217 protein-coding genes, 3 tRNA genes, 1 other RNA gene and 3 pseudogenes (1 of these 224 cut by a window edge) are annotated in these 225325 nt (G+C 63.5%); 104 read left to right on the top strand and 120 right to left on the bottom strand.

The window, feature by feature from the left end; genetic code table 11:
• The 3 genes from LMTR3_RS05360 to LMTR3_RS05350 form a co-directional block, all read left to right on the top strand.
• Positions 1-1449, top strand: partial view of a long-chain fatty acid--CoA ligase gene (locus LMTR3_RS05360; protein ID WP_065744028.1) — the 3' portion only. The gene continues 234 nt to the left of window position 1, outside the view; only the last 1449 of its 1683 coding nucleotides appear in the window; its start codon lies off the left edge, out of view; the stop codon is at positions 1447-1449.
• A 21-nt stretch (positions 1450-1470) separates the two neighbouring features.
• Positions 1471-2022 (top strand): DUF924 family protein, encoded by a 552-nt coding sequence (locus tag LMTR3_RS05355; protein ID WP_065744027.1) that lies wholly within the window; start codon positions 1471-1473, stop codon positions 2020-2022.
• A gap of 185 nt (positions 2023-2207) precedes the next feature.
• Complete coding sequence (locus LMTR3_RS05350; protein WP_065744026.1) at positions 2208-2693, top strand: peroxiredoxin; 486 nt, start codon at positions 2208-2210, stop codon at positions 2691-2693.
• Between the two features lie 169 nt (positions 2694-2862).
• On the opposite strand, the gene rnhA is transcribed toward LMTR3_RS05350, so the two are convergent.
• From rnhA to ispH, 3 genes are read right to left on the bottom strand one after another with little or no spacing between them, the layout of a single operon-like run.
• The gene (gene rnhA, locus LMTR3_RS05345) at positions 2863-3327 is read right to left on the bottom strand and encodes a ribonuclease HI (protein ID WP_065744025.1); all 465 of its coding nucleotides are present in this window, start codon (positions 3325-3327) and stop codon (positions 2863-2865) included.
• Positions 3324-4304, bottom strand: coding sequence for a homoserine kinase (locus LMTR3_RS05340; RefSeq protein WP_065744024.1), 981 nt, complete (start codon positions 4302-4304; stop codon positions 3324-3326). Before LMTR3_RS05340 ends, rnhA begins: the two co-directional genes overlap by 4 nt.
• A 5-nt stretch (positions 4305-4309) precedes the next feature.
• Entirely contained in the window at positions 4310-5278 is a 969-nt protein-coding gene (gene ispH / locus LMTR3_RS05335) for a 4-hydroxy-3-methylbut-2-enyl diphosphate reductase (protein WP_028348105.1), read from the bottom strand.
• 219 nt (positions 5279-5497) lie between these two features.
• On the opposite strand from ispH, the gene LMTR3_RS05330 reads away from it, so the two are divergent.
• Complete coding sequence (locus tag LMTR3_RS05330) at positions 5498-6196, top strand: DUF1013 domain-containing protein (protein WP_065744023.1); 699 nt, start codon at positions 5498-5500, stop codon at positions 6194-6196.
• A gap of 64 nt (positions 6197-6260) precedes the next feature.
• On the opposite strand, the gene LMTR3_RS05325 is transcribed toward LMTR3_RS05330, so the two are convergent.
• From LMTR3_RS05325 to LMTR3_RS05305, 5 genes are all read right to left on the bottom strand, one after another.
• Positions 6261-6521: a SemiSWEET transporter gene (locus LMTR3_RS05325; RefSeq protein ID WP_028348103.1), complete on the bottom strand. Its 261-nt coding sequence runs from the start codon at positions 6519-6521 to the stop codon at positions 6261-6263.
• Between the two features lie 144 nt (positions 6522-6665).
• A complete protein-coding gene (locus tag LMTR3_RS05320) occupies positions 6666-6872 on the bottom strand; it encodes a DUF6494 family protein (protein WP_065744022.1) in 207 nt (68 codons plus the stop codon).
• Positions 6873-6885: 13 nt separating this feature from the next.
• Positions 6886-7146, bottom strand: a complete 261-nt coding sequence (locus LMTR3_RS05315) for a hypothetical protein (RefSeq protein ID WP_065744021.1) — start codon at positions 7144-7146, stop codon at positions 6886-6888.
• A gap of 270 nt (positions 7147-7416) precedes the next feature.
• On the bottom strand, positions 7417-9327 hold the full coding sequence (locus tag LMTR3_RS05310; RefSeq protein WP_065744020.1) for a propionyl-CoA synthetase: 1911 nt from the start codon (positions 9325-9327) through the stop codon (positions 7417-7419).
• A 288-nt stretch (positions 9328-9615) separates the two neighbouring features.
• Positions 9616-10380, bottom strand: coding sequence for a tetratricopeptide repeat protein (locus tag LMTR3_RS05305; RefSeq protein ID WP_065744019.1), 765 nt, complete (start codon positions 10378-10380; stop codon positions 9616-9618).
• 210 nt (positions 10381-10590) lie between these two features.
• On the opposite strand from LMTR3_RS05305, the gene LMTR3_RS05300 reads away from it, so the two are divergent.
• A complete protein-coding gene (locus LMTR3_RS05300) occupies positions 10591-11361 on the top strand; it encodes a hypothetical protein (protein ID WP_065744018.1) in 771 nt (256 codons plus the stop codon).
• A 125-nt stretch (positions 11362-11486) separates the two neighbouring features.
• Positions 11487-13025 carry a cation:proton antiporter gene (locus LMTR3_RS05295; RefSeq protein ID WP_065744017.1) on the top strand — a complete coding sequence of 513 codons (1539 nt, stop codon included), beginning with the start codon at positions 11487-11489 and terminating at the stop codon, positions 13023-13025.
• Positions 13026-13074: 49 nt separating this feature from the next.
• Here LMTR3_RS05295 and LMTR3_RS05290 read toward each other — a convergent pair whose 3' ends face one another.
• Entirely contained in the window at positions 13075-13878 is an 804-nt protein-coding gene (locus LMTR3_RS05290; RefSeq protein WP_065744057.1) for an SDR family NAD(P)-dependent oxidoreductase, read from the bottom strand.
• 243 nt (positions 13879-14121) lie between these two features.
• Between LMTR3_RS05290 and LMTR3_RS05285 the strand changes: the two genes are divergently transcribed.
• The 3 genes from LMTR3_RS05285 (at position 14122) to LMTR3_RS05275 (ending at position 18780) form a co-directional block, all read left to right on the top strand.
• A complete protein-coding gene (locus tag LMTR3_RS05285; RefSeq protein ID WP_065744016.1) occupies positions 14122-16149 on the top strand; it encodes a TRAP transporter permease in 2028 nt (675 codons plus the stop codon).
• Positions 16150-16174: 25 nt separating this feature from the next.
• Positions 16175-17134: a TAXI family TRAP transporter solute-binding subunit gene (locus tag LMTR3_RS05280; RefSeq protein ID WP_065744015.1), complete on the top strand. Its 960-nt coding sequence runs from the start codon at positions 16175-16177 to the stop codon at positions 17132-17134.
• A 428-nt stretch (positions 17135-17562) separates the two neighbouring features.
• Positions 17563-18780: an EAL domain-containing response regulator gene (locus LMTR3_RS05275; protein ID WP_065744014.1), complete on the top strand. Its 1218-nt coding sequence runs from the start codon at positions 17563-17565 to the stop codon at positions 18778-18780.
• A 7-nt stretch (positions 18781-18787) separates the two neighbouring features.
• On the opposite strand, the gene LMTR3_RS05270 is transcribed toward LMTR3_RS05275, so the two are convergent.
• Positions 18788-19267 (bottom strand): hypothetical protein, encoded by a 480-nt coding sequence (locus LMTR3_RS05270; RefSeq protein WP_065744056.1) that lies wholly within the window; start codon positions 19265-19267, stop codon positions 18788-18790.
• 197 nt (positions 19268-19464) lie between these two features.
• Here LMTR3_RS05270 and LMTR3_RS05265 point away from each other — a divergent pair, with 197 nt between their 5' ends.
• Entirely contained in the window at positions 19465-19770 is a 306-nt protein-coding gene (locus LMTR3_RS05265; protein ID WP_065744055.1) for a hypothetical protein, read from the top strand.
• Between the two features lie 148 nt (positions 19771-19918).
• Here LMTR3_RS05265 and LMTR3_RS05260 read toward each other — a convergent pair whose 3' ends face one another.
• The 3 genes from LMTR3_RS05260 to LMTR3_RS05250 form a co-directional block, all read right to left on the bottom strand.
• A complete protein-coding gene (locus tag LMTR3_RS05260) occupies positions 19919-21112 on the bottom strand; it encodes a hypothetical protein (RefSeq protein ID WP_065744013.1) in 1194 nt (397 codons plus the stop codon).
• Between the two features lie 88 nt (positions 21113-21200).
• Positions 21201-22181: a Bug family tripartite tricarboxylate transporter substrate binding protein gene (locus tag LMTR3_RS05255; RefSeq protein WP_065744012.1), complete on the bottom strand. Its 981-nt coding sequence runs from the start codon at positions 22179-22181 to the stop codon at positions 21201-21203.
• A 139-nt stretch (positions 22182-22320) separates the two neighbouring features.
• Positions 22321-22950 carry an NUDIX hydrolase gene (locus LMTR3_RS05250; protein WP_065744011.1) on the bottom strand — a complete coding sequence of 210 codons (630 nt, stop codon included), beginning with the start codon at positions 22948-22950 and terminating at the stop codon, positions 22321-22323.
• 80 nt (positions 22951-23030) lie between these two features.
• Here LMTR3_RS05250 and LMTR3_RS05245 point away from each other — a divergent pair, with 80 nt between their 5' ends.
• The 3 genes from LMTR3_RS05245 (at position 23031) to LMTR3_RS05235 (ending at position 24978) form a co-directional block, all read left to right on the top strand.
• A complete protein-coding gene (locus tag LMTR3_RS05245) occupies positions 23031-23456 on the top strand; it encodes a PaaI family thioesterase (protein WP_065744010.1) in 426 nt (141 codons plus the stop codon).
• 133 nt (positions 23457-23589) lie between these two features.
• Complete coding sequence (locus LMTR3_RS05240) at positions 23590-24612, top strand: aldo/keto reductase (protein WP_065744009.1); 1023 nt, start codon at positions 23590-23592, stop codon at positions 24610-24612.
• Between the two features lie 120 nt (positions 24613-24732).
• Entirely contained in the window at positions 24733-24978 is a 246-nt protein-coding gene (locus tag LMTR3_RS05235) for a PilZ domain-containing protein (protein WP_065744008.1), read from the top strand.
• A gap of 105 nt (positions 24979-25083) precedes the next feature.
• Here the strand turns inward: LMTR3_RS05235 and LMTR3_RS05230 are convergent, their stop codons facing one another.
• Entirely contained in the window at positions 25084-25374 is a 291-nt protein-coding gene (locus LMTR3_RS05230; RefSeq protein WP_028348084.1) for a hypothetical protein, read from the bottom strand.
• Between the two features lie 383 nt (positions 25375-25757).
• Complete coding sequence (locus LMTR3_RS05225; RefSeq protein WP_028348083.1) at positions 25758-25946, bottom strand: hypothetical protein; 189 nt, start codon at positions 25944-25946, stop codon at positions 25758-25760.
• A gap of 135 nt (positions 25947-26081) precedes the next feature.
• On the opposite strand from LMTR3_RS05225, the gene LMTR3_RS05220 reads away from it, so the two are divergent.
• Complete coding sequence (locus LMTR3_RS05220; protein ID WP_065744007.1) at positions 26082-26576, top strand: YciE/YciF ferroxidase family protein; 495 nt, start codon at positions 26082-26084, stop codon at positions 26574-26576.
• A 190-nt stretch (positions 26577-26766) separates the two neighbouring features.
• Positions 26767-27057, top strand: coding sequence for a hypothetical protein (locus tag LMTR3_RS05215; protein ID WP_065744006.1), 291 nt, complete (start codon positions 26767-26769; stop codon positions 27055-27057).
• 153 nt (positions 27058-27210) lie between these two features.
• On the opposite strand, the gene LMTR3_RS05210 is transcribed toward LMTR3_RS05215, so the two are convergent.
• The 3 genes from LMTR3_RS05210 to LMTR3_RS05200 form a co-directional block, all read right to left on the bottom strand.
• Complete coding sequence (locus LMTR3_RS05210; RefSeq protein ID WP_065744005.1) at positions 27211-28449, bottom strand: CHRD domain-containing protein; 1239 nt, start codon at positions 28447-28449, stop codon at positions 27211-27213.
• A gap of 462 nt (positions 28450-28911) precedes the next feature.
• Positions 28912-29334: a DUF1810 domain-containing protein gene (locus tag LMTR3_RS05205; RefSeq protein WP_065744004.1), complete on the bottom strand. Its 423-nt coding sequence runs from the start codon at positions 29332-29334 to the stop codon at positions 28912-28914.
• Positions 29331-29783: an NUDIX hydrolase gene (locus tag LMTR3_RS05200; RefSeq protein WP_065744003.1), complete on the bottom strand. Its 453-nt coding sequence runs from the start codon at positions 29781-29783 to the stop codon at positions 29331-29333. The genes LMTR3_RS05205 and LMTR3_RS05200 overlap by 4 nt, the downstream gene beginning before the upstream one ends.
• A 595-nt stretch (positions 29784-30378) precedes the next feature.
• Here LMTR3_RS05200 and LMTR3_RS05195 point away from each other — a divergent pair.
• The gene (locus LMTR3_RS05195) at positions 30379-31356 is read left to right on the top strand and encodes a tripartite tricarboxylate transporter substrate binding protein (protein ID WP_065744002.1); all 978 of its coding nucleotides are present in this window, start codon (positions 30379-30381) and stop codon (positions 31354-31356) included.
• A gap of 199 nt (positions 31357-31555) precedes the next feature.
• Here the strand turns inward: LMTR3_RS05195 and LMTR3_RS05190 are convergent, their stop codons facing one another.
• Positions 31556-31840 carry a hypothetical protein gene (locus LMTR3_RS05190; RefSeq protein WP_065744001.1) on the bottom strand — a complete coding sequence of 95 codons (285 nt, stop codon included), beginning with the start codon at positions 31838-31840 and terminating at the stop codon, positions 31556-31558.
• A gap of 166 nt (positions 31841-32006) precedes the next feature.
• Here LMTR3_RS05190 and LMTR3_RS05185 point away from each other — a divergent pair, with 166 nt between their 5' ends.
• A complete protein-coding gene (locus tag LMTR3_RS05185; RefSeq protein WP_065744000.1) occupies positions 32007-32357 on the top strand; it encodes a nuclear transport factor 2 family protein in 351 nt (116 codons plus the stop codon).
• Between the two features lie 19 nt (positions 32358-32376).
• On the opposite strand, the gene LMTR3_RS05180 is transcribed toward LMTR3_RS05185, so the two are convergent.
• The 12 genes from LMTR3_RS05180 to LMTR3_RS05125 all read right to left on the bottom strand — a co-directional run bounded on the left by LMTR3_RS05180 (position 32377) and on the right by LMTR3_RS05125 (position 41841).
• A tRNA-Phe gene (locus tag LMTR3_RS05180) sits at positions 32377-32452 on the bottom strand.
• 138 nt (positions 32453-32590) lie between these two features.
• Positions 32591-32803 (bottom strand): DNA gyrase inhibitor YacG, encoded by a 213-nt coding sequence (yacG, locus tag LMTR3_RS05175; RefSeq protein ID WP_065743999.1) that lies wholly within the window; start codon positions 32801-32803, stop codon positions 32591-32593.
• Positions 32793-33416 (bottom strand): Maf-like protein, encoded by a 624-nt coding sequence (locus LMTR3_RS05170; RefSeq protein WP_057845441.1) that lies wholly within the window; start codon positions 33414-33416, stop codon positions 32793-32795. Before LMTR3_RS05170 ends, yacG begins: the two co-directional genes overlap by 11 nt.
• 271 nt (positions 33417-33687) lie before the next feature.
• Positions 33688-34155 carry an arsenate-mycothiol transferase ArsC gene (locus LMTR3_RS05165; protein WP_065743998.1) on the bottom strand — a complete coding sequence of 156 codons (468 nt, stop codon included), beginning with the start codon at positions 34153-34155 and terminating at the stop codon, positions 33688-33690.
• Between the two features lie 48 nt (positions 34156-34203).
• A complete protein-coding gene (locus tag LMTR3_RS05160) occupies positions 34204-34707 on the bottom strand; it encodes a UPF0262 family protein (protein WP_065743997.1) in 504 nt (167 codons plus the stop codon).
• A complete protein-coding gene (gene hisD, locus LMTR3_RS05155; protein WP_065743996.1) occupies positions 34704-35999 on the bottom strand; it encodes a histidinol dehydrogenase in 1296 nt (431 codons plus the stop codon). The genes LMTR3_RS05160 and hisD overlap by 4 nt, the downstream gene beginning before the upstream one ends.
• Positions 36000-36188: 189 nt before the next feature.
• Positions 36189-36641 (bottom strand): DUF2948 family protein, encoded by a 453-nt coding sequence (locus LMTR3_RS05150; protein WP_065743995.1) that lies wholly within the window; start codon positions 36639-36641, stop codon positions 36189-36191.
• Between the two features lie 80 nt (positions 36642-36721).
• Positions 36722-38011: a UDP-N-acetylglucosamine 1-carboxyvinyltransferase gene (gene murA / locus LMTR3_RS05145; protein WP_065743994.1), complete on the bottom strand. Its 1290-nt coding sequence runs from the start codon at positions 38009-38011 to the stop codon at positions 36722-36724.
• A 200-nt stretch (positions 38012-38211) separates the two neighbouring features.
• A complete protein-coding gene (locus LMTR3_RS05140) occupies positions 38212-39036 on the bottom strand; it encodes an alpha/beta fold hydrolase (RefSeq protein WP_065743993.1) in 825 nt (274 codons plus the stop codon).
• A 116-nt stretch (positions 39037-39152) separates the two neighbouring features.
• Positions 39153-39659 carry a hypothetical protein gene (locus LMTR3_RS05135; RefSeq protein ID WP_065743992.1) on the bottom strand — a complete coding sequence of 169 codons (507 nt, stop codon included), beginning with the start codon at positions 39657-39659 and terminating at the stop codon, positions 39153-39155.
• A 180-nt stretch (positions 39660-39839) separates the two neighbouring features.
• On the bottom strand, positions 39840-41546 hold the full coding sequence (locus LMTR3_RS05130; protein ID WP_065744054.1) for an FAD-dependent oxidoreductase: 1707 nt from the start codon (positions 41544-41546) through the stop codon (positions 39840-39842).
• A gap of 76 nt (positions 41547-41622) precedes the next feature.
• Complete coding sequence (locus tag LMTR3_RS05125; protein WP_349643789.1) at positions 41623-41841, bottom strand: hypothetical protein; 219 nt, start codon at positions 41839-41841, stop codon at positions 41623-41625.
• A 319-nt stretch (positions 41842-42160) separates the two neighbouring features.
• Between LMTR3_RS05125 and LMTR3_RS05120 the strand changes: the two genes are divergently transcribed.
• A tRNA-Thr gene (locus LMTR3_RS05120) sits at positions 42161-42235 on the top strand.
• Between the two features lie 126 nt (positions 42236-42361).
• Here LMTR3_RS05120 and LMTR3_RS05115 read toward each other — a convergent pair.
• A complete protein-coding gene (locus LMTR3_RS05115; RefSeq protein ID WP_065743991.1) occupies positions 42362-43126 on the bottom strand; it encodes a Crp/Fnr family transcriptional regulator in 765 nt (254 codons plus the stop codon).
• Positions 43127-43462: 336 nt separating this feature from the next.
• Positions 43463-44506 (bottom strand): HD-GYP domain-containing protein, encoded by a 1044-nt coding sequence (locus LMTR3_RS05110; RefSeq protein ID WP_065744052.1) that lies wholly within the window; start codon positions 44504-44506, stop codon positions 43463-43465.
• Between the two features lie 302 nt (positions 44507-44808).
• Here LMTR3_RS05110 and LMTR3_RS05105 point away from each other — a divergent pair, with 302 nt between their 5' ends.
• Entirely contained in the window at positions 44809-45780 is a 972-nt protein-coding gene (locus LMTR3_RS05105; protein WP_065743990.1) for a glycoside hydrolase family 16 protein, read from the top strand.
• A gap of 12 nt (positions 45781-45792) precedes the next feature.
• Complete coding sequence (locus tag LMTR3_RS05100; RefSeq protein ID WP_065744051.1) at positions 45793-47256, top strand: GH1 family beta-glucosidase; 1464 nt, start codon at positions 45793-45795, stop codon at positions 47254-47256.
• Between the two features lie 16 nt (positions 47257-47272).
• Here LMTR3_RS05100 and LMTR3_RS37320 read toward each other — a convergent pair whose 3' ends face one another.
• Positions 47273-47506, bottom strand: a complete 234-nt coding sequence (locus LMTR3_RS37320; protein WP_141686474.1) for a hypothetical protein — start codon at positions 47504-47506, stop codon at positions 47273-47275.
• Positions 47507-47607: 101 nt separating this feature from the next.
• Here LMTR3_RS37320 and LMTR3_RS05095 point away from each other — a divergent pair, with 101 nt between their 5' ends.
• The 6 genes from LMTR3_RS05095 (at position 47608) to LMTR3_RS05070 (ending at position 57505) form a co-directional block, all read left to right on the top strand.
• On the top strand, positions 47608-47928 hold the full coding sequence (locus LMTR3_RS05095; RefSeq protein WP_065743989.1) for a helix-turn-helix domain-containing protein: 321 nt from the start codon (positions 47608-47610) through the stop codon (positions 47926-47928).
• A 221-nt stretch (positions 47929-48149) separates the two neighbouring features.
• Complete coding sequence (locus LMTR3_RS05090) at positions 48150-48875, top strand: outer membrane protein (protein ID WP_065744050.1); 726 nt, start codon at positions 48150-48152, stop codon at positions 48873-48875.
• 228 nt (positions 48876-49103) lie between these two features.
• Positions 49104-51230: a methyl-accepting chemotaxis protein gene (locus LMTR3_RS05085; protein WP_065743988.1), complete on the top strand. Its 2127-nt coding sequence runs from the start codon at positions 49104-49106 to the stop codon at positions 51228-51230.
• A gap of 160 nt (positions 51231-51390) precedes the next feature.
• Entirely contained in the window at positions 51391-52452 is a 1062-nt protein-coding gene (locus LMTR3_RS05080) for an MBL fold metallo-hydrolase (RefSeq protein ID WP_065743987.1), read from the top strand.
• A gap of 202 nt (positions 52453-52654) precedes the next feature.
• On the top strand, positions 52655-53884 hold the full coding sequence (gene hemA, locus LMTR3_RS05075; protein WP_065743986.1) for a 5-aminolevulinate synthase: 1230 nt from the start codon (positions 52655-52657) through the stop codon (positions 53882-53884).
• 111 nt (positions 53885-53995) lie between these two features.
• Entirely contained in the window at positions 53996-57505 is a 3510-nt protein-coding gene (locus LMTR3_RS05070; protein WP_065743985.1) for a hybrid sensor histidine kinase/response regulator, read from the top strand.
• A gap of 60 nt (positions 57506-57565) precedes the next feature.
• Here LMTR3_RS05070 and LMTR3_RS05065 read toward each other — a convergent pair whose 3' ends face one another.
• From LMTR3_RS05065 to LMTR3_RS05050, 4 genes are all read right to left on the bottom strand, one after another.
• Complete coding sequence (locus LMTR3_RS05065; protein ID WP_065743984.1) at positions 57566-58102, bottom strand: REP-associated tyrosine transposase; 537 nt, start codon at positions 58100-58102, stop codon at positions 57566-57568.
• Between the two features lie 54 nt (positions 58103-58156).
• Positions 58157-58828 (bottom strand): response regulator, encoded by a 672-nt coding sequence (locus LMTR3_RS05060; protein ID WP_065743983.1) that lies wholly within the window; start codon positions 58826-58828, stop codon positions 58157-58159.
• A gap of 252 nt (positions 58829-59080) precedes the next feature.
• A complete protein-coding gene (locus tag LMTR3_RS05055; RefSeq protein ID WP_065743982.1) occupies positions 59081-61213 on the bottom strand; it encodes a DUF294 nucleotidyltransferase-like domain-containing protein in 2133 nt (710 codons plus the stop codon).
• A gap of 72 nt (positions 61214-61285) precedes the next feature.
• Positions 61286-61894: a hypothetical protein gene (locus LMTR3_RS05050; RefSeq protein WP_065743981.1), complete on the bottom strand. Its 609-nt coding sequence runs from the start codon at positions 61892-61894 to the stop codon at positions 61286-61288.
• A 279-nt stretch (positions 61895-62173) separates the two neighbouring features.
• On the opposite strand from LMTR3_RS05050, the gene LMTR3_RS05045 reads away from it, so the two are divergent.
• The 5 genes from LMTR3_RS05045 to LMTR3_RS05025 all read left to right on the top strand — a co-directional run bounded on the left by LMTR3_RS05045 (position 62174) and on the right by LMTR3_RS05025 (position 65710).
• A complete protein-coding gene (locus tag LMTR3_RS05045; RefSeq protein ID WP_065743980.1) occupies positions 62174-62452 on the top strand; it encodes a DUF4212 domain-containing protein in 279 nt (92 codons plus the stop codon).
• A 14-nt stretch (positions 62453-62466) separates the two neighbouring features.
• Positions 62467-64446, top strand: coding sequence for a sodium:solute symporter family protein (locus LMTR3_RS05040; RefSeq protein ID WP_065743979.1), 1980 nt, complete (start codon positions 62467-62469; stop codon positions 64444-64446).
• Between the two features lie 173 nt (positions 64447-64619).
• Entirely contained in the window at positions 64620-64940 is a 321-nt protein-coding gene (locus tag LMTR3_RS05035) for a hypothetical protein (protein WP_065744049.1), read from the top strand.
• Positions 64937-65260 carry a hypothetical protein gene (locus tag LMTR3_RS05030; protein WP_065743978.1) on the top strand — a complete coding sequence of 108 codons (324 nt, stop codon included), beginning with the start codon at positions 64937-64939 and terminating at the stop codon, positions 65258-65260. Before LMTR3_RS05035 ends, LMTR3_RS05030 begins: the two co-directional genes overlap by 4 nt.
• Before the next feature lie 81 nt (positions 65261-65341).
• The gene (locus tag LMTR3_RS05025; protein ID WP_065743977.1) at positions 65342-65710 is read left to right on the top strand and encodes a hypothetical protein; all 369 of its coding nucleotides are present in this window, start codon (positions 65342-65344) and stop codon (positions 65708-65710) included.
• 41 nt (positions 65711-65751) lie between these two features.
• On the opposite strand, the gene LMTR3_RS05020 is transcribed toward LMTR3_RS05025, so the two are convergent.
• The 3 genes from LMTR3_RS05020 to LMTR3_RS05010 all read right to left on the bottom strand — a co-directional run bounded on the left by LMTR3_RS05020 (position 65752) and on the right by LMTR3_RS05010 (position 67605).
• Positions 65752-66225 (bottom strand): secondary thiamine-phosphate synthase enzyme YjbQ, encoded by a 474-nt coding sequence (locus tag LMTR3_RS05020; RefSeq protein WP_065743976.1) that lies wholly within the window; start codon positions 66223-66225, stop codon positions 65752-65754.
• A 152-nt stretch (positions 66226-66377) separates the two neighbouring features.
• Positions 66378-66917, bottom strand: coding sequence for a hypothetical protein (locus LMTR3_RS05015; RefSeq protein ID WP_065743975.1), 540 nt, complete (start codon positions 66915-66917; stop codon positions 66378-66380).
• Between the two features lie 64 nt (positions 66918-66981).
• Entirely contained in the window at positions 66982-67605 is a 624-nt protein-coding gene (locus LMTR3_RS05010) for a 2-hydroxychromene-2-carboxylate isomerase (RefSeq protein ID WP_065743974.1), read from the bottom strand.
• Between the two features lie 275 nt (positions 67606-67880).
• On the opposite strand from LMTR3_RS05010, the gene LMTR3_RS05005 reads away from it, so the two are divergent.
• The 5 genes from LMTR3_RS05005 (at position 67881) to LMTR3_RS04985 (ending at position 70476) form a co-directional block, all read left to right on the top strand.
• A complete protein-coding gene (locus tag LMTR3_RS05005; RefSeq protein ID WP_028348040.1) occupies positions 67881-68252 on the top strand; it encodes an AtpZ/AtpI family protein in 372 nt (123 codons plus the stop codon).
• Between the two features lie 69 nt (positions 68253-68321).
• Positions 68322-69077, top strand: coding sequence for a F0F1 ATP synthase subunit A (locus LMTR3_RS05000; RefSeq protein ID WP_065743973.1), 756 nt, complete (start codon positions 68322-68324; stop codon positions 69075-69077).
• Between the two features lie 57 nt (positions 69078-69134).
• Positions 69135-69365: a F0F1 ATP synthase subunit C gene (locus LMTR3_RS04995; RefSeq protein WP_028348038.1), complete on the top strand. Its 231-nt coding sequence runs from the start codon at positions 69135-69137 to the stop codon at positions 69363-69365.
• 57 nt (positions 69366-69422) lie between these two features.
• Positions 69423-69986 carry a F0F1 ATP synthase subunit B family protein gene (locus tag LMTR3_RS04990; protein ID WP_065743972.1) on the top strand — a complete coding sequence of 188 codons (564 nt, stop codon included), beginning with the start codon at positions 69423-69425 and terminating at the stop codon, positions 69984-69986.
• Positions 69987-69990: 4 nt separating this feature from the next.
• Positions 69991-70476, top strand: coding sequence for a F0F1 ATP synthase subunit B family protein (locus LMTR3_RS04985; protein ID WP_065743971.1), 486 nt, complete (start codon positions 69991-69993; stop codon positions 70474-70476).
• Between the two features lie 52 nt (positions 70477-70528).
• Here the strand turns inward: LMTR3_RS04985 and LMTR3_RS04980 are convergent, their stop codons facing one another.
• The 8 genes from LMTR3_RS04980 to paoA all read right to left on the bottom strand — a co-directional run bounded on the left by LMTR3_RS04980 (position 70529) and on the right by paoA (position 80354).
• The gene (locus tag LMTR3_RS04980) at positions 70529-71167 is read right to left on the bottom strand and encodes a hypothetical protein (RefSeq protein ID WP_065743970.1); all 639 of its coding nucleotides are present in this window, start codon (positions 71165-71167) and stop codon (positions 70529-70531) included.
• 100 nt (positions 71168-71267) lie between these two features.
• The gene (locus tag LMTR3_RS04975; protein WP_057845472.1) at positions 71268-71855 is read right to left on the bottom strand and encodes a GNAT family N-acetyltransferase; all 588 of its coding nucleotides are present in this window, start codon (positions 71853-71855) and stop codon (positions 71268-71270) included.
• 22 nt (positions 71856-71877) lie between these two features.
• Positions 71878-73167: a M16 family metallopeptidase gene (locus tag LMTR3_RS04970; RefSeq protein WP_065743969.1), complete on the bottom strand. Its 1290-nt coding sequence runs from the start codon at positions 73165-73167 to the stop codon at positions 71878-71880.
• Positions 73164-74582 (bottom strand): threonine synthase, encoded by a 1419-nt coding sequence (gene thrC, locus LMTR3_RS04965; RefSeq protein ID WP_065743968.1) that lies wholly within the window; start codon positions 74580-74582, stop codon positions 73164-73166. The genes LMTR3_RS04970 and thrC overlap by 4 nt, the downstream gene beginning before the upstream one ends.
• Positions 74583-74951: 369 nt before the next feature.
• Positions 74952-76220, bottom strand: coding sequence for a lipoprotein-releasing ABC transporter permease subunit (locus LMTR3_RS04960; protein WP_065743967.1), 1269 nt, complete (start codon positions 76218-76220; stop codon positions 74952-74954).
• 315 nt (positions 76221-76535) lie between these two features.
• Positions 76536-78740, bottom strand: a complete 2205-nt coding sequence (gene paoC, locus LMTR3_RS04955) for an aldehyde oxidoreductase molybdenum-binding subunit PaoC (protein ID WP_065743966.1) — start codon at positions 78738-78740, stop codon at positions 76536-76538.
• Between the two features lie 16 nt (positions 78741-78756).
• Positions 78757-79707, bottom strand: a complete 951-nt coding sequence (locus tag LMTR3_RS04950; protein ID WP_065743965.1) for an FAD binding domain-containing protein — start codon at positions 79705-79707, stop codon at positions 78757-78759.
• The gene (paoA, locus tag LMTR3_RS04945; RefSeq protein ID WP_065743964.1) at positions 79704-80354 is read right to left on the bottom strand and encodes an aldehyde dehydrogenase iron-sulfur subunit PaoA; all 651 of its coding nucleotides are present in this window, start codon (positions 80352-80354) and stop codon (positions 79704-79706) included. Before paoA ends, LMTR3_RS04950 begins: the two co-directional genes overlap by 4 nt.
• A 495-nt stretch (positions 80355-80849) precedes the next feature.
• On the opposite strand from paoA, the gene LMTR3_RS38335 reads away from it, so the two are divergent.
• On the top strand, positions 80850-81056 hold the full coding sequence (locus LMTR3_RS38335) for a hypothetical protein (protein WP_065743963.1): 207 nt from the start codon (positions 80850-80852) through the stop codon (positions 81054-81056).
• Here the strand turns inward: LMTR3_RS38335 and LMTR3_RS04935 are convergent.
• A complete protein-coding gene (locus LMTR3_RS04935; RefSeq protein WP_065743962.1) occupies positions 81053-81265 on the bottom strand; it encodes a hypothetical protein in 213 nt (70 codons plus the stop codon). The two genes, LMTR3_RS38335 and LMTR3_RS04935, sit on opposite strands and share 4 nt — an antisense overlap.
• A 158-nt stretch (positions 81266-81423) precedes the next feature.
• Positions 81424-82068: a response regulator transcription factor gene (locus LMTR3_RS04930; protein ID WP_065744048.1), complete on the bottom strand. Its 645-nt coding sequence runs from the start codon at positions 82066-82068 to the stop codon at positions 81424-81426.
• Positions 82069-82181: 113 nt separating this feature from the next.
• On the opposite strand from LMTR3_RS04930, the gene LMTR3_RS04925 reads away from it, so the two are divergent.
• Entirely contained in the window at positions 82182-83504 is a 1323-nt protein-coding gene (locus LMTR3_RS04925; protein WP_349643788.1) for a histidine kinase, read from the top strand.
• Positions 83505-83507: 3 nt separating this feature from the next.
• Here LMTR3_RS04925 and LMTR3_RS04920 read toward each other — a convergent pair whose 3' ends face one another.
• The 9 genes from LMTR3_RS04920 to coxB form a co-directional block, all read right to left on the bottom strand.
• Positions 83508-83855: a nuclear transport factor 2 family protein gene (locus LMTR3_RS04920; protein ID WP_245319762.1), complete on the bottom strand. Its 348-nt coding sequence runs from the start codon at positions 83853-83855 to the stop codon at positions 83508-83510.
• A 204-nt stretch (positions 83856-84059) separates the two neighbouring features.
• On the bottom strand, positions 84060-84827 hold the full coding sequence (locus tag LMTR3_RS04915; protein WP_065743960.1) for an SURF1 family protein: 768 nt from the start codon (positions 84825-84827) through the stop codon (positions 84060-84062).
• On the bottom strand, positions 84824-85210 hold the full coding sequence (locus LMTR3_RS04910; protein ID WP_065743959.1) for a DUF983 domain-containing protein: 387 nt from the start codon (positions 85208-85210) through the stop codon (positions 84824-84826). Before LMTR3_RS04910 ends, LMTR3_RS04915 begins: the two co-directional genes overlap by 4 nt.
• Before the next feature lie 250 nt (positions 85211-85460).
• Positions 85461-86351, bottom strand: a complete 891-nt coding sequence (locus LMTR3_RS04905; RefSeq protein ID WP_065743958.1) for a cytochrome c oxidase subunit 3 — start codon at positions 86349-86351, stop codon at positions 85461-85463.
• A 92-nt stretch (positions 86352-86443) separates the two neighbouring features.
• Entirely contained in the window at positions 86444-87088 is a 645-nt protein-coding gene (locus tag LMTR3_RS04900; RefSeq protein WP_065743957.1) for a cytochrome c oxidase assembly protein, read from the bottom strand.
• A gap of 5 nt (positions 87089-87093) precedes the next feature.
• Positions 87094-87258 (bottom strand): cytochrome c oxidase system small membrane protein, encoded by a 165-nt coding sequence (locus LMTR3_RS04895; RefSeq protein WP_065726586.1) that lies wholly within the window; start codon positions 87256-87258, stop codon positions 87094-87096.
• A gap of 18 nt (positions 87259-87276) precedes the next feature.
• Positions 87277-88215: a heme o synthase gene (locus tag LMTR3_RS04890; protein WP_065743956.1), complete on the bottom strand. Its 939-nt coding sequence runs from the start codon at positions 88213-88215 to the stop codon at positions 87277-87279.
• A gap of 59 nt (positions 88216-88274) precedes the next feature.
• On the bottom strand, positions 88275-89894 hold the full coding sequence (gene ctaD / locus LMTR3_RS04885) for a cytochrome c oxidase subunit I (protein ID WP_065743955.1): 1620 nt from the start codon (positions 89892-89894) through the stop codon (positions 88275-88277).
• 84 nt (positions 89895-89978) lie between these two features.
• A complete protein-coding gene (coxB, locus tag LMTR3_RS04880) occupies positions 89979-90812 on the bottom strand; it encodes a cytochrome c oxidase subunit II (protein ID WP_065743954.1) in 834 nt (277 codons plus the stop codon).
• A gap of 513 nt (positions 90813-91325) precedes the next feature.
• On the opposite strand from coxB, the gene LMTR3_RS04875 reads away from it, so the two are divergent.
• Positions 91326-91877 (top strand): invasion associated locus B family protein, encoded by a 552-nt coding sequence (locus LMTR3_RS04875; RefSeq protein ID WP_065743953.1) that lies wholly within the window; start codon positions 91326-91328, stop codon positions 91875-91877.
• 38 nt (positions 91878-91915) lie between these two features.
• Here the strand turns inward: LMTR3_RS04875 and LMTR3_RS04870 are convergent, their stop codons facing one another.
• From LMTR3_RS04870 to LMTR3_RS04860, 3 genes are read right to left on the bottom strand one after another with little or no spacing between them, the layout of a single operon-like run.
• The gene (locus LMTR3_RS04870) at positions 91916-92521 is read right to left on the bottom strand and encodes a TlpA family protein disulfide reductase (protein WP_065743952.1); all 606 of its coding nucleotides are present in this window, start codon (positions 92519-92521) and stop codon (positions 91916-91918) included.
• A 16-nt stretch (positions 92522-92537) separates the two neighbouring features.
• Positions 92538-93041, bottom strand: a complete 504-nt coding sequence (locus LMTR3_RS04865) for a DsrE family protein (RefSeq protein ID WP_065743951.1) — start codon at positions 93039-93041, stop codon at positions 92538-92540.
• Positions 93042-93051: 10 nt separating this feature from the next.
• Positions 93052-93444, bottom strand: a complete 393-nt coding sequence (locus tag LMTR3_RS04860) for a DoxX family protein (RefSeq protein ID WP_065743950.1) — start codon at positions 93442-93444, stop codon at positions 93052-93054.
• A gap of 125 nt (positions 93445-93569) precedes the next feature.
• On the opposite strand from LMTR3_RS04860, the gene LMTR3_RS04855 reads away from it, so the two are divergent.
• The 5 genes from LMTR3_RS04855 (at position 93570) to LMTR3_RS04835 (ending at position 97508) form a co-directional block, all read left to right on the top strand.
• Positions 93570-93965 (top strand): winged helix-turn-helix transcriptional regulator, encoded by a 396-nt coding sequence (locus tag LMTR3_RS04855; protein WP_065743949.1) that lies wholly within the window; start codon positions 93570-93572, stop codon positions 93963-93965.
• A 192-nt stretch (positions 93966-94157) separates the two neighbouring features.
• Entirely contained in the window at positions 94158-95582 is a 1425-nt protein-coding gene (gene tldD, locus LMTR3_RS04850; protein WP_065743948.1) for a metalloprotease TldD, read from the top strand.
• Positions 95582-96370, top strand: a complete 789-nt coding sequence (lepB, locus tag LMTR3_RS04845; protein WP_502686602.1) for a signal peptidase I — start codon at positions 95582-95584, stop codon at positions 96368-96370. The genes tldD and lepB overlap by 1 nt, the downstream gene beginning before the upstream one ends.
• 108 nt (positions 96371-96478) lie before the next feature.
• Complete coding sequence (locus LMTR3_RS04840; RefSeq protein WP_065743947.1) at positions 96479-96820, top strand: MmcQ/YjbR family DNA-binding protein; 342 nt, start codon at positions 96479-96481, stop codon at positions 96818-96820.
• Between the two features lie 115 nt (positions 96821-96935).
• Positions 96936-97508 (top strand): nucleotidyltransferase family protein, encoded by a 573-nt coding sequence (locus LMTR3_RS04835; RefSeq protein ID WP_065743946.1) that lies wholly within the window; start codon positions 96936-96938, stop codon positions 97506-97508.
• Positions 97509-97653: 145 nt separating this feature from the next.
• On the opposite strand, the gene LMTR3_RS04830 is transcribed toward LMTR3_RS04835, so the two are convergent.
• From LMTR3_RS04830 to LMTR3_RS04820, 3 genes are all read right to left on the bottom strand, one after another.
• Positions 97654-98181, bottom strand: a complete 528-nt coding sequence (locus tag LMTR3_RS04830) for a PAN domain-containing protein (RefSeq protein WP_141686479.1) — start codon at positions 98179-98181, stop codon at positions 97654-97656.
• 229 nt (positions 98182-98410) lie between these two features.
• Positions 98411-99781 (bottom strand): glutamate--cysteine ligase, encoded by a 1371-nt coding sequence (locus tag LMTR3_RS04825; protein ID WP_065743944.1) that lies wholly within the window; start codon positions 99779-99781, stop codon positions 98411-98413.
• 96 nt (positions 99782-99877) lie between these two features.
• Positions 99878-100366: a MarR family winged helix-turn-helix transcriptional regulator gene (locus LMTR3_RS04820; RefSeq protein WP_065743943.1), complete on the bottom strand. Its 489-nt coding sequence runs from the start codon at positions 100364-100366 to the stop codon at positions 99878-99880.
• Between the two features lie 122 nt (positions 100367-100488).
• On the opposite strand from LMTR3_RS04820, the gene gstA reads away from it, so the two are divergent.
• On the top strand, positions 100489-101103 hold the full coding sequence (gstA, locus tag LMTR3_RS04815; RefSeq protein ID WP_065743942.1) for a glutathione transferase GstA: 615 nt from the start codon (positions 100489-100491) through the stop codon (positions 101101-101103).
• A 174-nt stretch (positions 101104-101277) separates the two neighbouring features.
• Here the strand turns inward: gstA and LMTR3_RS04810 are convergent, their stop codons facing one another.
• The 4 genes from LMTR3_RS04810 to LMTR3_RS04795 all read right to left on the bottom strand — a co-directional run bounded on the left by LMTR3_RS04810 (position 101278) and on the right by LMTR3_RS04795 (position 107273).
• Positions 101278-103491, bottom strand: coding sequence for an FAD-dependent oxidoreductase (locus LMTR3_RS04810; protein ID WP_065743941.1), 2214 nt, complete (start codon positions 103489-103491; stop codon positions 101278-101280).
• Positions 103492-103636: 145 nt separating this feature from the next.
• Positions 103637-104845, bottom strand: coding sequence for an acetyl-CoA C-acetyltransferase (locus tag LMTR3_RS04805; protein ID WP_065743940.1), 1209 nt, complete (start codon positions 104843-104845; stop codon positions 103637-103639).
• A gap of 63 nt (positions 104846-104908) precedes the next feature.
• On the bottom strand, positions 104909-106699 hold the full coding sequence (locus tag LMTR3_RS04800; protein ID WP_065743939.1) for an acyl-CoA dehydrogenase C-terminal domain-containing protein: 1791 nt from the start codon (positions 106697-106699) through the stop codon (positions 104909-104911).
• A 187-nt stretch (positions 106700-106886) separates the two neighbouring features.
• On the bottom strand, positions 106887-107273 hold the full coding sequence (locus tag LMTR3_RS04795; RefSeq protein WP_065733254.1) for a nuclear transport factor 2 family protein: 387 nt from the start codon (positions 107271-107273) through the stop codon (positions 106887-106889).
• A 127-nt stretch (positions 107274-107400) separates the two neighbouring features.
• Here LMTR3_RS04795 and LMTR3_RS04790 point away from each other — a divergent pair, with 127 nt between their 5' ends.
• The 5 genes from LMTR3_RS04790 to LMTR3_RS04770 all read left to right on the top strand — a co-directional run bounded on the left by LMTR3_RS04790 (position 107401) and on the right by LMTR3_RS04770 (position 114443).
• Positions 107401-107997: a PadR family transcriptional regulator gene (locus tag LMTR3_RS04790; protein ID WP_065744045.1), complete on the top strand. Its 597-nt coding sequence runs from the start codon at positions 107401-107403 to the stop codon at positions 107995-107997.
• Positions 107998-108187: 190 nt separating this feature from the next.
• Positions 108188-111553, top strand: coding sequence for a tetratricopeptide repeat protein (locus tag LMTR3_RS04785; protein WP_065743938.1), 3366 nt, complete (start codon positions 108188-108190; stop codon positions 111551-111553).
• A 244-nt stretch (positions 111554-111797) separates the two neighbouring features.
• Positions 111798-112457 carry a COG3904 family protein gene (locus LMTR3_RS04780; RefSeq protein WP_245319760.1) on the top strand — a complete coding sequence of 220 codons (660 nt, stop codon included), beginning with the start codon at positions 111798-111800 and terminating at the stop codon, positions 112455-112457.
• Between the two features lie 280 nt (positions 112458-112737).
• Entirely contained in the window at positions 112738-113664 is a 927-nt protein-coding gene (locus LMTR3_RS04775; RefSeq protein ID WP_065743936.1) for a sulfite exporter TauE/SafE family protein, read from the top strand.
• Positions 113661-114443: a TIGR02186 family protein gene (locus LMTR3_RS04770; protein WP_065743935.1), complete on the top strand. Its 783-nt coding sequence runs from the start codon at positions 113661-113663 to the stop codon at positions 114441-114443. The genes LMTR3_RS04775 and LMTR3_RS04770 overlap by 4 nt, the downstream gene beginning before the upstream one ends.
• Positions 114444-114546: 103 nt before the next feature.
• On the opposite strand, the gene LMTR3_RS04765 is transcribed toward LMTR3_RS04770, so the two are convergent.
• Entirely contained in the window at positions 114547-115890 is a 1344-nt protein-coding gene (locus LMTR3_RS04765; protein WP_065743934.1) for an NRAMP family divalent metal transporter, read from the bottom strand.
• 231 nt (positions 115891-116121) lie between these two features.
• Here LMTR3_RS04765 and LMTR3_RS04760 point away from each other — a divergent pair, with 231 nt between their 5' ends.
• The 3 genes from LMTR3_RS04760 to LMTR3_RS04750 all read left to right on the top strand — a co-directional run bounded on the left by LMTR3_RS04760 (position 116122) and on the right by LMTR3_RS04750 (position 118181).
• Positions 116122-116550, top strand: a complete 429-nt coding sequence (locus tag LMTR3_RS04760) for an alpha/beta fold hydrolase (RefSeq protein ID WP_065743933.1) — start codon at positions 116122-116124, stop codon at positions 116548-116550.
• 14 nt (positions 116551-116564) lie between these two features.
• A complete protein-coding gene (locus LMTR3_RS04755; protein WP_065743932.1) occupies positions 116565-117401 on the top strand; it encodes a MerR family transcriptional regulator in 837 nt (278 codons plus the stop codon).
• 102 nt (positions 117402-117503) lie between these two features.
• Positions 117504-118181 carry a glutathione S-transferase family protein gene (locus LMTR3_RS04750; protein WP_065743931.1) on the top strand — a complete coding sequence of 226 codons (678 nt, stop codon included), beginning with the start codon at positions 117504-117506 and terminating at the stop codon, positions 118179-118181.
• A gap of 155 nt (positions 118182-118336) precedes the next feature.
• Here LMTR3_RS04750 and LMTR3_RS04745 read toward each other — a convergent pair whose 3' ends face one another.
• Together LMTR3_RS04745 and LMTR3_RS04740 are read right to left on the bottom strand one after the other, a co-directional pair.
• On the bottom strand, positions 118337-119104 hold the full coding sequence (locus LMTR3_RS04745) for an MBL fold metallo-hydrolase (RefSeq protein WP_065743930.1): 768 nt from the start codon (positions 119102-119104) through the stop codon (positions 118337-118339).
• A 14-nt stretch (positions 119105-119118) separates the two neighbouring features.
• Positions 119119-120039, bottom strand: coding sequence for a DMT family transporter (locus LMTR3_RS04740; RefSeq protein WP_065743929.1), 921 nt, complete (start codon positions 120037-120039; stop codon positions 119119-119121).
• Positions 120040-120136: 97 nt separating this feature from the next.
• On the opposite strand from LMTR3_RS04740, the gene LMTR3_RS04735 reads away from it, so the two are divergent.
• A complete protein-coding gene (locus LMTR3_RS04735; protein ID WP_065743928.1) occupies positions 120137-121000 on the top strand; it encodes a LysR family transcriptional regulator in 864 nt (287 codons plus the stop codon).
• Positions 121001-121126: 126 nt separating this feature from the next.
• Here the strand turns inward: LMTR3_RS04735 and pdeM are convergent, their stop codons facing one another.
• From pdeM to LMTR3_RS04715, 4 genes are all read right to left on the bottom strand, one after another.
• Entirely contained in the window at positions 121127-121798 is a 672-nt protein-coding gene (gene pdeM / locus LMTR3_RS04730; protein WP_065743927.1) for a ligase-associated DNA damage response endonuclease PdeM, read from the bottom strand.
• Positions 121799-121849: 51 nt separating this feature from the next.
• Positions 121850-124459 carry a ligase-associated DNA damage response DEXH box helicase gene (locus LMTR3_RS04725; protein ID WP_245319758.1) on the bottom strand — a complete coding sequence of 870 codons (2610 nt, stop codon included), beginning with the start codon at positions 124457-124459 and terminating at the stop codon, positions 121850-121852.
• A gap of 215 nt (positions 124460-124674) precedes the next feature.
• Positions 124675-125904, bottom strand: a complete 1230-nt coding sequence (locus LMTR3_RS04720; protein WP_065743926.1) for an ABC transporter substrate-binding protein — start codon at positions 125902-125904, stop codon at positions 124675-124677.
• Positions 125905-126179: 275 nt separating this feature from the next.
• Positions 126180-127106, bottom strand: a complete 927-nt coding sequence (locus tag LMTR3_RS04715) for a class I SAM-dependent DNA methyltransferase (protein WP_065743925.1) — start codon at positions 127104-127106, stop codon at positions 126180-126182.
• Between the two features lie 137 nt (positions 127107-127243).
• Between LMTR3_RS04715 and LMTR3_RS04710 the strand changes: the two genes are divergently transcribed.
• The 5 genes from LMTR3_RS04710 to LMTR3_RS04690 all read left to right on the top strand — a co-directional run bounded on the left by LMTR3_RS04710 (position 127244) and on the right by LMTR3_RS04690 (position 132632).
• Positions 127244-128281, top strand: coding sequence for a ligase-associated DNA damage response exonuclease (locus LMTR3_RS04710; protein ID WP_065743924.1), 1038 nt, complete (start codon positions 127244-127246; stop codon positions 128279-128281).
• Positions 128278-130149, top strand: coding sequence for a cisplatin damage response ATP-dependent DNA ligase (locus tag LMTR3_RS04705; RefSeq protein ID WP_065743923.1), 1872 nt, complete (start codon positions 128278-128280; stop codon positions 130147-130149). Before LMTR3_RS04710 ends, LMTR3_RS04705 begins: the two co-directional genes overlap by 4 nt.
• A 96-nt stretch (positions 130150-130245) precedes the next feature.
• Positions 130246-130548, top strand: a complete 303-nt coding sequence (locus LMTR3_RS04700; RefSeq protein ID WP_057846243.1) for a DUF6460 domain-containing protein — start codon at positions 130246-130248, stop codon at positions 130546-130548.
• A 24-nt stretch (positions 130549-130572) separates the two neighbouring features.
• Entirely contained in the window at positions 130573-131307 is a 735-nt protein-coding gene (locus LMTR3_RS04695; RefSeq protein ID WP_065743922.1) for an MBL fold metallo-hydrolase, read from the top strand.
• A gap of 2 nt (positions 131308-131309) precedes the next feature.
• Positions 131310-132632 (top strand): MATE family efflux transporter, encoded by a 1323-nt coding sequence (locus LMTR3_RS04690; protein WP_065743921.1) that lies wholly within the window; start codon positions 131310-131312, stop codon positions 132630-132632.
• Between the two features lie 62 nt (positions 132633-132694).
• On the opposite strand, the gene LMTR3_RS04685 is transcribed toward LMTR3_RS04690, so the two are convergent.
• Positions 132695-133792: a quinone-dependent dihydroorotate dehydrogenase gene (locus LMTR3_RS04685; protein WP_065743920.1), complete on the bottom strand. Its 1098-nt coding sequence runs from the start codon at positions 133790-133792 to the stop codon at positions 132695-132697.
• Complete coding sequence (locus LMTR3_RS04680; RefSeq protein ID WP_065743919.1) at positions 133789-134133, bottom strand: DUF952 domain-containing protein; 345 nt, start codon at positions 134131-134133, stop codon at positions 133789-133791. Before LMTR3_RS04680 ends, LMTR3_RS04685 begins: the two co-directional genes overlap by 4 nt.
• A 185-nt stretch (positions 134134-134318) precedes the next feature.
• Between LMTR3_RS04680 and LMTR3_RS04675 the strand changes: the two genes are divergently transcribed.
• Complete coding sequence (locus tag LMTR3_RS04675) at positions 134319-134969, top strand: S24 family peptidase (protein ID WP_210184675.1); 651 nt, start codon at positions 134319-134321, stop codon at positions 134967-134969.
• Between the two features lie 205 nt (positions 134970-135174).
• Here LMTR3_RS04675 and LMTR3_RS04670 read toward each other — a convergent pair whose 3' ends face one another.
• The 6 genes from LMTR3_RS04670 to LMTR3_RS04645 all read right to left on the bottom strand — a co-directional run bounded on the left by LMTR3_RS04670 (position 135175) and on the right by LMTR3_RS04645 (position 140463).
• The gene (locus LMTR3_RS04670) at positions 135175-135957 is read right to left on the bottom strand and encodes a class II aldolase/adducin family protein (protein ID WP_065743918.1); all 783 of its coding nucleotides are present in this window, start codon (positions 135955-135957) and stop codon (positions 135175-135177) included.
• Positions 135958-136152: 195 nt separating this feature from the next.
• On the bottom strand, positions 136153-137799 hold the full coding sequence (locus LMTR3_RS04665; RefSeq protein WP_065743917.1) for a lysine--tRNA ligase: 1647 nt from the start codon (positions 137797-137799) through the stop codon (positions 136153-136155).
• A gap of 150 nt (positions 137800-137949) precedes the next feature.
• On the bottom strand, positions 137950-138867 hold the full coding sequence (locus LMTR3_RS04660) for a transporter substrate-binding domain-containing protein (protein WP_065744042.1): 918 nt from the start codon (positions 138865-138867) through the stop codon (positions 137950-137952).
• 90 nt (positions 138868-138957) lie between these two features.
• The gene (locus tag LMTR3_RS04655) at positions 138958-139548 is read right to left on the bottom strand and encodes an SCO family protein (RefSeq protein ID WP_065743916.1); all 591 of its coding nucleotides are present in this window, start codon (positions 139546-139548) and stop codon (positions 138958-138960) included.
• Positions 139549-139571: 23 nt separating this feature from the next.
• Complete coding sequence (locus LMTR3_RS04650; RefSeq protein WP_245319756.1) at positions 139572-139736, bottom strand: hypothetical protein; 165 nt, start codon at positions 139734-139736, stop codon at positions 139572-139574.
• A gap of 256 nt (positions 139737-139992) precedes the next feature.
• A complete protein-coding gene (locus LMTR3_RS04645) occupies positions 139993-140463 on the bottom strand; it encodes a hypothetical protein (RefSeq protein WP_065743915.1) in 471 nt (156 codons plus the stop codon).
• A 285-nt stretch (positions 140464-140748) separates the two neighbouring features.
• Between LMTR3_RS04645 and LMTR3_RS04640 the strand changes: the two genes are divergently transcribed.
• Positions 140749-142407 (top strand): FAD-binding dehydrogenase, encoded by a 1659-nt coding sequence (locus LMTR3_RS04640; protein WP_065743914.1) that lies wholly within the window; start codon positions 140749-140751, stop codon positions 142405-142407.
• Positions 142408-142528: 121 nt separating this feature from the next.
• A complete protein-coding gene (locus LMTR3_RS04635) occupies positions 142529-142879 on the top strand; it encodes a RidA family protein (protein ID WP_065743913.1) in 351 nt (116 codons plus the stop codon).
• Positions 142880-142949: 70 nt separating this feature from the next.
• Here the strand turns inward: LMTR3_RS04635 and LMTR3_RS04630 are convergent, their stop codons facing one another.
• Entirely contained in the window at positions 142950-144101 is a 1152-nt protein-coding gene (locus LMTR3_RS04630) for an alpha/beta fold hydrolase (RefSeq protein ID WP_502686601.1), read from the bottom strand.
• Between the two features lie 254 nt (positions 144102-144355).
• On the opposite strand from LMTR3_RS04630, the gene LMTR3_RS04625 reads away from it, so the two are divergent.
• The 5 genes from LMTR3_RS04625 (at position 144356) to LMTR3_RS04605 (ending at position 150098) form a co-directional block, all read left to right on the top strand.
• Positions 144356-144721, top strand: coding sequence for a nuclear transport factor 2 family protein (locus LMTR3_RS04625; protein WP_065743912.1), 366 nt, complete (start codon positions 144356-144358; stop codon positions 144719-144721).
• Between the two features lie 823 nt (positions 144722-145544).
• Positions 145545-146513: a VOC family protein gene (locus LMTR3_RS04620; protein ID WP_065743911.1), complete on the top strand. Its 969-nt coding sequence runs from the start codon at positions 145545-145547 to the stop codon at positions 146511-146513.
• A 70-nt stretch (positions 146514-146583) separates the two neighbouring features.
• Positions 146584-148059, top strand: a complete 1476-nt coding sequence (locus LMTR3_RS04615) for an amidase (protein ID WP_065743910.1) — start codon at positions 146584-146586, stop codon at positions 148057-148059.
• A 93-nt stretch (positions 148060-148152) separates the two neighbouring features.
• Entirely contained in the window at positions 148153-148605 is a 453-nt protein-coding gene (locus LMTR3_RS04610; RefSeq protein WP_245319754.1) for a hypothetical protein, read from the top strand.
• Positions 148606-148691: 86 nt separating this feature from the next.
• Complete coding sequence (locus LMTR3_RS04605; RefSeq protein ID WP_065743909.1) at positions 148692-150098, top strand: DUF7986 domain-containing protein; 1407 nt, start codon at positions 148692-148694, stop codon at positions 150096-150098.
• Between the two features lie 92 nt (positions 150099-150190).
• Here LMTR3_RS04605 and LMTR3_RS04600 read toward each other — a convergent pair whose 3' ends face one another.
• From LMTR3_RS04600 to LMTR3_RS04570, 7 genes are all read right to left on the bottom strand, one after another.
• Positions 150191-151294, bottom strand: a complete 1104-nt coding sequence (locus LMTR3_RS04600) for a serine hydrolase (protein WP_245319752.1) — start codon at positions 151292-151294, stop codon at positions 150191-150193.
• A 302-nt stretch (positions 151295-151596) separates the two neighbouring features.
• Positions 151597-153126, bottom strand: coding sequence for an ABC transporter substrate-binding protein (locus LMTR3_RS04595; RefSeq protein WP_176721821.1), 1530 nt, complete (start codon positions 153124-153126; stop codon positions 151597-151599).
• Between the two features lie 44 nt (positions 153127-153170).
• Entirely contained in the window at positions 153171-154121 is a 951-nt protein-coding gene (locus LMTR3_RS04590; RefSeq protein ID WP_065743907.1) for an ABC transporter ATP-binding protein, read from the bottom strand.
• Positions 154118-155095, bottom strand: a complete 978-nt coding sequence (locus LMTR3_RS04585; protein WP_065743906.1) for an ABC transporter ATP-binding protein — start codon at positions 155093-155095, stop codon at positions 154118-154120. Before LMTR3_RS04585 ends, LMTR3_RS04590 begins: the two co-directional genes overlap by 4 nt.
• Positions 155092-155973 (bottom strand): ABC transporter permease, encoded by an 882-nt coding sequence (locus LMTR3_RS04580; RefSeq protein ID WP_065743905.1) that lies wholly within the window; start codon positions 155971-155973, stop codon positions 155092-155094. Before LMTR3_RS04580 ends, LMTR3_RS04585 begins: the two co-directional genes overlap by 4 nt.
• Entirely contained in the window at positions 155970-156887 is a 918-nt protein-coding gene (locus LMTR3_RS04575; RefSeq protein ID WP_057846049.1) for an ABC transporter permease, read from the bottom strand. Before LMTR3_RS04575 ends, LMTR3_RS04580 begins: the two co-directional genes overlap by 4 nt.
• 270 nt (positions 156888-157157) lie before the next feature.
• Entirely contained in the window at positions 157158-158402 is a 1245-nt protein-coding gene (locus LMTR3_RS04570) for an NAD(P)/FAD-dependent oxidoreductase (protein ID WP_065743904.1), read from the bottom strand.
• A gap of 209 nt (positions 158403-158611) precedes the next feature.
• Here LMTR3_RS04570 and LMTR3_RS04565 point away from each other — a divergent pair, with 209 nt between their 5' ends.
• The 4 genes from LMTR3_RS04565 (at position 158612) to LMTR3_RS04550 (ending at position 163045) form a co-directional block, all read left to right on the top strand.
• Positions 158612-158902, top strand: coding sequence for a hypothetical protein (locus tag LMTR3_RS04565; protein ID WP_065743903.1), 291 nt, complete (start codon positions 158612-158614; stop codon positions 158900-158902).
• 144 nt (positions 158903-159046) lie between these two features.
• Positions 159047-160780, top strand: a complete 1734-nt coding sequence (locus tag LMTR3_RS04560; RefSeq protein WP_245319750.1) for a type I secretion system permease/ATPase — start codon at positions 159047-159049, stop codon at positions 160778-160780.
• The gene (locus LMTR3_RS04555) at positions 160777-162105 is read left to right on the top strand and encodes an HlyD family type I secretion periplasmic adaptor subunit (protein WP_065743901.1); all 1329 of its coding nucleotides are present in this window, start codon (positions 160777-160779) and stop codon (positions 162103-162105) included. Before LMTR3_RS04560 ends, LMTR3_RS04555 begins: the two co-directional genes overlap by 4 nt.
• A 13-nt stretch (positions 162106-162118) precedes the next feature.
• Entirely contained in the window at positions 162119-163045 is a 927-nt protein-coding gene (locus tag LMTR3_RS04550; protein WP_141686469.1) for a hypothetical protein, read from the top strand.
• Between the two features lie 12 nt (positions 163046-163057).
• Here LMTR3_RS04550 and LMTR3_RS04545 read toward each other — a convergent pair whose 3' ends face one another.
• Positions 163058-163996, bottom strand: coding sequence for a LysR family transcriptional regulator (locus tag LMTR3_RS04545; protein ID WP_065743899.1), 939 nt, complete (start codon positions 163994-163996; stop codon positions 163058-163060).
• 115 nt (positions 163997-164111) lie between these two features.
• Here LMTR3_RS04545 and LMTR3_RS04540 point away from each other — a divergent pair, with 115 nt between their 5' ends.
• The 4 genes from LMTR3_RS04540 (at position 164112) to LMTR3_RS04525 (ending at position 167717) form a co-directional block, all read left to right on the top strand.
• Positions 164112-165152: an LLM class flavin-dependent oxidoreductase gene (locus LMTR3_RS04540; RefSeq protein WP_065743898.1), complete on the top strand. Its 1041-nt coding sequence runs from the start codon at positions 164112-164114 to the stop codon at positions 165150-165152.
• Positions 165153-165209: 57 nt separating this feature from the next.
• The gene (locus LMTR3_RS04535) at positions 165210-165824 is read left to right on the top strand and encodes an NADPH-dependent FMN reductase (RefSeq protein WP_065743897.1); all 615 of its coding nucleotides are present in this window, start codon (positions 165210-165212) and stop codon (positions 165822-165824) included.
• Between the two features lie 30 nt (positions 165825-165854).
• Positions 165855-166640 (top strand): alpha/beta fold hydrolase, encoded by a 786-nt coding sequence (locus LMTR3_RS04530; RefSeq protein WP_065743896.1) that lies wholly within the window; start codon positions 165855-165857, stop codon positions 166638-166640.
• Positions 166641-166751: 111 nt separating this feature from the next.
• On the top strand, positions 166752-167717 hold the full coding sequence (locus LMTR3_RS04525; protein ID WP_210184674.1) for a Bug family tripartite tricarboxylate transporter substrate binding protein: 966 nt from the start codon (positions 166752-166754) through the stop codon (positions 167715-167717).
• A 35-nt stretch (positions 167718-167752) separates the two neighbouring features.
• Here the strand turns inward: LMTR3_RS04525 and LMTR3_RS04520 are convergent, their stop codons facing one another.
• Positions 167753-168364, bottom strand: a complete 612-nt coding sequence (locus LMTR3_RS04520) for a GyrI-like domain-containing protein (RefSeq protein WP_065743894.1) — start codon at positions 168362-168364, stop codon at positions 167753-167755.
• A 125-nt stretch (positions 168365-168489) separates the two neighbouring features.
• On the opposite strand from LMTR3_RS04520, the gene LMTR3_RS04515 reads away from it, so the two are divergent.
• From LMTR3_RS04515 to LMTR3_RS04505, 3 genes are all read left to right on the top strand, one after another.
• Complete coding sequence (locus LMTR3_RS04515; protein WP_065743893.1) at positions 168490-168921, top strand: DUF6841 family protein; 432 nt, start codon at positions 168490-168492, stop codon at positions 168919-168921.
• Positions 168922-169033: 112 nt separating this feature from the next.
• The gene (locus LMTR3_RS04510) at positions 169034-169504 is read left to right on the top strand and encodes a methyltransferase family protein (RefSeq protein WP_065744038.1); all 471 of its coding nucleotides are present in this window, start codon (positions 169034-169036) and stop codon (positions 169502-169504) included.
• 144 nt (positions 169505-169648) lie between these two features.
• Positions 169649-169933: a GYD domain-containing protein gene (locus LMTR3_RS04505; protein WP_065744037.1), complete on the top strand. Its 285-nt coding sequence runs from the start codon at positions 169649-169651 to the stop codon at positions 169931-169933.
• 25 nt (positions 169934-169958) lie between these two features.
• Here LMTR3_RS04505 and LMTR3_RS04500 read toward each other — a convergent pair whose 3' ends face one another.
• Both LMTR3_RS04500 and LMTR3_RS04495 read right to left on the bottom strand, forming a co-directional pair.
• A complete protein-coding gene (locus tag LMTR3_RS04500; protein WP_065743892.1) occupies positions 169959-171233 on the bottom strand; it encodes a GGDEF domain-containing protein in 1275 nt (424 codons plus the stop codon).
• Positions 171234-171483: 250 nt separating this feature from the next.
• Positions 171484-172014: a dihydrofolate reductase family protein gene (locus tag LMTR3_RS04495; protein WP_065743891.1), complete on the bottom strand. Its 531-nt coding sequence runs from the start codon at positions 172012-172014 to the stop codon at positions 171484-171486.
• A 449-nt stretch (positions 172015-172463) separates the two neighbouring features.
• Between LMTR3_RS04495 and LMTR3_RS04490 the strand changes: the two genes are divergently transcribed.
• On the top strand, positions 172464-173198 hold the full coding sequence (locus LMTR3_RS04490; protein ID WP_065743890.1) for an SDR family oxidoreductase: 735 nt from the start codon (positions 172464-172466) through the stop codon (positions 173196-173198).
• Positions 173199-173329: 131 nt separating this feature from the next.
• On the opposite strand, the pseudogene LMTR3_RS39050 reads toward LMTR3_RS04490, so the two are convergent.
• A pseudogene (locus LMTR3_RS39050) lies at positions 173330-173485 on the bottom strand (type II toxin-antitoxin system prevent-host-death family antitoxin); the annotation flags it as partial.
• Between the two features lie 478 nt (positions 173486-173963).
• Here LMTR3_RS39050 and LMTR3_RS04485 point away from each other — a divergent pair.
• Positions 173964-175379: a DUF294 nucleotidyltransferase-like domain-containing protein gene (locus LMTR3_RS04485; RefSeq protein WP_065743889.1), complete on the top strand. Its 1416-nt coding sequence runs from the start codon at positions 173964-173966 to the stop codon at positions 175377-175379.
• A gap of 31 nt (positions 175380-175410) precedes the next feature.
• Here LMTR3_RS04485 and LMTR3_RS04480 read toward each other — a convergent pair whose 3' ends face one another.
• The 7 genes from LMTR3_RS04480 to LMTR3_RS04455 form a co-directional block, all read right to left on the bottom strand.
• Complete coding sequence (locus tag LMTR3_RS04480) at positions 175411-178185, bottom strand: sensor histidine kinase (protein ID WP_065743888.1); 2775 nt, start codon at positions 178183-178185, stop codon at positions 175411-175413.
• A gap of 3 nt (positions 178186-178188) precedes the next feature.
• The gene (locus LMTR3_RS04475) at positions 178189-178458 is read right to left on the bottom strand and encodes a hypothetical protein (RefSeq protein WP_176721820.1); all 270 of its coding nucleotides are present in this window, start codon (positions 178456-178458) and stop codon (positions 178189-178191) included.
• A gap of 52 nt (positions 178459-178510) precedes the next feature.
• A complete protein-coding gene (locus LMTR3_RS04470) occupies positions 178511-180658 on the bottom strand; it encodes a 3'-5' exonuclease (RefSeq protein WP_141686467.1) in 2148 nt (715 codons plus the stop codon).
• Entirely contained in the window at positions 180637-180999 is a 363-nt protein-coding gene (locus tag LMTR3_RS04465) for a response regulator transcription factor (protein ID WP_210184673.1), read from the bottom strand. Before LMTR3_RS04465 ends, LMTR3_RS04470 begins: the two co-directional genes overlap by 22 nt.
• A gap of 216 nt (positions 181000-181215) precedes the next feature.
• On the bottom strand, positions 181216-181350 hold the full coding sequence (locus LMTR3_RS39750; RefSeq protein ID WP_257784725.1) for a hypothetical protein: 135 nt from the start codon (positions 181348-181350) through the stop codon (positions 181216-181218).
• A gap of 414 nt (positions 181351-181764) precedes the next feature.
• Positions 181765-181841, bottom strand: a tRNA-Arg gene (locus tag LMTR3_RS04460).
• 315 nt (positions 181842-182156) lie between these two features.
• Entirely contained in the window at positions 182157-183635 is a 1479-nt protein-coding gene (locus LMTR3_RS04455) for an ATP-binding protein (RefSeq protein WP_065743885.1), read from the bottom strand.
• Positions 183636-184049: 414 nt separating this feature from the next.
• Here LMTR3_RS04455 and rpmH point away from each other — a divergent pair, with 414 nt between their 5' ends.
• From rpmH to dapE, 10 genes and pseudogenes are all read left to right on the top strand, one after another.
• Complete coding sequence (gene rpmH / locus LMTR3_RS04450) at positions 184050-184184, top strand: 50S ribosomal protein L34 (RefSeq protein WP_008542748.1); 135 nt, start codon at positions 184050-184052, stop codon at positions 184182-184184.
• 27 nt (positions 184185-184211) lie between these two features.
• Positions 184212-184532 (top strand): annotated as a pseudogene (rnpA, locus tag LMTR3_RS04445) (ribonuclease P protein component); the annotation flags it as partial.
• A 188-nt stretch (positions 184533-184720) separates the two neighbouring features.
• On the top strand, positions 184721-186574 hold the full coding sequence (gene yidC / locus LMTR3_RS04440; RefSeq protein WP_065743884.1) for a membrane protein insertase YidC: 1854 nt from the start codon (positions 184721-184723) through the stop codon (positions 186572-186574).
• 130 nt (positions 186575-186704) lie between these two features.
• Positions 186705-187355 (top strand): ribosome biogenesis GTP-binding protein YihA/YsxC, encoded by a 651-nt coding sequence (gene yihA / locus LMTR3_RS04435; RefSeq protein WP_065743883.1) that lies wholly within the window; start codon positions 186705-186707, stop codon positions 187353-187355.
• Positions 187355-187726 carry a DUF423 domain-containing protein gene (locus LMTR3_RS04430; protein WP_065743882.1) on the top strand — a complete coding sequence of 124 codons (372 nt, stop codon included), beginning with the start codon at positions 187355-187357 and terminating at the stop codon, positions 187724-187726. The genes yihA and LMTR3_RS04430 overlap by 1 nt, the downstream gene beginning before the upstream one ends.
• 232 nt (positions 187727-187958) lie before the next feature.
• Complete coding sequence (argB, locus tag LMTR3_RS04425; RefSeq protein WP_028347942.1) at positions 187959-188855, top strand: acetylglutamate kinase; 897 nt, start codon at positions 187959-187961, stop codon at positions 188853-188855.
• Between the two features lie 89 nt (positions 188856-188944).
• Positions 188945-189931, top strand: coding sequence for a DUF1036 domain-containing protein (locus LMTR3_RS04420; protein WP_065744036.1), 987 nt, complete (start codon positions 188945-188947; stop codon positions 189929-189931).
• Between the two features lie 178 nt (positions 189932-190109).
• Positions 190110-190802 (top strand): pyrimidine 5'-nucleotidase, encoded by a 693-nt coding sequence (locus tag LMTR3_RS04415; protein WP_065743881.1) that lies wholly within the window; start codon positions 190110-190112, stop codon positions 190800-190802.
• A gap of 181 nt (positions 190803-190983) precedes the next feature.
• Complete coding sequence (gene dapD, locus LMTR3_RS04410) at positions 190984-191829, top strand: 2,3,4,5-tetrahydropyridine-2,6-dicarboxylate N-succinyltransferase (RefSeq protein WP_065743880.1); 846 nt, start codon at positions 190984-190986, stop codon at positions 191827-191829.
• A 110-nt stretch (positions 191830-191939) separates the two neighbouring features.
• A complete protein-coding gene (gene dapE / locus LMTR3_RS04405) occupies positions 191940-193094 on the top strand; it encodes a succinyl-diaminopimelate desuccinylase (protein ID WP_065743879.1) in 1155 nt (384 codons plus the stop codon).
• A 127-nt stretch (positions 193095-193221) separates the two neighbouring features.
• Here the strand turns inward: dapE and truA are convergent, their stop codons facing one another.
• From truA to def, 3 genes are all read right to left on the bottom strand, one after another.
• Entirely contained in the window at positions 193222-193959 is a 738-nt protein-coding gene (gene truA / locus LMTR3_RS04400) for a tRNA pseudouridine(38-40) synthase TruA (RefSeq protein ID WP_065743878.1), read from the bottom strand.
• A gap of 121 nt (positions 193960-194080) precedes the next feature.
• A complete protein-coding gene (fmt, locus tag LMTR3_RS04395; RefSeq protein WP_065743877.1) occupies positions 194081-195016 on the bottom strand; it encodes a methionyl-tRNA formyltransferase in 936 nt (311 codons plus the stop codon).
• Positions 195017-195038: 22 nt separating this feature from the next.
• Positions 195039-195566 (bottom strand): peptide deformylase, encoded by a 528-nt coding sequence (def, locus tag LMTR3_RS04390; protein ID WP_065743876.1) that lies wholly within the window; start codon positions 195564-195566, stop codon positions 195039-195041.
• Positions 195567-195748: 182 nt separating this feature from the next.
• Here def and LMTR3_RS04385 point away from each other — a divergent pair, with 182 nt between their 5' ends.
• The 3 genes and pseudogenes from LMTR3_RS04385 (at position 195749) to LMTR3_RS04380 (ending at position 198763) form a co-directional block, all read left to right on the top strand.
• Positions 195749-196957 carry a DNA recombination protein RmuC gene (locus LMTR3_RS04385; protein ID WP_065743875.1) on the top strand — a complete coding sequence of 403 codons (1209 nt, stop codon included), beginning with the start codon at positions 195749-195751 and terminating at the stop codon, positions 196955-196957.
• Positions 196958-197031: 74 nt separating this feature from the next.
• Positions 197032-197330, top strand: a pseudogene (locus LMTR3_RS36070) (GIY-YIG nuclease family protein).
• Between the two features lie 71 nt (positions 197331-197401).
• Positions 197402-198763, top strand: a complete 1362-nt coding sequence (locus LMTR3_RS04380; RefSeq protein WP_065743874.1) for an AmpG family muropeptide MFS transporter — start codon at positions 197402-197404, stop codon at positions 198761-198763.
• 175 nt (positions 198764-198938) lie between these two features.
• Here LMTR3_RS04380 and LMTR3_RS04375 read toward each other — a convergent pair whose 3' ends face one another.
• The 5 genes from LMTR3_RS04375 to ffs form a co-directional block, all read right to left on the bottom strand.
• Positions 198939-199358 carry a hypothetical protein gene (locus LMTR3_RS04375; RefSeq protein WP_065743873.1) on the bottom strand — a complete coding sequence of 140 codons (420 nt, stop codon included), beginning with the start codon at positions 199356-199358 and terminating at the stop codon, positions 198939-198941.
• 24 nt (positions 199359-199382) lie between these two features.
• Positions 199383-199988, bottom strand: a complete 606-nt coding sequence (gene recR, locus LMTR3_RS04370) for a recombination mediator RecR (protein WP_057841936.1) — start codon at positions 199986-199988, stop codon at positions 199383-199385.
• A gap of 1 nt (position 199989) precedes the next feature.
• On the bottom strand, positions 199990-200310 hold the full coding sequence (locus tag LMTR3_RS04365) for a YbaB/EbfC family nucleoid-associated protein (protein WP_065743872.1): 321 nt from the start codon (positions 200308-200310) through the stop codon (positions 199990-199992).
• 24 nt (positions 200311-200334) lie between these two features.
• A complete protein-coding gene (locus tag LMTR3_RS04360) occupies positions 200335-202179 on the bottom strand; it encodes a DNA polymerase III subunit gamma/tau (RefSeq protein ID WP_065744035.1) in 1845 nt (614 codons plus the stop codon).
• Between the two features lie 108 nt (positions 202180-202287).
• An RNA gene (ffs, locus tag LMTR3_RS04355) (signal recognition particle sRNA small type) lies at positions 202288-202384 on the bottom strand.
• A 279-nt stretch (positions 202385-202663) separates the two neighbouring features.
• Between ffs and LMTR3_RS04350 the strand changes: the two genes are divergently transcribed.
• From LMTR3_RS04350 to LMTR3_RS04335, 4 genes are all read left to right on the top strand, one after another.
• Positions 202664-203089, top strand: a complete 426-nt coding sequence (locus LMTR3_RS04350) for an HIT domain-containing protein (RefSeq protein WP_065744034.1) — start codon at positions 202664-202666, stop codon at positions 203087-203089.
• A gap of 4 nt (positions 203090-203093) precedes the next feature.
• The gene (nudC, locus tag LMTR3_RS04345) at positions 203094-204026 is read left to right on the top strand and encodes an NAD(+) diphosphatase (protein ID WP_065743871.1); all 933 of its coding nucleotides are present in this window, start codon (positions 203094-203096) and stop codon (positions 204024-204026) included.
• An 81-nt stretch (positions 204027-204107) separates the two neighbouring features.
• Entirely contained in the window at positions 204108-205070 is a 963-nt protein-coding gene (locus LMTR3_RS04340; RefSeq protein ID WP_065743870.1) for a sugar kinase, read from the top strand.
• A gap of 66 nt (positions 205071-205136) precedes the next feature.
• A complete protein-coding gene (locus LMTR3_RS04335) occupies positions 205137-205637 on the top strand; it encodes an Lrp/AsnC family transcriptional regulator (RefSeq protein WP_065743869.1) in 501 nt (166 codons plus the stop codon).
• 155 nt (positions 205638-205792) lie between these two features.
• Here LMTR3_RS04335 and LMTR3_RS04330 read toward each other — a convergent pair whose 3' ends face one another.
• From LMTR3_RS04330 to LMTR3_RS04315, 4 genes are all read right to left on the bottom strand, one after another.
• A complete protein-coding gene (locus tag LMTR3_RS04330) occupies positions 205793-207292 on the bottom strand; it encodes a phosphomannomutase/phosphoglucomutase (protein WP_065743868.1) in 1500 nt (499 codons plus the stop codon).
• A gap of 117 nt (positions 207293-207409) precedes the next feature.
• Positions 207410-207913: a TIGR02281 family clan AA aspartic protease gene (locus LMTR3_RS04325; protein ID WP_065744033.1), complete on the bottom strand. Its 504-nt coding sequence runs from the start codon at positions 207911-207913 to the stop codon at positions 207410-207412.
• Between the two features lie 306 nt (positions 207914-208219).
• Positions 208220-210880: an ATP-dependent helicase HrpB gene (gene hrpB, locus LMTR3_RS04320; RefSeq protein ID WP_065743867.1), complete on the bottom strand. Its 2661-nt coding sequence runs from the start codon at positions 210878-210880 to the stop codon at positions 208220-208222.
• A 118-nt stretch (positions 210881-210998) separates the two neighbouring features.
• Positions 210999-212315, bottom strand: coding sequence for a UDP-glucose dehydrogenase family protein (locus LMTR3_RS04315; protein ID WP_065743866.1), 1317 nt, complete (start codon positions 212313-212315; stop codon positions 210999-211001).
• A 180-nt stretch (positions 212316-212495) separates the two neighbouring features.
• On the opposite strand from LMTR3_RS04315, the gene LMTR3_RS04310 reads away from it, so the two are divergent.
• The 3 genes from LMTR3_RS04310 (at position 212496) to LMTR3_RS04300 (ending at position 217750) form a co-directional block, all read left to right on the top strand.
• Positions 212496-213548 (top strand): acyltransferase family protein, encoded by a 1053-nt coding sequence (locus LMTR3_RS04310; protein ID WP_065743865.1) that lies wholly within the window; start codon positions 212496-212498, stop codon positions 213546-213548.
• 211 nt (positions 213549-213759) lie between these two features.
• Positions 213760-216819 carry a DNA polymerase I gene (gene polA, locus LMTR3_RS04305; RefSeq protein ID WP_065743864.1) on the top strand — a complete coding sequence of 1020 codons (3060 nt, stop codon included), beginning with the start codon at positions 213760-213762 and terminating at the stop codon, positions 216817-216819.
• A gap of 295 nt (positions 216820-217114) precedes the next feature.
• A complete protein-coding gene (locus tag LMTR3_RS04300) occupies positions 217115-217750 on the top strand; it encodes a LysE family translocator (RefSeq protein ID WP_065743863.1) in 636 nt (211 codons plus the stop codon).
• A 186-nt stretch (positions 217751-217936) separates the two neighbouring features.
• Here the strand turns inward: LMTR3_RS04300 and LMTR3_RS04295 are convergent, their stop codons facing one another.
• On the bottom strand, positions 217937-218563 hold the full coding sequence (locus LMTR3_RS04295) for a glutathione S-transferase family protein (RefSeq protein ID WP_065743862.1): 627 nt from the start codon (positions 218561-218563) through the stop codon (positions 217937-217939).
• A gap of 205 nt (positions 218564-218768) precedes the next feature.
• Here LMTR3_RS04295 and pyrE point away from each other — a divergent pair, with 205 nt between their 5' ends.
• Both pyrE and LMTR3_RS04285 read left to right on the top strand, forming a co-directional pair.
• On the top strand, positions 218769-219332 hold the full coding sequence (gene pyrE / locus LMTR3_RS04290) for an orotate phosphoribosyltransferase (protein WP_065743861.1): 564 nt from the start codon (positions 218769-218771) through the stop codon (positions 219330-219332).
• Between the two features lie 110 nt (positions 219333-219442).
• On the top strand, positions 219443-220255 hold the full coding sequence (locus tag LMTR3_RS04285) for a DUF2865 domain-containing protein (RefSeq protein WP_065744032.1): 813 nt from the start codon (positions 219443-219445) through the stop codon (positions 220253-220255).
• Between the two features lie 99 nt (positions 220256-220354).
• On the opposite strand, the gene LMTR3_RS04280 is transcribed toward LMTR3_RS04285, so the two are convergent.
• Both LMTR3_RS04280 and LMTR3_RS04275 read right to left on the bottom strand, forming a co-directional pair.
• On the bottom strand, positions 220355-220786 hold the full coding sequence (locus LMTR3_RS04280) for a hypothetical protein (protein ID WP_065743860.1): 432 nt from the start codon (positions 220784-220786) through the stop codon (positions 220355-220357).
• Between the two features lie 268 nt (positions 220787-221054).
• On the bottom strand, positions 221055-221285 hold the full coding sequence (locus LMTR3_RS04275; protein WP_065743859.1) for a hypothetical protein: 231 nt from the start codon (positions 221283-221285) through the stop codon (positions 221055-221057).
• 241 nt (positions 221286-221526) lie between these two features.
• On the opposite strand from LMTR3_RS04275, the gene LMTR3_RS04270 reads away from it, so the two are divergent.
• The gene (locus tag LMTR3_RS04270) at positions 221527-224055 is read left to right on the top strand and encodes a glycogen/starch/alpha-glucan phosphorylase (protein ID WP_502686603.1); all 2529 of its coding nucleotides are present in this window, start codon (positions 221527-221529) and stop codon (positions 224053-224055) included.
• A 236-nt stretch (positions 224056-224291) separates the two neighbouring features.
• Positions 224292-225110 carry an acyl-CoA thioesterase gene (locus LMTR3_RS04265; protein ID WP_065743858.1) on the top strand — a complete coding sequence of 273 codons (819 nt, stop codon included), beginning with the start codon at positions 224292-224294 and terminating at the stop codon, positions 225108-225110.
• Positions 225111-225325: the final 215 nt, after the last annotated feature.

Genomic DNA, 225325 nt, shown 5'->3' with positions numbered 1-225325 from the left:
ATGATGCCGAACGTGCTGCAGTACCCGGTCTCGACCGCCGCCGTGCTGCGCGCGGGATATGCGGTGGTGAATGTCAATCCGCTCTACACCCCGCGCGAGCTCGAGCATCAGCTCAAGGATTCCGGCGCGGAAGCGATCATCGTGCTGGAGAATTTCGCCACCACGGTGCAGCAGGTGATTGCGAGGACCTCCGTGAAGCACGTGATCGTCGGCAGCATGGGCGACCTACTCGGCTTCAAGGGCGTGATCGTCAATCTCGTCGTGCGCAAGGTGAAGAAGATGGTGCCGGCGTGGTCGCTTCCAGGCTCCGTCTCGTTCAACGATGCGCTCTCCGCCGGCCGCAGCATGAAGCTGAGCAAGCCGCAACTGACGCGCGATGACGTCGCTTTCCTGCAATATACCGGCGGCACCACCGGCGTCTCCAAGGGCGCGACGCTGCTGCACAAGAACATCCTCGCCAACGTGCTGCAGAACGACGCCTGGCTGCAGCCGGCGCTGAAGAAGTCCCCGCATGTCGACCAACTCTTCGTCGTCTGCGCGCTGCCGCTCTACCACATCTTCGCGCTGACGGCGTGCTTCCTGCTGGCGGTGCGGGCCGGCGGCGTCAACCTGTTGATTCCGAATCCGCGCGATATACCGGGCTTCATCAAGGAATTGATGAAGTACCAGGTCAACAGCTTCCCGGCGGTCAACACGCTCTACAACGCCCTGCTCAACGCGCCCGGGTTCGACAAGGTCGACTTCTCCAAGCTGAAAACCTCGTTCGGCGGCGGCATGGCGACGCAAAAGGCAGTCGCCGAGAAATGGCTCAAGGTCACCGGCTGCGCGCTGTCGGAAGGCTACGGGCTGTCCGAGACCTCGCCGACGCTGACCTGCAACCCCGCCGACGCCGATCAGTTCTCCGGCTCGATCGGCATTCCCGTGCCCTCGACCTACATCTCGATCCGCGACGACGACGGCAAGGAAGTGCCGCTCGGCGAGCCGGGCGAGATCTGCGCCAAGGGACCGCAGGTGATGACCGGCTACTGGAATCGGCCGGAAGAGACCGCGAACGTGATGACCGCGGACGGCTTCTTCCGCACCGGCGACATCGGCGTCATGGACGAACGCGGCTACACCAAGATCGTCGACCGCAAGAAGGACATGATCCTGGTCTCGGGCTTCAACGTCTATCCGAACGAGATCGAGGAAGTGATCGCGGGGCATCCAGGCGTGCTCGAATGCGCCGTGATCGGTGTGGCGGATTCGAAGTCGGGCGAGGCGGTGAAGGCCTTCATCGTCAAGAAGGACCCAAACCTTTCGGCCGAAGACGTCATCAAGTACTGCACCACGCAGCTCACCGCCTACAAGGTCCCCAAGCAGATCGAGTTCAGGACCGATTTGCCCAAGACCAATGTCGGCAAGATCCTGCGCCGCGAACTGCGCGACGAGAAGAAGGCCGCGGCGTAAGGCGCAGGCGGACCTCTCGACATGACGGAGACCAACGTCGCGCCAGCCGACATTCTGGCCTTCTGGCGCGACGCCGGCCCTGATCGCTGGTACACGCGCGACGACGCTTTCGATGCGGAGGTATGCCGGCGCTTTCTCGGCCTTTGGCAGAGAGCGGCGGCCGGCGAATTATCGTCATGGGAGACGAGCGATGACGGCGCGCTGGCGCTCGTCATCGTGCTCGACCAGTTTCCCCGCAACATGTTCCGCGGCGACATCAGGACCTATGCCAGCGACCGCCTCGCCCGTGAGGTGGCGCACCGCGCCGTCGACCGCGGCGTCGACGCGCGGATCGATCCCGGTTTGCGTGAATTCCTCTATCTGCCTTTCATGCATTCGGAGCACCTGGGCGACCAGTTGCGCTGCATCGAGCTGTCACGCGCGGCCGGCCATACCGAAAGCCTGAAATGGGCCGAGCACCACGCTGATATCATCCGGCGTTTCGGCCGCTTTCCCCACCGCAACCACCTTTTGGGCCGCGCCACAACGCCGGAGGAGCAGGCATTCCTCGATGAAGGCGGCTTTTCGCCGTGATGACGCAAGCGTGAACGGTCTCGACCGTTGCCGTTTCTCCTCCCCTGAATATTGTGCCGTTCACCTGCCCGGTCTGGAGCGTCCGCTCCAGATTGTTGTTTTGACGCGTTTTCTTCACGCGAACCGGTACCCACTTCGCTCGAAAACGCTATAAACACGAACCGCTCATTGAGGGAGAATTGACGATGACGATCCAAGTTGGCGACAAGCTGCCGGAAGCCAAGTTTCGCGTGATGACGGCGGAAGGCCCGCAGGTCAAAACCACCGACGACATTTTCAAGGGCAAGAAGGTAGCGCTGTTCGCGGTGCCCGGCGCCTACACCGGCACCTGCCACAAGATGCACCTGCCGAGCATCTTCCTCAACGCTTATGCCATCAAGGACAAGGGCGTGAACATCATCGCCATCGTCTCCGTCAACGACGCCTTTGTCATGAATGCGTGGAAGCGCGACACCGACCAGCGCGACGAAGCCGTATTCCTCGCCGACGGCAATGCCGACTTCACCAAGGCGATCGGCATGGAGCTCGATGCCTCCGGCAATGGCCTCGGCATCCGCTCCAAGCGCTATTCGATGCTGGTGGAAGACGGCGTGGTGAAGAAGCTCAACCTCGAGCCCGCGCCGGGCAAGGTCGAAGTTTCCGGCGGCGATACGCTGCTGGGGCAGCTCTGAGTGTTACCACGACATCGCGCTCTCTTCTTCCTTCTCCCCTTGTGGGAGAAGGTGGCGCGAAGCGCCGGATGAGGGGTCTGTATCCGCGGAGAGAACCCCTCACCCGTCTCAATCGCGCTTTGCGCGATCGATCCACCCTCTCCCACAAGGGGAGAGGGGAAGAGGAGCCCTACTTCACTACTCTCTCCTGCAACCTCGCCATCGCCACGCCCTCGCGCGCGAGTTGATCGGCGCGCTCGTTTTCGGCGTGGCCGGCGTGGCCCCTGATCCAGTGCCAACGCACCTCGTGCGGTTTCAGCGCGGCATCGAGGCGCTGCCAGAGATCGACGTTCTTGACCGGCTTCTTGTCTGCGGTGCGCCAGCCGTTCCGCTTCCAGCCATGGATCCAGCCGCTGATGCCCTGGCGGACATACTGGCTGTCGGTGGTGAGATCGACCACGCACGGCTTTTTCAGTGCTTCCAGCGCCGAGATCGCCGCCATCAGCTCCATGCGGTTGTTGGTGGTGTGCGGCTCGCCGCCCTTCAGTTCTTTCTCTTTATCGCCGAATCTCAGAATCGCGCCCCAGCCGCCGGGGCCGGGATTGCCCGAGCAGGCGCCGTCGGTGAAAACCGTCACGTGCGGCAATTCGCTCAAGCGACAAATCCGGGCTGGGCCAGGCCGTAGTCGCGCACGCTGGAAACGCTCTGGTGGAAGCGCAGCTTGCGGACGTATTCGAGCGGGTCCTTCGGCTTCACCAGCGCGCCCGGCGGCACGTTGAGAAAATCGACGAGCCGCGTCAGGAGGAAGCGCAGCGCCGAGCCGCGCGCGAGCAGCGGCAGCGCTTCCTGCTCGGTATCAGACAATTGCCGCTCGCGGCCATAGGCGTTGAGCAGCGCGCGCGCCTTGGTGACGTTGAACGAATGATCCGGCTCAAAACACCACGCATTCAGGCAGATCGCGACGTCGTAGGCCAGGATGTCGTTGCAGGAAAACGGGAAGTCGATCAGGCCGGACAGTTTGTCGCCGAGGAAGAAGACATTGTCGGGAAACAGATCGGCGTGGATGACGCCGAGCGGCAGATCCTTGGGCCAGCACGCCTCGAGGTGATCGAGCTCGCGCGCGATGAAGTCCTGCAAGCCGGGCGCGACGCTGTCGGCGCGCGATGCGGCGAGATCGAACAGCGGCCGCCAGCCCTCGACCGACAGCGGGTTCTTGCGGAACATCGGGAAGTCGCGGCCCGCCAGATGCATCTTTGCCAGCGCCTCGCCGACGCCGGTGCAATGCGCGGCATTAGGCCGCCGCGGCCACATGCCTTCGAGAAAGTTGATGATCGCCGCGGGACGCCCGGCCAGTTCGCTGTAGACTTCGCCCTTGCGGTTACGGGCGGGCTGCGGGCAACGCACGCCGCGCTCGGCCAGATGCGCCATCAGCGACAGGAAGTAAGGCAAATCGTCCACCGCCACGCGCTTTTCATAGAGCGTGAGGATGAAGGCACCCTTGCTGCTATGCAGCAGAAAATTGGAATTCTCGACGCCTTCAGCGATGCCCTTGTAGGAGAGCAACTCGCCGATGTCGTAGCCCTTCAGGAACTCCGCGAGGTCTTCGGCGGCGACGTCGGTGTAAACCGCCATCGCGACTACTCGGCGGCAGCTTCGGGCCGCAGCGAACGCGGCAGCGGGAAGAACTCATTCTCCTCCGCGGCCGACACCGTCTCCACATGCAATTCGAACCGCTCGGCGAAGGCGCCCATGATTTCCTCGACGATCACTTCCGGCGCGGACGCGCCCGCCGTGATGCCGAGGCTCTTGATGCCCTCGAAGCGCGACCAGTCGAGATCCGAGGCGCGCTGCGCCAGCACCGAGACCGGGCAGCCCTCACGCTCGGCGACTTCGCGCAGGCGCTGCGAGTTCGACGAGTTCGGCGCGCCGACCACGATCAGGGCATCGACAACCGGCGCCACCTTCTTCACCGCGAGCTGGCGGTTGGTGGTGGCGTAGCAGATGTCTTCCTTGTGCGGGCCGTTGATGTTCGGGAAGCGCTCCTTGAGCAGCGCGACGATCTCGGCGGTGTCGTCGATCGACAACGTCGTCTGGGTCACGAAAGCGAGGTTGTTCGGATCCTTCGGCGCGAACGTCTTGGCATCCTCAGCGGTCTCGATCAGCGTCACCGCGCCCGTCGGCAACTGCCCGAGCGTGCCGACCACCTCGGGGTGATGCGAATGCCCGATCAGCAGGATTTCACGGCCGCGCTTGAAGTGGATCGCGGCCTCGCGGTGCACCTTGGTAACGAGCGGGCAGGTTGCGTCCAGCGAGAAGAAATTGCGGGCGCGGGCGTCCGCCGGAACCGATTTGGGAACCCCGTGGGCCGAAAACACCACCGGGGCGTTGGTATTGTCCGGGATTTCGGCGAGTTCCTCGACGAAAATCGCGCCCTTGGTCTTCAGGCTGTCGACCACGTAGCGGTTATGCACGATCTCGTGCCGGACATAGACGGGGGCGCCATAGATGGCGAGCGCCCGCTCCACGGTATCGATGGCCCGCACCACCCCGGCGCAGAAGCCGCGGGGGGAACAAAGCACGATTCTGAGGTCTGGTTTGGCTGGCATGGGGCGCTATCTCGGGACCGAATCACCCCTTGCCGGCGGGCAGGGAACGGCCAATTCGGATAAGGACTTGGGACTGCTTTCGAGCTGTGTCAAGGCACTTTAGCAGACCATTGCGCCAGTGGGGCCGGAAGGCCTATATAGGCGTTGAATTCCCGTCATCACCGATGACCACAGGCTTCGCCTCCGAAAGAGGTGGGCGAGGCACAAAGGAGATTTGCCATGAGCAATGCACCGCTGATGCCCAAGGCGACGGCCGTGTGGCTGGTTGATAATACCGCTTTGACCTTCGACCAGGTGGCCGATTTCACCAAAATGCACCCTCTCGAGGTCCGCGCCATCGCCGATGGCGACGCCGCCCAGGGGATCAAGGGCATGGACCCGATTTCGACCGGTCAATTGACCCGCGACGAGATCGAAAGGGGCGAAAAGGACCCGAACTACCGCCTCAAGCTCGGCGAGAGCAAGGTGGTGCTGCCGCCAGCCGCCAAGAAGAAGGGCCCGCGCTATACGCCGGTGTCGCGCCGCCACGAGCGGCCGAGTGCGATCCTGTGGCTGGTCCGCAACCATCCTGAACTGAAGGACGCGCAGATCATGCGCCTGGTCGGCACCACCAAGACCACCATCGCCTCAGTCCGCGACCGCACCCACTGGAACGCCTCGACGCTGACCCCAATGGACCCGGTGACGCTCGGCCTGTGCTCGCAGATCGAGCTCGATTTCGAGGTGCAACGCGCGGCGAAGGAAAAGCCGGTGCCCGCGGCTTACGGCGGCGCCACCCTGCTGCCGGCCTCCGAGACCACGAAAAAGGAGCCGGAATTCGAGCCGAGCGAGAAGTCGGAGGACGACCTCAACGTCGATGCCGTGTTCGCCAAACTCAAGAACATCGGCGGCAAGAAGCAGGACGAAGACGAGGAGTAAGATTATCGGCTACGGCCGATGTCGAACGCGGCGGGGCAACCTGCCGCGTTTTTTGTTTGGGGGCTCAGCCGTATTTCAGCTTCATGAACAGGATCCCGCCGGCCAGGACGATCGTTATGGCATTGGCGATGATGAGCGGGACATCGCCGGAAAACAGGCCGTACAGCAGCCAAAGCACGAGCCCGAGCAGCATGACGAGGAACATGCCCAGTGAAATGTCCTCCGTGGAGCGGGTTCTCCAGACCTTGATGAATTGCGGGGCATAAGCGAGGGTTGTGCACGTCGCGGCGGCAAACCCCAGCAGCTTGATTGCAAGTTGTTCCATGCCCGACTTATAGCATCGATTCGAAACGTGCGCGGCGGTGGCAGGACAAGCCGTTACTGCAAAGTATCTTTTTTTTGCGCGACGGCCGTGCGCTGCCCCAACAGGGGCTTCGCGCCTGCAACTGCAGGGTCCCGAAGAAACCGCTCAGCCCAGATCGATCTCCTCGTCAATCTCATGCGACAGGCCGATGCCGCTGATCGTGAGAACCATCTTCGCCGGCAACTTTTCATGGCCCTTCAGCTTTCCCGACTCGATGGCATCGCGCACGGCCTTTTCGATCTCACGCTGCGAGGTGACGCCGACTTGCTTGAGAAATTTGCGCAGGCTGACGTTGAAGACATCTTCGTTCATACGGACCTCCTGATCACGGCCTGGTCGGATTGTTCAGCATCTGCTCGGCGAGATTGCGCTGGGCGCGGTCGGTACGCGCATTGGCGTTGCCGCGCTGGACGTCGCGGTTCTTGCGGCAGTTGACGTAATCGTTGGAACCCGGCGCAACATTGTTGGAGCGACAGAACGCGTCATCGTCGGCGCTGGTGTCGACCATGGTCGGCTGGCCGCGTTCGAGGCAACCCGCGAGCAGTGGTGCGATGAGGAGGAATGCGAGTGGCAGGTTACGTCGCATGCTCTGTCCCTTCCAGGTTTCATCATTGCCGGGCGCCCGTCCCCAACTTGATCGGGATGAGCCGGCAATCCATCGAAATAATGGCAGCCTGCTTTGACGATGATGGATGCCCGGGTCAAGCCCGGGCATCATAAGGTCCGTCATTCCGGGCGGTCCGCAGGACCGAACTATGGGGCGCCCTTGCGCCCCTGAGAATCTCGAGGTTCCCCGGTGCGCAATTGCGCACCTGAGGTTCGATGCTTTGCATCGCCCCGGAACGACGACAGTCGCTTACACCCTGCCCTTCAGCGCGTCGCCGATTTCGTCGAGCACCTTGGGGTCCTCGATGGTGGCCGGCATGGTCCAGCTTTCGCCGTCGGCGATCTTCTTGATGGTGCCGCGCAGGATTTTTCCCGAGCGCGTCTTCGGCAGGCGCCCCACCGTGATCGCCAGCTTGAAGGCCGCGACCGGTCCAAGCTTGTCGCGCACCAGCGCCACGATCTCCTTTTCGATCTCGGCCGGAGCTCGCGTCACGCCGGCCTTCAGCACCAGGAAGCCGCAAGGTACCTCGCCCTTGATCGCATCCTTGACGCCGAGCACGGCGCATTCGGCGACATCAGGGTGAGAGGCCAGAATTTCCTCCATGCCGCCGGTGGAGAGTCGATGGCCGGCGACATTGATGATGTCGTCGGTACGGCCCATCACCCAGACATAGCCGTCCTCGTCCTTGTAGCCGGCATCTGAGGTCTTGTAGTAGCCGGGGAATTCGGTGAGGTAGGCTTCCCTGAAGCGCTCATCCTGCTGCCACAGCGTCGGCAGGCAGCCGGGCGGCATCGGCAGCTTGATCACGATCGAGCCCATGGTGCCTGCCGCGACCTGCTTGGAGGCCTCGTCGACCACGTCGACCTGATAGCCCGGCATCGGCACCGTCGGCGAGCCGTGCTTGACCGGCAACATGCCAAGGCCCACCGGATTGCCGGCGATGCACCAGCCGGTCTCGGTCTGCCACCAATGATCGATGACCGGCACCTTCAACTGCGCTTCCGCCCATTCCACCGTCGGCGGATCGGCGCGCTCGCCGGCCAGGAACAGCGTGCGGAATTTCGACAGATCGTATTTGCGGATGAACGCGCCGTCCGGATCTTCCTTGCGGATGGCGCGGAAGGCGGTCGGCGCGGTGAACAGCGCGACGGCCTTGTGCTCGGAAATGACGCGCCAGAACGCGCCGGCGTCGGGCGTGCCGATCGGCTTGCCCTCATACATGATCGAGGTGGCGCCATGGATCAGCGGGCCGTAGACGATGTAGCTGTGGCCGACCACCCAGCCGATGTCGGAGCCGCACCACCAGACCTCGCCCGGCTTGACGCCGTAGAGATTGAACATCGACCATTTCAGCGCGACCAGATGCCCGCCATTGTCGCGCACGACGCCCTTCGGAACTCCCGTTGTACCTGACGTGTAGAGAATATAGAGCGGATCGGTGGCGAGCACCGGCGTGCAGGGCGCGGCCTTGCCGGCGTCGAGCGCCGCGCGGCGGAGCGCCGCCCAATCATGATCGCGGCCGGCGGTGAGTTCGCAAAGATGCTGCGGCCGCTGCAGGATGACGCAGGCCTGCGGTTTGGCACTGGAGAGCTTGATCGCCTCGTCGAGCAGCGGCTTGTATTGCACGATGCGGCCGGGCTCGATCCCGCAGCTCGCCGAGAAGATCAGCTTCGGCTTGGCGTCCTCGATCCGCGTTGCGAGTTCTTTGGCGGCAAAGCCGCCGAACACGACACTGTGCACCGCGCCGATCCGCGCGCAGGCCAGCATCGCGAACACCGCTTCCGGCACCAGCGGCATATACAGGATGACGCGGTCGCCCTTGGCGACGCCGAAGTCGGTCATCACGGCGGCGAGCGTCTGCACCTCCTTCAGCATCTCGGCATAGGTGAATTTCGAGATCGTATTGGTGAGCGGCGAATCGTGGATCAGCGCGACCTGGTCGGCGCGTCCGCCCGCGACATGGCGGTCGAGTGCGTTGTAGCAGGTGTTGACCACGGCGCCGGCGAACCATTGGCCATACGCGCCCATCGAGGGATCGAAGATCTTCTTGGCCGGCTCGATCCAGTCGATCTCGCGCGCGGCGTCAGCCCAAAATGCCTCCGGGTCCGCCAGCGAGCGGGCATGGACCTCATGATAGCGGCTGTTGTCTTGGATGTTCATGGCGCACTCCCCGCTCGTTCGCCCATGGTCGTCATGCCCGGCCTTGTGCCGGGCATCCACGTGCTTGCTTCACCTCAAAATTCGCAAGGCGTGGATGGCCGGGACAAGCCCGGCCATAACGGCTGGGCAGCATTTATTTCAGGCATTGTCACGGGAAGTTGCGCCAGATCAAGCCGGGAATGGCTTGACCGTTCGACTAAGCTCTACTGCCGGGCGATGGAAGTGAGCTTCTCACCGGCAGCCATCGCGCCGCGCTGGCGTATCCCCTCATCGGGCCCAAAAAACGGCCTAGTACCCGTCGATCCCGTTGATCTGCTGCAGGCGGTCGCGCATGGCCTTTTTCAGATCGTAGCCGGGCCGGCCGTACTCTGCGTTGCGGCGGGCGATGTATTCCTCCTGCTCCCGCCGCAGCTTGCGCGCCTGCTGTGGGGTCATCTTCTCAGCGGCCGTCCTGATATAGGAGGCTTGAACCTCGCGATCGAGATCGGCGAGTTCGGGATTGGCGCATATCTCCTTCTCCACCTTGCGGCGGGCAGTGGCACAGTTGAAGCTCGGTTTGCCGGCGACCGCCTTCAGCGCGCCCTGCCGCTCCGCCTCCTGCGCCAGCGCCCGATGGTTGGCTCTTGCGACGACGTGGTCCGGGTTCAGCTTGATTGCCGCGGCAAAATCGGCCACCGCCTTGGGCAGATCACCCTTCTTGCGCCAGAGTTCGCCACGCGCGTTGTGAACATCGGCGTGCGCCGGATCGAGCCGCAACACGCCATCATAGTCGGCGATGGCGCGGTCGATCATGTCCTTGCGCTCATAGGCGGTCGCACGTGCAATCAGTGCCTTGATGCGGTCGGCCTTTTCGGTCTTTGCGTTGTCGATCAGCGCGCTGCAGAGATGCACCGTCCTGTCGTGATCATGCGCAAGGCCGGCGGCAAGACAGGCGGCAGGATCAATGCGTATATCCTCGCCCGGCTCGGTCCCGGTCGCCGATGCATCATGCGCATACGTCAGCGACAGCAGGGAAGCCACGACCAGGCTGCGGATGTGGGGATAGCCTCGCATCAATTGATCCGGAAAGTGCTGTCGATTGTGTCGCGATCCTAGCAAGTGACCTGCGTTTTCGACAAGCAGCCTGCAGATTTCCAGTTCGCAAGAACAGATTTTGGCCGAAACGTGACCTGCGGGAAACGTAATTCGCTTCACAGACGGAAGAATACGATCCGTGAGAAAATCTGCCGTGAACCTTTTGCAGTTCTCGCGGACTCAACAGCCATGACCACATTGACCGACTTCAATCCGCCGCGCACCATCGCGCAATCCCAAACCGGCTACTTCTACTTCTACATGGCCCTGGCCTGCACGGCCGTCGCCTTTCTCGGCTTCGCGCCGACCTACTGGCTGCCACTGGCGAAGCGATCGTTCTCGGCCTCGCCCGTCGTGCACTTTCACGGCCTGCTGTTTTTCGCCTGGTCGCTTTACTTTGCATTCCAGAGCTGGCTTGCCGCATCCGGCAACGTCGCCCGGCACCGCGCCATCGGCATGATCGGCGTCTCGCTGGCGACCGCGATGACGATTTTCGGCTTCCTGGTCGCGGTCAACGCGATGAAGCGCTCCGCGGCGGCGGGATTGACCGATGAAGGAATCGCATTTTCGATCGTTCCGCTCAGCGGAATTCTGTTCTTTGCCGTCGTGTTCACGCTGGCGATTGCCGCGATCCGGCGGCCGGAAACCCATAAGCGGCTGATGCTGCTGGCCAGCATTTCGCTGCTGGATGCCGCGGTCGCCCGCTGGTTTCTCACCTTCCTCGCGCCTCCCGGCCCGCTCGGCCCGCCGCCGGTCCCCGTGACCATCCCGCCGGCCCTCGTCGCCTATCTCCTGCTGGTGGCTGCCATCGTTTTCGACTGGCGAACGCGCGGCCGGCCGCATCCGGTTTATGTCTACGGCGGCATTGCGCTGATCGCGATCAAGTTTCTGAACTGGCCGATCAGCCTCTCTCCGCTGTGGCATTCCTTCGCTGGCGGCATATTGGCGATGGCGCAGTAGCGACGAGTACAACTTGCCAGGCTGAGCTGATCGTCCGAATAAGGACAAGCTTCAGCCGGGAAAACCTGCCGGTTTTGGTGCTAGATTGATGGCGACATTGATCTCGGCCGGCAGGGAATCCCGAATTGCAAGCATTTGAATGGATCATCGGGCTGCTGCTTGGCGCGGTGCTGCTATCCGCGCTTGCGCGGCGGCTCAACGTGCCCTACCCGACATTTCTTGCGCTTGGCGGCATGTTGCTGGCATTCGTGCCTTCGGGACCGCAATGGACACTGGAGCCGGATCTGGCGCTGGCGCTGTTCGTCGCGCCGGTGTTGCTGGATGCGGCTTTCGACACGTCGCTGCGCGACCTCCGAAACAACTGGCTGCCTGTCTCCACGCTCGTCCTCGTCGCCGTCGGCCTCACCACCGCGTCGGTCGCGGTGTTGGTGCACTGGCTTCTGCCCGACATGCCCTGGGCCGCAGCGGTCGCGCTTGGCGCCATCGTCGCACCGCCCGATGCTGCTGCGGCGACGGCAATCCTGCGTCAGGTCAACCTGCCACACCGTCTGCTCAAGATTCTCGAAGGCGAGAGCCTGCTCAATGACGCCAGCGCGCTGTTGGTCTATCGCGTCGCCGTCGGCGTCGCGATGGCCCATCATTTCAGATGGAGTGAGCACGCCCCCTCGATCGCGTTCGCATTAATCGGAAGCCTGCTGGCTGGCTATCTGTGTGCCCGGCTTTGGATGCCGTTGACCCAGCGGATCACGGAAGCGCCGAGCGCGATCATCACGCAATTCGCCGGCACCTTCACGGTATGGATCGTCGCCGAGCATATCGGCTTGTCCGGGATCCTCACCATCGTCGCCTATGCGATCACGCTCGCGCGCACCTCTCCGGCGCGAATGCCGGCGCGGCTGCGCGTGCCCACCTATGCGGTGTGGGAAACCGCCGTCTTTGTCCTCAATGTGCTGGCATTCGTGCTGATCGGGTTGCAGTTGCGGCCGATTTGGGAACGGCTCGATGATGCCGTGCGGTTGAAGTATTGTCTGGTCGCCGCCGCCGTGCTCGGCATCGTAATCCTGACGCGCATCGTCTGGGTGATGTCGTACGGCGCGGTGCTGCGGCTTGTGATCGCGCGCCGTCTACTCCACCCGAAACGGCCAATGACCGCGCCGACCATTCGGGGCGGCATAGTCGTCTCCTGGTGCGGCATGCGCGGCATCGTTACGCTGGCGGCGGCCTTCGCGCTGCCCGAAGACTTTCCATATCGCGACCTGATGCTGCTGACAGCATTCACTGTGGTGCTGGGATCGCTTGTGATTCAGGGCCTGACACTACGGCCGCTGATCACGGCACTGCGGCTGCGGGATGAGAACCCGGTGGCGTCGGAAGTCGCACGCGCGCGGGCGGCAGCCTATCGGGCGGCGCTCGATGAAATCGACGGCGACCCATCCGAGGCAGCCGAGTTGCTCCGGCTTGAATACCGCGCACTGTTGCTCGGCGCCCGGGACGATGGCGGCCTCACCAGCGGCGAACTGCCGGCCGACCCGCTGCGCCGCCGCGCGATTCGCGCCGCGCGGCAATCGCTCCTCAATCTGCGGGAATCCGAGGAAATCGGCGACGATGCATTTCACCAGCTCGAAGAAGAACTGGACTGGGCGGAGTTGAGCGCGCGGGGCTGACCTTGTCGTCCCGGCGTTCGCCGGGACGACAAGGGAGTGGTTGTCGCGGCTAGCTCGACTTCACCGTTATCCCGCCGTCGACCACGAGCTCGATTCCAGTGACGTAACGGGATTCGTCGGAGGCGAGAAACAGCGCGGCATTGGCAACGTCCCAGGCGTCGCCCATGTGCCCCATCGGCACCTGCGCGTCGCGCGCCCGCCACATCGCTTCGACATCGCCGGCCGAATAGCTTGCAGCAAGGCCGGCCGAGTGCTCGACCATCGGCGTCTTCATCAGGCCCGGCAGGATGCAGTTCACGCGAACATGGTCTTTCGCGAATTGCACGGCGGTGGTGCGCGTCATCTGGTTCATCGCCGCCTTCGAGGCGCCATAGGTGACGTAGGAGATGCCGAGATGGCGAATCGATGCGATCGACGAGATGTTGATGACCGAGCCGCCGCCCTGCTTCTGCATCACGGGAATGACGTGCTTCATGGCAAAATAGGCGCTCTTGAGATTGACCGCGAAAACGTGGTCCCAGCTTGCCTCGTTCACTTCGACGACGCTGCCCATTTCGGCGATGCCGACATTGTTGTCGAGCACGTCGATGCGGCCATAGGCCTTCAGGCACGCGGCCACCATCGCCTCGACCTCGGCCTCGCGCGAAACGTCGGCGGTGAAGGCGGCAGCCTTGCCGCCCTCGCCCGTGATGATGCTGACGGTTTCTTTTGCGGCAGCCGCATTGCGATCGACGCAGAACACGCTGGCACCCTCGCGCGCGAAGGTGACGGCGGTCGCCTTGCCATTGCCCCAGCCGGGACCGATCGATCCCGCGCCCACCACCATCGCCACCTTGCCCTTGAGCCGTTCCATCGACTTCTTCTCCCTTTGGGTTGTCGTTGCATTGCAGCGCGCACGAATGCGGCGCATCCGAATTTTGGGGCGGGAAATTGGACGGACGGCGGCCCTGGGTCAACCTGTCCGAAAAGCTAAAGCAGCGACTTGGACATAGGCCGAAAAGCCCCTTGCCACCGCCACCCAAAACGGACTGAATGCGGCCCGCGAAGGAGGCCCGCCGCAATCGGGCCGGAAAGTTAACCGGTCCCCGGGGGAAGTATGGCCGTAGACAAGACAACGCCGCCCAATGACGAGGTCGTCACCGTTTCGGACGAAGCCTTGCACAAGGCGGAAGCCTACATCGAGGCGGAAGAAGGCGCGACCAACCGCCTGATGGGGTGGGCGGGAAGGATTTCGACCACGATTGCCGTGGTCATGAGCCTGTTTCACCTCTATGCGGCCTATGCCATCGTTCCGACCCAGGAGCTTCGCTACACCCACGTCGCCTTCACCTTGATCTTGAGCTTCCTGCTGTTTCCGCTGGCGACGCGGTTCCGCAACCGCGTGCGCTGGTGGGACGTCGTTCCCGGGATCGTCGCGGTAGCAACCGTCATCTACGCGCTATGGGGTGGCGAGGATTTTACCGACCGCGCCACCACGCCCGATCGCTGGGACGTGATCGTCGGCATCGTCTTCATCGTGATGCTGCTGGAAGCGACGCGCCGGACAACGGGCCCGATCATGCCGGTCGTGTCGCTGCTGTTCATTTCCTATGCGATGCTCGGTCCGTATCTGCCGGCGCCCTGGACCCATCGCGGCTACGATCTGGACCGCCTGGTCGGCCATCTCTTCATTACGCTGGAAGGCATTTTCGGCGTCGCAGTCGACGTATCGGCGACGCTGATCATCCTGTTCACGATCTACGGCGCATTCCTGCAGCATTCCGGAGCCGGCAAATTCTTCATCGATTTCTCGCTGGCCTTGATGGGCGGCAAGTCGAACAGCGCCGGCCGCACCGTCGTGCTGTCCTCGTTCCTGCTCGGCGGCCCCTCCGGATCGGGCGTCGCCACGACCGTAATGATCGGCACTGTGGCCTATCCGATGATGGCGAAGGCGGGCTTCGAGAGGAACGCCGCGGGCGGATTGCTCGCTGCCGGCGGGCTGGGCGCGATCCTGTCGCCGCCCGTACTCGGCGCCGCCGCGTTCCTGATCGCCGAGTTTCTCAAGATCAGCTATCTCGACGTCATCTGGATGGCGACCATCCCGACCTGTCTTTATTACATGTCGCTGTTATTCATGGTCGAGCTGGACGCCAAGAAATTCCACGCCAAGAACGTGACCTTCACGCCCGAGATGTCGCTCGGCCAGATGACCAGGCGGTACGGATTCCACTTCATCTCGCTGCTCGCCGTCGTCTTTTTCATGGTCATCGGCTACTCGCCGTCGCTATCGGTGTTCTACGCCATCGTCGTCACCTTTGCGCTGAGCTTCCTGCGCCGGGAGACCGCGCTGATGCCGAGCAAACTGGTGAAGGCACTGGCCGACGGCTCGATCGGCGCGCTCAATGCCGCGACCACCTGCGCCTGCGCCGGCATCGTCGTCGGCATCGTGACGCTGACCGGACTCGGCCTCAAGTTCTCGTCGATCGTCATCGCCTATGCCGGCGGCAGCCTGTTGCTGACGGCGATCTACACCGCGCTGATCGTCTGGGTTATCGGCCTCGCCGTGCCGGTGACGGCGTCCTACATCATCTGCGCGGTCATCGCCGCGCCCGCGCTGGTCAAGCTCGGCGTGCCTGATTACGCCGCGCATATGTTCATCTTCTACTATGCCGTCCTGTCGGAGGTCTCGCCGCCGACCGCCCTGTCGCCGTTCGCGGCGGCCGCCATCACCGGCGGCGATCCCTACAAGACCACGCTGCAGTCCTGGAAATATACGCTGCCGGCGTTCCTGGTGCCGTTCGTCTTCGTGCTCGATCCGCAGGGCGGCGGCCTACTGATGTCGATCCCCAAGGGCGGATCGTGGGTCGACATTCTCGAAATCACGATCAAGACAAGCTTGGGGCTGCTGGCGCTGGCTGCATTTGCCCAGAACTGGGCACTGCGACAAAATACAGCGGTCGAGCGCGGCCTGCTTCTGCTATCGGGATTGCTGCTGGTGTTCCCAAGCCTGATTGAGGCAATGGCCGAATGGATCATCGGACGCGATATCAGCTACACCTATGTGCCGGGCCTGATCATCGGTTTCGGCGTATTGCTGTGGCAGGCCAGAACGCGGTCGCCAGAGCGACCTGCGGTCACGACATAGAGAAGAAGCAATTGAGGAGACAAAAATGAGAAAGACCACAGCGATACTGGCGATGGCTCTGGGGCTCGCCTTGGCCGGCGCAGCCCATGCGCAGCAGAAAACCATGTCGATCGGCACCGGCGGCACCGGCGGCGTCTACTATCCGCTCGGCGGCGCGGTTGCCAACGTGCTCTCGAAAAACCTTCCCAACGTGCAGGCCACCGCCGAGGTCACCGGCGGCTCGGTCGACAATCTCAAGCTGATCGGCGCGGGAAAAAGCGAGCTTGCCTTCACCATGGCCGATGCCGCACTCGATGCTCTGCAAGGGCAGGACAAGTTCAAGAGCGGCAAGGTGCCGTTGCAGGCGCTGCTCGTGGTCTATCCGAACCGCATGCATGTGGTGACGGTGGAAGGCACCGGTATCCAGACCATGGCAGACCTCAAGGGCAAGCGCGTTTCGACGGGTTCACCCGGCAGCGCCACCGAGGTAATGGCATTCCGCGTCATCGAGGCAGCCGGCCTCGACAAGGACAAGGACATGAAGCGCGAGCGGCTCGGCGTCGCCGAATCCGTCAACGCGGTCAAGGACCGCAAGATCGACGCCTTCTTCTGGGTCGGCGGTATTCCGACCGCCGCAATCACCGATCTCGCGGCGACGCCGGGCATGAAAATGAAGCTGATCGACCATGGCGATCTGGCCGAGAAGATGAATGCCAAATACGGCAAGCTCTATTCTCCCGGAAAGATCAAGGCGGGCTCCTATCCCGGCTACGACAAGGATAACGCCATCACCGAAGTCTGGAATCTGATCGTTACCGGCGACAAGATGAGCAATGAAGACGCCTATACCATCGTCAAGACGCTGGTGGAAAAGAAGGCCGACATTGTTGCCGTGCACAAGGAAGCCGAAAGCTTCTCGCTCGACAACCAGGTGCAGGAGCGCTCGCCGATCCCGTTCCATCCTGGCGCGTTGAAGTACTTCAAGGAGAAGGGCATCGGCGGCTAAGGCTGCGTGCTGGAGCTAATTCGGCCTGCTTCATCAGTGACCGCGGTCTGCCGAGGACCGCGGTCATTCTTTTGGCCGATGAAAGGGTTGTGAGCGCTGCGGCATTGCTGCTCCTGCGAGGGAGCGTTCGGGCGCCGTTCGCTGAGCCACGAACATCGCGGCGCCGGCGAGCGACCACAGGCGTTAACACGCGAGGCTGATCAAATGTTGTCCAAGCCGGGCATCAGCGCGTCGAAGCCGATGAAATGACCCCGTCGAGTCGCCCGGGCGCTGGTTGGCTGCGCTGCGGCAACAGTTTCCCTAAAATTTTATTCTTGTCGGCTGCTTTAACCCTACTGAAGTAATCATGTGACCTGCCGCAAAATTCCATGATTGCGACCGCAACGCCGATGTACCACTGGCGTTGGGGTAGCTAGCGGGAGGGTGGCATGGAGCAAATCAACTTTGTCGAGTATTCGCGCGCGGCGCACTTTGGGCATCGGAAGCTGGCGCCCAGAGCGTGCGTCGTCGACAGCAAAAAGCACCTCCGATTGTTTCTTTCCGACGCTCTCGAGGATCTCGGGTTCGTCACCTGTGAATGCGGCCAGGCCGGCGATTTGGCAGGCGTACTGCAGGCGGAGCAGCCGGACCTGATCGTGCTCAGCGTGTGCGCCGACGGGATCAATGTCGGCGAAATTCTCGAGGCAATTGTCCGAAAAAATTTCGGCGGCAAGGTTCTCGTGATCGGTCAACCCGACACGATCATGGTTAAGGCCGTCAGGCAAATTGGCGAAGAATACGGCATTGCCATGCTGCCCTCCCTGCCGACGCCGTTCGGCGCGGCGAGCCTGCGCGCCAGCCTAGCGACGCTGCTGCCTGCCGAGCCGGCGCCAAGCCCGGCCGTCGACGTCGCCGAGGCGTTGAAGGCTGGCTGGCTCGAATTGTGGTATCAGCAGAAGATCAACACACGCACGCTGGTCCCCGGCGGAGCGGAGGCGCTGGTCCGGATGCGGCATCCTGCCTGGGGCGTGGTCCCACCGGCCTACTTCATTCCCGACGACAAGGATCCGCATTTTTGCCAGCTTTCCGAATTCGTGATCGGCCGCGCGATCGAGGACTGGCGCTATCTGCTGGAGAGCCAGGGCCCGGTCGACCTCTCGATCAACCTGCCGATATCGTTCTTCGACGACGCAGCGGCGGTGCGCGATCTGTGCCGCGCAATGCCTGCCCACCCCGCGTTCGGCGGACTTTTGATCGAAATCAACAGCAGCGAGGTGGTCGACCATCCTGATCTCGCAGTGGACACCGCAAGACGGTTGCGCCTGCACAATATCGCGATCGCCATCGACAATGTCGGCGCGGAATGGCCGTCGCTGCTGGAGCTTCGGAGCTTCCCGTTCGTCGAGTTGAAGGTCGACCAGCAATACGTCAAGGGCTGCGCCGACGATCGGCTGAAGCAGACGGTATGCCGAAGCATCGTCGAACTGGCCCGAGACAACGGCGCTCGCGCCGTCGCCCAGGGCATCGAGACGCGCGCCGATTATCTTGCCGCGCACGACATGGGATTCGATCTGATCCAGGGCCATCTGTTCGGCAAGCCCGTCGGGGTGCGCAAATTCGCGCGCTCGCGCCCTCAGCTTGCTGCCGGCCCCGAGAAGGCTCTCTGAGCGAGGCTCACTCGAACTTCATGTCGATGCATTTCGCGATGTCGGAGCCGAGACCGGACGAGATGATGATGCAGCCGCGCACCTTCAGATTATTGTTGTCGCTGGCCCAGATCGCATAGCCGCCGGGGCCGAAGAACGAATTGGTATTCGGCGGCTCGGTCTCGGTGGCATCGAACGAATAGTTCGCGTCGGTATCGAAGATGCGGGGCTTCTTGGTGCAGCCGCCGTCGGCCTGCACGTTGATGACTTCCTTGTTGTCCCGCGTCAGCGCCATCGAGACCTGGCAGCGGAAATACTCTGACGTCTTGGTGTTGAACACGTAAGCATAGGATTTGCAGGTCGAGGTGTTGAGCTTGCCCGCACTCAAGCCCCGGCTGCAGGCGATCCGTTGGTTGTTGGACAGCTTGAAATTGTCAGCCTCTGCCGCTTGAGCCGGCGTCATGAATGCTAGCGCAACACCAAGACCGATCTTCATGACGTGGTTCATCCTGACCATCCCTATGACGTTTTTCGCAATGCATGCTTGTCGCCGGAAAGCGAACATAGTCGCGAAGTCGGACGCGGGAAATCACAAAGTCTCAAGGGCCGTGTGATGCGTCGAAGGTGGCAATTGACGGCGTAAGGCCGTTCGTGATTTGTTCAAAACGTGGGACAGAAGCCGAAGGCTCACGGGGAGGATGGATGATGACGTGCATTTCAACGAAGACGGTTTTGACGGTGGCCATCCTGGCGGGCTTTTCGACCGGCGCATTGGCGCAAGGCGCCGCACCAACGCCTTGGGAATTGAAGTCGGACATGGGCTACGCCTACGGCAGGGACGGCAAGACGCTCGCCTACAAGCTGGGCACGAACAATGCGGGCCTGCTGCTCAAGGGGGCCAAGAAGGTGCCGAAGGGCACATTGTTCTTCATCGGCCAGAATGGACAGCTCTACATGCGGTCCGGCCCCTATCTGGAAGGCGACGGCAAGTTCATGTTCGGGTCAGAGTGAACTTTCTTCCTTCTCCCCTTGTGGGAGAAGGTGGCTTCGCGGAACGCGAAGACGGATGAGGGGTCTGTCTCCGCGGAGAGAGCCCCTCATCCGGCGCGGATTTCATCCGCGCCACCTACTCCCACAAGGGGAGAAGGGCAGAGGCAACCTAAAACGCCGTCGCCAACTCCTTCGCGCCGGGCTTGCTGGAGTTGAAATCCATCCGCTCGTCGGTGATCGCCAATAGTTTCGCCACCGTGTTATGGCGGATTGCGACCGGGTTACGCTCGTAGCCCCCGCGCTGGAAAAAATTCGAGGTCGGCACCTGCTCGCGCATCGCCTGCGGCATGGTGACCATGTCGAGGCCGGTGCCGTCGCCGGTTAGGTTCATCATTTCGAGTTCGGCCGCGGTCAGCGGCCGATTATAGCCCTTGATGCGCGCGAAATGGACCGATGTCAGCAGCTTGTGGGTCTGCAGCATCGGTCCGACGTCGACATCGAGCACCATGGCGTGCACAGCCCAGCCCTGCGGGGTATTGGCGAGCTTCTCATGCTCGGACCAGGTATCCGGCACGGTGCGCGTAAACGCCACCATCCTTTTCAGGACGGCAAGCTTGTGGTCCATCGCCTTGCGCGGCGCACCCGACAGCGTCGCGGCCCTTGCCGTCAGTTCCTTGATGATCTCGTGGCCCTGTTCGGCCAAAAGCTCGACGCTGTTGGTGGTGAGCAACTGATTGTAGCCGATCGCGGTCGAGATCGCGCGCGAGCCCGGTTTCGAGGGGTTCAGCCCCGACTGCATGTCGTAATTGCCGTTACCGCCGGTCTCGAACGAGTAGACCCGCACCGCCTGCTCGCGCGTTAGTCCCGCGGCCAACGCGTAGCGGGCATAGGCGCGCTTGAATTCGACTTCGGTTGCCGGCCGTTGCGGCGTGAACTGGAAATGCTCGGCAGCCGCTTTGAGAAAATCGGCAACCACCGGCAGCGGCTTGCGCTCGCGCGGCGGCTTTTCTTCTTCCGGTTCCGGACTGACCGGGCGCTTCGGACCGGTGTAGACCGGCGGCTGCGTCAGCACGTAATCGTTGAGCGTGATGGCCTGGCGTTCCCGGCGCTTGGCGTTGCGGCCCTTTCGCTTCTCGGAGACTGAGGCCCAATAGGCGCCCGCCTGCTCTTCGAAGGCGGCGCGGGCCTCCTGATACTCTTTCAGCTTGCGACGGTAGTCGGCCATCGCCTGCGGCGAGGCGGCTTGCGCCATGGCGTCGGCGGTTGAGGGAGGGAGCGGCTGCGTTGCCACGGCAGGCGGCGCACTCGCGAGCAGCGCGAGCGCAGCTAATCCGGAACCCATGCGAATCAATGGCAGGCGCATCGTATCGTTGTAGCAAGCGCCGCCGCGATGTCAGCCCCGAAAGGGAGCGACACTTTTTCATTCTCCCACAAGGGGAGAAGGGAGAAAGTCACTCCTGCTCGACGCCGCTGGCCTTCACTAGCTGCGACCACTTCTTCTCGTCCTTGTCGATGAACGCCGCATAGTCTTCCGGCGTGCCGGGGGTGATTTCGGTGCCGTCATTGCCCAACTGCTTCTTCACCTCGTCGGAAGCGAGCGCGTCGCGCAGGGCCTTGTTGAGCTTGTCGACGATCGGCCGCGGCGTGCCGGCAGGCGCGACGAGGCCGTAGTAGAGCGAAGCGTCGAAGCCGGCTAGCCCCGCCTCCATCAGCGTCGGCACGTCGGGCAACAGGCTCGACCGCGTGGTGCTGCTGACCGCAAGTGCGCGCAATTTGCCGGCGGAGACGTTGGCGTGCGAGGCCGGGATCGGCGCGAAGGCCATCGGGATATGGCCGCCGAGGAGATCGGTCAACGCCGGGCCGGTGCCCTTGTAGGGGATATGCACCAGCCTGATGCCGGCGGCGCGGGCGAAATATTCGCCGGTGATGTGGCTGGCGGTGCCGGCGCCGGCCGATCCGAAATTGACCTTGTCGGGATTGGCCTTCGCATAGGCAATCAATTCGGCGACACTCTTTGGCGGGAATGATGGATGCAACACGAGCGAATTCGGTGCGTTGCCGATCATGCCGATCGGCGCAAAATCCTTGCGCGGATCGTAGCCGGGATTCTTGTAGAGCGAGGGGCCTATGGCGAGCGTGCCGGTGTAGCCCAATAGCAGCGTGTAGCCATCGGGATCGCTTTTCGCGACCGCCTTGGTGCCGACCGTACCGCCGGCGCCGGGACGGTTGTCGACTACCACCTTCTCACCGAGCATCTCGCTCATTTTGTCGGCAATGGCGCGGCCGACGATCGAGGTGCTGCCGCCGGGCGCGAATGGAATGACCAGCGTGATGGCGCGGGCCGGATAGGTTTGAGCGTGCGAAACGTCTGTTGCTGCGCTCAGGCCGAGTATGGCGGCCGCGATGCAAAGCCACTTTCTCCCGATGGACATGGTGGGGCGACTCCCGGATATGTTCTTCTTCTTTGACGCAGCTATCGTCTCCGAAACCACCAACATCCGCAACCCGCGCTGCGTGAGCACGCTCTCTCACATGGTGAGATGAGCAGCCGTTTCGGTAGCGGCGCCGACCTTATTTCCAGGCGAACACCGGCTGCTCCAGTTCGGCCACACGGGTCTCGCGACCCGCCAGCACTTCGGCAAACTGATAGATCAGCGCCGCCGTTGGCGCGTGGATGTGCTGGCCGGCATGGCGGAAGCGGATCACGCGCCGCGTGCTTTCGGGAATCCTGGTGAAGCTGAAGACATCGGCTCGCTCGATGTCGTCGAGCGCGACGCGGTGCACCGAGGCGACCTCCGCCGGATTGGGGACGATATCGGCGCTCGTGCCGACCCAGACCACCACCGGCGTGATCAGATAGCCTGAGCGCGTCGGGTAATCGTCGAGCAGGCCCAGCACATCGCTTTCGCCGAGGCCGACGCCGAGTTCTTCGTGGAGCTCGCGCAACGCGGCCTGCGCCGGCATCTCGCCGTGGTCGCAGCGCCCGCCCGGCAACGCCCATTGGGCGGCATGGGCGCGCAGGCTTGCGGCGCGGCGGGTCAACAGAAATGTGGTGCCCGGGCCGCTCTCGGCTTCCGTCAGCGCGATGGCGACCGCGGCGCGCTTCAGCTCAGGCTCTGCGCGCTCCGAGGGCACCCGCGTAAATGCCGCGCAAAGCTCCGCAATATTCCGCCGTGTGGTATCGTCAAATGGCCTGGCCATCCCGCTTGACTACAACACCAGCGCATCAGATGAAATGACCCCGGACAGCAAGATAGCCCGCAGGAAACGGAAAGCACGACATGACAGTGAAGGCCGCGGACAAGCTAAAATCCGACGGCTGGAAGATCGTCGAAACCTCCGGCTTCCTGCACCTGATCGGCCCGCTGTGGCAGCGCGTCGTCGACGGCGCGCATGAATACGCGCTTGCCACCGAGGACAAGCACCACAATCGCCGCGGCCTGGTGCAAGGCGGCGTCATCATGACCTTCGCCGACCGCACCTGCGGCATGACCGCCCGCTTCGTCTCGGGCAAGCCGACGCTGGCGACCGTGCAGCTCGATACGCACTTTGTCGAAGCCGGCAAGATCGGAGAGGTTTTGGTGTCGAAGCCGCACGTGGTGCGCTCCACCCGCAGCCTTATTTTCATCACGACCGAAGTGACGGTCGACAAACGCTGTATCGCGATGGCGAGCGGCGTGTTCAAGATATTGAAGAGTGAGGGTTAGACGCCGTCATTCCGGGGCGATGCGCAGCATCGAACCCGGAATCTCGAGATTCCCCGATGCGCAATTGCGCATCTGAGGTCTGGTGCTGACGCACCATCCCGGAATGACGGCCCAGGATGGAGGACCTACCCCAATGCAATACCGCCAACTCGGCCGCAGCGGCCTGAAGATTTCACCGATCTGCCTGGGCACCATGATGTTCGGCGGCCCGACCGACGAAGCCACGTCGTCGCGCATCATTGCGAAAGCGCGCGAGGCCGGCGTCAACTTCATCGACACCGCGGATGCCTATAATGGCGGCCAGTCCGAGCAGGTGGTCGGCCGTGCCATTTCAAACAACCGCACGAACTGGATTCTGGCGACAAAGCTCGCCAACCAGATCGGCGACGATCCCAATCGCGGCGGGCTGTCGCGGCGCTGGGTGATGCAGGCCGCGGACGAAAGCCTGCAACGGCTCGGCACCGATTTCATCGACATCTATTATTTGCACAAGGAGGACCACGCGACGCCGCTGGAGGAGACGGTGCGCGCGATGGGCGATTTGATGCGCCAGGGAAAGATCCGCTATTTTGGCGTCTCCAACTACCGCGCCTGGCGCGTCGCCGAGATCTGCAACATCTGCGACAACAACGGCATCGATCGCCCGATCGTCAGCCAGCCCTATTACAACGCCATGAACCGGATGCCGGAGGTCGAGCACTTTCCGGCTTGCGGCTATTACGGCCTCGGCATCGTGCCCTATAGCCCCTTGGCGCGCGGGGTGCTGACCGGCAAGTACAGGCCGGATGCGGCGCCCGGCCAGGACACGCGTGCGGGGCGCGCCGACAAGCGCATGATGCAGACCGAATGGCGGCCGGAATCGCTGCAGCTCGCCCAGGAGATCAAGCGGCACGCCGAAGCGCGCGGCATCACCGCCGGGCAATTCGCGGTTTCATGGGTGCTGAACTCGTCATTCGTGAGCGGGGTGATCGCGGGCCCGCGGACCGAACAGCAATGGGATGACTATCTCCAAGCGCTCGACTATCGCTTCACGGCGGAGGACGAGGCGCTGGTCGACCGGCTGGTGGTGAGCGGCCATCCCTCGACGCCGGGATTCAATGACCCGGCCTACCCGATCGAGGGCCGGCGGGCGCGAACGGACGACCAAGCTCGATGAGCGGAAGCGGCGGTTCCGCGGCGACCCACGACTTGGCGTTGCATCCGGGGTAGAACGCTCGGTAACGGGATAGTAACCTCGCCCGTAGAAACTCCCCTGTTCAGAAGGGAGGTCCATGTGGTGGACGAGCACAGAATAGCACCACGACGTCGGCTCTTGAAGTCGGGCAAGATTTCGTTTGGCGGCGGCGCCGTCATCGATTGCACGGTGCGCAATCTCTCCGAAACCGGCGCTGCGCTCCAAGTGAGTTCCCCGGTCGGCATTCCCGAACGCTTCACGCTGGTGATCGAAGCCGACCACATCCATGTGCCGTGCCGCGTCGTCTGGCGAAAAGAGACGCGGATCGGGGTTCATTTCGAAACCTGACTCGTTCGAAACCTGCCTCGCGCACTCCAGCAATCGCCGCGCGCGGCACGCGACCGCGCACGACAAATCGTCTGAAACACACGCCGAGTCCCGGACTCGAAGAGTTCAGTGTCTGGATTCGAGACTGACGATCACGCCTGTCGGCTCGGGCTCGTGTGGCGACAATTTCGTCAGCGTCTCATCGCTCCAATAAGCAAGGTTTACGATCATGCCGATTGTGGTTTCCCGCTCGGAAGCCTCGGTCGGCTCCAGGACGTTGAGCCCGCCGCTGTCGAGGAAGAATGTATGATCCCCAAACATGCTGGCTAGCTGCGGAACCACCGGATGATCGTCGGGAAGCGCCTGGGCTTCGAATTGCGTCAGAGCGCGTTCCACCTGTGCCGAGTTCAATTTCATGCACGATCTCCTTACTTGGCTTCTGGTTGGTGAGCACCGCGTGACGGCCTTGACCGCGCGCGGCTCTTCTGCGGAGGGAATTGACGTCAAGCGTGTCGGATCCTGATCGCTCGTCCCCACCGGCGCCGCGCGCCGGCTCGCAGCTTCGCTTTCAATTCCGCAAGCACGCCGAATTGAAGTCGGGACAGTGGTGCCTCTTGGCGCCGCTTCAAGCCGGCAACGAAATTAAATTCGCAATGTTCCGCAGAAAGGCATTTTGAAATCGCAGGGAACCAGGCGGAGAAGTTCCGGCGATCCTGACGGCCCGCGATCGCTATCGACCGGTGCGACAGGTGCGGGGCAGTTCTTTCGAACGGCCGCCGGCATCGCGTGACTGCCGCCGGCTATTTCCCGTCGGGAATGGGATGGCGCCTTGCCAGTTCGTCGAGCGGCAGATGCGCTTCCTCGTCGCTCAGCGCAAAACGGACGATGACATCCTGACGGCCGACCTGCCCCCAAAGCCCGTCCGATGACCATTTCTGCGGCGCAGGCCCTCGCAGGCCTTCCACCCAGACAAAGTACCATTCCGTCATCGCAGCACCTCCTGGGTCTTCGATCAGGTCTCTTCGATCAGGTCTTGGAGATCAGATCTTGGACCGGAACCAGATGCGTCGTGGCCTCGTTGGAATGATATCGCCTCATAAGCATCCTGAGAGAAGGATTTCGCCATGGAGATCAAGAATTTCAAGGACATGTACATTGCCGAACTGCAGGAACTGGTGAGCGTCGAGGACCAACTTGCGGAAGCCCTGCTGCGGATGGCGGCGGCGGCATCCCACCCGGCACTCAAGGACGCGCTGGTGGACCATCACGCGGAGACGGTCACGCAGAAGGGCCGCCTTGTGGCGATCCTTCGCCAGCATGGCGCAGATCCGACGGCGCATGTCGACCAGGCCATGGAGGCGCTCATCCGCGAGACCCGGAAGATGCTCGGCATGCTGGCGGGCGACGATCTTCGCGATGCCGGCCTGATCGCATCCGCCCAGAAGCTCGAGCACTATGAAATCGCTGCCTACGGCTCGGCCGCCGCGCTGGCCGGGCAGTTGGAATTGCGCAACGACCAGGCGACGCTGCACGAGAGCCTGATGGAAGAGAAAGAGATCGATGCGCTGCTCACCGATATCGCCAAGGGCGAGGTCAATCCGGATGCGCTGGCGGCGTGATTATGGGGGCTGCCGGCGCTCGCAAATGCTCAAACCGCGCCAGCACGAGGTGCAGCGTCCGCGCATGTGACGCCGCCGCTCAGGACGTCGACACGCGCCGACAGCATTAGCTGAGCGCGCTACATTCAGGTTCGGTTGAACCTTCTCCGGCCCGGCGACGACAATCCGGATCATAGAGGATTGTCGGATAATGAATTCGCCACAGCCGGCCGCACGGTCTGCATCGAACGCCAGCCCTTTCCGCCGCATCGCCGCCGCGGTGATTCTCGGCGGGCTGGTCTTTACCGTGCTGTGGATCGTGGCGTTCGGCATGGTCACCTCAATGCTGATCGGAGCCGGTTGCTGCGTCGTAATCGTTGCAGCAAGCTCCGCATCGGATCTGGTCGAAATGCTGCTCAATGCTTTGGCCGCCGTTATCTTCGGCGTGCTGGCCGTCATCGCAGCGATCTTCGGCGCGATCTTCAGCGTGTTCGGGATTTAGGCCCGCCGATCCTTTGCTCCGTCATCTCAGGAATAAGCGCGCTGCGCTAACTCGTGAGATGACGGAGAAGCTTTGGAAGGCAGCGCGAGACGACGGACAATCGCCAAGGGGGAGCCGGAGGCGGGCCGTAGATCCCAGCCCGCCTCCGCGACCTCAAGCGGTCACGAGGAAATTAGCGGCGTTCAACTCGGTCGGAAGAAGACCCAGGAACAGCACCTGATTGCCCTCGCCGAGATCAAGGGTGGTGCCCGAAGCGGCCGCGCTCAGATTGTCCAGCGGGTCGAAGTCAGCTCCAAAGCCTTCCAACACCACGAGGTCCTGCGTTACGTCGAAGTCGGTAATGGTATCATTGCCTGGTTCAGACTCGCGAAAGAGGAACTGATCGGCTCCACCGAAACCGGCGAGGTTGTCGTCGCCGGCGCCGCCTTCGATCGTATCACCGGCATTGCCGCCGATGATGGTGTCATTGCCGCGGTCTCCGAACAGGCGGTCGGGCGCGTGATCCGCCAATTGCTGGTTGGCGACCGCCCGGATGAGGTCGTCACCGTTACCACCAAAGATCGTGTCGGCCGCAACGTCGCCGCCTCGCAGCGTGTCATTCCCGGCGTCTCCAAACACGACATCGCCCGTAGGGTCGTTCCAGGCGATGAAGTCATCGCCGGCACCGCCGAAGACTGTATCGGCTCCGGCCATGCCGCCGACGGTATCGTTGCCTTGACCACCGAAAACCAGGTCATTGCCGGCGCCTGTATTGATATCGTCGTCTCCCTGGCCGCCCCTGATAATGTCGTCGCCGTCGCCGCCTTCAAGTCTGTCGTTCCCGGCAAGGCCGCGGATGATGTCATTGCCGCCGAGCCCGGGAAGAAAATCGTCGCCCGGCGTTCCGACGACAACGTTGTCGTTGTCATCTGCGATGGCGATCAACTGACCCCGGATCTCGCCTCCTTCAAATTGGTTGGTATGGACGTTGAAATAGATCGGGATCTCCGTTCCCACCGGAGCTGAGCCCAATTCGTCGGCGAAGTCTGTGATTGGAACGCTGGCGGGGTCCGTCGTCTCCCATCGACCACTGACCATCCAGGAGCCGTCCGCATTCAGCGCGATGTTGAGATCATCCTCGTCCTGGGCCGGGTTGATCAGCCCGAAGACAACGGGCCCGTTTACTCCGCGCACCTGGTTGTGAAAATGCGTGGAGATGACATCATCGTCGGTCGACGGCGTCTGGGCGGGACCGCCCGTAATCGGGCCGTAATCGACGCCCTCGATCCGAAACGTATAGCTCGCGGCAATTTCCGTGCTGTCAAAGATGACGGTGCCGAGACCGCTTGCAGCCGAGTCGTTCGGGGGGACTTCCTGAGTGCCTTCGAGAACCACGCGGAATGCTGTGGACATGAGAGCCTCCTCTGCTTTTTGCGCAGCAGGTCGGCGGCCAGCGACGCCGGCCTGCACATGTGACAGATGTTGCACCCGGCTCGCGCCGGCATGGATCAGGCGCCGCGTCGCTCCGCTATCGCGGAATCGGCGCGTTGTCCTTCTCGCGGTATTTCGGCCGAGAACAAGGGATCGCTGGATCGCGCCAACTAAGGTCCGCCGCTTTAGGCCCTCGACCGGGCGCTATTGTGATCGTTTATTCCGATCGACACATTGTGATTGCAATGTTCGGTTGCCGACGCTGAACTTGGTTCTCGTGCCACCCAGCGTGCACATCTCGATGGAACCATTAGCAAGTAGCCCGCATGAGCCAACGGGTCGCGAGAATGCGCGCCCGATGACAGGCTCCGCGACATGCGGGGATCGGTACTACCTCAACCTGGATTATCGCTTTGCTCATCCGGGGCTACGTTTGCTTAGGCCCTAACCGCCAAGCAGCTCGAGCGTTCGACGATCGGCCACACCGCCATAGTATTTGGCGATCGCGGCAGGAAACGCGGGATCGGAAGACACCGCGGCGAACAAGGTCATCGACGAGCGAAACTTCAGATCGTCAGGGCTGCCGAGAATCTCCCGGATGGCCTTGCCTTCAACGGCGTTGACGAGAGCGGTGCATTCGAGAAGCCGAGGCCCCAGGATATCGTGCTTGAGATAGGCGATCGCCTCGTCGCGCGAGGCGATCGCATAGCGCTGCGCCATGTCGCTAAAGCCGAGACCGGCGAGCTGAGGGAAGATGAACCACATCCAGTGGCTTTGCTTGCGGCCACGGCTCAACTCGGCCACGACGCGCTGGTAAACCGGCGCTTGCGCATCCACAAAACGCTTCAGATCAAACGGATCATTCATGGCGGCGTTCCTGATTGGCCGACAAGGTCGGCAAGGCGATCGAGCAGCGGCCGCTGGCCTTCGATAATCTTCGCCCGTGCCGCCGCGAGGTCAAACCATTCCGCGCGATCGATCTCCGGGAATGTCTGCATCTTGCCGCTTCTCGGCGGCCATTCGATCTCAAACGTATTGCTCCGGATGGCGTGAACATCGAGATCGCCTTCGACGGCGAAGGCGATCACCCGCTTTCCAGCACGCTGGCGAATTTCGCCCAGCGGCTCGAGTGGCTGACCCGCAAGCACGACGCCGGTTTCTTCGGCGAATTCACGCCTCGCAACGGCGCTGGCATCCTCCTCTCCGTCCATCTCTCCCTTCGGGATCGACCATGCGCCCTCGTCCTTGCGTCGCCAGTAAGGTCCGCCCGGATGCACAAGGAGGACTTCCAGCCCCGTCCCGCTGCAACGGTACATCAGGATGCCCGCGCTGAGGGGTGATCGACGTGCCGCCTTCAATGATCCTTGCTCCAGCAACTAGCCCGCATGAGCAAAGCGATATGCGGGGATCGGTACAACCAAAACCCGGATGTCGCTTCGCTCATCCGGGCTACGCTTGCTAGAAGACGGTATGACACGTTGGACCGCAAGTCTCGTCACAGTGTTGCTGGTGGCCTCTCCTGCCGTTGCGGACGCGCAGGAGAACTGCGAAGCGATACCGCGCGGACCAGCACGCACAGATTGCTATCTCGCCATAAGTCAATTCTATCGTGCGCAATCTGATCTTGCCGCGGACAGAGCGCTCGCGCAATCAGACGCCGCGTGGTATCGGGCAATTACCGGAACAGACCCTCCGAAATACAAACCACGTCGGCGACGATAAAAGCTCAGCAAGTAGCCCGCATAAACCAACGGGTCGCGCGAATGCGCGCCCCGTTTGGCTCATGCGGCTATGCTTGCCGTTCGCTGTTCTTCGCCAAGCCGAACAGATACAAGCGATACGCATAAATCGTCGGTCGCGCTGCCAGGCGGCGGCGCGACCGCCCAACAACAAGAAAAAGGGTGGAATGTCATGCGTAGTAAGGTCGTCGCACTGGTTGCAGCAGCAGTCGGAATTGTAGCTTGTGGACCAGCTTGGGCGGGATGGCCGGACGACAAGCCGATCGAAGTTGTCATCGGCTTTGCTCCCGGTGGCGGCACCGACGTCATGGCGCGCAAGCTATTGCCGTTCGTCGAGCAGAGATTGGGCGGCAAGTCCAAATTTGTCGTGCTGAACAAGCCTGGCGCCGGTGGAGAGATCGCGTTTGCCGCGATTGCCCGCGCCGCGCCAGATGCGTACTCGATCGGCGTGGTCAACGTGCCCGGATATAATTTTATCCCGATGACGCGAAAGACCCAGTACAGCATGGATGAAATCCGCCTGGTCGCGCGCGTGGTCGACGATCCCAGCGTGATCGTGGTGCCTGCGGACAGCAAGCTTGCAAGTCTTGCCGACGTTCTGGCTGCGCTGCGCAGCAAGCCGGGTTCGGTGACATTCGGCCATAATGGCGCGGGCACGAATGGACATCTGGCGATCCGCATGCTGGCAAGCGCTGCCAAGGTCGAGCCCAACGAAATTTCCTATCGCGGAACGGCCGCGCAAAGGACCGATCTTCTGGGCGGCCATCTGCAGGTCGGAATGGTCAGCCTCAGCGAACTCCCCGAGCTGCACGGCACCAACAAGGGACAACTCCGCGCGATTGCGATCCTGTCGAAGCAGCGTTCTCCGTCCCTCCCCGACGTTCCAACAGCAGAGGAAGCAGGCATCGCACTCACGATGACCGCGGAACGCGGCTTCGCCGTGCCAAAGGCCGTTCCGGACGACGTCGTCAAAAAGCTGGAAGCTGCAATCGCGGATGGCTTGCGCGATCCGGAATACATCAAGAGCTCGCCCGGCGACGCCCCCGTTCTTGCTTTCATGCCCGGCGCAGAATGGCAAAAGCGTCTCGACGACATGAACCAGGCATTGCGGCCGTTCGCGGAAGAGATGAAGGCGCAGGAGCAGAAGTGAAACTGCTACGATGACGGTGCACTTAATCCACTGATCCCGCGCTCAATCGACGACGTCTCGACCGTATTAGTCACCGTAATTCCAGACATGAATTCCCACTCTGAGCCTTGACAGGGCTTATGGGCGATGTGGTGCTCAAGGGCGGCGTGGACGCAACGATTGAAATGCCAAGTCTAGTGTCGCTGTCGCTGTGCGGGCGCTATTCCGCCTTTTCCGAATCCGGCTGCGGATCGCCCTTGGTCAGCTTCGGCGAATCCACGTATGGCAACGTTGCCGTGCGTGTGGCCTCAAACCACGGCGCCCAGACAGCTCGCGCGGCCTCGACCCACAGCGCGAACGGATTCATCGCGCGCAGATATTGCTCGAACGCATCGAACGAGGGCACCGCCAGCATGTTGATGGAAATCTGCTCGCGATCGCCCTCTGCCGAACGACGGTGGACAATCTCGATCTCGAGGCCGGGCAGACGGGCGGTGGCGCGCATGGGCTCCGGGTCTCGTGGAGTCGATCGATCAGGCTCGGACAAGGGATTTCTCCATTTGGTGCCCTGATACACGTCGGCCCGGCTTCAGACTACGCCCGGCAGTTCACATCATCGACAAGATCCGAAGAGAAGATATGTAGCGAGAGCAAGAGTGGGAGGAATCGTTATGAGCACCACCGAGGTTGCCAAGCAGTTCACCGCCGCACTCAAAGCCGGCAAGTTCGACGAGGCGGAGCGCTTCTGGTCGGACGACGTCGTGAGCTACGAGGCCCAAGAGGGGCCCATGCGCGAGGTCCGCGGCCGCGCGGCGGTGCACGGCAAGGGCGAATGGTGGACCGCCAATCATGATGTGCATAGCTTCCAAGCCGAGGGGCCTTATGTGAACGGCGATCGCTTCGCCCTGCGCTTCAAGATCGACGTGACGCCCAAGGCGACCGGCCAGCGCACGCAGATGGACGAAATCGGCCTCTACACCGTCAAGGACGGCAAGATCGTCGAGGAGCGGTTCTTTTATTGATCGCTTCGAGAGGACGTCATGGTGCCCAGGGGCGGGATCGAACCACCGACACTGCGATTTTCAGTCGCATGCTCTACCAACTGAGCTACCTGGGCCTACTCGAAGGCCCAAAGGCCGCACCGAGCGGGCGGTTTATAGAGAGGTCGGACGCGCCTGTCCACCCGGCTTCGCCTTTGGCTTCGCTGGGCGCTGCCCGCCGTCGAACTCGTCCCCAAATATTTGGTGAGACACGGCTATTCGGCGTCTTCGGGGTCGGTGGGGCGGCCGGGGATGACATAGCGGCCGGAGAGCCAGCGGTTCAGATCGACGTCGCGGCAGCGTTTGGAACAGAATGGGAGTGTGGCTGGGTCGGCCGGCTTGCCGCAGACCGGGCAGGGCTTTGGCGGCGGCTTGGTCCCGCCGGGGTCCTTCCCGCCGGAATCCTTAGGGCCGCCGTCAACTGGCATTGAGCCAGCCGAAGCGGATCGGGAAGCCCTCCCCGCCGAGCAGCGTGACCGATTCGTAGAGCGGCAGCCCGACGACGTTGCTGTAGGAACCGACCATCTTGACCACGAAGGAGCCGGCGATGCCCTGCACGGCATAGCCGCCGGCTTTGCCGCGCCACTCACCGGAGCCGATATAGGCCTGGATGTCATCCTCGCTCAAACGCTTGAAGCGCACGCGGGTTTCGATCAGGCGCTGGCGGAACGCCTCCTTCGGCGTCACCAGGCAGATCGCGGTGTAGACGCGGTGATTGCGCCCCGAGAGCAGCCGCAGGCACTGCGCGGCCTCATCCACCAGATTGGCCTTCGGGAGAATGCGGCGGCCGACCGCGACCACGGTATCGGCGGCGAGGATGAAGGCGCCGCGCAGCTCGTCGTCGAGATGGACCGATTTCAGCGCCGCATCGGCCTTGGCCCGCGCCAGCCGATTGGCGCAGGCGCGCGGCAGCTCGCCCCGCTTCGGGGTCTCGTCGACATCGGCCGGGCGCAGCGCGTCGGGCTCGATGCCGGCCTGGTTGAGCAGGCTGAGCCGCCGCGGCGAACCGGAAGCAAGAACGAGTTTGGGACGGCCAAGCATGCTGGATGTGTCGGGGAGAAGGATTCGGGTGGATCGCGCGCGGAACCTATCGGAAGGCACTCCATTCCACAACCGGGGAACAAGTGATTGTTGAAGCTCCACTATCTCCGTCGCCCCTGCGAACGCAGGGGCCCATAACCACCAGGCGTTTGTCATGGGAATGACAGGCAGCGACTGGCACTGCCTCGAATCGCACGGCCGCGGCGCCGCGATGAGCGCAATTGCGCTCACGCTCGGGGTTCCTGCTTTCGCAGGAACGACGGTGAGAGCCTTACCCGCTCGGCGCGCCGGCCTTGGCAAACCTCCGGCGGATGCGCATCGATAGGCCGTCGCAGACGTCGCGATAGGCGGCGAGCTTTTGCTCGCGGTTGCCTTCGGCGTCGGTCGGGTCCGGCGTCGGCCAGTATTCGACATCGGCGGCATGCGTGCGCGTCAGCTCCAACGCCTTGTGGTGGGCTTCCGGCGACAGCGTGATGATGAGATCGAAATTGAGCCCTTCCCAATCCTCGAGCTCTTCGAACGTGATCGGCTTGTGGCCGGAAATATCCTGGCCGAGCTCGGCCATCACCGCGACAGCGAACGGATCGAGCTCGCCCTTCTTGACGCCGGCAGATTTCACATAGAGGCCTTGCGGAAACATCTGCTGCAGCAGGCTCGCCGCCATCGGCGAGCGCACGCTGTTCAGCCCGCATGCGAACAGCACGGCCTGCGGATTGCGCGCGCGGGGCGGCGCCTCCATGCGGTCAGGCTTCTCTCGTCCGGGACGAGACCTCGCTGCGCTTCGGCGTCATGCGTCCTGCCCCTTCCAGTGCAGCACGCAGATCAGCGTGAACAGGCGGCGGGCGGTTTCGAAATCGATGCGCACCTTGCCCTTCAGCCGCTCCTGCAGCGTGCGCGAGCCTTCGTCATGAATGCCCCGGCGGCCCATGTCGATGGCCTCGATCTTGTCGGGCGTGGCGGTGCGGATGGCCTGATAATAGCTGTCGCAGATCATGAAATAGTCCTTCACGATCCGCCGGAACGGCGTCAGCGACAGCAAATGCGCCACCACGGGCGTGCCGTCCTCCTGGCGGATGTCGAACATCAGCCGATTGCCTGTTATCGCGATGTGCAGCGTGTACGGCCCCGGCACCGTCTCTTCCGGCGCGAACAGGTTCTGCTCGATCAGATCGTAGATCGCAATCGCCCGCTCATGCTCGATATCGGGGCCGGAACGCCCGATCGATTCCTCGTCGAGCGTCACCGCGACGATGCGGTTGTGCTGGTCATCGTCTGGCGGCGGCTTGTTCATGGCAAATTGAGGCGCAATCCGACGGAGCGTGAATGGGCATCCAGACCCTCGGCCTTGCCCAAGGTCATCGCGGCAGGCCCCAGCGCGCGCAACTGGTCCGGCCCGCATTTGAGAATCGAGGTGCGCTTCATGAAGTCTAGCACGCCGAGCCCCGACGAAAACCGCGCCGAGCGCGCGGTCGGCAGCACGTGGTTGGAGCCGCCGACATAATCGCCGATCGCCTCCGGTGTGTGGGGGCCAAGGAAAATCGCGCCGGCGTTGCGGACCTTTGCCGCGAGCGCATCCGCATCCGCGGTCATGATTTCGAGATGCTCGGCCGCGATTGCGTTGGCAAGCTCGACCGCCTCGTCGAGCTCTTTCACCATGATGATGGCGCCGAAATCGTTCCACGAAGCCCGCGCGATCTCGGCGCGGGGCAGCGTCGCGAGTTGCGACTCCACCGCGCGCTCGACCTCGGTGGCCAGGTCTGCGCTGTCGGTGATCAGGATCGACTGCGCGCTGGCGTCATGCTCGGCCTGCGCCAGCAGATCGGCGGCGATCCAGCCGGCATTGGAGGTCGCGTCGGCGATGACGAGCACTTCCGAAGGACCCGCGATCATGTCGATGCCGACCTTGCCGAACACCTGCCGCTTGGCGGCGGCGACATAGGCGTTGCCGGGGCCGACGATCTTGGCCACCGGCGCAATCGTCGCCGTGCCAAAGGCCAGCGCCGCCACCGCCTGCGCGCCGCCGACGCGATAGATTTCGGAGACGCCGCCGAGATGGGCGGCCGCCAGCACCAGCGGATTGAGCTTGCCGTCCGGCGACGGCACCACCATAACCACGCGCGGCACGCCGGCGACCTTGGCCGGCACCGCGTTCATCAAGACCGAGGACGGATAGGCCGCTGTGCCGCCGGGCACGTAAAGGCCGACCGCATCGACCGCGCTCCAGCGCCAGCCGAGCTCGACGCCGAGCGCATCGGTGAAGCGCTCGTCCTTCGGCAACTGCCTCTGGTGGAACACCTCGATCCGGTCGCGGGCGAATTTCAGCGCGTCGATGGTCGCGGCATCGCAGGCCTTCACGGCGGCGTCGATCTCGGCCGCGGTCACGCGCAGGCCGGAGGCCGCAAGCTCGAGTCGGTCGAATTTCCTGGTCGCCTCGATCAGGGCGGCGTCGCCGCGCGCGGCCACGTCGTCGACGATGGCCCTCGTAGCGCGCTCGACATCGGCCGAAACTTCGCGCTTGGCGGCGAGGAATTGCTTGAATCGTGAACCGAAATCGGCGCTGCTGGTATCCAGGCGGACGGGCATGGCGGCTTTCTGAGAGACGTCGGAGGCCCCTGCTCAATGGCGCGGCGGCCAAGGGCCGTCAACCCTTGCTACCCCGGAAACCGACCCGTAGGGTGGGCTAAGCGAAGCGAGCCCACCCTAACGACCACCGGCGGCTGAGATGGTGGGCACGGCGCGAAGCGCGCCTTTGCTCACCCTAAGGCTGCGGAGTCACCCCTCCGGCCCCAGGGGCGCTATCGCGACGTCGCTGGTGCCGAGGTCGCCGGTGCCGAGGTCGGTCAGCTCGCATTCCAGGCACTCGAGGTCCAGCCGCAGCGCCTCGCCATGGCTGAACAGGAGAAGCGCGCTGCCGCCGGGGGCCTCGCCCGGGTGGAATTCGATCCCGACCAGTTCCAGCATCGCTTCGCGCCGCTGCAGATCGATGTTGCGCGATTTGCAGGCCAGCACCCGATCGAAGCGCAGCGCCGCGATCAAGCGGCGCGGTTCGGTTCCGCCTGACAGCGTCTGCTCCCAGTCGAGCCGGCTCATGCCGACCACCAGCCGCTTTTCGCCCTGCCGCCAGACGATATCGGAGGCCAAAACGCGGGCGTCCTGCACATGGGCCGATATGACCGCGAGATCGTCGGCGTCGAGCGCCATCAGTTTGAGCGGGTCCGCCGGCATAGGATCCTCGATAGCCCTTCGATCTTTTGTTTGAGCATGATCTTTTCGGAAAACCGGTTCCCACTTTTCCGGATCATGCTCTAATCACTAATGCGCTGGATCAACGCACCGCAGGCCGAAAGTTTTTCCTCCAGCCGCTCGAATCCACGGTCGAGGTGATAGATGCGATTGACCATGGTTTCGCCCTCGGCGGCAAGGCCTGCGATAACCAGCGAAACCGACGCCCGCAAGTCGGTCGCCATGACAGGCGCGCCGCGCAGTTTTGCGATGCCGTCGATGGTCGCGGTCTCGCCGTCCAGCGATATCCGCGCACCGAACCGCGCCAGCTCCTGCACATGCATGAAGCGATTCTCGAAGATGGTCTCGGTGATCTGCGAGGAACCGCCGGCGCAGGCCATCAGCGCCATCAATTGCGCCTGCAGGTCGGTCGGGAAACCCGGGAACGGCGCGGTCGACACCGTTACCGGCTTGATCCCAGCGCCATTCCTGGCAACGCGGATGCCATCATTGTTGACGGTGATGACGGCCCCGGCCTCGGTCAGCACGTCGAGTGCCGACTGTAGTAGTTCGGGGCGCGCGCCGGAAAGCTGCACATCGCCGCCGGTCATGGCGACCGCCATCGCATAGGTGCCGGCCTCGATCCGGTCAGGCAGCACAGTGTGGCGGGCGCCGTGCAGCTTCTCGACGCCCTCGACTGTGATGCGAGGCGTGCCCGCTCCGCTGATGCGCGCGCCCATCTTGTTCAGGCAGTCGGCGACATCAGTGATTTCAGGCTCGCACGCGGCATTGCTGATGACGGTCGTGCCCTTGGCGAGCGTTGCCGCCATCAGCGCGACATGGGTGCCGCTCACCGTCACCTTGGGAAAATCGATCGCAGCCCCGCGCAGGCCGCCGGGCGCCTTCGCCACCACATAGCCGCCGTCGATGGCAAGCTCGGCGCCGAGCTTCTCCAGCGCCATGATCAGGAGATCGACCGGCCGAGTGCCGATCGCGCAGCCGCCTGGCAGCGAGACTTTCGCTTCATGCATGCGCGCCAATAGCGGCGCGATCACCCAGAAGCTGGCGCGCATCCGCGACACCAGTTCGTAAGGCGCTGTCGTGTCGATGATGTTGGCGGCGGAGATGTGCAGGGTCTGGCCCTGATATTGGCCGTCGCCCGGCCGCTTGCCCACTGAGGTGATGTCGACGCCATGGTTGCCGAGGATGCGCTGCAGCTGCGCGACATCGGCAAGCCGCGGCACGTTGTCGAGGATCAGCGTTTCCTCGGTCAGCAGGGCTGCGATCATGAGCGGGAGGGCAGCGTTCTTCGCGCCCGAAATCGCGATGGTGCCGTTGAGCTTGCTGCCGCCGACAATACGAATGCGGTCCATGCCATGCCCTCTGCTGTGCACAATTTATGAGCGGGTGCGTCCACAGCAGAAGCAGCGACATTTGCGGCGATTTGATGGGGTACGCCGTCGTTCCGGGGCGCCCACGAAGTGAGCGAACCCGGAACCCATTCCTCCTCTAGCGCTTGCGCCCAATGGATTCCGGGCTCGCGCCAAGAGGCGCATCCCGGAATGACCAAGCTTCACGACCTGATAAACGCCAGCAAATCGGCGTTGATGGTGGCGGCCTCCGTGGTCGGCATGCCGTGCGGAAAGCCCTTGTAGGTCTTCAGCGTGCCGTTCTTCAGAAGCTTCGCCGATAGCGGCGCGGAGTCTTCGTAAGGAACGATCTGGTCGTCGTCGCCGTGCATCACCAGCACCGGCACATTGATCTTCTTGAGGTCCTCGGTGAAGTCGGTCTGCGAGAAGGCGACGATGCCGTCGTAATGCGCTTTCGCACCGCCCATCATGCCCTGGCGCCACCAATTCTCGATGACGGCTTCCGACGGCTTGGCGCCCGGCCGGTTGTAGCCGTAGAACGGACCGGCCGCGATGTCGCGATAGAAGTTCGTGCGGCTCGCCGCGAGCGCCGCCTGAAATCCGTCAAACACTTCCTTGGGCAGTCCGCCCGGATTGGCCGGCGTCTGCACCATCAGCGGCGGCACGGCGCTGAGGATCGCCGCCTTTGCCACCCGACTCTCGCCGTGGCGGGCGATGTAATGCACCACCTCGCCACCGCCGGTGGAATGGCCGACATGAACGGCGCCTTTGAGATCGAGATGCGCCGTCAGCGCCGCGAGGTCGTCAGCGTAATGATCCATGTCGTGGCCGTCGGCCACCTGGCTGGAGCGGCCGTGGCCGCGGCGGTCATGAGCGATGACCCGAAAGCCGTTGTTCAGGAAGAACAGCATCTGCGCATCCCAATCGTCCGCCGACAGCGGCCAGCCGTGGCTGAACACGATGGGCTGACCCTTGCCCCAATCCTTGTAGAAGATCTCGACGCCGTCTTTGGTGGTGATGGTGGGCATTATGAATTCTCCTCTGGTTACGCCATCATCCCCGAGCACGCGTCATTGCGTCGCCCGGAAGCTGACGTGGTTGATTGCGATGTGCGGACTTGCCTCGGTAGATACCAGAGGCCAGCCTATGTGGGCGTCGGCCGGTATCGCCGGAGCACGCCGATGATCACGACGACGAAGAATACCAGCACGATGCCCTGGACGATCGCGAACGGCGGCTCGGCCGGTGGCACGCTCGGCGCCAGCGCATGCAGCGCCGGCACTTTGAGGAAGGACTGGATCACCAGCACGAACACGTTGAGATAGAGCGAGACCAGCGCGGTCAGCGCGTAGATCCAGCGCCAGGCACCGTTAAGCTTCATGCCGTAAAGCGCAAAACAGGCGATCGCCAGCAGCACCAGCGAGAGAATGCCGATCATATGCGACGGCAACAGCTTCTCGGACAAAAGAGGCGGAATCGGAAATCCTGACGCGCTGGTCAAGATCGTGAACACCAGGAAGATCGCGGTCAGGCCCGGCATCCGCTTCGAGCCGAGCATCCCGAACATCACGATGAGGCCCGCCACGATGGCGATCAGGCTGATGATGACGTGCACGAGAACGAATGTTGCCAAACTCATACCTAAAATCATGACGCGCCCCCTTCGTTGGAAATCTTCTAAACGTTACGACGCGGCGCGAAGAATTTCCACACGCATCGCGTGCGGCCTTCGGCAAGGCAGGCATGTGCGCCAGTTCATCCGCATCGACAAAAGTTGTATGATGCACGAAATATTTGCGCTTCTGTCACAAATGACGGCAGCCACGCCGTATCATAGCGACGGTTTCGCGGCGTCGGCGAGATAACCATGCAGCGCGGCGACCACCTGTGCGCCCTCGCCGATCGCGCCGCCGACGCGTTTGACCGAGCCGGAGCGCACGTCGCCGACCGCGAACACACCGGGCACCGAGGTTTCCAGGGGCGGCACCGGGCGGCCGAGATTTTGTTCGGACTGCGCTCCCGTCACCACAAAGCCCGCGCGGTCGAGCGTGACGCCGCAGCCGTCCAGCCAATGGGTCGCCGGGTCGGCGCCGACGAACAAAAACAGGTTGCGGACATCGAAACTGTGCTGTTCGGGCGCCAGCCGGCTCTTCCAGCGCACGCGTTCAAGCGATCCATCGCCGCCGCCTTCGACCGCAATCACCTCGGCGTTGAAGACCAGCTCGATGTTGGACGCCGCCTCGATCCGCTCGATCAGATAGCGCGACATGCTGGCGCCCAGCCCGCCGCCGCGGATGATCATGTAGACCTTGCGCGCATGGCCGGACAGAAACACCGCGGCCTGGCCAGCGGAATTGCCGCCACCGACCAACACGACATCCTGGCCGACGCACAGCTTGGCCTCGATCGGCGAGGCCCAGTACCAGACGCCGCGGCCTTCGAACACATCGAGATTTTCGATTTCCGGCCGCCGGTAACGCGCCCCGCTCGCCACCACGATGGATTTGGCGCGCAGCGACTGCCCGCATTCGGTGGCCAGCGCGAACACGCCGTCGCGCTGCGAGCAATCCAGCGACCGGATCGAAACCGGTATCAGCATCTCGGCGCCGAATTTTTGCGCCTGATTGTAGGCACGGCCGGCGAGCGCCTGCCCCGAAATGCCGGTCGGAAAACCCAGATAGTTTTCGATGCGCGCGCTGGCGCCGGCCTGGCCGCCGAACGCCCGCGCGTCGAATACCGCCACCGACAATCCTTCGGAGGCGGCATAGACCGCCGTGGCGAGACCGGCAGGACCGCCGCCGACCACCGCCACATCATAGAGTCTCTCATGCGCCTGGTTGGTGATCATGCCGACCGCCAGCGCCAGCGACGTCTCCGACGGATTTCGCAGCACGGTACCGTCGGGGCACACCACCAGCGGCAGATCGGCCCGCGAGGCCGAATAGCGCGCGACGAGATCGGCCGCGTCCTTGTCGCTTGCGGGATCGAGCACGTGGTGCGGCTGGCCGTTGCGCGCCAGAAAATTCTGCAACCGCGCCGTGTCGCCGAGGGAGGACGGGCCGATCAGCACCGGACCACCGACGCCGCCCTGGATCAGGCTGACCCGGCGCAGGATTAGCGCGCGCATGATGCGCTCGCCGAGCTCGGCTTCCGCGACCAGAAGCGCACGCAATTGGTCCGGCGGGATCAGCAGTGTTTCGACGTCACCCTCGGCGTGGCCGTCGACCAGCGCGACGCGCCCGGAGAGTTGTCCGATCTCGGCCAGAAACTGTCCCGGGCCCTGGTCGATGACGGGCGTGATATGGCCGAGGCCGTCGCGCTGGGTGATCGCGACCGTGCCCGACAGCACCACGAACATGCCGGGACCGACCTTGCCGGTCTCAAACAGGATTTCGCCGTCCTTGTAGGTCCGAAGCTCCCCGAACCGGCGCATGCGCGCGATTTCGTGATGGGTGAGCGCCGGGAATGTCTGTTCGTAACGCGGAAACGCGGTGGAAGTCGCGCCGGTCGCCGGACCAGCCGTGATGTCTGCACTCATGATCGCCACCCAAAGAAACAACAACTGCAAAAGAATTGTCAGGCCGCCCGGCGAGCGATCGGGGATTCCCTCTACGCTACTGGCCCGGCTTTTCTCCGCTGGCGTCATCTAGGGACGCATTGGGGCTTTCGGAAGATGCGCCGGGATCGCTGCGCCCACGCGCCTGCGACTTCCGCCGCTTCAGATTTTCGCGCAGCGCCAGCTTCAGCCGGTCGCGTCGTGAATCCTTCACATCCGCGCCGGTCTTTCCTGCGCTCTTGTCTTCATCACCCTTCATCGTCAGTCCGCCGAACATGCCTTGTTCAAAACAGCGCCAAGGACGCCGCCATTCGAAGCCGCTTTCGATCAGCCATGCCGCAATCGCGCCCGGCCTGCCACGATCCCGAACCCCGCGACAAGTAGCGGAAGCCAGGATTCGGCCGCTCAAGGCAAGGTCGGGAACCGGTGCGAGGCCCGAAGTAGCCCAATTGCTCCTGGTCCTGATCGTCGGGACGATTTTTACCCCATTTTGGTGCTTTCTCAGCCTGTCCGCGCGCTTGCACCAGAACGGCCCTTGTGGCAAGAACCGGCCGCCTGTAGGGGCCTTTAGGGCCGATTCCTTGAACACCGGGCATGCTGCCGTAGCTCAGTGGTAGAGCACTCCATTGGTAATGGAGAGGTCGACAGTTCAATCCTGTCTGGCAGCACCAGCTCTTCCCTGAAAGATCAGCCACAAGGCTTCCGCGCGTCGGGTTGCGAGCGGTCATTCGCTTCCTCGAACATTGCCGATTTCTTGCTCGCCGTCGCGGCCGTCTGTAGGAGGTTATTAAAACCGATCATACACCGTGGAGTTTGTCGGCCGATGCAAAATGCGGGTGCGACCTCACGGCTTCATGCGGGACGATCCGATCGGTTGCACAACGTATGATGTCGTAGCATTCACAGGTAGCCTCCTCGAGCCGCGGCCTGTCAATTTCGACCAAGCCCCGCCGAGCGGATCTGATGGCGCCTAAGGCGCGGAGTTTGGCAATCACCTGCGTCACGGTCGTTCGTCGCACCCCGAGCAACTGCGAAAGCGTGCCCTGCGTTAATGCCAGGATGTTGTTGCCCTCGGTTCGATCGTGCAGATGAAGCAGCCACCGGGCCATGCGGGCCTCGACCGAGTGCAGTCCGTTGCAGGCTGAGACGTGCTGGAACTGCATGAGTATCGACCTCGTGTGCGCCTCGACCACCTGTCTGATGGCGCCGCTCTCCATGTAGGCTGCATGAAACCGCGACACGGAGATTTGCGAGGCGGTGCCGGCCACCCGCACGACCGCGGTCACGGAGGACAAGAAAGAGGGTCCCAGCACCGATAATGCCCCGATCGCTCCCTCGCGCCCGATTACCGCGGTTGCGATCGTTTCTCCGTTCGGAAGGCCGAGCATGAAGGAGATGGCCCCGCTATGGGGAAAGTAAACATGGTGGCGTCGATCTCCCGCTCGTATCACCACGGCGTCCTGTTCGAGCGACACCTTCTGGAGATGAGGGGCGAGCAACGCGAGGTCTGCCGGCGGCAACGCCATGAGAAGGCGATTACCGGCGCTCGCCGGACGGCCCATCACGAGAGACTTCGTCCCTCAGAAGAACACGCAGATCTCCTGGGAAGTCTTTGGCAGGAATGTCTTCTGCGCTGTGCCGCCACCAACTCCACTTTCATCGTGCATCGTGCCGGCTTTGAGCAGCCATCTTGGATACGATACTTGCTGAGTACCCTACCGCGCCACGCCGGTAAAGGTACGGCGAACCTTTGATGCGGCGTCGCAGGCGATCGGGGAACCGCTTCGACACCAGCCTTCAGGACCGCTGATCGAGTTCCGCTAAGGTCAGCCACCGGTTCATTGTGCTGGCGGCCCCGCCGATACGGGAACTGTCCGTATGGGCAATCTAACGCAACCTCATCCCGGCCCCAGTGCGACATTGCGGAACGCCCTGACCAGCGATCCTTCCAGCTTGCCCTCCATGCCGCACAGGATCTGGTAGGCGGCGGGCCGGGCCATGGGCGGCCGGTACGACCTCGACTCGATGAGCGCGGCGAAGATGTCCGAGATCGTCAGCAACCGGACCAGATCGGAAATCTGCGAGGCCTTCAGTCCATCTGGATAGCCGGAGCCGTCAAGATATTCGTGATGGTGCCTCACGCCGTCCAGAATCTCCGGGCTGATGCCGGACACGCCCTTCAACAGTTCATATCCGATCGCGGGATGGCGCTTGATGATCTCCTCCTCGTCAGGGTCCAAGCGCCCGGGCTTGTCCAGAATCGACAGCGGGATGCGCGCCTTGCCGATGTCGTGAAGGGTCGCCGCCATTCCGAGCCGCGATACGTCTGTGCCGGAAAACCCGATATCGAGCGCGAAGCCGACCGCGACGCCGGTGACGAGCAGGCAATGCTGAAACGTGCCCTCGTGATAGCGGCGCACCTCGTCAAGCCATGCCGAAAGGCCATCCTGCCCGACGCGCTGGATGATCTTCGACGTCGCACGCTTCGCATCGGCAACTTTCACCGGCCTGCCAAGGCGCACATTCGAAAACATCGAGGCGAAGGCGGCCACGCCCTCGTCCATCTCCGATGCCGGAACCGCAGCTTTGTCCTCCGCGGCCGCTTCCACCGCTTCGATCTGCGCAACCTTGGGAATTGCTTCCTTGGCGCGTGAAAGGACCGCGGTCGCGCCGAGCGCATAGGCCTGCGCTACCATCGAGCGCGAGAGATTGTGAACGACGAACAGTTTTTCGGGAATGCCGGCGAGGTCCTGCAATATGAGCCTGAGCCGATCGACGCGCGGCATCTGCCGCAGGTCGACGTCGACCATCAGCACGCCATGCGACCTGAGCCGGGTGCCGTCGCCGCCCAGCAACCAGGGCACCACGGCGTGTTGCGGCTCGAACATCGCGCGAACTGCAGGCAACTTCGTCGGTTCGTCTGTGACATAGTAGACGAGCATGTCGAGAAAAGTCCGTACGCGCCAATATTGAAGAAACCGTCTCTCAATCTTGGAGAACTGAAAACAAATTGAACGATCGATGGTTCGAAAGGCCGAGCCCTCACTCGGCGCCATCGGCATCAGGCGCTCCAACGCACCTCATTCTGGGACATCAGGGCTACCTTGCCGTTAAGTATCCACCTCGTATAACTACGTACCTCAAACGAGGTACGCACGCCGTTCGTCCGCAGACCGTCAGATCGAGGGCATCGTCCGTGAATGATCTCCTGTCGTCGCGAAGGGAACGGCGGACCGAGAGATTGATGCTGTGCGCTTTGGTCGCGATGGGCAGCCTGTTTGCCGGGCCAGCGTTGGCGCAGGCCGATCTCGCCGGGGCAACGGCCAAACTCACGCTGCAGGTTGCGACCGCCATGCTCGGCGAGCGCTGCCGCCGCGTCGAGGCGCCGAACCCCGCATCGTTCGCATCGGTAGCCCTGCACCGGACTTTCCACGACGATTTCGATACCCATCCGCTGCTGGATGAAAGATGGGCGCCCTACTACGCCGGCGGCGCTGCCTGGCCGGAAGCGCGTTACTGGGGTGGCGAGGGCTCCGACTTCAGGCGCAAGACCAGCTACAATGGCGAACAGCAGATCTATGTCGATCCGCGTTATGGCGGGCGCGAAACAACGCCGCTCGGCCTCGATCCGTTCAAGGTCAAGGACGGCGTTCTCTCGATCGTCGCCAGCCGGACCCCGCCAGCGCTGAAGACCGTGCTGTTCAACAATGAATATATCTCGGGCATCCTGACGACCCAGAGCCGGTTTGCCCAGAAGTACGGATATTTCGAAATCCGCGCCAAGATACCGGTCGGCACCGGCGTGTGGCCGGCATTCTGGATGCTCGCCGATGACGGCGGCTGGCCGCCGGAAGTCGACATCATGGAAGGCCGCGGGCAACGGCCGGGCGACATCGTGATGACGACGCATTGGCGGATACCGGAGACGCAGCGCGTGGAACGCTGCGGGTTTGACTTCATTGTGCCGGACGCCCCGACCGCGTTCCACGACTATGGCGTGCTGTGGCAGCCGGATCGCATAACCTATTTCATAGACCGACAGCCGGTCTCCGAGATCAAGGTCCCGGTCGGCTTCCACGAACCCATGTACATGATCGTGAACCTGGCTATGGGCTCGAAGACTCTCGAGGGCGTGGGATTCGTCGATGGCGAATCTCCCAATATTGTCGCATTCGAGATCGACAGCATATCCGCCTACCAAATCGACGAACGCTGACCGGAGACGATGATGTTCGGAAAATTCTCGCGCCGGCATTTTGCAAAGCTTGCGGGCTTGTCCGCGCTGGGCATTGCTGCCGCGCCAGCCGATGCCGCCGCGCAACCGGCATCCGACCGGCCCGCGCCGGCGAGCTTTCCGAAAGACTTCGTCTGGGGCACCGCGACGTCGGCCTATCAGATCGAGGGCGCCGTGAACGAAGACGGCCGCGGCCGTTCGATCTGGGATACGTTCTCGCACACATCAGGCAAGATCGAGGACGGCACCAGCGGCGACCGCGCCAACGAACACTATCATCGCTACAAGGAAGACATCGGCCTGATCAGGGAATTGGGCGCGAGGGCCTACCGGTTTTCGATCGCCTGGCCGCGCGTTTTTCCGGAAGGAACGGGCAAGCCGAACCCCAAGGGCCTCGACTTCTACGACCGGCTCGTCGACGAACTCCTCAAGAACGGCATCGAGCCGTACGGGACGCTTTATCACTGGGACCTGCCGCAGGCGCTCGAGGACAAGGTCGGCGGCTGGCGATCCAGCGAAACGTCAAAAGCGTTCAGCGATTATGCCGGCCATGTGGCAGCGCGGATCACGGATCGCGTCCGGTCGATCTTCACGATCAACGAAGCCGGAAGGTTCGTGAATTTCGGCTATGGATGGGGCATCGATGCCCCCGGGCTCAAACTGCCCGATGCGGAGGTCAACCAGGTCCGCCACCATGTGGCGCTGGCGCATGGCCTCGCCGTGCAGGCGATCCGCGCCCATGGACGCAAGGGCACCAAAGTGGGACCGGCCGAAAACATCGCGGCCTGCGTGCCGGCGTTCGACACGCCGGAAAACGTTCGCGCAGCCGAGATAGCGACGCGCGAATTGAACTCGGGCTTTCTCGGCGTCATCCTGGAAGGCAAATATACCGACGGCTTTCTGCAGTTCGCCGGCAAGAACGCGCCGAAATTCACCGATCAGGAATTGAAGATCATTTCGCAGCCGAACGATTTCGTCGGCCTCAACATCTACGCGCCGCAGTTCTACATCGCCGCTTCCGACAAAGCGCCGGGCTGGAGCGTGCTGCCGTTTCCCGCTTCCTTCCCGCACATGAATTCCGAATGGCTGCGTGTGGGGCCGGAAACGATCTACTGGGCGCCGCGGCTGGCGGCAAAGGTCTGGAACATCGAGACGATCTATATCAGCGAGAACGGCACCTCGTCGGAAGACAAGCTTCGCGCCGACGGTCAGGTCTACGACCTCGATCGCATCATGTATCTGCGCAATTACTTGCGGCAATTGCAGCGCGCGACGTCGGAGGGCGTGCCGGTCCGCGGCTACTTCCTCTGGAGCCTGATGGATAATTTCGAATGGATCTATGGCTACGAGAAGCGCTTCGGGCTCTACCACGTCGACTTCGAGACGCAGCGCCGGACGCCGAAACTGAGCGTTGCCTTCTATCGCGACGTGGTAGCGCGAAACGCGATCGGCGTCTGAACGCCGGTAGCCGGCCTCAATACCTCGCGGCCTGCCGGATTGACGCCGGGGTCTCGGTGACCAAGCGCTGCTTGCCGCCGATTGCCACAGTCGCGGCGGGTTCATGCGCCAGCTTGCGCGTTGAATCGTGACTGACGAATACGCCTGCAGCCGTGACCATCAGCACGACATAAAAGGCGAACATGCCGCCAACCCATTTCCAATAAATCTGGCGGGCCTGGGGGGTAAGGCTTTCAAGCAATCGGCGCATTGGTTACCTCCTATCAGGAAACCTAATAGGCTGCGTATAGTCCCCAGGCCTGATCTGGTGTGTGACGCACTTCACAGATGTCGATTTGTAATGGAGAACCCGTGACCGGAGCCGAACTGAAGAAACTTCGCCAGCATCTCGGTGAGGCCATCGGCCAGCCACTGTCGGTGGCCGATATGGCCAAGCTCTGCGGGTTGCCGGGCTCCGACGGAGCCGACACGATCCGTAAATGGGAGGTCACCGGTCCGACCGGGCCGGTGGCGGAGCTGTTGCGCATCCTGGCGATGGCCAGCGACCACTACCCGATCCTCGATATGTTCAACGTGTTCGACCGCCACGACGTGCCAGCGAAAGATCGCCCGGCGCGGCGGCAAGCCTTCCGCGAGCAGATGCGCAGCGACGTGCGCCGCCGCATTGGTTAAGGAAAACTTGCCTGAGACTTGCGGAGCTAGCGAAAATTAAGCCTTTCGTTACCTTTGATTAGGCCTTCATTAAGTACAAAAAACGTTTGTCCGCCAATGGGTTGGGTTACAGCCCGCTGTCACCCGGGAGTGACAGCATTTTAGATAAAAGCTGTCTATCTGCGTGGCCATGGATGACGCCGGCACGCGGTGTCGCCGAACGGTTTTCGGAGACAGCAAAAATGAAGAAGATTCTCGCCGCCCTCGTGGCCTTTGCAGCCCTCACCGCCGCCGCGCCCGCCCTCGGCGCCGACCTCGGCGCACGCTATTACAAGCAGCCCGTTTACACGCCGGCGATGGTCGCCGCTCAATGGACCGGCTTCTATATCGGCGGCCATCTCGGCGGCGCCTTCAGTGGCAGCCACGACTTCAACGGCGCGGTGCTGAGCGACTCCAGCGCCCGACTGCTCGGCGGCGTTCAGGCCGGCCTCGATTGGCAGTTTGCGCCGAACTGGGTGCTCGGCACCGAGGGCCAGTATTCCTGGCTCGGCAAGAATAACCTCAACGCCACCTTCCCCGGCGCCTACGTCTACACCAATGATCAGCGCGGCCTCGGCTCGGTCACTGCCCGCATCGGCTACACCTGGGGTGCGGGCCTCCTCTACGTCAAAGGCGGCTACGCCTATTCCGACAACCGCGAGAGGCTGACGCTCGCCGGCGCGCCGATCCCCTTCCTGCTCGACGGCAACCACAGCCACGGCTACACCGTCGGCGCCGGCCTCGAATACATGTTCGCCACGAACTGGTCGGTCAAAGGCGAATACATGTATTACGACTTCGGCAGCAGCCGCTTTGTTTCCCCTGCGGCGCTGGCGCCGTTCGGAAGCTTCCATAACGACGACCACACGCTGAAGCTCGGCGTCAATTATCGCTTCAACTTCGCAAGCCCCGTCGCGGCACGCTACTGAGCGCTTTCAACTGAGAATTGCAGAAGGCCGGCTTTCACGCCGGCCTTTTTTGTTTTTGTGCGTTTTGTTCATTCGCCTGCGTTTTCCGGAATACGGAAAAATCCAGTGGCAAACGTCTGCCGCTAAAATTATGGCGAAAAAAGCTCCGGTTTTCCAAACTTGTTAACCGGGTATCGCGATACTGCCGCCCGAAACATCCCAAGGTAGCGTGGACGGGGCAGCGGGCAGATGGCGTTACGATCCAAATTGCAAGTCAAAGGTTTCCGCTTCGGCGTCAGGGGCAGTCTGTTTGCCGCCTTCGCCGTCATCGCCGGCATGGCGATCATCATCTCTGCCGGTGCCGGACTGATGCTCGGGCGGCTTGGCGGGACCATGGTGGACTTGAGCGGACGGGATATTCCCCGCCTCGCCGCCAGCCTGCAACTCTCGGCGCAGAGCGCGAGCCTCGCCAGCCAGGGGCCGGCGCTGCTGGCTGCGCGCAGCGAGCAGGCGCTGAACGATCGCACCATGAAAATGAAGGAGACCCAGGCGGTCGCGCTGCAGAAGCTCGGCGTGATCGTCGAACTCGGCGCCGACAAGGCGGTCGTTGCCGCGCTCAACGAGAACATGAAGAACATCGATGAGGTGATCAAGAGCCTCGGCGCGGCCGCGCGCGAGCGGCTCGAACTGGCCGCCCAGCACGAAAGACTGTACGAAGCGGTTCGAAAGGCTCAACGGCGCTTCATTGCCGCCGCAGGCCCTGCGGCGATCGACGCCCAGACCGAACTCTACAGCATCTACGCCGCTCCTAACTTCTCGCAGGCCGACGCCATCAAGGCCCACAGGACGGCCGACCAGCTCGCCGACATCGCCGCGAGCGGCAATCTGATGGCGTTCGACATGATCGCCGCGTTGTCGGCCACCAGCGGCGATACGTTGGAGGCCATCGGGAAGGAATTCCGCACCGCGCAGGCGCGCGTGAGGTCGAATGTCGAGAAGCTGCCCACGACCACGGCGATGAATGTCGTCCGCAAAGCGACCCTGGACCTGCTGGCACTTGCCGACGGCAAGACCGGCGTCTTCAAGGTCCGCCAGCAGGAGCTCGACGCGGACGATTTCGGCCAGACCATTCTGGAGGAAACCCGCAAGCTCAATGTCGGCCTCGGCATCAGCGTGCAGCAATTGGTCGATGGCGTGCAGAAGGAAACCGACGCTGCGGCTTGGCAGGCGCGTCAGGAGATTTCGTTCGGGACCATGATCATGCTCGCGCTCGGCGTGGCGACGCTGGTCGGTTCGATCCTGTTCGTCTGGCTCTATGTCGGCCGCAACATCCTGCGGCGGATCAGCAACCTGCAGCACTCGATGCAATTGCTGTCCAGCGGCGACCTCGAAACTGAGGTCTATCAGACCCACCACCAGGACGAGATCGGCGTCATGGCGGATTCGCTGCAGGTGTTCCGCGAGAGCATGATCCAGAGCCGCGCGCTCTCCGCCGAGCAGGACAAGGACCGCATCGCCAAGTCGGAGCGCGCCTCCCGCATGGAAGCCCGCATCGTCGAGTTCGAAAGCACCGTTCGCACCGCGCTCGACAGCCTGCAGACCGCGGCGGGCTCGATGCAATCGACCGCGCAAAGCATGTCGGCGACCGCCGACCAGTCCAGCGCGCTGGTGACCGCAGTTGCGACCGCCGCCGAGCAGACCTCGGCCAATGTGCAGACCGTATCGTCGGGCACCGAGGAATTGTCCTCCTCGATCGAGGAGATCGGCCGCCAGGTCATCACCTCGGCGGAGATCGCCCGCAAGGCGGTCGACGACGCCGGTGCGACCGACGCCACCATGCAGGGGCTCGCGGACAACGCGGCGCGGATCAGCGTGGTCGTCGACCTGATCCAGACCATCGCCTCGCAGACCAACCTTTTGGCGCTGAACGCCACCATCGAAGCGGCACGCGCCGGCGATGCCGGCCGCGGCTTTGCCGTGGTCGCCTCCGAGGTAAAGAGCCTCGCCAACCAGACAGCGAAGGCCACCGACGAGATCCGCCAGCAGATCGTCAGCATGCAGACGGTGACGGAGACCGCGGTCTCCGCGATCCGCAACATCAGCAACACGATCAGCGAGATCAACGAGGTGACCACCGCGATCGCGGCGGCGGTCGAGGAGCAGGGTGCGGCGACGCGCGAGATCGCGCGCAACATCCAGCATGCCGCCGGCGGCACCAGCGAAGTCTCCAGCAACATCGTCGGCGTCTCCACCGCCTCGGCGCAGGCCGGAACCGCCGCCGGCCAGGTGCTGACCGCCTCCGGCGCGCTGCGCCGCGAGGCCGATGTGCTGCGCGAGGAGATCGACGCGTTCCTGTCGAATATCAGGGCCGCATAGCCAAATGTGCCGGGCGGCGGCCCGCGGCCGCGAGCCTGGCCGACAAAAAATGCGAAAACAACCCCATGCAAAGTAGCCGGCACACTGCGCACCATCCCGGAATGACAGCCAGCCCGTTTTTCGGCTAGCGCGGCGCCGCCTCTACCGCTAAGCCGGTAGCATGCATTCGAAAACCGACACGGTGCAGTCCTCGGCCGAGGCACTGCGGTACCCCTTCGAAAGCCACCCGGGCCACGATCAGGTCGTCGAGGTGGTACCCGGCGTGCTCTGGGTCCGCCTCAAGCTGCCGTTCCGGCTCAACCACGTGAACATCTACCTGCTCGCCGATGGCGATGGCTGGGCGATGGTCGATTCCGGCTTCGGCAACGAGGAATCCATCGCCGCCTGGACCACCCTGTTCGAGGGCCCGCTGCGGCATGTGAAGGTCACGCGGCTGATCGTCACCCATTCGCATCCCGATCACGTCGGTCTCGCCGGGTGGATCGTCGAGCGCTTCGACTGCCCGCTGCAGATGTCGCAGGTCGAATATTTGCAATCGGTCTATCACCAGAATCGCGGCACCGAGGAGCGGCGCAACGCGCAGCGGTTGTTCTTCCGTCGCCACGGCATGGACGAGAGCCTGACCGACAAATTGCTCGGCCGCGGGCAGGACTATTTGAAGCGGGTTTCGGTGCTGCCGCCGTCCTATCGGCGCATCTCGCATGGCAACGAGGTCGTGATCGGCACCCGCCGCTTCAAGGTGATCACCGGCGGCGGACACGCGCTCGACCAGGTGATGCTGTACTGCGCCGCCGACAAATTATTCCTGTCCGCCGACCAGGTGCTGAGCAAGATTTCGCCCAATGTCAGCGTCTGGGCGGTCGAGCCCGACCAGAACTCGCTCGGCGAATATCTGGCTTCGCTGGCGAGCCTCACCACCACGCTGCCGTACGACGTGATGGTGCTGCCCGGCCACGGCGTGCCGTTCTACGGGCTGAAGACCCGCATCAAGCAGCTCGCCGACCATCACGAGGATCGCTGCCGGCTGATCGCGGAAGCCTGCCGCGAGGTGCCGCAGACCTCGAAGGAGCTGGTGCCGGTCGTGTTCCACAAGCACGTGCTGGACGAACACCAGATGGGCTTCGCCGCCGGCGAACTGGTCGCCCACGTCAACTACATGCTGGTCGAGGGACGGCTGACCTGCGAGGCCAGCGACGGCGTGCTGCGGTTCCGCACGACCTGAAACGCAGCCACCAAAGCCACGCCGGACGGTGCAGCCATGCGGACCGCTACTCGCCTAGCGCGTTGATCCGGATCAACATTTGCTCCGGCTAAGTAGCATTCCGGAGGCGCGCCGAAATGTGGGAATTCGCATGGACATCAAAGCTGGAAAGGCTCTAAAAAGGCCCCACGCCAATACGGCCGGTTCCGTTCCAGGTCTTGTGATGGATTACAGCAAATTCTTCCACGCCGCCCTCAATCGCCTGCATGACGAGCGGCGCTACCGCGTTTTCGCCGACCTCGAGCGGATCGCGGGCCGTTTCCCACATGCGGTCTGGCACTCGCCGAAGGGCAAGCGCGATGTCGTGATCTGGTGCTCCAACGACTATCTCGGCATGGGCCAGCACCCCAAAGTGGTCGGCGCCATGGTCGAAACCGCGACCCGCGTCGGCACCGGCGCCGGCGGCACCCGCAACATCGCCGGCACCCATCATCCGCTGGTGCAGCTCGAGCAGGAACTGGCCGACCTGCATGGCAAGCAGGCCTCGCTGCTGTTCACCTCGGGCTATGTGTCGAACCAGACCGGCATTTCGACGATCGCAAAGCTCATTCCGAACTGCCTCATCCTATCCGACGCGCTGAACCACAATTCGATGATCGAGGGCGTCCGCCAGGCCGGCTGCGAGCGCCAGATCTTCCGCCATAACGACCTCGCCCATCTCGAGGAACTTTTGATCGCTGCAGGCCCCGACCGGCCCAAGCTGATCGCCTGCGAGAGCCTCTATTCGATGGACGGCGACGTCGCGCCGCTGTCGAAAATCTGCGATCTCGCCGAGAAATACGGCGCCATGACCTATGTCGACGAGGTCCATGCGGTCGGGATGTACGGCCCGCGCGGCGGCGGCATCGCCGAGCGCGACGGCGTCATGCACCGCATCGACGTGCTCGAAGGCACGCTCGCCAAGGCGTTCGGTTGCCTCGGCGGCTATATCGCCGGCAATGCCGAGATCATCGACGCGGTCCGCTCCTACGCGCCGGGCTTCATCTTCACCACCGCGCTGCCGCCGGCGATCTGCTCGGCCGCAACGGCTGCGATCCGGCATCTGAAGACCTCGAACTGGGAACGCGAGCGCCACCAGGACCGCGCCGCCCGCGTCAAGGCGATCCTCACCGCCGCAGGGCTGCCCGTGATGTCGAGCGACACCCACATCGTGCCGCTGTTCGTCGGCGATCCCGAGAAGTGCAAGCAGGCTTCCGACATCCTCCTGGAAGAGCACGGCATCTACATCCAGCCGATCAACTATCCGACGGTCGCCAAGGGCACCGAGCGGCTGCGGATCACGCCCTCGCCCTACCACGATGACGGGCTGATCGATCGGCTCGCCGAAGCGCTGCTGCAGGTCTGGGAACGCCTCGGCTTGCCCGTGAGGCAGAAATCGCTGGCGGCCGAGTAACCCTACCCCTCTGAATTCAAGCAGATTGGGCCGGTGGCGCGGTGCGCCGCCGGCTTAATGCGTTTATAGTCCGGCTTCCGGTTCCCTGGCCTGGAAGGGAGAGAAGCAGCGATGCTGCACGACTGGGGCGTAATCGCCACCGCGTTCGCCTATATCGGACTGCTGTTCGTCGTCGCGAGCTACGGCGACCGCCTGTCGCCGAGCCAGCGCGGCCGCGCCAGCATGCTGATCTATCCGCTGTCGCTCGCGATCTACTGCACGTCCTGGACCTTTTTCGGCTCGGTCGGCTTCGCCACCCGCACCAGCGTCGACTTCCTTGCGATCTATGTCGGGCCGATCCTGATGATCGGGCTTTGCACGCCGCTGCTGCGGCGCGTGATCCAGCTCGCCAAGTCGCAGAACATCACCTCGATCGCCGACTTCATCGCGGCGCGCTACGGCAAGAGCCAGGCGGTCGCCGCCACCGTGGCCGTTATCGCGATCGTGGGTTCGGTGCCCTACATCGCCCTGCAGCTCAAGGCGGTGGCATCGTCGCTGGAGACGATCCTGACCGAGGACAAGCTGTTCTCATCGATGCCGCTGATCGGCGACATCGCGCTGGTCGTTACGCTCGCGATGGCGGCATTTGCGGTGCTGTTCGGCACTCGCCAGACCGACGCCACCGAGCACCAGCACGGCCTGATGCTGGCAATCGCCACCGAGTCCATCGTCAAGCTGGTGGCCTTTATGGCCGCCGGCGCTTTCGTCACCTTCTGGATGTTCACGCCCGTCGAACTGATCGAGCGCGCGATGAAGACACCGGAGGCAGTGCGCGCCATCAGCTACGTGCCGTCGATCGGCAATTTCCTGACCATGACGCTGTTGTCGTTTTGCGCGATCATGCTGCTGCCGCGACAGTTCCACGTCAGCGTGGTCGAGAATTCCAGTCTCGAGGAGGTCAATCGCGCCCGCTGGCTGTTTCCGCTCTATCTGATCGCCATCAACCTGTTCGTGATTCCAATCGCGATCGCCGGTCTCGTCACCTTCCCGTTCGGCGCCGTCGACAGCGACATGTATGTGCTGGCGCTGCCGATCGAGGCAAATTCCGCGCTGCTCAGCATTGCCGTGTTCGTCGGCGGCCTGTCGGCCGCGACCGCGATGGTGATCGTCGAATGCGTCGCGCTCTCCATCATGGTCTCCAACGACATCGTGCTGCCGATGGTGCTGAAGGGAAGTCCCGGGGCGCGCTACGGCAGCAAGGATTTCGGCGACTTCCTGCTCAAGATTAGGCGCTTGGCGATCTTCGCCATCATGGTGATGGCGTATTTCTACTACCGCGCGCTCGGCAACACCCAATTGGCGGCGATCGGCCTGCTGTCGTTCGCGGCGCTGGCGCAACTCGCGCCGGCGTTCTTCGGCGGCCTGCTGTGGCGCCAGGGGACCGCACGCGGGGCGATGGGCGGCATGCTGGTCGGCGTCGCGGTGTGGCTCTACACGCTGTTCCTGCCGAGTTTCCTGGAGAACAGCACTGCCGGCCTTCTGTTGTTGCAGCAGGGACCGTTCGGCATCGTGGCGTTGCGTCCCCAGGCGCTGCTCGGCACCGACCTGCCACCGCTGATGCATGGCGTGTTCTGGTCGCTCGCGCTCAACATCCTGACCTACGTCCTGATGTCGATCGCGCGCCAGCCGTCCTCGATCGAACGGCTGCAGGCGGACCTGTTCGTGCCGAACACGCTGGCGCCGATCGCCCCGACGTTCCGGCGCTGGCGCACGACCGTGACCGTGCAGGACATCCAGAGCACGGTGGCGCAATATCTCGGCCCCGAGCGCGCGGCCCAGGCCTTCGAGACCTTTGCGGCCGGTCATCCCGGCAACCTCGATCCGGCGGCACCTGCCGATTTCGAGTTGCTGCAATACGCCGAGCGCCTGATCGCCTCCTCGATCGGCGCGGCCTCCTCGCGCCTCGTGATGTCGCTTCTCTTGCGCAAGCGCACCGTCTCCGCCAAGGCCGCGCTGAAGCTGCTCGACGATTCGCACGCCGCGCTGCATTTCAACCGCGAGATCCTGCAGACCGCGCTCAACCATGTGCGCCAAGGCATCGCGGTGTTCGACGCCGATCTGCAACTGATCTGCTCGAACCGCCAGTTTGGCGAAATCCTCGCGCTGCCGCCGCACCTCGTGCAGCTCGGCATTCCCTTGCAGGAAATCCTCGAATTCATGGGCGCGGTCGGTGCGTCCGGCGCCGACGATCCCGATGCGCTATTGACGCGGCGGCTGGAGGCGTACACCACCGAGGGCAGACCTTATCTGGAGCGCCTGGCCGATCGCCATATGGTGATCGAGGTCCGCTCCAACCGGATGCCGGGCGGCGGCCTCGTCATCACCTTCTCCGACGTGACCCCGAGCTTCGAGGCCGCCGAGGCGCTGGAACGCGCCAATGCGACGCTGGAAAAGCGCGTGCGCGATCGCACCGAGGAACTGACGCGCCTGAACTCCGAACTGGCGCAGGCCAAGAGCACCGCCGAGGACGCCAACATCTCGAAGACCCGGTTCCTGGCGGCCGCCAGCCACGACATCCTGCAGCCGCTGAATGCGGCGCGGCTCTACGTCACGAGCCTCGTCGAGCGGCAGAACGGCGGCGAAGATTCCCGCCTGGTCGAGAACATCGACGACTCGCTGGAGGCGATCGAGGAGATCCTCGGCGCGCTGCTGGATATTTCGCGGCTCGATGCGGGGGCAATGACGACCTCGATCTCGAGCTTCAAGATGGCCGACCTGATGCGCTCGTTGGAGATCGAGTTTGCGCCGATCGCCCGCGCCAAGGGGCTGGAGCTGACCTTCGTCCCCTGCTCGCTGCCGGTGCAATCCGACCGCTCGCTGCTGCGGCGGCTGCTGCAGAACTTCATCTCCAACGCGATCAAATACACCCCGCGCGGGCGCGTGCTGGTCGGCTGCCGCCGCCACGGACAATCCTTGCAGATCGCCGTCTACGATACCGGCGTCGGCATTCCCGTGATGAAGCGCGGCGAGATTTTCAAGGAGTTCCACCGCCTCGAGCAGGGCGCGCGGATCGCCCGCGGCCTCGGCCTTGGTCTATCGATCGTCGAGCGGCTGGCGCGTGTGCTCAACCACGGCATCGCGATCGACGCCAACGTCAGCGGCGGCTCGGTATTTTCGGTGACCGTGCCGGTCGCCAAGGCGGTCAACTACACCCACGCCGTCACCAGCGCGACGCCGCTTTCCAAGATGCCTATGAGTGGCGCCTTGATCGTCTGCATCGAGAACGATCCGGCGATCCTGGACGGCATGAAGACGCTGCTGACGGCCTGGAACGCCGAGGTGATCGCGGTAGCTGACCCGGAAGCCGCGATAGCTGCGATCGAATTGTCCGGCCACAGCGTGACCGGCCTTCTGGTCGACTATCATCTCGACCGCGGCAACGGCGTTGCCGCGATCCGCGAGATCCGCCGCCGGTTCGGCGAAAACATTCCCGCCATCCTGATCACGGCCGACCGCAGCCCCAACGTCCGCGCGGCCGCGCGCGAGGAAAACATCGCGATCCTCAACAAGCCGGTCAAGCCGGCATCGCTCCGCGCCCTGCTCGGCCAGTGGCGGGCGCAGCAGATGGTGGCGGCGGAGTAGCCGAATTGCGAGACCGTAGGATGGGTGGAGCGCAGCGATACCCATCACCTCGCGACGTATTCAACGCCGCTCGCCAAACTCCCCGTCGAGGCCGGAAGCATCGCCTGCCCAATCCTCTGGATAGACACCGTTTTTCACCATGCGATGAAACGACGAATATGGCCAATCGCTGACACGTTTCACATGGCCATGTTTGACAGGGTTGATGTGAACGTAGTCGATGTGACGCGAAAAATCGATCTCGTCGCGAATCGTGTGCTCCCAATAGCGTCGCTGCCAGATACCGCGTTCGTCTTTGGCGATACGACTGCTTGAGATCGGCTCGCCCAAAGGAAGCTTCCGGGAGAAGGATGTCTTGATAAGTCGCCACCGCGTGGAGAAATCCTCATCGCCCTCCGGCAGGGTCCAGACCGTGTGGAGATGGTCAGGCAACACAACGATCGCATCGATCGCGAACGGATGGCGCCGTTGCGTCTCGCGGAAGGCTGTCCGCAGTGCATCGATATTTTCGGTTAGCAATTGTAGCCGGCGGTCAGCTAGATTGACCGTGAAAAAGAAACTGCCTCCGGCAATGAAATTGCGGCGATAGCTGGTCATGCGCACACGCTTAGCGAGGTGATGGGTATCGCTGCGCTCCGCCCATCCTACGGTCTAAGTCGTCGGCGTGCCCTGGCGCCACTGGCCGCCGGAGATTTTCGCGGCCGCAATAACCGCCTGCGTACGGCTTTCGACGCCGAGCTTTTGCAGGATCGCCGAGACGTGCGCCTTGATGGTCGCTTCGGAGACGCCGAGCTCATAGGCGATCTGCTTGTTGAGCAGCCCCTCCGACAGCATCATCAGCACGCGCACCTGTTGCGGGGTGAGCGTCACCAGGCGGTCGCGCAGCCGTGTCATGTCGGGGTCGGTGGCCGAGGAGAGATCGGTGTCCGGCGGCACCCAGATATCTCCCTCCATCACCTTCATGATGGCATCGCGCAGCGTCTCGACGCCGAAGCGCTTGGGGATGAAGCCGGAGGCGCCGAAATCGAGCGACCGCCGGATCGTGCCCGCATCGTCGCTTGCCGATACGATCACCACCGGGATCGCCGGATATTGCGCCCGCAGGTAGATCAACCCCGAGAAGCCCGAAATCCCCGGCATCGTGAGATCGAGCAGGATCAGGTCGACGTCGGAATCGCGCTCGAGCAGCGCGGTGAGTTCGTCGAACGTGCCGGCTTCGCTGACGGCGGCCGAAGCCACGACACTGGCAACCGCCTGCCGCAGAGCGTCGCGAAAGAGCGGATGGTCATCGGCGATGACGAGGTGGGTATTGGCAGCAATCATCTGTTCCGGGCACCGACAAGAGGTCGGGAAAGCATGCAAGTCGTTGCTGATTGACAGCAATTTGATTGTCCACTGTCAGGAAGCGACTTGCAAGGCAACCTTTCCCGCGTCGCGCAAAAGCAGTTAATCGGCACCGATTTCCTTCGAATGGTGCAACGCAAAAAATATGAACAACTGGAGATTTGGGGCGGGCCGGCCGAGCCTACAGGGAACTCGGAAAAAATTGCTTCGCTTTCGAAAAGAAACTTTGCGTCAATCCTTGAACAGGAGGTCGCGGCCGAGCTCATCGATGTTGGAAACCGCAGCAAGCGCCGTACGCAGCCGATCGAGGTCGCGGCTGGACAATCGCTTCACGGCAACCGCGTTGGATGGCGGGATGCCGTGGGCGATGTCCTCAACCTGCTGCGACAGGATGAGATCGAGAAAGGTGCCCTGCGCTTCGCCAAGCGCATCGAGATCGCTCTCGCTGGCCCGAACCCTCGCCTTCACGCCGCCCAGTCGCGCCGACGTCGACCGCTCCATGACGTGATAGCGGATTGCCATCGCGCGCACCCATGCAACGAGACCAAACAGTCCGGCCGCCTTGAGGTCGATACGGCCGGCGACCGTTCGGATCCCACCGAAAAATTTCAGGCTCGCCGGAACGCTGACGTTCTCGACCAACAGTTTGATAAACGCGACCTGGCCTTCGGCCGCCGCGAAGGCCGCCTGACGCACCGAGACGGCAAAGCCGCCGTCGCCGTTAACCGCCCGCAGGTCGAAGAAGATATCGACGGACAACAGATCGGCGGGACTGGAACGTGTGATCCACTTGTCGACGCGATCCTGCCATGTTGCCACCGAGCCGCGCCAAAGCGCGTTCTTCGCCATGACGCCGCCCTTGCAATAGGGCACGCCGACCTCGTGCAGGATATCGGCGACATGCGTCCCGAGTTCGGCAAACCAGCGATCCTCCTCGCCATCAGGGTCGCCGTGCGCAAAGATCACGGCATTGTCCTGATCCATCGCCAGCAGACTTTCGCCGCGTCCGGCCGATCCGAGCACCAGCAGAGCATACTCGCACGGCGGCCCGCCCCGGCCGCTCTCCCGCATCATCCGCTCGGCGATCACCGCGGCCTGGCGGGAAAGAGCGCCCAGTTCCAGGGAAATCACTTCGGCGATATCGCGACCGGACAATCCTTCCGCCAGAAGCATTCGCGCGATGCGCGGCAACTGCGCCCAGGCCGCCGACAGCGCATGCGCGTCGCCTGCATCGTCGATCTCCTCGCCGAGCGATATGGCATCGCCCGCGCGCAGGCGCAGCAGATCGCGCGTCGACAATGCACCGGCCACGTGGCCGGCGTCGTCGACAACACCGAGATGGCGGGTCTTGAGACGATTCATCCGGGCGATCGCGCGATAGACAAGCGCATCCGCCGGGACCGCTGCCAGCGGCGTGCTCATGATCTCAGCGACTGGCCGCTGCAGTGCCTGGGCACCGAGCCGGGAGACGGCGCGCAGCACATCGCGCTCCGTCACGATACCCGCCTCAGCCGCCCTGACTTCCGGGCCCGGCGGCAGTCCGCGCACGTAAATGGCCGATATCTTCTCGTCCGCCATTTGCGCCAGCGCTTCGCCGACCGTGGCATCCGGCGGGACGAAGATCGCCGGCGTCCGCATGATGCCGCCGACGCGGTGGCGGAACGCATAGCTGTCGAAGCGCTTCAGGGTTTGCTCGGAATCGAGGCGGGCCGCTGCGTCGACTGCCTCGATCCAGCCGCTGCGCACTTGATCGTCGAGCACGGCGGTGAGCGCGCGACAGGCCCGTTCGGCTTCGGCAACGGTCCGGATGCCGTGTTCGCGCAGCTTCGGCACCAGCGCCAGGAATATCCGCACCGTCGTGATCGCATCGCCCAGCGCAGAATGCCGGTCGACCATGTCGATGCCGAGCCAGGCCGAGAGCTTCTCCAGCTCATAGCCGGCCAGATCCGGCGCGGCGATCTCCGCAAGTAACCTGGTATCGAGCGTCCGGGGCCGCGACCATGGCAACCCCGCCAGTTCGCATTCGCGCTTCAGCATCGCGAGATCGAAACCGATCATGTGCCCGACGACGACGGCCCGACCGACAAACGCGTCGAAGCGCGGCCAAACCTCCGAAAAACGCGGCGAGCCGGCCACCATGGCATCGTCGATGCCATGGATGCATGTCGTCTCGGCTGGTATTGTCTCGCCGGCCGGCCGAACCAATTGACGGAACGAACCGTCGGCAACCAGTTTTCCAGCGGTGAGCCGCACGCCGGCAAGCTCGATCACCCGCGCCTTGCGTGGATCGAGCCCGGTGGTTTCGACGTCGATGACAACGGCGTCGAGTGACAACAGCGGGACACTGCCAGCCGCCCTGTCCATCAGCCTCCTCCCCTCGCCGCCGCACCGTGGATGCCGGTCGACAAGCCTGGCGTTGGCAATGTGCCTGACGCCCTATTCAAGCAGTGCGCTGGTCACGGCAGGCGCATCGATCCGATCGACCAACTCGTCATGGATGTTGCACAGGCTGACGCGCAGGTAGTTGCGCGTGGTGGCGAAATCGCGCCCGCGCAGCTTTTCGTGGATCGGCATCATGGCAAAGTAGCTCTCGGCCAGCGGTTCGGGAATGTCCATCACCCGCTTGGGCGCGTGCCCGCCGACCAGGTCGAGCCGATGCGCCAGTTCGCGCCGCGCCTCCTGCCAGGCGGCCTCGCCGATCGAGGGCGGCACCGGATAGCGGTCGAACACCGAAAGCACGACCGCGATGATCTGGTCGAGCACCGCCCGGCGCTCTTCCCCGGCGTGCGGACGCAATACGACATCTACCGTCTCGCCGACCATCGACAGCCCGAGCGGAAAGGCCTGCCAGCGTGCGTGTTCGACCGATTTGGCGAAGCCTTCCTCGGCAAACAGCACCTTGGCGTAATGGCCTGCGCGGGCGCGCGAATATTCGTAGATGCCCTTCTGCACGATGAACGCCGACTGCGCATCGACGAAGTCCGCGAGTGCCCCACGGTCGCGAATCGGCGGACGGGGACGAAACAGTTTTTCGAACAGCTTCATTGCATTCCAGTCCCGCGGCTAGCTTGAGGTCAGCTTGTACGAAAAATCGGGTACCTGCAAAGTCCAATGATTCCAACGCAGCATCGTCATTAGCAGGCTCTACCCCCCGAAAGTATTATTAAGGCTGGCCATTCGGGATGTTAGAAGTTCCCATCCCAAACCGCCAAAGAGTCGGTTGGGACAGCGGCAAAGGGGGGACGCCGTACTACGGGATTGCAATCCCCTCGATCATTCAATCCCGGCTTTGCTGACCGGTGTCTTGAGGAGGATACGCAACCGATGGCTGATTCTGCAAACCTGAAACAGAGAGAAGAGGCGCACTGGGCGAAGACCTCTCGCCTGATGTTCACGCATCTCGGCGTCTGGTTCTTCTTCGGCTTCGTCATCCACATGTTCGTGAAGCCGCTCAACGCTATCATCATTCCCGTTCTGGGCTTCCCGCTCGGCTTCTACATGGCCGCACAGGGCTCACTCATTGTGTTCGTGGTCATGCTGTACATGTTCGCGAGACAGCAAGACAAGATTGACCGCGAATTCGGCTTCGCCGAGGAAGATTAAGGGGAGCATCGGACATGGCTACAAGAACTTCAGGCGGCAGTTCCGACTTTCTCAATAATCTCGGAAAAGTCTACGGCATCTACACCGGCGGCTTTCTCGCCTTCGTCATTTTGCTCGCCGTGCTCGAACAGGTCGGGGTCCCGAACAAGATCCTCGGCTATCTGTTCGTGTTCTTCACGCTCGCGGTCTACGCCATCATCGGCATTCTCTCGCGCACGGCGCAAGTGTCCGAATATTACGTCGCCGGCCGCAGCGTGCCTGCACTCTACAACGGCATGGCGACCGGCGCCGACTGGATGTCCGCGGCATCGTTCGTCGGTATGGCCGGCACATTGTTCCTGCTCGGCTATGACGGCCTGGCATGGGTGCTGGGATGGACCGGCGGCTTCGTGCTGGTTTCGATCCTGATCGGACCGTACCTGCGCAAGTTCGGCGCCTATACCGTTCCCGACTTCCTTGCGTTCCGTTACGGCGGCAATTTCGCCCGTGCGCTCGGCGTGATCGTGCTGGTGGCCTGCTCCTTCACCTATGTGACGGCGCAGATCTACGGCACCGGCCTGATTGCCTCGCGCTTCCTCGGCATGCAGTTCGAAATCGCCGTCTTTGCCGGACTTGTCGGCATCCTGGTCTGCTCGATGCTGGGCGGCATGCGGGCGGTGACCTGGACCCAGGTGGCCCAGTACATCGTGCTGATCATCGCCTACCTGACGCCGATCGTGATCCTGTCCACCAAAAACTACGGCTTCCCGATTCCGGAGCTCACGTACGGACAGGCAATTGCGGATATCACCGCGCGCGAGCAGCAGATGCTGGCGACCGGCCTGACGACGGCCGCAACGCTGAAGCCGCACATTGAGCCCTTCTTCAACTACACCCCACTCAACTTCTTCGCGATCATCATGTGCATGATGGTCGGCACGGCTTCGTTGCCGCACATCCTGATGCGCTACTTCACTACCCCGTCGGTGCGCGAAGCGCGCCAATCGGTCGCGTGGTCGCTGCTGTTCATCTTCCTGCTGTACTTCTCGGCGCCGGCCTACGCGGCGTTCTCGAAGCTGGAGGTCTACACCAACATCATCGGACGGGATCTGACGGCCATTCGCCCGTGGTTGTTCAACTGGGGTGAGCTTGGGCTGATCCAGATCTGCGGCAAGAACGCAGGCAGCATCGATGCGGTCGTCGCAGCGTGCAAGGCGATCGCCGGTCATCCCGGGGTCGTGAGACTGCAGGACTTCGTCATCAATACGGACGTGATCGTGCTTTCCACGCCGGAAATCGCGGGACTCCCGTACGTGATCTCGGGCCTGGTGGCGGCTGGCGGTCTCGCCGCGGCGCTGTCGACCGCTGACGGGCTGCTGCTCGCCATCGCCAACGCACTCTCCCACGACGTCTACTACAAGATGATCGACCCCAACGCGCCGACCCATCGTCGGCTGATCATCGCCCGCATCCTGCTGCTGATCGTCGCCGTGGTTGCGGCCGCGACGGCTGCGACCAAGCCCGGCGATATCCTGGCCATGGTCGGCTGGGCATTCTCGCTGGCGATGGCCGGCAATTTCCCGGCACTCGTGATGGGCGTGTGGTGGAAGCGCGCGACAGCAACCGGGGCAGTCTGCGGCATCATCGCCGGCTTCGGACTGTGCCTGTTCTATCTCGTCACGACCCGGTACTTCCCGGGCGCGGGCGTGAAGTACTTCGGCATGACGTCGCTATTGAACGCGGCAACGGGGGCGCCGCTGGTCGATATCGCCAAGGCCATGGCGCTGCCAAACGCCATGGAAAGCTTCCCGACGCTCGCGCACCCGCTGGCCAACAAGGTCGGCTGGTTCAACCTGACTAACATCGCCTGCGGCTTGTTGGGCGCTCCGCTCGGCTTTGCTGTCATCTACATCGTCAGCAAGCTCGGCAGGGAGCCGTCGGCGGAAATGCAGGCCTATGTCGACGACATCCGCAAGCCGCGAGGCAGGACGGTGCTCGAGGAGAAGACGACCTAGCAACGCTGCTACACATTTCGGCAAACGGGCCCTCACGAGGGCCCCGTTTTGTTTTGGCAAGACCGTGACTGAACCGGCTTGCGGGGAGAACCGCCGCTTGCCATTGTTGCCCATCGTCGCGATCACACTATCGCCGTCGTCGATTGCTCGCGCAGACCAGGGAGAGTCCGACTTTGGGTACTTCAAGTTCGCTGGCCGCCTACTGGTATTTCCATCTGCCGAATTTTGCGCTCGCGGCTTTGATGTACACCATGCTCGGCCGCGTCCTGCTCGGCCTGATGGTCGACGCGGATTCGCCGAATTACATCTGGCGGTTTTTCTGCCGGGTCACCGATCCCGTCGTTGCTGTGGTCTCGATAGTCACGCCGAAAATCACCGCTCCGGTGTTGCTGTGGCTGTTTGGCTTCGTCTGGTTGTTCTGGCTGCGTGTCGGGTTTCACTACACCTTGCTGCTGCTCGATCTCGCTCCCCGTGTCGGCGGAGCGACATCATGAACCGCAATTTCTACTTCATCGGCATCGCATTCTTCGGAATGATCAACGGCATATTCAACCAGCTCTGGTTGATTTTCGCGCTGCTATACGTCAAGCCGCTGGCAGGTCCGCTGCTGTTCGGGAACCTGTCGCTGACCTTGATGTTCGCTTCGCTGATGGTTTCGACCGCAACCGTCATTCTCGGCGGAGTCCCGGCGGCCATTTACGAGCGGGTCACCGGCGTCTCGGAATCGAACCACGTGTCACTCTGGATCTGGCTTGCCGGGACTGCGCTACTGACGCTGCCCGCCGTGGGCAATTTTCTCCAGGTCGGTCTCTAGCCGGCCGGCTCCGAGGTTGAGGGCGGGAGGCCTAGCCGCTACGTTGAACCGCTTGCTTGCGAACGACGGAGTAGCGCCGGCATGGAAGAGATGCGCCGTCTTGCCTATCAAACGGTGCTGCGCGCATGCGGCTTTTCGTCGCTTGCGATCTTCTGCGTCATGATCGCCCTGTCGTTCATTCCGCGGGCCGCCTTTCAGGCCGGAGGGTTTCTGACCATGGCGATGACGCTTGTCCTTGTCCTGAAGGCCCGCGAAGCCAGAACCAAGGACCATCGCCGGACCGAGATGTGGCTCTATCTGCCCAAAGAAAGCCGCCCGCCCCAAGCGATTGCGCAGAAGATGGTTTCGACGCTCATGCGGGAGACGTATTTGCTGTGCGCGCGCTGGACCGCCCTCATCTCCGTTGTGATGTGGACCGCTGCGCTGTTATTCTCGGCGATCGGACTTTAGCCGAGACAAAAGCCGCGCAGCAGTCCGGGCCCACTCGGTTTTCAATCCACGCTGCCGGCGAACTGCAGCACGATCTCGCGCCGGTGCGGCCGGGCGCGATGCTCGACCAGATAGATCGCCTGCCAGGTACCCAGCGCGAGTGCGCCCTGCAAAACCGGGATGTGCAGCGAGGTCGCTGTCAGCATGGTCTTGATGTGCGCCGGCATGTCGTCCGGCCCCTCGGTGTCATGACGCCAGCCGGCATTTTCAGGCGCTAGCCGGTTCAGCGCGGTGGCCAGATCGACCAGCACGGCCGGATCGGCATTTTCCTGGATGGTCAGCGACGCCGAGGTGTGACGGATGAACAGCGTCACCGCGCCCTCGCGCGCATGTGCGTCACGGATGAATTTTGCGACTTCAGCCGTGAGGTCGGTAAAGCCGGCACCTCGCGTCTGCACGGTCAATTGCGAGGACACGATGGTGATGGCGCTGACCGTGGATGGAGCAGTGCGGGAAAGGGATTTGGGTGTGGTCATCAAGGGCGATCTTCGTAGGGTGGGCAAAGGCGCTCTTTGCGCCGTGTCCACCAGTTCTTGCACCGATAATCATGGTGGGCACGCGGAGCCTGTCATCGGGCGCGCATTCGCGCGACCCGTTGGCTTTGCCCACCCTACAAATTCAGCGACTGTCAAATCTTGCCGCTGACGTCCCGCTGCAGCCGGTTGGCGATCTCGATCAATCGCTGCCAGGCCCGCTCTAGGAACGACATCATGCGATCCATGTCGCGGTCGCTCGGCAGCGGGATTTCGATCTTGCGCTCGCCCTCGGCAACCTTCGGCTCGCTTTTCTTCAGCGAGTCCGATTTCGGCAACGGCTCCTCGATCTTGCCCGGTACGGTCGGTTCGCGCGAGGCGAGGTCCGCCTTGAGCCGCTCATTCTCGGCCTGCAGCCGGACGATGTCGGCTTGCTGACGGCCGATTTCCGCGTCCATCGCCGCCCGCTCGTCAGGTACGGCATAGCAGGCCCAGCCCGCACCGGAATTGTTGCAGGTCGAGACTGCGCCGGTGCGAGTGTCGAGGCGAAGCACGCCATCGCCCGCCGGCGACAGCGCGTAGCGGCCGTTCTCGGTCTCCGGCATCGGGCCCGCAAGCGCCTGACCGGCGCCGGCGAGACAAACGGCCAGCACAGTAACGCCGGGCAATTTCGAGGACGATTTCGCTCTGCTCATGGGCTTGCTCCCGCCTCAGGACAGTACCGGTTTCCTCGACCGCCGGGGCGCTTTCAAGGCACCCTTATACTACTGAGCTATAGGGCGCGCGGCCGGACTTCAACGCGTCTCCGAGCAATTCGATGCGGTCCTGCCCCCAAAACACCTCGCCATCCAGCACGTAGACCGGCGAGCCGAATACGTCGGCGGCCAGCGCATCCTGGCGATTCTGCTCATACGCCGCGGTGATTTCTTCCGAGCCCGATCGCTGCACCAATCGCTTGCCGGGCAGCCCCGATTCATCGGCGAGCTTCGCAATCGTTGCGGGATCGGCGAGGTTGAGTTGCTCTTCCCAGACGCCGGCAAAGGCCCGTCGCAGATATCGGTCGGGATCGAGGCCGGCCTCCAGCGCCGCGATCACGACGCCATCGGCCAGACGCGCATTGAATGGCCAGTTCGCCGGCTGCAGGTGGAATTTCAGTCCGCGCTTGTCGCGCCAGCGCTGTAATTCGACCATCCGATAGCGCTGCCGCACCGGATGGCGCTTCATCAAGGGCAAGCCGCCAGTCTCCGAGAACAGATCGACCAGCACCACCGGCTTGTGATTAACCTTGAGATCGTAAGTACTTACCAGGTCACGAAAGGGCTGATGGCCGATATAGGCCCACGGCGATTGGATCGAGAAATAGTAATCGACCTGACGCGGCATGGGGGCTCCAGGGATTGGGATTTTCGCTTCGTCCGGGACATCCCAGCAGACCGCCCAAATCCACACAAGATCGATCCCTGTGGCAATACTGCTGCACTGCGATCGCGGGTCCACAGGGCCGCGGACGATATTCGAATAATTCCAGAAAAATCAAAGCACTAGCTGGCTACGGCGTAATCTTGACTTGATTAGACGCGGTAAGTATGGTCCGCGCGGCTTTCAAGGGTGACGGGCGTAATTTCCATCAACCGTTGGCATCGTTTAGAGTCTTGGGCATGGCCGAAGACAAGAACGACAACGCTAGTGGGAATCGCGATCAGCCGTCTTCCGACGAAGCTGCGCTTTCCGCAAGGCTCGGAAGTCTGGATCAACGGTTGTCCGAAATTCGTGACAGCCGGAAACTCAGGACTGATCAACCCGGAACTGAAAGCGGAGACAGGGCTGCCAGAGCATCTGCGATGGCGCTGGGTTTCCGGCTTTCCTCGGAGTTGGTTGCGGGCGTTGTCGTCGGGGCGGCGATTGGCTGGGGGTTCGACCGTTTGTTGTCGACGTCGCCGTTCGGTTTCATCGTGTTTCTGCTGCTCGGCTTCGTCGCCGGTGTGGTCAACGTGGTGAGATCTGCAGGCGTAGCTTCCCGCAGACGCTGAGCATCGACGGGAAGTCACGACATTTGAAATTCGATTGCCGGCCAGGCCGGTGGATAAAGAGCCGCGCGGATGAAAATCGACCCGATCCACCAGTTCAATATCGAACCCCTCTTCACGATCGGCCATATCGGCAACCAAACGATCGCCTTTACCAACTCCTCGCTCTACATGTTCCTCTCGGTAGCGGTGATCTCGCTACTGATGATCGGCGGCATGGCGGGACGGCAACTGGTTCCCGGGCGGCTGCAGTCGATCGCGGAAATCTCCTACGAGTTCGTCGCCTCGACGATCCGCTCTACCGCCGGCGCGGAAGGGATGAAGTTCTTCCCGCTGATCTTCTCGCTGTTCATGTTCATCTGCATCTCGAACCTGATCGGCATTATCCCCTACACGTTTACGGTTTCGAGCCACATCATCGTCACCGCGGCGCTGGCCTTCCTGGTTTTCTTCACCGTCCTGATCTACGGGCTCTACAAGAACGGCTTCAAGTTCTTCAAGATTTTCGTGCCCTCCGGCGTGCCGATCTACATCCTGCCGCTGGTCATGTTCATCGAAATCCTGTCGTTCTTCCTGCGGCCGGTCTCCCACAGCGTACGTCTGTTCGCCAACATGCTGGCCGGCCACATCGCGCTGAAAGTGTTCGCCGGTTTCGTCGCGATGCTCGGCGTCTCGCTCGGCGCGCTCGGCTGGGTCGGCGGCGTGCTGCCGCTGGCGCTCACGGTGGCGCTGACCGCGCTCGAACTCTTGGTCGCATTCCTGCAGGCCTACGTGTTCGCGATCCTGACCTGCATCTACCTCAACGACGCCATTCATCCGGGACACTAAGCGGTCCGGGGAATTTCCACCCACACCTTTGTCTTACCCCCTAAAGGAGCTATAGAAATGGAACCGGCAGCAGCTAAACTTATCGGCGCGGGCATCGCGGCAATTGGCATGGGCGGCGCTGGCGTCGGCGTGGGCATCATCTTCGGCAACTACCTCGCCGCTGCAGTGCGCAATCCTTCGGCAGCCCAGGGCCAGTTCGGCAACCTGATCTTCGGCTTCGCCGTGACCGAAGCGCTCGGCATTTTCTCGCTGCTGATCGCGCTGCTCTTGCTGTTCGTTCCGCTCTGAGCTGCACCCACACGCGCCGCCTCCGGGCGGCGCGCCTGACAGCAACAGGAGAACCCCGTGGCTGAAAAAAGTCATGGTACCCCGGCCAAGGGCACCGGCGCCCACACCGAAGCCGACGGCGGACACGGCGGAGGATTTCCTCCGTTCGAGTCGAGCACGTTTGCTTCGCAACTGGTGTCGCTCGTCATCGCGTTCGTCGCGCTCTATGTGATCGTGTCCCGCTTTGCGCTGCCGCGCGTCGAAGGCGTGATCGACGCACGTCAGAACGCGATCGAGGGCGATCTGGCGGCGGCGCAGAAGTTCAAGGACGAGTCGGACGCGGCGCTGAAAGCATATGAGACCGAACTCGCTACCGCTCGCTCCCGCGCCCAGGCCATCGGCAGCGAGACCCGCGAGAAGCTGAACGCGGCCGCGGAAGCCGAGCGCAAGACACTGGAAGACCAGCTCACCGCCAAGCTTGCCGCCGCCGAGAAGCAGATCGCGGCGACGCGGGAAGCTGCGATGAGCAATGTCCGCGGCATCGCAGGGGATGCGGCCGGCGCGATCGTCCAGCGCCTCACCGGCGTGCTGCCCGACAAGAAGACGGTGAGCAAAGCCGTCGATGCGTCGTTGAAGGGATAGACCGATGTTCACCGAACCGGAAACCTGGGTCGCGATCGCCTTCGTCATCCTGCTGGTGCTGTTTGCCTATCTCGGCATCCACAAGACGGTACTGACGGCGCTCGATCATCGCGGCGAACGCATCAAGGCCGAACTTGACGACGCCCGCCGCCTGAAAGAGGAGGCCGCCAAGCTGCTCGGCGAGTACCAGACCCGCCGCGCCAGCGCCGAGCGCGAGGCCGAGGAGATCGTCGCCAACGCCAGGGCCGAAGCAGAGCGCATCGCCACCGAAGCCAAGGCCAAGATGGAAGACTTCGTCGCCCGCCGCACCAAGACCGCCGAGAGCAAGATTGCGCTTGCCGAAGCCCAGGCGCTGGCCGACGTCCGCGCCGCCGCCGCCAACGCTGCGGTCGAAGCCGCCTCGACCATCCTGTCGCAGTCGGTCAAGGGCTCGGTCGCCGACGACTTGCTCACCAAGGGCATTGCCGAGGTTCGCGCCAAGCTGAACTGAGCGCTTTCCACCATCGACCAAAAGCCGGCGCGAGACGATCGCGCCGGTTTTTTTATTGCTTCTTCCTTTTCGGCGCCGGGCGTTCGGGCTTCAGGGCCTGAGGGTCGAAGCCGATATAGAAGATGTAGCGATCGCCGTCAGCGCCGGGGGGTACCGGATAGGTGAGATCTTCGGCGACCAGCGTGAACGGCTCGCTGCCGCTTTCGGTCATGTTGACCGTGGTCTGGTAGGCCTTGGTGGCGATGGTCTTCTCAGAAATGCCGCCGTGCACCACTGCGACACGTATGGGGACCTGGACCGAAGCCGGCGCGCCGGCGGGGCCTGCGATGACGCGTCCCTGAATGCCGATCCGGGCGGTGATCACGCCGCCATTGAGGCTGCATTCGCGGGCCATCTTGCTGATCGTCGCCTGGAACCGCAGGTCGTTGCCTACCGGCTGCTTGCCGGGGGCAGCGACGGCGTAGGTGGAAGCGCCTGACCGGACCGTGACCGGCGGACAGGTCAGATCGCCGGTGTCCTGGGGTACCGGCGCGGCAGGCGCGTCCGTGGCCGGCTCGTCCGATTTCCCCCCAAACAGGCTCTTGAAACGGTCGGTCAGCGATTGCGCCGATGCCGGCGTGGCCATCGTGCAAGCCAGTCCACCCGCGATCGCAGCCGCGATCGCTACCCTGAGTAAACGATTGTCACCCATGCGACGTCCCTGCCATCCCCGTCATCGTCTATTCCCGCGGCCTTATAGCAGCCCAATGGCGGCGAACCCAAGGCACCCAAAAGGCTTAGAAATCAACGGTTCAGCCGCGGAAATCCTCATGCAGCAGGCCGAACAGCAGGTGGTCCTGCCAGATGCCGTTGATGCAGAGATAGCGCCGCGCCAGCCCCTCGCGGGTGAAGCCGCATTTCTCCAGCACCCGGATCGACGGCGTATTGGAGGGAATGCAGGCCGCCTCGATGCGGTGCAGATTGAGTTCACCGAACAGCGTCGGCAGCAGCACCCGCAGCGCCGCGGTCATGTAGCCGCGGCAGGCGTGAGGCTCGCCGACCCAATATCCGATGGTCCCGGCCTGCACGATGCCGCGGCGGACATTGGCGAGCGTGATTCCGCCGATCATGGCGCCATCACGCTCACGGAAGATGATGAAGGGATAGGAGCGGTCGGCAGCGATATCCTCGGCGTAGCGGCGCAGCCGGCGGCGGAACCCGGCGCGGGTCAGATCATCCGACGGCCAGATCGGCTCCCATGGCGTCAGGTAGGTCCGGCTTTGTTCGCGCAATTGCGCCCATTGCGGGAAGTCCGCCATCTGGGGAGCGCGCAGCAGGAGGCCATGGCCGCGCGGCACGAGCGCAGCCGGTCCGCTGGCTGGCAAACGAAACAGGGCCATGCCCACTCTCCCCCACCCTACTTCAATGTAGGAGCGTTTTCGCCTTTGACCGCGTCAATCCTTCCGCAAAAGACACCGCCGTGTCCAGCCCCCTTCCGCTGCCAAGCGCGACAACCGCCGGCCGACTGCGGGACAGTAGCGCGTGCGCCGCGTTGCGGGTCGATTCGATGGAGACAGCATCGATCCTGGTGACCAGCTCCTCCACCGTCAGCGGTCGTCCATAGGCCAGCACGTGCCGCGCAAGCTGTTCAGCCCGGGACGAGCAGCTTTCCAGCGCCATCAACAGCCCCGCCTTCATCTGCGCCTTGGCGCGAGCGATCTCGGCTTCGGTCAGGGTTTCCACGGAGTCGTTGATGACGTCGACGATGACTTCCATCATCTCCGGGGCATCGCCGGGATCGGTGCCGGTGTAGAGGCCGAAGAAACCGGTGTCGGTATAGGGCGCGTGGAAGGTGTAGATCGAGTAGCACAGGCCGCGCTTTTCGCGCACTTCCTGGAACAGCCGCGACGACATCCCGCCGCCTAGCGTGTTGGTGAAGACCTGCAGCGAAAACAGCGACAGGTCGGTCTGCGGTACGCCTTCGAGCGCCAGCGTCAGATGCGCCTGTTCGAGATCGCGATGAACCACGCGCGAGCCGCCCTTGCCGAACATCGCCGGTTGCGGCTTCGGCGCCGGTGTGGCGTCGAAGCTGGCAAATTTCTGCGCCGCTTCCTCCACCACGCGCTTGTGGTCGACCGCGCCGGCGGCCGCCACCACCATGTCGGGGCCGCGGTAATGCGTCGCCAGATAGCCGCGCAACATGTCGCGATCGAAATTCTTCAGCGTCTTCGCGGTGCCGAGCAGCGACCGGCCCATCGGCTGATCCGGAAAGCAGAGCTCGTTGAGGTGCTCGAACACGACGTCGTCGGGCGTATCCTGCGCCGCGCCGATTTCCTGTACGATGACGCTCTTCTCGCGCTCGAGTTCATCCGGCACGAAGGACGGATTGGTGAGGATGTCGGAGAGCACGTCGAGCGCCAGGGGTACGTCGGCCTTCATCACCCGCGCGTAATAGGCCGTGGTCTCGGTCGAGGTCCCGGCATTGAGGTCGCCGCCGACCGCCTCGATTTCTTCCACGATCTCGCGCGACGAGCGGCGCTTCGTGCCCTTGAAAGCCATGTGTTCGAGAAGATGCGAGATGCCGTGCTCGTTCGGCTTTTCGTCGCGACCGCCGACGCCGGCCCAGACGCCGAGCGCCGCGGTTTCCAGATGCGGCATGGTGTCGGTGACGACGGTCAGGCCGGACGGCAGCTTGGTGACATCAACGCTCATCCGGCAACTCCCTGCTTCGCGGCACGGCTGACCGAGCGCACGAATCGCTCCACCTCGGTTGAATCGTTCTTCATCACCGTGATGTGTTCGGATTTGGTCATGAGGCCATCGAGCCAGGCCGGCAGTTGCGGCCGCACGCCACACGCGGCTTCCACCGCATCGGGGAACTTGGCCGGATGCGCGGTCGACAGCACGATGTTGGGAATCTTCGAGTCCGACGTATCGCGATCGGCCACCGCCAGCGCCACCGCGGTATGGGGATCGACGAGGTCGCCGGCCTCGCGCCAGGCGGCGCGGATCGCGGCCGACGTCTCGGTCTCGTCGGCGCGGCCGGCGTCGAACTCCTCGCGGATCGCCGCCAGCATGGCATCCGGCAGCACGAACCGTCCGGACTGCTTTAGCGAGGCCATCAGCCGGCGGACACTGTCGGCGTCGCGGCGGCTCGCCTCGAACAACAACCGCTCGAAATTCGAGGAGACCTGGATGTCCATCGATGGCGAAGCGGAGGCGTGAACTTCGCGGACTTCATAGATGCCGGTCTTGAGCGTGCGCGGCAGGATGTCGTTGACGTTGGAGGCGATGCGCAGCCAGCGCACCGGCAGGCCCATCCTCTTCGCCACGTAGCCCGCAAAGATGTCGCCGAAATTTCCCGTCGGCACAGTGAAATCCACGGTACGCGCGGGCGCGCCGAGCGCCACCGCCGACGTGAAGTAATACACCACCTGCGCGACGATCCGCGCCCAGTTGATCGAATTGACGCCCGACAGCGAGACCGCGTCGCGAAAGCCGTGATGGTTGAACATCGCCTTCAGGAGCGCCTGGCAGTCGTCGAAGGTGCCCTCGATCGCCAGCGCATGCACGTTGGACGCGCCCGTCGTCGTCATCATCCGCCGCTGCACGTCGGAGATACGTCCGTTCGGGAACAGCACGACGAGGTCGACATTGTCGAGATTGGCGAACGCATCGACTGCGGCGCCGCCGGTGTCGCCTGAGGTCGCGACAACGATGGTGGTACGCTGATTGCGCTTGGCCAGCACGTGATCCATCAGCCGCGAGATCAACTGCATGGCGACGTCCTTGAACGCCAGCGTCGGGCCGTGGAACAGCTCCAGCACGAATTGATGGGGGCTGACCTGGTTCAGCGGCACCACCGCGGGATGGCGGAACGTCGCATAAGCCTCATTCGCCATGCGGCCTAGATCGGCGTCGGAAATTTCGCCCGCGGCAAACGGCTTGATGACGTCAACGGCAACTTCCCAATAGGGCCGGCCGAAAAAGGAGGCGATGGTCTCACTCGACAATTGCGGCCACACCTCAGGCACGTAGAGGCCGCCGTCGCGGGCGAGCCCGGTCAGCATCACATCGCAGAAACCCAGGACGGGGGCTTCCCCCCGCGTCGAAATATAGCGCGTCAAACCACCCTCCAAAGGCGCAAGCCCTATGCCAAGCCTTTGATATTAGCCATGAATTAGATTTCGCCAAGCGCGAAGCGAGGGCGCACCATAATGGGTTTTGGGGCCAAGGGGAAATGGCTCGTGGACGAAAAGAGCGCTGCGGGGCCTGTCGCTTCAATCACTGCCAGTCGTTCAAAAAAGGTGCGTTCCCTCTCCCCTTGCGGGAGAGGGTTAGGGAGAGGGGTGGCGGCATCGGCAGTGCGTAGTTTTGAATTTCAAGGGTTCCCTCCCCGTCATTGCGAGCGGAGCGAAGCAATCCATCGCGCGGCAAGTGGAGAAGTGGATTGCTTCGCTGCGCTCGCAATGACGAGTGGCGCCCCCGCCCCGCCCTCACCCATATCGAAGCACATCGACCGGATCGAGCCGCGCGGCGCGCCAGGATGGATAGAGCGTCGCGAGCAATGACAGCGTCAATGCCATGGCCACGACGGCGGCGGTTTCGCCAAAATCGATCTCCGCCGGCAGCTTCGACAAGAAGTAGAGCTTTGGTGGAAACAGCTCGGTATTGGTGAGCCAGGACAGGAATTGCCGGATCGTTTCGATATTCAGGCAAACCAGCATGCCGACGAGCAGTCCGGTCACCGTGCCGAGCACGCCGATCGCAGCACCTGCGATCAGGAATATCCGCATGATTGCCCCTCGCGAGGCGCCCACGGTGCGCAGGATCGCGATGTCGCTGCCCTTGTCCTTCACCAGCATGATCAGGCCCGACACGATGTTCAGCGCAGCGACCAGCACGATCAAGGTCAGGATCAGGAACATGACATTCCGTTCGACCTGAAGTGCGGCGAAGAACGCCGATGTACGCCGCCGCCAGTCGACGAGCAACACCGGCCGTCCCGCGGCGTCAGCTACCGGCCTTCGGAAGCTGTCGACCCGGTCAGGGCTGCCGTCGATAAAAATTTCGATGGCGCTCACGTCATCGGCGCGGTTGAAATAGGCCTGCGCCTCGGCGAGCGGCAGAAAGACCATGACGGAATCATATTCCGACATGTCGATGCTGAACACCGCCGCAACCTTGTACGGCTTGATCCGCGCCGTCGTGCCCTTCGACCTCGCTGCGCCATCCGGCGCGACCAGCGTGATGTTGTCGCCGGCACGCAGCGACAATTGATCGGCAAGCCGGCGTCCGATCGCGACCCCTTGCCCCTGATCGAAACCATCCAGCGAGCCCTGCTGGACGTTGCCGGCGATCGCGGCAAGTTTGTTGAGATCGTCGGAACGAATGCCGCGCACGAGCACGCCGGAGGCGTTGTGCGCCGACGATGCCAGCGCCGGAGCGTCCACCACGGGAACGGCGAGCCGTATGCCTTGCACCTGACTGATGCGCTCGGTGACGTCCTCCCAGTCCGTCAACGGCTGCTCCAGCGGTTGCACCAGAAGATGGCCGTTCAGGCCGACGATCTTGCCCACCAGCTCCTTCCGGAAGCCGTTCATGACCGCCATCACGATAATCAGCGTCGCAACGCCGAGCATGATGCCCAGGAAGGAAAAACCGGCGATGACGGAAATGAAGCCTTCCTTGCGACGCGCCCGCAAGTACCGCCCGGACAGCAGCCATTCGAATGCCGAGAACGGCAGGGGGCGTGGAATCTCCATGGCTCCACTTTAGCGCGTTTTTTGGTACGATTGGCGCGCTAGCTATGAAGAATGAGATACTCGTCCACCGCCATATTCCTGCCACGTCAGATTAGGGCGCCGCGAGCAGCGAACGACAAACGGTTTCTCAATAAAGCAGGAAGACGTGGAGGGCCGGGACGCGCCCGGCCCTAGGTCAAGCTCTCAAGATTTTGCTCCAATCAAGCCCGGTATTGTGAGCCCGTGGTGGCGAGCAGACGTCTTCGCGTGATCATGGCGCTTCCCTTGCGGATGCCCTGGGTCAAGCCTCGAAGTTCAATACGCGTTCGCTCAAGCTCAACCGACGTCCGGCATTTCCTCCAGCAGCTTGTCTAGCGTGATCGGATAGTCGCGCACGCGGACGCCGGTGGCGTTGTAGACGGCGTTGGCGACCGCCGCCGCAACGCCGCAGATGCCGAGCTCGGCGACACCCTTGGCCTTCATCGGCGACGACATCGGGTCGGTCTCGTCGAGGAAGATCATGTCCTGATGCGGAATGTCGGCGTGAACCGGGACCTCGTACCCAGCGAGATCATGGTTGACGAAGAAGCCAGCGCGCTCGTCGACGACGAGTTCCTCCATCAGCGCTGCGCCAACGCCCATGGTCATCGCGCCGATCACCTGACTGCGCGCGGTCTTCGGATTGAGGATGCGGCCGGCGGCACAGACTGCAAGCATCCGGCGCACACGCATCTCGGCCGTGGCGACATCGACGCCGACCTCGACGAAGTGCGCGCCGAAGGTCGATTGCTGATACTTCTTGTCGACGTCGCCATACTCAATGCCGTCCTCGGCGCCGAGGCCGCTATCGCCCGCGGCTTGCGCCAGCGGTACGCGGCGATTACCCGAGCGAACCTCACCATCAGCGAACTCCGCTTCCGCCGAGTTGAAACCAAGTTTTTGCGCGACCGCCTCGCGCAGCTTGACGCATGCGGCATAAACGCCTGCGGTCGAGTTGTTGCCGCCCCATTGTCCGCCGGAGCCTGATGACACCGGGAAAGTCGAGTCTCCCAAACGCACCACCACTTTCTCCATCGGCACACCCATCATCTCGGCCGCAGTCTGCGCGATGATCGTGTAGCTGCCGGTGCCGATGTCGGTCATATCGGTCTCGACGGTTACAACGCCGTTGTTGTCGAGCCGCACGCGCGCCGCCGACTTCGTCAGCAAATTGTTGCGAAACGCGGCAGCGACGCCGATGCCGACCAGCCACCGGCCGTCGCGGACCCTGCCCGGCTGCGGATTGCGCTTGTTCCAGCCGAAGCGCTCCGCGCCTGTCCGCAGGCACTCGGTGAGGCGGCGCTGCGAGAACGGCCGCTCGGGCTTTTCCGGATCGACCTGGGTATCGTTGATGATACGGAACTCGATCGGATCCATGCCGAGCCGCTCGGCCATTTCGTCAACCGCTATCTCAAGCGCCATCATGCCCGATGCCTCGCCCGGCGCGCGCATGGCGTTGCCTTCGGGCAAGTTCAGCTCGGCGAGCCGCGTGGCGGTCATGCGGTTGGCGCCGGCATAAAGCAGCCGCGTCTGGGCGACCGCGCCCTCGGGCCTGCCGCCGGGCAGATTGCCGGACCACTCTTCATGACCGATAGCCGAGATTTTGCCGTCCCGGGCCGCACCGATGCGGATGCGCTGGATCGTTGCGGGGCGATGTGTGGTGTTGTTGAAGACAAAGGGCCGCGGCAGCGCCACCTTGACCGGCCGCCCGGTTGCGCGCGCGCCGAGTGCCGCGAGCAGTGCATCCGAGCGAACGAACAGTTTGGAGCCGAAGCCGCCGCCGATGAAGGGCGAGATCAGGCGAACGTTCTCCTTTGGAATGTCCAGCGTCTTCGCCACCTCCCCCACTCCCCAGGCGATCATCTGGTTCGAGGTCCAGAGCGTGAGCTTGTCGCCATTCCAGGCGGCGATCGAGGCATGCGGCTCCATCATCGCATGCGCCTGATCGGGCGTGGTGTAGTTGGCGTCGAGTTGAACCGGCGCTGCGGCGAATGCGTCGGCAAAATCACCGACTGCGGTATCGGCCGGACCACCGAACACGGCGCGGGGCTTGGCAATGTCCTTGACCGCCGCGAGATCGAAGGCGCCATCGGTTCGGACATAGTCGACGCGGACGAGTTCCGCAGCGGCGCGGGCCTGCTCGAAAGTATCGGCAACCACGAGCGCGATCGCCTGGTGATAATGTTCGATGTCGGGACCGCCGAGCAGCTTCGCGGTGTTGCGGTCACCCTTGCCGAGCTTGCCGGCATTATCAGCCGTGACGATGGCGCGCACGCCGGGTGCCGACTTGGCGGCAGCGAGATCCATACCGGCGATCCGGCCCTTGGCGATGGCCGAGCCGATCACGTAGCCGTAAGCCGGATTTGAAACGCCTTCATGGTGCTCGTAGGCATAACGCGCGGTGCCCGTGGTCTTGAGCGGACCATCGATGCGATCGGCGGGCTTGCCGACCACCTTGAGCTGGTCGATCGGATTGATTGTGGCAGCGGTTTCGAATCTCATGGATCAACCTTTCGGATCAGCCTTTCGCTTCAGCCAGCACGGCGCCCAACGTGCGTTCGGCCAGCGCCAGCTTGAATGAATTCTCCCGCGTCGGTTTGGCGTCGGCGAGCAATTGTGCGGCGACCGCCTTGGCGCCACGCGGCATCTGGGCCTCGGCCGCCTCGACCCGCCATGGCTTGTGCGCGACGCCGCCGAGCGCGACACGCCCCGTTCCGTCGCGCTGCACGATCGCAGCCACCGATACCAGCGCGAAGGCGTAGGAGGCGCGGTCGCGCACCTTGCGGTAGATCTGCTTGCCACCGACCGGTTTTGGCAGCGTCACCGCGGTGATCAATTCGCCCGGCATCAACGTCGTTTCGATATGCGGCGTATCGCCGGGCAGACGGTAAAATTCGGCAATCGGGATCGTTCGCGTCGCGCCGTCGGGCCGCACGGTTTCGACCGTGGCGTCGAGCGCGCGCATCGCCACCGCCATGTCGCTCGGATGGGTCGCGATGCAGGCTTCGCTTACGCCTATAACAGCATGCTGGCGGCTGAAGCCGCCGATCGCCGCACAGCCGCTGCCGGGCTTCCGTTTATTGCAGGACTGATTGGTGTCATAGAAGTAAGGGCAGCGCGTTCGCTGCAGCAGATTGCCTGCGGTGGTCGCCATGTTGCGCAATTGCCCCGAGGCGCCGGAGAGCAGCGCGCGCGACAATACGCCATAGTCGCGCCGCACGCGCGCGTCCGCGGCGAGATCGGTGTTGCGCACCAGCGCGCCGATGCGTAGTCCGCCCTCCTGCGTCGGCTCGATCTTGTCGAGCGCGAGGCCGTTGACATCGATCAGATGGGCCGGCGTCTCGATCTCGAGTTTCATCAGGTCCAGGAGATTGGTGCCACCGGCGATGAATTTGGCATCCGGCTTGCGCATCGCGGAAGCCGCGGCCTCAGCCGGCGTGCGGGCGCGTTCGTAGGTGAATGATCTCATGCGGGCCTCCCGGCGACTTCCGATATTGCCTCGGCGATGTTGGAATAGGCGCCGCAACGGCAGATGTTGCCGCTCATGCGCTCGCGGAGCTCGGCATTGCTGAGTTGCGGCGGCGCGTTCAGGTCGGCACTGACGTGGCTCGGGATGCCGGCCTTGATCTCGTCGAGCACTGCGACGGCCGAACAAATTTGTCCGGGCGTGCAATAGCCGCATTGGTAACCGTCATGCTTGACGAAAGCGGCCTGCATCGGGTGCATGTTCTCGGGCGTGCCGAGCCCCTCGACGGTCGTGATGCGCTCGCCCTCGTGCATCACGGCGAGCGTCATGCAGGAATTGATCCGCCTTCCGCCAACGATGACGGTGCAGGCGCCGCACTGGCCGTGGTCGCAGCCCTTCTTGGTGCCGGTGAGATGCAGGTGCTCTCGCAGCGCGTCGAGCAGCGTGGTTCGTGGGTCCAGCGTGAGGCCGCGCGCCGCTCCGTTCACGGTGAAGGAGACTTTCCATACGGCAGAGACATCAGCAACGGCAGCCTCCACGGCAGGCACTTGCGCATTGACGATGGACGGCGCGGCCGTCAGCGCTATCGATGCGGCGCTTCCCGCCAACAGTTTACGGCGCGATAATTCGAAGTCGCTCGGACTTTTCATGTCGTGTTCCCGTTTGTGCTTTTCGCCCGGATCCGTTCGAGGTAGCGCGCGATCTTGACCGCTGCCCGCGTGAAATATCCGGCTGCGCTCCTGTAACTGCGCCGCGTTTCGGCTGTTCCTGGCCGGCGTTCACGTTTGATAGAGCGCGAGCGACGCAGGGCCCAACATCTAGCGGCCGCAGGCGCGTCCTATTAGGTGACAGGATTAACTTGTACCTATGAACTGGATTCATGAATGGCGCGGCAAAACATCAGCGATCTCACCGTGTTCCTTGCAGTGGCGCGCGTAAGAAGCTTCACCCGGGGCGGCGGCGCAGCTCGGTGTTTCAGCCGCCTCTGCTGTGCTCGTTGAGGCGCTGCGTTACCGGCGCTGATGCTTGTTGCCGGACCAACAAAAGGGCCGCAGGCGAACCTGCAGCCCTCTCTCCTGGAAGGGTCCGTCACTGATTTGTGCAGACCTTCATGGTTTTCGTGCCGGTTTCGGCCACCCGCCATCGTGGTCTCGCGCCTCCTGGAATTCGGCGGCGGCAGCGGTCTTCGCGACAGGCCATCGGAGAGACAGCGCTTCGATCGTCAGAAATTCTTCAAGGCGTCGTTCCTCGAGGGCTCCAATAATGCCGGGCAACGCGCGATGGAATCGATTGTTCCAGTTTTTCCCGATCTTACCGAGGATGAACCGTCGGACGAGGCGGCGGCGAACTAGTCCTTCCGGGGTCGTTCCAGGCTTTTGAGATATTTCAGCCCCTCGACCGCCAGGAGCTCCGTGTCGGTCTCGCCCGCCATGCAGCGCTGCTCGATAAAATGCTGGAGACTGGCCCGGCGTGCATCGTTCTCGTCGATACCGCTGTGGATCAGCAGGTAGACGCTCCAGGCCCGTGCAAACGCAGCTTCTGCGATATCCGGACTGTTCATCCAGCTCTCCTTGCAAATGCTCCGCAAGGTTACTTTGCCAGTTTCTCCCGTCAACCGGCGGCAGACTATCCGCATCATCTTCTTGCTTGGCAACGGCGCGAACGGAGCGCGCCCGTGCGGCACGGCTGGTGGTGTAGCCCACGCGGATGCCAGTGCGTTCAGCCGAGCCCCATCTCGACCGCGATCCGGATCAAGTCCGAATGGTTCTTGGCGCCGAGCTTCTGCTTGAGCAGCGAGGTAGTGTTGGCAACCGTTTTGTAAGAAATCTCCAGCGCGTCGGCGACTTCGACGATCTTGTCGCCGCGACCCAACAACCGCAGGATTTCCAGCTCGCGCGCCGTCATCAGCGATGCCGGATTGGCCTTGATCGACGCGCCTGAAAACGTCACCGCCTCCGCCAGTTGCGGTGAAATGAAATTCTCGCCCGCGGCCACCTTGCGGACGGCCCTTACCAGCATCCGCGGATCGTCGCCCTTCGAAACATAGCCCTGCGCGCCCATCTCGATGGCGCGAACGACGAACGCCGGATCGTCATTCATGCTAAACATGATGATCCTGGCGCGCGGATCGTCCTTGCGGATGCGCCGCATCAGCTCGAAACCAGAAACGTCGGGAAGCTTGATGTCGATAACCGTGACGTCGGGCTTCCTGGCAACATAGGCGCGGTGGCCGGACTTGGCGTCGGTGGCCTCCTCGATCTTGACGGAATTGTCCGAGGCGAACAGCGAACGGCAACCGGACAGGACCACCGGATGGTCGTCGACGATCAATACCTTCGTTGCCGGTCTGGCGGAATTTTGCATCATCCATCCCCTTCCGGGATAAATAAGCGGTTGGCGGTATTTGGAAAGAGAAATCTTGGGTTGCGGGAACTAAAATAGTGCAAATGTGGGAAAGGCTTTCTCTTAGAACGCGGTTGTTGCTGCCGCTCGGCCTGATGTTCGTGGCCGCCCTGCTGGCCGGAGCCGTTTCGCTCCAGATCTTTGCCTCTGCGCAACTTGTGGAGGAAGCCCAGCCAGGGACCCGCTCGGCCAGAACGGTCGCGACGGCGCTCAACGCTGCGCTTCGAGCTTCGGCCAATCCGCAAGCAACCCTCGATGCCTTCGTGGAATCACTTGGAACGTCGGAAACAATCCGGTTTCGGCGCCTCGGGACCGACCTCGATGTTTACCCTCCCGAGGTGCAGACTCCCCTGGGAACGGTGCCTGACTGGTTCGTCCACCTCCTCGCCATCCCCGAAATCGGGACAGCCTTCCCGGTGATGGTCGAGGGGAAGCAGGTCGGCGATATCGTGTTTGCGCCGGACATGTCCGCCGACATCTACGAAAAGTGGATCGGATTTCTGGCGATCGCCTGCGCCGGAATTGTCCTGATGCTGCTGACGGGGGCGATTGCCCACTTCACCGTGCGCTCCGCATTGGTGCCGCTGCAGAATCTGGGCGACGGCCTGACTCGCATGCGAACGGGGAATTACGAACAGCTAATCTCCCCTGCCGGTCCCCCCGAGATCCGCAGGAGCGCGCAGGAAGCCAACAAACTCGCCCGCACCCTCAATCGCCTCAGCCAGGATAATCGCAGCCTGCTGCGCCGGATCATGTCGCTGCAGGATGACGAACGTCAGGATATGGCGCGCGAGCTCCATGATGAACTCGGGCCACTGCTGTTCGGGATCCGCGCCAACACGGTGGCGCTCCTGGAAACCATCCCGTCCGCGAATGCGGAGCTGAGGAGCGCGGCCGATGGCATTCTGCAGTCGGTCGAAACATTGCAGCAGGCGAACCGCCGCATCCTCGACCGCTTGCGGCCGCTCTACATTCAGGAGCTCGGCCTGGAGAAGAGCATCCAGACGCTGCTGCGGAATGCGAAGGCGCAGTCGCCTGATCTCAAAGTGACGTCGCAGATCGACGCGGCACTGAACGAGGTCGACGGCCTGCTGTCGCAGACGGTCTATCGCGTGATCCAGGAGGCGGTGACAAATGTGCTCCGCCACGCCAAGGCGAAATCGATGCATGTCTCGGCAGGTATCAACGAGCGCGAAGTGACCGTGGAAGTATCCGACGACGGCATCGGCTTTCCGGCGGATCGGGTATTCGGCCGGGGACTGACGGGAATGCTGGAGCGCGTTCGAGCGCTGAGCGGGACGCTTGAATTGCTGCGCGAGGCAGGGCGCACCAGCATTCGTTGCCGGCTTCCGGTGGGCGATTCCACCTCACATTCGCAACACGCAGAACGGAGTTAACGATCAGTCGCCAACGGCGGCAACTTCCTGGCGCAACGCCTGGCCCGAAGGGGCACAGGTGGTCCGCAGGATCTTGGCGTCGCGCGAAAAGGTGAATGCGATGCGGACGGGCGCGCCTTCGTGGCTCAGGTAGTCGAGCACGACGCCGTCAGCGGTTGGCGTGATTTCCTCCAGCCCGAATGCGGTGGGCGCAATCGCATCGAGGCGCGGCCGCCAGTAGGATTCGAGTCCGGCGCGGCCTTCGCTGACCTTGGCCTCGCCGCACCGGCATTCGGCCATCGCGTCATCAGAATAGAGGTCGAGCAATGTCGCGAGGTCGCGATTGCGGCACGCGTCCAGCCAGTCGACCACCAATGCTACCTGATCGAAATCATCAGCCAATTCCGCGATCCCATCCACGTTGCCATACCCTGTCCCGAGTTCCAACGCGGGTGACGGAGTATGGCGATCGTCGTGAATGGACACTGAACAGCCTGTTTCCGGAACTCACCGTGGTACCTTAAATGATTGTGCGGAACAAAGGTTCCACCAGGCTAGTCCGGATGAATACGGGTCTCACGCTCGACGCTGCGCACGCCACCATACACGGAACGCGATGACGACTGCGAAGGCCAGCGTGAACCAGGTGATGGCGTATTGCAGGTGATCGTCCTTGAGGTGCACGGAGAGCGGCCCGGGCTTTGGAATGCCATTTTCCGGCACCGGTTGTTCCAGATCGACATAGAATGGCGCGACGGCCTTGCCGTCCTCGCCCCAGCCGAGCGCGCGCGCCATCGCGAGATGATCGCGGGTGAACCAAAGCCGTTTTGCTACGCTCTCCGGCGGCGTCAGCGTGCCGGCGCTCTCGGGAAAGCGGATATAGCCGGTGAGCTGCACCGGGTCACCGGTGATGAGCCGTCTCACGGCGCGATCCTGCTGGGCCCGGTCCTGCATCGTGTTCTGCACAAAGCCGGTGTTGACCACGATGGTGCTGCCATCGGCGAGACGGGCCGGCAGGAAAGCCCAGGTGCCGGGGCCGGAGACGTCATTGCGCACCGCGGAGCCCGCGCTATAGACCATCGCGTCCGGCAACGGCGCGTAGGTCGCGGTGAAGCTGACGCGGCGGAATTCGTCTTTGGCTGGCGTCAGCGAATGCCATTGCGATTGAGCCGGCAGCATGCCAGGCGTAGCGGCGAGCCGTTCGTTCAGCATCGCGATCAGCGCGTGCTTCTCGACCCGGCGCTGCAATTGCCAGATTCCGAGGCCTGCGAAGGCCACGACCATCAGCAGCGTGAAGACGGCAAAGCCGACGACCGGCCGCCGCCGTGACGAAAGGCCGGTCATTTCGGCTCGCGGTCGATCAGCCGGCCCGGCGCCGCCTTGTGATGGAATTGCAGCGCGATCAGCAGCGACTTCATCGAGCGTAACGGCAGAAGCGTGGTCACTGCGATCAGCGGCAGCCAGAGCGCCGCATGCAGCCAGAACGGCGGCTGATATTTGACTTCGACGATCAGGGCGGCGGTGACCACGATTGCGCCCGCCAGCATGATGATGAAGATCGCAGGACCGTCGCCGGAATCGATGAAGGCGTAGTCGAGCCCGCAAGCTTCGCAATTCGGGCGCAGGTCGAGGAAGCCCGCATAGAGCTTGCCCTTGCCGCAACGCGGGCAGCGGCAGGCAAGGCCGCGGAGCGCGCTCTGAGTTAGTGTGGGTTGCGTGTCAGCCATCGACTTTTCCTTCCCTCTCCCCTTGTGGGAGAGGGTGGCGCCTCACGAAGTGAGGCGACGGGTGAGGGGTTCTCTCCGCGGAGACAGACCCCTCATCCGCCTTCGCTTCCGCCGCAGCCGATGCAAAGCATCGGCGTTCTGAAGAACGGCGGCCGCAGGCCGCCTATGGGCACCTTCTCCCACAAGGGGAGAAGGGTAAGAGAAAGGGGCGGTCCTTCCGACCGCCCCCTTGTAGCACGTCAAGCCTGCATCAGTGCCCGGCCACCGGTCCCGCGCCGCGGAACCAGACGTAGATGGTGACGAACAGGAACAGCCACACCACGTCGACGAAGTGCCAGTACCAGGCCGCGAATTCGAAGCCGAGGTGCTGCTTGGAGGTGAAGTGGCCGGCATAGGCGCGGAACAGGCAGACCAGGAGGAAGACAGTGCCGACCAGCACGTGGAAGCCGTGGAAGCCGGTGGCCATGAAGAAGGTCGCGCCGTAGATATTGCCCGAGAACGTGAACGTGGCGTGGGCATATTCGTAGGCCTGCACGGCGGTGAAGCAGGCGCCGAGCACGACGGTGAGGATGAGGCCGTACTTGAGCCCTTGGCGGTCGTTCTCGAGCAGCGCGTGGTGCGCCCAGGTCACCGTGGTGCCCGAGGTCAGCAGCAACAGCGTGTTGAGCAGCGGCAGGTGCCAGGGGTCGAAGGTCTCGATGCCCTTCGGCGGCCAGGTGCCCGGCACGCTGCAGGCACCGGCAGCCGTCCCCGGGCCGCAACCGAACACCGCGTCGCGGGTGGCGTGGACCGCATCCGCAGGGAACAGCGCGGAATTAAAGAACGCCCAGAACCAGGCGACAAAGAACATCACCTCGGAGGCGATGAACAGGATCATGCCGTAGCGGTGGCTGATCTGCACCACGCGGGTGTGGTCGCCCTTGTACTGGGCTTCGCGGATCACGTCGCCCCACCAGCTTGCCATGGTGTAGAGCACGCCGATGGTGCCGACGCCGAAGATGATCGGCGCGGCAGCGAACATGTGATGCATCCAGGCGATCGCGCCCACGGCCATGATGAAGGCCGAGATCGAGCCGACGACCGGCCACGGGCTCGGATCGACGAGGTGGTAGTCGTGGTGCTTCGCGTGCGCCGTAGCCATTGCGGTCTCTCCGTTAGATGTGCCGTTCCCTTCGGCACATATTCGTCTCAACAATCAAATCGCGAAATCCCGCCAGAAACGGAATTCCGAGCTTACAGGTTTCCCTTGCGCTTATCCGTTTCACCGGCCGCGAGCGGCTTCGGTGCCGGTTCGCGCACGGGATAGAAGGTGTAGGATAGCGTAATCGTCTTCAGTCCGTCGTTCTCGACGTCTTTCGCCAGCGCCGGATCGACGTAGAACACCACGGGCATCTCGCGCTTCTCGCCGGGGCCCATGGTCTGTTCGGTGAAGCAGAAGCAGTTGATCTTCTGGAAATAGGCGCCGACGGTGAGCGGCGCGACGTTGTAGGCGGCAACGCCGGCGGTGGCGCGCGCGGCCTGGTTGGTCACGGTATAGAAGACGGTGACGACCTCGCCGATGCGGACTTCGATCTCGTTCTGCTCGGGCTCGAATTTCCAGGGCAGTCCGGGGCCGACATTGGCGTCGAACCGCACCGCGATCTTGCGCTCCAGCGGCGCGTCTGACGGTGCCGAGGTCGCAACCTGTGTGGTGCCGTTGAAGCCGGTGGCGCGGCAGAACCAGTTGTAGAACGGCACGGCCGCATAGGACGCGCCGACCATCAGCACCACGACGAAGCCGCAGATCGAGGCGACGGCCGCATCGCGCGTCAAGGTACGGCGCGAGGCAACCCTCTCGCCTTCCGCCCTGCCCTCGCTGATCTGCGGGTCGTTCTGCATCTCAATCACAACGGACGGACGAGAACGCCCGGCCCCTTGACCATGGTGACCGCGAAAAACAGCACGACGAGGACACCGAGCGCGAGCGCAATGGCGATCGAGCGATGACGGCGGCTCCGCTTCTGCGCCTCGGTGAGGACGATTCCATCTGGCTTGCGCTTGTCGTCCATAAGCGTTCCATGCGCCCCCTACCCGACCATAGCTGCGACGGCGCGAATCACGACCTCGAGCAGGAGCGTCGCAAACAACGCGAACAGATAGAGGATCGAGAAGGCAAATAGCCGGCGGGTGGCGCGCTGCGCCTGCTTGCCTTCGCGGTGGCGATAGACCTCGATCGCGAGCCACATCATGCCGGCACCGAGCGCCAGCGAAGTGACGCCGTAGACCGCGTCGAAATAGCCGAGCGGCCAGGGCGCTGCGGCGATGGCGACCAGCACGATCGTGTAGAGCAGGATCTGCAGCCGTGTCGCGTCGGGCCCTGCAACCACGGGCAGCATCGGAATCCCGGCGCGGGCATAATCGTCGCTGCGGAACAGCGCCAGCGCCCAGAAATGCGGCGGGGTCCAGAAGAAGATGATGAGGAACAGGAGCAGCGGCTCCATCGCCAGCGAGCCGGTGGCCGCGGCCCACGCCACGACAGGCGGCAGCGCGCCGGCGGCACCGCCGATCACGATGTTCTGCGCGGTCCAGCGCTTCAGCCACATGGTGTAGATCACGACGTAAAAGAAGATCGTGAACGCCAGCAGTCCGCCGGCAAGCCAGTTGACGAGGACGCCGAGCGTCATCACCGCGAAGAACGCCAGCGTCAGGCCGAACGCCATCGCTTCCGCGCTCGTGATGCGTCCGCGCGGGATCGGCCGGTTGGCGGTGCGCGTCATCAGAGCATCGATGTCGCCTTCCAGGGCCATGTTCATCGCGCCAGAGGCGCCGGCCCCGACGGCAATGCAGAGAATAGATGTGAAGGCGATGACCGGATGGACGTGGCCGGGCGCAATGAAGAGGCCGACCAGCGCGGTGAAGATCACGAGCGACATTACCCGCGGCTTCAGCAGCGCGAGGTAATCACCGACATCAGCCTCGGAAATCCGAGGCAGGGCATCGATGGCGTTGTGGTCGACTACCGACAAGATTTATCTCGCTTCACTAAAGCTGCGGCGCGCAACGATGGCGCGCCGCGAACAACCGTTTACTGCACGCGCGGCAGCACTTCGAACTGGTGGAAGGGCGGCGGCGACGTCAGCGTCCATTCCAGCGTGGTGGCACCGGCGCCCCACGGATTGTTGGCAGCCGCCTGCTTCTTCATGAAGGCATCGACCACGCCGTAGATGAAGATCAGCACGCCGAAGCCCGAAATGTACGAGCCGACCGAGGACACCAAGTTCCAGCCCGCGAACGCGTCGGGATAGTCGACATAGCGGCGCGGCATGCCCGACAGGCCGAGGAAGTGCTGCGGGAAGAACACCAGGTTGACGCCGATGAAGGTGACCCAGAAGTGCAGCTTGCCGATGGTTTCCGAATACATGTAGCCGGACATCTTCGGGAACCAGTAGTACCAGCCCGCGAAGATCGCGAACACCGCGCCCAGCGACAGCACGTAGTGGAAGTGCGCGACCACGTAGTAGGTGTCCTGCAGCACGCGATCGACGCCGGCATTCGCCAGCACGACGCCGGTGACGCCGCCGACCGTGAACAGGAAGATGAAGCCGATCGCCCACAGCATCGGCGTGCGGAATTCGATCGAGCCGCCCCACATCGTGGCGATCCAGGAGAAGATCTTCACGCCGGTCGGCACCGCGATCACCATGGTGGCGGCGACGAAATAGGCCTGCGTCGCGCTGGACATGCCGACCGTGTACATGTGGTGCGCCCACACCACGAAGCCGATGCCGCCGATCGCGACCATGGCGTAGGCCATGCCGAGATAGCCGAACACGGGCTTGCGCGAGAAGGTGGAGACGATCTGGCTGATCATGCCGAAGCCGGGCAGGATCAGGATGTACACTTCGGGGTGGCCGAAGAACCAGAACAGATGCTGGAACAGCACCGGATCGCCGCCGCCGTCGGCGGAGAAGAACGTGGTGCCGAAATTACGGTCGGTGAGCAGCATGGTGATGGCGCCGGCGAGTACCGGCAGCGACAGCAACAGCAGGAACACCGTCACCAGGATCGACCAGACGAACAGCGGCATCTTGTGCAGGGTCATGCCCGGGGCGCGCATGTTGAAGATCGTGGTGATGAAGTTGATGGCGCCGAGAATCGAGGAAGCGCCAGCCAGATGCAGCGACAGGATCGCGAAATCGACCGCCGGTCCCGGATGGCCCGAGGTCGACAGCGGCGCGTAGATGGTCCAGCCCGCGCCGACGCCGTTGGCGCCCGGTTCACCCTCGACGAAGGTGGACATCAACAAGAGCGCGAAGGAGGCCGGCAACAGCCAGAACGAGATGTTGTTCATGCGCGGGAACGCCATATCGGGCGCGCCGATCATCAGCGGCACGAACCAGTTGCCGAAGCCGCCGATCATCGCCGGCATCACCATGAAGAAGATCATGATCAGGCCGTGCGAGGTCACGAACACATTGTAGGTGTGGGATTCGTGGAAGAACTGGACGCCGGGATACATCAGCTCGATGCGGATCGCGATCGACATCGCAGCCCCGATTATGCCCGCGAAGATCGCGAAGATAAGGTACATCGTGCCGATGTCCTTATGGTTCGTCGAATAGAGCCAGCGCCGCCATCCGGTCGGATTGGCATGCGCATGGTCATCATGGGCGTGATCGTGGTGTGTCGCTGCGGTCGTTGCCATTTTGTAATCCTGCCTTGCAGTCCCCTTTTCGGACCTTTTCAGGTCCGGTCGCCCTTGTCCCTTGCTTGTCCCTTGGCCCGCGCCCTACTGCGCGGCCTGACCAGCCGAGGCGTAGGTATTCGCCGGGTTGGTCGCATATTTCTTCTTCGCCGCCTCAACCCACTCCGCGAATTCCTGATCGCTCACCACCTTGACCGCGATCGGCATGAAGGCGTGATCCTTGCCGCACAGTTCCGAGCACTGACCGTAATACATGCCGGTCTTGGTCGCCTTGAACCAGGTCTCGTTGAGACGGCCGGGGATCGAGTCGATCTTGATGCCGAACGAGGGCACCGCGAACGCGTGGATCACGTCGGCGCCGGTGGTCTGGACCCGGATCACCTTGTTGACCGGCACCACCATTTCGTTGTCGACGCCGAGCAGGCGCGGTTGCTTGTCCTGCGCCATCAGCGAATCGAACTCGAACTTGCCGTTATCCGGGTAGGCGTAGCTCCAGTACCACTGCTTGCCGGTGACCTTGACGGTCAGGTCGGCCTTGGGAACGTCGAGCTGCTGGAACAGGAGACGGAACGACGGCACCGCGATGCCGACCAGGATCAGCACCGGGATCAGCGTCCAGGCCACCTCGATCAGCGTGTGGTGGGTGGTCCGGGAAGGGACCGGATTGGCCCTGGCGTTGAACTTCACGACCACGATGACCAACAGCGCCAGCACGAACAGGGTGATCAGCGTGATGATCACCAGCAGCAAATTATGGAAGCTGATGATGTTTTCCATCACCGGGGTCGCGGCTTCCTGCAGCGTGATTTCCCACGGCTTCGGCTGCTGCCCAAAAGCCGTCCCGCCGGAGACGAGCGCCATGCCCGCTACCGCCAACCCCAGCAACCGCCGGCCCATCAGGCCACTCGACATCTTCATGCCGCTCGCGCTCCTTTAGAAATAATCCCCAAAGCATTTCGGCCGGATGGCCGGAAATGCCGCACGATCCGCCCTCACAAACGGCCTACCGGAGGTACTTTGGAAGTACACCTTCGAAAGTACCTGCAACAGTATTGCTGCGGCACCCCGGGCCAGATCGTTAGAACGCGTCGAAATCCAGCCTCTCAAACCATAATTCTAAGGCTCTCGCAATGCAGTAGTGGGGCGCAAAGCCATGCGTCACCTGCTATTCGCCGGACGTCGGATTTTCCTGACAAATCAGGCAAAACCTGCCGTTTGGCAGCCCTGCACCGCTTGACAGCCCGATTGCCGGATGTAGGCACACTCACGGCGCTCCCGAGCGACCTGATTCGCTTGGGTCCGATGGTCCTCGACGGCGCGGATTGGCTCCCGGACTGCCTTCAAGGCGCCGTCATTGCGTATCAGTCCGGGTAAGTCCAGTTACAATATGTGCTGCCGGCGCTGCCGGAAATCGTGAGAGGATCGACCCGGATGGGGCGTTCGAAACATAGGGCGCGACGACATCAGGCAGGATATCGCCTGGAACCGGCCCGCTGGCTCGGCGGCCTGCTCGCCGTGGCCTTCCTGCTCGGCTTAACCCAGGCGGCGAGCGCGCAAGGCGCGGTGCGGTCGGTCCATGGCGACTGGCAAATCCGCTGCGACACCCCGCCTGGTGCCCAAGGCGAGCAATGCGCCCTGATCCAGAGCGTGGTCGCCGAGGACCGCTCGAACGCCGGCCTGACCGTGATCGTGCTGAAAACCGCCGACCAGAAGAGCAAGCTGATGCGGGTGGTCGCCCCCCTCGGCGTGCTGCTCCCCTCCGGTCTTGGGCTCAAGCTCGACAACCAGGACGTCGGCCGCGCCGGGTTTGTCCGCTGCCTGCCGAATGGCTGTGTCGCCGAGGTGGTGATGGACGAAAAGCTGTTGGGCCAGCTCCGGGGTGCCAAGACGGCGACGTTTATTATTTTTGAGACGCCCGAAGAGGGCATCGGGTTTCCGCTCAGCCTGAACGGGCTGGGTGAGGGATATGACAAGCTGCCGTGAGGGCGAGCCGATAGCTCCGCAAGATTCGGCCGATCGACTCAACCGGCACTGCCGTAGTAATCGAGCAGCCGGCGCGCCTCAATGGAAAGCCAGTCTGCTTCACCGCTGATATAGCCTTCGACTTGCCCGGTGATGCCGATCAGGAAGGTAATGGGCATGCCATAGAGCGCGAACGGCGTGTCGGCCTGGCCGCTTGCGCCGGCTCTTGCCACAAGCCCTTCCGGATCAAGCCCGATCGCGAGGCGCCGAAGCTTCAACCCTTTCACGAAAGGCGCAACGACCGAGCGGTCGCGATCCGTTGCCACCGCGATCACCGCGAGATTCCTGACGTCGCTCGCCGCCAGGCTGTCCAGCATCGGCAGTTCGGTCCGGCAGGCCGGACACCAGGTCGCCCAGAAATTGACGAGCACCACCTTCCCTCTCAAGGAGGTCAAATCGAGCGCGCCGCCGGAGAGACGCGGGATAGGCACGGACGGGACAGGCCTCGCGCCACGAAGCTGGATGAACTGATGCCGGGAGGTGGCGAATGGCGGCGGACCTTCGGCCTGGGCGCGCCTGGATGCAGCCGACATCGCGACCGAGGCGCCAGCCCCGAGCATCCCTGCAACGACAGTGCGACGTGTTAGCCCGCGATGTGGCGTCATGGCGCGTGTCCGTTTGTCATGACCGGATGTAGGACCAGCCGGCTTCCTGCAATTCGATAATGCGTCCGGGCCCGCTCGGCACCAGGTCGACGTGATCGATCAGCGTGATCGGACGGCCCTCGCTGCGCTGCATGCCCTGCTTCGTCGCATCGCAGACCACGAAACGGATGTTCGGATTCACCGCCCTTACCACCTGCAGCATATCCTTCACCGGCGACGTGTCGGCACGGAACATGTGAACGCCGGCATTGTAGGCAACGACCTCGATCATAAACGGCTCGTTGCGCTCCTGATAGTATTTCGGAAGGTTGAGCGAGGTCGAGATCAACGCCCGCATCGTGGTGGGATCGTCGCTATTGATCGGCAGCACCAGCCGATGCACCGGAGGCAATGCGCGCTTCGCCTCCGGTTTCGAGACAGCGGAGCCCGGCTCGGTCAGCAACAACGTTACGACCAGCGGCACGATGAAGGTCAGAGCCAGCCCGACCCATTTAATTACCCGGCGGATAGACAGGCGCATCGCCGCTGCTTCAAAACGCCTTGGCGAAAGAGGCAATCGCCTCACGCTCAGAATAGGCCACGAGCGCGTTGAGCGCGAGCAGGACAATCGCCGGTACCGGCGATCCGCCGATGACGAACAAGTGCGTGATCACGGCGCCGATCATGATGCAGATCAGCAGCAGCGCGCCGAAGCCGGCCTTTCGTGGAAGCAGCAGCAGGATTGCCCCGATGATCTCGAGACTGCCGGTCAAATAGCGAAACCATTGGCCGAGCCCAATGTGGTGAAACTCGTCCACCATCATCGGCACGCCGTAGAGTTTGACGCCCCCGGCCCCCAGAAACGCCAGCGCCAGCAATCCTCTGACAATCCACACGCCAACATGGGTCCAACGGCGCCCGGCAGGTACAGCAATCTCCGACATCGAATACTCCCGAAAGTTTGAGAAGCGGTCCCCAGGTGTCCAAGACTTAAGGTGCCCAAGGCTTTCAAAATCAAAATTCGGTACTAAGATGAAATTGACAAGTAGGATGATTTTTCTGGGGTAGTATGAAAAAGCAGACTAATGAGCCCGCACTGTCCGAATGCCCGGCAGCGCCGCAGCTTCAGCGCGCCCTTCGCGTGCTTTCCGGCAAGTGGAAGGGCGAAATCCTCTGGCAGTTGGTCGGCGGCAAGCGCCGGTTCGGCGAATTGCGGCGCGCCATTCCCGACGTGACGCAGCACATGCTGACCACCCAATTGCGCGATCTCGAAAACGAAGGCCTGGTGAAGCGCACCGTGTTTCCCGAAGTGCCGCCGCGGGTCGAATACGAAATGACGCCTGCGGCGAAGGACCTGAAACCCGTGTTCGACGAGCTGTCCCGCTGGGCCAATGCGCATGGCAGGCTGGAGTCCGATTCGGAGGCTGCGAATGCGGCCGGCAAAGCGCATGACAAACAGCCGTGAGGGGCCCTCCCCTTTTGCTGCGGTCGTGACTATCTTCCACCACCGTCGTCTCTACGAACGCAGGGACCCATAACCACAGATGTCCGCGTTGTAATGTGAACTCGCCGGACGTCTGCGCTTACAATTGGCGCTTGTGGTTATGGGTCGTTCGCGTTCGCGGGGACGACAGCGAACATTCGCATCGGAGCCTGCATGACCAACCTCGCCACCACCTCCCTGCTCGACCGCGCCAATCTCGACCGCGATTCCGTCAGACGCGAGATCACGCGGGGGCTTTTAGGCGCCGACGACGGCGAGCTGTTTCTGGAATACGGCCAGACCGAAGCGCTCGGCTTCGACAATGGCCGGCTGAAGCAGGCGACCTACGACACCTCGCAGGGATTTGGCCTGCGCGCGGTGAAGGACGACGCGGTCGGCTACGCGCATTCCTCCGACGTGTCGCTGCCGGCGCTAATTCGCGCGGCGGACGCGGTCGCCGCGGTGCGCGGCGGCTACAGCGGCAATTTTGCCGCTGCTCCCGCGCATACCAACGTTCGGCTTTATGGCGACGAGAATCCTTTGGATGCGCCGGGGTTCGAAGCCAAGGTCAAGCTGCTGGCAGAGATCGACGCCTATGTCCGCGACAAGGATCCGCGGGTGCGGCAGGCTTCCATCAGCCTGGGCGCCACCTGGCAGGTGGTGGAAATTTTGCGGCCTGACGGCGAAAGCTATCGCGACATACGCCCACTGGTGCGCGTCAACATTTCCGTGGTCGCCGGACAAGGCGACCGGCAGGAAAGCGGCAGCAAGGGTTATGGCGGCCGCGAGGGCTATGCGCGCTTCATCGAAACCAAGGCGTGGCGCGAGGCTGCCGACGGCGCGATCCGCGAGGCGCTGGTCAATCTGGAATCGGTGCCTGCACCCGCGGGCGAAATGGACGTGGTGCTTGGCGCCGGCTGGCCCGGCGTGATGCTGCATGAAGCGGTCGGTCATGGGCTGGAAGGCGACTTCAACCGCAAGCAGACGTCGGCTTTCGCAGGACTGATGGGCAAGCAGGTCGCGGCCAAGGGCGTCACCGTCGTCGACGACGGCACCATCGCGTCGCGGCGTGGTTCGCTTTCAATTGACGACGAGGGCACGCCGACCAACCGCACCGTGCTGATCGCGGACGGCATTCTGGTCGGCTACATGCAGGACCGCCAGAACGCGCGGCTGATGAACATGAAGCCGACCGGCAATGGCCGTCGCCAGAGCTACGCCCACGTGCCGATGCCGCGCATGACCAACACCTATATGCTGGCGGGCGAGCGCGATCCGGCGGAAATCATCGCTTCGGTGAAGAAGGGCGTTTATGCCGCGAATTTCGGCGGCGGCCAGGTCGACATCACCTCGGGCAAGTATGTGTTCCAGTGCACCGAGGCCTACAGAATAGAGAACGGCAAGCTCGGCGCGCCCTTGAAGGGCGCTATGCTGATCGGCAACGGGCCGACCGACCTGCACCGCATCACCATGGTCGGCAACGATCTGGCGCTCGACACCGGCATCGGCACCTGTGGCAAGAACGGCCAGGGCGTGCCGGTCGGCGTCGGCCAGCCGACGCTGCGGATGGAAAGGATCACGGTCGGAGGAACGGGCTAGTGAGCGACGAGAAACTGGTAGGTGATCAAAAGGACGCTTCTCTCGGCAAGGTGGCGAGCTGGCGCGCCCAGGCCGTGCAATTGGCGGCGATCGTTGCCGTCGTCTTCATCGCCAAGGGCGCGCTGGCCGAGCCGTTTTACGTGCCGTCCGGCTCGATGGAGCCGACGCTTCTGATCGGCGATGCGTTGCTCGCCTCGAAATATCCTTACGGCTACGGCGCGGCGTCGCTGCCGATCCAGATCACGCTACCCGAGACCGGACGCCTGTTCGGCGAAACACCCAAGCGCGGCGACGTCGTCGTGTTCCGCTGGCCGGGCGACCGCTCGCAGGCCTGGGTCAAGCGCGTGGTCGGATTGCCGGGCGACCGCATCCAGTTGCGGCAGGGCCAGCTCTTCATCAACGACCATGCCGCGATGTTGAAGCCGGACGGCCTGGCGCAGGCCGAAGACGACCGCGGCAACACCGAACGGGCCTATCGCTTCGTCGAGACGCTGCCGAACGGCGTCAGCCACGCCATCTTCAAGATGCGCGACAATGGAAGGCTCGACAACACGCCCGAGGTGACGGTGCCGCCGGGCAAATTGTTCGTGCTCGGCGACAACAGGGACAATTCCGCCGACAGCCGCGTCTCCGTGCGCGACGGCGGCGTGGGACTATTGCCGATCGACAATCTGATCGGCCGCGCCGATGCCGTGGTCGGCTCCTGGGATCTCGGCATGCGCAACCAGCCGGTATGGACCTGGCTGTCGGGTTTCCGGCTGGCGCGGTTTTTTACCTCCGTGCATTGAGCGGGAAGTAGGGTAGGCAAAGGTGCATATGCGCCGTGCCCACCATCTCGCCGGCGATCAAGCTAATGGTGGGCACGCTTGCGCTTTGCCCACCCTACGGCGCCAGCCATGACCTTCGACGACGTCCGAAAAATCGCGTTGGCCTGGCCGGAGGTCGAGGACGGCACTTCCTACGGCACACCGGCCTTGAAGGTGCGCAAGAAGATGCTGGTGCGGCTGAAGGAGGACGGCGACAGCCTGGTGATGCCGGGCGTGCCAAGGGATGAGCGCGAGATGCTGGTGGAAAGCCAGCCGAAGGTATTTTACTTCACCGATCACTACCGCGATTATCCGATGGTGCTGATCCGCCTGTCGAAGGCCAGCCGCACCATCGTCGAGCCGTTCCTGCGGCGACACTGGCTCATGCTGGCGTCGAAGAAGGCGGTGAAGGAATTCGACGGGAATTTGTAGAACTTGTAGGGTGGGCAAAGCAAAGCGTGCCCACCAATTTCCCATCGCGAAACAAGATGGTGGGCACGGCGCAAGCGCGCCTTTGCCCACCCTACAAACGACCGACGGCGCTTTGATGAATCAAGCCGAATTCCTCACCGCTGCCTTACGCAACCCGGCCAACGAAATCATCACCGAGGAACTGTTTCGGCTGTCGCTGCCGGACGCGTGGCTGGTCTCCGGCTGCCTGGTGCAGACGGTGTGGAACGTGCTGACGAGGCGCGCGGTCGATTACGGCATCAACGATTACGACGTGTTCTATTTCGATCCCGATACGTCCTGGGAAGCCGAGGATGCCGTCATCCGCACGCTGGCGCAGCGCTTTTCAAGCCGCGGCATCGCGGTCGAGGCGCGCAACCAGGCGCGCGTGCACCTCTGGTACCCGGAGAAACATGGCCTGCCCTACCCGCCGTTGCGTTGCTCGACCGACGGCATCGATCGCTTTCTGACCAAGAACACCCAGATCGGAATCCGGCGCACGCGGGATGGTTATGAGGTTTACGCGCCGAATGGTTTTGATGACGTCGCCGGGCTGATCGCGCGACCGAATCCGGGCACGAATTTTTCTGCGTCGAATTACGAGGCGAAGGCGAAGCGCTGGAAGGCGCTGTGGCCGGAGATCACAGTGCTGCCGGTGGATGCACCATGACAATCATCGTCGTCCCCTGCGCACGCAGGGACCTATAACCACTGATCTTTGTGCTCGCGAAAACTGAGGCCACAGCCAAGCACACAACAGGCATTCGTGGTTATGGATCCCCGCGTTCGCGGGGACGACGGCTGTGGATGCGGCGCTACCTCACCACCCCCGAGGTAAACCCCGCCTTCCTTCGCGGCGGCTTGATGTCCTTCTTCAGGAAGCAGTGCGCTTCCTTCCCGGCATAGCCCGGCCGCGCGTAGGTCCAGGCGCGGCACTTGTTGTCGGCGGCGCAGGCTGCCTTGCAGGCGTCATCGCCGTCGCCGTCCTTGAGGTCGAAATTCTTGTAATCGCCGCCGACACGGTCGATTGAGGTTTCAACGCTGTCATTGCGGCGCTCGACCACGCCGGCGCCGCGCACGCCGGAAACGCAGCAATCGCCGCTCTTGATTCGGGGCGGCACGCTGCCCTTCAGCCAGCAGACCGCGCCCTTGATCAAGCCGGTCGGATAATTGAAGCTCCAGGCGCGGCAGCGCCGATCGCGCTCACAGATCAGCGCGCATTCCGCCGGATCGCCCGAGGTCACGGGCGCGCTGAGATAATCGCCGCCGGGACGGTCGAAATTGGCCTGCGCCAGCGCCGGGCGCGCGCATACGGCCGCCGCCAAGAAGGCGAGCGCCACCATACACGCCCTGAGCAGGCGACCTGTCTCCATCTGCGGTTGCTTTCGAATGCGCGTTGCCAGCGCGGGATGACTTTCCTCGAAAAGTCGTCCCGCCCTCAGCCCATTGATTCAGCATGATTTTTCGAAAGACTGGCAGGCGGCCGTTCGGATCACGCTGGATCGGCTGTCATTTGAGCGCCATCAACCTGTACGGCGGATGAACGGCCCGAACACCAGGCAACCCGTTTAATCAGAACGCGTATTCCTGATAGACCGGCTCCACGGAGCCACCCCAATCGCCGTTGAATTTATCCAGCATCTCTTCCGCCGGCGTGCGGCCCGCTTCGAGGATGCGCTCCAGCGGTTCGAGGTGGCGGCTCTCGTCGCGGCCGGAGTGGTCGACGCGGTTGCGCCGCCGCAAGCCCGCATGCGACAGCTTCAGGCATTCCTTCGCAACCTCGAACAGATAGCGGTCCTTGATCCTGGCCTTGAAGCCGAAGCGCGGGACGTCGTCGCGCAACGCCTGACGCTCCGCGGCGGTCCAGTGGCTGACCAGCTCCCAGGCCGCGTCGAGGCTGTCATTGTCGTACAACAGGCCGACCCAGAACGCCGGCAGCGCCGGCAGGCGGCCCCACGGCACGCCATCGGCGCCGCGCATTTCCAGATAACGCTTCAGGCGGACTTCCGGGAAGATCGTCGACAGATGATTGGCCCAATCCGATATCGTCGGGCGCTCGCCGGGCAACGAATTGTTGCGGCCCTCGAAGAAGGCGCGGAACGACGAGCCGGCGACATCGATATAGGTCTCGCCCCGCTTGACGAAGTACATGGGCACATCGAGCGCGTAGTCGACCCAGCGCTCGAATCCCATGCCGTCCTCGAATACCCACGGCAACATGCCGGCGCGCGCGTTGTCCGTGTCGCGCCAGATCTCGGAGCGAAACGACAGGAAGCCGTTGGGCTTGCCCTCGGTGAACGGCGAATTGGCGAACAAAGCGGTCGCCACCGGCTGCAGCGCGATCGACACCCGCAGCTTCTTGACCATGTCGGCTTCGGAGGAGAAGTCGAGATTGGTCTGCACCGTACAGGTCCGGTACATCATGTCGATGCCGTACTGGCCGACCTTCGGCATGTAGTTGGTCATGATCTTGTAGCGGCCCTTGGGCATCACCGGGATCTGCGACCGCGACCAGGACGGCGTCATGCCAAGCCCGAGAAAGCCGATGCCCAACGGCGTCGCGATCTCGCGGACCTGCGCCAGGTGCGCCATCAGCTCGGACTGGGTCTGGTGCACGTTCTCGAGCGGGGCGCCCGACAATTCGAACTGCCCGCCCGGCTCCAGCGAGATCGCGCCGCCCCCGGTGACGTCATACAACCCGATGATGTTGCCGTGCTCCATGATCGGCTCCCAGCCGAGCAAAAGCTGCATGCCTTCGAGCAGCGCGCCGATGCCGCGCGCGCCTTCATACGGCACGGGCTGGCGGCCCTCCAGCGTGAACGGGGTCTTCTCATGCTCGGTGCCGATGCGGAACTCGGACGGCGGCTTGATGCCGGCCTCGAACCACGCGACGAGTTCGTCACGCGATTGCAGCGGCGTCATATCGATCTGGTCACGCGCCATGAAAAAATCCGGATATCTGGCGATTCGACCGAACGCGCCGTGTGGCTGAAGGGGTGCGGACGGCGGCGTCCGCACCAACGAAACGTATCAAAGATGTCATCGCGCCGGCACGCCGTCGCGGGCAGCCGCCGCCTTGACGTCGGAGCACGAGCAGCCCAGCCGGTCGAGCAGACCACAAAGCTTCATGGCGTCGACATCGGACAGTTTGGAGCCGACGTGCTTTTCGATCGCCGCCGAATAGGCGCCCCACATCCTCTTCTGCAACTCGCGCCCGGCTTCGGTGATCTCCACGAACTGGCCGCGCTTGTCGATCTTGCATTCGCGCCGCGCCGCCAGGCCCTCGTCCACCAAGCGGTCGATCAGCCGCGAGGTGGAATATTGCGGGATCAGCATCTGCTTTTCCAGCTCTACCGGGCGCATCTCGCCGGACGGGGCGCGCGACAGTTCCAATAGCGCATCATACCAGGCCAGCGGCGGAAAGCCCGCTTTCTTCAAATCCTGTTCGACGGCATCGAGCACCCGGCTCTGCACCCGCATCAGGCGGATCCAGGCGGCGGTCGCCTCGGTCGATGGTTTGCGTTTCATAGCCTAATCCGTATCTGTCACAGATCAGTGTACCGCACTAAATGCAGGTGCATCAATCTTGACTATTCCATGCAGATGCATTTAGTCAGCCCGCCAATAATTACGAGGGAAGGAAAAATCCAATGAAACTGTATTATTCCCCGGGCGCCTGTTCGCTGTCCCCCCATATCGCGCTTCTCGAGGCCGGTCTGCCCTACGACCTGGTCAAGGTCGACCTGCGCGCCAAGAAGCTGGAGAATGGTGACGACTTTTTGAAGGTCAACCCGAAGGGCCAGGTGCCGGCCCTCGCCCTCGATTCGGGCGAACTGGTCACCGAAGGGCCAATTATCGTCCAGATGATCGCCGACAAGGCGGGCAAGAACCTGGCACCGCCCCGCGATTCGGACGAGCGCTACAAGCTGCTGGAGTGGCTGAACTACATCACGACCGAACTGCACAAGAATCTCGGGCCGATGTTCTCGCCGTTGCTGGCCGACGACGCCAAGCCGTTTTTCAAGGATCGCGCCATGAGCAAGTTCAAGTACCTGGAAACGGCGCTGGCCGGGCGCGACTACCTGATGGGCAAGCAATTCACCGTGGCCGACGGCTATCTGTTCACCATGCTGATGTGGGCGACCGACCGCTTGAAGTTCGATCTCTCTGATATGCCGAACCTTCTTGCCTACAAGGCCCGCATCGCCGCGCGCCCGATGGTGCAGGAGGCGATGACCAAGGAAGGGCTGCTGAAGGCGGCGTGAACGCTCCACGGATTGCGGAAAAAGCGAAAGGGCCGGTTCGATGATCCGGCCCTTTTGCTTTCGTCATTCCGGGGCGATGCGAAGCATCGAACTCTGATGCGCAATTGCGCATCTGAGAATCTCGAGATTCCGGGTCTGGTCCTTCGGACCATCCCGGAATGACGAAGGAGAGCGTTACGCCGCCTGCTTCTTCGGCGGGAAGCGGCCGTAGAAGGTCTCGCCGCTCGCCGCCATATCTTCGAGGAGCTTCGGCGGGGTGAAGCGGGAGCCGTATTTGGCCTCGAGCTTGTGGCAGAGCTCGACAAACTTCCGCGTGCCCATGAAGTCGATATAGGACAGCGTGCCGCCGGTGAACGGCGCGAAGCCGAAGCCCAGGATCGAGCCGACATCGGCCTCGCGCGGGTCGGTGATGACGTGGTCCTCCACCGTGCGCGCGGCCTCCACAGCCTGCACCACCAGGAAGCGCTGCTTCAATTCCTCGACGTCGATCGTGTCGGGGTCGAGCTGCTTGGGCTGCAGCGCGGATAGTCCCGGCCACAGGCTCTTCTGACCCTTGCCCTTCTCGGGATAATCGTAAAAGCCCTTGGCATTCTTGCGCCCCAGGCGGCCCTGCTTCTCGACCAGCTCCACCATCAGCTTCTTCTGGTCGGGGTTGATGGCGTTGGGGCCGAGATCGGCTTCGGTCGCCTTGATGACCTTCAGCCCGAGATCGAGGGCGACTTCATCCGACAGCGACAGCGGACCTACCGGCATGCCGGCCATCTTGGCGCAGTTCTCGATCATCGCCGGCGGCACGCCTTCGAGGAACATCTCGTTGCCTTCGGCGATGTACCGGCCGACGCAACGGTTGGCGTAGAAGCCGCGGGAATCATTTACGACGATCGGCGTCTTGCCGATCACGCGCACATAGTCGAGCGCGGCGGCGAGCGCGACATCGCCGGTGCTCTTGCCGAGAATGATTTCGACCAGCATCATCTTCTCGACCGGCGAGAAGAAATGGATGCCGATGAACTTGCCCTGATCCTTGAAGCTTTCGGCGAGCGAAGTGATCGGCAGCGTCGAGGTGTTGGACGCGAAGATCGCGTCAGGCTTCAGATATTGCTGTGCCTTGGCGAAGGTTTCCGCCTTGACCTTGCGGTCTTCGAACACCGCCTCGATGACGAGGTCGCAATCCCCTAGCGCAGCGTAATCCGCTGATGGCGTGATGCGCGCCAGCAGCGCGTCGCGATCACCTGCCTTGGCGCGGCCCTTGGCGATCTGCTCGTCGATCACCTTCTGCGCATGGGCCTTGCCCTTGTCGGCGCTTTCCTGGTCGCGGTCGATCAGGACGACGTCGAGGCCCGCGCGCGCCGAGACGTAGCCGACGCTGGCGCCCATGAAGCCGGCGCCGATCACGGCGATCTTCTTCACCTTGGTCGGCGGCACGTTCGCAGGCCGCCGCGCGCCCTTGTTCAGTTCCTGCATCGACAGGAACAGGCTGCGGATCATCGCGGCGGCTTCCTTGGAGCGCAGCACTTGCGTGAAGTAGCGCGACTCGACGCGGAGCGCGGCGTCGATCGGCAACTGCAGGCCCTCATAGACGCAGCTCATGATGGCGCGCGCCGCCGGATAATTGTCGTAGGTCTCGCGGCGGTAGATCGCATTCCCCGCCGGGAACATCATCATGCCGGCCTTGGAGAACACCGGCCCGCCCGGCAGCTTGAAGCCCTTCTCGTCCCAGGGCGCGACCGCCTTGCCGCCACCCTTGATCCAGTCCTTCGCCGCCTTGATCAGGTCGGAAGCCGGCACGATGGCGTGGATCAGGTTCAGCGACTTGGCCTTCTCGACGGTGACCGGGTCGCCCTTGAGCAGGATCGTCATCGCGTCCTGCGGCGGCACCAGGCGCGGCACGCGCTGGGTGCCGCCGGCGCCCGGGAACAGACCGACCTTCACTTCGGGCAGGCCGAGGCGAGTTTTGGGATTTTCAGCCGCAACGCGGTAGTGGCAGGATAGCGTCACCTCAAAGCCGCCGCCGAGCGCCAGCCCGTTGATCGCGGCCGCCCATGGCTTGCCGCAGGTTTCGATGCCGCGCAGCACCAGCGAAAAGCGCCGGCTCTGGTCGAACAGCATCTGGTTTGCGGCAACCTCGCCCTTTTCCTTGAAGACTTTCGCGTATTCCTTGTTCATGCCCTCGAGCATGGAAAGATCGGCACCGGCGCAGAACGCTTCCTTGCTTGAAGTAATGACCACGCCCTTTACCGCGGCGTCCGCCGTGGTCTGTTTCAGGATCTCCTCGAGCTCGGTGGTCGAGGTTTCATCGAGCACGTTCATCGAACGTCCCGGAATGTCCCAGGTGACGAGCGCAATGCCGTCGGCGTCGGTCTCGAGCTTGAAATTCTTGAAGGCCATGTTGTGCTCCCTCGGTGCCGGCAGCCGATGTCAGGCGCGGCGGTTGTGTCTGTGATCTCGTAGGGTGGGTTAGCGAAGCGTAACCCACCGCTTCTTTCGCCGTGGCATGGTGGGTTACGCCTTCGGCTAACCCACCCCACCGCAGTTACACCCGTTCGATGATCGTGGCCGTCCCCATGCCGCCGCCGATGCACAGCGTCACCAGCGCTGTCGACTTGTTGGTGCGCTCCAACTCGTCGAGTACGGTGCCGAGGATCATGGCGCCCGTCGCCCCTAACGGATGGCCGAGCGCGATCGCACCGCCATTGACGTTGATCTTCGAATTGTCGATCTCGAACGCCTGCATGTAACGCAGCACGACGGAAGCAAAGGCCTCGTTGAGCTCGAACAGGTCGATGTCCGACTTCTTCATGCCGGAACGCTCGAACAGCTTTTCGGTGACATCGACCGGGCCGGTCAGCATCATCGCGGGCTCCGAGCCGATATTGGCGAAGGCACGGATTTTTGCGCGCGGCTTCAGGCCGTGCTTGGCGCCTGCTTCCTTGCTGCCGAGCAGCACCGCGCCGGCGCCATCGACGATGCCGGAAGAGTTGCCGGCATGGTGGACGTAATTGACGCGCTCGATTTCGGGGTGCGACTGGATCGCGACCGCATCGAAGCCGCCCATCTGCCCGACGACGGTGAACGACGGCTGCAGTTGCGCCAGCGACTGCATCGTCGTCGTGGGCCGCATGTGCTCATCCTTGGCGAGGATGGTGAGGCCGTTGACGTCCTTCACCGGAACCACGGACTTGTTGAAGCGACCCTCGTCCCAGGCCTTGGCGGCGCGCTGCTGGCTCTGCACGGCATAGGCGTCGACGTCGTCGCGCGAAAAGCCGTATTTGGTGGCGATCAGATCGGCCGAGACGCCCTGCGGCATGAAATAGGACGGCACCGCCATCGACGGGTCCATCGGCCAGGCGCCGCCGGACGCGCCGATGCCGACGCGGCTCATCGATTCGGCGCCACCGCCGATCACGAGTTCATGCTGGCCGGCCATGATCTGGGCGGCGGCAAAATTCACGGCATCGAGGCCGGAGGCGCAGAACCGGCTGATCTGCACGCCGGGAACGCTTTCGCCGAGGCCCGCCTTCAGCGCCGCGAAGCGCGCGATGTCGCTGCCGGCTTCGCCGACCGGATCGACCACGCCGAGGATGACGTCGTCAACGACGTCTTCAGCGAGGTTGTTGCGTTCCTTCAGCGCCTGCAGCGGCACCGTGGCGAGCGCCAGCGCCGTGACCTCGTGAAGCGCGCCATCGGGCTTGCCGCGGCCGCGCGGGGTGCGAACGTGATCGTAGATATATGCCTCAGGCATGACGCCCTCCTGGTATGAGGATCATAATATTATAGGCAGATCGAACGGGAAACGGCGAAAAAATCAGAAGGCTTCCGCCGCCAATTCCATGGTGGTCGCGCAACCGGACTGAATGCGCGCCAGATGAACGTGGGTTTCCGGCAGCATCCGCTCCATGAAGAAGCGGCCGGTCACCAGCTTGGTCGTCAGATAGGGCGTGGCGCCATCCGCCGCAATCTTGTCCTGCGCCACCTTCGCCATCCGCGCCCACATGTAGCCGAAGGCGACGAGGCCGAACAATTGCATGTAGTCGGTGGCGGCGGCGCCGGCGTTGTCGGGTTTGGTCAACGCGTTCTGCATCAGCCAGCCGGTGGCCTGCTGCAGGTGGCCGAGCGCGGTCGAGAGCGGCGCCACGAACGGCTTCATCGCTTCGTCGCCGCCGTGCTCCTTGGCAAAGCCTGCGACCTCGGCAAAGAACGCCATCACGGCGCGGCCGCCGTTCCGCGGCAGCTTGCGGCCGACCAGGTCGAGCGCCTGGATGCCGTTGGCGCCCTCATAGAGCATGGCGATGCGCGCATCGCGCACGAACTGCTCCATGCCGTGCTCGGCGATATAGCCGTGGCCGCCATACATCTGCTGCGCCAGCACCGCGTTGGAGAAGCCGACGTCGGTCATCACGCCTTTCATGACCGGGGTCATCAGACCCATATGGTCGTCGGCGGCCTCTCGATCCTTCGGATCGGAGGAGCGGTGGGCGACGTCGCTCTTCAGCGCGGTCCATACCACCATGGCGCGCGCCGCCTCGTTGAAGGCGCGGATGGTGAGCAGCACGCGGCGAACATCAGGGTGCACGATGATCGGGTCGGCCGGCTTCTCAGGCTCCTTGGCGCCCGTGAGTGAGCGGCCCTGCAGGCGCTCGCGCGCATAGGCGACGGCGTTTTGATAGGCGACTTCGGACTGCGCCAGCCCCTGCACGGCGACGCCGAGGCGGGCCTCGTTCATCATCACGAACATGCCCTGCATGCCCTTGTTCTCTTCGCCGATCAGCCAGCCGGTGGCGTTGTCGTAGTTCATCACGCAGGTCGAATTGCCGTGGATGCCCATCTTGTGCTCGATCGAGCCGCAGGACACACCGTTGCGCTGCCCGAGCGAACCGTCGGCGTTGACGAGGAATTTCGGCACCACGAAGAGCGACACGCCCTTGATGCCGGCGGGAGCGCCTTCGATGCGAGCCAGCACCAGATGGATGATGTTCTCGGCGAGGTCATGCTCGCCGGACGAGATGAATATCTTGGTGCCCGTGATCTTGTAGCTGCCGTCGGCCTGCTTCACCGCCTTGCTGCGCAACAGGCCGAGATCCGTGCCGCATTGCGGCTCGGTGAGGTTCATGGTGCCGGTCCACTGACCCGCCACCATCTTCGGCACGAACATGTTCTTCTGTTCAGGCTTGCCGTGCACCAGGAGCGCAGCGGTCGCGCCCATGGTCAGGCCGCCATACATCGAGAACGCCATGTTGGCCGCGCTCTGGAATTCGGTGACGACCTGGCTCAGCGTCACCGGCAGCCCCTGCCCGCCATATTCCGCCGGCGCCGACAGACCGAGCCAGCCACCTTCGGCCACCTGCTTGAAGGCTTCCTTGAACCCCTTCGGCGTCGTCACCGAGCCGTCGTCATGCCGCTTGCAGCCTTCGAGATCGCCGACACGGTTGAGCGGCTGCAGCACCTCTTCGGAGAGTTTTGCGGCCTCGCCCAAAATCGCCTCGCGCACATCGGCGGAGGCGTCGGTGAAACCGGGCAGATTGTCGTAGCGGTCGATCTGGAACACGTCGTTGAGCAGGAAGGTGACGTCTTCCACGGGGGCTTTGTAGATCGGCATGATGTTCTCCCGGCAGGGGCAGGCTTGAAAACTGGCGGCGGCGCTTGACGTAAAACTGTGCGGCGTTCCGGAAAGCGACCTTATCCGGTTCGCTACGTCCTAGGGAGTGACCAGGCCGGCAAATATCCCGACAGCCATTGCGACATATAACGACGCCGGGGATGGTGACGGCCTCGATCGCCCCTCGTCACTGCTTGGCGAGTTGCTCCCCCATCAAGCGGTGTAGCAGATTGATTCCCTTCAGCGGACGTACCATCACCTTGAAGTGCGTGATCTTACCGTCATCGCTGAACGTGATGATGTCGACGCCGTTGATCTTGATGCCCTCGATCTCGTTTTCGAATTCGAGGACCGCGCCGTTCGGGCTGCGCCATTCGCCTGTGTATTTGAAGCCGGGGCCGCCCAGCACCTTCTCGGCGCTCGCCAGATATTTGAAGGTGATGTCGCGCCCGCGCTGCGGCGTATGAACGACGGGGCTTTCAAACACCGCATCCGGGTGCAACAGATCCCATAACGCCGCCGTGTCATGGGACTTCATGTAGCCGTACCACTTGTCGAGGCCGCTCATGGTCATCATGTCTCCTTTGCGGGCGATGACGGGCTGGCGCCAGAGAATCGGCTTCTCCGGAGCTTATGCGCGTTGACGCATATGCAACTTTATGCATAATGTCAAATCACAATGAATGCCGGAGGCCAGCGTCTTGGCGCTTGGTGACGCGATCCTTGCTTGCCTGACCGAACGTCCGATGACGGGCTACGAGCTCGCCAAGACGTTCGACAACTCGATCGGGTTTTTCTGGAAGGCCGACCACCAGCAGATCTACCGGGAACTCACAAAGCTTCGCGACCGCGGCCACATCCAGGGCCGCGAGGTGGTGCAGTCCGGCAAGCCGAACAAGCTGGTCTATACCCTCACCCCGGAGGGGCGCGCCGCGCTCCGGCATTGGGCCGCGCGGCCGAGCGTTCCGGCTTCGATCAAGGACGACCTTCTGGTGCGGCTCTACGCGCTCGACAGTGTCGACATCGAACCATTGCGCACCGATCTGATGGCGCGGCTGGAACACCACCGCGACCGCTTCGCCCGCTACGAACGCCTGCTCAACAAGCGATTCCCTGACGGCACGGCGCCGCCGGCCGATGTCGGCAAATTGCTGGGACTTCGCATCGGCCTCGCCCACGAGCGCGCCGTGGCGGAATGGTGCGAAGAGGCGATCGAGGCATTGTCGGCCCTGTCTTCCGGCGTGGAGCGGACCAACGTCGTGCCGATCGAGGACGTCAAGCGCGAAACCAGCGGCTAACGCCGGCCGATTTGGCCGCCCGATAACTTTTGAGGCCGTCCGTCCCATTCCTTAACCCCTTCTTTACCGTAACGCGAAAAAGTCAGTTCCGAGGCAGGCGACCCGCGCGAAAATACGATTGTCTCTCAAGTGGGACGCGCGGGGAGGCTGATGGCGCGGGTGGGGCGCCGTAGCGGAACCGGACGAGAGCATGAATTCGCGCGTATCGTGGAGTGTTGACGGCATCGATCCATCGGTCCGCGACAGGGCCGAGGCGGCAGCGCGCCGCGCCGGCATGTCGCTGAACGAATGGCTGAATTCCACCATCGGCGAACCGGCCCCGCCCAGTTTCGGCGCGCCCTCCGGTCAGCGGCCGGCGACGCCGGGCCGGCAGATCCCCGACGTGGCCGACATTCACCAGCGGCTGGATTCGATCACAAAGCAGATCGAGCAGATTTCGCGGCCTGCAGCCCGCGGCGAAGCCGCTCAAGGCGAGCCGACGGTGGCGCGCCAGCTCAACGAGGCCATTTCGCGCCTCGACGCGCGGCTGTCGCAGATTTCGAATCCCGTGCCGGCGCGTCAGGCCCAGATGCAGGAACGGCAGCGTCAGACCGATTTGGTCGAGCGTGCCGCGGCCCAGGTCTATCGACCGTCGCCGCCGCTTAGCCCGGCCTCAATGGATTTTGCGGTCGCCGAAATCACCGCGCGCCAGAACGAACTCGATACTCCGCCGCCGCGCCCGATGCCGCCGCGCAATGCCGCGCCGACGGCCTCGGCCCCCCAGCCCCATTCTGCGCAACCCAAATCTGTGCCGCCAATGACGCAGGCCACGCCTGCGGGACCGGACTTTTCTTCGCTCGAACGGCACCTGATCAAGATCACGAGCCAGATCGAGGCGCTGCAGCGTCCCGATCATATTGAACAGTCGATTGCGGCGTTCCGCAGCGAGCTTGCCGAAATCCGTCAGGCCATCACCGAGGCGGTGCCACGCCGGGAGATCGAATCGCTCGAGAACGAAATCCGCTCGCTGTCCCGCCGCATCGACGATAGCCGCCACAACGGCACCGACGGCCAGATGCTGGCCAACATCGAGAGCGCGCTCGGCGAAATCCGCGAAGCGTTGCGCTCGTTGACGCCGGCCGAGCAGCTCACCGGCTATGACGAGGCGATCCACAATCTCGGCGCCAAGCTCGACCTGATCCTGCGCTCGAACGACGATCCGTCGACGGTGCAGCAGCTCGAAAGCGCGATCGCGGCGCTGCGCGGGATCGTCTCCAACGTCGCCTCCAACGACGCGCTGGCCCGCCTCGCCGACGACGTGCACACGCTGTCGGCCAAGGTCGACCAGCTTTCGCGCTTTGACGGCAACAGCGATGCCTTCGGTATTCTCGAACAGCGCCTGGCCGCGCTGACCTCGACGCTGGAATCCCGGCAACCGCCGGCCGCGAGCGAGAATTCGGAGTATGTCGAAAACGCGCTGCGCTCGCTGTCGGAGCGGCTCGACCGTATTCCGGCCGGCGACGACAATGCGTCGGCATTTGCCCATCTCGAACAGCGCGTCTCGTATCTCTTGGAGCGCCTGGAAGCCGATCGTTCCGCAGCTCCGGCCATCGACCTCGGACGGGTCGAGGAAGGCCTGCACGACATTTTGCGTTCTCTCGAACGCCAGCACGCCAGCCTGGTCGCACTCGCCGAATCCAACCGCAATTCCGGCAGTGCATCGCAGCCGACGGACTCGGGCATCGTCGACCTGGTCAAGCGCGAATTATCCGATATCCGCTTCAGCCAGTCGGAGACCGATCGCCGCACGCAGGACTCGCTGGAGACCGTTCACAATACGCTCGGCCATGTGGTCGATCGCCTGTCGATGATCGAAGGCGATCTGCGCGGGGTTCGCGGTGCGCCGGCTGCGTCCGCCGCTCCGCTTGCAGCGGCCGAAATGAGCGAGGAAGCGCCCCGCCCGACCACGCCGCTGATGACCTATCCGCAGCAATCGAAGCCGGAATTGCCGAACCCTGCCGCGCTGCAGGGGAATGGTGCCGAGCCCTTTGCCGCCGCCCCGCGCGAATTCCACGCCGTGCAGGCGGTCGCGCCGGTTGCGCCGCCACTACCGCCGCGGGCGATCAGCGAAATTCTGGAGCCGCATGCGGCCGCACCGCGCACCGCAATCGCGCCGGAATTGCCGCCGGATCACCCGCTCGAGCCTGGCACGCGGCCGCCGCCGCGCGTCGCTTCGCCATCCGAACGGATCGCCGCTTCCGAAAACGCGATCAGCGAGATTGCTTCCGCACCCAAGGAGCCGGTCAGCTCATCGAGCTTCATTGCCGCTGCGCGCCGCGCCGCGCAGGCCGCAGCCGCCGCGCCGCCGCCCGAGAAAGCCGGACGTTCGGCTGCGAAGGCCGCGTCGAAGGACAAGGGCGGCGACAAGGCCAAGGTGGACGACAAGAACGCCTCGAGCATTTCCTCCAAAATCCGCTCGTTGCTGGTCGGCGCGAGCGTGGTCGTGATCGTGCTCGGCACTTTCAAGATGGCGATGACGCTGCTCGATACCGGCAGCGTGCTGCAACTGCCGGTGATGGAACAGTCGAGAGAGCCGGCCGCACCGGCGCAGGCTCCCGCGCCCTCGGAGAGCAGCGTCAGGCCCGCTCCTGCGATGCCCGCACCGCAGGCGCCCTCGATGATCTCGCCGACGCCGGTCGAGAAGCAATCGAACAATTCTTCCGCCCCGAACACGCTGGACAGCGCGCGGGTCGCAGCCCCGCCGCAGGCCACGTCCCCGGTTACGGCCAGCGATATCACCGGCGCGATCCAGGCGATGCCGGCCAGCGGCGGCAAGCTTGCGATGATCGCGGTGCCGCCGAGCGAGCGGCTGCCCGATGGTATCGGCGGCCCGGTGCTGCGCGCCGCTGCGCTGAAGGGCGACCCGGCCGCGGCTTACGAGGTCGGCGTGCGCTTTGCCGAAGGCAAGGGCGTCGCCCCGAACCTCGACGAGGCCGCCAAATGGTACGACCGCGCGGCGCAAGCCGGCGTGGTGCCCGCACTGTTCCGGCTCGGCACCTTCTACGAGAAGGGCATGAGCGTGAAAAAGGACCTGGATATCGCGCGGCGTTACTACGTGCAGGCGGCCGAGCGCGGCAGCGCCAAGGCGATGCATAATCTGGCCGTGCTCGACGCCGATGGCGGCGGCAAGGGTGCCAACTACAAGAGCGCGTCGATCTGGTTCCGCAAAGCCGCCGATCGCGGCGTCGCCGACAGCCAGTTCAACCTCGGCATCCTCTATGCCCGCGGCATCGGCGTCGAACAGAACCTCGCCGAATCCTTCAAATGGTTCAGCCTCGCAGCCGCCCAGGGCGATGCGGATGCCGGCCGCAAGCGCGACGATGTTGCCAAGCGCCTCGACGCCCAGTCGCTGGCAGCGGCCAAGCTTGCGATCCAGACCTTCACCGTGGAGCCGCAGCCCGACGAGGCCGTTAACGTAGGCTCACCCGCCGGCGGCTGGGATTCGCCCCCCTCACCTGCCACGGGCAAGCCCGCCACCAAGCCGGCTGCGACCAAGCGCACCGCCGCCGTTCACTAAGCGCTTACCGCGGCATCGCCGCCATATCCCCGGCTATAAATTCGTATTAGTGCTCTGGTCAGCTTGATCCTGAACGGGTCTGGCTTGCCAAGAGGATCGATTGTCAGCCGACGACAGCCAGAACGGGGAAAATCGCCTCCGCCGCTCGCCGACGGGCCCTGCGGTTGCGCCACCGCGCCTCCCGCCCGGTCAGGCCCCGGCGCCGCCGCCCCGGCCACCCCGGCGCCAATGGCAGTTTTGGACGGTGGCGATCTTCATCCTGCTGGTTGCCGGCGTGTGCATTCGCGCTTACCGGGACCTGTCGCAACCGGAGGCCTGGCACTACTGGAAGGACCAGTACGTCTCGCCAAGCCTGACATCCCAGGTGATCGATACGCTCCACCTCGACGGTTCGAGCCGGGGGCGCCGCGCCCTGTTCGTCAGCGGCACGATCGGCCCCGCCGCGGCGAGCTGGTTTCGCAGCAGGCTGGACCACGCCAACCTCGCACCCGGTGACATCGTCTTGTTGGCCTCCCCCGGCGGTGATTTGAACCAGGCCGTGATCATGGGCGAGATCATCCGATCGCGCGGGCTAGCGACCGCGGTCGGCGGCGCCGACGCGTCGGGCCGCATCAAGCCCGGTTACTGTGCCAGCGCCTGCGTGCTGGCCTATGCCGGGGGCAAGACCCGCTTCGGCGTATTGGGCTCGGCATTGGGCGTTCATCGGTTTGTCACGACCAGGCCCTTGGGCGATCCCGTCGCAGAGGCTCAGCGGATATCGGGCGCGGTGTTGGGCTACATGACCAAAATGGGGGTTTCATCCTCGATCGTGGAAGCGATGTCCGAGACCAGGGACATTCGCTGGCTCAGCCCCAAGCAGGCGCTGGCGATGAACCTTGTCACCGAGCCGCTCGGAAAGCCCTGAGCCGGCCGAGCGCCGACTCCGCGAACAGACTGGCTTTCGGGATTTTGTAACAGCGTTTCAACGCCCTGGGACACGCGCACGTACGGCAAAAATTTGCCTTGCCGGGCATTTTTAGTCCCTCACGCTGCCGAATTCAGTTATGCAAAGGCGCGGGAACCGGCCCTGCGCACGCAAAGGTGCATGCGCGAACCGGATTCCACTGCCGGCAAATACAAGAGAAACCATGCCCTGAGCGGCTCCTCGGCCGTCTCTTGCGGCAAAGCTACAAAAGCGGACGCGCGTGCAGCTCTACCTCCCGATCGCCGACATTCCGGTCAATGTTTTCCTCATCCTGGCGATGGGCGCGGCGGTCGGGTTCGTCTCCGGCATGTTCGGGATCGGCGGCGGCTTCCTGATGACGCCGCTGCTGATCTTCGTCGGCATTGCGCCCGCGGTCGCGGTCGCCTCGGTCGCCAGCCACATCGCGGCGTCCTCGTTCTCCGGCGCGATCTCCTACTGGCGGCGGCGCGCCATCGATCCGGTTCTGGCGGTGGTGCTGCTGAGCGGCGGCAGTTTAGGCACGGCGCTGGGGGTCTGGACCTTCACGCTGCTGCGCTCGCTCGGTCAGCTCGATCTCATGATCGCGACGTCTTACGTGATCCTGCTGACCACCGTCGGCGGCCTGATGTTCTGGGAAGGCCTGCGGGCGTTGCTGAGGGCGCGCCGCGGCGGTCCTGTCACCACGCGCCGCCCGGGCAGCCATGTCTGGATTCATGGCCTGCCGTTGAAGATGCGCTTCAAGCGCTCGAAAATCTATCTGTCCGTCATTCCGGTCGTCGTGATCGGCCTGGCCATTGGCTTCATCGGTGCCGTGATGGGGATCGGCGGCGGTTTCATCCTGGTGCCGCTGTTGATCTATGTGCTGCGGGTGCCGACCTCGACCGTGATCGGCACCTCGATGGTGCTCACCCTGGTCACGATGGTGTTCGCCACCATGCTGCATGCCGTGACCAATCATCTGGTCGATGCGGTGCTGGCGCTGATCCTGATGGTCGGCGGCGTCACCGGCGCCCAGTTCGGCGCCCGCGCGGGGCAGAAAATCCGGGGCGAACATTTGCGGCTGCTGCTCGGGCTACTGGTTCTCGCCGTGGGCATTCGTTTCGCCGTTGAACTGGTGATCCGGCCCGAGGATCTCTTCACCGTGCGGGAAACAGGAGTGACGGGATGACCGCACGCCTCGCCCGCACGCTCGGATGGCTTGCGCTGGCCGCGGTGCTCGCGGCGTCGCCGGTTCGGGCCGAACGGCTGATCGTTTCGGTGTCCAACCATCGCGTCACCGTGACACCGAACTATTCCGGCGAGGAGTTGGTGCTGTTCGGTTCGGTCGAGAAGGACGCCACCACGCCGGCCAATCGCACCTACGATCTCGTGGTGACGGTTGCCGGCCCGCGCGCCGACATGGTGACGCGCCGCAAGGAGCGCCGGTTCGGGATCTGGATCAACACCGACTCCCGGCAGTTCCTCCAAGTGCCGACCTACCTGGCGCTGTTTTCCAACCGCCCGTTCGACGCCATCGCCTCGCCCGAGGTGCAGCGGCGGCAGCAGCTCGGGCTGAACAACGTGCTGCTCACCCAGCGCGTCGGGCCCGACTACGCCGACGTCGTGCCGGACGATGCGTTCCGCAGCGCCTTCGTGCGGCTGCGCAAGCAGCACGGCCTCTATCGCGAGGAGACCTCGGCGGTGACGTTCCTGACGCCGACGCTGTTCCGCACCGGCATTCCGCTGCCTGCGGAAGTGCCGATCGGTCTCTACAATGTCGAGATCAAGCTGTTCGCCGAAGGCGCGCTGGTGGCCAAGACCGACACTGCGTTTGAAATCGTGAAAGTCGGCTTTGAACAGTTCGTTGCGACAACCGCGCGCCAGAACGGGTTTGTCTATGGGCTCGTCACAGCGTTCATGGCGCTGATGACGGGATGGATGGCGTCGATCGTGTTCCGCAAGGATTAGGCGTCAATGCGTAGGTTGGGTGGAGCGAAGCGATACCCAACATCGGATATCCAACCCGGCGCGAACATGATGGGTATCGCTTTCGCTCCACCCATCCTACGATCTACGATCTCCCGGCAAAAAACCCCACCCCCATCGCGACGACGCTGAGCAGCATTGCCGCGGTGGACAGCCATCCGAGCCAATATAGTGGACCCTTGATGACGTAGCGGTCCATCACGTCCCTGCGGCGCGCCATGAGCATCAGCAGCACCATCACCGGCACGGCGAGCACGCCGTTGATGACCGCGCTCCAGTACAGCGCTGAGATCGGGTTGATCGGCGTGAAGTTCAACGCGATGCCGATGCCGGCCGAGAGCGCCAGCACCGCGTAGAACGCGGCGGCGGCCTTGGGCTTGCGCGCGAGCCCGACCGGCCATCGCCGTCCCTCCCCGACGGCATAGGCGGCGGCGCCGGCGAGCACCGGAATTGCCAGCAGTCCGGTGCCGACGATGCCGAGCGCAAAAATCGTTTCAGCGAACGCGCCGGCGATCGGACGCAGGGCTTCGGCCGCGTCCGCGGAGCTGTGGATATCCGTCTTTCCGGCCGCATGCAGCGTCGCCGCGGCGGTTACGATGATCGACAATGCGATCAGGTTGGAGAACGCCATCCCAACGATGGTGTCAGCGCGAATGCGATTGAATTCCTTCTGCGCGCCGTAATGCTTTTCGACCAGCGGCCGCTTCGCCTTGTCGACGCGCTGATCTTCGGCTTCCTGCGAGGCCTGCCAGAAGAACAGGTAGGGCGAGATCGTGGTGCCAAAGATGGCGACGATGGTGGTGAAATAATCGACACTCCAGGCCGGGCGCGGAATGAGAATGCCGGCGAGCGCCTCGCCCCACGAAACCTCAGCATAGGCGAGCGCGGCGACATAGGCAAACAGGCTGAGCGTCAGCCATTTCAGCACCAACACGTAACGCCTGTAATCGAGGAAGATCTGCGCCGCGACCGAGGTCACGCCGAACAGCAGTACATAGAAGATGCTGTGGCCGCCGATTAGCAGTTTGGTGGCGTCCGCCATCGCGCCGAGATCGGCGCCAATGTTGATCGTGTTGGCGATGAACAGCAACGCCACCACCACGTTGAGCAACAATGGCGAATAATGCCGGCTCACGTTGCCCGCGATACCATGCCCGGTGACGCGGCCGACGCGCGCGGAGATTTCCTGGATCGCCGCCATCAGCGGAAACGTCAGCAGCATGGTCCAGCCGATGCCGTAGCCGAACTGTGCACCTGCCTGGCTGTAGGTGCCGATTCCAGATGGATCGTCGTCGGACGCGCCGGTGATCAGGCCCGGCCCGAGCGATTTGAGGAAGCTGCGGAGGCTGAAGGGCTGGTGCGGCTTTGTCGCCGGCTTCTCGCCGCCATGCTTATGATGGGCGTGCTCGTGTTTCGGGTGGTGCGCCATGCCTCTGATCCAGCGCAGCGACAACGACTGGACTCATGTTCGGTTCCGCACGAGGAGGCCACCGCCGTCGATCCCGGGCGGCTCCAACGGGTCGCGCGAACGCGCGCCCGACGGGGGTCCGAGCCGAACCCGGAATGACGCTGAACAGGCCCGGAGTCGCAAAACCCGCTTGACTTTGACGCTATGTCAAATGGCCATAACGCCCTCCTCAATTCGCTGAGGGAGACAGACATGACCTCGACTCGCCGTACCTTCACCACCCTGCTTGTGGCCTCTACCGTGGCGCTGCCCCGCTTTTCGTTCGCGCAAGGCTCGGCTCGCACCGGCACCATCAAGACGCGGCGATCGACGGTGCCGGTGACGCAGGAGGTGCACGACTCCGCCCTTGCCATGGCCATGCGAGCCAGCATTGCCGCGACACTCGGGTGTACCGACGCCTTCAGCCGGACGGATTTCCGTAGTGAACTTGCCTCTGTGAAGGTGCCGACGCTGCTGCTTCATGGTACGGCCGACATTCCAGTCTCGTTCGAGCAGGCCAAGGCCACCGCGGCCGGCATCGCCGGATCGAAGCTGATCGCCTATCGTGACGCCTCGCACGGGATCGTCGTCACCGAGCGCGACCGCGTGACCAGCGACCTGCAAGCCTTCCTTGCGAGCTAGGGCGGAGACCAAAAATGTTTCGGATTGGCGAATTCGCCCAGATCGCGCAGGTGTCCGGACGGCAGTTGCGGTTCTACGATCAGCTTGGCCTCTTGCGACCGGCGCATATCGACCGGCAGACCGGTTACCGCTACTACTCGATTCGGCAGTTACCGCGGCTCAATAGCATCCTGGCGCTGAAGGAGCTCGGCCTTTCGCTGGAGCAGATCGGGCCCCTGCTCGATCGCGAGCTGTCGCCGGCCGAGCTGCGCAGCATGCTCACCCTGAAGCGGGCGCAGCTCGAACGTTCGCTGCGGGAGGAAGAAGCGCGGCTCCGGCATATCGAATCGCGTATCGCCCAGATCGATCGCGACGGCAAGGCGGACGGGCTCGACGTCATCGTGAAGTCTGTACCGCCGACGCCATTCCTGGCGGTGAACTGCACCTGCGATAGCATGGACGAGGTGGTCCGCATGGTTCGTACCGTCGCCGAAGAAGGCATGCGGCAGATCAGGCCGGCATTGCGCGACAAGCTCGTTGTCGTCGCCCGCAATGACGCCGATTCCGAGCGGTTCGACCTCGACATCGGCTTTTCACTGACGCGCCCCTCCAACGCCAGCGTGCGTATCGCGGGTGACCTGGTGTTGCGCGCCACCGAACTGCCAGATGTCGAGACAATGGCGACGGTGGTGAGGCCGGGCACGAACGCGGAGAGCCACACTTCGTTCGGCACTGTCGGCCGCTGGATCGAGGCCAACCACTATGAGATCGCGGGACCCTGCCGCGAAATCTTCCTCGAACCTATCACCGGCCCGCCCGGCTTCGAAGGCGCCATGGTGGAAATCCAGTTTCCGATCCGCAAGGCGGCCTGACCGCTCCACTCCATTACAATCTTCCACACGCCCGGACGCTCGCGTTTCGGCAACCTGACCGGCTTGCCGATTGACGGCGGCCAAACCCAGCAAGGAGAAGACATGATTACGATCCACGGCGTTCCGCTCTCGGTTCACACCCGCAAAGCCATTGTCACCGCCATCCTGAAAAAGATGGACTACAAGTTCGAGGTTGTGATCCCGGTCATCCCGGACAATCCGCCGCCGAACTGGAGCACGCTCAGCCCGACCGGGCTGATCCCGGCGATACAGGACGGCGACTACACCCTCGCCGATTCCAACGCGATCTGCCTTTATCTGGAGCGGAAGCAGCCGACGCCGGCCGTCCTGCCCGTCGACGCCAAGGCTTACGGCCGCACGCTGTGGTTCGATGCTTATGCCGGAGGCACACTGTTTCGCCACGTTGTGCATCCGCTGTTTCACCAGACCATCGTCGCGCCCAACATCACGAAGGTGCCGTCCGACAAAGCTGTCATCGACGACGTGCTCGAGACGGTGCAGCCGAAGATCTTCGGCTATCTGGAATCGCAGATCGACGGGAAGTTTTTGGTTGGAAACGGGACGACCCTCGCCGACATCGCGGTGGTCTCCAACCTCATCGTCTACCAGTATATCGGCTACAGGGTCGACGCCGCGACGTATCCGAAACTTTCGCGATACGTTCGGGATATCGCCGGGCTGGATGCTTTCCGCAGGGCGCTGGAGGACGAAAAGCCGTTCGTTGCCAATATGGGCCTCGACCGGAGTTTTCTGGACTAGCCGCGCCGTGATTCCGGGGGGCCGCGAAGCGGTGCCATGATGCGCAGTTGCGCATCTGAGAATCCATAACCACTAACGGGAGGGTGGATTCCGGGCTCGCGCCAGGTGGCGCGCCCCGGAATGACACGGGGAGAGAGCTGTCGCGCGTCGTTCTTCTACGTGATCGCCGTCCTCACCCCCGGCTCCAGAATCCGCAATCGCAGCCCAAAACCCAGCGTGTCGAAGGTGGCGCGCAGATCGTCCGCACTCTGGCGGAAATGCTTCCATCCCTCGGTATGCACGGGGACGATCACCGCGTCCGGAAACGCGCGCGCGGTTTCGATCGTATCGTTGGTGTCCATCGTGATGTGGAAGGGGCCGCGGGTTTGCGCCGCGCCCGCGAACGGCAGCACCACGCCGGCCTTGAACCGCTTCGCCACTTCGGCAACGCCGTCGTACCAGACGGTGTCGCCGCTGATGTAGATCGGACGGCTGCCCGGCTTGCTCGACGAAACCACGAAGCCGATCACGTCGCCCGCGAGTGGTTCGATTCCCGCCGGGCCGTGACGCGCCGGCGTCGCGGTGATGGTCAGCGAATGACCGTTCTTGCTGGTCAGTTCGGTCGATGCCCACGGCGCAAAGCCTTCGGCATGGCCGCCGAGCCGCTTTGCGCCAACCTCCGTCGTCAGCACGCGCTTGGCGGATTTGAGAAAATCGCGCCCCGAATGATCGAGATTATCCGAGTGCTGGTCATGGCTGAGCAGCACGGCATCGACCTCGCCGACATCGTGCGCGCTGACGGCGGGACCGACCAGCTTCTCCAGTTTCACGTGCGGCAGTTGATAGGCGCCGGGCTCGTCGAACGTCGGATCAGTCAGCAGCCGGAAGCCGTCGAGTTCAATGAGCGCCGTCGGGCCGCCGATCAGGGTGATGGAAATGGTCATGACTTCTCCTTCTATTAAGATTGATCGGTAGCCGCTGCGGGACGGGTCACCAGATAAATGCCGAGGGCTACGGGAACGATGCCGAGCAGGTCGCGCAATTCGACGTGTTCGCCGAGCACGAGGAAGGCGAACAGCATGCCGAGCGGTGGCATCAGGAAATGATAGGCGCTCGCGACCGTCGCGCCGCAGGCCTTCAAAAGGTGAAACCAGAGCAGGTAAGCCAGGATCGATCCGCCGAGCACGAGGAAAGCGAACGCGCCGGCGAGCCGCGCGCTCGGCACGATGTCGCCGACGCTGGAAAGCGTGAGCGCAAACGGCAGCAGCACGACGCCCGCAGCGAGATTCTGCACGCCATTGCCGACCCAGAGACTTCCTTTCGGCGCCAGCACCTTGAACAGGATGGTGCCGACGACGATCGAGGCCAACGACGCGAGAGTGAACAGGATGCCGTGAAAGCTATCTGTGCCGACCGACATGCGGTGCCAGACGATGAAGGCGACGCCGGAGATGCCGAGCAAAAGTCCCGCCACCTTGCGCCAGGTCAGCGCCTCGCCGAGAAACAACGCCGCAAGCACAGCAGTGAAAACCGGATTGGCGCTCACAATCAGGCCGCCGAGGCCGGCCGATACCGTCTGCAGCCCGGTATAACCGAGACCAAGATAGAGCGCGTTGTTGGCGACGCCGAGGATGGCGAAGATTCCGGCCTCGCGCCAGGTCAGCGAGGACCAAGCCTCGCCGCGCAGCGCCGTGATGCCGAGGATCAGGACTCCCGCGAGCGAAAATCGCGCTGTGAGCAGGATCAGCGGCGGGCAGTCGGTGACGCCGACCTTGCCGGCGACGAAGGCAAAGCTCCAGAGCAGACAGAACAGGCCGATATAGACCGGTAACAGATTGAAGCCGGCGCGGGGGACCGCGACCGAAGGGGCGAGCGACATGGATAGTCTCCTTCACCCCTGATCTAGGGCCGCGCCTTGATATTTGGAAATTAAATGATAGACTGGCGCTCAGTGGATTTGCAAATGGAGCATTCACATGCTCGATCTGGAGCTGCTGCGCAGTTTCGTGTCCGTCGTCGATGCCGGCGGCTTCACCCGGGCCGGCGAGCGCGTCCACCGCACGCAATCGACCGTCAGCCAGCAGATCAAGCGGCTGGAAGAGGATTTCGGCCAGCCGCTGTTGAACCGCAACGGCAAGGACGTGACGCCGACGGAGGCCGGCGAGCGGCTGCTTTCCTATGCGCGGCGGCTGTTGTCGCTCGCCGAGGAAGCCCGCGACGTGGTGGCACGGCCGGAAAGCGAAGGCGCGATCAAGCTCGGCATTCCCGAGGATTTCGCGGCCTATCGTCTCGCCAAGTTGCTGGCGACGTTTTCGCGGTCGCGGCCGGGCCTGCGGCTCGATGTGCGCGCCGACCAGAGCACCTATCTGCGGCGCGACATCGAACGCGGCGATCTCGATCTGGCGCTGCTCAAGCGCGACGCCGGCGAGAAAGGCGCGATCGCGGTGTGGCCGGAGAAAGTGCATTGGGTCACCAGCAAAACCCATCCGGTCGATATCGACGCTGGCTCGGTGCCGCTGATCGGCTTTCCCGCCGGCTGCCTCTATCGTTCGCGCGCGATCCATGCGCTGGAAAGCGCCGGGCGCTTCTGGCACATGGCCTATACTTCGTCCGGCCTCGCCGGCATCCAGGCCGCGGTCGCCGCAGGATTGGGATTGAGCATTCTCTCCGACATCGCGATCCAGGCCGGCCATCGCGTGCTCACGGCGAAGGACGGCTTTGCGCCGATCGACAAGACCGAACTGGCGCTGGTGGCCTCGCCCGACGCCAGCCCCGCAACGCTGCGGCTCGCCGACCGCCTCGCCGAGTTCTGCGACAGCGTGGATGCGAAGGCGGCGTAGATGTGGAGATTCGTAAGGTGGGCAAAGGCGCGCAGCGCCGTGCCCACCATCTATCAACGACACCACTCTTAAATGGTGGGCACGCTTCGCTTTGCCCACCCTACGATCCGACGGCGGTCTAGATTCTCAATAGCACCTTGACGCCGCTATCGCGTGCAGCCGGTTGTCGCCGAGCACATGAGCCATCAAGGCCGTCGTCGGGAAGATTTTCGCAAACGCCGGATCGCGGATGCTCAAGCCTCCGGTATAGGCGCCGAAGGCGGGCATCACGGCGCGCTCGCCGTCACTGGCAAAGCACCTCCGCTCCATCGATCGTCCCCGGGTGGCGACGCGCGCCTTGGGATGCAGATGGCCGGCGATTTCACCCGCCGCCCCCGTCGGCTCATGGCGGAACACGATCGGCCCGATCGCGACTTCGTTCGCCACCGTGCCGCCGAGGTCGCCCGGCAGGGCCGGATCGTGATTGCCCGAAATCCAGATCCAGTCGCGCCGCGCCTGCATCGCCGACAGCGCATCGCGATCCGGCGCCGACAGCCGCTGATGCGCGTTGCGATCGTGAAAACTGTCGCCGAGCGCAATCACCATGCGCGGGTCGTGCCGGGCAATGACGGCGGCGAGCCGGCTCAGCGTCGCCACGGTATCGTAAGGCGGCAGCAGCACGCCGCGCGCGGCAAAGCTGGAGCCTTTTTCCAGATGCAGGTCGGAGACGACGAGCAGGCGCTGCTCCTGCCAGAACAGCGCGCCGAAAAGATCGGCGCGGAACGTCACGTCAGCAACCATGACCTTCGAGGCGCGCATCTGTTGATCGTCTCCCGAAGACTGCGCCCCTGCCGTCACGTGCCTTCCCGCTTATCCCATCGCCTCTTTGACGAGTTCGTCGGCGGCCTCCGCCAGCAATTCGTCGCCTGCTTCGCCATAAACTGACTCGCGGCCGATTTCCAGCATCACGGGGACGGCGAGCGGCGAAACATGTTCGAGTTCCCGATGGCTGATTCGCCCGTGAATACGCGAGAGCATATCACCCAGACGCTTGAGATCGAGCAGGCCTGTTGCGGCATCGGCGCGCGCGGCGCGCAACAGCACGTGGTCGGCCTGGTGCTTGCGCAAGACGTCGTAGATCAGGTCGGTCGAGAACAGCACCTGGCGGCGGGATTTTTCCTCGCCGGTAAAGCGCCGCGCGATCAGGCCGGAGATGATGGCACAGGTGCGGAAGGTACGCTTCATCAATGCAGATTCGGCGAGCCACGCCTCGAGGTCGTCGCCCAGCATGTCCGGATCGAACAGCGCGTTGAGATCGAGCTTGCCGTGCCGGATCATGAACGACATATCGCCGAGGCCCCATACGGCCAGTGCATACTCGTTGGCGACGAAGCCGAGCGGCCGCACCCGCGCCCGCTCCATCCGCCGTGTCAAGAGCATGCCGAGCGTCTGGTGCGCCAGCCGGCCCTCGAAGGGATAGCAGACGAGGTAATGTTTGTTGCCGCGGGGAAAGGTTTCGATCAGCAGTTCTTGCACCGCCGGCACGCGGGAGAAATCCCTCTGCAGCGACAGCCAGTCACGCACCTGATCGGGCAAGGCATTCCACGCGCGCCGGTCGTCGAGCAATTTGCGCACTCGCTCGGCGAGATAGGTCGAAAGCGGAAACTTGCCGCCCATATAGGACGGCACTTTCGCGTCCTTGTCATTGGCGCGCGAGACATAGACCACGTCTTCGGCGAGCGCCTCGTAGCGGACGACTTCGCCGCCGAACACAAACGTGTCGCCGATGACGAGGCCTTCGATAAAGGCTTCCTCAATCTCGCCCAGCATCCGCCCGCCGCGGCCGAGCGCGCCGGTCGAGCCGGACCCGCCGCTACGCGAGCGCACCAGACGGACCTTCAGCATGGTCTCTTCGACGATGGTGCCGACGTTGAGGCGATAGCTCTGCCGCACTTTTGGATTTGCAACGCGCCAGCGACCCTGCTTGTCCTGCTTGATGCGCGCAAAACGCTCATAGGTCTTCAGCGCATAACCGCCGGTGGCGACGAAATCGACGGCATCGTCGAAATCGGTTCGCGTCAGCAAGGAATAAGGCGCCGACGTCAGCACTTCCTCATAGAGTTCGTCGGAAAAAAACGGCTCGCCGCAAGCGCAGCCGAGCACGTGCTGCGCCAGCACATCGAGCGCGCCAGTACGTAACGGTGGCGTATCCTGCGCATTCTCCGCAATGGCGTCGATCGCGACGCGGCACTCCAGCACCTCGAAGCGATTGGCGGGCACCAGCACGGCGCGCGAGGCCTCGTCGATGCGGTGATTGGCGCGGCCGATCCGCTGCATCAGCCGCGAGGAACCTTTCGGCGCGCCGACATTGATGACGAGATCGACATCGCCCCAGTCGACGCCGAGGTCGAGCGACGACGTGCAGACCACGCCGCGCAGCTTCCCGGCCGCCATCGCGTCCTCGACCTTGCGGCGCTGGGCGACGTCGAGTGAGCCGTGATGTAGCGCAATCGCGAGACCATCGTCGTTCATGCGCCAGAATTCCTGGAACAGCATTTCAGCCTGGCTGCGGGTGTTGACGAAGATCAGCGTGGTCTTGTTGCGCCGGATCAGATCATACATTTCGCCGAGCGCATGGCGCGCGGTATGGCCGGCCCAGGGCAACCGCTCCTTTGTGTCGAGCATCTCGACGACGGGCGCCGCCGCGCCACCGGCCACGACGATATCGGCTGACACGTCCTTGCCGTCGCGCTGCGGCATCAGAAACCGCGCCAGCGATTCCGGCTCGGCTACCGTCGCGGATAGCCCGATCGCGCGCATCTCCGGCGCCAGGCGCCACAACCGCGCCAGGCCGAGCGACAACAGATCGCCGCGTTTCGATGTGACCAGAGCGTGCAGTTCGTCGAGCACAATGCGCTTGAGGGAGGAGAACAAAAACGGCGCATCGTCGGACGACAGCAGCAGCGCCAATTGTTCCGGCGTGGTCAGCAGAACATCCGGCGGATAACGCCGCTGCCGTTGCCGCCGCGACACCGGCGTATCGCCGGTGCGGGTCTCGACCTTGATCGGCAGCCCCATCTCGGCAATCGGCGTTTCCAGATTGCGTGCGATGTCGACCGCGAGCGCCTTCAGCGGCGAGATATAGAGGGTGTGGAGACCGCCGGAGCGTTTCACGCCGCGGCCGGTGGAGATGATCTTGCCGCTTGCGATATGTGCTCCCTCCCCCCTTACGGGGGAGGGAGAAGCACGCACCGCCGATGCACTCAACTCCACCAACGTCGGCAGAAAGCCCGCCAGCGTCTTGCCGGCGCCGGTCGGCGCGATCAGCAGAGCAGAGCGGTCGTCGCGGGCCTTTGCCAGCAGCGCCAATTGATGCTCGCGCGGCGACCAACCGCGCGCGGCGAACCAGCGCCGGAAGCGGTCGGGCAGGAGCGCAGCCGTTTCAAGCGGCGTGAAGGGCAAGGGATCGGGCGACGGCACACCAGGAGAAGTAAGCCGTTGGAGCGGGTTCGTCGAGGGCCTCGGAAGTCACCTCGCCCCGCTCTTCGCGGGGAGAGGTCGGATCGCGAAGCGATCCGGGTGAGGGGCTCTCTCCGCAGGTACGTCGGTCGTCGTATTCGTGGAGAGAGCCCCTCACCCCTACCCTCTCCCCGCGAAGGGCGGGGAGAGGGGGAGGATTCAGCGGCGCTCGCGCCCTACTCCGTCACGGGCTTTTCCGAAATATCCCAGTCCTTGCCGTTGAAGATCGAGATGTAGAGTGTCTTCATCGGCGTGTAGTCCTCCGGCGTGTAGCTGTAGTTCACGCCGTCGAGGAAATAGGGCGAATGGAAGCCCGCCAGCGTCGTCGCCTGCTTGAGCACATTGGCGCGGGTGAGTTCATCGCCGCAGCGGCGCAGGATTTCCGCCATCGACGCGACCTGGCCGTAGCCGGCAAAGGCGATGGTGTTATCAGGGTCGATGTTGGGCAGATATTTCTTGCGCAATTCCTCGAACGCCATCACATCCGGGTCCTTCTCGAAGCGCGGCACGCCGACTTCCTTGGCGTAACGAATGGCGACGACGCCGCTGGCGTTCTCGAAGCCGGCGGCGCTGAGAATCGAACGGCCGGTCGATCCTGCCGACAACAGGTGCAGCGGCTTCCAGCCGAGTTCAGTCACTTTGCGGATCGACTGCGACGACGCCTTGCCGGTCGAGATATTGTAGAAGACGTCAGCGCCCGATTTAGAGAGATTGATGATCTGCGAATCGATCGTCGGCTCGGTCAGATCGTAGGTCTGCTCTATGATCACCTTGGCGGTGCCGCCGGCATCCGCCAGCACCTTCTTGAACGGACCGAGAAAATCGCGGCCGAAATCGTCGTTCTGGTAGAGGATGCCGATTTTCGCGTTCGGCTTCACGCTCACGACATGCCGGGCGAGAATGCGCGCTTCGGTCGGATAGAGCGGCAGGCCCGCCATGGTCCACTTGAAGTTCTTCGGGTCGTTCCATTTCGACGCGCCGGTATTGAGCAGCAATTGCGGCACGCCCTTCGAATTGAGATATTTGTGCACGGCAGTCTGCGGCGCGGTGCCGAGCGAGCCGTACAGCGCCAGCACCTCCTCCTGCTCGACCAGCCGCCGCGTCGCCTCGACGCATTTCGGCGCGCTGTAGGCGTCGTCCATGGAGAAGAATTTCACCTTGCGTCCGTTGATCCCGCCCTTCTCGTTCAGCATCTGGAAATAGGCTTCGCCGACGCGGCCGAGCACGCCATAGAGCGAGCCGGGACCGGAATGCGGCACGGTCTGCCCGATCTTGATCTCGGTATCGCTCGCACCCGGATCGTATTTTTTCTCGGCAGCCCAGACGAACGGCGCGGGCAGCGTTGATGCAAAAGCGGTAGCGAGTGCGGTAGCGCCGAATTCACGGCGGGTCTGTTTCTTGTTCATTGTTGTTTCTCCCTTATGGGAGCTTTGATCAGGCATTCCAGAGTGCCTGGCAATAGCTGACATGTCGCACGCAATCCCGCCATTCGCGGTGTGCGTAGCGCCTAGACTCAAGTTTCACCCTCTCCCCTTGTGGGCCCCTTGTGGGTGAGGGTGGATCGAATGAGCGCCAGCTCATTCGAGACGGGTGAGGGGTCTGCGTCCGCGGAAAGAACCCCTCATCCGGCGCGGATTGCATCCGCGCCACCTTCTCCCACAAGGGGAGAAGGGAAGAGCAGTCAAGTTTTCGCGGCGACGGCGACCAGACCAGGAACCGGCGCATGATCCTCGTTGCGGGCCGATAATTCTTCGAGGCGGGATAATTGCAGGCCGCACCCCTCGACTGCCGTACGCACGTAAGCCGCGGCGTGCGCGTAGCGGAGGCCCTGCCCGAGCCTGACACCCTCACCGTCATGGGTTTCCGTGGTGAAGGCGATGAGACCGCCCGGCACCAACACGCGCGCTGCTTCCGCCAGCACGGGAGCGATGTCGGCGACATAAACCATCGCGTCCGCGGCAAGGATCAGGTCGGCGCTGGCGTCCGGCCTCACGCGCAGGCCTTGCAGCATGTCCGCGACCTCCAGCTCCGCATATAGGCCGGTGGCGCGCGCCCGCTCGACCATGCGCGGCGACAGATCGACGCCGATGAAATGATCGACCTCCCTGGCAAACGCCGACGCCGCCAGCCCGGTGCCGCAGCCGAGGTCGATCGCGCGCTTGAAGAACGCCGGCTTGCGCGCGGCTGATCGCACCGCCAGCACCGCCTTGAACAACAGTGCCGGGCCGCGATAGCCGAGATCGTCCACCAGCGAGGATTCAAACCGCGGCGCATATTGATCGAACAGCGTTTGCACATAGGCTTGCGGCATGCCGGTCAACGGCTCGGCGCCGAGCCGCATCAATCGAAGCCCGGCGCCACGGCGGTCGCCGGGATCGCTGGCCTGGGCCTGGCGAAACGCCGAGATCGCCGCGTCATGCTCGCCCAGTTGCTCCCGGATATCGGCGAGCGTGAACCAGGCGGAGGTGAAATTCGGCGCCAGTTCGATCGCCTGCATCAGCAGATCGGCGGCGGCCGCAAGATCGCCCTTCAAATACAGGTCGCGCGCGAATTCGAACCGGCGGTCGGCCATCAGATCGCCGGAGGACAGAAACAGGCGGGCAGGCATTTTCGGAACCAAAATCAATCATTGCCGGGCTGGACCCAGCAATCCATCTTAAAAGTAGACTCTTCAAAAGATGGATGCGCGGGTCAAGCCCGCGCATGACAGGTAAAATTCGTCGTAAGGCCTCCTATATGACTTAGATGCGTCCGCACGACATCCTGTTGCCAGTTGCTGCCGGCCTGTGCTGCAAGCCGGGCGGCTTCCATATCGATCCCGTTCGCCCGGTCGAGCGCGCCGTGATTACCCATGGCCATTCCGACCACGCCCGGCCCGGCCATGGCGCCGTGCTCGCCACGCAGGAAACGCTCGACATGATGCGGCTGCGCTATGGCGACAATTTTGCTGCGACCACGCAGGCGATTCGCTATGGCGAGGAGGTCCGCCTCGGCGACGTCAAGATCAAGTTTCACCCGGCGGGCCACGTACTGGGCTCGGCGCAGATCGCCGTTTCCTGCAAGGACCTCTGCATCGTTGCATCCGGCGACTACAAGGACGCGATCGATCCGACCTGTACGCCATTCGAAGTCGTGCCCTGCGACGTCTTCATCACCGAGGCCACCTTCGGCCTGCCGGTGTTCCGCCATGGCGATGCGGCGGATGAAGTGAAAAAGCTGCTCGCGTCCGTCGCGCTCTTTCCGGAACGCGCGCATCTGGTCGGGGCCTATTCGCTCGGCAAAGCGCAGCGCGTGATCGCGCTGTTGCGCGAGCAAGGCTATGACGCCCCGGTCTATCTGCATGGCGCGATGGAAGGGATCACGCGCTACTATGAGAGCCGCGGCATAGCGCTCGGCGAGCTGCGGCTGGTGAAGGGCATGAAGAAGGCCGATCTCGCCGGCACCATCACGCTGGCGCCGCCGACGGCTACCTCCGACATTTGGACGCGGCGATTCCCCGATCCGGTCACGGCGTTTGCCTCGGGCTGGATGCGGGTGCGGGCGCGCGCCCGCCAGCGCGGCGTCGAACTGCCGCTGGTGATATCCGACCACGCCGACTGGGACGGGCTGACCGCCACCATCGCGGCCACCGGAGCCGGCGAGGTCTGGGTCACGCACGGCCAGGAAGACGCGCTGGTGCATTGGTGCAAGGCGCGCGGGCTTGCCGCGCGGCCGCTCGATCTGGTCGGCTACGGTGATGAGGAGGAAAACGAGGTGGTCGCGGCCGACGAGGCCGAGACATGAACCGCTTTGCCGAACTGCTTGACCGACTCGCCTACGAGCCCGGCCGCAACAACAAGCTGCGGCTGATCACGGCCTATTTCCGCGACACGCCCGATCCCGACCGCGGCTACGCGCTGGCGGCGCTGACCGGCGCGCTGTCGTTCAAACATGCGAAGCCGGGGCTCATTCGTGACCTGATCATGGATCGTACCGATCCGGTGTTGTTCGGACTGTCTTATGATTACGTCGGCGACTTATCCGAGACGGTCGCGCTGATGTGGCCGAAGGGCGCGGATGGTCACCGCGAGTCTTTGCTGGGCCACCCCTCTCCCCAGCCCTCCCCCGCAAGGGGGGAGGGAGCGCAGTTGAGTGCTGCGCTGTCACTGCGGGTTAGCTCAAAAGCCACGGCCACCGCTCTCTCCGTTCCCTCCCCCCTTGCGGGGCCCGAGGCGAGCGAAGCTCGCTCTCGAGGTCAGGGAGAGGGGTACCACACGGGTGGTACCAATAATGGCCTACGGCTCCTCAACAACCCGCCTCCCCCCACCCTCTCTGAAGTCGTCGTCACGCTTCGCACACTCGGCAAGACCGAGTTGCCGGCGCAGCTCGCGCGCTGGCTCGACGAGCTCGACGAGACCGGGCGCTGGGCGCTGCTAAAGCTCGTCACTGGCGCGATGCGGATCGGGATTTCGGCGCGGCTCGCCAAAACGGCAGCAGCCGCGCTTGGCGACAAGGATCCCCACGAGATCGAACTGATCTGGCCGGGGCTCGCCCCGCCCTATCTCGAATTGTTCGCCTGGCTGGAGGGACGTGGCGATAAGCCGGTCAACCGCGATCCGGCGCCGTTCCGCCCGGTGATGCTGGCGCATGCGATTGAGGATACGGATTTCGCCAGTCTCGATCCGGCCGATTTCATCGCGGAATGGAAATGGGACGGCATTCGCGTGCAGGCAGTAGGCGGTCGCGATGAGCGCGGGCACATGCAGGCGCGGCTCTACTCGCGCACCGGCGAGGACATCACCAACAGCTTTCCCGATCTCCTGCCGTCGCTGCATCTGCCCGGTGCGATCGACGGCGAACTGCTGGTGCTGCGCGATGGCCGCGTGCAGACCTTCAACGTACTGCAACAGCGGCTCAATCGAAAAGTCGTCTCGCCGAAATTGACCAAGGACTTCCCGATTCACCTGCGCGCCTACGACCTGCTCGGCGACGATGAGAATGACCTGCGCGAATTGCCGTTTGTCGAGCGCCGGGCGCATCTCGAAGTGTTCGTCCGGAAGCTGAACGATCCCCGCATCGATCTGTCGCCGACCATCGCCTTCGATAGCTGGCAGGCGCTGATAGCCGCGCGCGCCGACCCCGCCAGCGCCGGAGCCGGCGAGGATGCCGACGCCGTCGAGGGCGTGATGCTCAAGCGCCGCGACGCGCCCTATTTGCCGGGCCGGCCCAGAGGCCAGTGGTGGAAATGGAAGCGCGATCCGCACATCATCGACGCCGTGCTGATGTATGCGCAGCGCGGCCACGGTAAGCGCTCGTCCTATTATTCGGATTACACCTTCGGCGTCTGGACCTCGGGCGAAGATGGCGAGCAACTGGTGCCGGTCGGCAAGGCCTATTTCGGGTTCACGGATGAAGAGCTGTTGCAGATCGACCGTTTCGTCCGCCGCAACACGACCGAAAAGTTCGGCCCGGTCCGCCATGTCGTGCATGAGCCGGACCAGGGGCTGGTGCTGGAAGTGGCGTTCGAGGGGTTGGCGCGCTCGCCGCGGCACAAATCTGGCGTCGCGATGCGGTTTCCGCGCATCAACCGGCTGCGCTGGGGCAAGCCGCCGCGCGAGGCCGACCGGCTGGAAACGCTGGAACGGATGTTGAAGGACGTGACGGCAAATTAACATTCCGCAGGCGCATGGCGGCCATTGACTGACATGAACGGGTTCCCCATGTGCCCCGCCGTGCCTATAATGCGCACGACCCGCGAGGAGAAATCGATGCCCAACGACGTCAGAGACCTGCCGGCCAGCCATGACGGCCTGTATCGCTTTCTCGGCGGCTCGCCGCTGTCGGTGGCGTTTCGGCTGATCCTGTTGTCGATCCTGGTCGGCGTGGTGCTCGCCGCGATCGGGTTCGATCCCTGGAATATCCTGCACAGCATCCGCATGCTGTTTCAGCGGCTGTGGGATCTCGGCTTCGACGCCGTCAACTGGCTGTGGCGCTACTTCCTGCTCGGCGCTGTGATCGTGGTCCCGATCTGGCTGCTGTCGCGGCTGTTCGGCGCCCCGCGCGGGCGATAGTTACTCGTTGAGCGGTGGCAGCCGATGCAATTGCGATTTGTCGGCTGCGGCGATGCGCTCGGCTCTGGTGGCAGGTACAACACCTGCTTCCATGTCACGGGCGCCAACGTCAATTTCCTGATCGATTGCGGCGCGTCGTCGCTGCCGGCGCTGAAGCGGCTCGGCATTGCGCGCGACGAGATCGATCTGATCCTGATCACGCATTTCCACGGCGATCATTTTGGCGGCCTGCCGTTCCTGCTGCTGGACGCGCAGTTCACGCGACGTTCGCGCCCGCTCGTCATTGCCGGCCCGCATGGGATCGAGACGAAACTCGCCAGCCTGATGGAAGCGCTGTTCGAGCATTCATCGAAGACAAAGCAGCGTTTTGATCTCTCGGTTGTCGCGCTTGAACCGGAGCAAAGCCGCACATTCGGCGACGTCAAGGTCACGCCCTATCCGGTCGTTCATGGCGAATCCGGTGGGCCATTCCTGGCTTATCGCGTCGAGGCGGAGGGCCGCGTCATCGCCTACAGCGCCGACACCGAGTGGACCGAGACGCTGATCCCGGCGGGGCGCGACGCCGACCTGTTCGTCGCCGAGGCATATTACTTTGACAAGATCATCAAGAACCATCTGAGCCTGAAAACGCTCGCAGCGCATCTGCCCGAGATCAACCCGAAACGGCTGGTGCTGACGCATATGAGCGACGACATGCTCGGGCGGCTGGGCGAACTGCCCTATACTGCTGCCCATGACGGCATGGTTGTCGAGCTCTAGGCATGCATTCGCCCCTGGCTCCATCGAAAGTCACGACGGCACAGGTGTTTGCCATCGCGGGTCCGGCGATGGTTGCAAACCTGACCACGCCGCTGATCGGAATCGTCTCGACCACCGCGATCGGCCGGCTCGGCGACGCCACGCTGCTCGGCGGCGTGGCCTTGGCCTCGGTACTGTTCGACTGCATGTTCTGGCTGTTCGGATTCCTGCGCATGAGCACGGTCGCCTTTACGGCACAATCGCTCGGCGCCGGCGAGACGTCGGAACTGCGCGCCATCCTGGCCCGCGGGCTGATCGTCGCGGCACTGGTCGGCGCGGTGCTGATCGCTCTGCAGATACCGTTGGCAACTATTCTGCTGGGCGTGATGGGCGGCAGCGACAGCGTTACGCACGCGGCAAAGACGTACTTCGCGATCCGGATCTGGTCGGCGCCGCTGGCGCTCGGCAATTATGTGGTGCTGGGATGGCTGGTCGGACAGGCCCGGGCCAAGCTGGCGCTCGGCACGCAGATCACGATCAATCTCATCAACGTGGCGGCAACCGTCGTGCTGGTGCTGGCGCTCGACTTCGGAATTGCCGGCGCTGCAATCGCCGCGCTGATCGCGGAAGCCGCAGGCCTGACCCTCGGATTGCTGATCGCCCGCCGGCTTTCGAAAGGGCAACTCGCGGTTTCCCGTGCGATGCTGTTCGATCCCGCCAAGCTGATGCCGATGCTCTCGGTCAACCGCGACATCATGATCCGCACCGCGTCGCTGATCGCGGCGTTTTTGTTCTTCACCGCACAGGGCGCGCGTGCCGGCGACGTAACGCTCGCCGCCAATGCCGTGCTCAACAATTTTCTGCTGTTCGGCGCCTTTTTCCTCGATGGCCTCGCCAACGCCGCCGAGCAGCTCTGCGGCCGGGCCTATGGCGCGCGCGACAAGGCGGCCTTCGCAGGCGCCGTCAAGCTCGTCGTGATGTGGGGCTTTGGCTTCGCGCTCGCGGTCGCCGCCTGCTTCCTGCTGTTCGGGCCTGCGTTTGTCGACATGATGACGGCAAGCGCGGAGGTGCGGCGCATCGCGCGCGACTACTTGCCGTTCGTGATTTTTGCGCCGTTGCTCGGCGTGTTCGCCTTTGCCTTTGATGGCATCTACATCGGCGCCACCTGGGCGCGCGACATGCGCAATCTGATGGTGGCTTCGCTCGTGATCTTCCTCACCGCGTGGTTTGCGCTGCGCTCGTTTGGCAATGCCGGACTGTGGGGCGCGCTACTGGTCCATTACGCCGCGCGCGGTGGGCTAGAGGCGCTGCGGTATCCGGCACTGCTGAGGAAGTCGTTTGATTAGACTGTTCGTGTCCCGGACGCGGTGCGGCGCCATCAGCGCGTTCAGCCATCCGGGGCACGAGATCACCTCACCGGCCAGTCCTCGGCCGTGATCGTCGCTGCATCCGCACCGACGATCTCCGACAGCGAATCACGCCCCGTGCGCAGCAAGGTCGAGGCGAGATCGTTTTTGATGTCGTCGACGAGACCAAGTCCCTTGTAGACCAGCGACGAATAGATCTGGATCAGGCTGGCGCCGGCGCGGATTTTGGTCAGCGCCGCGCCGCCGGAATCGATGCCGCCGACGCCGATCAACGGAAACGCGCCCTCGGTGCGGACATAGGTCTCCGCCACCATGCGGGTCGACAGTCGAAACAGCGGTCGTCCGGACAGTCCGCCCTGCTCCTTCGCACGGGCCTGCTCGCGCAGGATCGAAGGGCGCGCCAGCGTGGTGTTGGCTACGATCATGCCGTCGACGCGGCGCGAGCGCGCGATGTGCACGACGTCGTCGAGTTCGGCGAGGCTGAGATCGGGCGCGATCTTCAGCAGCACCGGCGAATCTCCGGCATTCTTCCGCACCCGTTCACGCGCATCGATCACCTTGGCGAGCAGTTCGTCGAGCGCAGCCGCTTGCTGCAAATTGCGCAGGCCCGGCGTGTTCGGCGAGGAGACGTTGACGGTGAAATAGCTCGCGACCGGTGCAAAGGTCTCGATCAGCTTGACATAATCGGCCACACGGTCGGACGAATCCTTGTTCGCCCCGACATTGACGCCGATAATGCCGCCATGGTGGGCGCGCGCCGCCAGCCGGCGCAATGCGGCTTCGGCGCCGTCATTGTTGAAGCCCATGCGGTTGATCACGGCTTCATCCCGCTCGAGCCGAAACAGCCGCGGCCGCGGATTGCCGCCCTGCGGCTTCGGGGTCACCGTGCCGATCTCGACAAAGCCGAAACCGAGCCGCAACAGCGCGTCGGGCACTTCCGCGCTCTTGTCGAAGCCCGCGGCCATGCCGATCGGATTGGGAAAATTCAGGCCGAAGGCGCGTACCGCCAGTTTGTGGTCGTCGGCGCGCGGCTTGACCGACGGCAGTAGCCGCAGGCCCTGGATCGCCATGCGATGCGCGTCCTCCGGATCGAACCAGCGCAACAGCGGCAGCGAGAAGGCGTCGAAAGCGCGGATCACGGGAGTAGCTCCGGAATGTCGTGCGTGCCATCGGACCGCGCGCGCATGTCGAGAATGCCGGTCACCGCGCCGAGATCGAGTTCGCCGTAGAGATGCGGAAACAGTTCGTCGTTGCGCGAACGCTCCCAGCGCAACGCATCCCCCAGCGCGTCGGCGTCGACCGCGACCAGGAACAGTCCGGTCTGGCCGAAATAATGTTTGCGCGCGGTCTCGGCGACCTGGGACGCGGTCGAAAAATGAATGAAGCCGTCGCGCAGATCGTCGCTACTTCCCCGGTAGACGCCCCGCCGTTCGGCCTCGCGCCAAGCCGAGGCGGGAGTGATTTTATAGATCGTGGGCACGGCTTTCCGGACTTCCTGCTTGTCGTTGAGTCTCTTGGGATTTTCCCGGAAATGGCCGGGTTGGCGGCCGACCGTAAAGGCGGCTCGCGCCTAACTCAAGCGCTGCGGTCACAGACTTCGGCCGGAAGAATTGCGCGAACCAGCCAAATGAGGCAATAATTCCTAGATCGCTTCAGGGATTTTCGATGGCCAGACAGGCCAAGACGCAACGCATTTTGACCCACAGCCAGATCTGGACCGCGCTCGACCGGCTGGCGGAACGTGCCGGCATGTCACCCTCGGGTCTTGCCAAGCGCGCCGGCCTCGATCCCACCACGTTCAACAAATCCAAGCGGACAGCCGCCGACGGCCGCGAACGCTGGCCGTCAACGGAATCCGTTTCCAAAGCGCTGGCCGCGACCAATTCGTCGATCGAGACCTTCGTGCAATTGATCGGGGACGGCGCGCGCAGCCAGCAGTCGGTGCCGCTGCTCGCCCTGGCGCAAGCCGGCGGCGGCCATTTCGACGATTCCGGCTTTCCTGCCGGCAAGGGCTGGGGCGAGATGGCGCTGCCGTCGACCACGGACGAGCATGCCTACGCGCTGGAAATCTCGGGCGACGCGATGAAGCCGATCTATCGCGACGGCGATATCATCGTGGTGTCGCCGGGCACGCCGATCCGGCGCGGCGACCGCGTGGTGCTCAAGACGTCAGACGGCGAACTGATGGTCAAGGAATTGAAGCGCCGGACCACCAAGACCCTGGAACTGCAGTCGCTCAATCCAGCGCATGCCGATCGCACGCTTGAGGCCGAGGACGTCGCCTGGATCGCCAGGATCGTGTGGGCGAGTCAGTAGGGGCGGTGTCGTGCCGGACGTGCTGTCCGGGCGGTTGGATGATCGAGCTCCGCTCCGCTTCCCTTCTCCCCTTGTGGGAGAAGGTGCCTTGCCGAAGGCAAGGCGGATGAGGGGTTGCATCCGCGGAGACAGACCCCTCATCCGTCTCGCTGCCGCTGCGCGTCAGCGATCCACCTTCTCCCACAAGGGGAGAAGGGAAAACGCCCTACGTCGCGTAGTCAGGCTCTTTCCGATCCAACATTCGCTTCAGCGCATCGAAATGCCGCTGCGCAGGCGTCGGGCCCTTGTAGAGATGATCGTCCATGTAATCGCGCCGGGTCTTCTCGACGACCTGCTCCGGCAACTGCTTCAGCTTCTGGCCGGTCCACATCGCGTAGATCTGCACCTGCGCGGCACGCTCGACATAGTAGAGCTTGTCGTAGGCTTCGGCGATGGTGGCACCGACGGTGGAGATGCCGTGATTGGCCATGAACAGCACGGTCTTGTCGCCGATCACTTTTGCAAGCCGCGCGCCTTCGGCTGGGTCGAGCGCCGGACCGGTGTACTCGTCGTCATAGGCAATGGCGCCCGACAGTCCGACCTCGGTCTGGCCGATCTCCTTGATGCGGGGGTCTTCGAGCCGCGTCAGCGCGCTGGCGTGCGGCATATGGGTATGAAACACCGCCTTCGCCTGCGGCAGCGCCTTGTGGATCGGCGCATGGATGCAATAGCAGGACCGCTCCACCTCGCCTTCGCCGCTTTTAACCTCGCCGTCATCGATGCCGACTTCCATGAAGCAGGACGCGGCAACCTCGGACCAGTGCGTGCCGAACGGGATCTGGTAATAGCGGTCGCTCTTGCCTGGCACCACGAAGGTCAGATGGTTGAAGATGCCTTCGGAAAATCCCTGGACGAAGGCCAGCCGGTGCGCGGCCGCGAGATCGACCCGCGCCTGCCATTCCTCGGCGCTGTACTCGCTGAGCGACTTCGGCGAAACCCTGAACTGCATGAGCTTTCTCCCTAATGCGCTTGTTTGCTGGCCCCTCGGCGGAGGCTTTGACGGCTGTTATGTACAGTAGTGTAGCGCAATCCGGCGCCGCCATGGCTGAAATTGCAGCGGACCTGCCATCCCGGTTTGCGGGACCGCGGCAGCAGCCAAGCCCTCCGGTGTCGTCCCGGCCTTGAGCAGGGACGACCGAGACAGCTACGCACTCCTTGCGAGCGCGCCGTCGATCATATTCACCGCATTCCCAATGCCGTACACCGCGACGAACGAGCCGAACCGCGGGCCCTTCTCCTGGCCGAGCAGCACCTGATAGAGCATGTTGAACCAGTCGAGGGAGACACCGGGCCGGCCGTCCTTGCCCTTTTTCACCTGATCGAGGAACGGTTCGCGGCGGCCGATCTCATAGACCACGTTCTGGATGTCCTCGGCGCTCGACCCCGCCGGCAATTGCGACAGCGCGTCGCGCAGATCCTGCAGCGCGGCGCGCTCGCTGTCGGTCGGCTCGCGGAACTTCTTGGTCGGCGCCACGAAGTCGCGATAGTAGTTGATGGCGTAGCCAACCATCGCGTCCAGCTTCGGGTGCGTCTGCGGCGTGACGCCCGGACGATAGCGGCCGATAAAACCCCACAGCGTTTCGGCGTTCTCCGCATTCGACGACGACACCAAGGTCAGCAGAAGCTGGAAGGTGACAGGCATATCCGCCTTCGGCGGCTTGCCGGAATGGATGTGCCAGACCGGATTGACGAGCTGCTGCTTGGCATCCTGCCGCGTGAAGCCGTCGAGGAATTGCTGGTAGTCGTCGACGTTGCGCGGGATCACGTCGAAATAGAGCCGCTTCGCCGCCTTCGGCTCGCGGTACATGAACAGCGACAGCGATTCCGGCGAGGCGTAACGCAGCCATTCGTCGATGGTGAGCCCGTTGCCCTTCGACTTCGAAATCTTCTGGCCCTTTTCGTCGAGGAACAGCTCGTAATTGAAGCCCTCCGGCGGCGTGCCGCCGAGCGCCGAGCAGATCTTGCCCGACAACTTCACGGAGTCTATCAGGTCCTTGCCGGCCATTTCGTAGTCGACGCCAAGGGCGAACCAGCGCATCGCCCAGTCCGGCTTCCATTGCAGCTTGCAATGCCCGCCGGTGACGGGGACCGTGACGCGCTCGCCTGCAATCGTTCCAGGATCAATGTAGGAAACCGTGCCGTTCTTAACGTCGTGGTCCACAATCGGAACCTGCAGAACCACACCGGTACGCGGGCAGATCGGGAGGAACGGCGAGTAGCTCGCGGCGCGCTCCTCGCGAAGCGACGGCAACATGATCTTCATGACGGCGTCGAGACGCTCCAGCATCCGCAACAGCGTCTCATCGAACTTGCCAGACTTATAATAGTTGGTCGAGCTCGCGAACTCATAGTCAAAGCCGAAAGTATCGAGAAACTTGCGCAGCCGCGCATTGTTGTGCGCGCCGAAGCTCGGATATTCACCAAAGGGATCGGGCACCTGAGTCAAAGGCTTGCCTAGATGCTCTTCCAGCAGCTCCTTTTTCGGCACATTGTCCGGCACCTTGCGCAGGCCGTCCATGTCGTCGGAGAACGCGAGCAGCCGGGTCTTGATCTTGTCCTCGGTCAGCACGCGAAAGGCGTGGCGGACCATGGTGGTGCGCGCGACCTCGCCGAAGGTGCCGATATGCGGCAGGCCCGAGGGACCGTAGCCGGTCTCGAACAGTACCTCGTCCTTCGGGTTCTTCTTCAGCCGCGCGACAATGGCCTTGGCCTGCTCGAACGGCCAGGCGTTGGATTGTTCGGCGAGCGCGCGCAAATCGCTCGGGCTGGCGGCAAGGTCGATGACGGACATTTAAAGGTTCTCTCCAGAGGCCGCGGAAACTAGCGCCTCCGCGGCAAAATGCAAAATGACGGCAAAGCCGTCATTCCGGGATGGTGCGTAAGCACCAGACCCGGAATCTCGAGATTCCGGGTTCGCTTCGCGCCCCGGAATGACTACGCGTCAAAACGGACTGATCGAAAAATACCGCAGCCACAGATCGGTGAAGCGGCCTTTTTCCCAGATCCGGAACAGCGCCCAGTTCAGCGACGTCCGCAGCAGATCATTGCCCTTGCGCACCGCAATCCCGATGCCTTCGCCGAAATAGCGGCTCTCGACGAAGGGCCCGCCGGAAAAGGCGCAGCATTCGGCGGAATCGGTGCCGTTGATCCAGAACGCCAGCGAGATCGCATCGCCGAAGATGAAGTCGACCTCGCTCCGCCTGAGCGCCAGCCGCAACGCATCGTCGTTCGGGTAGGACTTGATCTCGGCGTCGGTGAACATCGCCTTCAGATAGGCTTCGTGCGAAGTACCGGCGATGACGCCGACCTTCTTGCCTTCGAGGTATTCCGGACGGATCTCCGGCATCACGGCATCGCGCCGCGACACGAAGCGCGCCGGCGCGCGGTAATAGGGATCGGTGAAGTCGAGCCTTGCGCGCAGGGCCGGCGTCACAGCCATGGAAGCGATAATGGCGTCGCCGCGGTTGCTGGTGATGGCATCGACCAGCGTCTCGAACCGGCGCATCTGGATGGTACAGGAAATCTTGATCTCGTCGCACAGCGCGCGCGCCAGATCGACGTTGAAGCCGGCGGGATTGCCGTCGGGACCGGTAAAGTTGAACGGCGGGTAATCGGTCTCGGTCAGGAACCGGATCACCGTGAGGCGCGACATGTCGGGCCGGTCCGGGCGCCGCCGCGGGTCCCAGAAGCCGGGCACCGCCTGCGGGGCCGCCTCGACGGCGGTGCGGGGTTGGGTTTGCGCCTGCGCCGCATTGCCGCCGAGAACCGTCAATGCTGACGCGATCGACAACCCGACCAGCCACGCGCTGACGGTTCGATGCAGTCTTGCATTGGTTAACTGGACGTTAAGATATGGCATCTTCGGCAATGGCTTTGCGGAATTTCACGGCCTTATAGACCATCCGGCCCGCGAAGCGAGGCCGTTTTCGCCCTTTGGCCGGCTTGCCGCTCAGAGATAGCGCTTCAAATCCTTGGCAGCTTCCTCGGGCGTCCGTTTCAGGTTGAAGGGCGCTACGAAATTGCCATCGCGATCCATCAGATAGATCAGCGCGGTGTGATCCATGGTGTAGTCGCCGTCCTTGAGCGGGACTTTTTTTGCATAGACCCGGTAGGCCGAGAGCACCTTTGCGATCGCCTCCGGATTGCCGGTCAGCCCCTTCAAATGCGGGTCGAAGCTGGAGAGATAGTCCTTCATCGCGGCCGTCGTGTCGCGCTCGGGATCGACGGAGACGAACCAGGCGTTGACGCGATCGGCATCACTGCCCATTGCTTTCAGCACTTCCGATATCTCGAACAGCGAGGTCGGGCAGACATCTGGGCAATGGGTGAAGCCGAAGAAAATCAGTGTCGGCTTGCCTTTTAAATTCTGCTCGGTGACGGTCTGGCCGGCCTGGTCGGTCAGTTGAAACGGTCCGCCGATCGCGGCCGGCGCCGTGACGGTTCGCAAGCCGCCCATTGCCCACAGCATGATCGTCAGCCCGACCGCGAGGCTCGCGGCGAAGGCAGCGATAATCACCAGCGGGCGAATGGTCCGGTCCATGTCAGGAATTCCTTATTGCCCGGTCAGAAGCAGGCCGAGATGCCGGCGGCGATCATTTCGAAAAACACCGTGGTGCCGTAATGGAACCACAATGCAGCCGCGCCGAGCACGGCCGCCGCACCGAGGCCGGCAGCGCTCCAGACGATCACGGACGCGACCCTGCTCTGCCGCGGGGCCGCCGCCATCATTCGGACTTGCGTGGAAATCGGCTGAACCATGGGGTTCAGATAGGGCCAGTTCCCTGAGCAGGCAAGCGGAATGGCCGCGCCCGACATCACGTCATGCGGAGGGCAGGTCGGGCGAGAGGTGCACAAAAAGCAAAATGGCCGGGACCCGTCTCCGCGAACGCTTCGCCGGGCCAAGAATGCGCTCGGCCGCCGAAGCTTTAGCGAAGGCGGCAGGTCCGGCCACCGCGTTACTTCTTTGGCGAAACGCCCGTTCGGTTCAGCGCGAAGCGGGCTTGTTCGAGGACGCCTGGGCGTCGAGGTAGCAGGGCCTGTACATCGCCTGAAGCTGCTTGCCGCGCAGGAAGAGCATGCGCTGGGTCAGACCACCGCGCGCCGCGATCCACCTCCGTACCGGCGGCGGATACATCGAATACAGCATCTGTGTTGCTTCGGGGTTGGTGATGGCACGGCCGTTGGCGCCGAAATCCCAGGCGGCATGGAAGCCGAGATTGGCGTGCGAGGTGACGCAGATCCGGTCATGGGGAACCGCGCCGAGTACGATGGTGCAGGCCGAGGCGCACAGGCCGTCGATGATCACGGTTTCGCCCGAGGTGCGCAGGCCCTGGTATCTGTCGACATAGGTGCCGATCCGGCCGCCGCGATCGTCGGCTATCCGCACCACCGCCTGGCTCGCCCCTACCCCCGCCAGCAGCAGCACCGCGGCAAGCAACCCCGTCACCAGCTTCATATCCCGCCCCAAATCCAAAATGTCGAAACCGAATCTGATCGTCTTCGTGATGCAAGACGTGGCGTAGCGTCGTTTGAGATCGTGATTTTGTCTAGGCAGACACAGCTAGTCAAAACAAATTCAAATCAAGTGTTGCTTGGCCGCTGCACCCTCCGCGCGCAGAGGTCCCAAACTGGAACAAGCAATCCTTTGCCGCAGCGATGCAGTCACAGACAAGAGTCCGATTGCCGTTGACCGCGCGCGAGGACGCGGGCTTGAATCAAAAACGGCACGGGAGAGGAAACGATGGCTGACGATGCAGACGTAATTGTGGTCGGCGGCGGCTTGGCGGGGCTGGTCGCGGCGACGGAGATCGCAGATGCCGGCAAGCGCGTCATTGTCGTCGACCAGGAAGGCGAACAAAGCCTTGGCGGACAAGCCTTTTGGTCGTTCGGCGGATTGTTTCTGGTCGACTCTCCCGAACAACGCCGGCTCGGCATTAAGGATTCGTTTGATCTCGCATTGCAGGATTGGATGGGCACCGCGGGCTTCGACCGCGACGACGACCATTGGCCGAAGCGATGGGCGGAAGCGTATGTTGCGTTCGCGGCCGGCGAGAAGCGCGACTGGCTGCGCGCGATGGGTCACCGTATTTTTCCGGTGGTCGGCTGGGCCGAGCGCGGCGGCTATGACGCGATGGGCCACGGCAATTCGGTGCCGCGCTTTCACGTCACCTGGGGCACCGGCCCCGGCATCGTCGAGCCGTTCGAGCGCCGCGCGCGCGAAGCGCAAAAAAACGGCCGGTTGACGTTCAAGTTCCGCCACCGCGTCGACACACTCATGATGACGAACGGCGCGGTCGAAGGAGTCGGCGGCTCGGTGCTCGAACCCGACAGCGTCGAGCGCGGCAAGAGCTCCTCGCGCCAGGTGATCGGCGATTTCACGCTGCGTGCGCAGGCCGTGATCGTCGCTTCCGGCGGCATCGGCGGCAATCACGACATGGTCCGGCAGAACTGGCCGAAGCGGCTGGGCGCGCCGCCGACGTTCATGATCTCCGGCGTCCCCGAACATGTCGACGGCCGTATGATCGGCATTACCGAGGCGGCCGGCGCGCGGCTGATCAACCGCGACCGGATGTGGCACTATGTCGAGGGCATCCGGAACTGGAACCCGATCTGGCCGCGCCACGGCATCCGTATCCTGCCCGGTCCCTCCTCGATGTGGTTCGACGCCACCGGCAAGCGCCTGCCCGCGCCGCTCTTCCCGGGCTCCGACACGCTCGGCCAACTGCAATACATCATGTCGACCGGCTACGATTACTCCTGGTTCATCCTGACCCAGAGCATCATCAAAAAGGAGTTCGCGCTCTCCGGCTCCGAGCAGAATCCCGATCTCACGGGCAAGAGCTGGCGCATGACGATCAAGCGCGCCACCAACAAGGGGGCGCCGGCGCCGGTGGAAGCGTTCAAGCAGAACGGCGCCGATTTCATCGTGCGCGACAATCTCGGCGACCTCGTCAGTGCGATGAACGCGCTCGCCGGCAGCGACCTGCTCAAGCTCGATCACATCAAGGCGCAGATCGAGGCGCGCGACCGCGAGATCATCAACCCCTATGTCAAGGACGCGCAGGTGATGAACCTGCACAATGCGCGCCGCTATATCGGCGACAAATTGATCCGCACCGCAAAGCCGCATCGGATTCTCGACCCCGAACACGGCCCGCTGATCGCGGTCAAGCTCAACATATTGACGCGCAAGACGCTGGGCGGTTTCGAAACCGATCTCGACTCGCGCGTGTTCGGCACCAACGGCGAGATCATCAGGGGCCTGTACGCCGCCGGCGAAGCCGCCGGATTCGGTGGCGGCGGCATGCATGGCTACCGCTCGCTGGAAGGCACCTTCCTCGGCGGCTGCCTGTTCTCGGGGAGGAATGCGGGACGCGCGGCGGCAAAGGCGGCTTCCTGATTTCTCGCCATGATGGGCAAGCTTGTCCCGGCATGGCGGCTCCAAGCTCAATGCAAATAACGCAGTGGCGCATGGGACACGAGCGCGCTAAGTAACCGCCGCCCCCTATCAGGAGAACAATATGACCATCCAGCGCTTCGAAACCGGACCTCGCATGAGCCAGGCCGTCGTCCACGGCAACACCGTCTATCTCGCCGGCGTCGTTGCCGGCAAGGCCGCCGGCAAGAGCGTGACCGAGCAGACCGAGGACATTCTCTCGATCATCGACGGCCATCTCGCCAAGGCCGGCACCGACAAGTCGAAGCTCTTGTCGGCCACGATCTACATCACCGACATGAAGACCTTTCCCGAGATGAACGCGGTGTGGGACGGCTGGGTCTCGGCCGGCAACACCCCGGCGCGCGCCACCGTCGAGGCCAAGCTCGCCGCCCCGCAGTACAACGTCGAGATCATGGTCGTCGCGGCGAAGTAACGTCAGCCAGCCGCCAACCGTCTTGCTGCCCCGGATTGCAGGCGCAATCCGGGGCATTTTCATCTGCCTCTCACGCGCTGATCCGTGCGCCCGTGACATCGCCGATATCGGCCTGAAGCCACCGGGCGATCCGGTGCCAGGAATGGCGCAAGGCGCTGCGCCCCATGAAAAGGCTGAGATGACCGCATGGCTCGGAGGCCCGTTCCAGCCATGCCGGCGGCGTGCCCAAAAGCCGTGCGGTTGCGAACGCCTGATCGGGCGGGACGACGATGTCGTTCTCTCCCGCCAGCAGGAAGACCGGCACGCGCACCTCGGCAGGATCGATCCTGCGGCCGAGCGCGACGAAACGCCCTTCAGCGATCTGGTTCTCGCGAAAAACCCGGCCGGTCACCTCGAGATAATATGCTCCCGGCAGATCCAGTGCCTCGCGATCCCAGCGCTTGAAACGGTCCAGCAGCATGCGCGCCTCGTCCGATCCGTCGCGAAGATTCCTTTGCAGCACGGCTTCGACGTCATGCTGGCTGAACGGCGTGTTCCAGAACCGCAGCATGTGCTCGCCGTTCATGATTCCTCCTCCCTGCTGCACCATCTGCTCGAAAGCTGCCTGCGGAAGTGCGGCCACCATCTTCGAGAGTTCTGACGGCGCGGATACATCGACCGGTGCACCGGCGAGCACCAGCCGCCGCACCTTGCCGGGGAAACGAGCGGCGTAGACCAGCGACAGCCACCCGCCCTGGCACAGGCCGACAAGATCGACCGGCGCGCCGATCTCGTCGATCGCCACATTGAGTTCGGCAAGATAATTGTCGATCGACAGATGGCGCATTTCCGGCGTGGCCGAGCGCCAGTCCGTGACATAGATGCGGTTCATGCCGTCTCGTTGCAGCGCCCCTACCAGACTATGGTCAGGCGCGAAGTCCGCGACCAGTGCGCCGTGCAGCGCATAGGGCGCGCAAACGAGCACCGGCTGCCCCGCATTGCCTCGCGAAAACGCCCGCAGCCGCATCGACGGAAGTTGCAGCGCCACGACATTTGGCGTGGTCCAGGCCAGCGGCATCTGCTCCGGCGCATTGGAAGGCGCGGGCTTGGGATCAGCGAACCATTGCGCGTAGCTGTCGAGCGCCAATCGCGTGGCCTCCAGCGGCCACAGCCACACCTGCTGCGCCCAATCGGCGCCCGCATGCTGCTCCGGCGTCTCCGGTATCTTGGGTTTCTCTGCCACACCCGTTCCCCGATTGATCGTCCCACCACGATGAGGACGGCAAGAGCCGAGGTCGCATGCTTTTACGCCAGATCCGGCGCCGGCCCTAGCCCGATCGATCGATCGATCGATCGGCGGAAATAGGTCAGCACCGCATCCGCAAGATGCTTGATTGCCAAAATCGAAATCCTTGACCTCTGAGGTAATCGATTGGCGCGTCGGATTTCTCGATAGTCGGCCAGCCGGCCCATTCGGCCGGAACGAAGGAGAGCACGATGACCGACATCAACAAGATCGCCCGCAGCTACATCGATCTGTGGAACGAGCGGACGCCAAGCCGCCGCCGCGAAATTCTCAGCCAGAACTGGACCAGCGATGCCCGGTACATCGACCCGCTGATGTCGGGCAACGGCCATGACGGCGTGGACGCGCTGATCGCGGGCGTGCAGCAAAAGTTTCCGGATTTCAGGTTCAGGCTGATCGGCGAGCCCAATGGCTTTGGCGACCACGTCCGCTTCTCCTGGGGCCTCGGCCCTGACGGCGGCGACAGCCCGATCAAGGGTACGGATTTCGCAGTCCTCAGCGACGGCCGCATCCGCAGCATCACCGGCTTCCTCGATCAGGTGCCGGCGGGGGCTTAGTCCTGAGCAACCGACAACGGAGTGTGCGTACGCGTTCTCGCGACGCATGGCGTCCGAGCTTTGCTCTCAACTTCCCGCCCTCTCCAAATAGAGGGCGCAGGGAAGACCGGGTGCTGGCTGCACCCGCGGTCTCGTGTGCAAGTGCGCATAGCAAAAGCGCACACGAGCATACAGGTACAGCGGGAGCATCCCGGCCTTCCCTGCGCAATGGCTTTACGGCTTACTTCGTGCTCTCCCCGGAGAACGGCTCTTTTGCCTCCGTCGCTGCGCAAATAGTTTCACGCAGCTTAGCGCCAGCACCGCGGCGCCCGAACCACACGACTTCGCCGTACGCGTCAGGCGCCTACGTCTTGCGCATTCCGCGTCCATCGCATCTCACCGCACGTTCGTGACGATCGCGAGCGCCCCTCAATGGGCGAGACGGGCGGAGTTATGCCGATGATTTGCCCGTCATGTTAAGCGGAATATTTTTGATTCTTTCTGTTTCTTGGGCTTGACACGATTTCTGAAAATCAGAAGTGATTTGCCCGTCGTGTTGATTTGCCGCAGCAGTGCATCGTGATTGCGCTTGCACGCGAGGCAAATCAGTCAGCGTAGGGTGGGCAAAGCGCAAGCGTGCCCACCATCACGAAGCGAGTTCGATGATAGATGGTGGGCACGGCGCGAAGAGCGCCTTTGCCCACCCTACGGGCGGCTGAAAAATAGCTTGCTCGGAGCAAAACGTTCTGCTGCAACGATGGTCCGGCTGGCCCTGTTGCGACGTTGCGGAGTATAGAACCGGCGCGGGATTTGCTTCGCTGAGCCGATCAAAAACGGAGCTGTCATGAGCATCGACCTGACCCGCCGCACCCTCCTTCACCTGGCCGGCGCCTCCTCGCTGAGCGCGGCCGCCACGGCGGCAGCGTTGGCGGAAGGAGCGGCCGACGGCGCTGCCGGGCCGATCTTCGCCAACCGCACGCCGATGCGGATCGGCATGGTGACCTTGCGCGTGCGTAACCTCGATCTTGTCACCAACTACTATCGCGACGCCATCGGGCTCACCGTCATGCAGCGCACGGCTACCGGCGCCCGCCTCGGCGCGGGCGGCGTGCCGCTGCTCGATCTCACCCTGCGCGCGGGCGCCGCCAGCGAGGCGCGGAGTGCGGCGGGCCTTTATCACACTGCCTTCCTGATGCCGACCCGCAAGGATCTCGCGCGTTGGCTGGTGCACGCCGCAACGAACAAGGTGCCGCTCTCAGGGTTTGCCGACCATCTCGTCAGCGAGTCCGTCTATCTCGACGATCCCGAAGGTAACGGCATCGAGGTCTACGCCGACCGCGCGCCCGAAAGCTGGAAATGGGATGGCGGCACGGTCGCGATGGCGACCGACCCACTCGACATCGACGGTCTGCTGACGCTGACGAATCCGCGCATCTCCAACTATGCCGGGGCGCCCGACGGCCTTCGCATCGGCCACATGCATCTGCGCGTCGGCGATCTCGAACAGGCCGACCGCTTCTATGGCGGCGCCATCGGCTTCGACCCGACCCGTAAGCGGACCGGCGCCGCGTTCCTGTCCTCGGGGCGCTATCACCACCACCTCGGCATCAATGTCTGGCAGAGCTCCGGCGCCGGCCGGCGGGATGATGCGTCCACGGGACTTGCATGGTTTTCGCTCGAGGTCGCGTCGGAGGAAATCCTGCAGGCCCAGCAGCAGCGCCTGCGACAGGCGGGCGCGCCGGCAGCAGCGATTGCGAACGGCATCGAGACGGCCGATCCCTGGGGGACGAAGGTGCGTCTCATCAAGGTTTGACGGCGCGACAAACGAATGAACGACAGCGTCCCGTGCGCCGGGGTCAAAGCTGTGCCGAGAGGATAGTCCAATGACTTTGCCGATGAGCTGGAACGAATGGGCCGATCATGATGGCGTGGCGCTGGCCGCGCGTGTCGCGAAGGGCGAGCTGACCGCCGCAGAACTGGCGGCGCAGGCGGCCGCCGGCATCGCGAAGGTCAACCCCGCGCTGTCGGGGGTCGTCGAAGTGTTCGAGGATGCGGTCGCCGATCCCGCCACCGACGGTACCAATCTCGGCGGGCCGTTTGCCGGACTTCCGTTCCTGATGAAGGACCTCGGTCCGACCTTGAAGGGCCGGCTGCAGGAAATGGGCTCGCTCTATATGCGCGGCAATCGCGCCACCGCGGACACGTTCCTGACGCGAAAGATGCGTGCGGCCGGGCTCAATCTGATCGGGCGCACCACCACGCCAGAATTCGGGGTTTGCAGCTCGGCCGACAATCCCGCCGTCTACGTTACCCGCAACCCCTGGAATACCGACTACACCACCTGCGGATCGTCGGCGGGAAGTGCTGCGATGGTCGCCGCCGGCGCGGTGCCGATCGCGCACGCGACCGACGGCGGCGGCTCGATCCGGATTCCGGCCGGCGTCAACGGCAATATCGGACTGAAAGTCTCGCGCGGCGTGTTCTCGCTGTCGCCGCTCCTCTCCGACTTGAGCGGGCTGGTCTCGATCCAAGGCTGCCAGTCGCGCACGGTGCGCGATACCGCTGCTTTCGTCGATGCCTGCCGCGGTCCGGCGCCGGGCGAATTCATGCCGTTCTGGAGCCCGCCGGAGCCGTATACGCGGATGATCGCACGCGATCCTGCCCGGCTGAAAATCGCGCTGTCGTACCAGTGGGGCGAATACCGGGCGACGCCGCATATCGCAGGCGAGCTGCAGAAGGCCGGACGCTTTCTCGAGGGCCTCGGCCATCACGTCGACTACGCCCTGCCCGAGATCGACTACAGCGCAGCCTTCGCCGCGCAGACCACTTGCTACATCAGCAATTTCGCCGTCGTGATCTCCAACATGCTGGCGGCGCGCGGCCTCGAACAGCCGCCGGAAGATCTGATCGAGCCCATCAATATCCGGATCTGGGAGCGTGGCCGGCACACGTCCTACGCCGACCGTGCCCGCATGCAGGCGGTGTTCAACACGACCTCGCGCAGCTTCGGCGCGTTCTTCGAGGACTGGGACGTCATCGTGACGCCGATCACGGCGCTGCCGACGCCGAAGGTCGGCACCACGGAATATCTCACGATCAGCGACAATCCCGACGTGCTCGATTGGTTTGGCAATCTCTGGCGCAATTTTGCCTTTACACCGCTCGCCAATCTCTGCGGCATTCCCGCGATCTCGCTACCGCTCGCCACCCACGAGCACGGCCTGCCGCTCGGTATCCAGGCCATCGCGAAGCAGGCCAATGACGGACTGTTGCTGCAGCTCGCGGCGCAGATCGAGCGGGCGATCGACGGCAAGTGGAACGCCGGGCAGAAGCCGGGCGTGCATGTGACGAGCACTTGAACAGGCCACCGATCAAACAATAGCATTTGGGCGCGATTTGATTAGAGCAGCGCGAAATGGGAGCGCCGTCGCTCGGGCAAGCGGGAGGGCTTGATGCTGATCGACTGGAATGAACTGGAGCTTACGGTCGAATTCGTCAGCAGTGGGCCGGTGGGCGCACACGAGGCCGTCCTCTGCCGGGAGACCGGCAAATTTCTTTGGCATACCGAACTGTTCGACGATGCCGACGATTGGCCTGAGGATGCCGATGACGAGGATAAGTATCTCTCGATCCCTCACAAGAAGGAACTCGATCTCGGCAAGGTGCTGGTGTTCGAGTTCGCGAGGGAATTTCTCCCGGAAGACTATGATGAGATCAGGTGGATTTTCAGCAAGCGGGGCGCCTATGCGCGTTTCAAGGGTCTGCTGCAGCGAAAAAATGCGCTCGACCGATGGTTCGAATTTGAGAACAAGGCTACGGGCACTGAGGGAATGGTGCGACGCCAATGGGCTAACGATCCGGGAAGCAAGCCGGCCCGCGACGGAGCCGGAGCAGCATTGATCTGACCTGTTGATTTCCCTGCGGGCGATTGCAGCCTGCCTTCGGAGCGATAGAGTACGGCACGGACAGAAACGGGCGGCGGAGCTGGAACATGGCGCGCAAGCATTTGCTCGCAGGGCTGATGGAATGGGTGACCCGGGAGGAATGGCGCGACCGGTTTGAGGAGGTCCTCGAATTCCATGTGCTGCCCGCTTGCGACGACACCGGCCTCGAGCCGGACGAGATCGTCTCGATCCTCGGCGAGGACATGTTCATGCGCACGGTCTGGGCCTGCGCCTTCGAGGACATGCTGACGCGGGAGTTCGGCGACGGCAGCAACATCGTCGATGACTATCTGAAGCACCGGGGATCGAAGGAACCGGCATCCACCCGCGCCTATATCACCGCATTGCGGAATTCGGTGATGAGCCTCTATGAAGTGAGCGACGTCGTGCTCGATAAATCGTTCCGTGCGCGCGACCTCGTGCGCGGCGGCGAGCCGATCCTGATCAGCGAGCGTTTGGCAACGCGTTTCCTCAAACAATGGGATCGCTTCGCCGGACGCGTCTTGCAGGTGGGAGGCCGGACGCAGATCAGCGGAGCCGTGTTGCCGTACGAGCATCAGTCATCGGAAGAGCTCGTCGACGGCCTTCGCAGACTGGGAAAGCTTAGCAAGAAGGATGAGCAGGCGCTTGCCAGATCGATCGGAGAGGAGTTCGACGCCGCCGCGATCGCCAGGCTTTCCGAAACCGAAAGGCTGCGTGCGACCAGCCCGACTTTCACGAGCATGTGGCTGGTTGACGCGATCGATCAGGCTCAGCGCGACCTTCCCGAGTTGCGGAATTTCGATGGTGACGAACTGCTGCTGTGCACTATTTGCTATCCGCTCGACAAGAGCACGACGGAGGATGAGATCCGCAGGGTGCTTAATTCGTGTGCGGACCTGCGATCGATCACCGCGACGCAATGGAACTGGATTGGCGGGAAGAAGCGCGGCAGGAAATCGGCCCGGGCCCGATCGTCGGAATCCCTGACCGTCGAAACGTCCCTCGATGATGGCGCGCTCTCGCTCGGCCATCTGGAGCTGGACGGCAGAACGCTGGTGCTGTCAGTGAATTCCCGGGAGCGCTCGGAACGGGGACGCGCGTTGTTGTCGGCGGTGCTAGGCAAGCGCATCGGACAACCCTCGATCGAGGCCACGACCGTCGAGCAAGCGCTCGCGTCAGGCGATGCCGATGAACCCGAAGAACTCGATCTTTCGGAGGAGGAGCACCGCGCCATCATCCACGAGACCATGGACCGGCATTATCGCGAGACGCTCGATGAGCCCGTCCCGGCGCTCGGCAACAAGTCACCGCGGGCTGCGGTCAAGACCAAAAGCGGTCGTGCCAAAGTCGTCGACTGGCTCAAGATGATGGAAAACCGGACCGCCAAGGCCGGCGAATCCAACCCCGCGATGGCGAGTTACAGCTTCGACTGGATCTGGGCGGAATTGGGCGTCGCCGAGTTGAGAAGATAGCGGCAGAACTCGTGCGCGCACCAATCGAAGCCGCTACCCGCCTGGCACGGCCGTCACACCCCATCGGCTGAGTCAAAAAAGCTCGACACCATCTACATTCGTGACAGTGCCGGAAGTATGCGGTAGCGAGCGACTTCCGTCGGAAAATTGGCGCGGTTGGCGAGCAGGAGCACGCCGACCTTTCGCGCGGGGACCAGCCCCACATAGGCCGATGCGTTGTTGAGACCGCCCGGCTTGTCGACGATGCTTACCCCATCGACGTCGACATTCTCCCAGGCCATCGCCTGTCCGAACATCTCGCTCACACGGAACATCTCGCGCTGCGTGATCTGCAAGGCCTCGCGTAACTGCGGATCGGTCCCTCTGCCGTCGACACAAGCAGCAAGGAAGATCGCCAGATCCCGCGCCGACGAGAACATCTGTCCGGTCCCGGCGAAATGGTAATAGCCCTGCTGGTTACCCGGCAGCCCGATTGGCGTTCCGTCATCGGAATAGCCCTGAACGGCGCGCTGCATGAACTCCGGGCTCATGATGGCGCGATTATCCGGCCCGCGGTCCGGAAGCAGCGTCGAATTCATGCCAAGGGGCTTCAGGATGCGGGTTTCGACGAGCTCCTTGATTGGAAGCCCATACCGACGCTCGAGCGCGAGCTGCAACAGCACATAGCCGGCGTGCGTATAGACGCGCTGCTTGCCCGGCTCCTCACCCGCATGGGGAGTCCAGGCGTTGAGCATGTCGAGAAACCTGGCCAACGAGTACGTCTCGTTGGGCCAGGGCGGATGATCCGTTGCCAGCAAGAGGCCGGACGTATGGCTTGCAAGCTCGCCGAGCGTGACCCGACGAATATAGTCCCCCCGCAATTCGGTGACGTATTTGTCGATGGGATCGTCCAACCTCAATTCGCCACGAAGCGTTCCGAGCGCCACCAGCGTAGCTTCAAACACCTTGCGCATGGACGCGATATTGAACAGCGTGTCCGGCGTAATTGCCGCTTTCCTGGCTTGATCCGCTAAGCCGTAGTTGAAGAATTCCACGCGGCCCGCGATGTAAATCGCGGATGCGGCCCCGCCCGGATGATCAGCCGTCGCTTCGGGGGCGACGTTGCCTGCCACGATGTCTCGAACCCGCGACTCCATCTCAGCGTCGGCAATGCCAACCGGCACCGAACCGGGCAGGCAGGCCAGCAGAAAGGTCAAGCCTGCAGCGCGACACCACCATCTGATCGAAGTCGTTGCCATTTGGACATGTACCGCGAAATCGCCAGCCGCTGCCGTCAGCCGGGCGATGCGGCGATTGATGGAAACAACATGACAGGTCCGCGCGGTAGTTGTGATCCCGGGTTATGCTCCCAGCCGAAACGCGCTGTCCCTGCAATCGCTCCTCAAGAACACGGTCATTTGATGAAGTGCCCTGCCCGCTTGATGATGCGGAGTGGGACGACTCATCTTCGTCATCCCGCTCCATCGCTGCTTTCTCCGGGCAAACCGGCGCGCCGGCTCTACTTCCACTTCGCCAGATAGAACCGCGGCAGTTCGTCCGGGTATGGCGTGAAATCGAGCTGCTTGGAGTGGCCGTAGGTCGTCACATAGGTATGCAGCGGCGCCCAGTAGGCCTGCTCGGTGATCTTCTTGATCGCCGCCGAATAGGCCTCCTTGCGTATCTCCGGGTTGATGGATGAGCCGCCCTGGATCAGCCATTTCTGCACGTCGGGATCGCGCGAGTAGTCGTCAGCGCCGCCGTCGAAATAGTTCGGCAGAATGGCCGAGACGTCGTTGATCGAATAGCTGCCCCAGCTTCCGAGATACATCCGCAGCTCGCCGGCCTTGGCGCGCTGGATCAGCGCCGCGGTCTGGAGCTGGTTGAGCTTGGCGCGGATGCCGACCGCATGCAGATAGTTCTGCACCGAGGAGCCCCATTGCGGCAGCACGTAGCTGGCAAGCTCGACGTCGAATCCATCGGGATAGCCGGCCTCGGCGAGAAGCTGCTTCGCCTTCGCCGGATCGTAGGCGTAGGCCACCGCGGCTTCGGCATCGCAGCCGAACTGCGAGGGGAAGCAGGGCGCAGACGGAACGCGGCTACCACCGGTGACGAGCTTGTCGGCGATCGCCTTGCGGTCGATCGCGTGCCAGATCGCCTGCCGCACCTTGAGCTTGGTCAGAGGATTGTCGGCGCCGGTGCGGCCGCCCGCATCCATCGAGAGAAAGCCGATCCGCATCGATTCCTTGCGCACCGCCTGCAGATGCGGCATCCGGTTCACGGGCTCGAGCTGGTCCGGGTTCATGTTCCAGATCCAGTCGGCGCGGCCGGCGAGCAATTCCGTCATCTCGGTGCCGGCATCCGGCACGAAGCGCACGCTCATCTTCTTGATCGCAGGCTTGCCCTTGGGGCTGCCGGCCCAGTAGTCCTCGAAGCGCTCGAAGTCGATGGAGACGCCGGGCTCGACCTTCGTCACCTTGTAGGGACCCGCGCCGACCGGCGCCTTGGCGTAACCTTCCGCCCCGACCTTCTCGCGATAGGCCTTGGGATAGATCGGCAGCACCAGCGCGAAATATTCCAGCGCCGCGGGGTTCGGCCGCTTCAGCTTGACGCGCACCGAAAGATCGCCGGTCTTCTCCGCCTTGTCGATCCAGTTGTAGTTCGACGGGGTCGAGACGCGACTCGCCGGATCGGCAACGATGTTGATGGTGTAAACGACGTCGTCGGCCGTGAACGGGCTGCCGTCATGGAATTTGACGCCCGGCCGCAGCGTGAACTCGATCGTGGTCGGATCGGGCAGCTTCCATTCGGTGGCCAGTAGCGGCTCCAGCTTGAAGGTGTCCGGATCGCGGTAGACCAGCGCGTCCCAGCCCTGGTGATGCATCACCACGCCGGTGCGCAAATTGTTGTAGAACGGGTCGATATTGGGCAGCGCGTCGCGCATCACGATCCGCAGCGTGTCGGCCGATTTCTGCGCCGCCGCCGGCAACGCAGCGACACCCGATAGAACCGCCGCAAGAATTGCAACGCCGAGCTTCTTTTGCATACGCATATCGCTCTCCATTTTTTTCTATTACAGACGGCGCAAAGCACGCCCTATGCCAAGTGACATTCTACCATTCCCCGGGGCGGACGGGCCATGGGCATTGGCGCCTCATGGCGGCAGCGTTCGACCGCGATGCGGCAGCGCGGGTTGAACCGGCAGCCCGGCGGAATATTGGACGGATCCGGCATGGCGTCGCCGAGGCCGATGTCCGGTACGCCCTTGCCCGGCTCCGGCGTCAGCACGCTTTCCAGGAGCGCTTGGGTGTAGGGGTGGCGGGGCTTGCGAAACAGCGCGTCGGTCTCGTTGCGCTCGACGAACCGGCCGAGATACATCACCGCGACTTCGCTCGCGACATGCTCGACGACAGCGAGATTGTGGCTGATGAAAAGGTAAGTCAGCCCGAGGTCGCGGCGCAGATCGGCCAGGAGATTGAGGATCTGCGCCTGCACCGAGACGTCGAGCGCGCTGGTTGGCTCGTCGCAGATCACGATCCGCGGCTCCAGCACCAATGCGCGGGCAATCGCCGCGCGCTGGCGTTGCCCGCCGGAGAGTTGTGCCGGCATGCGCTCGCCCATCGCGGCCGACAGGCCGACGCGCTCGAGAATGCCGCCGACCCGGCGCTCGATCTCGCCGCGCGAGAACGTGCCCTGGGCTGCAAGCGGCAGCGCCACGATATCCTTGATGCGCCGGCGCGGATTGAGCGAGGCGAACGGATCCTGGAACACCGGCTGGATCAATCGCGCCCGCGCCTTACGGTCGAGGTCGAACAGGCGCTTGCCGTCGACCAGCACGGTTCCCGCCGTCGGCTTGAGCAGCCCGAGGATCAAACGCGCCAGCGTGGACTTGCCGCATCCGGACTCGCCGACGATGCCGAGCACGCTACCGGCCGGCACGCTGAAGGTGACATCGTCGACCGCGACCACGCGCTTTTCCGCCGACATCAGCCCGGTGTGGACGCGGAATTCGCACCGCAGGTTCTCGACCTCGATCGCGGCGGTCATGCGGGTTGCAGCTCCGCCCAGTCCGGCTCGAGCCGGCAAAGATAATCATGCGCATCGCCCGCCCGACGCCGCGGTATCGCGCGCGCGCAGGTTTCGTCGGCGTGGGCGCAGCGCGAGCGAAAGGCGCAGCCGGCAAAGCCGGGCCCGATCGCCGGCACGACGCCGGGGATCGAGCCGAGCGGCCGGTCGCGCTGCACCCGGCCGGGCACCGGCACACAGGACAGAAGACCGCGGGTGTAAGGGTGTTGCGGCGCGCGGAACAGTTCCGCGGTCGGCGCACGCTCGACCACCTCGCCGGCATACATCACCGACACGTGATCGGCGACGCGCGCGACGATGCCGAGGTCATGGGTGATCAGCAGGATCGAGAGGCCGAGCTCGCGCTTGAGGCCGGCAAGCAGCCGCAGGATCTGTGCCTGCACGGTGACGTCGAGCGCGGTGGTCGGCTCGTCGGCGATCAACAGTTCCGGATCGCACATCAGCGCCATCGCGATCATCACGCGCTGGCGCAGACCGCCGGAGAGCTGGTGCGGAAACTGGCCGAGCCGCATGCCAGGTGCGGTGATGCCGACGCGGCCCATCAGTTCGGCGGCGCGGTCGAGGGCCGCCGCGCGCGAGCCGCCCTTGTGGCGCGTCATCACTTCCGCCATCTGCGAACCGATGGTGAAGGCCGGGTTGAGGCTGGTCATCGGCTCCTGAAAGATCATCGCCATGCGGTTGCCGCGCAGGCGCGCCATCTCGCGGTCCGACAGCGACAGCAGATCGGTGCCGGCGAAGCTCATCTTTTTCGCCGAACGTTGGCCGCCGCGGGCGAGCAGGCTCATCACCGCCAGCGCTGTCACCGACTTGCCGCAGCCGGACTCGCCGACCAGGCAATGAGTCTCACCCCTCTCGACCCGGAACGAGGCGCCGCGCACTGCCGCGGTGCGGCCGAACGTTACCTGAAGCTCCTCCACATCCAAGAGCGCACTCATCGCAGCCGCTCCGCGCCGAGCAGATTGCGCAGTCCGTCGCCGACCAGATTGATGCCGAGCACCAGAACCGCCAGGGCTACGCCGGGGATCATGATCACCCAGGGCGAAAAGAACATGTAGTCCTTGCCCTCGGCGATCATCAGCCCCCATGACGGCAGCGGCGGCGGCACGCCCAACCCCAGGAACGACAGGGCAGCCTCGAGCAGGATGGCCAGCGCCATCTCCAGCGTTGCCACCACGGCGAGATGGCTCGCGATGTTCGGCAAGATCTCCTTGACCAGGATGTGCGGCATCGAGGCACCGGCGCACCAGGCCGCGCTGACGTAGTCGTGGTTGCGAACCTGCATGGTGGTCGCGCGCGCGACGACCGCGAAGCGGTCCCACAACAACAGCCCGAGGGTGGCGACGACGAGCCCGAGACCCGATCCCATCAGCCCGACCACCGCAAGCGCGACCAGCACGACGGGGATCGACAATCGCGTCGTGATGGCGAACAGCACGAAATCGTCGACGCGGCCGCCGAAGAATCCGCCGAGCACGCCGAGCGTGATACCTATCAGCCCCGACGTGATCACCGTCATGATGCCGATCAGGAGCGAAATGCGCGCGCCATAGACCAGCCGCGCGAGATAGTCCCGGCCGAGTTGGTCGGTGCCGAGCCAATGGCCCGGCTGGGTGCCCTCCATCCAGAACGGCGGCTTGAGACGATTGCCGAGGTCCTGGGTGAACGGATCCTGCGGCACCAGCGCATTGCCGACGAGCGCCGCCGCCAGGACGATCGCGACGATGGCAATCCCGATCGCAAAGCCGGCCGCGCCGATGCGCGAGCTACCTATGCTCGAAGGCTGCGGCGCCTGAATGGCAATCGGCTCGCTCATCCGGTCCTCAGCCTCGGATCAAGCAGCGCATTGAGAATGTCGGCCAGGAGCGTGAGGCCGATATAGAACACGGCCAGCACCAGCACCACCGCCTGCACGACAGGGAAATCGTTCTTGGCGATGCTCTCCCAGCCGAGATAGCCGACGCCATGCAGCGCGAACACCGTTTCGATGACGATCGAGCCGCCCAGCATGAAGCCGAGCTGGACCGCCGCGATCGACACCACGGGAATGGCGGCGTTGCGCAGCGCATGCTTGAAGATGATGCGCGCCCGCGACAGGCCCTTGGCGCGGGCGGTGCGGATGTAATCGGAGGCCATCGCCTCGATCATGCCGGAGCGCGTCAGCCTCGTCAGCGCCGGGATCGCGGTGAAGGCAAGCACGATGCCGGGCATCACGAAATGCTGCCAGGTGCCGGTGCCTGATATGGGCAGGATGCCGAGCTGCAGGCCGAGCACGATCATCAGGATCAGCGCCAGCCAGAAGCTCGGCACTGCCTGCCCGACCATCGTGAACAGGGTGACGCCGCGGTCGATCCAGGTGTTTTCGCGGAGCGCCGCCAGGATGCCGAGCGGAAGCGAGATCAGCAAGGCGAGGCTCAGGCCGACCAGGCCGAGCGTCAGCGTGATCGGCAGGCGCTTCTGGATCAGGTTCGCCACGCTGTCCTTGAAGAAATAGCTCTGGCCGAAATCACCGACCATGGCGCGGCCGGTCCAGGCGAAGAACTGGACATAGAGCGGGCGGTCGAGGCCGTAGGCCTTGCGTATGATTTCGACGTCGGCCTGCGTCGCCTGCGGACCCGCGATCGAAACCGCAAGGTCGCCCGACAGCCGCGTCAGCAGGAATGCAAGCGTCATGACGGTCAGCGCGACGAGCACACCGAGAGCAAGACGCCGGGCAATCAGACGCAACATCAACAAACTCCAGCGCCGACGCACACGCATCGTGATCGGCAAAGCAAGCGCAAGTGTCACCAAACCGTCGTCCCACGCAAGAGACGATTGCAACGATTTCCCATCGCGACGACGGCCTGTGGCCGTGATGCAATGTGTGTGCCATTGCAAGCTGCAATCCGGCGACAAGCACCCGGTCCGGTGCAACTTTTGCGGTCAAAAAAGTCCGAACGAGTATCTTGGGCTTGGGATGGGGCCGCGCGCGGATCACGGACACCGAGGTCCACCGCCTCAAATGTAGCGGTTCGGCGCGAACGGGGCGACATCGTAAGGCGGCGGCGCGCCGCCAATCATGGCGGCAATGGCGGCGCCGGTTGCGGGACCGGTCGTGAAGCCGATGTGCTGGTTGCCAAAGGCAAGCCACAGGCCGGCATGCCGAGGCGCTGGTCCGATTATCGGCAGGCTATCGGGCAGCGTCGGCCGTGAGCCGCGCCATGCATCGCCGACAGCGTCGCCGAATTCGACCACGCCGCGCGCGAGCGGAACGATCTGGTCAAGCTGGGCAAACGAGGCCGGCGCATCGCGATCGCTCAGTTCGACGCCCGAGGTGACACGGATGCCCTGCTCCATCGGCGTCATGATGAAGCCGCCGTCGATGTCATAGATCGGCCGCCGCAACGCACGCGCCGGGTTCGGCTTGAATTCGCGATGATAGCCGCGCTCACAGGCCAGCGGCACGCGATAGCCGAGCGGCCGCAACATATCCGCCGACCAGGGTCCCAGCGCGGCCACCACATGCCGCGCCGAAATCTCGCCATCGGCCAGCACCACACGCCAGCCATCGCCGCCGGGTAGGATCGCCTTGATGTCCGCCCGCCTCACCTGGCCGCCGGCGTTCGCGAACATCCGCGCATAGGCCTTGACCACCTCGCCCGGCGAGTCGACCGAGGCGGTCTGGGTGTGCAGCAGCCCCACTTTGTAAACGGGCACGATATCCGGCTCGAGCGCGGAGATGGCCTGGCGGTCGAGCCATTCGCTGGCGATGCCGTATTCGGCCAGCATGGCTTGCTCCTGCTTTGCCGCGAGAACCGCATCGCTGCGCCACGCCCTGAGCCAGCCGGTCTCGCGAATGCGATGTCCCGCTCCCGCTTGCACGATCCATTGTCGATGCAATTTCGCCGAGGCACCAATCAAGTCATGCAGCGCGATCGCGCGCGGCTCAAGTCGCGACGCGGCCGAACTGGCCAAGAAGCGCGCGACCCAGCCCGCGTTCTTCACCGCCCAAAGCGGACTCCAACGCAATGCCGCGTGGCGGTTGGTCAGGTATTTCGGCAGCGACTTCCACAGCGATGGATTGTTGAGCGGCGTGATCGAGCCGCTGCTGATGATGCCGGCGTTACCGTATGAGGTCTCGCTGCCCGGCTCGCGCCGATCGACGAGTACGACCGACATCCCGCGCTGCTGCGCGGCAAAGGCCGTCGATACCCCGACGATGCCCGCGCCGAGCACCACGACATCCGCATTGTCTTCCGACATCGACTTTCCAAACACCTTCCCAGGGAGATCTTACAAAGGAGCCTTCACATCATGCTCGGGCCACCGCCGACCGGCAACACCGGAAAGTTCCCTTCCCAACAAATCATCACCAAAACGCCGCATGTGAGTCTGCAACCTTTCTGACTGCCGTGGCTTCTTGCACCGCGACGTTCGTCGCATTCCAGCCAACCTTCATAGGAGTTGACTATATGGCTGCACTACTCGGAAACCTGCTTGGTACCGTCGATGGCCTGCTCGGAACCGCCACCGGCGTACTTGGCGGCGCCAGCGCCAGCGGCAGTGCTTCTGCCAGCGCCAGCGGCACGGCGGACCTGTCGAACGTGCTCGATCTCGGCGCAGTAGTTGAGACGAACCCGAGCATCGATCTCTCGGCCGGACTCAACGGCGTCGACGCCTCGGTTTCCGCACCGACCTTGATCGGCGCCAGCGCCGATGTCGGCCATCTCGATGCCGGCGGCCTGCTCCACGGCCTCGCCTAACTCCAGTTGAGTTCGGACATTTCAAAACCGCGCGGCGTGGGGAGCGCATCCCCACGCCACGTCTCCAATATATGCACTGCACGAGTAGATCGCGTAGCGCCAAGTCAACTCGCTTCACGTCAACTCGCTTAAGGTGATTGCCGAATGCCTACGGGCATGCTGACCACCCTTGACGACTCGGTCGCGCCGGCGCGACGGATCGATGACGTTCGCCAGGCGCTGGTCGCGCTGTGGCCGCAATTCCTCTGGGCCGGGCTGTTCTCCAGCGCCATCAACCTGCTCTATCTGAGTTCGCCGCTCTATTTGATGCAGGTCTATAACCGCGTGCTGCTCAACGAGAACGTCTCCACGCTCGTCCTCCTCACCCTGATCCTGGCGATCGCGCTGCTCACCATGGCGGCGCTGGACGCGGTGCGCTCGTACATCCTGATCCGCTGCGGCATCCGCCTCGACATGGAATTGTCCGCGCGCGTGTTCGAAGCGCTGGTGGTGCGTTCGGCGCAGCGCGGCGCATCGCGCGGCGCGCAGCAATTGCGCAATCTCGATCAGTTCCGCACCTTCGTGACCGGCCCCGGCATCTATTTCGCGTTCGATCTGCCGTGGATCCCGATCTATCTGATGCTGCTGTTCTTCATCCATCCGCTGCTTGGCATCGTCGCGACCATCGGCGCAGCTCTCCTGCTTGGCCTCGCCGGTCTCAACGAGGTGATGACCCGCGAGCCGATGAAGGAAGCGGAGGCCGCCGGCAACCAGTCCTATGTGTTCACCGAAAACATCCTGCGCCACGCCGACGTGATCCGCGCGATGGGCATGCAGCCGGCGGTGGAGCGCAACTGGCAGAGCCAGCGCTCGTCGATGCTGGTGCAGCAGGCGCTTGCAAGCGACAAGAACGCGGTGATGACCTCCTCCATCCGCTTCTTCCGCCTGCTGTTGCAATCGCTGATGCTCGGCACCGGCGCCTGGCTCGCCATCGACCACGCGATCACGCCGGCAACCATCTTCGCCGCCAGCATCGTGATGGGCCGGGCGCTGGTTCCGGTGGAACAGGCGGTCGGCACCTGGAAACAGTTCATCGGCGCGCGCGAGGCCTATGCAGAGGTGCGCGAACTGCTCGGCGAGATCGACCTGACGCCGCCGCACACCATCGTGCCACGGGCGCGCAACACCATCGAGGTACGCGAACTGCGCTGCCTGCTGCCGGCGCGCAAGGAGCCCGTCATCAGGGACCTGACCTTCGAGCTTGGCGGCGGCCAGGCGCTCGGCATCGTCGGCCCGAGCGGCTCCGGCAAGAGCACGCTGGCTCGCCTTCTGGTCGGCGCCATCGCACCCGCCGATGGACGGTTGCGTTTCGGCGGGCTCGACTACAGCCACTGGGATCCGCTCGAATTCGGCCGCCATGTCGGCTATCTGCCGCAGGATGTCGGCCTGTTCGCCGGCACCGTGCGCGAGAACATCGCCCGCTTCGGCGATGCATCGACGGACGAGATCATCGACGCCGCCAAGCGCGCCGGCATTCATGAGATGGTGCTCGACCTGCCGAAGCAATACGATACGAGGCTCGGTCCCGGCGGCGTCGGCCTGTCCGGCGGGCAGCGCCAGCGGCTGGCGCTGGCGCGGGCGCTGCTCGGCCGCCCGCCGCTGCTCGTGCTCGACGAGCCCAATGCCAATCTCGATGCCCCCGGCGAAGAGGCGCTGAAGGTGGCGCTGCTGCAGGCCAAGAGCGAGGGCGCCACCATCATCGTGATCACCCACCGCACCACCATTCTCGACATCGTCGACGTCATGATGGTGCTGCGCGGCGGCATGCTCGACATGCTGGGTCCGCCGGGCGAGGTCTACCACGCGCTCCAGCAGGCCGCCGCGGGGCGCGCATCATGACGGCGATCGGCGACGGCTTCGCCCCGATGCGCGACCGCGCGCGCTACGCACGCCCCTCGCGGCCGGCTCTGCTAGGCGCCGGCGTGGTGGCGGCGTTCCTTGCCGCGATGACGATGTGGGGAACGCTCGCGCCGATCTCCGGCGCGGCCATCGCCAACGGCAACCTCCAGGTCGAGGGGCGGCGGCAGAGCGTGCAGCACCCCTATGGCGGCGTCGTGCGCCAACTCACCGTGCGCGACGGCGCGCGCGTCGAAAAAGGTCAGCTCCTGATCCGGCTCGACGACAGCGACCCGCGCGCCAAGCTCGATGTGCTCACGGCCGATCGCGACGCTGCGCTGGCCGCGCGCGCAAGGCTGGTCGCCGAACGCGACCGAAAAGATGCGCCGGAGTTCGACGAACATCTCCGCGCGCGCGGCGAACTATCCGCGGCGCGCCAGGCCATGGCCAACGAGACCGCGATGATGGCGGCGCGAAAGCACCAGTTCGCCGCCGAGACGGCGGTGCTGCGCGGCAAGATCAAAGAGCTCGAAGCGCAGATCGCGGGCACGCAGGCGCAGCTTGCCGGCACCGAGAAGCAGCGGGAACTGCTGACCGACGAGATGAACGGCGCGCAACATCTGTTCGCGCAGGGCTATACGCCAAAGACCCGCATCCTCGCTTTGCAGCGCGAGGACGCCCGGCTGAAGGCCGATATCGGCGCGCAGCAGGCCAGCATCGCCGGCATGCAGCAGCAGATCGCGCAGAACGATCTCGAGATCGCCAGGGTGGAGCGCTCACGGATGAGCGAAATCACCGACCAGTTGCGCGGGACCGAAAACAAGCTCGCGGAACTGGCGCCCAAGATCGACGCCGCCACGGACGTGATGGTTCGCACGCGGATTACGGCGCCGGCGACCGGCTCGGTGGTCGGCCTCGACGTCTTTACCGAGGGCGGCGTGATCCAACCCGGCGCGCGGCTGATGGACATCGTGCCCACCGACAATCCGCTGATCGCCGCCGCAAAGCTGAAGCTGTCCGATATCAACGACGTCGCCGTCGGCCACCGTGCCGAGGTGCAGCTCACCGGCGTGAACTACATCGAGCGTCCCCGGCTCTACGGCACCGTGCACACGGTGTCCGCCGACCGCCTGACCGACGACAAGTCGGGACAAGGTTATTACGCCGTCGAGGTCGCGCTCGATCCCAACGACGTCAAGAAGTCGCGCATCGATCTGCAGGCCGGCATGCCGGCCGAGGTGATCGTGCCGACGCGTCCGCGAACCCTGTTCGAATATCTGCTCGGTCCGCTGCGCGACGAGATCACCCGCGCGTTCCGCGAGCGCTGAGGAGGAGATGGCCATGGCCGACGCCGTCAAGAATGCCCGCCGCTCCGACGAAGCCGAACGCAGCCGGCATCTCGCGGCAACCGAATCGGTTGCCTTCGCCACCATGCTGCTCGGCCTGCTGAACGACGCCGACACCGCGCTGCACCGCCTGGAGCAAGAGGGGGAAGCCCGCGCGGCGCAGCCGGCTGCCCTGCACCCGCCTCCGGCAGCGATTGTCCCGGCCGCGCTGCTGCCAGCCGATTCCGCACCCGGCCATGACGACCAGCATGCCGGTGTGATCGAAGCTCCGGCAGCCGAGCTTTCGCCTGCGGTCCACGCCGACGCCACGGCGACGAACGCGCCGCAAGATGCGACCGCGACGCTCGCCGAGGCTCCATCAGGCGAGGTGCTCGGCACGCAGCCCCTTGCATCGTCGCCCATGCTATCGGGCTTCAGCGCTGCGCTGGATGACGCGCCATCGGCAGGCGCGGGCAGCGCGCCGCCCGGCAGCAGCATCGCATCACCGTCATTCGATCTAGGCGCATCCGTTCACAACCTTGCAGGCAGCCTCACCGGCATCGTCGACACCGCGCTTGCAACGGTATCGAGTACGATCGCAAGCGTGAGTGCCACCGTAGGCCAACTGACGACGACCGTGACCGGCACCGCGACCGATCTCCTCGACGGCTTGACCGGCACGGTGACCGGCCTGATCCATGACGCACCGGCCCCCAGCCTGCTGGAGCCGCTCACGACGAACCTTTCCGGCCCGACATCCAGCACAACAGACTTGTCGGGCGCTGCGCAGCACGACATACCGCTGCTCGACACCGCGGGCGCGATACCGACGTCGCTGCTGCATCCGATCCCGCTGCAGCTCGGCTTTCTCGGCCAGCCGACCATGGACGGCCACGAGCCGCATGACGGCGCATTCTCGGCGCTGGGGATCCATCATTTCTGAGAGGCCCGCCTTTTACCCAACCTTCATTTGCTTGGCCGGAGTCCGGTCAACCTCGGCAGCAACGTCAGTAATGATCTCGCGCAACCAAACAAGTGCGGGATCCAGGTGAAAGGACGCCGGCCATTGCAGGGCTTCTCGGAATGCGGGGATGCGGACCGGCGCACGCAGCAGCTTCAGCGGAAAGTTTCGCGCGAAAATTACCGCGAGGCGATGATGCATTGTCGCGATGCGGTCCGTGCCGATCACCATGGCAGCCATCGCGGTGAAGTTCGGGGCAATGATCTCGATACGGCGTTTATAACCTAACTGCACGAGGGCGCGTTCATCGAAGGATACGCCGTGAATGGGCCCGAGCTGAGCGGTTATGTGTCCAAGCTGAAGATAGCGGCCAAGCGAGATCGAGCGCCCGATCTGGCGGCTTCCGCGCCAGGCGACGCAGCAGAACTCGTCCGCGAACAAATGCTGGCTGGGATGACCATCAATGAGATTTGTATCGGGGATCACGACGAAATCGACCTCCCCTCGCTGAAGCTGGTCATCGACCCGATCACTGAAGGGAAGAAACTCAAGCGAAACGCGCGGCGCGGCGCGATAAACCCGCTTCATGACGGCGTGCATCAATACGATGCTCGCATAATCGGAAACGACCAGCCGGAAACGCCGCTCAGAACTCGCCGGGTCGAATTTTGGCGGCGAGATCAGATTGGCCCGGATTCGCAGCAGGATGTCCCGCGTTGGTCTTTCCAGGGATTGCGCCAGCGGCGTCGGCACCAGCTTTCGCTGTGAAATCGTGAAAATCTCGTCGTTGAAATACTGACGCAATCTGCCGACAGCGGCGCTCATCGCCGGCTGGCTGAGATGAAGGCGTCGACTGGCTCCCATGACGCTGCGTTCTTCAAGGATCGCATCAAGCGCGATCAGGAGATTGAGGTCCAGGCCTTCGAACCGCATCGGCTTACATCCATCTTTCAAATATCACATATCAATATAATCGATTTTTCAAATTTAATAGTCCCGTGTACTCAAGACGCAATCAAGAAATAAGTCGTGCATTGGGAGAAACGCTTTGATCAAGCCATGGATCTTTGAATTCATGCAGGCCCCGAACCTGAGCGACGGGGAGAGCCTGGCCGGTACCGTGACTGCCGTGTTCGACGAAGGCTACGCGCATTGGCTCGAGGTCGAAAAGCTGGGGTTCGAAGGAATATTCTTTAGCGAACATCACTTCGGTCACTCATATAGCCCCTCTCCCAATCTCCTGATCGCAGCTATTTCTCGCCACACGACCCGGTTACGGCTGGGAACGATGGGAATGGTCGTGCCGCTTTATGAGCCATGGCGCGTCATCGAAGAACTGACGATGCTCGATCACCTGACAAGGGGACGCCTCGAGATCGGCTTTGCAGCCGGCGTGCCGCAGGAGTTCGCGCGGATAGGCTTAGGGATAGAGGAGGCCCGCGAGCGCTTCAACGAGGCCTTGGAAATACTCGACGCCGCCCTCGTGAACCACGTCGTCAGCCACAGCGGAAAGTATTGGAAATTCGAAGACCTCAACCTGATGCCGAACGTCTTCCTGCAGCCGTCTCCGCCAAAATGGACGACGGTTGTAAGTACCGGATCCGCGCAGAAATCCGCTCAAAGGCAGTCCAAGATTTGCACCGGCTTCGAATCCGTCGCCCGCATATCGGAAATTTTCGACGTGTATCGGAAGGAGTCTGCCCGGTTGGGATTTCCGGCAGGGCCCGATCAACTCGCAATCCGGCGCAATGTCTCCATTTCATACGATGCGGCTGAGGCGCGCGAGGAATCCCACGCCGCGAAGGCAGCGACATTGAAGGTCGTAGCTGGCGATCCGCGCGTTGTCCAAGGCACATCCTCATTGCTCGATGCGCCGAGGGCCGGAGCCGGCTTTTCACTGCATGACGACGACTATATCGCCGGCACGCCGGCGCAGGTCGCTGAACAAATCATCGATCAATGCCGCAAATGCGGCGCCGGCCATTTTCTCGCAATGCTGGGAAGGAGCTTTACGCCGCGTCGCCGTGAAGCACTCGCTCTCTTCGGCGAAGAGGTAATCCCCAAATTGCGACGCGCGCAGATAGGTTGATGCGCCCGATTGCGAGCCGAGCATTGCGGGCTTGCGGCACAACAACTGGAGCGAAGCATGATTCAGGATAAGCCTCTTATTCTCGGGATAGGAGGAACCCCGCGGCGCGGGTCATCGTCCGAACGCGCGCTCGTGATCAGCCTCAAGGCCGCCGAGGATGAAGGCGCAAGGACCCTGCTTCTCTCCGGCGCAGAACTGCTTCTGCCGATGTATATGCCCGGACAGCAACAGTCCGATCAGGCTTCGCGTCTCCTGGCCGCGCTTCGTGAATGCCACGGCATCATCATCTCGTCGCCTGCCTACCACGGATCGATATCCGGACTGATCAAGAACGCGCTCGACTACGCGGAAGAACTCAGAACGGATACACGCGCCTATCTGGATGGAATTCCCGTTGGCTGTATTGCTTGTGCCGGCGGGTGGCAGGCGGTTGGCCAAACATTGGCCGCGCTTCGAACGGTTGCTCATTCCCTCAGAGGCTGGCCTACGCCGCTTGGTGCCATGTTGAACGCATCCGGCGCGCTGTTCGACGCCGAGGGAAATTGTACCGACGCGGCAACCAGACGCCAGCTTGAGACGGTGGGCCAGCAGGTGATCGATTTCGTGCGCATGCAATCTCGCGGCAGATTGGGAGCGCATTCCCTTTCGACAGGCACGATGGTCCAACCTTAGCGCAGGCTCGCGGCCAGGAAGGAGTTTGACGTGGTATTCGAAACGATAAAGCTCGAAATCGATGCCGTGGACACGGTCATAAAAGTCATCGGAAGGGGTCCGGCCGTCCTGGCGCTCCACGGAGCGGCAACGATCGAGGGACAGGAATGGGCGCGCGGTTTGGCCGACAGGTTTCGCGTCTATCTGCCATTCCACCCCGGCTTCGGCGAAAGCGGACCTGCGCCGCATATCTGCGGGATGCAGGATTTGATCGTCCATAATTTGCGGCTCATCGCAGCATTGGGGCTGGATCGGCCGCACCTCATGGGTCATTCCATGGGCGGCTGGATGGCGGCAGAAATGGCTGTGGTCGCCGGCGAACGTTTTGCTCGCCTGGTGCTGAACGCGCCTGCCGGGCTCAACCATCCTGACCATCGCGGCGCCAACCCCACCAAAATCGCTCCGCAAGATTTGCCTGGCTACCTGGCGCATCGAACGGAAGTTGCAGCCCGATACTTTCCTGGAGGCTCGCTTGGACCCCCGCCAGAGCAGTTCATTGCGGCAAGGGAAAAGGAAGGCCAGGCGCTAAGCAACATTCAGAAGGCTCACGGCATGGGACACCCGAATCTCGGTCGGTGGCTAAGCCGGATTCCCAACGAAACGCTCATCGTGTGGGGCGACAAAGACAGGGTCGCGCTTGCCAGTCAGGCGGAACTCTGGGCAGGCGCGATTCCAAAAGCCCGCACTCATATCGTGCCCGGCGTTGGGCACTTCGCCATGCAGGAAGACCCCGCCTGTGTCGCGGCGATCGGCGATTTCCTCGCAGGGCGAAAGTGATTTGCCCGCCCGCTCTCTTTCATATGCGGAACGGAATCCTGCGTATCGATCGAGCATCCTTCGCCATTCCTTCAAATAGTAAGACCCAGGGAGATAATCATGAGAGCCATTGTGGTCGCGATCGCCTTCGCCGCGGGCCTGATATCCACTTCGCTGGCACAGACTTCACTAGTACAGACTTGGCCCACCCAATCCATTCGCCTCATTGTCAACTTTCCCGCGGGAGGAGCCGCAGATCAGCTCGCGCGCCTTGTAGGTCAACCTCTCAGCGAAGCTTTCGGTCAGTCGGTCGTGATCGAAAACAGGGGAGGCGCTGGCGGAAATCTGGGCGGAGAATTCGTAGCGAGGTCGGCGCCGGATGGCTACACCCTGCTGATGTCTTCAGGCGGAATGGTGGCGATCAATCCGCATCTGTATGCCAAAATGCCATTCGATCCTGCGAAGGACATCATCCCCGTCGCTTCCGTTGCACGCGTGCCTTTCTATCTCGTCATTCGGGCGGACAGTCCGGTGCGGGATTTCAAGGAATTCATTGCCGACCTGAAGGCCAATCCGGAAAAGCGGAATTTTGGATCGCCCGGTATCGGCAGCTCTCCGCATCTTGCGGCAGAAATGTTGAAAAACATGACCGGCACAAGCGCAGTGCATGTGCCTTACCGCGGCGCGGCGCCGGCGCTCAACGACCTGCTCGGGGGGCAACTCGATTTCCTGTTCGACCCCGGCATCGCCATCGAGCACGTGAGAGCCGGCAAGCTCCATGCTCTTGCGATCGGAAGCCCGCAACGATCGCCCCAACTTCCGAACGTACCCACGCTCGATGAGCTCGGCCTTGCCGGCTTTGACGCGGATGCCGTATTCGGCATCTATGCGCCAGCCGGAACATCACCCGATGTTGTCGCGCGCTTGAACAAGGAAGTTAATCGATCGCTTGCCACGGCCGCGTTGAACGAGCGTATCGCGACCCTCGGAAATATAGCCGCTCCGATGTCTCCGGAAGAGTTCAAGGAAAAGTCCCGCAAAGACTCCGAGCGGTTCGGCGCGATCATACGTGAGCGGGGCATTCGCGCCGCGAACTAGCTGCAAGTTTCGGAGCCGGCTTCTGTGGCGGACTTTCAGTTCTGGCGCACAGGTTGGCGGATCACGGTCTTGAGCTTTTCAGGCGCAGTCTTGCGAGGGTCGCTCAGATAGACCTCATGATGCCGACCGGCGAAATCGTAGCCGCCCGAAGGCATGATCTCCCCGTGCAGCCTTGCGAGCAGCGGTCCTTCGTCGTCGTAGCTTCCCACGTGCAATGCCTGGAGGCAGAGGCCTTCCTCCAGGCTTTCGAGCCTCAGACTTTCAGGAAGCGCGCCGAGCTTCTCTCGCGCCTTGACCCTGGCGGCCAGAAAGGTTTCGTCATCCACATAGTCCGGCACCATGATCATCATGGTCCACTCCCATTCGTCCTTGCGCCGCGCGGAAAAGCTTTCAGGGTCAGGAGCTGACCAAAGTCCCTCCAATGGCATCACGACGAAGTCGTTCCCGTTTGCCTTGCAGGAGAATTTGATCGTAAAGGCCGTCGCGTAGAGGCTTTCGACGGCGAGCCTATAGGCCGGGGCTGTGTTCGGGTCACCATGACCATCTACCATGAGGTAGGACACCGGCGGCACATCGATCGTCACGAAGCGGTTACGGGGAGCGGTGAAGAGTGGCTTCCTCACCTTCTTCAGATCCAGTTTTTCCATCTACCTCTCACAGCATTCCGAATATGTTTGAACGGCCGGACCAGATCAGCGTTACTAGATCACACTAAACCACCTCGCGCAGAATGCATTGAGCCCAGAGAGCCGCAGTGAGGAGGCCGCATCCTATGGAAAAGAACGTAAAGGACCTGTTTGAGCGCTATGAGAAGCTGTTCCGGATGGCGCTCAGGGATCAAGTGGATATGGACCAGGTGACGTCTTCATACGCCACTGCGTTCGTTGCTGCCTCTCCGGCTGGCGTCAGTGTCGGCCGGAATGACGAACATCTGAAGCAGATGATGCGACAGGGGTTTGAAAATTATCGCCGAATCGGCACGAAGGATATGCGACTTCGCAACGTCCGCATCGCACCTATCGACGAGCACCATTGCCTGGCGCACGTCGCTTGGACCGCCATCTACGACCGTGGCAACGACCCGGATGTTTCCATCGATTTTGAGGTCCATTATCTGGTGCAGAAACTCGAAGACACACCAAAGATCTTTGGATGGGTGTCAGGGGACGAGCAAGCCGTTCTGAAAGAACACGGCATCATCTGAATTCCGCTTCCCGCCCTTCGCGTCCCGATGCAACCAGCAAATCTCGGCCTGCCCGCGATTTCGTGCTATGCTTGCAAACAGCCTTCAGCCACATCATTTCACCGGTCCCGTCATGGCTGACATAGCAGATACCGCTGGCGTCATTGTCCGGCCGCCGATCGCGTGGGCGCTCGCGGTGCTTGCCGGGCTCGCGCTCAACTGGCTCATGCCCTTGCCGTTCTTGCCGGCCGCGCTACCTGCAGGCTGGCTGGGCGCGATCGTGTTTGCCCTCGCGCTGGCGCTGGTTGTGTGGGCGATCTCTACCATGACCCGGGCCGGCTCGAACGTGCCCACCAATCTGCCAACCACGACCATCGTGGAGGCCGGCCCCTACCGCTTCACGAGAAATCCCATCTATCTCGGCATGGTGCTGGGCCTCGCCGGCTTGGCCATTGCCTTCAACAGCCTCTGGCTGTTGATGACGCTGGTGCCCTTCGCGCTAGTCATCCGCTACGGTGTGATCGCCCGCGAGGAAGCCTACCTCGAGCGCAAGTTCGGGGACGTCTATCGCCGCTACTGCGCGCGGGTCCGGCGCTGGCTATAGGGCTTGTCGGCCAGGACCAGCGCCCGGGGGGGAACCCGTGCCTCGCCGTTCCTGCTTCCGCAAAACGGCATGGGCATGGGTCGTGAGAAGGCGTATATTTGTGTGGTCCTTCGCGCAAATGATCAACCGCTCGTGGAGGTGGCCATGAAATATGTGCTGCTTGGTAATCTGAGCCCGGAATGGGCAAGCAAGCAATCGGAGCGGATCGGCAAGGCCAAGACAAAACTCGACAAGCTGGGCATCAAGGTCGAGTCGATCCACTACACGCAGGGCTACTACGATTTCGTCGATATCGTCGATGCCCCGAACGAGGGCGCGATGCTCGCGTTCTCCGTCTGGTACGCGACCCAGGGTCTGGGGCGGATCCAAAGCATGCCGGCCTTCGACGCCAAGACCTTCGAAGCCGCGATCAAGGACGCGGCGAACTAAGCGCCGGGTAGTGGCTCCGATGCGATCAGGCTGCCGCCCGCTTCATTGCGCGCCGCGCTTGTTCGGGCGGCGGAATCAGAAGGTCGGCCGGCGTGACGTCGGCTTCCACTGACGCCTCGGGTACCAGCGGGACAAATTCGTCCACGGCGCGCTCGACCCGGTTGCGGCCAAGCGCCTTCGCTCGGTAGAGCGCCTTGTCGGCGCGCTCGCATAGCGCCTCGATGTCGGCCGGCTGGTCGTGCGCATGAGCGACCCCGATGCTGACCGTGGCGGCGATCGGGACGCCGTCCACGACACCCGCTGCCGCTGCAAAACTCTCGCGTACGCGCTCGGCAGCCGCAATCGTCGCCCGTTGGTCAGGCCCGCTGACGATCGCGGCGAATTCTTCACCCCCAAGCCGGCCCGCGATGCTGTCCCGCGGCAGATTGGCGGAAAGCGTATGTGCGAACAGCCGCAGCACGCGGTCGCCCATCGCATGCCCGTGGCCGTCGTTGATTGCTTTGAACCAGTCGAGATCGAACACGAGGAACGCGACCGTCCCGCTCGCGCGCGCGTTCAGGCGTTGCGCGGCGAATTCCAAGAAGGCGCGACGGTTGGCGAGGCCAGTCAGCGCATCCGTCATCGAGGCGCGCTTGTGCGCGAGCTCGCTCCGCTCCTTGGTGAGCGCGAGAAAGAGATAGTTGATTGCGATGAAGTAAAGCAGGGTGAATGTGCTCACGATCGCGAACCAGAACGACCGCAGGGCATCGAAGCTGGCGATCGGTGCCTCTGCGAGCGGAGACACCACGGCGAGCGGAATGCGCACGAGAAACAGGCCGCCACCGAGCGCGGTCAGCACGATCAGCGGCCAGCGCGACAGCAGCGGCTCGGCGCGGCCCCTCCACAGCACGTAGGCGCAGCCGAGCGAATAGGAGCCCACGGCGGCTGACACGATGATCATGCGCGCCGTGGCGGATGCGTACAGCGCCGGGATCTGGCAGACCGCGATCCACACCAGCGCACCGGCGAGCAGGACGGCGGGGCTCGGGCGCTTGCCTTCGAAGCAGCGCGCGCCTTCCAGCATCAACGCACAGGCGCTGAACAACACCACGTAGGCGAGATCGACCGAATAGACGTCCGGGATCGTGCCGCGCAGGCAGAGCAGGCCAAGCGCGGCCGCCATCACGAGCACTGCGCCGCTCCACCAGGCAAGCGCGCGGATCGCGCGATTTTGCAGCCACGCGAAGAAGCTCAGTGCGCCGAGCAGCACCATGACTGACAGCATCAGCACGTAGATTGTCGGAACGTAGAGTAGCGGCATGGTTCCTACCGGGGTCGCAGGCCCTGTACCAAAACCCTGCTACGATTTGCTTGCGATAAATGGTAAACGTCGCCGTAACGGCCTGCGAATTCCGGGATGCGGCTTTCTGCAAGCGAGCTTGTTGGGATAGCTGTCCTTTATGCACGCGCCATGTCGTCGGCGTTGGCGACCAAAGCGGGCCGTTCGCGTCGCTTTGGACCCAATCCAAAATCAGACTTCAGCGGCGATTTCCATCCGGCGAGTCGCGAGATTAAGCAGGAACGTAGGTCAACCTGATCACATCCTCGCCAATCCGATCATTAGCCATAAGGCGGAGCGGCGGCCGGGGTCCGGCGAAATATGGCTTGCCGTGACCAAGCACGACGGGGTGCAGGTAGATTCGATACTCATCGATCAGGCCAAGTTCGGTGAGGCTTTGCGCCAAGCCCGGGCCAGCAACTTCGATCTCCCCGGCGCGCTCGGCCTTCAGCTCACGGATCGCGCCCTCGAGATCATCCGCAACAAGCGTGGCATTGGGGCCGACCGACTTCAACGAGCGCGAGACGACCCATTTCGGCTGGCTCCGCCACGCCGCCGCGAAGGCGTGTTCCGCTGCATCCCACTCAGGATGATCGTCGTCCCAGTAACGCATGACCTCATACATTTGGCGACCGTACACACTGCCCGCCTGCCGCTGAGCCTCCTCGATGAAATGGCGGAAGAGCGTAGGGCTTGGCCCAAACGCCATATGGTCGACGTAGCCGTCCAGGGACTGGTTCATTCCGAACACGAGCTTAGCCATACCCAATTCCTTCCTCACCCCGGCACATCCGCGCGGTTCTGATTGCGTTATGCAATCGGTTGTAAGCTAGATTGACTGATTTTAAATCGCAATTGGGAACGGCGACGGCACATTCGCCCGCGATCAAGTGCGCTGTCGCGCATCGGGTGCAAGTCGTGAGCCGGAAAGAGGTTCGCATTCGTGGGCTGCGGAGCGAGCTGCTCCGAACGCCAACTGCCACCTCTGGCGTAGAGGCGGCGGGGCTAGGCGTTCGTGCCCTTGAACCGAAATGGCGCGCCACGGCCGATGAAGATGGCACTATTGCTTCGCCATGGCGCTATGATGACGTCCTCCGCAGCCCGGCGTAGCCGCCGAGGCCACGCCATCCTATCCGCGAGCATTCGCCGCATGACCTCGGGAGCGCGTTCAATGGCCAACAGTAGCGCGAAAGCGCTTGAACCGGAGGCCCGATGAGCGAGACGGCAAAAAGCCGCGTCCTGGTCATCGGCGGCACAAAAGGCACCGGGCTCCTGATCGCGCGCCTGCTGCATGAGCGGGGCTTCCGTGTTCGGGTGCTGGCGCGCGATCCGGCGAGAGCCGCAGCCGAACTCGGCGCCTCCTTTGAGGTGATCGCCGGGGACCTCACCAAGGCGGACACGCTTGCCCCGGCGGTCGCAAAGGTTGATCACATCATCCTCACGGCAGGCGCGCCGAGCGGACGTTACGCGCCTGAAAGTCTCGTGAAGGCGACCGATTATCAGGGCGTGATGGATACGCTCGCCGCTGCACGGCAAGCCGGGCTTGCGGGCCGCTTCGTCTATCTCAACTCGATTGGCATCGCGACGCCCTCCCTGGCGGGCGCCCTGCTCAACCTCCTCAAGAGGAACACGCTCGTCTGGCGCCGGCGCGTCGAGGAAGAAGTTCGTGCCAGCGGCCTGGACTATACGATCATACGCGTAGGCTTCCTTCTCGACCGCCCCGGCGGCGAGCACGCCGTCATTGTGGGTCAGGACGCCCTCGCGCTGGCGCCTCGCCACCGGATTGCCCGCACCGATGTCGCGGAGGCGTTTGTCGAAGCGATGCAGCATCCCGGCGCGTCGCGGGTGACGTTCGAAATCGTGTGGGGCAAGGGCCCGCGGCGGGAGAGTTGGAGCACTCTGTTCGAGAAACTCAAGCCCGATCCGAGATCGCCGGCTACTCCATAGAAAGGATCGCCGCATCGAGCATGGAATCGGCGACCGCTGGCGTTCGCATTTCCAGAGAAGTGGCGCGCCGCCTGTTCGATGCGACGCAGGAAGCGCGGGTCATGTTCGAGGCGGTACTCGAACCAGTCCTCTTCCGACTCTAAGCCAATCAACACGCCTGCGGGCTTCCCGTGGCGCGTAATGACGATCTCCAGCGTTTCAGCTTCTCGAAGAAAGCGAGACAGATCGTCCTTGACCTCGGATAGAGGAACTTCCTTCACTCCGGATTTCCGAATTGTGCGAGCCATCACTCGGCCTCCGACTTGGGCACTATTGCCAGAACCTCGACGGTCGTGCCGGACACATCGTAGAAAACCCGAATATCGTCTGTCCGCAGCCGATACTGCGGGCGGAGCAATCCCCGCAATCGCTTGAAATTACTGTCTAATGTCAAATGCCGACTCGCGCCGGATCCGCTAACCGCCCGCACGCGCCGTCGGCGACATGCCGGACGTCATTACGTTTTTTCGGAAACCTCTCTCACAGGCCACGCCACGAACTGCTGCGCGTTTGCCGCAGTCACGATGCCCCTCGTCTCCAACCCGGAGGCTACGATACCAAGCGCGGCGCGATTAGCTCGCGGACAGCACCATGTTGTACTTGCGCTTGCGAAAGCAATGAGAATACCGTCCGGCGTGAGATGGAAGCCTGGAGCATGTGGGTCAGCGGAGCAAGCCACCCTTGAGTACGCAAACCGGGATCTTCCGGCGACTCGTACGCGACCATATGCGACCGCCGCCTGTGCGTGTTGCACCGAGCACGACGGTGAGCGAGGTCGTAAGCCTGATGACGGCGACGCCTGCGTCCTGCGCTGTCGTCATCGATGGCGCGGGCCGGCCCAGGGGCATCGTGACGGAACAAGACGTCGTGCGTCGGATCGCGTGGCGTACGGAGCCCGATCAAGGCGTCGAGTCGGTGATGACGTCGCCGGTAGTCGTGACGGGGGCCGACGAATACCTTTTCCAGGCGGTCGCCTTGATGCGCCGTAGCAAGCTTCGGCATGTCCCCGTCGTGGACTGGAGCGGAGCGATGATCGGCATGCTCGCCCTGGACGAAGCGCTCGCCTCTTTGTCGAGCGAGAGTATGTCGCTCATCGAGCAGCTCACGCACGAGGAGAGCGTCGAGGGCCTGCACCTCATAAAGGAGGCGCAGGCCCAGCTTGCCAGCGCACTGTTGGACAACAACGTTCAGGCGCCGGAGGTGCAGTCGCTGCTCACGGAGATCAACAACGATATCCACCGGCGGGTCTTGAGGCTGGTCGAAGCGGCGATGCGCGACGACGGCTGGGGGGAGCCTCCTGCGCGGTTCGCTCTCATTATCATGGGGTCGGGTGGGCGCGGCGAAAACTTTCTGGCGCCCGACCAGGACAATGGCTTCATCCTCGCTGACGACGTCGGCGGCCAAGGCAAGCGCGCGGACGCATATTTTCTGGAGCTTGCCGAGCGCATGACGCGGATGCTTGACGCGGTCGGCTTTCGCCTCTGCGTCGGCGATGTCATGGCCACCAACCCCGTCTGGCGCAAAAGCCTGTCGGATTGGCGCCGGCAGATCGACAGCTGGATCAGGCGGCGCGAGTCCGAGATGCTGCTGAACTGCGATATCTTCTTCGATTTCCGTCATGCGTTCGGCGATCCCGCACTCTCGAGCGAGCTCCGCACCCATGTCACTGCAGTAACACCGGAGTACCCTCAGTTCCTCCGACGCCTGTTCGCCATCGAAGCCGAGCACAAGGTGGCACTCGGCTGGTTCGGACGCTTGCGCAAGGAGTACCATGGGGACGATCGGCAGGGTGTGGTGAACCTGAAGCTTCGTGGAACGCTACCCCTCGTGGAAGGTGCGCGGCTGCTTGCGCTTAAAGCCGGCATTCCGGCCACGTCGACTCTCACCCGGCTTGACTGCCTCAAGGAGAAGGGGGCCATCAGCGCTGGAGACCATGAGGATCTTGCCGACGCGTTCAGGCATATGACCCGTCTCCTGCTGCGCCAGCAGCTGGAGGACTTCAAGGCCGGGCGCGAGATCACCAACTATGTCCCCGTGGCTGATCTCTCACCACGCGAAAACAAACATCTCGTGGCGTCTTTCCGCGCCATCGAAAACCTGCGTGCAACACTGAATATGGAATTCGCGGAACGCTCGCTCTGAACTAGCTGGCGCGCAACTCGCCACGTTGCGATCAAGTGATTTCGCGAGCGGCCGTTGCCGATTGGAGGAACTCGGCCGAAGCGGCGGCCGAGGGGATGCGGACGAAAAAAGTCGCACCCTTGCCGAGTTCGCTCTCGACCCAGATGGTGCCCCCGAAGCGCTCAAGGATATGCAAGCTGATCGGCAGCCCGAGACCGGTGCCCTGCGGCTTGCCGATCAATGTGTCACCCGCCTGGCGGAAGCGCTCGAAAATCTTCTTATGATCCTCCTTGGCGATACCGACACCATTGTCACGCACACTGACCAGGATGGATCCCGCTTCTGCTCGCCCCACAATGGTTATCAAACCATTGTCCTTGTCGCAGAACTTGACCGCGTTGGAAATCAGATTGACCAGCACTTGCGTGATCCGGTCGGCGTCAACGAGAATCCTCGGCAGATCCTCGGCCACGCGACACTTAAGCTTGATGCGAGGGTTCTTGGCGAAGAGGCCGGCCGTTGCGGCGAGCGCGTTGTCGATCACCTTCCTTGGCTCGATCCTGGCCAGTTGCCAATCCGTCTGGCCGGCCTCCATCTTGGCGAGGTCGAGGATGTCGTTGACAAGCCTGGTCAGCCGCTCGGTTTCCTGGACGATAGTACCAAGGAACATCTTGCGCTGCTCGACGGGAATGTCCGGATTGTCGTGCACGATCTCACTGAAGGAGCGGATCGATGTGAGCGGTGTCCTGAACTCATGGCTGATCGTCGAGACAAAGTCGTCCTTCATCTTGTCGAGCTCCTTGAGCCGCTCGTTGGCCGCCCTGAGCTCTGCCGTCGCAGCCTCGAGCTGCTGCGACTTCTCCTCCAGTTGACGGCTGTAGACAACGAGTTGAGAAGCCTCATCGAGGATCTGCATGACCTCGTCGATGTCGTGCATCTCCTCCCTCAACACTGAGGCGATCATGATCCGCGCGGAGGCCGCACCAATGGCGCCGGCGAGTTGCCGCTCCGCGTAATGCACGATGTCCGCGTCCGCCGCATGCGCATCGTCGAGCCGGCGCCCTCGGTCGCGCTCGAAGCGCTGGAGGGCTTGTTCCGTCAGGGTCTCACCGATGAAGCGGTTCGAGAGGCGACGGAGGTCGCCAATGGTGGCCGTGCCACGCCAAATGCGCGCGCCCTCGGATGGCTGCTTGAAGATGTCGACAAACTGTACGGCCTGGCTGCGCTCGATCATGGTCTGCGTCGTCACAAGCGACACAGCAACGTACAACCCGACATTGATCACCATGGTCCAGAACAGGGCGTGTGCAACGGGATCGAGGCCGGAAAGCCCGAGCAACGCATAGGGACTGAACAGCGCAAGCCCCCACGGGCCATCCTGCAGAAAGCTCTCTGAGATCCACCCCGATCGTGCGAACGAAGGCAGCAGCAGCGTGTAGATCCACACCAAGAACCCGGCGCTCATTCCAGCCAGAGCGCCGAGGCGGGTCGCTCCCTTCCACAGGATGCCGCCGAGGATCGCGGGCGCGAACTGTGCGGCGGCGACGAATGACATCAGCCCGATGGAGACGAGCGCGTAAGATTCGCCGATCAACCGGACATACGCGTAGCCGAGCAGGATCACGAAGATGATGGCGCTGCGGCGGATGGCGAGCATGAGGCCAGACAGATCTTTGCGCTCCGAGAGATGCAGGCGGCCGAAACGCAAGAGGAGTGGCATGACGAGATCGTTCGACACCATTGTGGCCAGGGCAATGGTTTCGACAATGATCATGCCCGTTGCCGCGGAGAGGCCGCCGATGAATGCGAACAACGCGATGGTCCAAAAATGCTCGGCCATTGGCACGGTCAACACGAAGGTGTCGGCATCGACCGCATTTCCGGGAAAGTGGAGGAGCCCACCAAAAGCGATCGGCAGGACGAAAATGTTGATGAGCAGCATGTAGAGCGGGAACAGCCAGATGGCCTTCTTGATGTGGCGCTCATCCACATTCTCGACCACCAGCACCTGAAACTGACGCGGCAGCAAGACAATGGCTGCCATCGAGACCAGCGTCAGCGAAATCCAGCTCGTGTACCCGCCGGCTGCCTCGAGCGTAAAGAGACGCGCGAGGGCTGGATCGGTGGCCGCGCGCGAGAACACTTCGCCGAAGCCGCCATAGATGCCGAAGGTGACGAACAGCCCAACCGCCAGGAAAGCGAACAGCTTGACCACCGACTCGAAGGCAATCGCCGCCACCATGCCCTCATGACGCTCGCTGGCGTCGATGTGCCGCGTGCCAAACAAGATGGCAAATGCGGCCATGATCACCGCGACGTATAGCGCTGTGTCCTGCAAGACCGGAGTCGAGCCAAGCTTGGCCGGCATCACGATGTCCGGGTAATGCTGGAGCACGGCGAAGCTCGTCGAGATCGCCTTCAGCTGCAGCGAGATATACGGCATGATGCCGACGACCGCGATGATAGTCACCAGCCCGCCCAGGAAGGAACTCTTGCCGTAGCGCGACGCAACGAAGTCGGCAATTGAGGTAATGCGATTGACCTTGCTGATGCGGATGATCTTGCGGATCAGAAACCAGCCAAGGATGAAGGTCAGCGTCGGGCCAAGATAGATGGGCAGGAAACTGACGCCCGAGGACGCAGCCCGTCCGACGCTACCGTAAAACGTCCAGGCTGTGGCGTACACGGCGATGGATAGCGCAAAGATGTAGGGGCTCGCGATAATGCTCCTACGCTGATCCGCGCGGCGGTCACCATAGTAGGCGATGGCGAACAGGATCGAGAGGTAGAGGAAAGAGACCGTGACTATGACGTACCCGCCCAGCATGGCTCACCCTCGCGGTGCGCGGTTGGTGACCTGGTCGGGATCCGCGCCAGGCTCGCTTTCGGCAATCTCCTCGTCGGGGTCCGGCCGCTCGACGATCAACGCCGTGAGGGCAATCAGCGACGCCCAGGAGAGAAACAAATAGAGGTAGAGCAGTGGTATCCCAACCACGAAGGTGGCCTTATCGAAGGCGCCGATCAACGGCGGTGTGAGCAGCAGCAAACCGAACAGGAACAAGCCGATCAAGCGCTCGGCAATCAATCCTCTCCTTGGCATGTGTGTCACCTCGATGCGCTCCTCGCTGCGTTGCTGCCTCGGCGGCGCGCGATCATGTAAGTTGTGCCTGCTGACGACGCTGCTCCATCATCCGGCTCGAGATCCTGGCGGCTTGACCGAGCGTCTCGATCCCGCGGGCTTTCAACAGATCCAGGAGCTTCACGAAGATCGCGGCCGTGGTCATGGCGTCGCCGATTGCGGTGTGCCTGCGAATGACCTCGACACCCAGTCGTTCGGCAGTGGCGGTCAGCGAAAAATCGGACACATCCGGCTGCAGATACATGGACAGAAGCAGGGCATCGAGCACCGGGTTGTCGAATTTGACGCCTGCCTGCTCGGCTCCGTTCTCAAGGAATTTCATGTCGAACGCGGCGTTGTAGGCGACGAGCACGGAGTCACCGATGAAGGACTTGAACTGTGGCAAGATGACATGGGCAGGGGGCTTGTCGCGCACCATTTCGGTGGTGATGCCGTGAATTCGCGTGGTGCTGGCCGGGATAACGCGGCTCGGATTGATCAGCCGCTCGAACGTCTCGCCCGTCAGGATACGACCATTGACCACACGAACCGCCCCGACTGAGATGAGCTCATCGCCCTCGTTGGGCCTGAGGCCGGTGGTCTCGGTGTCGAAGACGACCAGGTTGAGCTTGCGCAACGGCGTGTCCCTGATTGCCTCAGTCGAAGGAGCAAACAGGTCGAAGTCATATAACTCCGGCATCGGCGCAACGCGGTCCGACCGTTCCGGGACGCGTGGCTGCTCGGTCTTCCTCAGCGGCAATCTGAGGCACGTGCGCCCCTCTGGCAGCGCCTGGCTCCATAGCTCGCTGCCATGTCGCTCCACGACCTGGTGGACCGTGCGGTTGCCGATCGTGCCCTTCAGCGGCTCCGCCAGCCAGGCTTCGATAATCGCCGAGGCGAGCGGTGCGCCGTCCCAAACCACCTCGACGTAGACGTACTCGCCTCGCACCACGGCTCCGATATCGAAGGCGGCTTTCGCCGTGTGCCTGGCAACGGCGCGGATGAGATGCTCAAGCGCAAGCACCAGCGAGTGGCTGTCGGCATGAATCCAGACCGGCACGCCCACGGGGGTGACCTGGATGCCGTCGGCGTCGGCCAAATGCCTGCGGACGGCGCGGAACAGATCCAGCGAGTAAATGTCGGCCAACGGCCACTGACCCGTCGCAAGGCGTTCGTAACGCTGCGCAACGTCGGCAAAGCTCCGATCGAGGGTTCCGATCTCCTTGCCAACGATGTCCTGAAAGACGCGACGCTCGCCCGCTTCGAGCTCTCCCGCCAGCATTTCGGCGGCGGCGCGCAAGCTTGCAAGTGGCCGTCGCCATTCCATGGCGACCTCACGCAAGAGCGCATCGCGCCGGGCAACGTTCTCGAGTTCGGCGCCGACATCGGCAAAGGTCAACACGTAGCCTGAGGCGCGGCCCGAGGGTTCGCGCACCAGGCTGAGCCTCGCCTGCAGCAAAGTAGCAAGGTCGACCGACGCACAGACGAAGCGGCGCGTCGTGGAATCGAGCGTCGATTCTGCGGTGGACCGGGCTTCATCGCCGGCTGCGTCCTCTGACCGTTGCAGGAGCAGCTCAAGCGTCAATAGCACGGGCTCTCGCGTCAGCACACCAAACAATGAGCGGGCAAGCCCAAGCGTATCGCGCGCGTTGAGTATCCGGGCGGCAGCTTGGTTGTAGAGGAGTATGCGGTGCTCGAGATTGCAGACGATCACACCTTCGGAGAGATCGAGCAGGATGGCCTCGAGCCGGCTCTTCTGTTCCTCCGCACGCCGCGTGGCTGCATCCACGGCCTCCTGTGTCTCGCCACGCGCGGCTCGGAGCGCGCCGAGTATTTTGTCGACCGCCGTCGGTAGCCCATTGAGCAAGTGGCCGCGATCGACCGCGAGCGGTCGATCGACGCGTATCTGCGACTGCATCAGCAGTTCCCGCTTCAGATCGGCCAGGGGCTTGAGGAGCTTGACATGCAGCAGAGCCCAAGCCAGCGCAACCAAAGCGGCGACGACGGCAAATGCGATGGACATGTAAACGCCGACCGCTCCGCCACCTTGCACAGCCTGCCACAGCGCAACGCCGGACACAGCGAAGGCGGCGAGCGCCAATGCTGCGAGGAGAATTGGTATCGCAACGGCAGCCTGCATCGCTCGCCCTTGTTGCCCGGTTATTTGGCCGGCCCGATCCAAGCGGTAACCCGTTCAACGACCTCGCGCGTCGAGAACGGTTTGGTGATGTAGTCGTCGGCGCCCACCGCCAAGCCTTTTTCGCGTTCGATGTCACGGCCCTTTGCTGTCAGCAGGATGACACGCACCGCCCGCCACTCCGGATTGGCCCGGATGGCCTCGCACACGTCGAAACCGTTGCGCTTCGGCATCATGACATCGAGGAGCACGAGATCCGGCCGCGTCTTGCCTATCTCCGCGAGCGCCTCCTCGCCGTCACGGGCGAGGCGAACTTCGTAGCCGGCCTTCTTCATCAGGAATTCGAGGGACAGCAGGATGTTGGCCTCGTCATCGACCACGAGCACGCTTTGCGCCATTGCATCCTCCAGGGTCGCCTTCCTCGACCGCACGAGAGCGCGGCAAGCGAAGTGCGCTCCGCCCCACTCCGCGCCAGTTAGCTAGAGCATGATCCCGAAGAGCTTGCCCTCGACGTGGTCGGGGGTGGGTACCGGTTTGCCGAAAAGATCATGTTCAATCAAAACCTGGAGCGCGATCGCAAGTCCATCTAACCCCGTTGCGCTCTAGCGCAGCAGGTACATGGCGATGACAGCCGCGACTGCCCCGATCGCAGCCCATGTGAACTTGGCACCGAGGCCTTCGATGGGATTCCACTCGAAGTAGCGCTCTTTGTTTTCTTGCCAGATGTCCTTTTTCATCGGTTCCTCCGTTTTCGCTCTCGCCCTCCCAAAACCTCAGCCGAGCCCGCCCGATGACACGGCGACCCGATCGTGCAGCAGCCAGACTGCTGGCCTCCAAGGTCGCGCGAACTGACTTTACATGCTCCGCCCCTGTTTGTCCTTGCCTACCCTTTTACGAATCCCGGGCATCCGGCAGCAATGCTGCGGCGCCGTGCGTGCGAGGCAGCCGCACGGGTTCGACCTTCGTTGGATCGGGCAAGTCGCACATTGCAGGAAGGCTCGTTTCCGCCGGTTGCTGCACCGCAAGAACGCCTGCGCCTTCGAAAACGCGGGCCAGCTGGGGTTCATCTTTGGCAGCGAGCGGCTTCGACGTCAGTCGCCCGATGGTCAGGGCCGCCAGCCTACGAACACCGTCATGGAGCGAAGAGAAAATGGCGCGCCCGAAGAGATTCGAACTCCTGACCCCCAGATTCGTAGTCTGGTGCTCTATCCAGCTGAGCTACGGGCGCGTTTTCGCTTGGCATTAGGGCTTTAGGAGGCCCGGATGCGTCCGACCAAAGACCTCGGACCATCGCGAAAGAGCGCTTTAGCTACCCGCTCCGGCTTCGCTTGGCAAGGTGGGGAAATGCGATCGGGGAGCCAATTCCGGGCAGTATTTCCGTCATTCCGGGCGCATCACAGCGCAAACCTCGGATGTGCCCCGCACATCTGGGAATCTCGCGCCATGACTTCTGGATTCCGGGTTCGATGCGGATCCCGTCATCGGGCCGCGCTTCGCGCGGACCCTGTGGCATCGTTCCGGAATGACGTGAGAGACCAAGCGCTTACGCCCGAGCCCGCTCGTTGCGGACGCTCTGCAGTTCCACCGGGCGGTCGGGGATCGAGACGCGGAAGGTGGCGCCGATGGTGCCTTCGACCAGGTGGATGTCGCCACCATGGGCGCGGACCAACTCGGCGGCGATCGCCAGGCCCAGTCCGCTGCCGCCGGGGCGGCCGGAGGTCTGGAACGCCTCGAACAGGTGCTCGCGCGTCTTTGCCGGCACGCCCGGCCCGGTGTCGGAAACCTCGATGATCGCGACCGAGCCTTCGCGGCGGCCGGTGATTCGGATCTGCAAGGTCGCGGCGTCGCCCTTGGGGCGGCTGTCTAGCGCCTGCACCGCGTTGCGCACCAGGTTGAGCAGCACGCGAAAGAGCTGGTCGGGATCGGCGTCAATGGAGAGCCCCCGCTCGATCGCGTTGATCCAGGTGATCGAGGCGTCGGCGGCAAGGCCCGCGGATTCGCGCACCTCGGTGACCACGGGTTCGACCTGGATCAAGCGGCGGTCGGGCTCGGCCTCCTGGACGCGGCCATAGGACAGCGTCGACTGGCAGAAGTCGATGGCGCGCTCCAGCGAGCGCATCAGTTTCGGCGCAAAGCGCTGCACCCGCGGATCGGGCACGCTGGCCAATTGATCCGAGAGCAATTGCGAGGACGCCAGAAGATTGCGCAGATCATGGTTGATCTTCGATACCGCAAGGCCAAGCGCGGCAAGCCGGCTCTTCTGGGAGAGCATCGAGACGAGGTCGCGCTGCATGTCGGACAGTTCGCGCTCGACGACGCCGATCTCGTCGCCGCGCTGGCTCGGCACGATGATGCGCGCCGCGCTTTCGGGGTTTTCGTGGAAGCCGACGAGATTGGCGGTCAGCCGCCGCATCGGGCGGACAAACAGATAATGCAGCGCGAGGTAAACCAGCCCCGCGGCGAGCATCGCGATCCCCAGCGAGACCAGCAGCAGATTGCTGGAAAAGCGGTACATCGCCAGCCGTAGCGGCTTTTCGTCGACCACGACCTCGATGAAATGCGCGCCACCGGGCGCGGGTCCCACCACGCGGATGGTCTGGTTGCCGGTATCCAGCATGGTCTCAAAGGATTCCACGATCGCGGACCACACCGTCAGGGTGCGCATGTCGATATTGCGATCGATCGCCGCAGGCAGGTCGGCGCTGGCGAGTAACCGGCGCTGTTGTCCCATCTTGATGGCGACCGCGCGCGCACCGACGCTGGTCAGGATCTGACGCGAGAGCGAATCCGGGACCATTCCCAGCGGGGCCGCATCCAGCACCAGGGCGGCAGTGTTGGCGGCCGCCAGACGGTCGTTCAGCCGGTTGGTCCAGAAATTCGCGATCGACGGCACGTAGATCATCAAGAGCGCGATCATCACCAGCGGGATCGTCAGCAGCAGCAGCTTGCCGGACAGGCCGAGGCGCCGCTGGGCCCGGGGCCGCGGTGCTTGAGGGGTCGGCTGGTCGTCGGTCGCTGACACGAATATCCGCCTTGATATCTCTGCTCTTTGGAGCCGGACCCAAGCCCCCCGGCCCAAATCGGTCGGTATCGCGATTCCGAGGATGCGTTTGGGCGACCTAGCGGTCAAATTACCGATCGCTAATGTCCCGTGGTTCCGATGGTCCGGGCGCGCCGCCGTCTTGCCCCTGAAAACCCCACGAAAACAGATATATTCGCCCCAATTGCGACGTTTCAAAGAACGGCTGATACCGCAACCCCCGACATTGACGAAAACAGGTCGCTCCCGTATAAGCCGCGCCAATTGTCCGCGATGGCCCGGTTTCACCGGGGGCGGCTCGCTTTGGGCCGTAAATGGCCCGTTTTCGGGCCGGCCCGCATCATCGGACGCATCTCAATCCAACAGGCAAATTGCCCGGTCAGCGGAGAACTACCCGTGAAGCGGACTTATCAACCCAGCAAACTGGTGCGCAAGCGCCGTCACGGCTTCCGCGCCCGTCTCGCCACCGCCGGCGGCCGCAAGGTTCTCGCCGCTCGCCGTGCGCGCGGCCGCAAGCGTCTGAGCGCCTGAGCCGGATCCTTTCCGGAGATTTCATTCATGGATCGGCTGAGGCAGCGGGCGGACTTTCTCGCCGTTGCCAATGGCACGCGGGCCAACAGCGCTGCCTTCGTGGTGCAGGGCCTGGCCCGCGACGATGACGGCCCGATCCGAGTAGGCTTCACCGTTACCAAAAAGAACGGTACTGCTACCGAGCGCAATCGCATCCGGCGCAGGCTTCGCGAACTGGTGAAGCGGCTGGACGTCATATCAATGCGACCGCACCATGATTATGTGCTGGTAGGCCGTCGCGCCGCGCTCACCCGCGACTTCGCAACCATGCTCGACGATCTCCGCTCGGCGCTGCATCGCCTCGACCGGCAGCCGACGGGCAAAGCGTTTTCGAGCCAAGTGGATTCCGGTTCGCATAGCAATCAAGTTTACGCAGATTGCGTAGACTTATCTGCGGTAGAAAACGCGTCAAAACGAAAACTGAGGGCCTCGGTTGCGACGACAGTCGGAACCGAACGGGCCCGAAACCCGAATTGAATGGCGAGACCTCAAAAACGATGACCGACAACCGCAACACCATCCTCGCCGTCATTCTGTCCGGCCTCGTGCTGATCGCCTGGCAGTATTTCTACAACATGCCGCAGATGGAGCGGCAGCGCGCGCAACAGCAGACCCAGGCTGAACTCAACAAGTCGGCGCCACAGACGGCTCCGGGCTCCACCACGCCGCAACCGGGCGCGACGCCATCCCCCGGCGCGCCCGCCGGCCAGCCAGCCCAGCCGGTCGTCAGCCGCACCGCCGCGATTGCCGCCTCGCCCCGCATCAAGATCGAGACGCCGCGTATTTCCGGCAGCATCGCGCTGAAGGGCGCGCGCATCGACGATCTCGCATTGGAGAAATTCCGCGACACCGTCGATCCGAAGTCCCCGGCGATCGTGCTGTTCTCGCCCTCGGGGACGGCGCATCCCTATTACGCGGAATTCGGTTGGGTCGCCGCCTCCGGCTCGACGGCCAAGCTTCCCGACCGCGAGACGGTTTGGCAGCAGGAAGGCTCCGGCAGCCTGACGCCCGGCACCCCCGTAACGTTGAAATGGGACAATGGCGAAGGCCTCACCTTCCGCCGCACCATTGCGATCGACGACCGCTATCTCTTCACCATCAAGGACGACGTCACCAACGTCGGCAATGCGCCGGTCACGCTCTATCCGTTCGCCCTTATCTCTCGCCACGGCACGCCGGAGGTCTCGGGCTACTACATCCTGCATGAAGGCCTGATCGGCTATCTCGGCGACCAGCGCCTGCAGGAATACAGCTACTCGAAGATCGACGAAGCTAAGTCGGTCGCCTTCAACGTCACCAATGGCTGGCTCGGCATCACGGACAAATACTGGGCGTCGGCGCTGTTGCCGGACACCACCGCCAAGCTGCAGGCGCGCTTCTCCTCCAACCTGGCCGGTACCAAGCGCACTTACCAGACCGACTACCTGCTGGATCCGCAGACGATTGCGATCGGCGGCACCGGCAGCGCCAATGCTCGGCTGTTCGCCGGCGCCAAGGAAGCCAGCGTCGTCGGCATCAACTTCCCGCTGGCCGGCCATGGCGGCTACAACAAGCAGCTCGGGCTCAACCAATTCGATCTATTGATCGACTGGGGCTGGTTCTACTTCATCACCAAGCCGATGTTCCTGTTGCTCGACTATTTCTTCCACCTGGTCGGCAATTTCGGCGTCTCCATCCTGCTGGTGACGGTGCTGATCAAGCTCCTGTTCTACCCGCTCGCCAACAAATCCTACGCCTCGATGGCGAAGATGAAGTCGGTGCAGCCACAGCTCGCGGCACTGAAGGAGCGCTATCCCGACGACCGCCAGAAGCAGCAGCAGGAGATGATGGAGATCTACCGCAAGGAGAAGATCAACCCGATCGCGGGCTGTCTTCCCATTGCGCTGCAGATTCCGGTGTTCTTCTCGCTCTACAAGGTGCTGTTCGTCACCATCGAAATGCGCCATGCGCCGTTCTACGGCTGGATCAAGGACCTTTCGGCGCCGGACCCGACCAACCTGTTCAATCTGTTCGGCCTGCTGCCTTTCGATCCGACGCATATGCCGGTGATCGGATATTACCTCGCGCTCGGCGTCTGGCCGATCATCATGGGCATCACGATGTGGTTCCAGATGAAGCTGAACCCGACACCGCCGGATCCGACCCAGAAGATGATCTTCGACTGGATGCCGCTGATCTTCACCTTCATGCTGGCCGGCTTCCCGGCGGGTCTCGTGATCTACTGGGCCTGGAACAACCTGCTCTCGGTGATCCAGCAGAGCTACATCATGCGAAAGAACGGCGTGAAGGTGGAGCTGTTCGACAATCTCAAGGCGACGTTCGCGCCGAAGAAGGCCGCCGAGAAGACGTGACGGTTGCGCCGCTCGCAATGCTCCGTCATTGCGAGCGAAGCGAAGCAATCCATGCATCTGCACGGGGAAAGATGGATTGCTTCGTCGCTTCGCTCCTCGCAATGACGGTGAAGAACCGAGAAACCTTCGCATGACCGCCGAAACCGATGCGGAGCTGATCGAAGAGGGACGAAAACTCTTCGCCGGCGAATGGAAGTTCGTCTGGGCCTCGCCCTCGATCGAAACACTGCCGCCGATGGCGGGCACGGAAGTGGCGTTTGCCGGCCGTTCCAACGTCGGCAAATCGAGTCTCATCAACGCGCTCACGGGGCGCAACGCGCTGGCACGCACCTCGCATACGCCGGGCCGCACCCAGGAACTGATTTTCTTCGAAGGGCCCGACAAGGCCGGGCTGCGGCTGGTCGACATGCCCGGCTATGGCTATGCCTCGGCGCCGAAAACCAAGGTCGCCTCCTGGACCAAGCTGATCCATCAATTCCTGTTGGGACGCGCCACGCTGGCGCGGGTCTATGTGCTGATCGACGCGCGCCACGGCATCAAGGATGTCGACCAGGACGTGCTGAAGACGCTGGATAAATCCGCCGTGAGCTATCAGGTGGTGCTGACGAAAGCGGATCAGGTGAAGCCCGCTGAGCTGCAAAAGAACATCGCCGAAACCACGGCCGCGCTCGCCAAGCATCCGGCGGCGTTTCCGGATGTATTGGTAACCTCCTCGCGCACCAGCGCCGGCATGCCGGAACTGCGCGCTGCGATGGTGCGGTTGTTGAAGGAGCGTGGCTGATGAACCGCGCCGGCCGCATCCTGATCGTGCTCGCCGCCATCATGGGCGCTGACGGCGTCATGCTGGCGGCAGCCTCCGCCCATGGCGCGGACGCGTCGCGGCTGGTTTCCGCCTCGTCGATGCTGTTGTTTCACGCCAGCGCGGTACTAGGCGCCGTCGCGTTGGCCGAGCGCGGGATCGTTCACGCGAAAATCGGCATCGCGGGCGCTTTCGGCTTTGTTCTCGCAGCGAGCCTGTTCGCCGGCGATTTGACGCTGCGGCACTATGCCGGGCATGGGCTGTTCACGATGGCCGCGCCCACCGGGGGGACACTGCTGATTGCGAGCTGGCTGGCGCTGGCGGTTTCGGCAGCCTGGCCGAAGCAGAGGTGAATCTTCCCTTCTCCCCTTGTGGGAGAAGGTGGCGCGAAGCGCCGGATGAGGGGTCTGCATCAGCGGAAAGAACCCCTCACCCGTCTCGAATGAGCTCCGCTCATTCGATCCACCCTCTCCCACAAGGGGAGAGGGGAAGTAAGAGGTCGTCGCCGCAACATCCCCACTTTGCGCCCTGCCCGCCAATCGGATAGAACCCGGCCCGACATCCGAAAATGGCGAGACCCGCTTCATGACATCAGCGCAAGATATCAGCCCGCTCGATCAGGCCCGCATCCTGTCGGAAGCGCTCCCGCATATGCAGCAGTATGACGAGGAAACCATCGTCATCAAATATGGCGGCCACGCGATGGGCGCGGAGGAAACCGCCAAGGCGTTTGCGCGCGACATCGTGCTTCTGGAGCAGACCGCGATCAATCCGGTGGTGGTGCATGGCGGCGGGCCGCAGATCGCGACCATGCTGAAGCGGCTCGGCATCCAGTCGGAATTCGCCGCCGGGCTGCGCATCACCGATGCCGCCACGATTGAGATCGTCGAGATGGTGTTGGCGGGCTCGGTGAACAAGCAACTAGTCGGCTACATCAACGAAGCCGGCGGCAAGGCCGTGGGGCTGTCCGGCAAGGACGGCAACATGGTGAAGGCGACCAAGACCTCGCGCACCATGGTCGATCCGGATTCCAACATCGAGAAGGCGATCGATCTCGGCTTCGTCGGCGATCCCGACAAGGTCGACCTCACGCTGTTGAACCAGTTGATCGGCTATGAGCTGATCCCGGTGCTGGCGCCGCTGGCGACCTCGCATGACGGCCACACCCTCAACATCAACGCCGACACGTTTGCCGGCGCAGTGGCCGGTGCGCTCAAGGCCAAGCGGCTATTGCTGCTGACCGACGTTCCCGGCGTGCTCGACAAGTCGAAGAAGCTGATTCCGGAATTATCGGTGAAGGACGCGCGAAAGCTGATCGCCGACGGCACGATTTCCGGCGGCATGATTCCGAAGGTCGAGACCTGCATCTACGCGCTGGAACAGGGCGTGCAGGGCGTCGTCATCATCGACGGCAAGATGCGGCACGCCGTGTTGCTCGAATTGTTCACCAATCAAGGCACCGGCACGCTGATCCACAAGTGATGAGCAAAGCGGCGACGCGCATACGGGCCGTCATGGCCAAGCATGACGAGCGGAGGGCATCGCGACGGCCGCGCTTTGCACGCTTCCTGATGTCGCTGCCGGCCGCGGCGATCTCGCTGTTCGCTTCCTCGCTGCCCGCGTTTGCCGACCTGAAACTCTGCAACCGCATGAGCTACGTCGTCGAGGCCGCGATCGGCATCGACGAGAAATCGGCGACCGCGACGCGGGGCTGGTTCCGGATCGATCCGGCCGCCTGCCGGGTGGTGCTGCAGGGCGCGCTGACGGCCGACCGCATCCTGTTGAACGCGCGTGCGCTCGGTGTCTACGGCGCCTCGCCGATCCCGCAGAACGGCAGCGACACGCTGTGCATCGCGCCGGACAATTTCGTCATCGCCGCCGCCCGCCAGTGCCGCGGCAACCAGACGCCGGCGCCGTTCACCCAGATCACGCCGACGCGGACCGACGACGGCACCCTTGTCGCCTATCTGGCCGAAGATTCCGAGTATGACGACGAGCAGGCACGGCTCGCCGGCATCCAGCGGCTCCTGGTGATCGCGGGCTATGACGCCGCGCCGATCGACGGCGTCGACGGGCCGAAGACGCAGGGAGCCTTGAGCGCCTTTCTGAAGAGCCGCGGACTGGCGGCCGAAATCGTGCAGTCGCAAAACTTCTTCACCACCATGATCGACGCCGTGCAAAAGCCCTCCTCCACAGGGCTGACCTGGTGCAACGACACGCCGCACAAGATCATGGCGGCGGTCGCCACCGACGACGGCAAGGCGGTGACCAGCCGCGGCTGGTACCGCATCGATCCCGGCAAGTGCCTGCATCCCGATGTGATCGGCCAGCCCAAACAGGTCTACAGTTTTGCCGAAGCCATCGACGGCGAAAACCGCGCCATCAAGTACCGGGACAAGCCGTTGAACTGGGGCGGTCCCAAACAGCTCTGCACGCGCGACAGCAAATTCGAGATATCCGAACAGGGCGATTGCGGCACGCGCGGGCTTGCCGCAATCGGGTTTGCGCCGGTCGATATGAGTAGCGGCGGCAAAACGCTGCGGTTTGCGATGCCGTGATGAAATTACGATCCTTCAAACTCTTTCCGTCATCACCCGCGAAGGCGGGTGATCCAGTACTCCGAGACGCCTATTGTTACCCTCGAAGGCCGCGGCGTACTGGATGCCCCGCCGGAGCCTGTCATCGGGCTCGCCGGAGGCGAGACCCGGTGGCGGGGCATGACAGCGAGGATGTACTATGAATTCCCGCTCCTTCAGCCACATCGACACCTGGGTGTTCGATCTCGACAACACGCTGTACCCGCATCACGTCAATCTGTGGCAGCAGGTCGACGCGCGGATCGGCGAGTTCATCGGCGCTTACTTGAAGATCTCTGCGGAAGAAGCCCGCGTGATCCAGAAGGACTATTACCGCCGTTACGGCACCAGCATGCGCGGCATGATGACCGAGCACGGCGTGCGCGCCGACGACTACCTCGCCTATGTGCACCAGATCGATCATTCGCCGCTGGAGCCAAACCCGGCGATGGGGGCTGCGATCGCAGAACTTCCGGGGCGCAAGCTGATCCTGACCAACGGCTCGACAGACCATGCCGGCGCGGTGTTGGCACGACTCGGCATCGGCGAACATTTCGAGGCGGTGTTCGATATCATCGCCGCCGAGCTGGAGCCGAAGCCGGCACCGCAGACCTACGACAGGTTCCTGCGCGTCCACGGCGTCGATCCCCTGAGATCGGCGATGTTCGAGGACCTCGCCCGCAACCTCGTGGTGCCGCACCAGCTCGGCATGACCACGGTGCTGGTGGTGCCTGACGGCGCCAAGGAAGTGGTGCGCGAGGACTGGGAGCTGGAAGGCCGCGATGCAGCTTACGTCGATCATGTCACGGATGATTTGACGGGATTTTTGGAGCGATTGGCTCAATCAAGGTAGGTCGTCATACCCCGCGAAAGCGGGGTATCAAGTAATCACCAGCATCTCGATCAATTACCGCCGCCTCGGCGTACTGGGTCACCCGCCTTCGCGGGTGACGACGAGAGAGTTTGCCTTGACTCTCACCTCCCAAATCCCGAAAAAGCCCACCGACTTTGCCCAATCCCCCGAGGAAATCCCGATGTCCCTGTCCGCGCTCGAATCCACCGTCAACACCGCGTTCGATGCCCGCGACGGCATTTCAACGGCGACCAAGGGCGAGGTTCGCGAGGCCGTCGATCACGCGCTTGAGCTGCTCGACAAGGGCGAAGCGCGGGTCGCCGAGCGTGAGGCCTCGGGCAAGTGGAAGGTCAATCAGTGGCTGAAGAAGGCGGTGCTGCTGTCGTTCCGCCTCAACGACATGGGCCAAATTCCCGGCGGCCCCGGCAAGGCGTCGTGGTGGGACAAGGTGCCGTCGAAGTTCGAAGGCTGGGGCGAGAACCGTTTTCGCGATGCCGGTTTCCGCGCCGTGCCCGGCGCAATCGTGCGCCGCTCGGCGTTCATCGCCCGCAACGTCGTGCTGATGCCCTCCTTCGTCAATCTCGGGGCCTATGTCGATGAGGCGACCATGATCGACACCTGGTCGACAGTCGGTTCCTGCGCGCAGATCGGCAAGCGCGTGCATATTTCCGGCGGCGTCGGCATCGGCGGCGTGCTGGAGCCGCTGCAGGCCGAGCCCGTAATCGTCGAGGACGATTGCTTCATCGGCGCGCGCTCGGAAGTCGCCGAAGGCGTGATCGTGCGCAAGGGCGCGGTGCTGGCAATGGGCGTATTCCTCGGCGCCTCCACCAAGATCGTCGACCGCGAGACCGGCGAAACCTTCATCGGCGAAGTGCCGGAATATTCGGTCGTAGTTCCCGGCGCCCTGCCCGGCAAACCCTTGAAGAACGGCCAGCCCGGCCCATCGACGGCCTGCGCCGTCATCGTCAAGCGCGTCGACGAGCGCACCCGCGCCAAGACCAGCATCAACGAATTGCTGCGGGATTAGGGCTCGGACCTAAAATCCCTCCGATGCGATCAATCTCCGGGCCGCGGGCTTTGCCGCCGCCCGGAGTTACAAGGCTGGCCCGCCGCCGGTTTGGCGTGTTAAGCGGGGGTATGAATGACGCCGTTACCATTACCCGCGACCTCGTCCGCTGCCCCTCTGTCACCCCTGCCGATGCCGGTGCGCTCGGCGTTCTCGAACGTCTGCTGAAGGACGCCGGCTTCGAGGTGCATCGCGTGACCTTCGGCGAGCCAGGCACCGCCGATATCGACAATCTTTACGCTCGGATCGGCGACAGCGCGCCTCACATCACCTTTGCCGGCCATACCGACGTGGTGCCACCCGGCGACGAGGCCGCGTGGACGCTCGGCGCGTTCTCGGGCGAGGTCAAGGACGGCTTTCTCTATGGCCGCGGCGCGGTCGATATGAAGGGCGGCATCGCCTGCAGCGTCGCAGCCGTGCTGCAATATCTCGCCGACGTCAGCGGCAAGCCGAAAGGCTCGATCTCGTTTTTGATCACCGGCGACGAAGAGGACATTTCGGTCAACGGCACCATCAAGCTGTTGAAGTGGTGCGCCGAGCGCGGCGAAGAATTCGATCATTGCGTGCTCGGCGAACCTTCTAACGTCGAGGTGCTGGGTGATTGCATCAAGATCGGCCGCCGCGGCTCGCAGTCCGGCACGCTCCATGTCGATGGCGTGCAGGGCCATGTCGCCTATCCGCACCGCGCGTCGAACCCGGTGCCTGATATTTCGCGGCTGATCGTGGCGCTCTGCGACGAGCCGCTCGACCATGGCAGCGCGCAGTTTCAGGCGTCCAATCTCGAGTTCACCTCCGTCGATGTCGGCAACACCGCCAGCAACGTCATCCCCGGACAGGCGCGTGCAAAATTCAACATCCGCTACAACGACAACCACACGCAGGAAAGCTTGCGCGCGCTGGTCGAGGAGCGGCTGGCAAAGGCCTGCGGCAACCGCATCCGCGCCCGCATCGTGTGGGAATATTCCAACTCCAACGTGTTCGTGACGAAGCCGGGCGCGTTCACCGATCTCGCGGTAAGCGCGATCGAGGAAATCACCGGACGCAAGCCGGAGCTCTCGACTTCCGGCGGCACCTCGGACGCTCGTTTCATTTCGAGCTACTGCCCGGTGATCGAATTCGGCCTCGTCGGCCAGACCATGCACCAGATCGACGAACGCACGCCGGTGTCCGATCTGGAGAAGCTGACGAAGATCTATCGCGGGGTGTTGGAAAGGTATTTTGCCTAGTGCGCCGCCGTCATCGTCGGCACGGAATCGTAGGATGGGTGGAGCGTAGCGATACCCATCGTCGAGCCGCTGACACGATGGGTATCGCTTCGCTCCACCCATCCTACAAGATCGCCAGCGTGGTCCCCTAATACTCCACCCGCACCAGATACAGCCCCTCCGGAGGCGCTACTGGGCCGCAGGCGGCGCGGTTGCGGGCGGCTAAGGCCGCTGCGAGGTCATCGGCGCTCCAGCGGCCTTCGCCGACCCAGACCAGTGAGCCCACCATCGAGCGCACCTGGCTGTGCAGGAACGAGCGCGCGGAAGTAAGGATCGAAACCTGATCGCCTTTCCTGATCACGTCGAGCTGGTCGAGCGTCTTCTCCGGCGATTTCGCCTGGCACTCGGTGTCGCGAAACGTCGTGAAATCGTGCTTGCCGAGCAGCCTCTTGGCTGCGGCGTCCATCGCATCCGTATCGAGATGCCGCGGCACCCGCCAGCTCCGCTTGATATCGAGTGCGAGATTGGCTCTGGTGTTGGTGATCCGGTAGCGGTAGTGGCGTCTTTTGGCCGAGAAACGTGCCTCGAAATCGTCGGCCACGATCTCCGCCGAGAGCACAGCGATCGGATGCGGGCGCAAATGCGCGTTCAACCCATCGCGCAGGCGGCCCGGCGGAAACGGCTTTTGGATATCGCAATGCGCGACCTGCGCCAGCGCATGGACCCCGGCATCGGTGCGGCCCGAGCCATGGACGCGCACGTCCTCGCCGCAGATCGCCTTCACCGCAGTTTCCAGCGCGCCCTGCACGGTCGGCGCGTTATCCTGGATCTGCCAGCCGGAGAACGGCGTGCCGTCGTATTCGATGATGAGTTTGTAGCGGGGCATCTCAATCCAATGGAACTGTCATCATCCGCGAAAGCGGATGATCCAGTACGCCGCGGCTCCTCGGTTCAATCTCAAAAGCCGCGGCGTACTGGATACCCCACCTTCGCGGGGTATGACAGTGTTAAGAAAACCGCGCACCAGCCTTCAGCGGCGTGCCGCGCAGGAAATCTGCGGCCTTCATCCGCGCCTTGCCTTCGCGTTGCAGTTCCAGAATGCGGATCGCGCCGTCACCACAGGCGATCGTCAAACCATCGTCGAGCACCTCGCCGGGCGCACCTGAACCTCTCGCCAACTCACAGCGCAGAATCTTGATCCGCGCCGGCTCGCCATCGGTAGCCAACTCGCACCAGGCGCCGGGAAAGGGAGACAGCCCGTGAATATGCCGCAGCACCTCGCGCGCCGGCTGCTTCCAGTCGATCCGCGCCTCTGCCTTGTCGATCTTGGCGGCGTAGGTCACGCCATCTTCGCTTTGCTTTTGGAGCTGTAACCCGCCGCGCTCGAGCCCGCCCATGGCGCGCACCATCAGGTCGGCCCCGAGCGGCGCCAGCGCGTCGTGCAGATCGGCCGCCGTCATTGAGTCCGTGATCGCGAGCCGCTCGGCCATCGCGACGTCACCGGTGTCGAGACCAACATCCATCTTCATCACCATCACGCCAGTCTCGGCATCGCCCTCCATGATGGCGCGGTTGATCGGGGCGGCACCGCGCCAGCGCGGCAGCAGCGAAGCGTGCAGGTTGAAGCAGCCGTAGCGCGGCGCGTCGAGAATGGCTTGCGGCAGGATCATGCCGTAGGCGACGACGACGGCGGCGTCGGCATTGTGCGCGCGGAATTCGGCGAGCGCTTCCGGCGTCCTCAGCGTCGCCGGCGTCAGCACGGGAATCCCAAGCCGGCGCGCTTCCTGCTCGACCGGGGTCGGCTGCAATTGCAGCCCACGGCGACCGCCCGGCTTCGGCACACGGGTATAGACCGCCACGACCTGATGGCCGTGGGCCACGAGTTCGAGCAGCGTCGGCACCGCGAAATCGGGCGTGCCCATGAAGATCAGGCGGAGTGGCATAACAAGAACTCGGTGCGTTCCCTCACCCCGCCGCGCGCTTGGCGGCTTTCGCAAACTTCTTCATCACGCGGTCGCGCTTGAGCTTCGACAGATAGTCCACGAACAGCACGCCGTTGAGGTGGTCGATCTCATGCTGGATGCAGGTGGCGAACAGGCCATCGGCGTCCTCCTCATGCACCTTGCCGTCGAGATCGGTATAGCGGATGCGAACCCGCGCCGGGCGTTCGACCTCCTCGTAATATTCGGGGATCGAAAGGCAACCCTCCTCGTAGATCGACATTTCCTCGGACGAGGAAATGATTTCCGGGTTGATGAACACCCGCGGCTTCGGCTTGGTCTCGCCGTTCTCGTCCTTCTTGGCGAGATCCATGGTGATCAACCGCAAAGGTTGCGCGACCTGAATCGCGGCCAGACCGATGCCGGGCGCGTCGTACATGGTTTCGAACATGTCGTCGGCGAGCTTGCGAATCTCCGTCGTCACCTTTTCGACAGGTTTGGAGACGAGCCGCAACTGCTTGTCCGGCAGGATGATGATTTCTCTGATGGCCATGATTTTTCTCTGGCGCGGGATTTAAGCCGCTGACCTGCCGGGGTCAATCCGCCGCGGCGACCGTTAAGGCGGCCTTAACCATGATTTTTAAGGCGGCGTTAACCACGAAAATTGACCCGGCATTTACCATAGACGTTCCCTCTTCGTTCGCTTCAAGCGGCGAATCGGGCTACAAGGCTGACATGAACGAAATTCTCTTCACCGTCGGCGACCTGCCGATTCACGTGCGCGAGGCGCTTGCAGGCTTCGCCGCGCTCGCATTGGTGCTGCTGCTGGTGATTGCCATCGTCATCGCCCGCTCCGGCCGCCGCGGCGCGGAACTGGCAATGGCGCAGGCGATCCGCGCCGACGAGCTGGAGGAGCGGCTGAGCGAGATGCTGCGGGCGCAGAGCGAATCGACGGGGCGGGTCGACGCCATGGCGCAGGCGCTGGCCGGACGCCAGGCCGAGATGGCGCGCGCGGTCAACGAGCGGCTGGATTCGGTGACACATCGCGTCGGGCAGTCGATGGAAGCGACCACGCGTCACACCATGGATAGCTTGCGGGTGCTGCATGAGCGGCTCGGCATCATCGACAACGCGCACAAGAATCTCACCGACCTGACGTCTCAAGTGACCACGCTCCGCGACGTGCTCGCCAACAAGCAGTCGCGCGGCGCCTTCGGCCAGGCGCGGATGGAAGCGATCGTGCAGGACGGCATGCCGCAGGGCTCGTACGAGTTCCAGTACACGCTCTCGTCGGGCAAGCGGCCGGATTGCGTGGTGTTCCTGCCGGATCAGCGCCCGCTCTGCATCGACGCCAAATTTCCGCTGGAGGCAATGACCGCACTGCACGACGCGCGCAGCGACGAGGAGCGAAAATTCGCCACGCAGCGCCTGCGCAACGACGTGATGAAACACGTCAATGACATCGCCGAGAAGTACCTGATCGCCGGCGAGACTCAGGATACGGCGCTGATGTTCGTGCCGTCGGAATCGGTCTATGCCGAAATCCATGACGGCTTTGACGACGTGATCCAAAAAGCCTACCGCGCCCGCGTCGTGCTGGTGTCGCCCTCGCTATTGATGCTGGCGATCCAGGTGATGCAGCAGATCCTGAAAGACGCGCGCATGCGCGATGCCGCCGACCAGATCCGCACCGAAGTGCTCAACCTCGGCGACGATCTGGGCCGCCTCCGCGACCGCGTGCTGAAGCTGCAAAAGCATTTTGGCGACGTCAACGAGGACGTCCGCCAGATCCTGATCTCCGCCGACAAGATCGAAAAGCGCGCCGGGCGGATCGAGGAACTCGATTTCAGCAAGACCGATGCGCCGGTAGAAGTGCCGCGCTTCGTCAAGGGCGGAACAGCCGAGCTGTTCCCCGCGCCGCGCAAGCTGCAGGCGGGGGAGTAGTTTCTTCGGGCGGCCGCAAACCGAGTTGTCATCGTCCGGCTTGACCGGGCGACCCAGTATCCCAGAGACGGCAGATGGGAACACGCAGCTACTACGTCTACATCCTTGCCAGCCGGATCGGCGGCACGCTCTACATTGGCGTGACGAACGATCTGATCCGGCGTGTTGGCGAGCACAAGCTGAAGCTCGCCGAGGGTTTCACCAAGAAATACGAGGTAAGTCGGCTCGTCTATTTCGAAATTTTCGATCAGATCGAATTTGCCATCCAGCGCGCCTCAAGAAATGGCCGCGAGCCTGGAAGGTGTCGCTTATCGAGAAGCAAAATCCGGACTGGATTGATCTTTACCCTGAGATTGCCGGGGGTGGCGGATAGGCCTCTGGGATACTGGGTCGCCCGATCAAGCCGGGCGATGACAGTGTTGCAAAATCTGCTAACACCCCAGCATGACCGCACCAGAAGCCACCTCCGCGCCCGAGAAAGCCCCCGCGCCAAACTGGCGCGAGGCTTGGGCCGTGTACCTCCAGCCGCGCGTGCTGATCGTGCTGCTGCTCGGCTTTTCGTCCGGGCTGCCGCTGGCGCTGTCCGGATCGACGCTGCTGGTGTGGATGCGCGAATCCGGCGTCGATCTCGGCACCATCGGACTGTTCGCGCTGGTCGGCACGCCCTACACGCTGAAATTTGCCTGGGCCCCGCTGGTCGATGCTCTGCATGTGCCGATCTTCACGCGCGCGTTCGGCCGCAGGCGCGGCTGGCTGGTGTTCTCGCAACTGCTCCTGATCGGCGCGATCCTGCTGCTGGCGCTGACCGACCCGGTGCGCTCGCCGCTGTTCGTGGCGCTCGGCGCACTTCTGGTCGCGACCATGTCCTCGACGCAGGACATCGTGGTCGACGCGTTCCGCGTCGAGAGCCTGCCTGAAAGCGAACAGGCCGCCGGGATGGCCTCCTACGTCGCGGCCTACCGGATCGGCATGCTGGTCTCGACCGCCGGCGTGCTGTTTCTCGTAAGCGCGTTCGAGGACACCGGCATCGGGCGTAGCTCGGCGTGGATGTGGGGCTATGTTGCCATGGCCGCGCTGGTGCTGATCGGGACCGTCACGGTGCTGGCCGCCACCGAGCCTGAACAATCGGTGCGCGCAGAGGCCAAGACCCACGACGAGGCTGCATTCTCGCGCGTCATGCACGCCGCCATCGGGGCGTTCTCCGAATTTCTGTCGCGCAAGCATGCCTTGACGGCGCTGGCCTTCGTGGTGCTGTTCAAACTCACCGACGCGTTTTCCGGCACCATGACCGCGCCGTTCGTGATCGATCTCGGCTTCACCCGCAACGACTACGCCGCGATCGTGAAGGGCGTCGGTCTCGCCGCGACCCTGATCGGCGGCTTTGCCGGTGGCTATGTCGCGCGGCGATATTCGCTGGTCGCAAGCCTCTGGATCGGCGGCGTGCTGCAGGCGATCTCCAACCTGGTGTTTGCGTGGCTCGCCTTTGTCGGCACCAGCCAATGGGCACTGGCCGCCGCGATTTCGGCGGAAAACTTCACCGGCGCGATCGGCACCGTGATCTTCGTCGCCTATCTCTCGGCGCTATGCCGGAACCCGCTGCATACTGCGACCCAATACGCGCTGCTGACCGCGCTGGCGGCGATCGGGCGCACCTATCTGTCCTCCGGCGCCGGCTATGTGGCGGAGGCGACGGGCTGGCCGCTGTTCTTCGTGATCTCGGTTGCGATCGCGGTGCCGAGCCTGATCCTGCTGACGTGGCTGCAGCGGCGCGGACATTTTGAGGCGGTGGGGCCGGTGAAGGTTTAGTTGCTTCCCGGCATCCGCAAACACAAATCGTCATCACCCGCGAAAGCGGGTGATCCAGTATTCCAGAGCAGTCGATAGAGCCGATAGGCCGCGGCGTACTAGGTCGCCCGGTCCCAGTGCGCAATTGCGCACAAGGCCGGGCGATGACAGCGATGCTTGTGACAACGGCCGCAACTCAATGTTTGGTCACCACGCTCCACTTGGTGATCACGGCTTCGCTGATCTGCCCGGCATCCCGCGCGCAGGCGACTTCGTCGACCTTCACGGAAATTTCCTTGCCGATGAAATTCTTCAGTTGCGCGGTCTGGGCCTCGCTGCTGGTGACGAGCTGGAACGTCTCGGGCCCGGTTTCGAGATTGCAGAGCCCGTTCGGCGGCGGCAGCCGGCGCGGTTCGCTGGTGATCTGGTAGGTGGCGGCGCGCTTCTTGCCACCCTTCATGGCGTTGAGTTCGCCAGACAGCACGTCGCCGGTCTTGATCGGCTTGCCGGGCTTCGGCGCCGGCTCGGTCTGCTGCGCCCACGCGGAAGGCGCGATCAAGGCCGCCGCCATGAGGACCGCAAAACAATAGCGCTTGCCGAATCGTGATTTCGTCATGTCGATCAGTTCCGTTGGTGATGGCTAGAACAGCGTGCGCTGCCGCATGGCAGCCGATAGCGTACCTTCGTCGAGATAATCAAGCTCGCCGCCGACCGGCACGCCATGGGCAAGCCGGGTGATCTTGACGTTGGCGTCCTGCAGCAGATCGGTGATGTAATGAGCGGTGGTCTGGCCGTCGACCGTGGCGTTCAGTGCGAGCACGATTTCGCTGACTTGCGACTCGTGTGCGCGGGCTACCAGCGCGTCGATGGTCAGGTCCTGCGGACCGATGCCGTCGAGTGGCGACAATGTGGCGCCGAGCACGTGATAGCGGCCGTTGGTCGCATTCGCCCGCTCCAGCGCCCAGAGGTCGGCGACGTCGGCGACCACGACGATGGTCGAGGGATCGCGCCTGGGGTCGATGCATACGGTGCAGGGATTTTGGGTATCGATGTTGCCGCAGGTCTTGCAGACCTGAATCCTGTCGATTGCCACCTGGAGCGCGCCGGCCAGCGGCGTCATCAGCGCCTCGCGCTTCTTGATCAGGTGCAGCGCCGCGCGCCGCGCCGAGCGCGGCCCGAGCCCCGGCAGGCGCGCCAGGAGCTGGATCAGGCGTTCGATTTCAGGCCCGGCAACACTTGCGGCCATTTCAGGTGAGACCAAGTCCGGGCGGCAGGCCGAGCCCGCCGGTCAGCGCCTGCATCTTTTCCATCGCCGCGGTTTCCGCCTTGCGCCGCGCGTCGTTATGCGCGGTGACCAAGAGATCCTCGAGCACTTCGCGCTCTTCGGCCTTCATTAGCGACGGATCGATCTTCACGCCCTTCACTTCCATCTTCGCGGTCATGCGAACGGCAACCAGCCCGCCGCCGGAAATGCCCTCGACCTCGAGATTGCCGAGCTCTTCCTGCATCGCCTGCATCTTGGATTGCAGCTCCGCCGCCTGCTTCATCATGCCGAGAAAATCAGCCATTCATCCGTCCTCTCGAGAGTCCGATCAGTCGTCATCGCCGTCGGAAGTCTCGTTCAAGTCGTCAGTGATAATATTGGATTCCGGCGGCTCGGCGGCAAGCCTTCGCACCTCGACGACCTTGGTGCCGGGAAACCGCGCCAGCACCTCCTGCACGCGCGGATCGGCCTCGGCTGCGCGGGCGTGCTCGTTTCTCGCTTGCTCGTTCTGCGAACGCAATGTCGGCTGGCCGGCCTCGTTGGAGACGATCACCGTCCAGCGCCGCCCGGTCCACAGTTCCAGCTTGCGGGAGAGGTCGTTGACCAGCCCCCGCGCCGCATTCCGCTCCAGCGCCACCTCAAGCCGCCCGTCCTCGAAGCGGACCAGGCGCATATCGGCTTCCAGCGCCGCCTTGGTCAGGAGATCGCGCTTTTCGCCGGCGAGCGCGACGAGCTGCGGAAAAGTGGTGATCCGCAGCACCGGCGCGGAGTCCGTTTGTGCCGACGGCGCTGCCATTTGCGGGCGCGCGGACGCTTCCGCGCCGGAGCGGGGCGAGGCAGGCGTGCGCATCGGCGACGCGGCAGACATTGAAGATACCGGCGCGGTGGGCGCAGCCCGTGACGGCGCAGTACCACCTGACGCGATCTGCGCGCCCCCGCCGTTTTGGTCGAGCATCCGGATCGCCTCATCCGGCGTCGGCAAGTCGGCGACATAGGCGATGCGCACCAGCACCATTTCGGCTGCCGCCGCCGGCCGAGTCGCGGTCTGTACCTCCGTGATGCCCTTGAGCAGCATCTGCCACATCCGCGACAGCACCCGCATCGACAGCTTTGCAGCAAATTCACGGGCGCGGACGCGCTCGGTCTCGCCGAACGCGACGTTGTCGGCGGTGGCGGGGACGGCCTTCACGCGGGTGACGAAATTGACGAATTCGGCGAGGTCGGACAGCACCACGACCGGATCGGCGCCGACGTCATATTGCGAACGGAATTCGCCAAAGGCGCTGGCGATATCGCCGCGCGCCAGATGCTCGAACAGGTCGATCACCCGGGTGCGGTCGGCAAGCCCCAGCATCTGCCGCACCGCGTCGGCGCGCACCAGCCCCGCCGCGTGGGCAATCGCCTGATCGAACAGCGACAGCGAATCGCGCACCGAGCCTTCGGCGGCGCGCGCGATGATGCCGAGCGCTTCCGGCTCGACCTCGACACCTTCCTTTTTCGCGATGTTGGAGAGATGCCCCATCAGCACGTCGGCCTCGACCCGGCGCAGGTCAAAACGCTGGCAGCGCGACAGCACCGTCACCGGGACTTTACGTATCTCGGTGGTGGCGAAGACGAACTTGGCGTGCTCCGGCGGCTCTTCCAGCGTCTTCAGAAAGGCGTTGAAGGCCGCCGTCGACAGCATGTGGACTTCGTCGATGATGTAGACTTTGTAGCGGGCACTGGCAGGCGCGTAGCGCACGCTGTCATTGATCTGGCGGACGTCGTCAACGCCGGTATGGGACGCGGCGTCCATCTCCAGCACGTCCATGTGCCGGCTTTCCATGATCGCCTGGCAGTGCACGCCGAGATCCGGCATGTGGATGGTCGGCCCCTTCACCGAACCGTCAGGCTTTTCATAGTTCAGCGCGCGGGCGAGAATCCGCGCCGTGGTGGTTTTGCCGACACCGCGGACGCCGGTCAGGATCCAGGCCTGCGGAATCCTTCCCGTTTCGAACGCGTTCGAGACGGTGCGGACCATGGCCTCCTGGCCGATCAGGTCGTCGAAACTCGAGGGGCGGTATTTTCGCGCCAGCACCCGGTAGGGCTTGGCGGTGGCGGGCTGGCCGCCGAGCTCCAAGCCACCCTGGCCGGCGCCTGCTGTCATATCGGGGGGAGCGCCAGCATCACTCATCGATCGATCCGCAATTGATTGTCTCTCGGGGCCGGCTTGCGGATAGGAACGAAACCGAGCGCAGGGCGCAGACTGGCCGCGTTCGCGCGCGATTCGCTCGAAAAACAGGTAGGAGACTGACGAGCGACCCGATCCGGACCTCGTTAGGGCTGCTTCCTTCCGGACCTGACCCGGTTGGCGAGTGGCTCGTCCACCGCCAATCTCCCGGTCCTTATTTGGGGCCAAAAGGTCCGGAAAGCAAGCGGGGCTTTCCCTGTAATACTCCGCGTTTCCCTGTCATACACTGCGAAAGCGGGGTATCCAGTACGCCGCGGCCTAACAGTAAAAACGGAAGGGGCCGCGACGTACTGGATCCGCCTTCGCTCGTTGAGCTACGGCGGACAAGTCAACCGCTTTCGCGGATGATGACACCTTGGTATGAAATCGGGAGTGCCCACAGAAGGCACTTTATCGGCCCGGCATGGATCGGGCATGGGAACTCTTGATGTCCTCTGACGCCTCCGCCTGGTCGCTGCATTCCCAGCTCAAAAAGGACACCATCGATATCGGCGACCTGCCGCTGTGCAAGGTGCTGGTCATCAAGGACGCGCATTACCCGTGGTTGCTCCTGGTGCCACGCAGGGCAGGTGCGGTGGAAATCATTGACCTCGACGATGTCGAGCAGGCGCAGTTGATGACCGAAATCTCGCGCGTCTCGCGCGCCCTGAAAGAGATCACCAAATGCGACAAGCTCAATGTTGCGGCGCTGGGCAATCTGGTGCCGCAGTTGCATGTCCATGTCATCGCGCGACGCAGCAGCGATGCGGCCTGGCCGCGCCCGGTCTGGGGCGTGATGCCGCCGTTGGCGCACGACGCTGAGGAAGTCCAGAATTTCATCAACGCGCTTCGCCGCAAGATCTGGTTGGGTTGAATAGATGTCCGCATTCGACAAGTATCCGCTGGGGAAGCCCGCTTTCGTTACCCATATTCTCGATCGCGCCGCGCATCTGCGCACCAACGACGAAAAACTGTTCGCGCTGGAGAACCAGCGCAACGCCAGCGCCTATGTGATCTACCGCGACTCGCTCCTGGTGAAGCAGGACGCGGACGGGCCGCGCGTGCTGCTCGGCGTCGAAGAGGCGGTGAAGCTCGGCGCCAATCCCGGCACCATCTTTCTGGGCTTGCGCGACGGCGCGCCGATGTTCGGCATGGGGATTTCGGCGGCCGCCGTGGAAAAGCTGATGACGCGCGACGACGTCGCCGTGACCGAGCTGCGCGGCATGGCCATGCAGGGCACCGTGCCGCCGGAACAACTCTCCGCGATCGCCATGGCCAAATCGATGGTGACCTGGCATCAGCGCCACGGCTATTGCGCCAATTGCGGTACCCGCACCGCGATGAAGGAAGGCGGCTGGAAGCGCGAGTGCCCGAGCTGCAAGGCCGAGCACTTTCCGCGCACGGATCCGGTCGTGATCATGCTGGTTACGCACGGTGACCGATGCCTGCTCGGCCGGCAGAAGCAGTTTATGCCTGGAATGTGGTCGTGCCTCGCCGGCTTCGTCGAAGCGGCCGAGACGATCGAGGACGCGGTTTGCCGGGAAATTTTCGAAGAATCCGGCATCCGTTGCACCGACGTGAGCTATTACATGACGCAGCCGTGGCCCTATCCGTCATCGCTGATGATCGGATGTTCCGCGCGCGCGCTCAACGAGGAGATCGTAGTGGACCGCGCAGAACTCGAGGACGCGCGCTGGTTCGATCGCGCCGAAGTCGCTCTCATGCACAAGCGCCAGCACCCCGACGGCCTGTTCGCCGCGCATCCCTTCGCGATCGCGCATCATTTGATCGGCCAATGGTTGCATGGCTGAGAGGATAACTGCGCGTAGCGGGGAACCGGCGGCTGCTTGCTCGATTGACTGGGGACTTGAGCGGACATGACGGATTCACGCATGAACTTTCAGAACAAGGCGCCGAAAATACCTCCGCGCATCCTCTGCATCGGCATGCCGGTGCGCGATCTCACCTTTCATACGCCGGGCGTTCCCGGGCGCGGTTCCAAGGAGAACGCCACCGCATTCGACGAAATCTGCGGCGGCAACGCGCTCAATGGCGCGATCGGCATCGTTCGGCTCGGTGGCCGCGCCTCGATTTGCGGGCCGATGGGTGATGCCAAGGAAACATCGAGCCGCTTCATCTTCGAGCAGATGGCGCATGAGGGCATCGAGACAAAACATCTCATCCATATGCCGGGGCTGGTGACGCCGATCTCGGCGGTGATGATCGATCCTTCCGGCGAGCGCACCATCGTGACCTTCCGCGATCCGAAACTGTGGCATGTGAAGTTGCCCGACTTCGACACGCTGCTGGACGATTGCGCCGCCATTCTCACCGAGAGCCGCTGCGCGGAATTCTGCACCGAGCTCTGCGCCGAGGCGGTCCGGCGCGGCATTCCCGTGATCGTCGACGTCGATCGCGCGATGTCGTTGCGCGAGGGCCTGTTGAACGCCTCCACCCACCTGGTGTTCTCAAGCGAGCCGCTGCAGGAAACCGCGGACGTTAGCGACGATGCCCAGGCGCTGAAGAAAATTGCAAAACTGACCCCCTCGTTTCTGGCGGGAACCCGGGGCCCGAGGGGCACGATCTGGCTCGACGAGAACGGCGGCATCCAGGAAACCCCGGCTTTCCCGGTGCATACGGTAGACACCTTGGGCGCCGGCGACGTGTTCCACGGCGCGTTTGCGCTCGCGATCACCGAAAAGCAGGAATTGCGGCGGGCGCTCCGATTCGCCTCCGCCGCGGCGGCGCTGAAATGCACCCGCTTCGGGGGAGCCTTCGCAGCCCCGCAACGTGCTGAAGTTGAAGAGTTTTTGACCCACGGCCAAGCTGCGGGCCAGGCTTCGACCGACCACTAACGGCTTGCTATAGAAGAATTTTCTATATATGAGGGGATCAGACCTTTCATATGGAACATTCTTCTCATGACCGACCTAGCCGTTCAGCTCCCTGAAGCCAGCCGCCGGCTGGATGCCATCGACCGCAAGATCCTGACCGTGCTGCAGGAGGACGCCTCGCTATCGGTTGCCGAGATTGGGGACCGGGTCGGGTTGTCGTCGACGCCGTGCTGGAAGCGGATCCAGCGGCTGGAGGCCGATGGCGTGATCCTGCGCCGGGTGGCGCTGGTCGACCAGAACAAGATCGGGCTCGGCATTTCCGTGTTCGTCTCGGTCGAGAGCGCCGACCATTCCGAGGCCTGGCTGCGAAAATTCGCCGACGCCGTCAGCGCCATGCCCGAGGTAATGGAATTCTACCGGATGGCCGGCGACGTCGATTACATGCTGCGCGTCGTGGTCGCTGACATGGCGAGCTATGACGTGTTCTATAAAAAGCTGATCAGCGCGGTGCCCCTGAAGAATGTCACCTCGCGGTTTGCGATGGAGAAGATCAAGTCGGTGACCGCACTGCCGGTGCCGACGGCGTAAGAGAGATTCGCGCGAAATATTTCCCGCTCTCGTCACCCGCGAAGGCGGGTGACCCAGTATCCCAGAGACGTTAGTGATTGAACGAGAAGCCGCGGCGTACTGGGTCCCCCGCCTTCGCGGGGGACGACAATCGTGAGTGGGGCGATGGCCCCTCTTCAAATCTTCTGGTTATACTCACCCACTTCCGGGTGCGTGCGCAGCACCGAATCCATCGCCTCGAACATGTCGCGCATGCGCGCCTCGCTCACCGGACTCTCGACCACGACCACCAGTTCCGGCTTGTTCGATGAGGCCCGCACCAGACCCCAGCTTCCGTCCTCGACGGTGACGCGCACGCCGTTGACCGTGACGAGATCGCGGATCTTCTGGCCGGCGACCTTGTCGCCCTTCTTCCGCAGCGCTTCGAAATGCTTCACCACGGCGTCGGCGACGCCGTATTTGGCCTCGTCGGCGCAATGCGGCGACATGGTCGGCGACGACCAGGTTTTCGGCAACGCGTTCTTCAGGTCCGCCATCGACTTGTCAGGCGCGCGGTCGAGCATCTCGCAGATCGCAATTGCCGAGACCAGGCCGTCGTCATAGCCGCGGCCGAACGGCTTGTTGAAGAAGAAGTGGCCAGATTTCTCGAATCCCGCCAGCGCGCCCATCTCGTTGGTGCGGCGCTTCATGTAGGAATGGCCGGTTTTCCAGTAGGCGGTCTTCGCGCCCTGCTTTTGCAGCACCGGATCCGTGACGAACAATCCCGTCGACTTCACATCGACCACGAACTGCGCTTCCTTGTGGATCGCCGACATGTCGCGCGCCAGCATCACGCCGACCTTGTCGGCGAAGATTTCCTCGCCGGTGTTGTCGACGACACCGCAGCGGTCGCCGTCGCCGTCGAAGCCCAGGCCCACATCGGCCTTGTGATGCAGCACCGCATCGCGGATCGCGTGCAGCATCTCCATGTCTTCCGGATTCGGATTGTACTTCGGAAACGTGTGGTCGAGTTCGGTGTCGAGCGGGATCACTTCGCAGCCGATCGCCTCCAAAACCTGCGGCGCGAACGCGCCCGCGGTGCCGTTGCCGCAGGCGGCCACGACTTTCAGCTTGCGTTTCAGCTTGGGACGGCTGGTGAGATCGGCGATATAGCGCGCCGGAAAGTTCTCGTGGAATTGATAGGAGCCGCCGACCCTGTTCTTGAAATCAGCGTTGAGCACGATCTCCTTCAGCCGCGTCATCTCGTCGGGGCCGAAGGTGAGCGGGCGGTTGGCACCCATCTTGACGCCGGTCCAACCATTGTCGTTGTGCGAAGCGGTGACCATGGCGACGCAGGGCACGTCGAGATCGAATTGCGCGAAATAGGCCATCGGCGTCACCGCGAGCCCGATGTCGTGCACCTTGCAGCCCGCGGCCATCAGCCCGGAAATCAGCGCGTATTTGATCGAGGCTGAATAGCCGCGGAAATCGTGGCCGGTGACGATTTCCTGTTTCACGCCGAGTTCCGCAATCAGCGCGCCGAGCCCCATGCCCAGCGCCTGAACACCCATCAAATTGATTTCCTTCTCGAACAGCCAGCGCGCGTCATATTCGCGAAAGCCGGTCGCCTTCACCATTGGCCCGGATTCGAAGTCATAGGTATTCGGAACCAGCACGGATTTGGGCTTCGGGAACATGGGGTAGCCTTGTCATGAAAGCGAGGGAACCGCAGCCATAGCGAAAGCGCAGGCCGGGCGATAGGCGGGCCGACGCGTTTTGACGGTCAATTGCGGCGGTTTGGTAGCCGGGTAACCTTACTGTTCCAGCACCATTCTGCCGTTGGCGTATTCGAAGCGCTTCAGCTTCGACAGGAACGACAGGCCGAGCAGATTTTCGGACAGCGCCTCGTCCGGCAACACCACGGCGTCGACGTCGCGCACCACAAGGCCGCCGAGTTCGATCATGGCAAGCCGCGTACGTGCGGCCTTGATGGTGCCGTTGGCAGTGGTGACGGTCGCGTTGTAGTCGCTGCGCGAGGGACGCAGGCCAAACCGCGCCGCCGACTTTTCGTTCAGCGCCACCAGCGAGGCGCCGGTGTCGACCATGAAGTTGATGCGTTGCCCGTCGATGCGGCCGTCGGTCTGGAAATGGCCGCGCGCATCGCGGGGAATGTCGAGGCTGCGGCCGGAGGCTTGCGCGACCGTTTGCACGGGAGCTTTTTGAGGCGACGTGCTGGCGGAGGCCGAGGCCGGCGACATCTTGTCTGCCATCTGCGCCATGTAGGTGCCGAGGCCGACCAGGACGGCGGCAAGGATCATCAGGTTACGCATCACGCCACACTCGACTGCCAGACCGCCGATATCACCACGCCAGCCGCCAAGCCGCGACTAACGGCGATGACCGCGCCTGTCATTTTGATGAAAAGGATGAGTGAAGTGTTAATGCGGCGAAATCGTCATACGCGGGCTTGACCCGCGTATCCATCAATCCTCAACAAAGGTCTCTCTCAGAGGATGGATTGCCGGGTCCCGTCTCCGCCAAGGCTCCGCCGGGCCAAGGATGCGCTCGGCCGCCGAAGCTTTGGCGAAGGCGGCAAGCCCGGCAATGACAGCCCGGAGAGCCCCTCACGTCCCGCGCGGCTTGACCCGGCGGGTCGGCAGCGCGGTGGCCGGGTCTTCCGGCCAGGGGTGGCGGGGATAACGGCCGCGCAGGTCGGAACGCACGGCCGCATAGCTGCCGCGCCAGAAGCCTGGAAGGTCGCGCGTCACCTGCACCGGGCGCTGTGCCGGGGACAGCAATTCCAGCACCAGCGGTACCTTGCCTTTGGCGATCGCAGGATGGGTGTTGAGCCCGAACAGTTCCTGCAGGCGAACGGCAATGGTCGGGCCCTGCTCGGCCTCGTAGTCGATCGCGAGCATGGTGCCGGTCGGAGCCTCGAAATGCGTCGGCGCCTCGCGCTCCAGTCGCGCGCGCAATTCCCATGGCAACATCGTCATCAGCGCATCCGAGAAATCGCCGGGGGAAAAATCCTTCAGCGAGGTCTTGTCGTAGAGCGCGGGCACCAGCCAGTTCTCGGCCTGGGCTGCCAGCTCAGCATCCGATAGATCGGGCCACCCCTCACCTTCCGCCTTGCGCAGGAACATCACGCGGTCGCGCCATTGCTTCAGCGATTTCGACCACGGCAGCTTATCGAACCCGGCGGCGACCAAGCCCGCAGCGAAGATGCGTGCGGTCTCTGCCGACGGCGACAGCGCCATCGGCGCTTCCGACAACGTGATTGCGTGCAGCGTCCGCTTGCGGCGCGCACGCAGCGCCATCGCGCCGCGATCGAACGAAATCTCTTCGGTGCTTTCGATCTGATCGGCGAAATGCGATTCGATATCTCCTTGCGCGATCGGTGCTGCCAGCAGAATGCGTCCCTGCGCAGCCGTGCCGGTCAGTTCGGCAACGGCGATGTAGGGCGCGCGCGCCAGCGACGAGGCTTGTTCGACGGCAGCACCACGGCCGTTGGCGAGCACGAAACTGCCGTTGCCGCGGTTGCGGGCGACGCGATCGGGAAAGGCCAGTGCGAGCATGACGCCGGTCGAGATTTCATCGTTAGGCGAGCGAGAACGGTAGGGCTCCCCTCCCCCTTGCGGGGTCCGAGGCGAGCGAAGCTCGCTCTCGAGGTTGGGGGAAGGGGTGGCCGCAGGAAAGACTGCCCGTGTGGCCCCCTCTCCCCGGCCTCGAGAGCGAGCTTCGCTCGCCTCGGACCCCGCAAGGGGGGAGGGAGAAGAAAGAGCCGACTCATTAGTGCCTTCCGTCGCCGCCACCTGCTGCGCCCATCGTTGCGCTAGACTGCGCGCGCTACTGGCGCGCAGCGAGCGGTCGCGGCGGAACTGATCGAGCCGGTGGTCGAGATCGACGCTGTCGCCGCCGAGGCCGCGCTCGGTGAGAACAGCGGCAATTTCGGCGGCCTCCTCGCCCGCGCCCAGCCGGTGCGAATCCACGATCATGCGCGCCAGCCGCGGCGGCAGCGCCAGCGCACGCAGGCTCTTGCCCTCTGCGGTGATGCGGCCGTCGCCATCGAGAGCGCCGAGTTCGAGAAGCAGGCTGCCGGCTTCCTTCAATGCCGGCGCCGGCGGGGGATCGAGAAACGCCAGCGTCGCCAGATCGCGGACGCCCCATTGCGCGAGATCGAGCACCAGCGAGGAAAGATCGGCCGAAAGAATTTCGGGCTGGGTGTAGGCGGTAAGGGAGGCCGTCTGCGGCTCGTCCCACAGCCGGTAGCACACGCCGGGCTCGGTGCGGCCGGCGCGGCCGCGCCGCTGGTCGACCGCGGCGCGCGAGGCGCGCACGGTCTCCAGCCGCGTCAGGCCGATATCGGGCTCGTAACGCGGCACCCGCGCCAGGCCGGAATCGACGACGATGCGGACGCCCTCGATGGTGAGCGAGGTCTCGGCGATCGAAGTCGCCAGCACGACTTTGCGTTGCCCCTTCGGTGCCGGCGCGATGGCGCGGTCCTGCACGGCGGCTTCCAGCGCGCCAAACAGCGGCACGATCTCGACGCTTGCGTCATGAACCCGCTCGCCGAGAAAATTCTGCGTACGGCGGATTTCGGCGGCGCCCGGCAGAAACGCCAGCACCGAGCCGGAATCGGCACGCAGCGCGGTCGCGATCGCATCGGCCATCTGCCGCTCGATCGGCGCATCGGCCTTGCGGCCGAGATAACGCGTCTCCACCGGAAAAGCGCGGCCTTCGCTGGCAACCACTGGTGCATCGCCGAGCAGTTTGCCGACCCTTGCGCCGTCGAGTGTCGCCGACATCACGAGGATGCGCAGGTCCTCGCGCAGGCCGGTCTGCGCATCGCGGGCGAGCGCGAGCCCCAGATCGGCGTCGAGCGAACGCTCGTGAAATTCATCGAACAGTACGGCGGCAACGCCGTTCAACTCGGGATCATCGAGAATCTGGCGTGAAAAGATGCCCTCGGTGACCACCTCGATCCGGGTCGCGCGCGAGATCTTGGAGCCGAAGCGGACGCGATAGCCGACGGTCTCCCCTGCCCGCTCGCCGAGCGTCCGCGCCATTCGTTCGGCGCTGGCCCGCGCCGCGATCCGCCGCGGCTCCAGCACGATGATCTTCTTGTGCTTCAGCCACGGAGCATCGAGCAGCGCCAGCGGCACGCGCGTGGTCTTGCCGGCCCCTGGAGGCGCCACCAGCACCGCCGCGTTGTTGGCCGCGAGCGTGCGCCCGAGCTCGTCGAGCACCGCGTCAATCGGGAGAGGCGTGTCGAAGGTAAGAGGCAAAATCTCTCATCCGTCATCACCCGCGAAAGCGGGTGATCCAGTAAACGCAGACGCTACTGACGAAGACCGTGCGTACTGGATACCCCGCCTGCGCGGGGTATGACAACTGTGGTTGCGGCTACACCTTCGGCTCAGCCGGTCGTCCGACACTCTCGTACGTGAAGCCCTGCGCGGCCATGTCCTCGGGGCGATAGATGTTGCGCAGGTCGACCACGACGGGCTGCGCCATTTCATTCTTCAGGCGCTCCAGATCAAGCGCCCGGAACTGGACCCACTCGGTGACGATCACCAGCGCATCGGCGCCGCGTGCGCATTCGTAAGGGTCGGTGCAATATTCGATCTCGGGCAGTTCCTTCTTCGCCTGCTCCATGCCGACCGGATCGTGCGCGCGCACTTTCGCGCCCATGTCGAGCAGCCCGGTGACGAGCGGAATCGACGGCGCCTCGCGCATGTCGTCGGTGTCGGGTTTGAAGGTGAGACCGAGCACCGCGACCGTCTTGCCGCGCAGGTTGCCGGCGGCATTCGACACCTTGCGTGCCATCGCGCGCTTTCTGATGTCGTTGACACCGAGCACGGCCTCGACGATGCGCAGTTGCACGTCATGGTCCTGCGCGATCTTGACCAGCGCGCGGGTATCCTTCGGAAAGCAGGAGCCGCCGAAGCCCGGACCCGCATGCAGGAATTTTGAGCCGATGCGGTTGTCGAGCCCGATGCCGCGCGCGACTTGCTGCACGTCGGCGCCTACTTTTTCCGAGAGATCGGCAATCTCGTTGATGAAGGTGATCTTGGTGGCGAGGAACGCGTTGGCCGCGTACTTGATCAGTTCAGCGGTGCGCCGCGTGGTGAACATCAACGGCGCCTGGTTCAGCGACAGCGGCCGGTAGACGTCGCCGAGCACCTTGCGCCCGCGTTCGTCGTCAGTCCCGACCACGATACGGTCGGGGAATTTGAAGTCGCGGATCGCGGCGCCCTCGCGCAAAAATTCCGGATTGGAGGCGACCACGACGTCGGCAGACGGATTGGCTTCGCGGATCAATCGTTCGACCTCATCGCCAGTGCCGACCGGCACGGTCGATTTGGTCACTACCACCGTGAAGCCCGACAGCGCCGCCGCGATTTCGCGCGCGGCGCTGTAGACGTAAGTGAGGTCGGCATGGCCGTCGCCACGCCGCGAGGGCGTTCCGACCGCAATGAAGACGGCGTCGGCTTCCGCCACCGGCGCGGTCAGGTCCGTGGTGAAATCCAGCCGCTTGGCCTTGACGTTGGAGGCCACCAGCGCGTCGAGCCCGGGCTCGAAAATCGGGATCTCGCCTCCGCGCAGGGCTTCGATCTTGCCGGCGTCCTTGTCCACGCAGGTGACCTGGTGGCCGAAATCGGCAAAGCAGACGCCGGATACCAGACCCACATAGCCCGTGCCAATCATGGCGATTCGCATGAAAACAATCCGTATTTGATGGTTAACGCCAATCCTGATTTTGCGGGCGTCTTAGAGCATTTTTCATCAAAGGGGAAACCGGAAAAAGCGCCCGATCCCGGCATGTGATTTGTATGGATAAAGAAGAAAGCAACGGATCGGGCCGAAGATGCGGCCGCCTCGCGCCGAAAAGGGACACCGATGACTTCAAACGGTACATCCGCCGTCACGGAACGCTCCACCCGCATCGACTGGGTGGATTACGCCAAGGGTATCTGCATCGTCATGGTGGTGATGATGCATTCGGTGCTGGGGGTCGAAGCGGCGGCCGGCGAGAGCGGCTTCATGCATGCGTTCGTGATGTTCGCAAAGCCGTTCCGGATGCCGGATTTCTTCCTGATTTCGGGCCTGTTTCTTGCCGTTGTCATCGACCGTGACTGGCGCACCTATCTCGACCGCAAGGTGCTGCACTTCGCTTACTTCTATGTGCTGTGGGTGACGATCCAGTTCGGCTTCAAGGCTCCTGGCTTCGCCGCTGAATCGGGTTGGCGGCATGTCGGATTCATGTATCTGGAATCCTTCATCGAGCCGTTCGGCACGCTGTGGTTCATTTATTTGTTGCCGGTGTTCTTCGTTGTCACAAAACTGTTGCGTGGCGTCCCGCCGCTTGCGGTCTGGCTCGCGGCTGCGGCGCTCGAGATGGCGCATATCACGACCGGCTGGACCGTGATCGACGAATTCTGCGGGCGTTTCGTCTATTTCTATTCCGGCTACCTGTTTGCCAATTACGTGTTCGCTTTGTCGGACCGCGCGCGGGTACGCCCGGCCCTCGCACTCGTGGGCGTCGCGTTGTGGACGCTCGTCAACGGCGCGCTGGTCGTATCCGGCTTTGACGAATGGCCGCTCGTTTCGCTGGCACTTGGCTTTGCGGGCGCCGGCGCCATCATCGTCATGGGCACGCTGCTGGCGCGCATGCAGTGGCTGAATTTCCTGCGCTATTGCGGCGAGCATTCCATCGTCATCTATCTCGCCTTCTTCCTGCCGATGGCGGTGACCCGAACGCTGCTTTTGAAGACCGGCCTGATCGCCGATATCGGAATGGTCTCGCTGATCGTGACGGTCGCGGGCGTCGCGGGGGCAGTGGTGATCTGGCGCCTGGCGCTGGCGCTACGGGCGAACTTCCTGTTCGAACGCCCGGCCGCGTTCTGGATCGCACCGAAAAAGGCCGCGCCGGCGCTGCAGCCGGCGGAGTAGGCTTCGTATCCAAATATTCCGGTGTCATCGCCCGGCTCGACCGGGCGACCCAGTACTCCGGACCTCCTCGGTTGAACACGACCGCCTCGGCGTACTGGATCACCCGCTTGCGCGGGTGATGACGGCTGTGCGGGTGACGACGGGTGTGTATTGGGTTCAAAATCCCTCTCCCAAGGCTGTCAATCCGCGCAAAAATCCCTAAATTTCGGCCATGCCGAAAACAGCCCCCAAAGCCGCCGCCAAACCCGTTCCCGCCAAGGCCCCTGCCAAGAAGGCCCCCGCCAAAAGTCCAGGCAAGGGCGATCACGTCTTCCTGGTCGACGGTTCCGGCTACATTTTCCGTGCCTACCACGCGCTGCCGCCCTTGAACCGCAAATCCGACGGACTGCAGGTCAATGCCGTGCTCGGCTTCTGCAACATGCTGTGGAAGCTGCTCCGCGAGATGCCCGAGGATAACCGGCCGACACATCTGGCGGTCGTGTTCGACAAGTCGGAAATCACGTTCCGCAACAAGCTCTATCCCGATTACAAGGCGCATCGGCCGCCGGCGCCGGACGACCTGATCCCGCAATTTGCCCTGATCCGCGAAGCCGTGCGCGCCTTCGACCTGCCCTGCCTGGAGCAGGTCGGATTCGAGGCCGACGATCTGATCGCGACCTATGTCCGCATCGCCTGCGAGCGCGGCGCTACTGCCACCATCGTGTCCTCGGACAAGGACTTGATGCAGCTCGTGACCGACTGCGTCACCATGTACGACACCATGAAGGACCGGCGCCTCGGGGTCGCCGAGGTGATCGAGAAATTCGGCGTTCCACCGGAAAAAGTCGTCGAGGTACAGGCCTTGGCCGGCGATTCCACCGACAACGTGCCGGGCGTGCCCGGCATCGGCGTCAAGACCGCGGCGCAACTGATCGTCGAATATGGCGACCTGGAAACGCTGCTGCAGCGCGCCGGCGAGATCAAGCAGCCGAAGCGGCGCGAGGCGCTGCTCGAGAACGCCGAGAAGGCGCGGATCTCGCGGCAACTGGTGCTGCTCGACGACAAGGTCGATCTCGAAGTGCCGCTCGATGACCTTGCCGTACATGAGCCGGATGCGCGCAAGCTGATCGCCTTCCTCAAGGCGATGGAATTCTCCACCCTTACCCGCCGTGTCGCTGAATATTCGCAGATCGATCCCGCCGATATCGAGCCGGATGCAGGCAACAAGAGCGGCGCCAGTGTCTTCGCGGTGCCGCCATCGGGCAAGAAGCCGGAGGGCTATGTCGAAGGCGCGACGCTGTTCGACAGTCCTCCCGCCGGCAAAGCCGGCGCCGCACCGGGCAAGACCGGCGGCGACAAGCAGGACAAGGCGGCGAGCCACAAGGGTACGCCGATATCGCTGGCCGCGGTCCGCGCGGAGGCCGCGCGAAAACTGCCGGTCGATCGGACCAAGTACCAGACCATCCGCACGTTCGATGCGCTCAATGCCTGGGTTGCGCGGGCCTATGACGCCGGCATGTTTGCGATCGTCGCCAAGGCGAGCTCGGACGATCCAATGCAGGCCGACATCTGCGGTATCGCGCTGGCGCTGGCGCCAAACGACGCCTGCTATATTCCACTCACGCACAAGCAATCCGGCGGCGGCGCAGGCCTGTTCGACGCTGGCCTCGCGCCGGACCAGATTACGGCCGCCGAGGCGCTGGCGGCGCTGCAGCCGCTGTTGGAATCGCCTGGCATTCTCAAGATCGGCTTCGACATCAAGTTCAGCGCCGTGATGCTGGCGCAGCACGGCGTCACCCTGTGTAACGTCGACGACGCGCAGTTGATGTCGTACGCGCTCGACGCCGGACGCAATTCACATGCGCTGGGGTCGCTCGCCGAACGTTGGTTTGGCCATGCCGTCACGAGCGAAAGCGAGCTGATCGGCAACGGCAAGAACAAGCTGACCTTCGACCAGGTCGCGATCGACAAGGCGGCCGTCTATTCGGCCGAAAGCGCCGACGTGATCCTGCGGCTGCATCGCGTGCTCAGACCACGGCTCGCCGCGGAGCACATGATGACGGTCTACGAGACCCTGGAGCGGCCGCTGGCCACCGTGCTGGCGCGGATGGAGCGGCGCGGCATTTCGATCGACCGCCAGGTGCTGTCGCGGCTGTCGGGCGATTTCGCCCAGACCGCGGCGCGCGTCGAGGCCGAGTTGCAGGAGATCGCCGGCGAACCGATCAATGTCGGCAGTCCCAAGCAGATCGGCGACATCATCTTCGGCAAGATGGGCATTCCCGGCGGCACCAAGACCAAGACCGGGGCGTGGTCGACCTCGGCGCAGATCCTCGACGAACTCGCCGAACAGGGTCATGAATTCCCGAAGAAGATTCTGGAATGGCGCCAGGTCTCGAAACTGAAATCGACCTATACCGACGCGCTGCCGAATTACGTGCATCCGCAGACCCACCGCGTGCACACGACCTACGCGCTGGCCGCGACTACCACGGGGCGGCTGTCATCCAACGAGCCAAACCTGCAGAACATTCCGGTTCGCACCGAGGACGGCCGCAAGATCCGCCGCGCCTTTATCGCTACGCCCGGGCACAAGCTGGTTTCGGCGGACTATTCGCAGATCGAATTGCGGCTCTTGGCCGAGATTGCCGACATCCCCGTTTTGAAGCAGGCGTTCCGCGACGGGCTCGACATTCACGCCATGACGGCGTCCGAAATGTTCGGCGTGCCGATCAAGGACATGCCGGGCGAAGTGCGGCGGCGCGCGAAGGCGATCAATTTCGGCATCATCTACGGCATCTCGGCATTCGGACTTGCCAACCAGCTCGGCATCGCCCGCGAGGAAGCCTCGGCCTACATCAAGAAGTACTTCGAGCGCTTCCCGGGCATCCGCGCTTACATGGACGAGACACGGGATTTCTGCCGCACCAATGGTTATGTGCTGACCCTGTTCGGGCGCAAATGCCATTACCCCGACATCAAGGCCTCCAACGCCTCGATCCGCTCCTTCAACGAGCGCGCCGCAATCAACGCGCGCCTGCAAGGCACCGCCGCCGACATCATCCGCCGCGCCATGATCCGGATGGAAGATGTGCTGGCGGAGAAGAAGCTGTCGGCGCAGATGCTGTTGCAGGTGCATGACGAACTGATCTTCGAGGTGCCCGACGACGAAGTGGCGGCGACGCTGCCGGTGGTCCAGCACGTCATGCAAGACGCGCCGTTCCCGGCGGTGGCGCTCTCGGTGCCGCTGCAGGTCGATGCGCGGGCGGCTAATAATTGGGACGAGGCGCATTGAGGCAACAACGCTGTCATCGCCCGGCTTGACCGGGCGATCCAGCATTCCAGAGCACGACGCTGCGGAGCACCGTTCGCGCCGCTGTGTTGGCTATCGCATTCATCGGAAGAGCCGCGGCGTACTGGATCGCCCGGTCCCAGTGCGCAATTGCGCACAAGGCCGGGCGATGACAGGCGTGTAGGCTTCCGTCACCGCCGGAAATGCCCTCCCAGAAATGTCCTCGGAGCAATATACGAAATGACATCGCCGCGGCTCGCACGTTAGAAACGTGCGCATTCCTCGCCACGGATCCCCCATGCCTCACATCACAACTCTGCTCGGCTTCGCCCTGGTCTCGCTCGGCATGGTGCTGACGCCGGGGCCGAACATGATCTACCTGATCTCGCGCTCGATCACGCAAGGCCCAGTGGCCGGGATCGTCTCACTCGGCGGCGTCGCGCTCGGGTTCGTATTCTACATGCTGTGCGCGGCGTTCGGCATCACGGCGCTGTTGTTCGCGGTGCCCTATGCTTACGACGCGCTGCGGTTTGCGGGCGCGGCCTATTTGCTGTGGCTGGCGTGGCAGGCGCTGAAACCGAACGGGCTCTCGCCGTTCCAGGTGAAAAAGCTGCAAGTCGACGGCCCGCGCAAATTGTTTGCGATGGGCTTCGTCACCAATCTGCTCAATCCGAAAATCGCGATGCTGTATCTGGCGCTGCTGCCGCAGTTCATCGATCCCGCGGTCGGCAGCGTGCTGACGCAGTCGCTGGCGCTCGGCGCGATCCAGATCGTGATCAGCGTCAGCGTCAACGCGATGATCGCGCTCGCCGCCGGATCGATCGCAATGTTCCTCGGCTCGCGGCCGACGTGGCTATTGCTACAGCGCTGGCTGATGGGCACCGTGCTGGCCGGGCTTGCGGTGAAGATGGCGTTCGAGGCGAAAAGGGCGTAACACTCCGCCATCTCCAACCCACCGTTGTCATCGCCCGGCTTGACCGGGCGACCCAGTATTCCAGAGCACGTGGTGTGAAGCGCAACTCGTGCTGCATTGACCACTTCACTCAGTCGGAAAAGCCGCGGCGTACTGGATCGCCCGGTCAAGCCGGGCGACGACAACGGTGGGTCGGGACAGCGAGTATCAATCCAGCTTGGCTTCCATGCCGCGCTTGGTCGCGGGGCGGGCCATCATCGCGTTGTACCAGCGCTCGACGTTCGGGAAATCCTTCAGCTCCACCTTGTGGCGCGGATGGCGCCAGGCCCAGCCCAGGATGGCGAAGTCGGCGACCGACAGGGCATCGGCGACGAACTCCCTGCCCTCCAGCCGACGGTCGAGGACGCCGTAGAGCCGGCGGGTTTCGGCCATAAAGCGCTTTAGGCCGTAGGCGCGGTCGGTTTCGTTCTCCAGCGCGATGAAATGGTGCACCTGGCCCGGCATCGGCCCAAATCCGCCCATCTGCCACATCAGCCATTCATAGACCGGGATACGCTCGGCCAGCGGCTTGGGCAGGAACTTGCCGGTCTTCTCGCCGAGGTAAAGCAGGATCGCACCCGACTCGAAGATGCCGACCGGCTTGCCGCCGGGGCCGTCGGGATCGACGATCGCCGGGATCTTGTTGTTCGGGCTGAGCTTGAGAAAGGCGGGCGCCATCTGCTCGCCCTTGGTGATGTTCACCGGGATCACCTTGTAGGGCAGCCCCATTTCCTCCAGCGCAACCGAGATCTTGCGGCCATTCGGCGTGTTCCAGGTGTGCAGTTCGATCGTCATTTACGGTTTCCCCAAAGGCGAAGCTTTGACCTCCCGTAGCGCGGAACCAAAGCGGCTTACAACCGGCCATTTTCGAATGTCGTCCCTGCGTTCGCCGCGGCCGCGGCAGGACATTGTGCCCTGTTGACGGCGCTGGATCGGCGCTGGAATCTGCCCTGCAGCGCCGATAGATTGCGCCCCGCCTGAAACCTTCGGGGAAACCGCCTTGTCCAAATCAGCCTCCCGCGCCCGCCTCGCCGAGATCATCCGCAAGCGCTCGTTCGGCCGCGGCGAGATCACGCTGGCCTCGGGCCGCAAGAGCGACTTCTACTTCAACCTCAAGCCGACCATGCTCGACCCCGAAGGTGCGGCGCTGCTGGCGGAACTGACCTATGAGGCGCTGAAGGACGACAATCTCGATTTCGTCGGCGGGCTGGAGATGGGCGCTGTCCCACTGGCGGGCGCGATTGCGCAGCTCTCCTGGATCAAGGGCCACCCGATAGCCGCCTTCTTCGTGCGCAAGAAGCCGAAGGAACATGGCGCCCGCCTCGCGGTCGAGGGGCTGGCCAAGGGCGAGACCCTGCAGGGCAAGCGCATCGTGATCGTCGAGGACGTCACCACCACAGGCGGCTCGGCGTTGAAGGCGGTCGAGGCCGTGCGCGAAGCCGGCGGTGAGATCGTGCTGGTGCTCACGATGGTAGACCGCGAGGAAGGCGCGACCGAAGCCTTTGCCGAGGCAGGGCTTGAGTTTCGTTCGCTGTACAAGGCGGGTGAATTTTTGAAAGGGTGAATAGGTCTTCCCCCCGCCCCGCTCATCACTCATTTACCATCCGCCGTTAAGGTTACCCGAACTGAAGCCGTCGCGCTTCAGCGCGTTTGTTGCGTTGGGTGGAGTTGGCGTTGCGTACAGAGTTGGCTTTTTCGCGGGTGCGGCGCCGCGCGACGTTTGTTGCCGCAGCGATCCTTTCGGGCGCTCTCCTGCTCGCGCCCGACAGCGTTTCCGCCGAAGGCCTGTTCGATTTCCTGTTCGGCGGCGCGCAGAAGCAGCAGACGCGGCAAGCGTCACCGCAAGCCAATTTCTTCGCCGATCCGTTCGGCCTCAATCAGCAGCCAGCAGCGCTCGCCCCGGCCCCGCGCGTGGCTGGCTCCGGGCCAGCGTTTTGCGTGCGAAGCTGCGACGGCAAATATTTTCCGCTGACCACGCGCGGCACCGCCTCGCCGGTGCAGACCTGCCAGGCGTTCTGTCCGGCCAGCGTCACCAAGGTGTTCTACGGCAGCAACATCGATCATGCGACCGCCAGCAACGGCGAGCGTTATGCCGACAGCGAGAACGCCTACGCCTATCGCAAGGCGCTGAACGCCGACTGCACCTGCAACGGCAGAAGCCCGTCCGGGCTTGCGCCGGTCGATCTCGCGCTCGACACCTCGCTGCGCTCCGGCGACGTCGTCGCCACCACCGATGGCCTGGTAGCCTATACCGGCGTGCGTCTTGGCGCCGACCACACGGCGGAGTTCACGCCGGTCGCATCCTATCCCGGCCTCACGGCCGACGTCCGCGCCCGGCTCGGCGAAATGAAGGTCGCGCCGGTCAGCGCCGAGATGGTCGCCGGCAGCGCGCCGCTGCCCGAGACGAAGCGCGACGACGATCTGCCGACCGCTTCGATACCGAAGATCACCGCGCCGAAGGCTGCGAAACGGGCGGAAGCGCAATAAGGCAGTACACCGCAAGGCCCAAACACAAAATTGCGAAAACAACCCCATGCAAAGTAGCGTGGGCCCGGGCTCGCAGCATTCACGTAGCTGACGCCAGCACTACCGCCCGACGATGACCCCGATCACGTTCGGGGCCGACAAATATTGTTCCTCGATCGCCGCGCGCGCGGCAGCGCGGTTTTCCGCCGTGAGCAGGCCGCGTTTCTCGGCCAGGATCATCCAGCAATAGCCCCACCAGTCCGTCAGCATGCCCTGGTCGTCGATGAGATCGTAGCCTTGCTCAGCGGCAAAAATCCGCGCCTGCGCCTCATCCAGCGAATCGAGAAAGGCGTGATCGTCGATCGAGAACAGCTCGTCGCTGAAATCGTCCGTGGTGTAGCCCCACACCGACATGCAGACCGCATTGAACTCGCGGTCGATCGCGTCGTCGTCGACGAGCTGGCGGCGCGAGGCCTGATGCAGGCGCGACAACGAACGCGCGAAATCGGCGATGCGGGTGAGAGCGAACTGATCGAAAGCGATGGTGGACATGTAGTCCTCGCAAACTCGGATGGGGCTATATGTTGTGTCGGCGGCGCGCCGAATCACAATGATATATCAAAGACTTGCTAAGGTGTTCTTAATTTGTTCTGGCTGCGCGCCAAAATTTCGCCTCTCCGGTTGCCGCGGGAATCGAGAATCATGGACGAGACGCAAGCCGGCCAGGTCCGGACGCTATTGCCGGAAGCGGCCGACGCGATCGATCGGGCGAATGCGATCGAATCCACTCTCAGCGGTGAACCGCCTGCAACTCAATCCTTCACATCGCCGACAACAGCTTGTCGCCGCAATAATTGGCGTGGAATTTTCCGCCGCACTGCCGCTTGATCGCGGCACAGCGCGCTGCAGGCGAAGCGCCGGCTGCAACGCTAAACGAGCAGCTCAGCCCGTCGGCACTTCTGCCGGTCTTGCCCGCGGCAAAGGCGGCGCTAGTGGCGCTGATGCAGACCATCAATAACGCCGCGGCAGCGATTTCGATCGTCAACCTCATGACAGGCCTCCCCGTTTTGCTGGCACGCGATTCCTTGGATCCCAATCGGCATCTACCCGCCAAGCCCAGCGATCCCTGTACTTTGGTATTGGATTATAACACCAAAGCTGGCGCACCGGTGCCGCGAAATCGGCCCGGTCTTTGCATAAATTCATACCAGCGCAGTGCACAACACACTCCGGCGTTCTCCGGCGTTTCGATTGCCGGACAAGGCGCGTATGTTGTGAGTCTCAACGCAGGGATCGACGTTTTGCAGGAACAAATTGCAGGGAACTATCCGGCACTCGGCCAGCCGATCGATGAGCTCGCGTTGGCCGAAATCAAGGGCGCGATCCTCGCCAAGTTGCGCCTTGCGATCGGCAAGGACGCCGGCATGGCGACGCGTCGCGACTGGTACAAGGCCGCGGCGCTGGCGCTGCGCGACCGCATCGTGCACCGCTGGCTCACGGCCGAGAAAGAGAGCTACGATGCCGGCAGCAAGCGGGTCTATTACCTCTCGCTCGAGTTCCTGATCGGCCGTCTGTTCACCGACGCGCTGAATAATATGGGCCTGTTGCCGGTGTTCGAGGCGGCGCTCGGCGATCTCGGCGTCGGCCTGGATGATTTGCGCAAATGCGAGCCGGATGCCGCGCTCGGCAATGGCGGTCTCGGGCGGCTGGCGGCGTGCTTCATGGAAAGCATGGCGACGCTGGCCGTTCCCGCCATCGGCTACGGCATCCGCTACGATTTCGGCCTGTTTCGCCAGATCATTTCGCAGGGTTGGCAGCAGGAATATCCGGACGAATGGCTGAGCTTCGGCAACCCCTGGGAATTCCTGCGGGCGGAGGTGGTCTATCACATTCATTTCGGCGGCTTTGTCGATCACGTCGACGATCGCGGGCGTGACCGCGCGACGTGGCGGCCGGCGGAAACCGTGCAGGCCGTCGCCTATGACACGCCGATCGTGGGCTGGCGTGGTCAGCACGTCAACGCGCTGCGGCTTTGGTCGGCGCGCTCGCCCGATCCCTTGCGACTCGACGTTTTCAACACCGGCGACTACCTCGGCGCCGTCGCCGAGGAAGCGCGCGCGGAATCGATCTGCAAATTCCTCTACCCGAACGACGAGAGCCCCGCGGGCCGCGAACTGCGGCTGCGGCAAGAATATTTCTTCGTCTCGGCCTCGCTTCAGGACCTGGTCAAGCGGCACCTCGCCTCGGACGGGCAGTTGCGCAGCTTGGCGTCGAAGGTCGCGGTGCAGCTCAACGACACCCATCCGAGCCTCGCCGTCACCGAGCTGATGCGCATCCTGGTCGATCTGCACAATTTCCGCTGGGACGAGGCGTGGAAGATCACGGTGGCGACATTTTCCTACACCAATCACACGCTGCTGCCGGAAGCGCTGGAGACCTGGCCGGTCGAACTGTTCGAGCGGCTGCTGCCGCGGCATCTCGAAATCATCTACCGCATCAATGCCGCGCATCTGGCGCTGGCCGATCAGCGCTGCCCCGGCGACATCGAATATCGCGCGTCGGTGTCGCTGATCGACGAGAAATCCGGACGTCGCGTGCGGATGGGGCAGCTCGCCTTCGTCGGTTCGCACCGCATCAACGGCGTCTCGGCGATGCATTCCGACCTGATGAAAGAGACCGTGTTCCACGATCTCAATCATCTCTATCCCGGCCGCATCACCAACAAGACCAACGGCATCACCTTCCGCCGCTGGCTGATGCTGGCCAACCCGAAGCTGACCGGGCTTATGCGCGAGGTCTGCGGCGAGGCCGTGCTCGACGACTTCTCGCTGTTCGAGCGCCTCGAGGCCCACGCCAGCGACAACGCGTTCCAGCAGCGTTTTCGCGAGGTCAAGCATCACAACAAGCTGGCGCTGGCGCGGCTGGTCAACGAACGCCTTGGCGTCAAGATCGATCCGTCGGCATTGTTCGACATTCAGATCAAGCGCATCCACGAATACAAGCGGCAATTGCTCAATGTCGTCGAGGCCATTGCGCTGTACCAGGCGATCAAGGACGAGCCGCAGCGCGACTGGGTGCCGCGCGTAAAAATCTTCGCCGGCAAGGCGGCGGCGAGCTACCGCTATGCCAAGCTGATCATCAAGCTGATCAACGATGTCGCCGAAGTCGTCAACAACGACCCTGACGTCGCAGGAAGGCTGAAGGTCGTCTTTCTCGCCGACTACAATGTCAGCCTCGCCGAAGTGATCATTCCGGCCGCCGATCTATCCGAACAGATTTCGACCGCCGGCATGGAGGCCTCCGGTACCGGTAACATGAAGCTGGCGCTGAACGGCGCGCTGACGATCGGCACGCTCGACGGAGCCAATATCGAAATCCGAGACCATGTCGGCGCGGAGAATATCGCGATCTTCGGCATGGAGGCCGGCGACGTCATGATCCGGCGCAAGCAGGGCCTGGATGCGACCGATGTGATCAGCCGCTCGCCGCGGTTGGCGCGCGCCATCACCGCAATCGAGAGCGGCGCGTTCTCGCCCGACGATCGCGCCCGTTTCGCCTCGATCGGCCACGCGCTGCGCTATCTCGACCACTACATGGTCTCGGCCGATTTCGATTCCTACTACGCGGCGCAGCGCGGCATCGACGCGCGCTGGCAAGTGGTGCCGGCCTGGACCCGCGCCTCGATCCTCAACGTGGCGCGGATGCCGTGGTTCTCCTCCGACCGCACCATCCGCGAATATGCCGAGGAGATCTGGAACGTGCCGGTGCGCGCGGCTGCGCCGGTGCCGGAAGCAGGCGCCCAGCGCGGGGCGACGCGATAAGCCCCGGGGGCACGGAACCATTACCTCAGACGTCATTGAATTCGGCGGAATAGTCGCGATACTGCATCCACGTCATTGCGAGGAGCGTAAGCGACGAAGCAATCCATTTCTCCACTTGCGGCGCGATGGATTGCTTCGTGGAGCCTGTCATCGGGCGGGCGTTCGCCCGACCCGTTGGCTCGCAATGACGGTATCTGCGGCAACGACGTCGCACCCCTCACAACCGAAGAACATAAATGCTCACCAAAGCCCCACACCTCTTCGACGACGCCACGCGGGTCACCGCCGGCGATAGCTGCTGGCAGGGCAAGACCAGCCCGGACTATTGGGCCTTTGTCGGCCCGTTCGGCGGCTGCACGGCAGCGACCATCCTGCGCGCGCTGATGGAGCATCCGCAGCGTGCCGGCGATCCGTTGTCGGTCACGGTGAATTTCTGCGCACCGGTCACCGAAGGCGGCTTCGATCTCGACGTGCGCCTGGTCAAGGCCAACCGTTCGAGCCAGCATTGGTGCGTGGAGATGACGCAAGGCGGCGGCGATGTCGCGACGCTGGCGACCGCCGTGTTCGCCGAGCGCCGCCCGTCCTGGTCGCACCAGCAGGCAAAATTTCCGGGCGCCGCGCCGTTCGAGCAGTCACGTTCGTTTCCGAACACGCCGATGACCTGGACGCACCAGTATGATTTCCGCTTCGTCGAGGGTGAGCCGAATTTCTACGGCACGCCGGCTTCGCCGCCGCTCGATGCATTCTCCAAACAGTGGATCGGCGACCGCACGCCGCGGAAGGTCGACATGCTGTCACTGATATCGATGTCGGATGCCTTCTTCGGACGGATATTTCTGGCGCGGCGAGAACTGGTCCCGTTCGGCACGGTATCGCTGACGACGTATTTCCACACCGCGTCGGAAGAGCTGGCGGCCGAGGACATCACGCATGTGCTGGCGGTGGCCGACGCCAGAATTTTCCACAGGAGTTATGGCGACCAGCACGGCGAATTATGGTCGCCGTCGGGGCGCCTCCTCGCAACCACGACGCAAATCGCCTATTTCAAGGCGTGAGCAGAACATCGCCAGGGCCGGGTCTCTTGTAGATGGGGTAACGGGCCCCGGCCCGCCTTCCAGGCAAGCCGCGCTTGCTACGGCGCTGTTGGTGGCGCGCTTCGCGCGGCCTGCCTGGAAGGCGGGCGGTCGTCCCTCACATTGATGGTGTTACGGAGTCAGAGGGATGAGCCTCGCTCCAAGCATCAGGGAGAGACGACCATGGAGTATTATGC

Source organism: Bradyrhizobium sp. LMTR 3 (assembly GCF_001693485.1).
Classification (GTDB): Bacteria; Pseudomonadota; Alphaproteobacteria; order Rhizobiales; family Xanthobacteraceae; genus Bradyrhizobium.
This window is presented reverse-complemented; position numbering and strand designations above follow the sequence as displayed.

Coding starts and splice junctions, on each gene's coding strand:
- LMTR3_RS05355 (WP_065744027.1), top strand. CDS start 1,471: ATGACGGAGACCAACGTCGCGCCAGCCGACATTCTGGCCTTCTGGCGC.
- LMTR3_RS05350 (WP_065744026.1), top strand. CDS start 2,208: ATGACGATCCAAGTTGGCGACAAGCTGCCGGAAGCCAAGTTTCGCGTG.
- LMTR3_RS05340 (WP_065744024.1), bottom strand. CDS start 4,304: ATGGCGGTTTACACCGACGTCGCCGCCGAAGACCTCGCGGAGTTCCTG.
- ispH (WP_028348105.1), bottom strand. CDS start 5,278: ATGCCAGCCAAACCAGACCTCAGAATCGTGCTTTGTTCCCCCCGCGGC.
- LMTR3_RS05330 (WP_065744023.1), top strand. CDS start 5,498: ATGAGCAATGCACCGCTGATGCCCAAGGCGACGGCCGTGTGGCTGGTT.
- LMTR3_RS05325 (WP_028348103.1), bottom strand. CDS start 6,521: ATGGAACAACTTGCAATCAAGCTGCTGGGGTTTGCCGCCGCGACGTGC.
- LMTR3_RS05320 (WP_065744022.1), bottom strand. CDS start 6,872: ATGAACGAAGATGTCTTCAACGTCAGCCTGCGCAAATTTCTCAAGCAA.
- LMTR3_RS05315 (WP_065744021.1), bottom strand. CDS start 7,146: ATGCGACGTAACCTGCCACTCGCATTCCTCCTCATCGCACCACTGCTC.
- LMTR3_RS05310 (WP_065744020.1), bottom strand. CDS start 9,327: ATGAACATCCAAGACAACAGCCGCTATCATGAGGTCCATGCCCGCTCG.
- LMTR3_RS05305 (WP_065744019.1), bottom strand. CDS start 10,380: ATGCGAGGCTATCCCCACATCCGCAGCCTGGTCGTGGCTTCCCTGCTG.
- LMTR3_RS05300 (WP_065744018.1), top strand. CDS start 10,591: ATGACCACATTGACCGACTTCAATCCGCCGCGCACCATCGCGCAATCC.
- LMTR3_RS05290 (WP_065744057.1), bottom strand. CDS start 13,878: ATGGAACGGCTCAAGGGCAAGGTGGCGATGGTGGTGGGCGCGGGATCG.
- LMTR3_RS05285 (WP_065744016.1), top strand. CDS start 14,122: ATGGCCGTAGACAAGACAACGCCGCCCAATGACGAGGTCGTCACCGTT.
- LMTR3_RS05280 (WP_065744015.1), top strand. CDS start 16,175: ATGAGAAAGACCACAGCGATACTGGCGATGGCTCTGGGGCTCGCCTTG.
- LMTR3_RS05275 (WP_065744014.1), top strand. CDS start 17,563: ATGGAGCAAATCAACTTTGTCGAGTATTCGCGCGCGGCGCACTTTGGG.
- LMTR3_RS05270 (WP_065744056.1), bottom strand. CDS start 19,267: ATGAACCACGTCATGAAGATCGGTCTTGGTGTTGCGCTAGCATTCATG.
- LMTR3_RS05265 (WP_065744055.1), top strand. CDS start 19,465: ATGACGTGCATTTCAACGAAGACGGTTTTGACGGTGGCCATCCTGGCG.
- LMTR3_RS05260 (WP_065744013.1), bottom strand. CDS start 21,112: ATGCGCCTGCCATTGATTCGCATGGGTTCCGGATTAGCTGCGCTCGCG.
- LMTR3_RS05255 (WP_065744012.1), bottom strand. CDS start 22,181: ATGTCCATCGGGAGAAAGTGGCTTTGCATCGCGGCCGCCATACTCGGC.
- LMTR3_RS05250 (WP_065744011.1), bottom strand. CDS start 22,950: ATGGCCAGGCCATTTGACGATACCACACGGCGGAATATTGCGGAGCTT.
- LMTR3_RS05245 (WP_065744010.1), top strand. CDS start 23,031: ATGACAGTGAAGGCCGCGGACAAGCTAAAATCCGACGGCTGGAAGATC.
- LMTR3_RS05240 (WP_065744009.1), top strand. CDS start 23,590: ATGCAATACCGCCAACTCGGCCGCAGCGGCCTGAAGATTTCACCGATC.
- LMTR3_RS05230 (WP_028348084.1), bottom strand. CDS start 25,374: ATGAAATTGAACTCGGCACAGGTGGAACGCGCTCTGACGCAATTCGAA.
- LMTR3_RS05225 (WP_028348083.1), bottom strand. CDS start 25,946: ATGACGGAATGGTACTTTGTCTGGGTGGAAGGCCTGCGAGGGCCTGCG.
- LMTR3_RS05220 (WP_065744007.1), top strand. CDS start 26,082: ATGGAGATCAAGAATTTCAAGGACATGTACATTGCCGAACTGCAGGAA.
- LMTR3_RS05215 (WP_065744006.1), top strand. CDS start 26,767: ATGAATTCGCCACAGCCGGCCGCACGGTCTGCATCGAACGCCAGCCCT.
- LMTR3_RS05210 (WP_065744005.1), bottom strand. CDS start 28,449: ATGTCCACAGCATTCCGCGTGGTTCTCGAAGGCACTCAGGAAGTCCCC.
- LMTR3_RS05205 (WP_065744004.1), bottom strand. CDS start 29,334: ATGAATGATCCGTTTGATCTGAAGCGTTTTGTGGATGCGCAAGCGCCG.
- LMTR3_RS05200 (WP_065744003.1), bottom strand. CDS start 29,783: ATGTACCGTTGCAGCGGGACGGGGCTGGAAGTCCTCCTTGTGCATCCG.
- LMTR3_RS05195 (WP_065744002.1), top strand. CDS start 30,379: ATGCGTAGTAAGGTCGTCGCACTGGTTGCAGCAGCAGTCGGAATTGTA.
- LMTR3_RS05190 (WP_065744001.1), bottom strand. CDS start 31,840: ATGCGCGCCACCGCCCGTCTGCCCGGCCTCGAGATCGAGATTGTCCAC.
- LMTR3_RS05185 (WP_065744000.1), top strand. CDS start 32,007: ATGAGCACCACCGAGGTTGCCAAGCAGTTCACCGCCGCACTCAAAGCC.
- yacG (WP_065743999.1), bottom strand. CDS start 32,803: ATGCCAGTTGACGGCGGCCCTAAGGATTCCGGCGGGAAGGACCCCGGC.
- LMTR3_RS05170 (WP_057845441.1), bottom strand. CDS start 33,416: ATGCTTGGCCGTCCCAAACTCGTTCTTGCTTCCGGTTCGCCGCGGCGG.
- LMTR3_RS05165 (WP_065743998.1), bottom strand. CDS start 34,155: ATGGAGGCGCCGCCCCGCGCGCGCAATCCGCAGGCCGTGCTGTTCGCA.
- LMTR3_RS05160 (WP_065743997.1), bottom strand. CDS start 34,707: ATGAACAAGCCGCCGCCAGACGATGACCAGCACAACCGCATCGTCGCG.
- hisD (WP_065743996.1), bottom strand. CDS start 35,999: ATGCCCGTCCGCCTGGATACCAGCAGCGCCGATTTCGGTTCACGATTC.
- LMTR3_RS05150 (WP_065743995.1), bottom strand. CDS start 36,641: ATGCCGGCGGACCCGCTCAAACTGATGGCGCTCGACGCCGACGATCTC.
- murA (WP_065743994.1), bottom strand. CDS start 38,011: ATGGACCGCATTCGTATTGTCGGCGGCAGCAAGCTCAACGGCACCATC.
- LMTR3_RS05140 (WP_065743993.1), bottom strand. CDS start 39,036: ATGCCCACCATCACCACCAAAGACGGCGTCGAGATCTTCTACAAGGAT.
- LMTR3_RS05135 (WP_065743992.1), bottom strand. CDS start 39,659: ATGATTTTAGGTATGAGTTTGGCAACATTCGTTCTCGTGCACGTCATC.
- LMTR3_RS05130 (WP_065744054.1), bottom strand. CDS start 41,546: ATGAGTGCAGACATCACGGCTGGTCCGGCGACCGGCGCGACTTCCACC.
- LMTR3_RS05125 (WP_349643789.1), bottom strand. CDS start 41,841: ATGTTCGGCGGACTGACGATGAAGGGTGATGAAGACAAGAGCGCAGGA.
- LMTR3_RS05115 (WP_065743991.1), bottom strand. CDS start 43,126: ATGGGCCGTCCGGCGAGCGCCGGTAATCGCCTTCTCATGGCGTTGCCG.
- LMTR3_RS05110 (WP_065744052.1), bottom strand. CDS start 44,506: ATGCTCGTCTACTATGTCACAGACGAACCGACGAAGTTGCCTGCAGTT.
- LMTR3_RS05105 (WP_065743990.1), top strand. CDS start 44,809: ATGCTGTGCGCTTTGGTCGCGATGGGCAGCCTGTTTGCCGGGCCAGCG.
- LMTR3_RS05100 (WP_065744051.1), top strand. CDS start 45,793: ATGTTCGGAAAATTCTCGCGCCGGCATTTTGCAAAGCTTGCGGGCTTG.
- LMTR3_RS37320 (WP_141686474.1), bottom strand. CDS start 47,506: ATGCGCCGATTGCTTGAAAGCCTTACCCCCCAGGCCCGCCAGATTTAT.
- LMTR3_RS05090 (WP_065744050.1), top strand. CDS start 48,150: ATGAAGAAGATTCTCGCCGCCCTCGTGGCCTTTGCAGCCCTCACCGCC.
- LMTR3_RS05085 (WP_065743988.1), top strand. CDS start 49,104: ATGGCGTTACGATCCAAATTGCAAGTCAAAGGTTTCCGCTTCGGCGTC.
- LMTR3_RS05080 (WP_065743987.1), top strand. CDS start 51,391: ATGCATTCGAAAACCGACACGGTGCAGTCCTCGGCCGAGGCACTGCGG.
- hemA (WP_065743986.1), top strand. CDS start 52,655: ATGGATTACAGCAAATTCTTCCACGCCGCCCTCAATCGCCTGCATGAC.
- LMTR3_RS05070 (WP_065743985.1), top strand. CDS start 53,996: ATGCTGCACGACTGGGGCGTAATCGCCACCGCGTTCGCCTATATCGGA.
- LMTR3_RS05065 (WP_065743984.1), bottom strand. CDS start 58,102: ATGACCAGCTATCGCCGCAATTTCATTGCCGGAGGCAGTTTCTTTTTC.
- LMTR3_RS05060 (WP_065743983.1), bottom strand. CDS start 58,828: ATGATTGCTGCCAATACCCACCTCGTCATCGCCGATGACCATCCGCTC.
- LMTR3_RS05055 (WP_065743982.1), bottom strand. CDS start 61,213: ATGGACAGGGCGGCTGGCAGTGTCCCGCTGTTGTCACTCGACGCCGTT.
- LMTR3_RS05050 (WP_065743981.1), bottom strand. CDS start 61,894: ATGAAGCTGTTCGAAAAACTGTTTCGTCCCCGTCCGCCGATTCGCGAC.
- LMTR3_RS05045 (WP_065743980.1), top strand. CDS start 62,174: ATGGCTGATTCTGCAAACCTGAAACAGAGAGAAGAGGCGCACTGGGCG.
- LMTR3_RS05040 (WP_065743979.1), top strand. CDS start 62,467: ATGGCTACAAGAACTTCAGGCGGCAGTTCCGACTTTCTCAATAATCTC.
- LMTR3_RS05030 (WP_065743978.1), top strand. CDS start 64,937: ATGAACCGCAATTTCTACTTCATCGGCATCGCATTCTTCGGAATGATC.
- LMTR3_RS05025 (WP_065743977.1), top strand. CDS start 65,342: ATGGAAGAGATGCGCCGTCTTGCCTATCAAACGGTGCTGCGCGCATGC.
- LMTR3_RS05020 (WP_065743976.1), bottom strand. CDS start 66,225: ATGACCACACCCAAATCCCTTTCCCGCACTGCTCCATCCACGGTCAGC.
- LMTR3_RS05015 (WP_065743975.1), bottom strand. CDS start 66,917: ATGAGCAGAGCGAAATCGTCCTCGAAATTGCCCGGCGTTACTGTGCTG.
- LMTR3_RS05010 (WP_065743974.1), bottom strand. CDS start 67,605: ATGCCGCGTCAGGTCGATTACTATTTCTCGATCCAATCGCCGTGGGCC.
- LMTR3_RS05005 (WP_028348040.1), top strand. CDS start 67,881: ATGGCCGAAGACAAGAACGACAACGCTAGTGGGAATCGCGATCAGCCG.
- LMTR3_RS05000 (WP_065743973.1), top strand. CDS start 68,322: ATGAAAATCGACCCGATCCACCAGTTCAATATCGAACCCCTCTTCACG.
- LMTR3_RS04995 (WP_028348038.1), top strand. CDS start 69,135: ATGGAACCGGCAGCAGCTAAACTTATCGGCGCGGGCATCGCGGCAATT.
- LMTR3_RS04985 (WP_065743971.1), top strand. CDS start 69,991: ATGTTCACCGAACCGGAAACCTGGGTCGCGATCGCCTTCGTCATCCTG.
- LMTR3_RS04980 (WP_065743970.1), bottom strand. CDS start 71,167: ATGGGTGACAATCGTTTACTCAGGGTAGCGATCGCGGCTGCGATCGCG.
- LMTR3_RS04975 (WP_057845472.1), bottom strand. CDS start 71,855: ATGGCCCTGTTTCGTTTGCCAGCCAGCGGACCGGCTGCGCTCGTGCCG.
- LMTR3_RS04970 (WP_065743969.1), bottom strand. CDS start 73,167: ATGAGCGTTGATGTCACCAAGCTGCCGTCCGGCCTGACCGTCGTCACC.
- LMTR3_RS04960 (WP_065743967.1), bottom strand. CDS start 76,220: ATGGAGATTCCACGCCCCCTGCCGTTCTCGGCATTCGAATGGCTGCTG.
- paoC (WP_065743966.1), bottom strand. CDS start 78,740: ATGAGATTCGAAACCGCTGCCACAATCAATCCGATCGACCAGCTCAAG.
- LMTR3_RS04950 (WP_065743965.1), bottom strand. CDS start 79,707: ATGAGATCATTCACCTACGAACGCGCCCGCACGCCGGCTGAGGCCGCG.
- paoA (WP_065743964.1), bottom strand. CDS start 80,354: ATGAAAAGTCCGAGCGACTTCGAATTATCGCGCCGTAAACTGTTGGCG.
- LMTR3_RS04935 (WP_065743962.1), bottom strand. CDS start 81,265: ATGAACAGTCCGGATATCGCAGAAGCTGCGTTTGCACGGGCCTGGAGC.
- LMTR3_RS04930 (WP_065744048.1), bottom strand. CDS start 82,068: ATGCAAAATTCCGCCAGACCGGCAACGAAGGTATTGATCGTCGACGAC.
- LMTR3_RS04915 (WP_065743960.1), bottom strand. CDS start 84,827: ATGACCGGCCTTTCGTCACGGCGGCGGCCGGTCGTCGGCTTTGCCGTC.
- LMTR3_RS04910 (WP_065743959.1), bottom strand. CDS start 85,210: ATGGCTGACACGCAACCCACACTAACTCAGAGCGCGCTCCGCGGCCTT.
- LMTR3_RS04905 (WP_065743958.1), bottom strand. CDS start 86,351: ATGGCTACGGCGCACGCGAAGCACCACGACTACCACCTCGTCGATCCG.
- LMTR3_RS04900 (WP_065743957.1), bottom strand. CDS start 87,088: ATGCAGAACGACCCGCAGATCAGCGAGGGCAGGGCGGAAGGCGAGAGG.
- LMTR3_RS04895 (WP_065726586.1), bottom strand. CDS start 87,258: ATGGACGACAAGCGCAAGCCAGATGGAATCGTCCTCACCGAGGCGCAG.
- ctaD (WP_065743955.1), bottom strand. CDS start 89,894: ATGGCAACGACCGCAGCGACACACCACGATCACGCCCATGATGACCAT.
- coxB (WP_065743954.1), bottom strand. CDS start 90,812: ATGAAGATGTCGAGTGGCCTGATGGGCCGGCGGTTGCTGGGGTTGGCG.
- LMTR3_RS04875 (WP_065743953.1), top strand. CDS start 91,326: ATGGGGCGTTCGAAACATAGGGCGCGACGACATCAGGCAGGATATCGC.
- LMTR3_RS04870 (WP_065743952.1), bottom strand. CDS start 92,521: ATGACGCCACATCGCGGGCTAACACGTCGCACTGTCGTTGCAGGGATG.
- LMTR3_RS04865 (WP_065743951.1), bottom strand. CDS start 93,041: ATGCGCCTGTCTATCCGCCGGGTAATTAAATGGGTCGGGCTGGCTCTG.
- LMTR3_RS04860 (WP_065743950.1), bottom strand. CDS start 93,444: ATGTCGGAGATTGCTGTACCTGCCGGGCGCCGTTGGACCCATGTTGGC.
- LMTR3_RS04855 (WP_065743949.1), top strand. CDS start 93,570: ATGAAAAAGCAGACTAATGAGCCCGCACTGTCCGAATGCCCGGCAGCG.
- tldD (WP_065743948.1), top strand. CDS start 94,158: ATGACCAACCTCGCCACCACCTCCCTGCTCGACCGCGCCAATCTCGAC.
- LMTR3_RS04840 (WP_065743947.1), top strand. CDS start 96,479: ATGACCTTCGACGACGTCCGAAAAATCGCGTTGGCCTGGCCGGAGGTC.
- LMTR3_RS04835 (WP_065743946.1), top strand. CDS start 96,936: ATGAATCAAGCCGAATTCCTCACCGCTGCCTTACGCAACCCGGCCAAC.
- LMTR3_RS04830 (WP_141686479.1), bottom strand. CDS start 98,181: ATGGTGGCGCTCGCCTTCTTGGCGGCGGCCGTATGCGCGCGCCCGGCG.
- LMTR3_RS04825 (WP_065743944.1), bottom strand. CDS start 99,781: ATGGCGCGTGACCAGATCGATATGACGCCGCTGCAATCGCGTGACGAA.
- LMTR3_RS04820 (WP_065743943.1), bottom strand. CDS start 100,366: ATGAAACGCAAACCATCGACCGAGGCGACCGCCGCCTGGATCCGCCTG.
- gstA (WP_065743942.1), top strand. CDS start 100,489: ATGAAACTGTATTATTCCCCGGGCGCCTGTTCGCTGTCCCCCCATATC.
- LMTR3_RS04810 (WP_065743941.1), bottom strand. CDS start 103,491: ATGGCCTTCAAGAATTTCAAGCTCGAGACCGACGCCGACGGCATTGCG.
- LMTR3_RS04805 (WP_065743940.1), bottom strand. CDS start 104,845: ATGCCTGAGGCATATATCTACGATCACGTTCGCACCCCGCGCGGCCGC.
- LMTR3_RS04800 (WP_065743939.1), bottom strand. CDS start 106,699: ATGCCGATCTACAAAGCCCCCGTGGAAGACGTCACCTTCCTGCTCAAC.
- LMTR3_RS04795 (WP_065733254.1), bottom strand. CDS start 107,273: ATGACCATGAGCGGCCTCGACAAGTGGTACGGCTACATGAAGTCCCAT.
- LMTR3_RS04785 (WP_065743938.1), top strand. CDS start 108,188: ATGAATTCGCGCGTATCGTGGAGTGTTGACGGCATCGATCCATCGGTC.
- LMTR3_RS04770 (WP_065743935.1), top strand. CDS start 113,661: ATGACCGCACGCCTCGCCCGCACGCTCGGATGGCTTGCGCTGGCCGCG.
- LMTR3_RS04765 (WP_065743934.1), bottom strand. CDS start 115,890: ATGGCGCACCACCCGAAACACGAGCACGCCCATCATAAGCATGGCGGC.
- LMTR3_RS04760 (WP_065743933.1), top strand. CDS start 116,122: ATGACCTCGACTCGCCGTACCTTCACCACCCTGCTTGTGGCCTCTACC.
- LMTR3_RS04755 (WP_065743932.1), top strand. CDS start 116,565: ATGTTTCGGATTGGCGAATTCGCCCAGATCGCGCAGGTGTCCGGACGG.
- LMTR3_RS04750 (WP_065743931.1), top strand. CDS start 117,504: ATGATTACGATCCACGGCGTTCCGCTCTCGGTTCACACCCGCAAAGCC.
- LMTR3_RS04745 (WP_065743930.1), bottom strand. CDS start 119,104: ATGACCATTTCCATCACCCTGATCGGCGGCCCGACGGCGCTCATTGAA.
- LMTR3_RS04740 (WP_065743929.1), bottom strand. CDS start 120,039: ATGTCGCTCGCCCCTTCGGTCGCGGTCCCCCGCGCCGGCTTCAATCTG.
- LMTR3_RS04735 (WP_065743928.1), top strand. CDS start 120,137: ATGCTCGATCTGGAGCTGCTGCGCAGTTTCGTGTCCGTCGTCGATGCC.
- pdeM (WP_065743927.1), bottom strand. CDS start 121,798: ATGCGCGCCTCGAAGGTCATGGTTGCTGACGTGACGTTCCGCGCCGAT.
- LMTR3_RS04720 (WP_065743926.1), bottom strand. CDS start 125,904: ATGAACAAGAAACAGACCCGCCGTGAATTCGGCGCTACCGCACTCGCT.
- LMTR3_RS04715 (WP_065743925.1), bottom strand. CDS start 127,106: ATGCCTGCCCGCCTGTTTCTGTCCTCCGGCGATCTGATGGCCGACCGC.
- LMTR3_RS04710 (WP_065743924.1), top strand. CDS start 127,244: ATGCGTCCGCACGACATCCTGTTGCCAGTTGCTGCCGGCCTGTGCTGC.
- LMTR3_RS04705 (WP_065743923.1), top strand. CDS start 128,278: ATGAACCGCTTTGCCGAACTGCTTGACCGACTCGCCTACGAGCCCGGC.
- LMTR3_RS04700 (WP_057846243.1), top strand. CDS start 130,246: ATGCCCAACGACGTCAGAGACCTGCCGGCCAGCCATGACGGCCTGTAT.
- LMTR3_RS04695 (WP_065743922.1), top strand. CDS start 130,573: ATGCAATTGCGATTTGTCGGCTGCGGCGATGCGCTCGGCTCTGGTGGC.
- LMTR3_RS04690 (WP_065743921.1), top strand. CDS start 131,310: ATGCATTCGCCCCTGGCTCCATCGAAAGTCACGACGGCACAGGTGTTT.
- LMTR3_RS04675 (WP_210184675.1), top strand. CDS start 134,319: ATGGCCAGACAGGCCAAGACGCAACGCATTTTGACCCACAGCCAGATC.
- LMTR3_RS04670 (WP_065743918.1), bottom strand. CDS start 135,957: ATGCAGTTCAGGGTTTCGCCGAAGTCGCTCAGCGAGTACAGCGCCGAG.
- LMTR3_RS04665 (WP_065743917.1), bottom strand. CDS start 137,799: ATGTCCGTCATCGACCTTGCCGCCAGCCCGAGCGATTTGCGCGCGCTC.
- LMTR3_RS04660 (WP_065744042.1), bottom strand. CDS start 138,867: ATGCCATATCTTAACGTCCAGTTAACCAATGCAAGACTGCATCGAACC.
- LMTR3_RS04655 (WP_065743916.1), bottom strand. CDS start 139,548: ATGGACCGGACCATTCGCCCGCTGGTGATTATCGCTGCCTTCGCCGCG.
- LMTR3_RS04650 (WP_245319756.1), bottom strand. CDS start 139,736: ATGATGGCGGCGGCCCCGCGGCAGAGCAGGGTCGCGTCCGTGATCGTC.
- LMTR3_RS04645 (WP_065743915.1), bottom strand. CDS start 140,463: ATGAAGCTGGTGACGGGGTTGCTTGCCGCGGTGCTGCTGCTGGCGGGG.
- LMTR3_RS04640 (WP_065743914.1), top strand. CDS start 140,749: ATGGCTGACGATGCAGACGTAATTGTGGTCGGCGGCGGCTTGGCGGGG.
- LMTR3_RS04635 (WP_065743913.1), top strand. CDS start 142,529: ATGACCATCCAGCGCTTCGAAACCGGACCTCGCATGAGCCAGGCCGTC.
- LMTR3_RS04625 (WP_065743912.1), top strand. CDS start 144,356: ATGACCGACATCAACAAGATCGCCCGCAGCTACATCGATCTGTGGAAC.
- LMTR3_RS04620 (WP_065743911.1), top strand. CDS start 145,545: ATGAGCATCGACCTGACCCGCCGCACCCTCCTTCACCTGGCCGGCGCC.
- LMTR3_RS04615 (WP_065743910.1), top strand. CDS start 146,584: ATGACTTTGCCGATGAGCTGGAACGAATGGGCCGATCATGATGGCGTG.
- LMTR3_RS04610 (WP_245319754.1), top strand. CDS start 148,153: ATGCTGATCGACTGGAATGAACTGGAGCTTACGGTCGAATTCGTCAGC.
- LMTR3_RS04605 (WP_065743909.1), top strand. CDS start 148,692: ATGGCGCGCAAGCATTTGCTCGCAGGGCTGATGGAATGGGTGACCCGG.
- LMTR3_RS04595 (WP_176721821.1), bottom strand. CDS start 153,126: ATGCGTATGCAAAAGAAGCTCGGCGTTGCAATTCTTGCGGCGGTTCTA.
- LMTR3_RS04590 (WP_065743907.1), bottom strand. CDS start 154,121: ATGACCGCCGCGATCGAGGTCGAGAACCTGCGGTGCGAATTCCGCGTC.
- LMTR3_RS04585 (WP_065743906.1), bottom strand. CDS start 155,095: ATGAGTGCGCTCTTGGATGTGGAGGAGCTTCAGGTAACGTTCGGCCGC.
- LMTR3_RS04580 (WP_065743905.1), bottom strand. CDS start 155,973: ATGAGCGAGCCGATTGCCATTCAGGCGCCGCAGCCTTCGAGCATAGGT.
- LMTR3_RS04575 (WP_057846049.1), bottom strand. CDS start 156,887: ATGTTGCGTCTGATTGCCCGGCGTCTTGCTCTCGGTGTGCTCGTCGCG.
- LMTR3_RS04570 (WP_065743904.1), bottom strand. CDS start 158,402: ATGTCGGAAGACAATGCGGATGTCGTGGTGCTCGGCGCGGGCATCGTC.
- LMTR3_RS04565 (WP_065743903.1), top strand. CDS start 158,612: ATGGCTGCACTACTCGGAAACCTGCTTGGTACCGTCGATGGCCTGCTC.
- LMTR3_RS04560 (WP_245319750.1), top strand. CDS start 159,047: ATGCCTACGGGCATGCTGACCACCCTTGACGACTCGGTCGCGCCGGCG.
- LMTR3_RS04555 (WP_065743901.1), top strand. CDS start 160,777: ATGACGGCGATCGGCGACGGCTTCGCCCCGATGCGCGACCGCGCGCGC.
- LMTR3_RS04550 (WP_141686469.1), top strand. CDS start 162,119: ATGGCCGACGCCGTCAAGAATGCCCGCCGCTCCGACGAAGCCGAACGC.
- LMTR3_RS04545 (WP_065743899.1), bottom strand. CDS start 163,996: ATGCGGTTCGAAGGCCTGGACCTCAATCTCCTGATCGCGCTTGATGCG.
- LMTR3_RS04535 (WP_065743897.1), top strand. CDS start 165,210: ATGATTCAGGATAAGCCTCTTATTCTCGGGATAGGAGGAACCCCGCGG.
- LMTR3_RS04520 (WP_065743894.1), bottom strand. CDS start 168,364: ATGGAAAAACTGGATCTGAAGAAGGTGAGGAAGCCACTCTTCACCGCT.
- LMTR3_RS04515 (WP_065743893.1), top strand. CDS start 168,490: ATGGAAAAGAACGTAAAGGACCTGTTTGAGCGCTATGAGAAGCTGTTC.
- LMTR3_RS04510 (WP_065744038.1), top strand. CDS start 169,034: ATGGCTGACATAGCAGATACCGCTGGCGTCATTGTCCGGCCGCCGATC.
- LMTR3_RS04505 (WP_065744037.1), top strand. CDS start 169,649: ATGAAATATGTGCTGCTTGGTAATCTGAGCCCGGAATGGGCAAGCAAG.
- LMTR3_RS04500 (WP_065743892.1), bottom strand. CDS start 171,233: ATGCCGCTACTCTACGTTCCGACAATCTACGTGCTGATGCTGTCAGTC.
- LMTR3_RS04495 (WP_065743891.1), bottom strand. CDS start 172,014: ATGGCTAAGCTCGTGTTCGGAATGAACCAGTCCCTGGACGGCTACGTC.
- LMTR3_RS04490 (WP_065743890.1), top strand. CDS start 172,464: ATGAGCGAGACGGCAAAAAGCCGCGTCCTGGTCATCGGCGGCACAAAA.
- LMTR3_RS04485 (WP_065743889.1), top strand. CDS start 173,964: ATGCGACCGCCGCCTGTGCGTGTTGCACCGAGCACGACGGTGAGCGAG.
- LMTR3_RS04480 (WP_065743888.1), bottom strand. CDS start 178,185: ATGCTGGGCGGGTACGTCATAGTCACGGTCTCTTTCCTCTACCTCTCG.
- LMTR3_RS04475 (WP_176721820.1), bottom strand. CDS start 178,458: ATGCCAAGGAGAGGATTGATTGCCGAGCGCTTGATCGGCTTGTTCCTG.
- LMTR3_RS39750 (WP_257784725.1), bottom strand. CDS start 181,350: ATGAAAAAGGACATCTGGCAAGAAAACAAAGAGCGCTACTTCGAGTGG.
- yidC (WP_065743884.1), top strand. CDS start 184,721: ATGACCGACAACCGCAACACCATCCTCGCCGTCATTCTGTCCGGCCTC.
- yihA (WP_065743883.1), top strand. CDS start 186,705: ATGACCGCCGAAACCGATGCGGAGCTGATCGAAGAGGGACGAAAACTC.
- LMTR3_RS04430 (WP_065743882.1), top strand. CDS start 187,355: ATGAACCGCGCCGGCCGCATCCTGATCGTGCTCGCCGCCATCATGGGC.
- argB (WP_028347942.1), top strand. CDS start 187,959: ATGACATCAGCGCAAGATATCAGCCCGCTCGATCAGGCCCGCATCCTG.
- LMTR3_RS04420 (WP_065744036.1), top strand. CDS start 188,945: ATGTCGCTGCCGGCCGCGGCGATCTCGCTGTTCGCTTCCTCGCTGCCC.
- LMTR3_RS04415 (WP_065743881.1), top strand. CDS start 190,110: ATGAATTCCCGCTCCTTCAGCCACATCGACACCTGGGTGTTCGATCTC.
- dapD (WP_065743880.1), top strand. CDS start 190,984: ATGTCCCTGTCCGCGCTCGAATCCACCGTCAACACCGCGTTCGATGCC.
- dapE (WP_065743879.1), top strand. CDS start 191,940: ATGAATGACGCCGTTACCATTACCCGCGACCTCGTCCGCTGCCCCTCT.
- truA (WP_065743878.1), bottom strand. CDS start 193,959: ATGCCCCGCTACAAACTCATCATCGAATACGACGGCACGCCGTTCTCC.
- fmt (WP_065743877.1), bottom strand. CDS start 195,016: ATGCCACTCCGCCTGATCTTCATGGGCACGCCCGATTTCGCGGTGCCG.
- def (WP_065743876.1), bottom strand. CDS start 195,566: ATGGCCATCAGAGAAATCATCATCCTGCCGGACAAGCAGTTGCGGCTC.
- LMTR3_RS04385 (WP_065743875.1), top strand. CDS start 195,749: ATGAACGAAATTCTCTTCACCGTCGGCGACCTGCCGATTCACGTGCGC.
- LMTR3_RS04380 (WP_065743874.1), top strand. CDS start 197,402: ATGACCGCACCAGAAGCCACCTCCGCGCCCGAGAAAGCCCCCGCGCCA.
- LMTR3_RS04375 (WP_065743873.1), bottom strand. CDS start 199,358: ATGACGAAATCACGATTCGGCAAGCGCTATTGTTTTGCGGTCCTCATG.
- recR (WP_057841936.1), bottom strand. CDS start 199,988: ATGGCCGCAAGTGTTGCCGGGCCTGAAATCGAACGCCTGATCCAGCTC.
- LMTR3_RS04365 (WP_065743872.1), bottom strand. CDS start 200,310: ATGGCTGATTTTCTCGGCATGATGAAGCAGGCGGCGGAGCTGCAATCC.
- LMTR3_RS04360 (WP_065744035.1), bottom strand. CDS start 202,179: ATGAGTGATGCTGGCGCTCCCCCCGATATGACAGCAGGCGCCGGCCAG.
- LMTR3_RS04350 (WP_065744034.1), top strand. CDS start 202,664: ATGTCCTCTGACGCCTCCGCCTGGTCGCTGCATTCCCAGCTCAAAAAG.
- nudC (WP_065743871.1), top strand. CDS start 203,094: ATGTCCGCATTCGACAAGTATCCGCTGGGGAAGCCCGCTTTCGTTACC.
- LMTR3_RS04340 (WP_065743870.1), top strand. CDS start 204,108: ATGAACTTTCAGAACAAGGCGCCGAAAATACCTCCGCGCATCCTCTGC.
- LMTR3_RS04335 (WP_065743869.1), top strand. CDS start 205,137: ATGACCGACCTAGCCGTTCAGCTCCCTGAAGCCAGCCGCCGGCTGGAT.
- LMTR3_RS04330 (WP_065743868.1), bottom strand. CDS start 207,292: ATGTTCCCGAAGCCCAAATCCGTGCTGGTTCCGAATACCTATGACTTC.
- LMTR3_RS04325 (WP_065744033.1), bottom strand. CDS start 207,913: ATGATCCTTGCCGCCGTCCTGGTCGGCCTCGGCACCTACATGGCGCAG.
- LMTR3_RS04315 (WP_065743866.1), bottom strand. CDS start 212,315: ATGCGAATCGCCATGATTGGCACGGGCTATGTGGGTCTGGTATCCGGC.
- LMTR3_RS04310 (WP_065743865.1), top strand. CDS start 212,496: ATGACTTCAAACGGTACATCCGCCGTCACGGAACGCTCCACCCGCATC.
- polA (WP_065743864.1), top strand. CDS start 213,760: ATGCCGAAAACAGCCCCCAAAGCCGCCGCCAAACCCGTTCCCGCCAAG.
- LMTR3_RS04300 (WP_065743863.1), top strand. CDS start 217,115: ATGCCTCACATCACAACTCTGCTCGGCTTCGCCCTGGTCTCGCTCGGC.
- LMTR3_RS04295 (WP_065743862.1), bottom strand. CDS start 218,563: ATGACGATCGAACTGCACACCTGGAACACGCCGAATGGCCGCAAGATC.
- LMTR3_RS04280 (WP_065743860.1), bottom strand. CDS start 220,786: ATGTCCACCATCGCTTTCGATCAGTTCGCTCTCACCCGCATCGCCGAT.
- LMTR3_RS04275 (WP_065743859.1), bottom strand. CDS start 221,285: ATGAGGTTGACGATCGAAATCGCTGCCGCGGCGTTATTGATGGTCTGC.
- LMTR3_RS04265 (WP_065743858.1), top strand. CDS start 224,292: ATGCTCACCAAAGCCCCACACCTCTTCGACGACGCCACGCGGGTCACC.